A 220,170-nucleotide genomic window follows, 5' to 3' on the forward strand; every position below is an offset into this window, starting at 1 on the left:
ATCGCGGACACGCCGATGACCAAGCTGGAGCAACTGCTTCCTTGGAATTGGACGCCTCCGACAGTCAACGCTCAAGCGGCCTGACCTGCGGCCTCAACCGGAGGCTTACTTTGCGACGACTTGTAGTCTGGCATTAGCTGCAGCCCCTGAAGGACAGAAGCTCTCTGACATCATTTCTAAGATCGAGCAGTCGGCGGATTTTGCATATGTCGATGAAGTCGATTGGAATGACCGCGGCTATTATGAGATAGAGTATCTCATGAAAAACGGCGCGAAAGTCGAAATCAAAATTGATCCGAAGACTGGCGAGACAATCAAGTAAATCTTGGAAAAGTGGTGAGCGCGCAGGGATTCGAACCCTGGACCTACTGATTAAAAGTCAGTGAATAACATGTTTATTTTCAATATGTTATTGGCATCATGTGTCATTTATGTGCCAATCTATCATGAGGCTAGCGTTTCGGCAATCCTGTCAAATGCTGCCTTATGATCGTCGGATGGGAACAGATGACCGTATCGATTCATGGTTATTGCGTAGCTGGCATGCCCCGCCAATGTCTGCACGGCCTTGGGGGAAAGTCCGGCTTCGATCCACGTCGAAATCGCATAATGCCTCAAGGCGTGCCATCCGATATCCGGGGCGTTTGTTTCGGCTATAAGGGGCTTCCAATCCCGCTTCATAAAGTTCGTATGCCTGATGAATCCGCCCCTGCTGTCGGTAAACACGAAGTCGTCAAATCCATTATGCTTGGACGACGCTTTCCACGTCTTCAGCTGATCAATCATCGCCTTTCCGATTGGAACGGTTCGGCGGCCCGCCCCCGACTTTGTCGTGTCAAACTCGCCATAGGCATCAACGCGCGTCTCGACACTAACGTGACCGTTTTCCAGATCTATATGCGCCCATCGCAGCGCCCACTGTTCGGAAGCACGCAGGCCGGTGGCAGCGGCAAAGCGGATACGCAGGTCGATAGGCGTCTGAGCAAGATTGAGAATTGCCGCTAAAGCCATTTTGGATGGCGGCGTTACTCGCTCCGATCCTTCGTCCCGCTTTCCAATAACGCGGACACCCTTCGCAACGTTTACACCGACCTTGTTCGTTTCAATACCATGCTTTAGGGTGCGGCTTAACGTGCCAAGGACGCGTCGCGTTGTGACGATTCCCGCCTCCGCGTTGCGCATGTCATCACGAAACTTGATGACATCGGCTGTCGTTAGCTCTGCCAGCGTTTTCTCGCCAATGCCGTTTTCGAAGCCAATGCTGCTTTCGTCGGTGGGGTTGATCCAATTATCGAAATGCTGTTTCGTCGTCCGAAGGTAGGACTGAACGACCTTCTCGCCGCGCTTGTGGCGAAGCTCCATGGCTTTATAGAAATCGTCGCAAACATCCGCGACTGTAGTTTTCTTCGCCTCTTCCTTGTAAGTGGCTGAACCTGTCATGGCGATGAGTTCCGCCAGCCTTGCCTCCGCTTCGCGCTTCTTTGTGAATTGTTCACGGTGCCGCTTGCCAAGACGATCCGTAAAATCGAGTTGCCAAGCCTCATGCTGCCCGCTGGCATTCTCCCAGGATCGCTTCTTAATTTTGGCCAAAATGAACTCCTGATAATTTTGGCACATAATATACAATGGCACACGAGCCGACAAGTCGACGGAACAGAATCATGGCCTGTTGACTTTCATTCTATATGAGAACAAAATAGGAACATATAAATTAGCAGGAGGAAGCCATGAACGCTCTTGTGCAAAATTACGAAGATGAAATTCAGGAGGTTCTCGCCTACCACGGCGGCGATGTGCATGCGGCCATTGAGGCGCTTCTGAAAGACCGCGACTTTCTGGCGCGTGAAGTTGAACTCGCTCGCCTTGCCGTAACACATGGACAACGCGCCGACCTTTTTAAGAGGGCTGCGTGATGAAAACGTACCAAGTCGCCCTTCCTGAAGCCTACGCTCTGAAATGCGCCCGGCGCGAAGTGCATCGCGATGCCGACCGCCTTGGCGCTCGCTTACCTCATCGTATGGCGCGGAAGTCAGGCGTGGACTTCTGCGTATTCAGCTTCCCGACAGAAAGGCTCATGGGCGCCTTTATGCGACGGCACGGCGGGAAGCCATTCGGCGGCGCTGCATCTGCCGACAAGTGGGAAAAAATCGTCGTGCGATAATGAATACGCCTGCCCTATCGCGGGCAGGCACCGTTGATAAAATTTCAGACAGGTTTGGAAATGAAGATGTCTGCTTATGAGGAGCACGGCAAATGAACGCGCTTGCGCAAAAAGAAGGATATCAGGACGAAATTGATCTGGTACTCGCCTTCCATGACGGTGACGTGCGAGCTGCAATAGAGACCTTGCTGAAAGACCGCGATTTTCTTGTGAAGGAAATCGAATACGCCAGTCTGGCTATGTCGATGGGTTTTGCACGCGGCTGGAAACCGACGGTGTTCGTAAAATGAGCGGCAGGTCACGCGGTGAGCCGCCTAAGACGCTCATCAACAAAGAATATCCGTTTCAAGTCGTGCTTTACCTCACAGATTGGCACCGAACAAACCTCGTTCAGATGTTGAACGACCGGGAGAAATTGGGCGGTTATCACCTGTGGGCCGGTGTGTATCACGATAAGAAAGATTTCAGCACGGCCATGTTCCAGACCGAGGAAGGCCAGCAAGAATTCATCCGGCTTTACGGCGGCAAGGCACATAATCCGCACGACAAGTCTTCCAAGCCGTGGGAGACGTATTTTGAGAAATGAGAATAAGACCGACCTTCCTGAAGGAAATGCCTGCTTCAGCACGGATAATGGATCTGTTCGGCTGGTACGAACTGTACGGCTATTGCTGCCGCTGTGGTCATATCGGATCGGTCGACAAACGGATCATTCTGAGGAAGTTCGGAACACATACATACTTTGTTGATCTTCACCGACGAATGCGTTGCCGGGCCTGCACGGCCAAGGGCGATGCTCAGTTCGGAGTAACAAAACCACCGAGATAGAGAATGACTGGATACAAGACCGACCGAACTCCCAGCGCCAAAGGCAACAAGCTGTTTGAGCACTTCTGCGATGCGAAGGGCTGCAAAGCGTGGGGTTCGTTCGGCTACAAGACCGCTACTGTCCAACGCTGGTTCTGCCGCGAGCATAAACAGGAAGGCGAAGAAGCCTTGGCTGGACGGCGCAAATAAGAGCTACTTGGTGCCACGCTGCTTTTCAACGCAGGTTTTTGCTTCCTGCCCAGGAGAACATGCGTCTATCTCCGGCTTCTGTATCTGATCTTGCTTTTGCGACGACGGGACTTGGGTGCTGTCTGGATCGGATGGTGGCTGGCCCGGTGCTGCTGGAGGGTTACCCGGCACTTCAGGTTCCTGCCCACCAGATTGCGATGGCGCTCCAGATCCTTGTGCAAATGACGCGCTGGACACGATCACGAGGCCAACTGCTGCAGCTATCCATTTCATTCGACCGGCTCCTCGGCATGTTCAATCGTCTAAGGTAACTGTCTTATCGCAGTGATGTTCCATCGACGTATGGACGCAGTTCATAAGCGCCCTACCTTTTTGCAAACGAGGAGGAGCGCATGTGCGGACGATTTACCCAGACCTATACGTGGGCTGAAATCCACGCGATGTACAATCTGACGACGGTAACGCCTCGGAATATCCAGCCTCGCTACAACATCGCGCCGACCACACAGGTGGGCGTCATTACGCGGAACGGCGAAAACCTCGACTATTCTGAAATGCGGTGGTGGCTGGTGCCGAGCTGGTGGTCGAAAGACTTGAAGAGCGTTCCTGCCACGTTCAACGCCCGATCCGAGGAGATCGGCAGTAAGCCGATGTTTCGCTCGGCCTTCAAAAGTTCGCGCTGTCTAATCCCTGCAACGGGCTTCTTCGAATGGTCGGGTCCGAAAGAGGCACGTCAGCCTTGGTTCATATCCGCCAAGGACGGCAAGCCCCTCACCTTCGCTGGCCTGCATGAGAGATGGCACGACAAGGCTACAGGCGAAGAAGTGAAAAGCTGCACGATTATCACCTGTGCCGCTAACGACTTTATGGCGAAAATCCACACCCGCATGCCGGTCATTCTGGAGGAGAAGCACTGGCATCTATGGCTTTCTGAGCCACGTGAAGACCTACTCAAGCCAGCAAACGACGACATATTGCAAGCGTGGCGCGTGTCGCCCCAGGTCAACAACAGCCGATATCAAGGCGACGACACGATGCAGGAGGTGGATGGTGAAGGGTCCGAGACATAGTCGTGAATACGAAGACCGTGATCTGGATTGCCAGTTTCAGTTGGAAGATCATGTTTGGGAACTTGTCGACAAAGCTCAGCAAGCGGGATGGGGAGAGGTAGAAGCCGCGAACGCCATTATCGAACTCGCCATGAACCGCATTCTTCAGAACGAGGCAACAGAAGATGACAGCAGAGCACTTGCTGAAGCCGCCGAAAAATGGAGGAGGTCACATCATTAGTATTTCATAATATTATCAAATACTTAAATCATGAATCATCGCAATATTTTATTGACTGCTGAGACTTTTCGGCTGATTATTACCTTGCATCAGCCCCCGCAAACAGCTGGTGAAGCCCCGGTCTTGCCCCCGCGAGCCGGGGCTTTTAATGAGCTCAATAAAAATCTCCCCACCCAAGAGGATAGGGAGATATTAGCGGCAAATCACTTAGGCTTTATCGACCACCGACTTTACGGCGTCTTTTGCCTTGCCTTTGGCTTCCTGAGCCTTGCCCTTCAGCTTCTGGGCTGCACCTTCTGCTTCAACCTTTCGGTTGCCTGTAAGCTTGCCAGCTTCTTCCTTGATGGCTCCGCCGGCCTGATTGGCTTTTCCCTTAATTTTGTCCGTGGTGCTGCTCATCTCTTCATCCTTTGAATGATGGGAATTTCTTCGCAGGGTGAAAACGAAGAGAGCGATAAAACGTTCCCCATTTTTTCACGGGTACTTGCGAACGCATCTAGGGCGCCACAGGACCGCGATCAGTGGCTTTCTGACGTTGCATACCAGGTTGACTTTGTTAACACCCCTACTGGTATGTAGCCCCGGCGTCCCCCTCGGAGCCGGGGTTTCTATTCCGCGCCCATGCGACAATTAAAGCACCCGATTTTCGAACGCAAAATACCACTTGAAATTTGCCGAAACTGAGCGCTGTGGTTGCATAGAAGGAGCCACCGATGCCGTTCAGATCCGCAGACTATCAGGGAACATATAACCCGACCGAACTGGAGCTTTTACAGCAAGCATATACCCAATGCTGCGATCTCCTTGAACGATGCCCCTCCACCCATGAGGACAAGGACCGACTAGCCCGACTCGTGATGAGAATCTTCGAGGAAAGCAACCACGATCCAGAAATAACGGCAACGCGCTCGGCCGAATTGGCTAGGCTTTTCGACTGATCGGTTGTGCTTGACCACTAATCTAGTTCGCATAAATTATAACTTGCGCAGGCTTTTCAGACCGATGAAAACCCAACCTGCGTGACCCCGGCATGGCGTCCTCCTTGCCGGGGTTTACTTTTTTGTCAACGATGGCAAAAATTCGCAAGGAGAGGTAAGTCAGAATAAAATCTAGGATGCCACATGCCTAAGCGGATTATTCGTCCTCGCGAGATTGGACAATATCAAGGTCGCGACGCTGACTGCCAAGATGCCGTAGTTGACGGCGTTATCGATTTGATCGAACGAGCTGAAAAAGCTGGGTGGAGCGGCATGGAAGCAGCGGTGGCCGTCGGAATAATTGCCAGGGCTCTTGTCAGAGATCAGATAACCGTCGTTATTGATAACGAGCAGAATTGAGGCGTACCTCGACGGAAGTCACTCGACTTTTAAATTCGATGCGAATAGCTGACCTTAAACAAGGCTTGCTAGTGTGGCGACGCCCCACTAGCAGCTTGCAGCCCCCGGCAAAGCATTATTTATTTCGGGGCTTTTCATCTATTCAGCAACTGATATTCTGATTGCGCATGCTGTTCTGGTAAATCACTGAATGCTTTGCCCCTCAGCAGGCAAACCCCGGTCTCCCCCTCGGAGATCGGGGTTTACTTTTTTGACCAGAAGGGTAAATTTTGATTGTCCTTTTGGAGGGGACACAGTCGCTTGACCCCGTGCAGTTTTCCTTGCGGGGTTCTTTTTGATAAGAATTGAACTTCCGCAGATGAATCAATTATATGGCCCTTGGTACAAAGTGCGGCTTGCCCTTAAGTGACCTTAATTGTTCGCTTGCTATCCAAGTGCTGTCCGTCCACCATAGGTTGTCAGCCATTTGATTGAATACGGGCTCCGCTGACGCGGGTTGAACTGCCCTTGCCCGCAATTTGAAAGGAGGACGCTATGTCTTCCAATAACCATACTATCGATTTTCACTCAAACCATCGCATACTGAAACAGATGATTATGAAAGCCGGCTATCTCACATCCAGGATGAAGCCACTGCCGGGGCCTCATTACAATGAGTCAGTATTGATTCTGAATAGTTTTATGGCTGGGGTGATGGGCGACATTCAATCGAATGCGGGCCCTCACACTGATGGCTCATCCTCTTACGGCACGGCTTAACAATTATCATTTGAGGGAGCCCACACCGGGCCTCTCAAATAAATCGTTATTTCTCTATAAAAACAACGAAAATATTTATAGATTTAAGTCTTGCCCCTATGAAGTCGATCATGAAATATTAATAGTTTGACAAAATTTATTTAAGTTGATAGAAGTTAGACATCGAGATTTTCTTGTTGAGATTTGCTCTATGCGCGATTAGCACCGTGCGCCGAACGAAAACTCCCTTTAAAAAATCGTTTCTTCTCTGCGTTTAATTAAACGCGGATATCAATATTGCTATGAAAGGGGTTCAAATGAACACCGGCACAGTTAAATGGTTTAATGCAGCTAAAGGCTTTGGATTTATTCAGCCCGAAAATGGCGGCGGCGATGCGTTTGTTCATATCTCTGCGGTTGAACGCGCAGGTATGTACTCGCTGACCGAAGGCCAGAAGCTCACTTATGATCTGGAACAGGATCGTAAATCAGGGAAAATGTCAGCCTGTAATTTGCAGGCGGCTTGAATGAAGTTACTTCTTTCCTTTGACCACGGATGTACTGGCACTGTCGAAAGAAGTTGACTTTAGGGTCGGGCAATCGCCCGACCTTTTTTAATATAATTGCTCGGCAGAGGAGCGTACGCGAAAGAGAGATTAAAATGGATAACCATGTAAAGAATATCGGCCTTGCCTTACCGGCCACTAATCTTAGCATATTGAAAAGTTCTGTTGCTACGCAGCGCGAGATTGAAGACGCGCACAACCAGATGTCCTCCCCCTCAGAGGATTGGACAAAGCTTTCTAATATACTGAGGCGGTCATGCGGAGGCTCATCCCGAAGGCGGTCTTTTCGTAGATAGTTCCAAAAGGACGCGCGCTACTGGCTAAGTTTTCGTTCTCGTCTCCAACGCCTTCAGCCTCTCCGCAAAATAGATGATTTTATTCAGATCATACATTCGGCTGGCCGCGTCTTTCTCGCCGAACCGATAGCAAGCCTTAAAGATGTTGCCGAGCGCGAAGGACATGCCTTTGTGCTCGATCAGGTCGTTCAGTTCGGTCGCATGTGGAGGTAGCTCGTAATAGCTCGTGCTGCCGCCGTCGGAGGTGACGGGCGCACAATTGAGGTCGGCATAAATAGGCGCTGCCCTGTCGAGGACGAAACTCATACCTCCTCCCTCACCTTCCGCTTCGGCTCTTCAAACTCTTCAGTTACAGGCCCGCCAGCAAGTAGTCCCCGGACCGACGACAGCTTATCGCGAACAAGCGGACGAAACCGGCGCGCTGCGAATGGCGGGTTCTCATAACCGAACTGCGGGCAGATGCCCCGATCGACGCCTTTTAGGCGCACTCCAATGTAGCTGCCCTGCGTGTAGTGTTCGAACGGGCCGGTCCAGCTTACGGTATAAACTTCGCCCTCTTTGATCTCGATGAACTGTTCGAAGCCGACCTTGGCATCGATACAGACCACCCGATCACCAACTTTGAAGGGGATCATGGCGCCTCCCCGATCATTTCGAGAGCGGCGGTGTAGCGTGCTCGGTGCTCCTCATCGTCGCCATAGGCACGTAGATTGTCGCGCAGGTCTGCGATCTTCACCGGTCGCGCGATAGGGTTAGAGCAGGCCCGTTTGACGTAGACGAGATAGTCTTCATCATCGCGTCGGGTGATCGCATTCAATGCAAGAACGATGTCGTCGTCAAAGCCAAACGAATAGATATCGTTAAGCGACGTGTTCGTGTGCTCGATCATGTCATGCATAACAGCGAGGATCTGCGTTTCGCGTGTCTCCTGAGCCATCATAACGCGCAGTGGATGCAGAATGTACGGATCGCCGTTGTCGCTCTTCTGGTCCATATGCGCCGCTGCCGCTACCGCAATTGCTGTTTCAAGGTTACTCATGGGTTTTCTCCTGCGGCGCTCTCAAGCTGCGACGCTTGCTTCAATATTGCGGAACTCGACAAGCACACCAAACCACTTGGCCCGCTCGATGCCCGCGATCATACCACCGCTAATGCCACGGTCACCGTAAACAACGCATTTCTCTGCCACGCGATACCATGCGAGGCCAGCCTCAATGCCGAGTTCTCGCTCATCAGGCCGCATATCATCCAGCACTTGCGTATGCAGCAAGTGGCTCGCAATCGGTGCCTCGCCCCGACGCAAACTGTCCAGAAGGCAGGCGCGGGCATATTCGGCGTTGCGCACGACGTCACCGCCGTAGGGACTTTCGATGATGACGAGAGGCTTGCGTGCCAGTTGCCCAGCAACCGGCACCGGCCGCAGCACGGGAAAGTCGCATATGTAAAGCTCCCCAGCCCTTATCGTCACTCTAGTTACCGGCTCGTTGTCGTTATAAGGTTTTGGCAGGCAACTTATAACCCCGCCGCCAGCCCTCATCTGGCTCCCTTCAACAGCCGCTCGCGCGGCGCGGTCTTCTTCTTCTTCAAGCATGTTCTCTCCTCGTGTCTGTGGTGAAAGCGCCGCTTGGTGGGCGGCGCGGTGGCTGGTTAGTATCGTGGAAGGCGATTGCGCAAAGGCGCTGAATGATCGTGTGGTATGCCGATCCACCCGATTTGGAGCTCAGTGTATCCGCTGAAAATGTCGTTCTTGAACGCAAACCACCACTCACGCCAGCTAGGCCGTCTCCGCCGTTGCGACGTACGGACAGCCACTGTTGCAACGCGATGACTGTTGCGAATGGCGCGATAGAACTCCTTCACGAACCCGACGAAGAATACCAGAACAACTAGCCCACCGATAACCGTGAGGGCGGAAACAAGGATAATCAAGCCACCCTCCTCTCGCTCACCACATTATCATTCGCGGCCACCGGCATACGCGCGGCCCCTTGGACCATTTCGGGGCGGAGAATGTCGCGACCTACTTCGCCAAACTCTTTGCTGTAAGTGATCCGCTTTGCCGACCGCCCGGATAGCCATCCGCCGCCGGCTGCATATGCGTCAGGAGCGGCAAGCGTTTCGTGCTGCTCGACATACATCAGCGTGCCTTTGCGGGCGTCGTCGCTGTGTCTGTGCCCGATGTGCACATAGGCTTGGAGCGACCGCCCGAACATTTTGCGGAACATGCCAGCAATCGTCGCCTCGATATTCGCTACGCCGCGTTTGTGCCCATGATGATAGGCCAGCATCGTGCGGCCCCATTCGAAGGCATAATAAAGAGATGGCGAATTATCGACCGTAATACGCGGCTCGTTTTCGTACATGACTGCCAGCATTTCGCGAAGCCATGCAGATGACGCCGGATCATGATTGCCTGAAGCCATCACGACATGAACGCGCTCATGCTTCTGCAAAAGCATGTCGATGATGCGTCGAACTGTGCGGATTACCACCCGGATGACTTTTTGCAGTCGACTGTCAGCGTCAAGAACGTGCTTATGCGCTGGCGTGACGCTTTCCAATGCATCGTGATGCATGAGGTCGCCAAGTTGCGCCAGAATAGCCGTGTGTGCGTCTGGTGCCTGCGCTACAGCAGCAGAGAACCAATCAAGCAGCAATTGCTCGGCGATGCGCAGATCATAGTCGCTACCTGTCTCTTCACGCCATGACATCATGCCGAAATGGTTGTCGGTGATCGTGAACTGGTTCAGCAGATCATCGCGGCATCCTTTCGGAGCGGGCATAATGCTGACGCGCGGCAAGTCTTCCTTGAGTGCCTCGATCATGGCCGACAGCGCTTCGGCGCGCGCCTTATCGTCGGCCCGCTCCATAATGTGCTGCGTGATCACCCGACCTTCGGCATTAACGAGCGTCGTCTTGCCTTTGACAGCAAGGCCAGCAGTTGGCTCATAAACCGGGCCAGCCTCTTTCGTCTGGCGCATGTATGTGCCGTTCGGCGTCTCGGTAAGGCTTTTGATCGCATAGCCGGGCAACGTCGGCGACGGGCCCAACAGCCCAATCTCCGCCGCCCGCTTGATGCTCTCGTGGAATGCCGACTTCTTTATGCCGAGCACCGCAGCAGCCTTAACCAGCGTGCCGTGCTCGCGGTAAGCCTCCGCGCGCCGCAGGAGTTCTTCGTGTGAAAGGCGCGCAGCTGCGCCCTGTCTGTCATTGGACATACAGTCTCCTCGTGTTTGGTTGGTAGCCGTGGTGAGCGGCGCAAAAGGAAGGATGGAATGTCTCGATAAATGTGGTGTTAATGGAAGGGAAAATTAAAAACCGGTTCGACAACTATTGGTAGTTGACGTTTCGACTCGCCTCTGACAGCTTCTAGTTAACTTGGGCTAACCGCATTGGGGGATGGGGCATGAGTTCTTTCGAAGAAAGCCTTAAGATCATCGCTGACCGCGTGAAGACGCATTCAAGCACGATGGCAACTGAAGAGGCTGTCAAAACTGCCGTCGTCCTGCCATTTCTTCGTGCACTTGGATACGATGTTTTTGATCCCAATGAGGTCATACCTGAATTCACCGCTGATGCCGTGGGCAAAAAAGGTGAAAAGGTTGACTATGCAATTAAGATTGATGAAGAAATTCGGATTTTGATTGAGTGCAAGCCGATTACCTTCACTCTGGAAAAAAAGCACCTAGATCAGCTGTACCGCTACTTCAGCGTAACAAATGCAAAATTTGCTATCCTGACCAATGGAAGAACTTTCAACTTCTACACTGATCTGGATGCCCCAAATAAATTAGATACGCGTCCGTTTTTTGTTTTCGATATTGCGGACTTCAATCCGGCAATTGCTGTCGAGCTCAAGAAATTTGAAAAGGCGAGCTTTAACGTCGACAGTATTCTTGCCACAGCTGAGCGGTTAAAATACGCGTCAGGCATCAAAAAAGCTATCAACAACCTGATTGAAGAACCAACGGAAGATTTCGTACGGATCGTCGCTGCTGATGTATATGACGGGCGCCTTACTGCACCTGTAAAAGAAATGCTCACCGCAGTTACAAAATCGGCTTTCCGTGACGTTATTATGGACGCAGTGAAGAACCGTCTCTCCAATGCCCTAGCGGGAACGGAGGAGGTGATTGAACAAATCGAACAGCCCACAGATGATCCAGAGATTGTTACGACAGAAGAAGAAATTGAAGGCTTCATGGTCGTAAAGGCCATCTGTCGTGAAGTCGTCGCGGCAAAACGCGTATTTATACGAGATGCAAAGACCTACTGTGCAGTGCTGCTTGACGACAACAACCGCAAGCCGCTTGTGCGCCTGCACTTCAATCGTTCAACGAAGTATATTGGTATATTCGACGGGGATGTTGAAGACCGCATTATCATAGAAAGCCTCGATCAAATCTATGAGCATGCTGATCGCATCAAAAATGCTGCCTTGAAGTATACGCAAGTGCAGCCAGCTTAGATTGGATCGCGGCTGATTACCGCCATAACCAACGCACCCGCCTCATCCAGCTTCCCAAAAACGAAAAGAGCGGCCCGAAAGCCGCTCCCTCAAAACCTGGTTACTTTGCCCATCGGCCCTCGTACTTAAACTCGGTGGCCTTTTCGAGTTGTTCCTTGGTGGCGTTCATTTTTGCCGACCATTTCTTATCATTCTCAGAATAGACAATCTCGATGGCATCCGGGTCAACGACCACATACTTTTCGCCGACGCCCAAGAAGCCGCCAACCGATACGATATAGCCTTCGACGTCACCGTCGCCCATCACCACATCCTGGATCTTGCCGATGCTCTCATCGTTAGAATTCGTAACATCGAGATTCAAGATATTACTAGTAATAACGTCGGTAGGCTTTGCAGTAACAAACGCCTCTTCTTGTGTTGCGGTAGCGTTCTGCGCATTTGCAAAAGAAACGAGTGCGGCAGTTGCAACAGCAGCTAGCAAAATACGACGCATATTATATTCTCCATTCTTACTTGGTATTTCCGAACATATAATGCGTATGCTGTATCTTTGGTTCCAACCTTTCCGGAATTAAGTTCTACTTCTCACCGATTTTGGCTGCATGAGATTATCAATCCGCTCGGTGAGCCCGTCGATGCGATGCGCCACACTTTCGATGGCCCGCATGATCTGGGACGTCTGCTCCTGCATGCCTGCCTTCGTGGCGAACGTCTCAGCCGCGCGCAGCTTGTAGTCGGAAAGCTCCTGCCGCGTCAGGCTGGCAAGAGCCGTTGCAGCGTCCGCTTTCGCAGCGTTGCGCGTTTCGGCTTTCGCGATCTGGCTTTCAACGTATTTCCAGAGGCCAAACAGAAAGCCCATCAGCATTACGATAAAGCCGACAACGGCCATGATTTCAGCGCCGGTCATCCGATAATCCCCCTTGCTGCCACACCGAGCCATAGGCGGGCCAGCCATACCTTTGCGTAGGCATACCGAGCGCTCAAGACCGTACCCCGCATAGCTTTTCCAGTTTTGTGTTCTCCGCGAGTATCTGGCGCTTCGTGCCGTCGGTCAGGCTGTCCTCGACGCTCGGGCGTACAGGCCGGGCAACGTCGCAGTAGCTACCGGCTGTCACGCATCCACCGAGACAGAGCAGCGTCAACATCACCGCCGCCAAGCTTGCTCGTTTCATCTTCGATTTTCCTTGCTTTGTTGGCGGCTTTCAGTCGGTCGGCGGTGGCGCTTGTCGCGTTATCCGCCCTTCCCTTGAGGTAAGCGCCCGTCAGAATCGCGAGGGCCGCAGCGATAGCCACGGCCCAGCTAGTGATCTGGCTTTTTGTCGTCGCCCACAGGGCGGCTATCCACGTCATGTCGGAACCCCCGTTAAAATCAGCGCTTGCCGCGGCCCTGAGATAGGCAGCAAGTAGCCGTCCCGCGTTTCGGTCATGGCGCTGTTGGTAAGCCGCGCACGGTGCCATTCCTGCGCTTCGTTGCCGATCTGTACGACGGCCGTTTCGGCTTCCGTGTCATATTCGATCGCTACTCTGACGATCACGCCACCGCCCTCTTCAGTTCCAGCCGGCCGCTCTTCCAGAGCCAGAACCCCGCGCCTGCTGCAACTAGCAGGAGCGCGACCGTCGCAAACGCCCACGGGTTAGCCACAGCGCCTATGAGGCTAGTCGCCATAGTGCCCGCTCCACCGGTCAGCATCAGCTTCACCGCAGGGCTTTCGAGCAGCGGCACATCGTCAGGCTTGGCATCTTCGGCAGCGGCGGGTTTCATTTCGCGGGCCGCCACAAGGCTGTCGAGGAAGTTGCGGTAGTAACCCGCAATCAGGCTGGCCTTGTCGCTGCCGTTGACGATGGCACGGGCACCTTCTGGGTTAGCGTTACCCGCGCCAAAGTAGTCGGCCAGTCGCTTGCCCGTGAACTTACCGTTGATCATCCCATCAAACAGGATGCGGATCGCCGTCGCCATCTCCAGTGCGGCGTCGGGGTTATCGCCAAGGCCATACTTCTTGTAATTGTCCTTGCCGGTGATCTGCACCAAGGCGCGACCACGATATAGCCAGCCGTCGTTCGGGCGGGTGTTCCCCATCCTTCCGCCATAGACCTTGTTGGCCAAGGCCCGCGGATTGCGCACAAAAGGCTGGGCGGCGGCAACAGAAGCGAACCGCGACGGCCAGACCTGCCTGATGCGAGCAGCACTGGTGTAGGTAAGGTTTTCCTCGATCGGCTGCATCTTGCCGCCAGTCTCGTGGAATGCCGTTGCGAGCACGTAAGCCGTCTGCTCGTCTGGCAGGCCTCTGCGCTCAGCTTCCGCCAGAATAGCCGACGTGCCGTCGACCTGCGCTTGGCTCAAGCGTCCGCCAAAAGGCGCGCGCCTCGCATACGCGAAGAACGTTGTTTTGTTCATTGTAGATTTCCTTGTGAGGGGGCGAGGTGACGACAAAGCATCCGTTTCCAATCGGAAACGAGTTTCATGAGCATCCAAACTTCGGATTGATAGTGGTGCCTCGAGCCTAATTATCGGCATGGAGCCGGAAGGCTCACAGAATCGTGACCTAGGCTGGCTTGACTGGTTTCACAGGTCATACAAACTGAATTTCTGCTTTTCAGTTGATTGAAGTGCAGAACTTGGAGACGTTGCCGAGCATCGCTGGCGTCTCCCTTTTTTTGCCGAGAACGGCCGCCCGGACTGGCCGGGGCTTTGTTCAATTTATACGTGCCAACTGAACCTTCTCCCGCAATGAGAGTTATCTTGTGAGGAGGAGAGCGAATGAGTTGGTGGTTTATCGGAACGATAATGGTAGCGCTGCTTGCTCTGATCGGCTTCATGGTCTGGGTAGAGAAGAATCGCGAATGACGATCTTAAATCTCACAATCTCAGATCATATGATTGTATTGGGCGGCGTCATTGCCGCGCTAGCCGTTGCGTGCTTTTTGCTATGGCGACTTCCTCGCTGAGGGAGATGAAAAAGCCGCCTCAGTGGGCGGAGCGGTAGTTCGGATTTTTTGGGGTTAATCCTGCCAACTCATTCAGGAAGAAAGTTCATCGAGCCGACGCTTTTGGTCGAGCACAATAGTCGTCAATTCCTGAATTGCTGCCGTGAGGTCGGCTGTGACGCGCGAATAATCGACCTTCTGATACACGTCTGTGATACCTGTCTCGGTCCATGTCGCGCCTTCAGGGCATTGCGTTTCCTTGATGTTTTCAGCGACGATATTGCCGTCTTCGTCTTTGGCAACACCAACGATAGCGGTCTCGTCTTTTACTCCCGAAACCGCATGTGGTGCAGCTTGTTGAAGCTCATGAGCTAAGAAGCCATGCACAAACTCGCCGTCACCGCCTATCCATTTGTGACGCACTGGGCGGAAGGCCATGACGCGGAGCAACGCTGGGCCGATATCTTCGAAATCTTCCTCGCCAATGCTGAAAGTCACCAACGGCTCGACATCGTATTTCAATCGGTAATCGGACGATGTGAGGAATTGCACCCCATTTGCTCCATCGCCACGAATGCCGCCTGAAAGGCCGTACCCACCCTTGTAGCAACCCAACACGTACATGTTGGCGTCGTTGTAATAGAGCAAAGCAGCGGAATGCGATCCAGCTACACCTTGCGCCTGAATTGCCGGGGAACCAGTCTCAGGTGTACTGGTCGGTATGGCAGCGCCGACATATACTTTTCCTGTCGTCTTCAGATTGCCCGTTATCCCTGTATCGCCAGCGCGGTTGATCGGGGTATATCCCAGTGAAGTGACAGCAGGTGTTGTGCTCGCAAGCATTGTACGGGCTTGCGAAGTAAGGTCAGCGAGAGCCGCCGTATTTGTTCCCGTGAAGTAGGGAAATTTATCCGCAGAGCCAGCAAGAGCCAGAAGAGCAAGAGCAGCCGCCGTGATATCAGACTGGGTTAGATTGCCGGAACCGTCGGTATTGAGAATTTTGTTCGCAGCGAGCGTTAGCGCCGCCAGCTTGCCAAGACTGCCGTTCGGGTCTTGGATGCCGAACGTAGCCGGGTCAGCCAAATCCATCGTACCGACGCCAGTGAAGATAGGCACCATTCCAGCCGCGCCGACAAGGGCGGCGAAGGCTTCAATGTTCCCGCTCGACAACAGGTCGATCAGATTGCGAACTGCACCCTGATACCGGCTACCGTCCGGCTGGAAGCGGATACGGAGTGCGAGACCTGTACCGGCGGCGTCGGGAGGGCAAGGCAGAAACAGTGTACCTGAGTTCTGGCCGGTAATGGATGCGATAATCAGGATATGACCTGACGGTGCGATAATGGCGTCACCGGCCTGCACGGCTGCTGTCTGGAGCGCAGACCCGGTCGTTGTGAAGTCACTGCTGCCAGAGGTCAGTGTCACCGTGCCGATGTCATAATCAGGACGAATGGCCATTATTCGGGGTCCTTCAAACTGCTTGCCATTTCATAGGCCGCTTCAAGGTCTTTGTTGCGCTGCTCAAGCTCGGTGCGGAAAGCTTCGTTCTGGGCTTCTAGAATGGCCATCTGTGCGCGCATACCGACTAGCTCGTTAGCCAGAAGCAGGTTTCGGTTTTTGAGATACTCATTCAGCGCCATCGCCTCGCTTGCCGCCGCCATCGGATCGATTTGCACGTGCGAAGGCTTCGCCGGTTCATTCACCGTCGTTTCGGTCATGTCTGATTGTCCTTGAATGTCAGGTGTTATCGATCAACGCTGCAAAGCGGATCGTGCGGGTTGGGCCTGCAATGTTTCGGATGCGAACGTAGTTATATGGCGGGTTCACTTCCGCGCAGAAAGTGTCCCGATCAGGGTGTTCGCCGCCGGTACTGTTCAGGATCACGTAGGGCATTTTCCCGGCTGGGTTGGAAATGGTGAAGTCCTGCGCCCCACCGGCGGCCAATGTTACAGAGCCATCAAGAACCTGAGCCATCACGCCCATGCCAGGATACATCGACATCTTGTCGAGGCTGGCCGTTTCAACATCGTAGCCGGGGCGGGAGATGTAGACACCTTCGGGAGCATATTTAATGCGCTTGGGCATCAGAAGCTTTCCTCCAGTCGGTTCTTGAAGATCAGGGCGCGGAACAGATAGTCATAAGATGCCGCTGTGCCATTGCTGACCGATATCCAGATGTGGTTTGTCCAAAGCGCGATCTGAAAGAAGTTATTCATCTCTGTGGTCGCGGGATTGTTATCGTTCGGGAAGAACACGCGCCCAAGGCTGCTGGGTGTAACCGACGGAAAAACCATTGGGATATAGCCCAAGTCTGGAAATGCTGCCTCCCCGATATAGTACCGCAAGCCGCTGTTCTGATATCTCGTCAGTGGAATATCGATGGCTGCATGAAGTTTCAGATAGTCGTTGTCTGACGAGAAGGTGGCCGGATGGGCAAGATTATCCGCGTCATATCCAGGTGCCGTCATGCGCTTGAGCATCCGTCCTCCAGCTAGGCCGGTGAAACTGCGCTTGCTCATGCTTCAAACACCATGATGGAAATGCGTTGATCTGCAACCGACGCAAACTGATTGTTCACGGCAATTCTGTCTTTATAAGCAACAGGCAAACCGTTCGATGACTGGTAAAGCATTGCATTGTTCGGTGGGTTTACTGAATAGCCTGGGTTGTTCGGATGATTGTAGAAGAAATATTGCGTGTTCCCGTTCCAAACCCTGTAGAACTGAACAAAGAATTTCGGAATGAAACTCAGTTCATAGGGATATGTGAATACAAATCCCGCCGGGTATGATCCAAAATATTTGAATTTCACGCCGCAGCCATTGAACCAGTTGCTATCGAAGGTCTTCAGATCATCACGAAGTGAGGGAGACGCATTCTGCCCCGGCTTACTGGTTATAAGCCGAGGCGGATTACCAGTTTCATAAATGCGAACAGCCATGTTTCCTCACGTATTATCGCTAAAGATCAGCGTTGCAGCGTCGAGGTTGAAAACCACGTTGCCCGCAAACGATCGAATGATGCCGGAGTAGAGTTCCTCAACTCGACCGACCATCATGGTTGCTTCACCGCCGATGAAGGTGAACGGCGCTTTGCTGTTTGTGCCGTTCGTCAGGATGAGCTGGTCAGCATTCATCACGATCCGGCTTTGACCGCCCGTTAGAGCATCAAGGAAAATGGCAGCCTGCGATGTCGATCCGTTACCGGTAGCTGCGACACTCAGACCGATACGGGCCAGCGCGCCAGACGGCGTTGCTTCGACTGTAGTTCTGAACAGGCCAGACGCCGAGAAGTTGCCAACGGTTGCCGTCAGTCCGGTCACAGCGTTAGCCGTGGCGGTCACAACACCGTCCAACGTGGTGACTTTCACCTGCAACAGATCGACGGCGCTGGCAGTCGCTTCCAAGCCCGTTACCGGGTCATTGACGACAGCTTCGAGGCTCTCAATCCGGCTGACGATTGCCGAACCGGGGCCGATAGCGACTTCAATAGCCCGCGTATAAGAAGCTGTCAGCCCTTCTGCAGTAACGGACGCCTCTTCACGGAGGGTCTTAATTGCGAAAAGGTTCGCGCTATCCTGTTCACTGGCCTGTGCGCCGATACGGTCAAGTTCTTCCTGAACATATCGGAAGCTCTCACCGATCCATTCCCAATTCCGCTGAATGTCTTGGTTCAGCTGGTCGATATCGATTGGATAGATGTCGAGCGGGCCAAGCCGGATATCCAGCGTGGTAACGGGTATCCCGTCTGACCATTCAAACGGTCTATTGCCGGAATAGGTATTGTACCGCGCCCTGATCTGATAGCCGGTGTTCGGCAACAGCGTACCGGGAGCGATAAGCATCGACCCGACATCGACCCGTTCCGTTCTGCCGACATAGATCACACCAAGGTCGAACGCCGTGCGGACTTCAAACATGACCTGATCGACATCAGGCTGATCACCATCCCACGACAGAAGAATAGCGCAACGGCGGTTATTGCCGTTGCTGTCCACCGCTACCGCTGCAACTGCTGCGAAATCGACAATGGGCTGTGGCGTCGGGCGGATCGTGCCAATCGGCGCGAAGACCGGCGGCGTGTAATCGGTATCCGGGTCCCAGTCGTAATCGGATGGATCGACCTCAGTCAGATCGACAACAACGTCAAGATTGGCTTTGTCCGTGACGCCATCAACGCGCATGAGCTTGTTGACGTATCCGTTACGGGCAGAAGTCCACGAAATCACATCGCCCGGTTCCAGCGTCCAATATGACGGCGGCAGGACGAACGTGTGACGACGGGCACGGCGGGCCTCATTCAAGGCCGCTTTCATCAGGCGCTGCACCTGGCCAGACCGATAGACATAATCCATCGGTACATCGGTCAGCAGGCGTCTATTGCCGTCCTCGACTTCATATGTGGCGTTGTAAAGCGGCGGCGCTGCCTTGGTATTCCAGCCTTCATTCGGCTCTGGATAGGTCGCCGTGATCCCATTGACCGTCTCAGACAGCCCGAAGAACGGCGTAAACGTCTGCTCCTCGGTCGAAAGAATTTCGTCATCGGTGAAGAACGCCACTGGCGCGTCAGGTTCACCGACACGGATTTTGTAGACGCCCGCGCTTTCGATCAGGCGCGCATTGCCGCCAGTCAGAAGCTTATCGGTGGCATCGCCAATCGTCGTATCAACGGTGATTTCACCGCCGGTTACGAATTGCGGCTCTAAGCCGTCAGGGCCTTGCACCTGCAAGCGACACTTATTGACTTGCGCAATCCAGTCAGCAGCAGGCAAACGCGCACTGGTGACCGTCTGTAGGCCGTACAGCCACGTTCCTTGCTCAATGATCCCGCGAAGGACGTTATAGACCTGAACGGCCAGCAGATCGTCGCCATCACCGCCCCATGTTGACGGGGTGCTCCAGCGCTGCGGACCGGAACCGCCTGCCGTGCTGTCTTTCGAGATATCATAGAGCTTGCGGCCCTGTATCTCGAATTTGAACTGCGGGAAGCCGGTAAACAGTTCTTCATCGATCTGGGCCGTGACGATGGCATACGCCACGCCTTTGCCGATACGTTTGTTGCTGTATGGATATCTAGAGTTCGAAACCGTGTTGACGAGGAACGGATCAGCTACGGTCTGTGTGCCGTCGTACCATTTGATCCAGAGGTGATTGTCGTCGCCGCCAGTCTTGTATTCGGTAACCGGAAAGCCCCAATCTCCATAAGACGTATCGCTCGTGTCGATGGTTACGGGTTCACCGTTCACCCACAATCCGGTCAGTTCGCGAATAGGATGGTCGGCAAGCGCGATTACCTGAGTGAAATAGGCGTTCGGTGTCTTGCCGGACTTGCCCCAGGTATTTGCGTAGACCAGTGACCCAGCCGTGCAGGTTCGCCCAAACACGACAGAACGCGAGACATCACCGCCCGCCTGCAACTTGCCCTTTACGCCGCCTGCTTCCGGTGTCTTCTCGCCAGACAAAGCACGGGCGGCCAGTGAAAGGCCGACGCCAACAGCGATGCGCAACAGCGCGCCACCAAGTGCACCTGACAAAAAGGTAGACGAAAGCAGCCCGCCCACGATTGTGGACAAGCCAGTAAAAACAGCCATTGATGTCCTCGGAGAGCGGCTAGAGCCGTTTCAAAAAGTGTCGTTCCTGCGCCGTGAAGCCATGACGCTCGTAAAGTCGGGTTGTTACGGGATCGCCGCCCAGACCGACCATGTTGATCGCCTGACAGCCCTTGGACCGTGCCCACGCTTCATATTCGGCCAGCATCTTCACCGCACCACGGCCCCGGAAGGCGGGTTCAACCCACCAGACGAGTTCTTGCGCGCAAAGCTCTAGGCTGAAGAAATGCTGATGAATGGTCGCTGCAAAGATGCCTCGCAGTCCGCCGTCCATTTCCAGAACAAGAGCGAGTGAGTTTTCATCTGCCAGAACCCGGTCAATCGTCTGACTAGCCAAGGCCGCACTGAATGCCAGACCGACGCCGCTTTCAGCATGGAACCGCTTCACCATCGACAGGATAGTCAGCCGATCTGAAGCGACAGCCCGCCGGATCATTGGTTAGCTGCCCTGACATTGGCACCAATGCGCTGTGCCGCCGCTGTCGTTACCTTGCCCGTCTTCTGGCCCCAGAAGTGTTCTCGTTCGCCAATGGTCGAAGCATCTACGAAGAAATCATCGTCTGGGTCGCGCTTCTTTTGGTCTTCATGTGAACGGGTGCTCGGATTGTACCGCGTAAACTCGTGGCTGTGGCTGGCACAGGTGAGCGTTACACTGCCCTCCTCGCCTTCCTTCGGTGTCTTGATCTCGATCTCATCAACAAAGCCGATGAAGCGGTTGACCGCAGGCGCTACCAGTTGCCGGGTGAGTGGCGAGAACAAGCCACGGTAAACCTCAACTTGTCCTTGCTTCAGATCATACCCGCGAACAATGTTTTCCACCGCCGCATCTATCTGGTTCATCACAAGCGAAATCGTCTGAACAGTCAGATTAGCGACACCTGGAATGTCGCTGATCGATATCAGTGTACCGGAGCCTTCGAAGTTGCGCGGCTCCGAAAGGCCAGTATTCGGGTTGAGGATCATCGCTTGTACATCGCCCACGTCTGACCAGAAGCCATAGGAGAAGTTTGCGCCGGTCGCTCGGTTACGCGCTACAAGCCAGAGAAAGTCCCTCGCCACCAGCTGGCGGGCTTGCAGAGCCGCGTAGTTTTCCGGTGAAAGGTTTCTCATCGACGACCGCCATTGGTAACAACCGCGTCAAACTCTATAGTAAGGTATTCATCTCCATCATCTATCGCCAGAATAACGTCTTTTCTGACCATCAGACGTGTCGCATGTCTCTTTTCGCCGTCAACATCAAGCTTCAGATAGATACCGCCGCTGACGGAATTCTGACCGTTCTTGTTGTGCATGGTGGAAATCCGCCAATCATGTTAGTGTCTACGTCAACAAGGAGAATGGAATGAGCAAGTTTGCGATCAGAGTTTCAGAAGAAGAGCGGCTTGCATTGATTGAGCGTCAGAAACGACACATCAAACTCCCCGACCAAGCGCAGGCGGCTCTCGTTACCGAACTGAAAGCATCAGTAGACCGGAACACGCTTATCGGCTCTCAAAACCCTGAAAAGTGATCACCCCTCGCCCGGTGGACAATTCCGCCGTGGTGTTGATCGAACCCGGCACAATCGTCATCAGGCAGGATGGCTTTACCAGTGCCACAGCGTCACCGACCGCCGAGACCGGCCAGAGGTGCGGCCTAACCTCAACCGAAGCACCTGACACACTGACAATCTGGTGAAGGTTGTTCCCGCCGATCTGGATGCAATCGCCAATGCTGGCGACATACCCAACAGGCAGACCCGACAAGCCAACCGTCTTTCGATCAGTAGCGATAGACCCGACCGTAACCGCCGATACGCTCCCCATGCCCGTACCGTTCGGATAGGCTACGGGATAGCAGCGGCTTGTCGGCCTGCCCCGGAACTGTTGCAGCCCTCCTTCCAGAGCCTTCAACCGCGCCCGCCAAGCGTCCAATTCATTCGGGCGCATTGATCGGGATTGGTATGAAGCCGTCCAGAGAGGCGAACCGAAGTCCTTGACAAAGGTCTGACCGATATCCGTTCGGCTCGTTTCCTGCCGGTAAACCAGATCAAAGTCAGTTGACCAACCCGGAAAATCGGAAAGGATGTCGTATGGATACGTGATCGCCACTTAGCCACCCCTCCAGTTGCGGGTTTTCTTTGCGTTTCTCATCGTTTCGACAACCCGGCCACTGAATTGCGCCTGCTGCTGGGCCACAACCTGTTCAAGCCGTGCCACCGCTGCGCTGTCAGCACCGCGAGCGTCAATCTGAGGAGCGAAGGTGAAGGAAGCGCCCGACGAACCAGAGGAAGCAGCCTTAAGCGTCGGCATACGTGGCGCGCGAGGAATGGCATTGCCGACATAACCGCCGTTGGCATACCCTTTCAGGCCTCGGCGCATTGCGTCGAGAGCAGCGGGGCCACCAGCTTTTTTGACTGCATCCTTGTCAAAGACGTACTCGCCTTTGTGCACGACGCCTGCCGGTTGGTATTTGTCACCGTTACCGGTGTATCCGCCATCAGCGAAGCCGATGCTCTTCATTAAACCAGTAAGCCAACCGCCTGATGATGTTGCTGCATTGCCGCCGAAGAATTTATCGAAAGCGCTGTTGAGCATCATTTCAGCAAGTTTGTTGAGAATGCCCTTTAATGCATCTTGAAGGCTATTCGCATTCATAATGGCGCCGACTGTGCCAGATTTGACCGTGTCGTAGAATTCGCTCGCCGCCTGTTCGGCATTGCCTTGCGCTTCCTGCACTTTGCGCAGTTCGTCGGCCTGACGGGCATACGCTTCGGAAACTGCATCGATTTTGGCAACTTGATCAGACGAGAGCTTAATGCTCTCCCAGTCCTTGTCACCTTTCTTACGCGCCTCTTCCCGAAGCCGGGAGAGAACATCCTGCTCAAGTTCCAAGGCGGTACGGCGCTTTTCCTGCTCTACATAGGTCAGGCCGGTAATCTTGGCTTCTTCCGCCAAAGCGGAGGTGCGGTCTTTGACTTGCTGGGTGATCTGGAAGAAATAGTCATCTTCCGTCTTTTTGGGAGCGCGTTCTCGCTTAGGCTTTTTGCCTTCAGCCGTACGCGAATTATCGCCGGCAACCTGTGCGGCGGCTATTTCCTTAATCTGCGCATCAGTGAGCTTGCGTCCATCCTTCTCGGCCTGCGCTTTGACCTGAGCAATTTTTGTCTCTAGATCGTACTGCGCCTTGCTGAGAGTAGCGCGCTTTTTGGCATAATCGACATATTCCTGCGTTACCCGGCGCTCTTCCAGCAGTTCTTGACGAGCGCGAGTGCGCCCACCGCGGCTGAATGAAGAAGAGCCGTCGCCAGCAGTAACAGCGGAAAGCTCCCCAGCAGCTTCGCGAGCGGCTTTTGCGACAAGTGCCAGCCTATCTAGAATTGGCCCGATAGCATCGGCAACTTCCTGAAAGTTATAGTCTGCATTAGCCATGTCGAAAAGAGACTGCTTTGCCTCTTCTGCGGACACAGTGCCTTCTTTAACGCCATCACGCAGTCTAGCAAGCTCCTGATACTGCTCAGGAGTAACCAAGCTCATTGATGACACTTGTGCAAACGCGGCGAGCATATTTACCGCAGCTTCTGTCGCAGCCTGCATTTCGTTTTTGGAGGCTTCAACCTCCTTAGTCAGGGAGTTCTGGCGATAGGAATCATTCTGTCGCCCAGCCTCCTCGACAGCGTCACCGGATGACCTGGCAGCTTCTTCCACTTTCTTCAGGCGAGCAGCGAATAGATCCGCGCCCTCGCTCGATGCTCCGATCGTATTGTTGTAAAGGATCAATGACGAGACAACAGCCCCACCAATAATCAAGCCAACTGGCCCAGCGGCAGCGCTAACTCCACCAAGCGCAGTCGCTAGCCCGCCCATTGTTTGGGCGGCAGCGAGCGCCTTGCGGAAGTTATTTAGCGCCGCGATCCCAAGACCAAGATTGGCAATCATGCCAGCAACGGATCGACCGAGTATTGCGCCTGCCAGCACTGCCGCCAGCCTTAGCCCGTTGTCAGCAACCTTGTCGAAGTTGTCGGCAATCACGACGAGCGCGTCAGAAATCTTGCGCGACACGCCAGTGGCGCTATCAGCATTGCCGACATATTGCAGCAGTGCATTGTTCAGCAGCGTGAACCCGTCACCGATCGTCGCCGGCATGGATTCCGCTTCCTTGCGCAGCGTTTCCATTTGGCTTGAAAGCGCCTTAACAACGTCATTTCCAGTGATCTTGCCCTGCGCACCAAGTTTGCGTAGACCGCCGACCGTTGTATTGAGGCCTGCCGCGAGAGCCTCGGCAACACGTCCACCTGAAGCGATGACAGTATTGAGGTTATCTCCAGACAACTTGCCGAGCGCCATGGCCTTTGCCAGAGCATCGATAACACGAGCAGCGCGGTCGCCCTTGGCACCGGACACGACGAGCGCATTATTCAACGCTTCGGTGTAATCCAGTGTCTGGTCGGTGCTATATCCAAGCTCTTTCAGGGCCGTCGCGTTGGAAAGATAGCTTTCAGTTGTTTGGCTCAGATCGGAATATGTGACGCGGGCCATATCGCCCAGGCGCCCCATTACCTCCGTGCCTTTCTCAATCGATCCAGTTGCAAGATTCACACGTGACGTTAGGTCCGTCCACGTGTCTGTCATCTTGCGCAGTTGATCGACGCCAAGAGCAGCTCCTACACCTGCCAATGGCGCGGTCAATCCGCTGAACGATTTGGAAAAAACGCTGTCCAGATTCTTATTCATCTGGCGCGCTCGGCGTTCGATTGCATTGAACTGCCGGTTAGAAACATCATTGGCGCGAGCCAAACTTCTCTCAAACGACTTGAAATCAGCCGAAAGCTGGACAACCAGCTTCTCGATGTCAGTTGCCATGCTCAACAATGTCCTGATAAAGAAAAAGCCCGTGTGAGCGAGCTTTGGAGGTGGGGGATGAAACTCTTAGTGGGCGCCGCGTGCGTCGCCGTAATAGCCTTCGTCGGCTATTTCTTTTGGGGCGAGTATCAGCGACGAGAAGAACAGAAAATTGCTGAATTGCGCGCCGAGAAACTCACGTGCGATACGATGTTGAGCGACTTAAAAGCCAACAAGGCCTCTCAGGATTGGCGAATTATTCACGTTGTAAAGTGCTTAGAGAAAAAACATCTTAGTGATAGCGATTTTGATAGCGATGGCCTGCGAAAGCTTCTTGATGAGGCAAAACCGTTGGTAGGGAAGGTCTGACCCTCCCTACCTCTCACTCACCCATTCCCAAAGATCATCCTTCTCTTTCGCAGAGAGGCCCTTTTGATCTTCCGAGCTGTTCGCCTTCACATATCCATCAACAGCAGCCATAAACTGCCACATGGACATTTTGCGCACATCCTGCGGCGTGAATCCTAAGACAGCGCCGTTTCCGTAGACGGCGGCAAATCTGACTTTTCCGTTGGGGAGATTGTCGAGTTGTTCTCCATCGGACTTGCCGCTGACTGCTCCCCCACAGGCTCATCCTCGACGCCTTGAACCGCTGTTTGAAGGATCACTGTAGCAAATAGCAAGTTTTCAACCGGCGGGCGCTTCTCGACATAGGTTCGCACGAGCTTCGTTGCCGTAGTCGGCTCCATCCCACCACCGATAAGTCCCTGCCGAATGACGTTGGCAATATCGCGGACCCTGCACTGCTTTGTGAAAAGCCGCTCCAGTATTACCCAAGGGCCAGCATCGCAAGCTTCTTCAAGGGCTTCTATTTCGCCCCACCCAAGGCGGAAGGTGTAATCACCGTCCGCCCAGGTCAGTTCAATTTTCGCATCTCTGCTCATTATGGAGCCGTAGGCGTGGAGGTGCGGACCATTTCGCCATCGGACTGCAGCGATACATTCAGCGTAGCACGCTCGCCGTTGTTAGCGCCAATTTCGAGGCTCTCGACGTGCATGTTGCCAGTATAGATGTAGGTCGTGGCGGGGAACTCGATTTCAACCTGTACGGGGATGGAATCAATGCTCTCACCTGCATCCAGCCAATCCTCGACGGATTCGGAAGCCAGAACGCCTTCACCGCTGATGCTCATCGAAAGCGATGCGGCGTCGCGGCCAATCCAGTCGACTTTGTCAGGATTTTCGCAATCCGGAATTGAAACTTCATTGAGGTTTTTGGTCAGCGTGATGGAGCGCTGCGTGAACCCGCATGGCGCGGTATAGACAATCGGCGTAGCGCCGTTACCGATCTTAACGCGGACCTTACCGCCCTTGATCGTAGTTGCTTGTGCCAAACTGGCCTCCATACGAAAAAGGCCACCCAAAGGGCGGCCATGAATAGAGTTTTTGGGGTGGGTTACGGCTGCTCGATAAAGGCCGTGAAGCGGATGGAGGCGTGGTTTACGTTACCATCCCTGATGTAATCGGTTCGCCAGTGTTCAAACGACACTAAGGCATTGTTGGACAGGGTTGGATCCCAGTCTCTGAGCGCCAGACGCACCGCATTCGCGATGTCGCGCATCTGTTTTTGTGGAAGTTCCAGAGACCACGCGTCCAACTGGAACACGATGTCATGACCATAGATGCAGTCGGCATCCTCGGACGTAGTATTGGATGGCCCAATGCTCACATATGGGAAAATCGACGGCGCAACCTGTCCCTGATCATTGGTAGGCGGATTGTCATAACTGCGCTGGCCTATCAAAGCGACAAGGGCAGTATTGCTGCGAAGACGCTGAATGACAGCGCCCTGAAGCTCAAGTACAGGATCCATGCGCTACCCCGCTGCGACTTGTTTCGCGGCCTTCGTGATGGCTCTGCGGATACGGCTTTTGACTTTCTTGCGGTTGGCTCGCCAGGAAACAAAGAAAAATGGCGATGCCTTCACGCCGGGGTTCTGTGTGCCAGCGAACATGCCGCCATTGATGTGCGGCGCCGTACCGAACTCGACGAGATGCGCGTAACGGACCTTCGAATTACCGGCATAGATGGTGATGGTTAGATCACCTGCCATCGCTGATTTCATTGTCGCTATGGCTTGGGCGTATTTAGGTTTCTTCCCCCACGTCCAGCCAATGCTGTCACGCAAGTCGCCATTATCAACAGGAACGAGACGTTTCATCATGTCGATGATTTCGTCTGCTCCTTGCGCCATAGCATCCTGAATAAGCTGCTTGGCAACATCGGGCATACGCTTCATCTTTCGATCAAGCTTGGCGAGGCCAAGGATGGTTGCACCCCTAGCCATCAAGTTTCCTCGCCCTCCACAACGAGCATCTCAATGTACTGCCCGCGCTCGTCCGGATTGACGACGGTCTTGATGCCAAACACGCGGTTGGGCTTGTTCCCAGTCTTCCCCGCCCTCGCATCATAAGCACGCCACGACGCCGTAATCTGTCTTGCCGCTGTGCTGCTGCGAATGGTCAGATTGTACGGCTGCATGGACTGCATTCGCGCGGCCATGACGCTCTCCGCATTGCTGCCGTAACGCGGTTCCAACCTTCCGGGCACGGTGAGTTGGTCCACCCATTCACCGCGAGTACCGCCCCATTCATCGCTTATTTGTTCGCGACGCTGAAACGTCATACGGCAGTTCAGGCTACCGGCACCCGCTAGCTTCGCCATGCTTCAGCCTCGTCTTTTGTGGGAGTTGGAAGCCGCTCGGCTTTGCCAGCGGCAATGGCGCGATTAGCGCAAGGCGTGGTCACTAGCCCGACGTAGCCCGCCGGATAGCGGATCGTCACCGCAGGTTTGGGAATGAAGTCGTAAGTGGCTGTGAAATGGAGCCAGGGCATTACTCTTCCACCAGCAGCGTGCGCCACACCCGATAAGGAGCGAGTAGCGCCCGAACATGACGCGGCAGAACGGCATTGCCTTCGGCTTTCATGTCAGGTTCGCGGTTCTCGTACAGATCAGCTGCGACCAGCAAGATCGCTGCCGTGATGGGCGGGGTTAACTCAATGCCGTCCGGCAAGGTTGGCGTCGCGCCCATTCCCACGATCTCGCGATCAACATATTCCGTGACGATTGCCTCTGCCGCAGCCAGATAGACTTCAAGCTCAGCATCTTCGTCATCATGAAACACACGAAGGTGTTTCTTCAGCAGTTCGAGGTCAACCAGTGCCATCGCCACCACTCTCCGGCGGCGTTTCAGGCTCCGGCTCTGGCTCGGGAGCCGGATTTGGATCGACGATTCCCGCCCCGATGTAGCTCGCCACCCGGCGCTTGCGTGTCTTCGTGTCGGCCATCGCCAACCTCCGTAAACTTCTCGACGTAACCAAGCGCCAGAAGCGGACCGGCTTGCCAGCTTGGAAGATCGGCGACCATGCCTTCGTCCAATCGGCCGTAATTGCCGACCAACGTTTTAAGCGCTTTGATTTTCATGGTTTCCTCGTGAAAAGGGGGCGCCGAAGCGCCCCATCAACGATTAAGGAGTGACAGGCGGATTGACGTCGCCGGTCACGAATGCCTCCGGACGATAGACCGCCAGTGCAAGGCGTTCTTCGATGCGGATTGTGAACATGTTCTTTTCGAAGTCGTCCACGTTCTCGCTCGAAAGCAGAACTTCGATGCCCATACGGTCGAAAATCTGCGCGCCGAGATTGAACGCACCGGTCAGGAACTTGCCTGAGGTAATTGCCTGGGTCTGAACGACTGGCAGATTCCAAAGAGACGGTCCAATCGGCGACTGGGCATTGCCAACAATGTAGTTGCCGCCGAGATCCTTGGTGAGCTCGATCTTGGTCCAGTCAATTGGATTGAGGACAAAACCGGACGCCGGATATTCAGCGAGAATTACCTGCAGAATTGCCAGACGAAGGCGGTCAATTGCCGTCTCGTTCTCTGGGGTGAACGCCGGAGCAAATGCCGTTGCCTGCGGGAGGATACCATGCAGGTTCTGACCCGTACCATCACCGTTCAGAAGCTGGTTCTCTTCCACGAACTTGAGACCATAGGTGCCGCGCGCGTTGATATAGCTCGCAAGGCCCGGAGCGTCGTCGAGGATCTGACGGCTTGCCTTGAAGATATGGGCCAACGTGCGAACGGGCGTGGTTTCCATATCGAAGGTCAGGTCGGACTTGGGCTTCTGAGCGCCTTCAGCGACTGGAGCCGCGTTGTTTGTAAAGCCCGTTTCCTTGACGAATTCGACGCTTGCTGCCGCGGTCTGGCCCGGTGCAATAAGGTCGCGGATCGTCAGCTGACGGTTGGGTGGAGCAATAATACCAGGGACGCGCTGTCCAGGGACAAGCGAGGTTCCAGCTGAACGACCGGTACCAACAGTGGTATTGCCGGACGTAATGTCAGCGCGTTCCATGCCGACACGGATCGAACCGCGCCAGGCGCCAGACACGTCGGTCGACTGGAATTTCTCAGATGCCACGACGATATCGCCGACATCCTGTGGACCCTGGGCAACATCATCGCGTTCGCGAGCGGCGCGCTTTTCCAGTTCGCTAATGCGGGTCGTGGTGTCGCCAAGCTCGGACAGCGCCTTATCAACCTTGCCGGTCAGCTCGGTTGAAACAGTTCCGTGCTGCTGGAGCTGCGTGGTGAAGTCGGTCGCGAGATTGCCGACCTGCTCTTTAATGGAGGCGAGCGAAGCTCCCAGCTCGCCAATGCGTTCTGCTAGTTCAGCCATGAAAGGATCCTTTATTTATTCAAGAGTGGTGTGTTTGCTTCGGCCAAAAGCCGGTTTAGGGCTGCCAAAGCAGCAGCATCCGTCTCGACGTCAGGAGCCCCCTGACCTTCTTTGAGGTAGAGCCGAGCGGCCCGCTCCGCCTCAGAATTCGATAGGTTTAGAAGACCCTTCAAACCGTTCTCGAATTCGCGTTTTGTAATTTCTTCGCCAGTGGCCATCTTGTTGGCCAGCAATTGCGCTGCTTCTGCCTTTGCGGCGTTCGAAGCCTTTACGCGGCGGACATATTCCGGCTCGGTGTTCGCGCCCAATCGGGCCAAGGTCTCGTCAAGTGTGGCAATACGGTCTGCCATACCCCGGTCTATGAGTGCCTCAGAGTAGAACACCCTGCCCTGACCAAATCCGTCTTCGACTTTGGATTTCGTGACGCCGCGCCCATCGGCAACGCTCTGCAAAAATCGACCATAGGACCGATTTACGCTGTCCTGAATGTAGGCCAGAGTGTCCTTGCCGAGCGGTTCGGTTTCGTTGCCTTCGACCTTGTGCTTGCCTGCCGAAATGTAGGTGCGCTTAACGCCAGCCTTTTCCAATGCGGCAGAGATATCGTCGTGTGCCGTATAGACACCGATCGACCCGGCACGCCCGGACGGCGTGACAACGATTTCGTCAGCTGACGACGCGATCCAGTAGGCAGCACTAGCAGCGAGCGAATTGACCTGCGCTATGATCGGCTTTTCACCGCCGCGCAGTTTGCGAATTTCCGTTGCGAGTTCATCCGTGCCCGGTACCGAGCCGCCAGGACTATCAATATCAAGAACAACGGCCTTCACATCCTCGTTGGAAAGTGCCTTGTGCAGTTGGCGCTTGATACCGGCATAAGATGTGCCGCCGCTCATCGCGGAAAACAGGTCCATTCGGTCGGCCAGCACGCCATAAACCGGGATCACTGCGACCTTGCCGTCAATTTCGGCGATTTCCTTTGCGCGAGCATCAGAAACAGCCGCTGCAAATTCAGGTGTGACGAGCTTGTCGCCCGCCACACGTGCCGCAAGAACATCAGCCAAAACGGCCAGTTTTTCGCGCTGAATCGCCCACGGTTCGGCCTCAAAGGCCGTCAAAATGTGTTCGAATTTCATGAATTTCCCTTATCCAGCGCTTGGCTGTGCATCATCCAGCGGGGGCCCGCCGTTGTGTCCGACCATGGACAGAGGCTGCATGGTGCCGTTGACGATCAACTCGTCGCCGCCATCCATTTTTGGCTTGTTCTCGTAAGCTCTGGCCTCGTTCGGCGTGTAGATGCCGTTCTGGACCATCTTCTGCAGGAACTCTGCTCTCGCCTGACTATCGCCGCGCAGCAGACCTTCCATATTGAACTTAACGACGGTCGTTTTGCGGGTCTTTGCATCAAGCAAGTCGCGGTAGATCGCCGATTCAATGCTTCTCAGCATGGGCGTGAGGCAGGTCTTGGTGAACTGCAGGATCAATTGTTCGATCCCGCTGCCCCAAGTCGTCGTGCCATTCGCGGCATGGCCAATCATGACTGGCGGAACGCCGAAGATGCGGCAAATCTGCTCGACGCTGTACTGCCGCGTCTCAAGCATCTGCGCATCTTTCGGGTTGATGGTGATTTGCGACGGGGTTAAACCCGCCTCAAGTACCGCGATCCCACCAGCCTTGTCGGCACCGGCAAATGCCTGTAACGATTCCGCGATCTGCTTGCGCTGATCGGCTTTCAGAACCTGATCCGACGACAAGACGACCGAAGCCATCATGCCGTTCTTGAACATACGGCCCGACGTCTTCTCGCCGGCCATGGCGTTACCTATCACATTGCGCTGTGCGGCAATTGGCGAAAGCCCACGATCACAACCAGGCATGACCAACCCGCGGACGTGAAGCATATCTTCTTCGCGGATTTTGCGGACGCCGCCCTTCTTGCCGTTTTTGTACTGCTCGGTGATTTCGTAGTAGCGGTTGTTCCGATCATCGCGCTTTACGTCGACGCAAAGCGGATTGAACGGGTTCAACGCTACCAGCCGATCGCCATTTTTCTTCTTTTCGGCGAAGAAATTGCCATCAAGGCAGAGGCAAAGGGCAGCCATGCCCCAGAAATCGGATGCACTGTCGTCAAGATTCGGCAAATCGTGCAGCAGTTCGTACAGCGGATTCTCGCGGTCGACGTCAACGCCATCACCCTTGTAGACATTGCAGGGTAGCGTTTTCACTGCATTGGAAATCAGGTTCACACACGCCCAGACAGCATCAAGCTGCATCGCGTGTTCATAAGTGACCGTCTCACCGCTTGTCGTCGACATTCCAAAGAATGCGCGCCATGGGCCGGAAAGAAGCCCGAAAGGCTTCCCGACCCAAGTCAAAAGGCCCATGGGCACTCCTACCAGGTTATGGTGATCATGTTGTTGACGAAGTCGTCGATGTCGGCTGGCTCGATCGGTGTATCCATCGCCACGCCAACCGCCATTGCCAGTGCAACTGCCGCGTCAATGCGCACCGATGCCTTCGTTTTGACAAACCACCGGTTGTCTTGCGGGTCGCGGTCGAAGGTAGCGCCCATCAGGGCGGTCATGAGCACCGGATTGCGCCGCATTCGAATGCGACCGTCGATAATCATGTCCTCTAGCGCCAGCACCGAACCTGGCATCCACAGGCCTTGCGGCGGTGGCAGGTTTGCGGCTTTCGCCGCTTCTACCTTTGCAGGCTCGGGCCGAGCCCGAACCTTACCGCCCTGCGGGTGGGCGACATGTTCAATGTCCAACCCGAGCGCTTCGACTTCTTCGCGGAACTTGTCGTAGGCGTAGCGGTCATAGGCGATGGCTTGAATGTCAAAGGTCTGATCGATTTGCTGGACCCTCGAGGCTACGAAATCATATCGAATTCGCTTGCCCGGCGGGGCATTCAACCAGCCCTGCTTTACCCAAAGCGAATATGGGGCCTTGTCAGCCTGTTCTCGCGCTTCCAGCGTATCAGCCGGCGTCCAAGCCTCCACCCACGCATCAAACGTCGGTAGATTGACGGTAGATCCGTCCTCGCGCTCCATTTCTTTGAAGCCCGTGGGCACAACGCATGCCAGAACGGTCATGTCCTTGCTGCCGGACAGGTCGACGCCCATGAAAACCGGCTTGTCATCATGTTCGACTTCCGGGTCGAAGTCATCCATTACGCTTTCGACGGTCTCGCGTGGCATCCATGCCTTGTCTGCATCAGTCCAGCAGCAGAAATGCAGGCGGAGAATACCGTTCAGCTTGCCTGGCATTTGCTTTGCCTGAGCGACAACACCAGCCAGATATTCCTGCGTCAGGATAACGCCGAGAAGCGGGTTAGCTTTCTTCCAGCAGGTTTCATCCTTGAGCGGATCGTCGCCCTTGTCCAGCGCGCAGATGTAGGAAAACGTCGTGTCGTCGATTACCTCGCCGACATAGGTAAAATCCTCGTCTGGTGTCTGAGTACCAGCAGCCACCTTGACGGCATGCTCGTGCTCTTCCCAGCAAATGCTGTTTCGATCGCTACCCGAATTCGTAATCATCAACAGCAATGGCTGGCGACGAAACTTGAAGCCGCGTTCCAGCATTTCCATCGTCGAGCGGTCTGGATGTTCGTGGACTTCGTCGCATAGCGCAAAATGCGGACGCGGACCTGAGCCAGACTTGCCGGAATCCTTCGAGATCGGGCGAAAGAACGATTGTGACTTGTGATGCGCGATATTGAATTCTCGACCGATACCGCCACTAAACTTCAACCGTTCGACCAGAGCAGGAGCGGCGCGCACCATTTTGACGGCATCCTGGAAAAGAATGCCGGCCTGTTCTTTCTTGGCAGCCGCAGCATAAATCTGGGCGCCAGCTTCCTTATCTGCAATCAGACCGTACAGACCGACACCGCCAGCAAACGGAGACTTACCGTTGCCCTTGCCTTCTTCGATGTAAGCACGGCGAAAGCGGCGCGATCCGTCGGCACGTTTCCAGCCGAACAGCGAACCAAGCTTGAAGGCCTGTGAGTCGTGCAGTTTGAAAGGCTTGCCTTCGAACTGGCCTTCGGAAAGCTTTAGCCGACCTTCGAAGAACCGAAACACGCGATCAGCAGCATCGTCGTCCCAGTAAAGCCCGCGCTCATGGCCACGTTCGAGATCGTCAAAATGGCGGCGACACGCATTGCGAACGTGGGGGCCAGCTACTTCTCTGCCATCAATGACAGCTTGCGCATAAGCGCTAACACGCTCAAGCGCAGGCATATCAGTCAAGCAGATCATCCTTTTCTTCGCCATCGTCTGGCGTTGCCACCTTGGAGGCATCGGCAGGCGTCGCGCCCATCTGGCCAAGCATCTGGCGGAGCAGGTTCATCGCCTGCACGCCAACTTCCTGCCCGGCCATGATGCGACCCTGAATTATGGCGGCCATGCCGACCAGCGTACGGTGTGATTCATTCAGCCACGGCAGCTCTTTCGCGAAAAGCTTCCAGGCTGACTTCGCCTTGATATCGGCGCTGTCCTTCAACCAGACGGGAGGAGCGCCAAGCGGGCCGTTTGCGGCTGGGTCTGCGCGGTTTTTGTACCGACCGGCATGCGTTTTGTCTCGCCCCTCGACTTTGGCCTTGCCGAGGGGATTTCTCGGCTTTGCCATGGAACGAAATCCTTATGGGGTCATATTTTGAATTGGAGAAGCGTGCGCTGTGGGTCCTCGCCGGTCCGGGGCTGACAGCCCTCTGGACTTTTCGATGCCCCCGGGGTCGATCAGCTGACCGGCCACCCGTCCGGCCCGAACCGAACGACGCTCTGCCCGAGCTCTTCACGCTGCTTGATACGGTCATGGCAGGGCTTGCAAAGTGATTGCAGGTTATCTGCATCCCAGAACAGATCCTCATCGCCTTTATGCGCAATAATGTGGTCACATATCGTGGCCGCTGTGACGTCCTCGTGCTGCCTGCAGTAGGCGCACAGAGGATGCGCAGTCAGTTGCCGCTCACGTAAGCGTTGCCAACGTGCGGTTCGATATAGCCGCAGCCAAGGCCGAGAAGGTGCTGACATGTGGGGTTCTCGTCCCTATGCCAAGGAACATTTTTCATTGTCCCCGCGTTAGTTCTGCATCCCCGAAGGGACACATCGATTGGTCAGAAATCCAAACTGGAATAGGAGGAAGATATGCCACGCGGTGACAAATCCAAATACACTGATAAGCAAGAACGCAAAGCAGATCACATCGCCGAAGGATACGAAAAGAAAGGCGTATCAGCTAAGGAAGCTGAACGCCGTGCTTGGGCGACTGTGAATAAGGACGATGGTGGTGGCAACAAGCCTGGCGGCTCAGGTCGCGGCAAATCTACAGGCAATCCCGCCGCACATAAAGGCGGGAAGAAGGGCGGTGAAGCAGCTGCCTCCAGAAGCGCTGCAGAACGCTCCGCCTCTGCGAAGAAGGCAGCCGCAACACGCAAGCAGAACGAGGAACACGCCCATCACCATTAAGGGCATCATATAATCAGCAAAGGGAGAAGACGTCATGAACAGCACAGAGATGAAAGCCTGCATTGAAGCATGCCTTGCTTGTTATCAAACGTGCCTCGGGATGGCGTCTACCCATTGTCTTGAGGAAGGTGGTGAGCACGTTGAGCCCGTGCATTTCCGAACAATGCTCGCCTGCGCTGAGATATGTAGGACGTGCGCCCATATCATGCTTTTGAGGACGCCCTTGCATCAGGCGGTGTGCAAAGCCTGTGCTGAAATATGTGAGGCCTGTTCCAAGAGCTGCGAAGACTTGGATGGGATGGACGAATGCGTGGCCGCTTGTGATCTCTGCGCTGCAACTTGCCGGGAGATGGCCGCTTAGTAGTTACTCAAAACCTGCATAAGGGTGGAACAATTCATTACTCTTCGCCGTTTCGGTTTGGCAATTCAAAAGGAGAATGAAATGGCTCAGACCACCGAAGGCATGCTTTCCGAACAGATCGACGCACTGCGCAAGGAAATCAGCAGCCTATCGTCCCGACTGTCAGATCATCTCGGCAATCTATCCGGCGCAACCGACGATGCCCTTGCGTCCACGAAAGACGCTGTGAATGTGCTCGCCGAAGGCGCGCGTGAACATGGCCAGCGTGCTGTTCAGTACGCACGAGAAAATCCCGGCACAGCATCCGCATGGGCTTCTGTTGGTCTGGTTGCATTCGTGGCCTGCATGCTCATGAAGGGCCGCGGCAACCGTTACCGTTAGAACACAATCGGCGGGGAGCCTACCGCAATAGGCTCAACCCGCCGAACCAGCAGCCGGAGGAGAAACGGCGCTGGTATAGTTACCCGGTCGTTGACCGGGGGGCATAGAGCGCCCAATAAAAAGGCCCGCACACGGCGGGCCAATCTTTTTGTGTCTTCTCACCCATAGGTGACTTGAGTGCGCGTTACTTAAAGTGATCCTGATTTTTTGTTATTTATCCGATAGTTATCGTTATCCGCCTTGGATTTTTGGTGTGAGAAAAATCCATCAAGGACTGTAAGACCGCGGTAAACCAGCCCTTTCCCGGCCAATGATGCTGCCGTTCCCTTAAATCCCTCAGCTTCGCCGACGGCTAGTAGAGTCTGCCCACCGAGAACGGCGTCTTCAACCGGGTCTAGCAATGCGCCCAGAGCTGACCTGATACGCGCCAGAACGGGCTTCTTGTCGATATAGTCAGCAAGCGTATCCTCGTTCAACTTGACGTGCATGCTCTCTGTTCGACCTGACGCCTGCTCCCCTCGATCGTTTATAATTGATGATCGAATACGAACAGCAGGAATATCGTAAGCGGATTTAGACCACCGCACCTTCGACGAGTGTACCAGTTCCCCATCTTCAAAGTTTGAATAAAACACCGTCGCCGAGCCGTCAGCCCCGCCATAGCTCTGGCCCTTCAGAGGCTCGGATTCACACAGCGCCACCAGCTGACGATACTGCAATACCGCTGCAATCAAATCGGCTCGCTTATCCCTGCGCAGAACTGCAAGAAGCGGGAAGTCCTCATCGCGCGATTGAACGCAGTTCGGATCACCAATGGATTGGCGTTTTTCGATTTTCTTGCGCAGTCGTGTGAGAGCCCGCTTTTCTGTGGCTCTTTTGTTTCCCGCGAAATCCCGGCCAAATGCTCGATCTTCGGGGGTGCGGATAATCTTCGGCTTTTCATCTTCCTTTGTCGGCTCCACTGCACGAAGCGTGTACTTGCCGTTTCCATCGCGTGCAAACCTGGTGTCGGTTCGATATTCGTGATCACCTTTCATCCGTGGGTGATACTTGCTCACCGGCTCCTGCGAATTATCGTTAGAAGCATCGTATTGTCGGTAATGCCCATCAACAAATCCGATCCTACGCGCACTTGTCTCATTGACGAACTGATGTGCTTCAATTTCCAGCATCAGATCATCAACGGCTTTCAGTTTCCCGTCCGAAATATCGCGATACTCAAAAGAACGCTGATACGATCGAACGGGCGAGCCAATTTCATTCAGGTAAATATCACCAGCTTTTTGAATTCGCATATGTCATCCTCGTGTTTTGGTTTGGTTGGTTAGGCGGCCTTGGCGGCGTCCGTTTCTGCAAGCCACCCCAGAACCGCCGTAACGGCCTTCTCAGCGGCTTCTGTCGTTGTGGTGGCCCGAATGACCAGAACCGTGTAGCCAAGCCGCTGTAGCGCCGCATGGCGGTCTTTCTGGGCTGGTAACAGTCTTCCCTGCCCGACCTTGTTCTCGATCAGCAGCAGACGACCGTATTCGCCATAGATGCGGAGGTCAGGTTCGCCGCTGGTCATGCCCGTTGCGATTGCCTGAGCCTGAGCTCTTGGCCCTCGCTTGCTGGCGTTCATGTCTCCCGCCAACAGGAACTGGCGCTGGTACTGTGGCATTCGACGCAATGAGGAAACCTGTGCCGCCTGTAATTCCCATTCGAGCGGCAGGGCTGGCTTGGTCGTCACCTTCCCAGCCTTGGTGGTGATCTTGACGCGGGCGCCGTTGATGCGTGTGATCTGTGTGGTCGTCGACGGCGCGGTAGACGAAGGCGCGCGCGTGCGGTTGCGTGCCATGTGTGCTCCTCGTGTTGATTGCGGTATGCCGTTGGTAGCGGCAAGAGGAGTGTGGAATGCCTCAATAAATGTGGTGTTAATGGACATGCAGAAAATGAGACGTTAACCTGCCGCGGGGCAAGGCGCTTTGCGGTCCTCCAGTTACACCATTCACCGGGGGCGTCTTGTCGCCAACCTCAAATCAGGTTGTATTTTGGAAAGTCCTAAAATCAGGAAAAGCGCGCACTTCTCAAAACTCGAGAACTGCGCGCCGCGCGCTTTGTGCGTAAGTTTCTATATAAGAACTCTTACGCACCAAAAGCAGCGTGCATTTGCGAACTTCTTTTAGGGTTTTTCGAGAAGTGCGCAAAAAGAAGTACGCGTTACTTAAGGTTGTATTTTTATTGTGACAGGCGGTTGTGTTGATGGAAGAAAGAGAGGAAGGCGGACATCCTTCCTCTCGTATGAAGCCAGAAAACTATGCCTTATTGATTTGGCTTATGGCCAAGTTCGTGAGCTTGTTATTTGTGGCTTTTTCCTGATCCAAAATCTGGGTAAGTAAGGTGTGTGCTTCCGTATGTCCGAGCTCCTTTGCCCATTCGCGCAGCGAACCGTATCTGGAAATTTCATAATGCTCGACCGCCTGGCAAGCTGCGAGCAAGCCTGCGTCAAGAGCTGTTCCGCTTGCCTCTTCAATCAAGCCGTCGGCTTCCTTAATCAGCCCTTCGATCGCGTCGCATTTCTCAGCGGTAGGCTTTAGCTTAAGAGACTTGAACACTCCATTCAGAATCGTGATCTGCCCCTTAGTTTCTTCGAGATGTTCCTCAGCGGCTTGCTTCAGTTTGGCGCTTTTGGCCGCCTTGGCGACTTTCGGAAGAGCCTTGGTAATGGCGTTTTCTGCGTAATAAATGTCCTGCAAGGTATGCTCGAAAATATCAGACAGAGTTTTCATGATCGTCCTCCTGGTTGGAAAAGCGAAACGAAACATTTGCTGATAGGTTCCTTATTATTAGCCCGCAACCTGAGCCAAGTCCTGCTATGATGTGTAATGAAGTGCCATTCGAAGGGAAATCCAATGTCTAAATTTGGGCCATATGAATTCGACAAACTGCTGGGCGCTAAATACAAGGTTCTAAATCAAGACCCGTTGCTCGGAATTCTTAGTATAAAGACCGATAAGGGTGTCATTGAGCTCGGCATGATAAAGTCGGTCGCCGAGGTTTTAATGGGGGAACTGATGGACTTCCTGCAGGAAGGCAAAGGCAAAGATGCGCCAAGCTTCGCGGTCGAGCGGAGTCAGTGAAATGCAGCATATAGCCACCGCTCTTGCTATCGCTGTTTCTTATATAGAAGACCGAGAATGCGATGTTGACGCTGACGTGAAAGCCTTGGAAGCTATTGCTGTGGAGATACAGCAGGGATCACTCGACGAGCGGCGAGCGGTTGTGGAAGCGCTTGGCGCGGTCGGCCGACCATAGCTAGTCGATGGCCTCGGTATAGCATCCATGGTATAAACCGGCCTTCAGTCGGCGGGAGGCTCTCTGCTTGTCATTCGGAGAAGACTTACAGTTCAATCCTTGCCAAACAGGAAGGGTCGTTATGCGCTTAAATCACGCTTTTGTATTAACTAGTCTGCTAGCCTTCTCCACAACAGCAGCTGACGCAGCTTTAGCTCCCAATTATCAACGCGCCAAAGAAATGTCGGCAGTAATTGAAGCTGTTGCTGAACAGTTTCCACGCCAGCCGGTAACCAAAGTCATTTATCAAGAACCTGACCAATATCAGGTCATCGCCGGTCCTTGTTCAATTCGGGCTAAGATCGTCACACGCCCTCAGAAACAGATGATGGTAGGCCCCAGACAGTTTGAGGTTAGGCTTTCGCCGCAACGATGTGGCAAGTAAAACGTATTAACTGTCCGAGGTTAAATAAAAAAGATATCAACTACTTATGACACTCTACAAAAAAGCCTGGCTATTTCTGATTATAGTATCTGTTCTCGTACTCACCTCGCCTGACTGGACGAAGGGCGTTGGTGATGCGATTGGGGCGAGCGGTACCGCGATCGGATCAGTTGTATTGGCCCTTGGGGCGATCTTGTTCATGTTCGTCTTTGTATGCCCCAAATGCTCATTTTCACTTTTCAGAAGCGAAAGCATTTTTGGCTTGTATATTTACCATCCATGGCCCAACAAGGTTTGCTCTAGGTGCGGCCACAATCATTCGGCAACTGAAAAATAACGGTAGCCGTTGCGCACCTTCCCTCATCCAGGGTTCACGCTCTGAAGAGGTGGGATTTCAACCAGAAATTAAGCTGTTTGATACAAACTCGCCCGAATGGAGCGGGAAGATTTTCAGGCAAATTGGCGTGGCGCCAGACGATACCAATTTGATGAGGAGGCGCGGATTAAGACCGAACTGCTCAAAGAGCGTGATCGTACTTGGCTGGATCGCTTGCCCATACTCGGTTTTATATTGCTGGTGGCAATTGTGAGTGCAGCAGCTTTTGTAGCTATGTTGTTTCTATCAATCCCACAGTTCTGAATACAGGACACAGCAGCGACCCGGGCACACAACGCGTAGTGAAGACTTTGCGTCGCGTTACTCGGCCTCCGCATTTTTCCCTATAGAGGTCGAATATGATCGCCGCCTATGTTTCATGTGCTGTCGTTGGTTCAGTCGTTTATCTCCTATTGAGGCGCAGAACTTGCAAAGCGCGTATCACTATCTCAGCTACCGTATTCCTAGTCCTGTGCGCAATTATCAGCGTTTGGTTCATTAACACCGGGGGAACGTACGGAATTATGGGCAAGAACGGCATCACACCCGATTGGTCGCGGCAATAAAAAAAGCGGCCTGAAAGAACCGCTAATAGGCTTGTCCATATAACTCGAGCTTATGGTCTTGACGCCGAAAGGTTGCTTGTTTGGAACTGAAACCGGCCAGTTCCGTTTACTGAAGCCATTGACCCAGAGTGATAGAAAACATGTATCAGCTTCAGATCGCGCTAAATGAGGCGCTAAAGTCCGACAACTTCAACGTCTGGCCGCACATTATCGCGCTTGCCGCCGCATACATTCTGGCGTTGCCGATAGGGTGGCACCGAGAACGTGAAGAGCGGAGTGCCGGTCTGCGGACCTTTCCGCTGGTCGCGGTTGCCAGTTGCGGCTTTATCCAAGCGACAGAGGGAATTACTTCCGAAAGCCCCGAAGCACTCGCGCGCATCATTGAAGGTGTGATCACCGGCATGGGATTTATCGGTGGTGGAGCTATTCTTCGTTTGAGTTCGTCCGTCAAAGGCACCGCAACAGCGGCCAGCCTGTGGGCAACAGGAGCAATCGGCATTGCTTGCGCTGCAAACGCCTTTGACGTGGCCATTATCATAATGGCGTTTGCGCTGCTTACTCTTGTATTCTTCTCCAACGGTAAGGCGGCCAATAAGGAAACCTCCGCCCGGGACGCAGAATAAGCCCGTATGCTGCTTTCCCCTAAACCGCCCTCACAAACGACGTCGTTTTCCGCTGTATCGGATCGCGCTCCTCGACCTTTGCGAGAAACCCTTCCTTGAAGAGTGCCTTGGTAATGAGGCTGGCCCGCTTCTTTTGCACCTCGTCGTCTATATCCAGCCCAAGAGCATATGCCACGGCGTGACCAACCCAGTCTTTGGCCTGCGGTGCTTGCTTGTACATGCCACCATTTACAGCGCCACGGATTGCGTCTTTCTGTTCATCAGTCAGCCCTTCGGCCACTTCTTCGCTGGACGGCCAATGCCATTCAGTCACGACGGGCGCATGGTCCTGCGGCTGGGTTAGCCCTCGCCCATTACCCAAAGCGACGCTTTCGATATGGCGCCAGTCTAGGCGGTGCGACATCGGCGTAAGGTTCGACTTGCCATATGTGATCGAGAAATAGCCGAACCGATCCATGCCGGGAATGCCCGCCTCATTGGCCTGCGCTTCGGACATACGATTAAGCACGCGCACCGAACGCGCTGCGCCGATCAACGCCACTGCGCCACGAGCGTCTTCAACGGTAGCCTCGCGATCGCTCACCTTGCGCAGGTGGTGCACGATGTCGATGGAACAATTGGTATAGTCCGCGATTTGCGCCCAGAGCTTTGCGACTTTGTCGATTGCTCCGTTGTCGTTTTCGTTGACCTGGTGCGTCGAAACAAACGGATCGACGATCATCACGTCGATGCCATTGGCAAGGATGGTTTTGGCAACGGCTTCTACGATTGGCTCCTGAATTTTGACGCCTTTCTTGTCATCGATCGCTACGACAAGCTCCTGCTCGCGACCGCTGTCGAGGAACAGGTGCCCGTCTATGTCTTCGGGTTTGAGATTGAAGTGGATGCACGCCGCCATGATGCGTCGCTCAAGCTCGTCGCGAGGATCTTCGACGTTGAACAGCCAGACCTTAAGGCGGCGTGGTGGCTTAACGCCGTTCAAGGCCTTCCCCGACGCCATAGCTAGCGCCTCCACGATGCTGTTGGCGGTTTTGCCAAGCCCGCCCGGTGCAACTGTCACCGAGACATACTTGCGGATGAAATGCCGACCGAAAGCAAATTCGCGGCGTGGCAGTGTCGACGGGTCTTTCCACTGGAATGGCGTGGCTGCGAGGATGGGTTGGTCGGTGGGATCTTCTTCGATGGGCGGGGCGTCAGGCTCGACGCTGTGTGCTTCGGGTTCACGCAGCTCATCCACCTTCGCCCGTGCGTTGTCGAGCATACGGGTGATGTCCACCAGCTTGGTATTGTCATTGACGGCTTCCGGTGCCTGACGCGGATGCATCTTGCCCGCCTTCAGTCCATTGTCGATCGTCTTGCAGCAACGCGGGAAGTCCCTGCCCCAGCCGCGCGCCACGTCTTGTAACAAGGCCCGTGCTTCGGATTCCGACAAGGCTCCGGCACCGACGAATGTTCCCATCCGGAACGCAGCGTCGTTCAAGCGGTTGTTGCGGTTGCCCATCGGCTCCATTGCGAGATCGTCCAGCTCAGACTGTACCGCACGCTCGACATACCGATCGTTGATCGTGCCTGAAACCGACGGCGCCTGATACATAGTCGTGCTGTCGTATGACCGTGGCAGGACAAGCTCCAGCAGCCAGTCTGGCGCATCGACCGGTTCCACATCGACCAGCCAGCGATAAGGCTGTCCAACAGCCGGCACGCTGCCAGCCGCAATGACATAGCCGCCGTCGCCGCGAACATCGATGCCAGCGCCCAATGCACCACGATTGCGCACGCCAGCCTTGTGTTTGAAGAAGTAATGTCGGCCGCCGCTCGTGGTTTCTGCCGTAAGCGTGGCAGGTAGAGCGCCATGCTCGGCTTCCAATGCTGAGAGCGTATCCGGCCCGCCATGCTTCGGGTCGATATCCAACACCCACGCCCCGATAGGCGCACCGGTGGGCACGCCGATCATTGCACCGGGATTGCGGCGCCAGAGCTCCCGCACAATGCGCTCATTCAGTGTGGCACCGCGGAAACCATTTGAAGTTAGCGGCGTTTTAGTCGCGAGAATTTCAATGATGCCGTCCTCGTCGATGAACTCCTCGTCAGCGGCACGGCAGGGAAATACGGGCCAGCTGCGTGCCGTGTAGGACAGTGCGACGTCGAGCATGGGGTCTTCACCCGAAAACACTTGGATGTTATTTTCCATGAATCTTCCTTATTGGAGCCTGGAGATGTCCAAAGGACGGTATGAAATGATGAGAACGAGCAACGGCAAATGGTCGGTCATCGATACCGAAACCGACCACGTGGCCAAGCTGCAAGATTCCTATTTAAAAGACCTCGATATCGATGAGGCCGAGGCGGCGACGGCTCTAATGAACCGAATTCATGCCGCAGGTCTAAACGTCACGCCGCAGTGATTGTCATTGGCGGGCATTATCTCGGTCGCTAAGCACGCTTCGATGAACGCTTGCGCTGCGGGCGCAACGATTGCATTGCCGTAACCGCGCAGTCGTCCCACTCGGGCGGCAGCCCCATGAGCCAGCGGGAATGTGCCGGGTTCAACTGGCCGCCACTTTCCATCCCGGCAGAAGAGCCAGTCAGCATCTCGCCAGAAGCCGTTAGTCGGGCGGGCAACGGGGCGAATGCTGCAACTCCCAGATCGTTGTTCCACCCCTTGCGCGCCGCTTCGCTCTCCGCTCCGGATAGTGTCCGCGCATTGTTCTCCCCATCCAACGCCCTCGGCGTTGGCCGGCCCGCGAACTTCGCTTCGTGTTCCAATGAGGCCGTGTGTTTCTTCCCGTCGACCGTCTTGCCCGTCGCGTCCATCTTCTCTGTTGACATGCTGCGTCCTCCGTTCGGAGTGCACGGGGTTTTCCAGCCCGCCAAGTCCGCTTCCCGCACCAGACACGCGCAGCCGTGTTTCGTGCCGTGAATTTCCTTCTGGTTCTTCGACCGACCCGTCGTGTCGTGGGCTTGCGGCGTCGTCCAGCCTTTTTCCAACCCAATAGAGCCGTTGTCGGATGTGCGGCGCACCGAAGCCCGCAGCGCAGGTATCGACCGCCCCGCTGGCGTAGCCCGATCCTTCCAGGTCAGCTTGTACAAGGTCGAGCCATCCAAGGCCGTCTTTGCTTGCAACTTGCTCGCCAAAGACGATTGAAGGTCGGCAGTTCTCGATAAGCCAGTGGAAGTGCGGCCATAGGTGCCGCTCGTCAGTAAACCCAGCTCCTTTGCCTGCCGCGCTGAAAGGCTGGCATGGGCAGGAACCGGTCCAGACCGGGCGGTCGTCTGGCCATCCCGCTCGGCGGAGCGCGTGTGACCAGACGCCGATCCCGGCGAAGAAGTGGCATTGCGTGTATCCGATAAGGTCGGAAGGTCGAATATCGACAATTGAACGTTCATCAACATCTCCCGGTGCGATGTGGCCAGCCTTGATTAGCTCGCGCAACCAAGCCGCCGCCTTCGGGTCAAACTCATTGTAATAGGCTGTCATGGCTTCCTCAGAATGGAGCTTCACTAAGGGCCGCACGCATCCCCCGCCCGCAACCTTCCCATGCGGCTTTCACCAGTTGCCTGGCCTCGAGCTCGTCACACTCGGCAAGGTCGGTTTTCTGTATGGCCTGCAAATACTCCCCGACCGCCTCCACGCCCGTATCAAGCGCACGCAGCTCGTAAGGATCTAACCGACGCCGATGCCGAATATGCTCGGCAATGTCGGCGCATTCCTTGCACAGCCAACGGATAGGCTCGCGGTCTGCCTGCACGCCGAGACCTACAGCGTGGCGGGCGCAGACGTGGCAGATGTCTTCAGCAACCGTCATATTGCTCTCCCGCTTTTATTTTAACTTCAGGTTGAGAAGACGTGTTATGGTGAGCGACTTCAAGCGAACCTCTCCAATACGGACGCTTGAAAGCCTCTCCCTCGAGAGGAAATTGGGCCGGGGCGCTGTCGGGATGGCTGTGCCCCCGGTCTTTTTGACGAAAACGGTCGCGGATCGTCATGCCACCCTCCCCAGCAAATCTTGGTTATCATTGGCCGCTATATACTTGCCAGCCTCGTTGCCCCACGATGACCAGCCCGGCCACGCTTGGCGCGCGAATAGTTCAAGATACGGGCCGTCGACAAGCCGCTCGATGCGCTCATACTGTTCATCAGGCTTGCGGCTATGCTCACGACGGGGTGCCTTGATCAGCGAACGCACGCCTTTGCTCTGACGTTGCGGCTTGCCTCGCTTGAACAGGTGGCAGATTTCAACTTCCTGTCGTGTCCAATAGCCCATTCCCATGCGCCCCTTGTCCCAGACGAAAGCCACGCTGACAGGGCGGAATCCCCATGAGGCGGCCACATCGAAGGCTTCACGCTGCAGATGCGAAACGGTCCACATGAAGAGCAAACAGTCGCGGGCGCATACCTGTTCGACAGGTAGTGCCTTGATATCCTCCAGCGACATCACGCTGTAAGGCTGACGACCTCTAGCCGGGGCGACGTTCTTTTTGCTGTAGGTTCGAAATGCCCATGGCGGGTCCGCTAGGACGCAGCCGAAAGGCCCGCTCGGTAGCGGTTCGTTCATTCTCATCTCCTCGTGTTTCGTGGTGGTAACCCGCCAGTTGGTGGCTAGCGGGGGGGATCGTTGATTTTACTTAAGACGCTTCGGGAGGTGCTTCATTGAGTTCAACAGGATGATGATTGAGTAGAGTGATGACTAATGTGGAAGCGATTGCCGTTACGTGGCGAAATGCCTCCGCTGCCTCTTCATGTAGCTCGTCTGGTATAGTCGGATTAATGGCACCTATGATGAGATCGATTCTTGCATTACCGTCAGCCTCGGAAGTGCCCGCATAGTCGAACAAATGATGTATGTGCGTTCCAGATAGATGAACCATTCCTGACGTTCGCTCATAAACAAGCTTCACCCATGGATGCGATTCTGAAAGCTTTTCAACAAGATATCCGTCAAGAAGCTTCTTTCCTGAGCGACAACGTAGTTTGTTAAATTTTTCACCGTCGAGTATCCGACGTATCCCATCTTCATGGTTTGACATCAACAGAAGGCCATTTACTCGCATAGCCGTATCAATCTGCATGCGCAAAATGGCTGACATTATCGTATAATTTCGACATTCAACCATTGCTATGAAGCCAGCGGCATTTGCTTCTATTCTTTGAAGTGACGCCAACAAGAAAAGTGTTGTTGTCCAGAACGGTCTATTCGGCGACATGAATTGAACAGCAAACTCTTTATTGGCTTGCACAACATAATCAATGTCGGCGATAATTTGAGCCATTTTCTTCATGTGTCGTCCCTGTACATGTTTGGTAGGCAATTATCCCACTATACTTGCTACGAAAAAAGTAGATCCTGTGTAGACAGACAAACGATCCGTAGGGTCTAGCTTTGCCATCACCTCGCCACCCGCTCATCCCAGACCCTGAACCCAGGCACCTGACGCATACCGGCGCGCACTGTTTCTTCGGCCATCGACTGCACGAGTTCCTTGAAACGCTCTGGCGCGCGGCCATATGCCCAATCCAAAGCTTTACCTTCATCTTCCAACTTGCAGTGCCAGATAGTGCGCAGCCCCGTGCCAGTGGTTGCCGAACGATCTTCGCGCTTGGCCCATCGGTCGGCTTTCTTCGCCTCGGCAAGTAGCTCTTCGGCTTTCTCGCGCTCTTCGAGATTGCCTGCGCTGGCTCGCATGGCCTCCTGCGCTTCACGCGCAATGCGGTCAGCCTCTTCACGGGCGGCACGTGCGGCGGCTTCTTTTTCAGCAACAAGCTTATTGCGCCATGGCGTCAGCAAGTTCTGCAACGTTTCCTTGCCGAGGACGACCTTGCCTTTGACAGACTTCGTATTGCCGATCAGTTTGTTGTACCGGTCCTGTATCTCTGCCTTTGCGTCGTCATGCGGTTTAGCTTCATCCTTACGGGCCTCGTCGGCGCGCTTCCCGGCCTCATGGAGCTTATCGTGCAGTTCGGTGATCGCATCTGCCAGTTGCTGGCTGTCGATCGCTTCGCCGTCTGCGAAATTCTTAGCTTCATCGAACAGGTTTTCGATTTCCTGTTTTACAGTCTCGAAGGCAGTAAGCGGCGGTCTATTGTGACCAGCAGGTGCCAGGTTATAGGGGTCGTAATTGTCCGTCATTGTTGCTCCTCGTGTTTTCGGTGGTTGGTTTTGCTGCGATAAGCAGCGGTGGGCAAGTTAACACGCCTCACAGCGGTTATTGTTAATAGCCAGCCACGAATCTTTGGCGGGAGGGCTTACGTTACGTAAATTTAATTTTTTGATATGTGTTTCACCGTGGTACATTGGAATAGCGTTTTGGGTATCCGGGGGGCTACTCGGCGCCGTCGCTCCGGGCATTTATGCCACGGAGCGGCTCTTTCTCACTCATGCTTTCGAGCTGTCACGAACTGTCATTTGTTCGATCGGGCTGCAGTTCCTATTTAGTCGGTGCAATCCTCCTTTGGAATGCATCCGCATCGCGTGTACCAAAGCCCCCCCGCCCTATCGCGCGATGCGGACACCCTTCATGGCCCATAGCAACCGCTTCATGCCTTGCCTCGCCAGAATTGCTCTCCATCTTCTACATTACAGGCCCTTTTACAGATGGAGATCGACATGAGCGGCGAATTGGAAAAGCAGCTAGAGATCGAAGAGCTCGCGAAGCAACTTTTTGAGCAAGAGAATTCTGATCCCGACCTGAACTGGGATTCTGCCGTTAGCAAAATCGTAAGCGGAGCTAGTGTCGGTGGTGGCGTTCCCGACGAGGTGAAGGAAAAATATAGAGCCAGAGCTGCGCAAATTCTTAGAGACAGGGCAAAAGGCAAGGACGACTAACCCCTGCCTTGATTAAAACGGCACCTCATCACCTATCTCCGCCAGCCAGGCCGGCTCATTATCATTGCTCGCCTCTGGCGTGTTGTCATTGGCCGCGCCAGCCATAGCGTCGACAACTTCCCAGTATTTGCCGCTGGGCTTCACGACAATCTCTGCGGTTGTCAGCAATTCGTTCTGGCGCTCCATGAATTCCAGCACCGTTTTCGGGAACGGAGCCTGACCGCCGTGCTTTCGCCACCACCTGTCTGACTTCGACTTGAAGAAGCCGGTATGAGCGGGGCCGAGCCATTCGTTGATTGGCGACATGCCAACCCAATAAGACACCTTCACGCTGTCCTGCTTGCCGCCCTTGCCTTCGTGGTATGCGAAGGTGCGGCGTGTAACTTCCCGCGTCTCCGGCACAGCAACACTCACAATCGGCGCGTCAGTTGCGTGGCTTTGTAGCTTCGGCGTTTCATCGAATTCAAACTCGTGGCCGCAACACCAGCAAATGAGCAATGAAGCATGAAGTTGCTCGTTGCAGGTCGGGCAGACCTTGATTGGGGCTTGACCGTCGCCTTTTGTCGGTTTGCGTGGCTCGATCATATCGACCGGGCCGTGCTCTGCGACGTTGCCCGCAAAATCCATGTAACGACAGTTTGGCTTCAGGTAGCCCGCGATAGCAGCGCGCCTTTCTTCCGGTCCCACCGCTTCGGGATCAAATCGCGGCGGGTAAAGCACGCGAGTTCCACGTCCGACGCGCTGCACATAACGGCTTGCCGATTTGGTGCGCGCCATATCCACGATGAGGTCAATGCGCGGCACATTAGTTCCAGTAGACATGACGTTATCGTTGGTGATGCCCCATATCTCGCCCGCCTTGCATGCCTCGATAATGTTGCGTCTTTCAGCCCGTGGCGTATTACCAGAAAGAACTTCGCAGGACTTTCCCATTGAGCGAACCATGTCACGCACGTTTGTGGCGTGCTTCACGCCGGCGCAGAAGAATAGTGCTGTCCTGCGTTGCCCTTCCGTGTCAAAAACCTCTTCAAGAATGCGGCCATTGAGATCGTCCCGATCAACTGCATCCTGCAATGCGCCCTTCGCAAGATCATTCCCGCGCATCGGAACATGCGAAGTGTCTTGTTTGGTCTCAGTGGGCTTTGACGTGACTGGCGAAAGATATCCGTCGTCAATGCCCTGCCGTATGCCGTATGTATAGACGACCTTATCGAACAGTCGATCGTCACCCTCATCGAGCCGTCCGCTATCAAGGCGATAAGGCGTTGCCGACAAACCAACGATCTTCATGTCGGGATTGATTGCCAACAACGCGTCGATGAATTGCCGATACATGGTGTTTGCATCATTCGGCACTAAGTGAACTTCATCGATGGCCAGCACGTCAACGTGCCCGATCTGCGCCGCCTTATTATATACCGTCTGCAATTGCGCAAAGAGTATCTGCGCCCTTGCATCCCGGCGTCCAAGTGCGGAAGCGTAAATCCCAAGCGGGGTAAATGGCGCGATGCCAAGCAGTTCTTTGAAGTTGCCCTCGACCAGTTCCACGACATGAGTGCAGCAGCACAGCCGCATATCAGGCCAGCCGGTAATCAACTCGTGGAATAGCGTGGCAAGTGTCATCGATTTGCCGGTGTTGTGATGCACCATGAAATCTTCAGTCAGATAAAGATGATCGCCATCCAGTGCGAACCCGTAGTAGTCGCCAACTCCTATCGGCTCGATATCGAAACCAGTCACAAGCGGATTTTTGATCTGACGACGAGGCTGCGCCTTCTGACGCGCAACTCTATTTGGAATCACGTCAGTGTCGCCAGAAATAGAGACGCGCCAATATTGCCCTCCGCCGCCAGTCTGGCAGTATTTCATGCAAGGGGTAATATATGCCGCGAGCCCCAGGCTGCGCGCGACAAACGCTACATCGCGTGACAGATTTTCCGACTTCGATATGAAGTCGAAATGATTATTCTTTGATAGGTGGCCGTCAGTATCCAGTAAGCCAGCAAGCACGTTTAAGCGAGTTTCACGGCTGCCCGTTTTATACATATGCGGGATGCTTTTCTGGTCGCAGACCATCCCCCAAATGCCAGCGGCCTCCAGATGTGCAACCAGTCGATTCCTAACGCTACGGCTGGCATCATCATCAGGGAAAAATACTTGCCATGCCCTATTCCCAACCTTCTGCGTGACGCGGGGCTTTAGCCCGATGGATTCCACGTAGTCGCAAACCTCATCGAGGACTTCAGGGTCCATGTTAGTTATGCCGACACTATGTACGAGACTGCCATCGCCAAGCATTGCCCCCACTATATAGGCGGGCACTGGAAGGTTATCATTCGCGACATAGTCGAAATCAATGCCAGTTCGCCACAGTTTGCGAATGTGCTTCCAATATTTTGCCTTCGAGAGGTATTCTTTTACAGTGATATTTTCGATCGTTCCTGCCGACTTATGAGAATTGGGAAATCGTGTGGCTTTTTTACCTTCATTGGTCGTCTTCAGACTTAGAATGTGATTTTCATTGACGACAAACGGATCTCCCTTAACCGGTGTGATGCGATACATCATTTCGCGACCAGACACGGTACGCAGCACTCGCCTCGGCTTACTATCGGGTCCCATAAGATTATCATTGACCGCCACGAGCTCGACAGGCTTCGTTGTGCCGTCATACATCAGAACAGGCGCGCCGGCGGCATGGCATCCAGTCGCCATGTCCAGCAGAGGATGTCCCGCCTCGGCTTTCCAATAATCGAAAACGGAGTCCACCGCTTCGCGCTGATAGTATCGCAATGCCATATTTACCTCTTGCTGCCAGCAAAACGAATGTGTAAGCAAATTCAGTAGTGTTGCTGGGGGGCTAGCATGAATGAATTGACTTGGTTAAGTGGTCCACTTTCGTGGGGCGACGCAGCCACCTGCGTAGGTCTTGCAATGACAGGTATTGGAGCATGGGTAACAGCGCGATCCGTTATTCTTACTAGGGATCAAGCTAGGCTTATCGGTGTCGCTCGCTACGTCCCTGAAAATCCGGAAGATATGGACAAATTACCACATGTCCAAAGCCTATTGGCGCAATCTCGAGCTGCTCGGTGGGGTCTCCGTCTAATTTTGTTTGGCGCGTTATTTCAGTTTGGTCCAATCATTGAGAAAATTGTGGTTTGGAAGTGCGCGTAATCAACCATGGCCTTCAAGCCGCGCACCCCTCACCCCATCCACCCAAATCTCACCCGTCGCCAAACGATACGTGACAGTTTCCGCTACCTCGTCAGCATCGATCTGCTCGCCATTTATCAGCCCCGGCAGATAAAGATGCGCCGGGCAGCCGTCGCGTTGCTCGTCGATCGACAATGGCTTGTTCCAGCGCGCGCATGACATGTGGCAATCGCCGCCATGCTCTGGCTGAACGTGAAGGCAGGTGCGGCAGTTGACGCGCGGCTGGACGCCTTCGTGGCAGACACCCCGGTGTTTGCAAAACATGCATCCGAAGAACTCCGGGTCTTCGCTGATGCGGCTGGGCGGCTCATCTGAAAACACGATGCGTTCGCAGCGTGCCAGCAGCCGAAGGCAGAATTCGACGTCATATTCGATGCGCTCGGCATAGAGCGTATCGGTGTTCTTGCACGACGCCAGATACAAGCAGCGCGTCAATCCAAAAGCCTGCATTCCAAGCTGGCACTGGGCGTAGTGAAGTGGCTTGGCTTTCTGGCAGCCGTGCTTCTGTAGTTCCTTGATGCCCTTCTCGTTGCTCGACTTGAATTCTAGCAAGTGTTCGGTCTTTGGCGCTTCAGGAACGCCAATTGCCTTGCCGTCGCACTTGCCGCGCACGAATCCCGATACCAGCCTGATTTTGTCCTGTTGCCCGTAGACGTCGACGCCGATGCGTTCGAGGTCAGCCACCAGACGGTCTTCCTCGATATTGCCGGTAGCGAACAATCTTAACTGGCGGCCCGAATGAACTTCGTGCGCCGAGACCCAGCGGAAACCGAACCACAAGGCTCTGTCACATTCCGTGCCAGCCTCGCCAACGCTGATGCCCCACGAGTCCCAGGACTTAGCCTGGGCCTCGTAAGCAGCGTAGATGGCGCGGACCGTGCTGGATTCAGCTTTTGGGAGCGGTGCCATTCCTACACCCTCATCGGCATCAGGACGCCAGTCCACTCGCCCTCGCCTTTAACGACGGCAGGCGAGCCTGCATCACCGAGAGCAAAACGCACGTTTGCTTCATCCAGCGCGCCAAGCATGTCGTTGACATACCGGGCGTTAAAGCCGATTTCCAAAGGCTCGCCTTCAAACTCAATCGAAACCTCATCGCTGGCCTTGTCAGCCAGCATCAGTCGGAGCACATCGCCGACTGCGAATTTCACCGCCCGCGATTTGTCGTCGGCAACAGCCGCGACACGCTCGACCGCCTTCATGAGCGCCTGCCGGTCGACGGTGAGCACGTTGCTGTTGCCGGTTGGAATGACGCGCACATAGTCGGGGAAAGTCCCGTCGATCAGCTTGGAAGTGATAACCGTTGAGCCAGACGTGACGCGCACCTTGTTCTGGGACAGTTCTACCGTAACCGCACCTTTCGGCAGCAGGCCTACCAGCTTTCGCGGCAGGATCACGCCGTATTCCAACACGCCTTCCGAGCCGACGTTGCGCATCAACCGGTGCCCATCGGTTGCCACAGCAACCAATCGGCCTTCGACTCCATGCAGATAGACGCCATTGAGGTAATAGCGGGTTTCTTCCGTCGAGATACAATGCACGCACGGCGCCACAAGCGCTGCCAGATCCAGCTCAAGCGTCGTGTCGAACTTCCCGGCGCTGAAGGACGGAAAGTCTTCGGCGGGCAAAATGTCGAGCTTGTAACGGCTTCGACCGGACGCGACGGTAAGGCGGCCTCCACCGCCAGCTGCGTCCAGCTCAAGGGTAATGTCGCCCGTCGCTCGCTTTGCGATATCCGCAAGCATCTTGCCGGGAACGGTTACACGACCCGGCTGGCAGTCGAGCACCGGCAGACTGGTCGTTATCTCCACGTCCAAATCGGTGCCAGTAAGCCGTAGCTGGCCGTCCTCGACTGCTAAGAGCACGTTGGCGAGAATAGCAATGGAATTTCGGCTTTCGATGGCACGGTTGACGGTAGCCAAGGCATGCGCGAGCTGTGAGCGGTCAATGCTGACTCTCATCAAAGTCTCCTCGTGTGGGAAAGTGCCGCACGGTGGTGAGCCGTGCGGTGTTTGAATTAGTTGTCGAAAAAGAATGTGGCGCGGACATTTTCGAAACCGCCCGCATCGTTGGCCAACTTCAACAAGCGCGGGATCGTCTTGCTGAAAAATTCGCCATTGATCGCTTCGAAATATGGCTCCGTCCATGTAACAAGTGTGTATGGAGAGCCGCCCAGAATCTCTTTCATTCGTTCGAGATGATCGTCCTCGTGCCGATTCAGATGGGCAGATGCATACCGTGTCTCAGGATATCTCTTTTCTTGACGGATCTTCTGCCAAGCCGCTTCAAACTCCTCATTGCTGAGGTGTCTTACAGAACCCCCGCTCACATCCCCGCACCAACTATTCGGCTTTCCATAATCACGCCAGCGCGCCCAATCGACAGGATCAACCCACCCTTGCTGCTTGGTTGTCTGTGTCCAGTCGAAGGACAGTATTTCGGCCAAGGTGAAATAGGAATGCGAATGTCCGTCGCCCATCCACCTCTCAGCGATTGCACGATATTCGCCACAGCAATCAACCGGGACACCGCGAGGCTCGTCGATTGGATTGAAGCCATCGCCAGTTTTCACTCCGGCAAAGCCACGCCCGTTGCGAACATCTGCCAGAATTGCGAAAAGATTATAGGAACGCCCATTATAGAATTCGTCCTTACAATCGACGTGCAACGCGCCATCGTCGTCGTACTTGTCCGCAGTCCATTTATCAGCTGTCAGCCACTCATCGCCGACTTTGGTCTCGACGTAAAAATGTATGTCGCATCCCATGCGCTAGTCTCCTCGTGTTCGGTGGTAGAAGGCGCGGTTGGTAGCCGCGCCTGTTGGTTAGCTTAACCCCAGGGGCGCTTCTTGCCTGCCGCGGCAGCCGCTGGTGCTGGCTTATTGCTGTTTGCCGCAGCCGGTCGGTTGTCATTGGCAGGGCGGGCCTGCGCTACAGGCTGGTTGGCGTCGATTGAAGGCTGGGGAACGTTGCCTTCATCGGGATAAAAGAGTTTCCGGATACGGTTGCTGGCATTGTATGCTTTGCCCGTCTTCTTGCTGACGCCAGCGGGATTTTGGACAATCTGCGCAGTGAAAGTGATGAACTGGATCTGCTCGGTATCTTCCAGAGGCCCGTCATGACCAACCGCCCGGCAGAGCTTGGCGAGGTCTTTTTGACCACGTTCCTGTCTTTGAGCGTCCCGGTTCTGAACGTCGACCCAGTGCCAAATGCGGCGGCCCTTGTATTCCTCCGGCTCGACCACATCGATTGTGAAATTCACCGCTATGTCCGTTCCGTCGACTTTTACATCGCCGGCGGAGATTTCGAGCTTTGCAATCATGTTGGGCAGCAACTCGAAATCAGACTGTTCGGTGCTGTGATCCTGCGGGTTAAATTGAACGCCTAGTTGCGCCATTTGTCATTTCCTCGTGCTTGTAGTGGTTGGTTATCGTTAACAGCCAGCGCTAACGATGGCTGGAAAGGCTTGGTAAGTTTCGCGCCTTTCGATAGGTTGTCCTGCCACCAGAGAGGTTGCAGATTTTCCAGCGCCCAGCAGCGCTTGAAATCTATGTCTTCCGGCTTTTCGTAATTGAACGCCGAACGGGGGATAATATGATCAATATGCCAGCCATATTGCCCATGTTTTTCCCATGTCATCCCGGGTTGGAATTGGCGTTCTAGATGCGCCATAAGGTCATCGACGCTATACCCCACGAGATCGGACCAACTGCGCCCTGCCTTACGTTTAAGAACCGCCTGGTAAATGGCCGACGACATAAGATCGTCCAGTTTACCTCTAGGCGTGGATCGCTTTTCGGCGTCACGGAATTTACCGTTCTCTGCGTACCAGTCCGCCCAAGATTTCTTCACTTTGTCGGGGTTTTCCGAACGCCATTTTGCAGTTGCCGCCCTCACTTTTGCTGAATTTGCGGTTCGATATTCACGCGCGTATTCCAACGCCGCTCCTCTGTTGTCCGCGTACCTCATGCGCTTCTTTTCTAGTTCACGCTCGTGGTTTTCAGCATACCATTCAGACCAATTCGATAGGATTTCATCCCTGTTTTCTGCATATGCCTTCTTACGATATGCCTTCAGGTGATCTTCATTTTCGGCGGCCCATTCCCTATTTCGATCCGCAGTGCATGTGACGCATGCTCGGTTGCTAGTGAACCTAGGGGCGACATGTCCATTCTTGCACGGCTCCCCGGTAAAGTAGCGCTTGGAGCCATTTTCTTTCGCCTCCGCGCGGGTGCGCGGAAGCTTATCTTCATCATTCACCGGCTTACGCCTTCGCCCGATGGATAGCCGGGCGGAAGAACCCGCCGATGAAACCAAGCGAAGCGCCGATTTGCCACATCGCAAGGCCTGCCGCGTTGATGCCAACGGCGGCAAGGAAGGCGTGGATTGTTTCTGCGAAGAACAGACCAACGACCCAGCCGACAAACGCGCCACCGAGAACGCCGATGAGCGGTGCGAAGAAGAGGATGGCCGCGATGGCTACAAGGCCAGCTAGAGCTTTTTCCATCAGGCGGCGTCCTTGTTTACGGATAGTGCCTTCGCCTTTGCTGCGGCTTCGCCCTTTGTTGGGAACAACAATGGGCTGCCCCCCTCAACCACATGCGCCCATTTTCCGTATTCAACGTTCACTTGAATGCCAAACAATGGCTCGAGCGTTGTGGTATCCACCCACTGGTGCACTCGGTGCTTGCGGCCTTGCATTGCCTTACAGAACTGCACCGCCATCAAGCCGCCTCCCTCTGTCCATTGTCGTTGCCAGCCGGCCAGAACTTGGCAATGTCGGTAAAGCCCTGCCCTTTGCGGTAGACGACGCTGTCGGGCATCGAATAGCGATTCTTGGCATTGAATCCTGCCGCCTCGTTGAAGTGCACCTGGCGCTCTTTGCCGCCTTCGGCGTGGCTAACCTTCGTCTGGCGTGCCACTTCTTTTTCCTTGATAGAGATGCGGTAGTTCATGAACGCGACGATGTCGGACTTCTCGCGAACCAGTGCATTCGATCGTTTATGCAGCTTAGGCTGGTATCGGCTATATGGATCCGTAGTCGGGCTGTCGAAGCGCACGATTTCAGGATGGGCCAGCATGACCACATACATTCCTGCGCGGGACAGCGCCGACACCGCCGCCATGAGCTCGTTCCATTCGGTATCGGCTTCCACGTATCCTTTACCGAACCCGGCCTCCTCGATGCTGTTGATACCAAGCCGGTTAGACGTCGCACGCCAGACAAGCGGTTCCAGCCCGTCGAGGCTGTCGATAATCACAGTGCGCCGGTCGTGTTCTTCGGTCAGCAATTCGCCGATGACGTTCAGCAGATCGTCGAAGGATTCAATCGTGCCTGGCGTGGCCATTTCAATGTCATAGGGCGGGCGCTCACCTTCGGTTGCCAGATAGATCGGGTTTGGGAATTCCGCCGCGAGCGACGTCTTGCCGATGCCATCGACACCGTAGAGAAGTATCACAGGCGGATCGTTTCTCTTGGTCGACTTGAGGCTTGAAAGAGATAGAGCCATAGGTCTCCTCGTGTTTAGTAGGTGTGGTGGGTAACGGCGATTGCGGCGATGACGGCCGCAAGTATGAGCCAGCCGACAAGCCATGCAGGCGGGCTTGTTAGGGCGGCGGCGCAGTTGTCGCGTGGTGGTCTGAGGGGCATCAGTGCGCACCCCACAGATACAGCAGCCCATAGAACGGCAGCAGCAGGTTCCAGAATAGGAACGCTGCGATTGTCGTGGCAATTGCCAGCGCGAACGCTGCAAGCGCCAAGGACTGCCCTACGCGTCCGACACCGGGCTTACGCCCGGGATCAATGTGCGGCATGTCAGCCGTAGCTTTTGTGGCGACGTTCATGCCAGCACCCATGCGTAGAAGCCGACCGTCAAGGCGAGCACGGCGACTACTGCCAAGCCCCATACAAAGCGGTCACCAGGGCCGGGCGTGGTTTCCGGCTCATAGAACGTGTCGCCGTCCGCGTAGTCTTTGGGCGCATAGTTGCGCGTGTGGCTGTACGTGGTGGAGGTCATGCTGCCCTCCGCGAAGACTGCTCGTCGTGTTCCGCCCAATGTTCAATAGCCCGCTTGGTTGCGGCCAAGCCAAGGCCGGTGATGCGCCGCAGCTCTTTGATTGCCGCAACTTTCTGCCCGTTGGCCGCTAGGTTCTGCCATTCATGTTCATAAAGAGGGATCGGTTCGCTCACGGTTTTGGACAGCGCGAATACGCCGAATTGCTGTCCTTTGTGACGGTTTGCAAGACGTTTTGCTTCCTTGATCGCCGCATACTCGGATGCATGAACGCGCGGCAGCTCTGAAGGCTTCGGCTGCCCTTTTTCGATTAGAGCGACGATGGCGGGTTTAGTCGCAGGCCGGTTGTCATTGCTGGCTGGCTCGTCGACCCATTCGGAGATGAGGTCGTGTTCCCGATCCCTGTAGAGCGAGAAGTTGCCGCCCTCGTACCAATCACATTGGTCGGTCGCGATAATACGTTTGCTGGCCACCCATCCAAACGCCTGCCTCCGCATCGGCCCAACCTTCCGTCCATCGCGGGTGCGGTAGAACTTGCCGGTTTCGATGGTGAGGGCGGGCTTGCCGGTTGCGTCAGCAACGGGCACGTGTTCCACGGTGAATTCGCTCACGCGGCGATAACGTTTGTCGCCAACATTGTCTGTGAAGACGACAATCGTCTCACCGTCTTGTTCATCAATCTCTTGGACGTAAAAAGTATTACCGGCCCTGTAGTCATTGTGGGAATCATCCAATTTGGCCGTAATTCTATCGCCAACCTTCACTGTTTGCTTGTCAGCCATCACGCTACTCCCCTCGTCTTGGTGTTTTTCGTAAGCTTCTCTTTTTTGGTGAAATCGACCGGGATGACGTTGTCTTCTTCAGGCTTGTCAGCCTCGACGACGCCGTCGTCCTCTTCAAAATCTGGCTCGACTTCGAAGCGCGAGACCTCAAGCTGCACAAGGCCCGTGCCGGGAATCATGAAACGCACAGTCAGCCAGCGGTAATTGTCGCGCTCCTCGACAATGATGCCCTTCCACTTCCAAAGCCGGTGGACGACGATTTCGCCGGGTAAGTCCCAGCATTCACCGCATTCGCAGGTCATGCGGCACCTCTTTTTGGTGCGCGGTGGTAAGTGACCGGCGCGCTGGAAACGTAACGCCCGTCAACGAGACGTGCTTCCTGTCGTGCCACGTATTTCTGCGCAGCCGTCCGGTAAGGCTTGCGGTTTGTCATGTCCCGCTCGCCCGTTCGTGTGTATTTCGTTTTCAAGGTATGGCCTCCTCGTCGGGAGGTTAGTCGTCGGCCCCGTCTCTCTGCGGTCGGCCTGCCTTTCAGCAATTGTGCTGCCTCGTAAGGCTAGTGGACTGTGCCCGTAAACGGCCCGTCTAAAATGGTGATCCGGGGGAGTGAGACAAAAATGTCCATGCATCCTCCCGAATAACCGCCGTTATATGTTGAGCGGCGCACAACGGTGCTTGCGGTGGGTTTTGGCGCCGGTAGTGTGGGCGATCTTTCCGAAAGCAGCGACCAAGCGTGTCCTCTGGTAATGCCCATCAGTTCCGCGATCTTGCCAAATGAAGCGCCTTGTTTACGGTGCGCGGCGGCAGTTGCCTGCAGTTCGTGTCTTGATGAATGCTGCATGTCTCCTCGTGTCGGTTGGTGATGGTTGACAAGCGCCGCATCTATCGGCATCTGTCTCGTCGGCCGGGGTGGTACCTGGCAAGGAAACCCCGGCGTAGAAGTGGCTTCGGCCCTCCTCGTGTTAACCGGGATGTACGGGAGCGGCGGGGTAACGGGTGGTGCCGACCCACAACGCCGCTCTTTTTAGATTTCGGCGTTGGAACCAAATTCGCCGCCAAGTAGTTTTCTTCTTGATAAACAAGGAGATCACTATGCTTACAGCCGGTGTGATGTGGCTTTTTGGCGTTCCGCTCGTCGTCGTAATTCTTGTCTACTTCTTATTCCTCAGAAGGCGTTAACGCCTTCGTCTGGGAACGCCGAAAGCGCCAGCCGCGTTTCAGCGGCCAGCGTCCCTGATAATTTCTATGGCGGCACGTCAACGAGAGCCGGTTCGCTTCTGTCGGCAACTTTCGTCATTCGCTCTCTCCTCTATTTCGATTGCGCCTGAGCGCGGCTTCTATCTGTTGAGTGCCGATATCCTTGGGAGGATGTTTTCTAGCATCATGAGGTAGGCCCTCCTTCGAGCTGTCCGGCGTCTTCTGCGTCGGTTGATGAGAAAGGTTATATACGCGATTCGTATTTTCGTCAATCACTACAATACGTTTTTCGTATTTTTCGTTATAAAAACAAAAAAGGGCCGCTATAGCGACCCCTTACTACTATCCGATTAGCGTATTAAAGTTGGCGCCAGAATTCCCGCGAAATGCGTATCACCAGCTTGCGAGCCCAAACAATCCGAACGTCCTCTATGTCGGGAGCATTCGTACTAGATAGCGTGAATAACCCAGGCTCGGATCCGCGGCGGATCGTTTTGATTAGCATCCTGTCGTCCTCAAGACGAACCATGCAAGTCTGGCCAAGCGCATCGTCTGCAGTCAACTCCTTACCCGAATAGGCAACTAGGTCGCCATCTTCGAATATCGGATACATGCTGTCGCCACGCACGATAGCACCGACTGTCCCCTGCGGCAGCGCCGCCGCTACAGAAACCTCATAAAGCGGATCGCCATCATCGCTTGGATATACAGCCGCACCTGCCCCAACATAGCCAAGCACTGGAATCACAGACTTGCGATCCGGCAAAGGCAACCCGCTCAATCGGCTCATGACGACCATTTCATGAGCTTTAAGCTGACGCTTGCCTTTGAGTATTTCGCTAATAGTAGGCTGACGACCGAGACCGAGCTCTTTCGCTACTTGCTCCTGGGTGAGCCCGCTGGCCTCTAAGGCCTCCGCAAACCACTTGATTACTTCGCTATCCATAAATGCGTTATCGCATAATCGTATATTTATGTCATATACGCTTTTCGTATTTCTAGCTTGACCCATCAATACGTTTATCGTATATACCTCCTCATGAGCAGCACGAAGACAGCCTCACCAGCTTGATCTGCTGACCACCGACCAAAACACGAGGAGAAACCCATATGTTAGCAACAGCACCGAGAAGAAGAAGCTCAAAGCCTCGCCTGAATGAAATCATCGGCGGCGGGTTCTTTGTATTCCGCCGCGGCAAGAAGACTGGCCGCGTTGGTGTCTATACCACCATGCCATACGAACACGGCTCGTTTGAGCAGGCCTTGGCCGAGGCGACGCGTCTCGCTGCCCTGTGCCCCGGCGAGACCTTCGAAGTTTTCCAGACCAGCGGCGCAGTGGCTTGCTGTGCACCAGTTGAGCTGGCGGAGGCTGCGTAAGATGGAGCGCGACCCCTATGAGGAACTGGGCACAGTCCATTTCCGACGCACCGAACTGGCAATCATAGAGGCCCTGTCCGACGCCTACCCTCGCCGTATGCACATGCGTGATCTTGTCGATAACGTTTATGCATTTGATCCAAATGGCGGCCCAGAAAACGCGGTCGGTGTCATCAGAACAACTATGGTTGGCCTGCGCAAGATGCTGCCATCCCACGGATGGACAATTCCAAAACAAAGCTGCGGACGCGGAAATCAGGGCTTTTACTACCTTGAGCCGGTCGCGAACGATAACGTGCCAGCGGCGGAACGGGCGGCAAAAGACCGGAGGGCAGCAGCATGAACCGCGCGCTTTTGGAACTGCTTGCCGATGACGAGTTCGAAACGGAAACCGACGCACCGAGGGCCGGTAATGTAGAGCCTATGCGCCGTCCTGATTATCGCGCCAAGAAGCACGCCCGGCCTCAGCCGTGGATAAGGTATGCAGCCAGAGAAGCTGTGGAGCTGGCTGTCGTGCTGGGGTTCGTTGTAGCCGTGTGCGGCGTTGGGTTGGGGTTATCCGCATGAGGCGCGAAAGATAGCGACGGGGCGCTTAAGCCCCCGAACCTCCCAGAATGACTGCCCTTGCGCACCTGGCGCCACGGCTTTTTGCACCCACCAACCACGAGGAGAATGACATGCACAGACATGTATCGACGACGTATACTGTTGTGGCGCCCACCCTGACCGCAGCTGAATTTCAGCAACAAGGCACGACCGCCGCGCAGGTCCTGTCGATTTCAAAGGCCGTGCGCGCTCTTGGCTACCACACAGAAGCCGAGACGCTACGCGACACCGCTTTCGAACTAGCGCGCATTACCGGCGCTCGGTTCCGCTATGGCGCTCCGCGCCAGCGTCGCAGCCCGGCTAACGACAATCGCCGTCGGCCACATATGTAGTAAGAGCTCGAAACACCTAAGCTGCGATATCGCTATCAAGGCTCATCAAGTATTCGACGAGCTCTTCCGCGTCTCTCTTCCGGAGAGAACAGCACATTTGGCCATTAAGCGAGACAGGTTGGTTCGTGACCGTTTCTTGTACTGACCAGAGACCATCTGGCTGTTGAGAAATGTAATAAAAATGACTTGTCATAGCCAGCCCTCGCCACAGTGCATTCGACATCTTATCTCTCCCGCTATTCAATTATTAGGACAAATACCCCATCAACCAGAGCACCAGAATTACAGGGAGGGGTAATCCAATGAGCCAAAGCAATCCGCCCTTCAGCATGTGCAAAAATCTCCATCATTTCATTCCGCGCACTAACGCCGGAGGACGTTCGATGGTTCCGCTAAAGATCATGAATTGAGAAGATTTAATCAGCCAGTTTGTAGGAGCAGCTATGACCCTCCTCGACCGCCTCTCCAAGCTAGACGCGCCTGACAGGGAAGTGGATGCGGAGATTGCGTTGCAAAACGGTTGGCATTTATTCCCCGGTGACCGTTGGATCGGGCCAGAAGGGAAGATCGTCGTGCCTGAATACACGCGGTCTATAGACGCCGCTATCGCGCTGGCTGAGAGGGTGTTGCCGGGCAAGGGTGTTGATCTTTTATGGGAAGCCATCAGCGAACTAGGCAAGAAATATTACTGGCATATTTGCCTTAAAAAGCCGGAACAGGTGAAAGAGCTACCAATCCAAGTCTGCATCGCCCTCTTGCGCGCAAAGGAGGCCAGCAAGCTATGAAACTTTCACTGACAAATGAGAACAAGCTTATCGACATTCCTGAGCTTCTTAGCTTCGACATTGGTGATGAAGTCATCAGCGATGCGACGGAGGACTTTGACCGCTTTGAAGGCGTGATTATCGGGATCGAATTGAGACGGGTTTACGGATCAAATCGCCTTGAGCCGTGCATCACCCTTCTGCACGACGGTTATATCACCGACGAATTCAAGCCGAGAGATTTGCGTAAGAAAGAGGCCAACCATGCCGAGTAAGGAACACATCGAGAAGGTGGCGCATGGCGACCGAACAAAGGCAGAAGCGCTACGTATCGCATACGACCGCCTGAACAAGTTGGGCTGGAGGTATTCCTTCGCTGACGTAGGGGCGTCCGCGAATGAAATACTCTCCTCCCTCAAATCCTCCGCACTTGGGGAGCAGAGCGAATGAAGCTGACGACCTCACAATTCTCGATGCAATGTGCATTCATTGCCAAGAACGCAGCCGCATGGGCTGGCGATGCTCTGACGCTGCCTGAGCGATTGAACGAAGAAGCAGACGTTGCTGCTGTTGCCCGTTTCACCGATGAAATGCGCGAACGGCTTGACCGGCTGGATAAATGGGCCGGTCGCCAAGCCCTGAAAGGCGGGACCGAATGAAGCTGACCGCGACACGCCGCCGACCATCGGGCTTCAGAGATCCAGAATACTATTCTGAAGAGGCTGAAATTGTCGACTTCGTATTTGGTCAACACCGCGATGCGAGAGGATATGACCGAACAGGTGAAACGGTACTGGCGGTATTCGTTAATTCCTACGGCGAACTATCCTACGCACCGGCTGATCAATTCACTATCACCGAAGCAGGCCGCGCCGCACTGCGCGAAAGGGAGTGAGGATGAATAAATCAAAAAACGAGGGAATCGACATGCACCACGAAAACGACAACGAAGCAGATCTGCTAATGGGCGTCGAACCAATCGCAAAGTATCTCGGCGTCACCAGGCGCCAAGCTTATCGGCTGGTCTACGATAAAATTATGCCTAGCTTCAAACTTGGCGGCACAGTCGCTGCTCGCAGGTCCAGTCTTAAAAAATGGATGGAAGGCTTGGAGGCAGAGCACGCAGCGTAAACCGTGTGCCATGTGTCAAATCATGTGCCGTCGATTCCCCGCGCAATCCTGAAATTGCCTGATTTTCTTGGAAATTCCTGAACATCTACGGCACATGGTCAATCAAGCCGCATCAGTAATAAGCATCTGATATTGTTGTAGGTTTTTGGTGAGCGCGCAGGGATTCGAACCCTGGACCTACTGATTAAAAGTCAGTTGCTCTACCGGCTGAGCTACGCGCTCCCTGAGGAACAAATCGTCCCTGGAAGTGCGGCGGAACATAAGGGCGAGTTTTCGAATGGTCAACACCATAAAATCACGTTTCTCCAACATAAATTCAAAAAAACATGTCAACTGGAGCTAATCCAGCACCAGACAGAAATGAGACCGGCCTTAATCAGCGCAAGCTGATGGTTTTTAGCCCCTTTTTGCAAATGAAAAGCCGCCCCGAGAGGCGGCTTTCTGTTCATTCAGGCCGAATCTATCAACGATAAGGCGAATAGCACTGCTGGCGCGGACCGTTATAGGGCTGGAACGTGTTGTCCGAGCTGCGATAGGAGCGATAACGGTCGTAGCACCACTGAATATGCGAGCCGCTGTTATAAACCGGCGCACGGTAGACCGGCGGAGGCGGTGGTGGTGGAGCGGCAATGGCACCGCCGATGATCGCGCCTGCACCGAAGGCTGCCAGCGGATACCACCAGCCGTCGCTGTGGCGGCGATAGCCGTGGCGATAGCCGTGATAGCCGCGATGGCCGTTCCAATAGCCCGGACCCGGGCGATAACCGCCGCCGTGCCAGCCTGGACGCGGCCCCGGACGGTGGCCGTTCCAATGTCCGCCGCGGCCTCTCCAGTGGTCGCGAACCTGCTGGATGTTCTCGTTGGCGGCAGCCGGTGCCGAAGGCATGAGCGGTGCAGCCAATGCGGGGGCGATGGCGCCGATCAGAAAGGTCGCGCCAATCGTTCCGGCCAGCAAAGCCTTGCCAGACCAAAAACTTGTGAAGTTGCTCTTCATTATGCTTCTCCTTTTCAGGTGCATGCATCATGAAGTCTCCCACATGAATGCACCCTGAATATGGTTCTCAGCAGTGGTGGATTTCAAGCCTTGCAAGAATATAATAATATATTTCAGTAAGTTACGATGAAATATGGAACCGAGAATCCAGCTAATTTCATGCGCAAAAACAATGGAGGCGCGGCTTCACTGGCATTTATGCGTCAGAATCGCACCAACAGTTGCCGAAATAGCCACGGATTCCAAAATTCGCACAGCGACCACATAAAGCATTGAGTTCCGCTCGACACGCCTTATAGAGCCTGGGGAAAGCTGCTGAATCTTGCTCCCAATTTCTAACGGTCGCCGACTGGTCATCGATGGTTGCTGGCACACGCAGCTTATTGCGGGATTTTGGATATGGGTGGTGCGGCCTTGTTGAATGATACAACGCGGTGGGGTTCTCAAACGGGCCTTGGTGCGACGGAAGAAGAATGGGTGGAGCTGGTTTCCAACCTTTCTGAGGACCAGTCCCGGCTTTTGTCGGCGTTGGTTGAAGAGCACAAGCAGAGCTTCGTGGAAATTTTCTACGAGCGCCTGATGCAAAACCGTGAAGCCGCAGCCTTTCTGTCCCAGACCATCGTTCATGATCGCCTGCAACATTCGCTCAGCGACTGGCTTGTGCATCTTTTGGTGAGCCGCCCTACCGATGTGGCCGCTTTCGTGCAGGAACAACGCAAGATCGGCGAGGTTCATGCCCGCATTCAGGTGCCGATTCACATCGTCATGCAAGGCGCACGGCTTCTGAAAAATGAAATCATCCGTCAGTTGAAAAACAGTGCTCTGGAGCGCGATGCGCTGGCGCTGTTGATTGTGCATGTCAGCAATGCGGTCGATATCGCCATTGAGATCATGAGCCAGTCCTTCGTCAAGGATGCGCGCAAGAGCGCCCAGACAGACGAAGCCTATCGCGCCTTCACGCTGAGCCACGACATTCCGCTTGAGCGGGAATCGCAGCGCGCTGCCCTGATGGAGTGGAGCCAGTCCCTGCTGTTCAACCTTTATGGCAACAGCGACAGCCCCCTGCTCTCGCTTGGCAGCTCGGATTTCGGCCTCTGGCTCCAGCACAAGGCTGACATGCTGTTTTCCGGCTCGACGACGCTTGAGCGCCTGCGCCAGACCGTCAATCTCATCGATTATGAGTTGCTGCCCGCTCTGAACTCAGCCCGTAAAAGCGACCCCGCCGGGCTTGCGGCTATCATGGCCGATTTTCAGACCCGAATCGGCGAAGCAAAGTTTCTGCTGGCGGAACTGTTTCAGGCCGCCGCAACCATGGAAACTGGCCGCGATCCACTGACCCGCGCCCTGAACCGCCGCTTCCTACCGCCCATTTTGACACGCGAAATCCGCATGGCTTCGCAGAAGGGCCTCGATCTCAGCATTTTGATGGTTGATATCGACCATTTCAAACGCATCAACGACACGCATGGGCATGGCGGCGGTGACGCCATATTGCAGCAGGTCGCGGAAACTATACTGGCGCATTGCCGCCCGGGCGACTTCGTCTTCCGCTACGGTGGTGAAGAGTTTCTGGTCGCGCTTGTCGAAACCGATGAACACCGGTCCTATGGGATCGGTGAAGAGCTGCGCGAGCTGGTGCAGCAACAGAAGTTCAACCTGACCAATGGTGCAGTGGATATGGTGACGCTTTCCATTGGCATCGCCACCTTCAACGGTCATCCCGACTATACGCATCTGGTTGATGCAGCCGATCAGGCGCTTTATCGGGCCAAGCAGGCGGGCCGCAACCGGTGCGAGACGGAAGTGCCGCTCGCGGTTCAGTGATGAGCAGAGGCATTTTGACATCTGGAAACGGGCGCTGAAAACCGCCATATGCTGCCATCATGACCAACACTGCTCCACTCATGGATAGTTCTTCCAAGCCGCAACGCGACACGCTCAATGTGCAGTTTCTGCCTGTGGACGCTGCTGCGCCGCCGGTCGAATGGCTGGTGGCGGATGGACTTACCGATTACGAAGACGCCCTCGCCTTCATGGAAGCGCGGGTGCAGGCCATACGTGAGGGTACGGCGAATGAACTCGTCTGGCTGGTGGAGCACCCTCCCCTTTACACGGCTGGCACGAGTGCGCGGGCGGAAGATCTGCTGACGCCCGACAGCCTGCCTGTGTTCAACACAGGGCGTGGCGGCGAGTACACCTATCACGGTCCCGGCCAGCGTGTGGCCTATGTGATGCTGGATCTGAAGCGCCGGCGCGAAGATGTGCGCGCTTTCGTGGCGGCATTGGAACAATGGATCATTGAAAGCCTCGCCGAATTCAACGTGAAGGGCGAGCGTCGCGAAGATCGCGTCGGCGTCTGGGTCACGCGCCCTGAAAAGCCGCGCCTTGCTAATGGCGACATGTGTGAGGACAAGATTGCCGCCATCGGCATTCGCCTGCGTCGCTGGGTCAGCTTTCACGGCATAGCCATCAATGTGGAGCCTGATCTCGGCCATTACGGCGGCATTGTGCCTTGCGGTATTTCCGAGCACGGCGTCACCAGCCTTGTCGATCTCGGCTTGCCGGTGACCCTGGGCGACATGGACGTGGCGCTTGGCAAGGCGTTCGAAAATGTATTCGGGCCGCGCGCGATAAAGTAGGCGTCAGGCTTCGACCTTCAGTTTGCGCTCGCGCATGAAGACATAGAAGCCTGAGCCGATTATGATCGCGATGCCGAACCATTTGGACGGCGTCGGAAAATCACCAAAGACGATCAGACCGACCAGAACCGCATTCACAATTTCAAGATATTGAAACGGAGCCAGCATCGAGGCTGGCGCCAGCTTGAAAGCGTGCACGACCATCAGGTGGCTGACCGTGCCGATCGTACCCAGAAGCAACAATAGCAGCCACGGTTGGATGCCATGCGGCAAGCCGAAGCTCAGATCTGCGAACCCCATGGACGGGCCAATGAGCATCGCAAAGCCAGCAAACATCCATCCGCCGATACCGGCATATAACTGCATAACGAGCGGGCTTTCCTTCGCGCCGAGTTTGCGGTTCAGGATCAGGTAGATCGCAAATGTCACTGCCGTCGCCAGCGGCAGTAGCGAGACTGCACCGAAAATCTCGAAGCTTGGCTGAATGACGATCATCGTTCCAATGAGGCCGATGCCAACCGCGCTGAAGCGCCGCCAGCCGACTTTCTCCTTGAGAAAGATCGCCGAAAGAAGCGTGAGAATAAGCGGCTCGGCGAAGAATACGGCCATGGCGTCGGCCAGCGGCATATATTTGACTGCTGTGAAGAAGCACAGGCCACCGAAGCCCATGAGGAAGCCGCGAATGAGATTTCCAGCGAGGTGCTGCGTGCGAAGTGCTGCCACCCCACCACCCGCTGCAAGCAGAATGAGCAACATCAGCAGGCTTTGTACGAAAAAGCGCATGAAGGTAACAGTTGCCGGAGGCATGTTGTCCATCATGGCCAGCCATTTGCCGATGGCGTCCATCAGCGGCAGCAGTAGGACCGAAAGGACCATGATGGCCATGCCTTTTACATGCGCTTCCACGCCGCCTGCCGCACTGCCCTGCATTTCCCCACTCACTCATTCACTATGGATGCTTGGTATCCGCTCTATGCGAATGACCAATGCGTTTCCACCTTATTTATCGAATGAGCGGTCGCTTATTTGACTTTAGCTTCGTTTCTAGTGCAAACCGACGAAAGATAATATGAAATCCTTGATAAAGCCGTGCGAAAGTGGAACGTAAGGCGAACTTTATTCGCCTTTCATGGCTGCGCATGGCATCATTCAGATGATTCGCAGACAGTATATTTTCGGTCCATGTCGAGCCGCCAAGCCGCATGGTCCTTCCTGAAATTCTGACAGAGAGCTTATCGGGTAAAGATGGACGACAGCAACGATCTCTTTTCGAGAGTGGTGAACAATGCCCGGGAGCGGCAGGTGGAACGGCGCCCTGAAAAGAGCGCCGCGCCTCAACCCGTCGCACCACCTGTGGCGACGCCGTTGCCTTCCGCACCTGCTCCACAGGCCGCAAAGCCGGCTGCGACCAAGGCACCGCCCGTTTCTTCCGGCGGCGATGATTACAACGCCTCGTCCATCCGCGTTCTCGAAGGGCTGGAGCCGGTGCGTCTGCGCCCCGGCATGTATATTGGCGGCACCGATGAAAAGGCGCTGCATCACCTGTTCGCGGAAGTCATCGATAACTCGATGGACGAAGCGGTTGCAGGACATGCAAACTTCATCGAAGTCAGCCTCGACGCCGAAGGTTTCATCACCGTTTCGGATAACGGGCGCGGCATTCCGGTTGACGAGCACCCGCAGGTGCCGGGCAAGTCCACGCTCGAAGTCATCATGACCAAGCTGCATGCGGGCGGCAAGTTTGACGGCAAGGCTTATGAAACATCGGGCGGCCTGCACGGCGTTGGTGTTTCGGTGGTCAATGCGCTGTCTGACGTGCTGGAAGTGGAAGTGGCGCGCAATCGTCGCCTCTATCGCCAGCGCTTTTCGCGCGGCATTCCGCAGGGCGGACTGGAAGACGCAGGCGAAGTGCACAATCGCCGTGGTACGCGCGTTCGTTTTCATCCGGACCCGGATATTTTCGGCAAGGCAGCGCATTTCGATCCGCACCGGCTTTATCGCATGGCGCGGTCGAAGGCCTACCTGTTTGGCGGCGTGGAAATCCGCTGGAGCTGCGATCCATCGTTGCTCGACCCGAAAAAGGAAACGCCTGAAAAGGCCGTATTCCATTTCCCCGGCGGTCTGAAGGATTATCTTCAGGCATCGCTCGGCAAGGAGCATCAGGTCACCCGCGAGCTTTTTGCTGGCAAGACCGAAAAGCAAGGCGGACATGGCGCGGTCGAATGGGCAGTCACGTGGTTCGGCGGCGACGGTTTTGTTCATTCCTATTGTAATACGATTCCGACCGCCGACGGCGGCACGCATGAAGCTGGCCTGCGCATCGCGCTGACGCGCGGTCTTAAGGCCTATGCGGAGCTGACCAATAACAAGCGGGCTTCGATCATCACGACGGATGACGTCATGGTGTCGGCGGCGGGCATGTTGTCGGTGTTCATCCGCGAACCGGAATTTGTGGGCCAGACCAAGGACAAGCTGGCGACTGTGGAAGCGCAGCGCATCGTGGAAAATGCGATCCGCGATCCGTTCGACCACTGGCTTGCGGCCTCCCCGCAGGAAGCCTCGCGCCTGCTCGACTGGGTTGTGGATCGGGCTGAGGAACGGCTGCGCCGTCGTCAGGAAAAGGAAACCGTCCGCAAGAGCGCGACACGCAAGCTGCGCCTGCCCGGCAAGCTGGCCGATTGCACGCAGAATGCGGCAGCGGGCGCGGAATTGTTCATCGTTGAAGGTGACTCGGCAGGCGGTTCGGCCAAGCAGGCGCGTAACCGCGCCACGCAGGCAATCCTGCCGCTGCGCGGCAAGATTCTCAATGTTGCCAGTGCGGGCCGCGAAAAGCTGACCGCCAACCAGCAGATTACTGATCTCATTCAGGCGCTGGGCAGCGGCACGCGGAAGAATTACCGCGAAGACGATCTGCGCTACGACCGGGTGATCATCATGACCGATGCTGATGTTGACGGCGCGCATATCGCATCGCTGCTGATCACCTTCTTCTATCAGGAAATGCCGGAACTGATCCGCAATGGTCATCTATATCTGGCCGTGCCGCCGCTTTACCGCCTGAGCCAAGGCGGAAAGACCGCATACGCGCGCGACGAAGCTCATAAAGACGAGTTGATGCGCACGATGTTTACCGGGCGCGGCAAGGTTGAAATCGGTCGCTTCAAAGGCCTTGGCGAAATGCGTGCCGAGCAGTTGAAGGAAACCACGATGGACCCGAAGAAGCGCACGCTGCTGCGGGTACAGGTGGATGAAGACTATATCGATGAAACCCGCAATACCGTCGATGAACTGATGGGAACCAAGCCGGAAGCCCGCTTCCGATTCATCACGGATCGCGCCGCTTTCGTGGAAGAACTCGACATCTAGACGACGCTCAACATGGATAGAGCGGCGCGCTGGTTTCGGCCAGCTGCCTCTCATTTCATATCTGAACCTTGCATTCCAAAGAATTGAAAAGGCTGAAGTTTACGCCCTCGCGTCGATACAGAGGCGCGACTCGATATCTTCCAGTGATTCCTTGACGAAGAACGTTTGGTCCGCGCTCATGGTCAGAATGCGCGTGCCGGTGCCATAGGCATTGTAAGACAGAACGTGGTTGAAATTGATTGCGAGTTTTTCGCCGCTCACATCCGTCAGCATGATCCACATAATGGCCCTCCTCCTCCGAAAATCTGGTTGTTTCTAGAAGGATAGGCGCGCCGGACTGTTCGGCAACCGAGGATGGTTTAAAGCGTGGCGCGCATTCGCACTTTTTCAACGACGCGACCCATGCTGACAGAGGCTTCCTCGCCCCGCCACTCGATGCGAAAGCCCATTTTCTCGTAGAGACCAATGGCGGGGAGATTATCGGCATGCGTGCCGATCGTTGTGGCATCGAAACCGTCGAGCAGGATTTGCGCCATCAGCGCATCAAGAATGCGCCCACCGATGCCCTGCCCATGAAAAGGGGGATCGATCCAGAGATCAGCAATATAGTTGCTGCCGGGAACACGTGCGCCCCAGCCGAGGATTTTCCCGTCTGCTTCCGCTACCAGAACACCATCGGCATTTTCGTGCAGATAGCCAAGAAAATTGGCTTCCAGCTCTGCACGACGCTGATCGCTTAACGGGTCACTCTTGGCAGGAATTTCCCATGCCCTGACCGCAAGCTCGGCCATAAAAATAAATTCGCCGGGGGAGCCCCGGCGAATTAAGATATCCAAATTTACCACCATTTGGCCGGGGTAAAACGCCCGGCAGCCTGTTCGATGGCATGGGCAGCTTGAAACAGCGTTTCTTCCTCGAACGGGCGACCGATCAGCTGAAGGCCCAGTGGCAGGCCGTGCTCGTTGATACCGGCAGGTACAGCGATGCCCGGAAGACCGGCCATGTTTACCGTCACGGTGAAGATGTCATTGAGGTACATCTTGACCGGATCGTTGGCGAGATCTTCGTCAGCAAGGCCGAAAGCTGCCGAGGGCGTCGCAGGCGTGAGGATTGCGTGCACGCCCTTGGCGAAAACGTCCTCAAAATCCTTCTTGATCAGCGTGCGAACCTTCTGGGCGCGCAGATAATAGGCGTCGTAATAGCCAGCCGACAGCACATAGGTGCCGATGACGATACGGCGCTTCACTTCCTTGCCGAAGCCAGCTGCGCGGGTCTGTTCATACATGTCGGCAATGTCCTTGCCGGGCACGCGCAGGCCATAGCGCACGCCGTCATAACGCGCGAGGTTGGACGAAGCTTCCGCCGGTGCGACAATGTAATAAGCTGGCAGGGCATATTTCGTGTGCGGCAGCGAAATATCGACGATCTCAGCGCCGGCATCCTTCAGGTACTGAATGCCCTTCTGCCACAGTTCCTCGATCTCGCCCGGCATGCCATCGACCCGGTATTCCCGCGGAATACCGATCTTGATGCCTTTCAGCGACTTGCCGATAGCTGCTTCGTAATCCGGCACCGGCAGATCCACCGAGGTGGTGTCCTTGAGGTCGAGCGAGGCCATGGACTTCAGCAGGATAGCGGCGTCACGCACGTCGCGGGCAATCGGGCCAGCCTGATCGAGTGACGAGGCGAAGGCAACCGTGCCCCAACGCGAGACGCGGCCATAGGTCGGCTTGATACCAACAGTACCAGTGAACGCGGCAGGCTGACGGATCGAGCCGCCGGTATCGGTTGCGGTAGCACCGGCGCAAAGCTGCGCGGCGACGGCAGCAGCCGAACCACCGGACGAACCGCCCGGTACGAGATCGGCATTCGAGCCCTTGGCGCGCCAAGGGTTCTTCACGGGGCCGTAATAGGAGCTTTCATTGGACGAGCCCATGGCGAATTCGTCCATGTTGAGCTTGCCCAGCATGACCGCGCCGTCTGCCCACAGATTGGCGGTGACGGTCGATTCATATTCCGGCTTGAAGCCGTCGAGAATATGCGAGCAAGCCTGCGTATGCACGCCCTTGGTCGCAAACAGGTCCTTAACGCCAAGCGGAATGCCTTCCAGCGTACCTGCTTCGCCCTTGGCAATGCGCTCATCCGAGGCCTTGGCCATGGAACGCGCCTGATCGTGCGTAACCGTCACATAGGCATTGATGGCTTCATTGGCGGTGTCGATAGCGGCAAGATAGGCATCGGTCAGCTCGGTCGCGGTGATGGCCTTGGCCTTCAGCTTGTCGCGCGCTTCGGCAATGGTCAGTGCGGTCAGTTCGCTCATCGTCAAATCCTGTCAGTGCGCCTCAACGAGACGCTTTTCAAAAAAGGCGCAGTATTCGGAGTCCGGATAGTCCAGAACCACACCGCAGCGCGTAAAACCCGAATTCTCATAAAGCCGCCAGGCACCGGCAAAACCGGGGCCAGTTCCGGTTTCAAGCACAAGGCGCGAAACATTCTTCGCATTGGCCAGCCCGACAATCGCATCAACGAGAGCGGAACCCACGCGTTTGCCGCGCACTTCCGGACGGGTGAACATGCGCTTCAGTTCGCCAGTGCCGTCTTCATGCATCTTCAAGGCGCCGCAACCGACGGCCTTGCCGTCTTCATCGCGCGCCACGAAAACCGTCGTGTCCGGCTCTGCCATCTGCTCGACCGTCATCTTGAACTGGAATTCCAGCGGTGACAGCGGCAACATATGCGCGTTGAGGTGTTCCACCAGATCGCGCACATCGTCTTGCAACGGGGTCTCGATCGAAACCCGAATGGCCATGATTTACTCCACGACCTTGGGAACGACGAAGAAATTGTCTTCGGTGACCGGCGCATTGGCGACAACAGCGTCGGCGATGCCGCCATCAGTCACCTTGTCGTCGCGCAGACGCATATTCATCGGCGTCACCGAGGTCATCGGCTCAACACCGTCGACGTTGACTTCGTTCAATTGCTCGACAAAGCCCAGAATTGCATTGAGTTCACCGGTCATGCGCTCGGCATCGTCTTCACTGACGGCGATACGCGCGAGATGCGCGACGCGTTTGACGGTGGAAATATCGACGGACATTCTGTTCTCCGCAAATGCTAGATCAGGGCGGCGAACCGCCACCCTGAAGGTTCTTTGCTACGGCTATAACGGCGCGATTGTTGAAGCGCAACATTTCTTGCACTTCAACGGGGATTAACACTCGGTTGCAAATTCGTCAGGCCGTGGCGAAACGAGTGATTTTCGAGCACCGGAGCGGAGCGTACTTAAATGTACGTGAGCACCGGAGCACAGGAAATTGCTCGTTGCAGCCCGGCATCACGAAGAAAGCAACCGCAGTGTTAGAAGCTGTGAACGGTACCTGCTGGATCCGCCAGAACCTTCGTGCCCGGATGATCGGTCATGCCAGCAATGAACTTGTCTGCCGTCTGTTCGAGCATTGGGAACGAGCCGTAATGGCATGGCAGTACAGTCTTGAAATTGAAGTAACGCTGGCAGGCCAGCGCCGCCACTGCACCGCCCATGGTGAAGCGGTCGCCAACCGGCACGATGCCGATTTCAGGCAGATGCAACTCGTTGATTAGCGCCATGTCGGAGAAAATATCCGTATCGCCCATATGATAAAGCGTCGGGTCGTTCTCGAAATGGAACACCAGACCGTTCGGGTTGCCGAGCGCCTGCGAGACGCCATTTTCTGTCAGAAAGGCGGACGAATGCAGCGCGTTGACAAAAGTGACTGAGAAACTGTCATGCGACTGCGTGCCGCCCGTATTGCCCATGTCGAGCTTCTCCACGCCCTGCGTACCGAGCCAGCTTGCCAGATCGGCATTGGCGATGACCGTTGCGCCATGTTCTTTGGCGATGGCAACGGTATCGCCGATATGATCGCCATGACCATGGGTCAATGCGATATGGGTGACGCCCTTGGTCGCTTCCTTGAAGTCGATGCCTTTTGCACCGGGATTGCCGTTCAGGAACGGATCGATGAGGATGACCGCTTGTGCGGTTTCAATGCGGAATGCGGCGTGGCCGAGCCAGGTCAGTTTCATGAAGATTCTCCTTCGATCTCGATTTCCGGGTTGAGAACAGATATGACGCCCATAACGTTGAAAGCAATATGACGAGACTTCAAATTCCGATGAGGACTTATGGCTATCGTTGAAATCGAAGAAATCCCGGCACTGCTTAAGCCCGGACAGACGATTGCCGGATTGGATCTTGGGACCAAGACCATCGGGCTTGCTGTTTCGGACCTGGGCTTTTCCTTTGCGAATCCGCGCCCCGTTATAAAACGGGTGAAATTCACGCTGGATGCGCAGGCGCTTTTGAAGGCGCTGGCGGTGGATAAGGTGGGCGTGATCGTGATCGGCTTGCCGATGAACATGGACGGCACGTCAGGTCCCCGTGTTCAAGCGACCCGCGCTTTCGTGCGCACCATGCAACCGCTCACCGACCTGCCTTTCGTTTTCTGGGACGAAAGACTATCCACCGTTGCCGCCGAGCGCGCCCTGATCGGCATGGACGTCTCGCGTGGCAAGCGGGCCGAACGCATCGATTCGGCAGCCGCCGCGTTTATCCTGCAAGGCGCGCTTGACCGCCTGCATCTGATCAGGCGGTCGGAAGCCGACGATGATTACGACGCTGGATAAAGCTGGTCGAGAATGCGCAGCGCGTCATGGCGTGCATCCAGCATGCCATAGGTGCTGCGCCACTGACCGCCAAGGCGCGTTTCGATGAAAGCGTCGGCGATGTCGTCAGCGCCCAGCTGACGCAATTCCGCAGCAGCGGCTGCATAGCCAAGCTGCTCCGTCAAAAGACGCGCAACGCCCTGATCAGTCTCCGTTAGCTGGAGAGCCGCGCGCAGCACGTCGATGGTGCCCTGCCCGCGCGGGCCAAGCTGACCGCCGATCCATTCCAGCACTTCATCAAACAGGCCCGGCGCACGCGACAGCACGCGCGCCACGTCCAGCGCCATGACATTGCCGGAGCCTTCCCAGATCGCATTGACCGGTGCTTCGCGATAGGCGCGCGCCAGATTGCCCTCCTCGATATAGCCATTGCCGCCAAGGCACTCCATGGCTTCGTAAAGCAGCGCAGGCGCAATCTTGCACACCCAATATTTGACCACCGGCGTCATGCAGCGGGCGAAAGCTGCCTCGGCGCGGTCGCTGGCGGCCATATCGAATGCACGGGCAAGACGCATCGAAAGTGCGGTCGCTCCCGCAACATCCAGCGCCATGTCGGCCAGAACACGGCTCATCAAAGGCTGTTCGATCAGCGGCTTGCCGAAGACCTCGCGATGGCGGCAATGGTGCACGGCTTCGGCCAGACCGGAGCGCATCAGGCCTGCCGACGCAACCGCGCAATCGAGCCGCGTCAGCGTCACCATGTCCATGATGGTTTTCACGCCCTCACCCGGGCTGCCGATCAGGTGGCCGATAGCGCCATCGAATTCGACTTCCGAAGAGGCATTGGACTTGTTGCCAAGCTTGTCCTTGAGCCGCTGGAAGGCAAAGCCGTTGCCTTTACCCTCAGCGTCAAGACGCGGAACCAGAAAACAGGAAAGCTGCTCATCGACCTGCGCCAGCACCAGAAATGCATCCGACATTGGTGCGGACATGAACCATTTATGCCCGGTGATCGTATAGGTGCCGTCCTCATTGACTGTCGCGCGGGTGGTGTTGGTACGCACATCCGTACCACCCTGCTTTTCCGTCATGCCCATGCCGAGCGTGACACCGTTTTTGCTCAGCGCAGGCTTTTGCGAAAAGTCGTATTTTCGCGATAGGACCGCCGGCGACCATTCTTTATAAATTTCCGGTGCGCCCATCACGGCTGCAAGGGAGGCGCTTGTCATGGTGAGCGGGCAAAGGTGCCCTGCTTCAAGCTGCGCCGTCAGGTAGAAGCGCGCGGCGCGGGCCTGATGACGGCGGCCGGTTTCAGCCGGATTATCCTCCCAGATCGAGCAATGCAGGCCGTTTGCGATCGAACGGCGCATCAGCGCGTGATAGGCAGGGTGGTATTCGACGAGATCGATCCTGTTGCCCTGCCGGTCATGCGTGCGCAGCTTTGGCAGTTCCGTATTGGCAAGCCGCGCCAGATCCTGCGCTTCTGCCGACAGCACAAAACGCCCCGTCTGTTCCAGCTCATTATGAAGCTCTTTTGGAAAACGAGCCGCAATCTGCATCAGAAGCGGATCGGCCAGATATGCATTGGTGCCTGCCATGGATGGCGTCTGGTTCGTGACTTCGTGCGTTTTCAAAAGCTCATTCCGTGCTGTTCGTTTGGGGGTAACTTAGTCCTCTTGCATCCAATTTGCTAAGAATTTGCCTTCCTTTCCCGAATTTCTTGCCGGGACGGCACAGGTTTTTCTTGGGGAATCGGCATATGCCGTTATAAGGACGGTTGCGGGACCTCCCTCATGGTCCTATACGGGTGACTTGCCATGATAAAAGAACCGGTCTCTCCGCTTTTCCCTCACCGCCACCTGCTTGGCATCAAGGGGCTATCGCCCCTGGACATTCTCTGCCTCCTCGATCTTGCAGATCAGGAAATTGCCGTATCCCGGCAGCCAGAGAAGAAAAAGTCCGTGCTGCGCGGTCGCACGCAAATCAATCTTTTCTTCGAAGCATCGACGCGAACGCAATCGTCGTTCGAACTGGCCGGTAAACGGCTCGGTGCCGACGTGATGAACATGTCGGTCGGCAATTCGTCGGTCAAGAAGGGCGAAACGCTCATAGATACGGCGATGACGCTGAACGCGATGCAACCGGATATTCTGGTCATCCGTCACGCCTCTGCCGGTGCTGCGGCCCTGCTCGCGCAAAAAGTCGGCTGCTCGGTCGTCAATGCGGGCGACGGCGCGCATGAACACCCCACACAGGCCCTGCTCGATGCGCTGACGATCCGTCGCGCCAAAGGCCAGATCGAAAACCTGATTGTCGCCATTTGCGGCGATGTGCTCCACTCCCGCGTGGCGCGCTCGAATATTCTGCTTCTCAATGCCCTTGGCGCGCGCGTTCGTGTCGTCGCGCCATCCACGCTTCTGCCTTCCGGCATGGCGGATATGAGCGTCGAAGTCTTCAACTCGATGGAAGAAGGCCTGAAAGGTGCCGATGTGGTCATGATGCTGCGCTTGCAGCGTGAGCGCATGGCCGGGTCCTTCGTGCCTTCCGTGCGCGAATATTTCCGCTTCTACGGTCTCGATAAGGAAAAGCTGAAACACGCCAAGCCTGATGCGCTCGTCATGCATCCCGGCCCAATGAACCGCGGTGTTGAAATCGCCTCCGATGTAGCCGATGGCCCGCAGAGCGTGATCCAGCAGCAAGTGGAAATGGGCGTCGCCGTGCGCATGGCCGTGATGGAAGCACTGCTCGATCCGCGCCGTAATCCAAGCAATGGAGAAGCAGCATGAGCGCGGTTCTGTTTGAAAATGCGCGCATCGTCGATCCGTCGCGTGGTCTCGATGAGGTCGGCAGTGTGCTGATCCGCGACGGCAAGATCATTGCCGCCGGAGCGGATGCCCGCAATCAGGGCGCACCGGAAGGTGCGGAAATCATCGATCTGGACGGCAAGGCCGTTCTCCCCGGTCTGGTCGACTCGCGGGTGTTTATCGGCGAGCCGGGCGCAGAGCATCGCGAAACCATCGCTTCTGCCAGCCGCGCTGCTGCCGCCGGTGGCGTGACGTCGATCATCATGATGCCGGATACCGATCCGGTTATCGACGATGTGGCGCTGGTGGAGTTCGTCAAGCGGACTGCGCGCGATACAGCCGTCGTCAATGTGCACCCGGCTGCTGCCATTACCAAGGGGCTGCACGGCGAAGAAATGACCGAAATCGGTCTGCTGCGCGATGCCGGGGCGGTCGCCTTCACCGAAGGTCGTCAGACGATTGCGAATACGCAGCTGATGCGCCGCGCGCTAACCTATGCCCGTGATTTCAACGCGGTCATCGCCTGCGAAACCCGCGATCCTTATCTCGGCGCAACCGGCGTAATGAATGAGGGTCTGTTCGCAAGCTGGCTCGGCCTGTCTGGAAGCCCGCGTGAAGCCGAAGTCATCCCGCTGGAGCGCGATCTACGCCTCGCTGCGCTGACCAACAGCAATTATCACGCAGCGCAGCTTTCTTGCGCCATGTCGGCAGATGCCATGCGCCGCGCCAAAGACCTTGGCGCAAAGGTAACGGCTGGCGTGTCGATCAACCATCTGTCGCTCAATGAAAACGACATTGGCGAGTTCCGCACCTTCTTCCGCCTGTCGCCGCCGCTGCGCAGCGAACAGGACCGGCTTGCCATGGTCGAGGCGGTGAAGAACGGCACAATCGATATTGTCGTCTCCGCCCATGATCCGCAGGACGTGGACACCAAGCGCCTGCCTTTCGCGGATGCAGAAGCCGGAGCCATTGGTCTGGAAACGCTTCTGGGCGCGGCCCTTCGCCTTTATCACAACGACAGCATTCCGTTGTTGCGTCTGGTTGAAGTGCTGTCTACCGCTCCGGCAAAGATTTTCGGTCTGGATGCAGGCACGCTCAAGCCGGGTTCTTCGGCTGATCTTGCAATCGTCGATCTCGATGAACCGTGGATTGTGCGTGAGGAAGACCTGCACTCGCTTTCAAAGAACAGCTGTTTTGAAAGCGCCCGCTTCCAGGGCCGCGTGGTCCGCACTATAGTCGCCGGCAAGACCGTGTATTCGGCATAAGAATCCATGGTCCCGAAAGGGGGAAATCTTTTCGGGACCGCGGATAAAAATAAAAGCCAGAGGGAATCTATATGGCCGAAACCGGTTTCTTTAATCTCGTGGACGTCGCGACACTTATTTTCGGCTATCTCCTCGGTTCCATTCCTTTCGGGCTTATCCTGACCCGACTGGCGGGTTTGGGCGATGTGCGTTCCATTGGTTCGGGCAATATCGGCGCAACCAATGTGCTGCGCACCGGTAACAAGAAGCTCGCCGCAGCGACGCTCATCCTTGATGCGCTGAAAGGCACCTTTGCAGTGCTGATCGCGTGGCGTTATGGCGAGGCGGCCGCGATTGCTGCCGGTTTCGGCGCGTTTATCGGCCATCTCTTTCCAGTGTGGATCGGTTTCAAGGGCGGCAAAGGTGTTGCCACCTATCTCGGCATTCTGATCGGCTTAGCGTGGCCCGGCGCATTGATCTTTGCAGCGGTCTGGATTGTGACCGCAATCGTCACGCGCTACTCGTCACTCTCCGCCCTTCTCGCCAGCGTCATCGTGCCGATCAGCCTTTATTTCAAAGGTGACCACGCGATTGCAGGTCTGTTCGCGGTGCTAACAGTGATCATCTTCTTCAAGCATCACGCCAATATAAAGCGACTTCTGAACGGTACTGAAAGCCGTATCGGAGCCAAGGGGTGATGGAGGGCGCGAATTCAAAAACCGGAATTCGCCTCTCAGATCGCCAAAGATTGAACTGGCTACGCCTTATCCGCACCGACAATATTGGTGCGGTTACCTTTCGCGACCTTATCCTGTTTTGCGGCTCTGCCGCCAATGCGCTGGAGCGACTGCCCGATCTCAATATTCGGGGCGGCAGCACAAGACCGCTGCGCATTATGCCGATGGAAGATGCCGAGCGTGAACTAGAGGCAATCGAGCGCCATGGCGCGCACCTCGTCGGCATGGGCGAACCGGATTATCCGCAGCAGCTGAAAAACTGCGAAGCGCCGCCGCCTTTGGTGATCATCAAGGGCAGCGAAAAAGTGTTCCGCAAGCCGCCCATTGCCATCGTCGGTTCGCGCAATGCGTCTGTTGCAGGTGTGCGCTTTACTGAAAGGCTGGCACGCGATCTCGGCGATGCGGGCTTTGCCGTGATTTCCGGCCTGGCGCGGGGCATTGACGCGGCCGCGCACAAGGCCAGCATGACAAGCGGCACGGTCGCCGTGCTGGCCGGAGGATTGGATCGCCCCTACCCGCCTGAAAACCTGCCGCTCTATCGTGCAATCCCGGAACATGACGGCGCTCTGATTACAGAGATGCCGATGGGGGCAGAACCGCGATCCCGCGATTTTCCACGCCGCAATCGTATCATTGCCGGGCTTTCGCTCGGCCTCATCGTCGTTGAGGCGGCGGAACGCTCCGGTTCGCTGATCAGCGCACGCATGGCGGGCGAAATGGGCCGCACGGTCTTTGCCGTGCCCGGCTCTCCGCTCGACCCACGCGCCCGCGGCACCAATGCGCTTCTGAAACAGGGCGCAACACTGGTTACGGGCGTAGACGACGTCATTGAGGCGCTCAATCCCATCATGCGACCGAAAGACCTCTTTGCCGCCGATGTTCCGCCGCCTGACGATCTCAACCCAATGGAAGAACCTCTGGACGGGATGCCAGCGCTCATGACGGATGAAGAACGTTACCGCATCGTGGATGTTCTCGGTCCAAGCCCTGTCGATATTGATAGCCTTGTGCGCCATACCGGCATCGGCGCCAGTCAGGTCCAGCTTATTTTGTTGGAGCTTGATCTGGCCGGGCGCCTTGTGCGCTATCCCGGCAACCAGATCGCCCTTCTCCCCGAAGGATGATCTGCGGCACGGTCCCCGCGTTCAGAGCCTGAATCAAAAAGCGGCATGTGTGTGCGAAAATGGTGATTTTCGAGTATCGGAGCGGAGCGTACTATTGGTACGTGAGCACCGGAATGCAGAAAATTGCCATTTGCAGCCACACAGGGCGACTTTTGGAACAGGCTCTCAATGATTCCGCCTTCCCTCGATCAGATCCTTTGCCTCTTCCGACGCCATCTGTATCATGTAAGCCAACAAGACATTGTCCGTCTTCTTCGCTAATTTCCCCAGTTCGCCGAGCATCTGTTCTATATAAATGAGTGTTTCAGGATTATCTTCACGACGTTGCTTCATGCTGCCCCCAACAAATAAGCAAGTTGCTTTATTAGAAAATCACTATGCAAATTATGAACGCTCCGACCATATTTGGCTGCAAATCTACCAAAAGTTACATATCTGGCAATCACTATTTTTAGTTGTATTTAGCGATTTTTTGTCTCGTCCTCTTGACCAAACGCCGCCCTCTGTTCATGTGGAAGGCAACTATTGTGACGCGGTTGGGAGGCAAAATGCCTCTGCGGGGCGCGAATCTGGGCTGTTTTAAATGAACGTCGTGGTTGTCGAATCGCCTGCGAAGGCGAAAACTATCAATAAATATCTGGGCTCGAACTATAAGGTTCTGGCATCGTTTGGTCACGTGCGAGACTTGCCAGCCAAGGATGGCTCGGTGCGCCCGGACGAAGATTTTGCCATGTCGTGGGAAGTGGATGGCAATTCATCCAAGCGACTTTCAGATATCGTCAAAGCGCTGAAAGACAGCGACGGCCTCATTCTCGCAACCGATCCGGATCGCGAAGGTGAAGCCATTTCCTGGCATGTGCTGGAAGTGCTCAATCAGAAAAAGGCGCTGAAGGGCAAAACGGTCAAACGCGTGGCGTTCAACGCCATCACCAAGAAGGCCGTGCTCGACGCCATTGCCAATCCGCGCGATATTGATGAGCCGCTGGTGGATGCCTATCTCGCGCGCCGTGCACTCGACTATCTCTTCGGTTTCACGCTGTCGCCGGTTCTGTGGCGCAAGCTGCCCGGCGCACGTTCGGCTGGCCGCGTGCAGTCGGTCGCGCTGCGCCTCGTTGCCGACCGTGAGTCGGAAATCGAGCGGTTCATTCGCGAAGAATACTGGAACATTGCCGCTCTTTTGAAGACGCCGCGCAGTGACAGCTTCACGGCGCGTTTGACCGCAGTGGATGGCAAGAAGCTCGGCAAGCTCGACATCAAGAATAGCGAACAGGCAACCGGCATCCGCACCATGCTGGAAGGCGCAAGCTTCAAGGCCATTTCGGTCGAAGCCAAGCCGACCAAGCGTAATCCCGGACCGCCTTTCACCACCTCGACCTTGCAGCAGGCCGCTTCCGGACAGCTCGGTTTCTCGGCATCGCGCACCATGCAGGTGGCGCAGCGCCTTTATGAAGGCGTGGATATCGGCGGCGAAACTGCCGGTCTGATCACCTATATGCGTACCGATGGCGTGCAGATGGCCCCGGAAGCCATTACCGCAGCGCGTCAGGCCATTGGCGAAACATTCGGCGCGAAATATGTGCCGGAAAAGCCGCGCTATTATTCCAGCAAGGCCAAGAACGCCCAGGAAGCGCACGAAGCCATTCGTCCGACCGAGTTTTCGCGTCATCCGAAGGAAGTGCGCCGCTATCTCGATGAAGATCAGGCACGGCTTTATGAGCTGATCTGGAAGCGCGCAATCGCCAGCCAGATGCAGGCTGCAGATATCGAACGCACCACCGCGGATATCGAAGCTGTCAACGGCTCGCGCTCGGCCATGCTGCGCGCCAACGGCTCGGTGACGAAGTTCGACGGTTTCCTCGCAGCCTATATTGATCATCGCGAGGAAGAGGAAGACGACGAAGACAGCGCAAAGCTGCCGGAGATTCGCAGCGGCGAAACACTGGCACGCGAAAAGATCGATGCCACCCAGCACTCGACGGAACCGCCGCCGCGTTATTCGGAAGCCTCGCTGATCAAGAAGATGGAAGAGCTGGGCATCGGTCGTCCTTCGACCTATGCCGCAACGCTCGCCACGCTACGCGACCGCGAATATATCAGCATGGACAAGCGCAAGCTTATCCCGGAGCCGAAGGGCCGTCTTGTCACGGCTTTCCTTGAAAGCTTCTTCGACCGCTATGTGGAGTATGACTTCACGGCGAGCCTTGAAGAAAAGCTCGATCTTATTTCCGACGGCAAGCTGTCGTGGAAAGACGTGCTGCGTGATTTCTGGCGCGATTTCTCCGGCTCGGTCGATGACATCAAGGAACTGCGCGTTACCAATGTTCTCGATGCGCTGAACGAAGAACTGGCTCCGCTGGCTTTCCCGGCCCGCGAGGACGGCAGCGACCCGCGTTCGTGCCCGACCTGCGGCACCGGCATCCTGTCGCTGAAACTCGGCAAGTACGGCGCCTTTGTTGGTTGCTCCAACTATCCGGAGTGCAAATTTACCCGTCAGCTGGGTGGCGAAGCCAATGGCGAGGCCGCAGCAGTTGACGAACCGAAGTCGCTCGGCAAAGATCCGTTCACGGGTGAAGAAATCACTGCGCGGACGGGTCGTTTCGGTCCCTATATTCAGCGCGGCGATGGCAAGGAAGCCAAGCGCGCAAGCCTGCCAAAGGGCTGGACGCTGGATACGGTCGACCATGAAAAGGCTGTGGCCTTGCTGTCGCTGCCGCGTGATGTCGGCCAGCACCCGGAAACCGGCAAGATGATTTCGGCGGGTATCGGTCGTTATGGACCTTATGTCAGCCATGACGGCACATTCGCCAATCTGGAAAATGCCGAGGAAGTCTTCTCGGTCGGGCTCAATCGCGCCGTTTCGGTGCTTGCGGATAAGCAGTCCAAGGGCGGTCGCGGTCGTTCTACCCCGGCAGCACTGGCAACACTGGGTGACCATCCTGATGGCGGGTCGATCACCGTGCGTGACGGACGCTATGGTCCTTATGTGAACTGGGGCAAGGTCAATGCGACTTTGCCGAAAGGCAAGGACCCGGCAAGTGTCACGCTGGAAGAAGCGCTGGCGCTGATCACCGAAAAGGCTGGCTCGTCCAAGGGCAAGAAGGCTCCTGCCCGCAAATCCGCAGCCAGCACTGAAAAGAAAGCCGCTGCCAAGAAACCCGCAGCAAAGAAAGCTCCCGCAAAGGCAAAAGCCCCATCGAAGGCTAAGAAGGCCGCAGCGGCAGAGGAGTAACAATTGGCACGTCGTTTTCCTAAACCCGATTCCGGTCGATCCGCGCGGACCGAACGGCGTGCAGCACAGGCGAAATCGGAGGCGCATGCGGGCGATCCGCATGCATTTCTGCCGACGCGAGAGGAAGTCCTCAAATATATCGAGGAAAATCCTGATCGCGCCGGAAAGCGCGAGTTGGCCAAGGCTTTCAACATCAAGGGCGATGCGCGGGTCTATCTGAAAGACCTCTTGCGCGAACTGGCCGATGACGGTTTGGTCGAAAAACGCGCGCGCAAGCTTTCCCGTCCGGGCTCGCTGCCAAGCGTCACCGTACTGGACGTCACGGGGCGCGATGATGATGGCGGACTGCTGGCCCGTCCCGCCGAATGGGATGAAGCTGCCTATGGCAAGCCGCCCGTGGTGCTGGTGCGCCGCACGCGGCTCAACAAGGAATCCGAAGGTGGTCCGGCAGTCGGCGTCGGCGACCGCGTTCTGGCAAAGATTTTCCGCAATGAAGATCGCGACGGCCCGGATTATACCGCCCGCGTGATGAAGCGGCTGGAACACCGCGCCAATGCAGTGCTGGGCGTCGTGCGCAAGCTAGGCAATGGCGAATGGCGACTGGAGCCTGTGGATCGCAAGCAGGCCGAAGTGCAGCTTGACCCTGCTCAGCTGGAAAATGCCGAAAGCGGCGATCTGGTGGAGGTCGAGCTGACCTCGTCGCGCCGTCAGGGATTGCCGCGTGGCAAGGTCCGGCAGGTGGTCGGTTCTATCGATAGCGAAAAGGCGCTGTCGATGATCGCCATTCATGAACATGAAATCCCGCACGTTTTCCCGGATGAAGTGATCCGCGAATCAGAAGATGCCAAACCCGCCACCTTAGACGGTCGGGAAGACTGGCGCGCTGTGCCCCTTCTGACCATTGATCCGGCGGACGCCAAGGATCACGACGATGCGGTCTATGCGGAGCCGGATACCGACCCGGAAAACCCCGGCGGCCAGATTGTCATCGTAGCGATTGCCGACGTGGCGGCCTATATTCGGCCCGGTTCGGCACTCGACCGCGAAGCCTTGAAGCGCGGCAATTCGGTTTATTTCCCGGATCGCGTTGTTCCAATGCTGCCGGAGCGCATATCGAACAATCTCTGTTCGTTGCGAGAACTGGAAGACCGCCCGGCGCTGGCTGTGCGCATGGTCTTTGCAGCTGACGGTCGAAAGAAATCGCACAAATTCCATCGCATCATGATGCGCTCCGCCGCCAAGCTTGCCTATGCACAAGCCCAAGCGGCAATTGACGGCGCAACGGATGACAAGACAGCACCAATTCTCGATAGCGTGTTGAAGCCGCTTTGGGCCGCTTATGCTGTCTTGAAACGTGGTCGCGATGCGCGCGAACCGCTGGAACTTGATCTGCCTGAAAAGAAAATCCTGCTGACGCCGGATGGCAAGGTCGACAAGGTCATCGTGCCTGAGCGTCTCGATGCGCACAAGCTCATCGAAGAGTTCATGATCCAGGCGAATGTCGCGGCAGCTGAAACGCTGGAAGATCACCGCCAGCCATTGATCTTCCGTATTCACGATGAGCCGGCACTCGCCAAGCAGGAGAGCCTGCGCGAGTTTCTGCGCACGCTTGACCTCAACCTCGCCAAGGGCGGGCCGCTGCAACCGTCGCAGTTCAACCGTATTCTGGCTGCTGTTGATGACACTGATCATCAGGATCTGGTCAATCAGGTCGTGCTGCGCACGCAGAGTCAGGCCATTTACAGCCCTGAAAATATCGGACATTTCGGGTTGCATCTGCGCCGCTATGCGCATTTCACCTCGCCGATCCGCCGTTATGCCGACCTTATCGTGCATCGTGCACTTATCAAGGCGCTGCGGCTTGGCAAGGATGGCATCACCACCGACGAGGAAGCGCGCCTTGAAGAAATATCGGCGCTGATCTCCTCCACCGAGCGCCGCGCCATGCTGGCCGAACGTGAAACCGTCGACCGGTTGATCGCCCATTTCCTCGCTTCGCATCTCGGTGACGAGTATGAAGGCCGCGTAACGGGCGTTACCCGGGCCGGTCTTTTCGTGAACCTTGCGACATATGGCGCGGATGGGCTGGTGCCCATTTCAACTTTGGGTCATGAATACTATTTATATGACGAAGCCAACCATGCGATTGCCGGAGAACGAAGCGGAAAAGGCTTCCGTCTCGGTGATACGGTTACGGTCAGGCTGGTCGAGGCGCTCCCCGTTGCGGGCGCGCTTCGTTTTGAGATGGTATCGGAACCGCATCCCCTGCCGATGTCGACGCGCTCGCATCATAAGGCAAGCAGGACGGTGCGTGGACGAAAGGGCAAGCCTTCGGGCATCCCGCGTCACAAGAAGAGAGGTCGGTAATGAGCACGCTTGAGGCCAATCCCGCGCAGAACGTTCAGGTTTTCGGTGGCGAAGCCAGCAGTAAAGCACATCCCAAGCGTCCGCTTGGTGAAGCCATGTGGCGCGGTTTCCGCTGCCGCTGCCCGCATTGCGGCGAAGGCAAGCTATTCCGCGCCTTTGTGAAGCCGGTCGCCAAGTGCTCCGTATGCGACGAAGATTTTACTGAACAGCGCGCCGACGATCTTCCGGCCTATCTGACGATCCTGATTGTCGGCCACATCGTTGTCGGCGCTTTCATGGGCGTGGAAGCCACGACCAATCTGCCGCTCTGGGCGCATATGGCGATTTGGGCGCCGCTGACGATCATTTTGTCGCTCATCCTGCTCCAGCCGCTCAAAGGGGCAACCATCGGCCTGCAATGGGCGCTGTACATGCATGGTTTTGGGGGCAAAGGCGAGGGCGAATACGGCGACGTGACCTGATCCGGCTATCATGACCGTGACAGTTTCTGCTCCCCCGCTTGAACAGAAGAAAAAGGTGCTGCGTCCCCGCGACGCAGCCTCGCTGCTTTTGATCGACCGCTCGACAGACACGCCGCGCGTGTTGATGGGCAAGCGCCATCATAGTCTCGCTTTCATGCCGGGAAAATTCGTATTCCCGGGTGGTCGCGCCGATTCGATTGATGGCGCGATTGCGGCTGCAAACGAACTCAGCCACGACGACACACTGAAACTTCTGAACGGCATGGGCTCTCGCCCATCCATGCGCCGCGCCCGCGCGCTCGGGCTTTGCGCCATTCGCGAGACATTCGAGGAAACCGGATTGCGCGTGGCCTATCCGGTCGTTGGTGATTCTTGCGCTGAACCACCGCACGGCCTTCCGGCCAATCATCAGGACTGGCGGGCTTTTCTTGGTCAAGGTGCGCTGCCTGCGCTGTCGAGCCTGCGCTATTTCGCGCGTGCCGTAACGCCGCCGGAACATGTCCGCCGATTCGATACCCGCTTCTTCATTGCGTTTTGCGACAGCCTGCCGGAATTTGGCAAACAACAGCTCGCACCAAGTGGTGAACTGGAAAATCTCGACTGGGTGTCGATTGAAGACGTGACCAAACTCGACGTCGCTCTCATCACCCAGATCATTCTGAAAGAAGCAAAAAGCCTTCTGGCTGAAACACGCCTTGATTTGCCTGCTGCCCTCCCGGTGGTGCAATACCGTATGCGGCACGGCCGCTTTGTCCGTGAAGTGATCTGAATTGATGAATAAAGAAATTCCAGCAACCGACCGCGCTTCTGCGAAAACAAGTGCGGCAGGTGGGACAGACGCTCTTCCGCAGGAAGGCCAGATGCACTGGCGCTCGCTAGCCGCCGCCATCGGGACCATCAGTGCAGTGGGCGCAGCTATCGGGCTGGGCATTCCGCTTCTCAGCGTGCTGCTGGAAGCTCGTGGTCATTCGGCAAGCCTTATCGGCGCCAATACGGCTGTTGCCGGGCTTGCCTCCATCGCTGCTGCCCCCCTCGCCGCGCCCATTGCCGCAAGGCTTGGTGTGGTCAGGGCCATCTTCCTGATGCTCATCATCGGCGGCGTTGCCTTCCTCGGCTTTCATTTTTTCAAGCCGCTCTGGGCGTGGTTTGCACTGCGCATCGTGCTGCATTTCGCGCTGACGGTGCTGTTCGTCCTGTCCGAATATTGGATCAATGCCTCGGCACCCCCGGAAAAACGGGGTCTGGTGCTTGGAATCTATTCTACATCGTTGTCGCTCGGTTTTGCGCTGGGGCCATGGCTTTTCTCGAAAATCGGTAGTGCTGGCGGCCTGCCGTTCTTCGTCGGATTCGCGATCATCATGGTTGCGCTCATCCCCGTGACAATTGCCTGGCGCGACAGCCCCGATTTTGAGGAAGGCGAGCATGTCCCCTTCCTGCCGTTCATTTTTGCCGTACCGACCGCGACGATGGCAGTCTTCGTCTTTGGCGCAGTGGAAACGGGCGGCTTTGCGCTGTTCCCGGTTTTTGGTGCGCGGATCGGCTATCCGGAAGCGGACGCAGCGCTGTTGCTGACGATGATCGGTCTTGGCAATGTGCTGCTGCAAATTCCGCTCGGTATTATCAGCGATAAAATTCCAGACCGGCGCAAACTTCTGTTGTTTTGCGCGGTCACGGGTCTCATCGGCATGATCGCTCTGCCCTATCTGATGAACCAGTGGTATCTGATGGCGGGCGTCCTGTTCCTGTGGGGCGGCGTCGTGGCCGGCCTTTATACGGTAGGTCTTGCACATCTCGGCTCGGAACTGACTGGTCGCGAACTGGCATCGGCCAATGCCGCCTTCGTGTTTTGCTATGCAATTGGCATGCTGGCGGGCCCGCAGGCCGTCGGTGTCGGCATGGATGCATTCGGCCCGGCAGGTTTTTCGTGGACGCTTGGCGTATTTTTTGCCGCATATGCGATCTTTGCAGCAGGAAGACTGCTTTTCAGAAAGAAGCGGTCTTGACTTTTCGGCCCCAATCCGTAGTTATGCGGCGAATTTCCGCTGCCGGGTGAATTGCCGGAATCGCTGGCGGTTACCATCCATAGAGTATGACCCCGGAGAATGGGAACCCGATAAGCGGGTCCGGTTTCCGAAAAGGTGATGCTCCGGCAAAGTTAAAGAGCAGGTATTTCGATATGGCCAAGGCTACGACGATCAAGATCAAGCTTTTGTCGACCGCTGACACCGGCTTCTTCTACGTTACGAAGAAGAACAGCCGCACGATGACGGAAAAGATGACAAAGACCAAGTACGACCCGATTGCGCGCAAGCACGTCGACTTCAAGGAAACGAAGATCAAGTAATTCGTTTCCCGTGTTGCCCTTGCGGTAACCGGAATCAAAAAAGCCGTCTCTCGCGAGACGGCTTTTTGTTTTTGATCTGATGTTTCTCAAAACACTCAGGCTGCAGAAGCGACCACCCTATTCCGCCCATTCTTCTTGGCGAGATAAAGCGCGGCATCGGTTCTGTCGAACAGTGCTTCGACGCTGTCACCGATCAGGCGCAAGCCTGCCAGACCAACGCTGATCGTCATATTGACCTTATGACGCCCGCTGGCGACAGAGAACGGCATTGCCTCCACAGAGGTACGGATTCGCTCTGCAACGGCTGCTCCGGCCTGCAAATCGGTATCGGGCAGCACGACGATGAACTCCTCGCCGCCATAGCGGCACATCAGGTCCATGCCTCGGATATTCTTGCGAAGGCGCGAGGCGAATTCGCGCAGAACGTCGTCACCTGCGTCGTGCCCATACTGATCGTTGACGCGCTTGAAATAATCGAAGTCGATCATGATGACCGTCAGCGGGCGCTCCCGACCCGTTGCGCGGCTATACAGCACCGGCATATGCGTATCGAGATAACGGCGATTGTGCAGGCCCGTGAGGTCGTCGGTGACGGCCATGGTAATGGAGCGGTTCAGACTTTGCCGCAACAGATCATTATAGCACTTGCGCTTGATCTGCGTGCGCAGCCGGGCAAAAAGCTCCAGCTTCTCCAGCGGGCGCATCAGATAGTCGTTGACGCCAAGTTCCAGCGCACGAACGACGAGCGCGCCCTCATCTTCCCGCACGATCAGGATGATCGGCACCAGTCGGGTGCGCTCGATGGTGCGCAGTTGCGAACACAAACGCAGCGGATCGTAATAGGTGAAAGCCGCTGACACGACGATACTGTCATAATCCGCTTCAATCGCCTTGATCAAAGCACTATTGGCGTCATTGGCAATATCAACGCGGTAGGTCTCGCTCAAAATCAGACGCAAGCGCGCTGCTGCCGTTTCATCTTCATCCACGATGAGAATACGCGCAGCGTCCTGCAGGTTTGGACCTGAGCCGGAAACCTTGGCAGACAGCAGCGCCTCAACCTCCGCATCGGCTATGCTGTTGCTGCGCTGAAACAGTTCGTCCGACACCAGCTTCAGGCGGGCGAGGCTTTTCACGCGCGACATCAGGTGAAGATCGTTGACCGGCTTGGACAGAAAATCATCCGCACCAGCCTCCAGCCCGCGAATCTTGTCTTCCGGGCGGTCAAGCGACGTCACCATCACGACAGGAATATTGGAGGTGCGCGGGTCGTCCTTCAGCTTGCGGCAAACTTCGAAGCCATCCATGCCCGGCATGAGAACATCGAGCAAGACCACATCAATCTGCCCACCCAGACAGATTTCGAACGCATCCGAGCCGTTATAAGCACTGACGACTTCATAATATTCGGCGAGAAGCCGCGCTTCCAGAAGCTTCACATTGGAAGCCACATCATCGACGACGAGAATTCTGGCAGTCATGATCCCCCTCGCCTGGTCGAGCCTAAGCGTCGCCCAGATAAGACTTTATCGTTTCTATAAATCTTGGAACAGAAATAGGTTTCGAGATATAGGCCTCGCATCCGCCCTGCCGAATGCGTTCCTCATCGCCTTTCATGGCAAAAGCTGTGACCGCGATCACCGGAATATGGCGCAACTCTTCATCGTCTTTCAGCCACTTCGTTACTTCCAGACCTGAGACTTCCGGAAGCTGGATATCCATGAGAATGAGGTCTGGCCGGTGTTCGCGTGCGAGATCAAGCGCCTCGAGACCGCTTCGTGTCCGGATCGTTTCGTATCCGCTGGCTTCGATAAGATCGCGAAACAACTTCATATTCAATTCGTTGTCTTCGACGATCATTACGCTTTTCGTCATCGAAACTTCCCTGGGGCAAATCCCCGGCCCGATTATTCATTCATCTACTGGCATTGGCTTACACCAAACAGAGTGCACCGACATTCCCCTCGGTGCACTCTATGATTTAACCTCATTTCATTGACGAAAGGCAAATAATTCCGTTGTCGCTACAAGGGCCTGCATCTTATATGGAAACAATAGCAGGCCTTAGCGGCGGCTGTTTGGATTGCTTGAAATGGAGAGTGACAGTGAAAACGCTTATGAACGAAACAGAAGCGCAAGGTCTCGCCATTGAAGCTCTGGCGTGGCTTGCACAGGATAAAGATCTGCTTCCACGCTTTCTGGCGCTGACTGGTATCGAAGCTTCGTCCATCCGTCAGGCAGCGCGTGAGCCGGGCTTTCTGGCCGGTGTGCTCCAGTTTTTCCTGAGCCATGAACCGACGCTGATGCGCTTCTGCGAGGAAACCGAGCGTGACCCCGCAGTCATCCAGAAAGCGGCTTCGTTTTTGCCCGGTGGCGCAGGTCAGCATTTGCAGAGCGGCGCCGACTGATTCGAGGACGCCGTTCTGTTTCAAACCTGATTTCAGGCCGCAGTTGGTCCGGTGACCACCTCTTCCGCCACGGAAACATTGATCACATTCAATTCGTGTGCCCGCCCATCACGCGCGGTCCACGAAATTGACTGGCCGGGCGCAAGGCCGATCAGTGCCGTGCCAATCGGGGTCAGAATCGAAACCTTGCCCTGAGCGATGTCCGCTTCGCCGGGATAAACAAGCGTCACGCGGCGCTCGTGCCCGTCGTTGGAACGGAATTCAACCACCGAGCCCATATGCACGACGTTTTGCGGCAGGCGCTTGGCAGGCACAACCTTGGCGCGGTCAAGTTCGGCCATCAACTCGTCGGCGATTTCCTCATGCTGCTCGGCGACGCTGTTGGCCAGCCCCATCAGGCGCTCGTAATCGACGTCGCTGACGACAATATTGGGCTTCTTGCGATTCTTGACGCTCATGGCGATAGCTCACTGTTATAAAGATAAATATCTCCGAGCATCTTGGCTCGAAGCGGATGATTGGGATGTTTTTGTGAAAGCGCTTATCGAGTTCGCTTGAGGCAAGCGACGAACCATCCCCCGGAGCCCATCTGCGCTAGGCAGGGCTCGAGGGCCTTTATCCCGCGATCGGTTGAACCCGATGGAGTATGGCGGCGAAATGGTCGTTCATGACACTAAACTTGGTGATATCGTTGCCAATGTCAAGAGCATGACGGTTGGGCGTGGCTCCGCCAGTGGCGCTGCGCGGGATTGGTGATATAGAAGGTATGTTCCTTTTATGTTCGTCAGGCCGGTTTCATATCCTATGATATCTGGTCAGCCGACAATGCTGCGCATGTTCACGATGATTGAGAATTTCGCCGGAAACAGTTCTGAGCAGGGCTTATGCCGCGACTGCCTGTCGTTGCAGAAGAGCGCTTCCGTGCGCCGCTGTTATTCCTGCGGCAGCCCGCGCCTGATACGACACCCGGAACTATACAGGCTGACGCTTGCGCATATCGACTGCGATGCTTTTTACGCGTCGGTAGAAAAGCGCGACAATCCCGAACTGCGCGACAAGCCCGTCATTATCGGTGGCGGCAAGCGTGGCGTTGTTTCCACCGCCTGCTATATTGCCCGTATCCACGGTGTGCGCTCGGCCATGCCGATGTACAAGGCGCTGGATGCCTGCCCGGAAGCTGTCGTCGTCAAGCCGGACATGGAGAAATACGCTCGCGTCGGGCGCGAGGTGCGGCAGCTGATGCGTGATCTCACCCCATTGGTCGAGCCGCTCTCCATCGATGAAGCGTTTCTCGATCTCAGCGGCACGGAACGACTGCACAAAGCGCCGCCTGCCGTTGTTCTGGCGCGCTTTTCCAAACGCGTTGAAAGCGAGATCGGAATCAGTGCGTCCATCGGACTGTCCTATTGCAAATATCTCGCCAAGGTTGCTTCAGATCTGGAAAAGCCGCGTGGCTTTTCCGTTATCGGAGAAGCCGAAGCGCTCGATTTTCTGCGCGACAAGCCGGTAAGCATGATCTGGGGCGTCGGCAAGGCATTTGCGGCCAAGCTGGAAAGCGACGGCATCCGCAGCATAGGTCAGCTCCAGACGATGGAAGAAGGCGCTCTGATGAAGGCCTATGGCACCATGGGCCAGCGTCTCTATCGCTTGTCGCGGGGGCAAGATAGCCGACGCGTCGAGCCTGATCACGATATGAAAAGCGTTTCAGCGGAAACGACCTTCAACACCGATCTTTCATCGGCTGTCGATCTCGTTCCTGTTTTGCGCGCGCTTGCCGAAAAAGTCTCGCGCCGCCTGAAGGCTGGCGAAATCGCCGGACGAACTATTGTGCTCAAGCTCAAGACGCAGGACTTCAAGCTGCGTACCCGCAATCGCCAGCTTTCTGACCCGACCCAACTGGCCGACCGCATTTTCCGCCATGGATTGCAGCTTCTGGAAAAGGAACTTGATGGCACCAAATTCCGACTGCTCGGCATTGGCGTCAGCGAGCTGTCATCGAGCGAGCGAGCCGATCCGCCCGATCTGGTCGACACACAGGCCACCAAACGCGCTGTCGCGGAAACTGCGATTGATCGCCTGCGTAACAAGTTCGGGCTGAATGCCGTTGAAACGGGCTACACCTTCTCGAAGGGCAATCTCGCCCGTACACAGACACCGCCGGACGGCGACGATGAGGATTGAGCGGATGTTGCCTGAACAACATCCAGACCGCTATGCTGAGCGATTAAGCGCACTTGTCTCGGCGCGAGACTTACGGTTCAATTCCCGCGAACTTGCTAACGGAGGGTAGAATGCTCACAGGATCACTATGTCGAGCGGGCCGCGCACTCGTCGAGATTTCACGCGACAATCTGGCGAAGCTGTCCAAGGTGGACGCATCGGTCATCGAGGATTTCGAACGCAAGATCGACAAACCGTCAGCCGAGGTCATCAACAGGCTGCAAGCCGCATTGGAAGACCTGGGCGCAGTCTTTATCCCGGAAGACGAACGCGGGGTTGGCGTCCGTCTGAAGTTCACGGCGTCCGAAGCCAAGCGCATTGCCATCCTTGAAGGCGAAGGCGGTATCATAGCCCAGGATGATGTGACCTGACACATCGCCCGCATGACCGTTCAATGAACTGTTTGGGCGGCAAATGCCAAATGAATTCACAATTCAAAACAGATAAGCACAAATGAGCGTCTGCCCCGCGTAAACGGGGCAAATCGCTCAACCGCCAAAAATGGTCCTTCCACCGGCGAGACCCGATCCCAAACCTGTCGGGAAACCCGCCCGGTTCTTGCCAGCCGCAAGGATGGTCGCGGTAGATTTTTCGGATTTTACTGTCTGGTTGTCTACGTTTCCGTTCGCTGGCACGGCTGCAAATGCAGTCCCCGTCACCATGAATGTACCAACGGCCAACAAAGCTATGGTCTTCATCATTTCCTCCTCTGCTGGTCTCGCCAGCATGACGCCGAAATACAATGAGATCATGCCGGCGTTGTTACACAATCCGGATTCACGAAACGCTAGAATTGGCTTCGGCGCTATACGGCACTTGTCGTATTTCCGCTCGAAAATGCCAATCAAATGCTTTCACCAATATTGAATCTTTACATGGTCGTAGCAAAAGATCGATAATATAAGTCCGGGCGGGGCATAAACCATATTGGCAGGAGAGCCACCTTATGTCACCGAAGCTCAAAGCCGCGCTGGTCGGCGCTATCGTTGCCGTTGTTGTAGGCTTCGCCGCGTCGCAGGGGCTGATCAGCCAACAGACGGCAGAAGAAATTAAAGCCAAGACAAACGAAGTACTTGCAGAAGAGCCTGCCCCCACAGAAACGCCTCAACCGCAAGCGAACGCCCCTCAGCCGCAGGCGCAGCAACAATAGGTTTGTACGCGCTTTCCGCGTGTCGTTCTGACCGCCCTGCTTCGCACGTATGCCGGCTCGGACAGAAGCCATCGACTGCCCGAACGGATGAAAACGAACAGATTACCACACCCAGGAAATAAAACCTTGGGTGTCAAATACTTACTGTGATTTTGGGGAAGAGATGGAGGCCTCGCCCGGAATCGAACCGGGGTGCAAGGATTTGCAGTCCTCTGCGTAACCACTCCGCCACGAGGCCTTCCTGAGAGCGTTTCCAAATCAATTGGTTGTGCTCTGCGCAGTTCCAATATTGATCCCCGCCCGCTTCGTCAAGCGATTCGAGCCCTTTGTGTAAAAAATCCTTGGTGTTTTCCCACGTCATATCGAAGACCACCCGGATACGGTCCATCTACCGCAAATAAGAACGCAGCAATTGTGATCGCGAGAATATTAGAACCTTACGATCTGTTAACTCGTTGGAAAGGTCCGGCTGTGCAACAATAAGAATATGAGACAAGCCTCACCATGGAGACGCGTAAAACACACAGTTTGCGTCATGTTGAGAGTGGCACTTCTTGCCGCGCCCATTCTGCTTGCATTGGCGGTCTTGACCATGGTGACCAGTCCGGATGGCAACAGAACGCCGGTCCCAGATAAGGGCGTGTCCGGCGGAACCGCACCGACCGGCAACTGATCCCATCAGATATGCTGTAAAGCGAGCAGGCCGCGCCGCGCTCCAACGAGCAAACAGTCGTTACAAATTGCAACACCCGGAAAACTCGCTGCCCGAACGGCGATTTAAATAGCTTTTAGTCTGCCGCAATTGTTCAATAGCGGAGATGGTTTATGGCCAAGCTACAGCTCTTTTTCTCAAAAGCTATACCCTATATGGGAACGGGCTTCATGCTCGTTAATTTTGTGGCTTTGCTTTACGCCGTCGTCATCCATTGACGATCTTTATGAGGGTTCTTCCCCTTGAAAAAGGGCGCCGTAGCGCCCTCTTTTATTTGACGACGTGCCAGACGCCGCCCTTACCGTCGCCTTTGGCGTCGCCCTTCTTCATATCTTCATGGTAACGATAAAGCGGCATGCCCTTATAGGCCCACATATCCTTACCGTCGGTGGCTTTGACGACCGAGAAATCTGCGTCCGCTTTCGAGGCTTTTTCGGCATGAAATGCGGGCCACATTTTCAGGCATTTGGCATCGCACGACGATTTGCCGCCCTCATCCTTGTCGAAAGTATAGAGCGTCATACCCTTTGGCGTGACCAGCATTTTGCCGGACGGACTGTCCATCATTTTGGCAGGTTCGGCAGCAAATGCGCCGGCAGTCGACAATGCGACCAATCCGAGTGCTAGAAACATCGTTTTCACGGCATATCCTCCTTGGATTTGGAAGACAGGCTTATGTTCGTTATAGCTTTGCCTGTTCGTTCCAACGAGGATTGTGCGCTTCGTTGCAGCCCGAAATATGGCGCAGCATCAATTCGCGGCAGGAACCGGACAGCTGGTGTCCCCCTCTTCGCAGCTGAGATATTTCTGGAACTGTTCATTGCGCTGCTTGGTCAAATCCGTTTTGCAGGAGGCAACGAGCATCGGGTAGATACTGCCTCCCGATGCATCCGCGGTCGTGAAAGCACACTCGGCGTCACGGAATGCGATCCAGGCGCGCTGGGCTTTGACAAACAGCTTTTTGCCGTCTGCATCATCGGCAAGACGCTTCTGGATTTCCTCGAAGCTGGCATTCAGCTTCTTATCCGCAGCAGAAAAATCCTCGCCCGCACACTGGGTCATCGTGGCTTGGTCTTGCGCATTGGCGCATTTAGTGGAAGCCGCCGACGCAGGCAGTGAAAGAAAAAGCAAAGAAACACTCAGAGCAGTAATCCGCAGCATTCAAACTCTCCCAAGCGAAAAAGACCCTTTCAGGAAACTATAGTCTTTCTTGTTTCGAATGCATCTTAAACAGCTAATATAGGTTAACAGACCAGAAGCAGAGCAAGTCGTTTCGGATATTGCTTATTTCTTATCGTGGCTTGTGGCTCTTTCTTCGATCCAGTCGCGCGCGGCCTGCCAGCTGGCAAAAGCCTTGCGCTGGTCATGGATTGCATAGGCGACCCAACGTTCCTCGGGGTTATCGGCATCTTCAGGCATGATCGTGCCAATACGATTGCCATAGCTGTCCTGCACCGGATAAATCATCAAACTCCCTCCCCTGATATTCGTTTGTAATGGTCGTTTGCGACGACCTTTCTGTTCATTGTTTTTACACTCGATTGCCAGCGCCAAACCAGCAGTTATTATTGTTCCCACTATTCTGGGGTATGGCGGAGGATTAAACAATGCTCACTACACTTATAGAACTTCCCACCTACGCTATATTTTTATTTTTCATCGCGTTCGCGATTATACTGTATAGCGCCGGTTACGGTGCTCTGCGATATCTCAGCAGGCACGCAAAGCACGATATCTTTTCCATACCCGCCCCAGCTTTTCTCGGTACGATTGCAACAGCTTGGGCTCTTTCTATGGGCTTTGTCGCTGCTGACGCATGGTCGCTCAATTCCCGCGCTGATTTTTCCGTCAGCAAGGAGCGTTCCGCCATCCATCGTTTGCTGGACACAGCGAGCCCGATGGTCCTCGACAACAAGGAACTGAAGACCGCGGTGCTGAACTATCGGACGATCGTCATCGACGACGAATGGGGGCAGCAAAACAACACGGTGTCCACTTTGGACGTCGATCGCGCGATTCTTGGAATCCGCGCAATAGTCCAAAAGATTGCGCTCTCAGGACTGCCCGGCCCCATTGTCTCGCAGCTCGTCAATGATTTTGATGAACTTCAGGATGCCCGTAACGAGCGGTTGGCAGTCGCCAGTTCATCGATTGACGAATCCAAGTGGTATCTCGTCCTTTTTCTGACCTTGCTGACTGCGATCACAATTGCCGCCGTTCATGCTGACCGTCCGCTCGCCGGAAAGCGAGCGCTCTTTCTTTACGTGCTGACCGGCACGATCAGTCTTTGGATTTTGGCCAACCACGCCAATCCCTATGTCGGCATGGGGGATCTGAAACCAGATTTGCTCTTCTCCGCACAAAGGCACTCTCCAGCTCCAACGCAGCCCGCTGGATCGTGAATGATCATTTCAGGGCAAATGGCACGGAATTGGCTAAACACGCGTCTGTGCCCGGCCTGAGTCGTTAACTTCAAAAATAATATGAAAGGCTGTTTCGCGTTCCGATGCGTCACTGCGTTGTGCTGATTCGCGCTTTAGATGTGACATTTTGAAGACGAATGAGTTTTGGCAGACCAGGGCTGATAAAGCGCGATTGTGTCTCGCTATGCCGCTAAAGCAAAACTTGATCTGTAGAATGTAAGTGATTGAGAAATTAGCTACTTCAGAAATTGAAGTGGCTCCCCGGGCCGGATTCGAACCAGCGACCAACCGGTTAACAGCCGGTTGCTCTACCACTGAGCTACCGGGGAACAGGTGCTCGTTGTGTCAGCGAGGTGGCGTATAGCAAAAGGATTTCGGGTTTGCAAAGGGCAAAATTGAATTTTTTCGAACTTTTTGCATCTGCCTCATGAAACCCTATATTCTCTGGGACATTCAGACGTAAAAAATATGCAGCAGCAGTGGAGAGACTTGGTCAAGTGAACGAAGAAGCGAACCAAAAAGCACCTCGCAAGGTCATTTTGATTCTTGGTCGGCGAATCCCGATTCCTCAATCGGTGATGATGCGGCGCGTTTTGGGCGGCTCTCTGGTGGCCGGGGGCGCGCTGGGCTTCTTGCCTGTGCTGGGTTTCTGGATGCTACCGCTGGGGCTGATCGTGCTGTCCCACGATTCTCATCGCGTTCGCCGCATTCGCAGACGCAGCGAGATCTACATCTGGCGGAAATGGGTCCGGCGCAACGCTTCATCAAATGCAAATGGCGGCGCGGGGAGTTAAAGCCCCTCTCCCGCGCCAACAATGCCCGACAATAAGCAGAATCGTCGCTATAGAAGCGATATGGCCCGGCATGAAGCCGGGCCAATCCAAGTCCGTCCATCAGTTGATGTTTCAGGACAGGTTTTTCCTCCGCTGCGCATAGCTGCGCCGCCGGACTTCGCCCGGTGTCAGATGACGGTATTTGCGCAGCGCGGTCGTCATGTGGCTCTGGCTGGAAAAGCCCAACGTGGCGGCAAGCTCGCTCAGGGATATATCGGTCTCACGCAGGCAGCGCTCAGCTTCGTCCAGCCGCAGCCGCATCAGATATTGATGCGGCGTGAGACCGAAGCTTGCACGAAAGCATGTTGCAAAATGACCCGCCGAAATCCCGATCAATGACGCCATGTCAGGCACAGACACCTGCTGGCGATAATTCTCCTTGAGATAATTTTCGATCTGGCGGCAGGCATAGTTGCTGAGCCCGAACTGCTGTTTGTTGCTGCCTCGCGCAATCGACGCATTGCGCACCAGCACACCTGTCAGCACCGTGCGGAACGCATCCATATAGGCACCACTCACATGTGGCGAAACTTGCAGCTCGCCCCACAGGATTTGCGCCAGTTGCAGGCACTGCCGATTGGAAAAATGCAGCGGTGTCCAATTGTGAGAAGCATCGTCGCCTTCTTCTGCGGAGAAGAAAGATTCATCGAGCGTCACTGTCAGATGAGCCGTGTTTTTGGGCCAAACGATTGCACAGCTCATATGCGCCGGAATGATAAAGGTCATACCGGCCGGACAGTTGATCGTTTCTTCCGCCCCTTCGAAGGGTTTCCATTTCAGCCCACGCACCATTTCAAGAACGATGATGGCTATGGTTTCGAGCGACTGATACGTCTTCTCGCCAATGTCTGAAAAGCCATAATCTATATTCTGCCTGTCATCGCCACCCAGCGAAGCCAGCTGCATTGAATTGATTACGGGCGATGGATCATAAGTCGATAAATTCATTGAATTATTCTTCATGACTATGCTCATATTATCCTCAATCATCAAACCGGAAAAAAGAATAAATATCGGGAGCGCCACGGGTTTAACTGAACGGACTCGAAACCTGTATTCCCCCTGCGTTTCAGAAAATCAAAACGGCCTTCCCTCAAAAACCGTGTGAATGCCGCAAAGCAATCATTAGTTGTAATTGAAAGTTTATGCAACCGAATTATTGAAGCCTGATAGTTCTTGCTGCGGCCGGTGATTTGGTTCTTGTGCTCGTGCTTCGCTGGCCAGCATTTTCAAGTCCGTTGAAGAAATCACTGGGGATGCGGCGTCGTTGCACGCCATTGCATTTTGCTGGCTCAGCAATACTCTCTGGCAGCCAATCTTCTGATTATAGGTCGACTATCCGCCGATTTTGAGACGATGACTTTGCGGGTGACCGGTAGAATACAATGCCATCCTGAATGACGGTCATACGTCACACAGCTGTAATAAATCCCGATTAAACAACGATCCACGATGTTGGCGCTGCGCATCGTGCCTGTTTCTCTATTCAAACCAATTTTGCCGCTTGTCGAGGTCTCACAAAGATGTTTCAATCTGAATTGCACGGCTGTGCAGAAAAAATAAAAACAGCCGGCGATCCTGGGGAGGAGACGCCTATGCCAGCTTTTCTGGAGGTGGCGAGCGCGCGCGTTCGTTACGGCAATAATGAGGTTCTCAAAGGGGTTGATCTGTCAGTCCGTAAGGGCGAATTTGTTGCTCTGCTCGGATCGTCCGGTTGTGGAAAGACAACTTTGCTGCGTGCAATCGCAGGTTTCAATACACCAAGCAGCGGCGCAATCAAGGTCAATGGCGCGGACGTGACCCGGCTGCCGCCAGACAAGCGCGGCATGGCGCTCGTGTTCCAGTCCTATGCACTCTGGCCTCACATGACCGTTGCGCAAAATATCGGTTATGGCTTGCGCATTCGTGGCGTTGCAAAAGACGCAATCAAGCAGAAAGTGCAGGAAGTTGCCCGTCTGCTCGGCCTTGACGCGCTACTGGAACGAAAGCCCACTGCTCTATCGGGCGGTCAGCGCCAGCGCGTTGCGCTTGGTCGCGCTTTGGCCATCCAGCCGGATATCCTGCTGCTTGACGAACCTCTCTCCAATCTCGACGCGCGTATTCGCCTTTCGGTGCGCCATGAAATCAGCGCGTTGCAACGCCGTTTGGGCATTACTGCGGTTCACGTCACCCATGATCGCGAGGAAGCGATGGTGATGGCGGACAGGATCGTCATCCTCAACAATGGCGAGATTGCCCAGGCTGGCGCGCCTGAGGAGGTCTATAATCACCCTGCCTCCGATTTTGTCGCCGCCTTCATGGGTGCAGAAAACCTGATCGAACTGCCGGTTTCGGTCAAAGCGGACAAGATTGAAATAGCCGCGGGCGCATCAAACAAGGCGAGCACAATCCCAGCTGGAAGAAGAAACCTTTCCGATGGCATTGCCTCTGCGCGTTTCCGCAGTGAAGCCGCGCAGCTCATCAACCCGGGCGGCGCGTCCCATCGCAACGGGCCAGCACTCGTTCTCACAGGCACGGTGGAGCAGACCAGCTATCCCGGTGGCCTGTGGCGGCACATGGTTCGTGTTGGCGACCGCCACATTATGGTTGATGCGCAGGAAAGCCATCAGCCCGGGTCAGACGTCGAAATCCATATACCTGAACAGGCGCTTTTTCTCTTCGACAAGTAGTCCCGTAACAGCTTTGCCGGGTGGCATAGCGGCTCGGCCATTGTCAGTACTGCGGGCTTTAATCGGCCCGCAGCAGCCTAAAATTCCCGATGAAGTAACAGGATGTCCAACATCCCAATCGCAATCCACAAAACCGGCCTGTCCGGATTTAACAGGAGTTTTTCATGAGAACGGCCCTGAAAGCAGCAATTGTATTCGGTCTTACCGTTGCCCCTGCATCTGCCGACGAACTGACGGTGCTTACCGCTGGCGACCAGAACATGGTCGATTACATCAACCAGTATCTCGGACCATTGTTCGAGAAGGAAAATCCGGGCAACACCGTGCGCGTTGTCGGCACTGGCCCGGGCGATGCCGGTTCGCAGAAGATTCTCGAGCGTTTCGAAGCCCAGTCGAAGGCTGGCGTCGAAAAGTGGGATACGGACGTTGCTGTCGTCCATGAAAAATTCGCCGGACCGATGGTCACTGGCAAGTTCCTCGAAAATTATCGCGGCAAGATCGAAACCGGCAAACTGGTAACGCGCGACAATGCCAAGATGGCGCTCGGCACCAATGTTGACGGCTATGTCATGCCGATGTTCAACAGCCAGACTGCGCTTGCCTACAATCCGGCACTCGTCGCCACGCCGCCGAAGAGCTACGATGAACTCGTCGCCTGGGCCAAGGAAAATCCGAAGCAGTTCGGCTATAACGGCATCAAGGGCGGCGCTTCGGGCGTCAGCTTCGTGATGGGCTGGATCTATGCCTATGGCGGCGATGCGAACAAGCTTCAGCAGGGACCGTTTGAAGAAGGCGAAGCCAAGAATTGGGGCAAGGCTTTCGCGTCTCTGAAGGAATTCACCAAGAACGCAACCCTGACGCCGGGCAATGCCGGAACACTCGACATGCTGAGCCGCGGCGAAATCGCCATGGGTCCGGTCTGGGTCGACATGTTCTATTCGTGGAAGGCCAATGGCCAGCTGCCTCCGGAAATGAAGCTCGTTCTGCCGGAACCGGGCATGCCGGGCCAGCCGATGCACTACGTAATCCCGGAAAAGAGTGCGCATAAGGAACTGGCCGAAAAGTTCGTGGCGCTGGCAACCAGCCCCAAGGTTCAGGCTGAAGGCATCGTGAAGCGCTTTAACTGGTATCCGGGTATCGACGCCGACAACGTCAAGTCGGAACTTGATGCCGACACCTGGAACAAGCTTTTCACCGATATCACGGCTGACGATCTGGCAAAGTTCGGCAAGTCCTTCCCGATTGCTCCGTACAACACCGCGATTCTGGAAGCCTACGAACGTCAGGTTGGCAACTGATAACCGCCTTGCCGGATGCGCCATCTCAGGCGCATCCGGTATTCCATCATTTTCATGAGGTCTCGAATGTCGCCAAGACTGACGGGTTTGCTGCTGGTCGCCCCCGCATTGGCGATCGTTGTAGTATTGTTCATCGTGCCGCTTTTCGGCGCCCTCACCGGGGCATTCTATGTTTCCGGCGAGTGGGGTTTCGGCAATTTCACCAAGACATTCGAGCTTTATTCTAGCGACATCCTGTTCACATTGCTGATCGTCGTGCTGTCGTCCGTGCTGATCGCGCTGTTTTCTATCGCGATCGGCGGTTACCTGACACTTGGCTCCAATCCGCGCGCGGTCGCCGTGCTGCGGTGGCTCTATCGCTGGCCTTTGTTCATTCCGTTTATCGTCGTCGGCCAGATATTGCGCACCTTTCTCGCCAAGAACGGTCTGATGAACAGTCTTCTGTTCGAAACCGGCATATTGACGCCATTGCAGGCGATGAGTTTTCTTGACTGGCGCGGCATCACCATTGCCTTCGTCTGGAAACAGACACCCTTCGTCACTCTGCTTCTGGCCGGCGCCATGGCGTCGCTCGACAGAAGCACCATCGAATCCGCCCGCAATCTGGGTGCAGGACGCCTGCGCATCCTGATCGAGATTGTTCTGCCCCAAGTGCGACAGACGCTGCTCGTGGGCCTTATCTTGAGCTTTGTGACCATGATGTCGGTGCTATCCGTGCCACTGATGATCAACGCCCAATCGCCAACCATGATCACCGCCAATATGGCCTTCCGCATCAACGCCTATGGCGATTACGGGGTAGCCAACGCACTCGGCACGATCTCGCTGCTGATGACCAGTCTGGTGGCGTGGATCTATCTGCGCCAGACCATGAAGGAGCACGGCAAATGAGCACCACCTTCGACTGGCGCTGGATTCCGCGCGGTATCATCCTTGGGCTTTTGGTCTTCGCAATCTTCGGCCCCTTGGCCAACCTTCTCCTTTGGGCTGTGGCAGAGCGCTGGTATTTCCCTCACACGCTGCCACTGCAATATGGTTTTTCCTTCTGGGCCAATGTGTTTTCGCCGCGCGGCAATGCACTGTCGTCGCTTGGAACCAGTGTGCTGATCGCGATCCTCACGGTGATCGTCTCACTTGGTCTGGCCATTCCAGCCGGCTATGCGCTGGCGAGGCTGAAACTGCCGTTTCGCGGATTGATCCTGCTGACGCTACTGATCCCGCAGGCCTTTCCGAACCTGCCGGTCTATGTGAACATCGCGCAGATGTTCTATTCGTTCGGCCTTAACGGCACGGTTCTCGGCGTGGTGCTGGTGCATGTTACCCATGGCCTCGTCTATGCGGTCTGGATCGCAACCGCCGCCTTCTCGGCTATCGACAGCGAGCTTGAAGAAGCCGCACGTTCCATGGGCGCGTCTGCGCTGAAAACCTTCTTCGACATCACATTGCCAATCGCGGCACCGGGATTGCTGGCAAGCGCGATCTTCGTTTTCCTGGAATCGGTGGACGAGTTTACCGGCACCTATTTCGTAGGCGCGCCAGACGTTTCCACTCTGCCGCTCTTGCTCTATACGGCAAGCTCCGGCGGCAATTATCAGATTGCATCGATCAGTGCGCTGATACTGCTTGTGCCGTCAATTGCATTCATGTTCGTTGTCGAGCGGTTCCTCCGCGCCGATGTTCTCTCCAAAGTGGGACGCTAGAAATGGCTCAGCAAGATAACGATGCCAGTACTGGCCCACGCTTCATCAGCGCCCATGAAGTGGCGCAGGAGGCAGGCGTTTCGCGTTCAGCCGTGTCGCGCACCTTCACGCCGGGCGCAAGCGTTTCGGCTGCAACCCGCGAAAAAGTGCTGAAAGCCGCGGAAAAGCTCGGCTATCAGGTCAATGATCTTGCCCGTGGCCTTCTCGCCCATCGCAGCCGCATCGTCGGCATGATCGCCGCAGATCCCGACAGTCCTTTTCGCGCGCGCCAGATCGCCACTCTTTCCAGACGCCTTGCGGCGCGCGGCAATGTGCCGGTGCTGATCCCGACCGGCCAGCACGGGGAAAACCTATCTGCCGCCCACGAGGCGCTGTTGCGTTATCGGGCGGAAGCAACGGTGGTTCTATCGGGCATGCCGTCCTCGTCTTTCGTGGAACTGGCGCAACGAAACGGCCAGCCGCTCATCCTCGTCGGCAGAACAGAGGCCGGAGCAGACCACGTCCACGCCAATAACAAGCTTGCGGCGGAAACCGCCGTCGATGTTTTCGCGGCGCGCGGCTTCAAAAAACTCGGCCTGATTACGTCCAATGTCGGCAGTTACAGCCTCGTGGAACGCGAGCAGGCCTTTGTGGCAAAGGCAAACAGTCTCGGCCTGCCGGTCGTCATCCAGCGCGGCGAATTGACCGATTATGACAGCGGGTTCGCCGCCGGTTCCCTGCTGCTCGGTGACAAGGACCGTGTCGAGGCTGTGCTTTGTGTCAATGATCTGATGGCGTTCGGCCTGATGGACTGCGCGCGAGATGTTTATAATCTCAGCATTCCCGACGATCTTTCGATCATCGGCTTCGACAATGTGGCCGAGGCGCGCTGGGGCGCGTACCGTCTGACGACATTCGACCAGAATGCCGAGCGCCTGTCGGCGGAAATCGTTCGTTTGCTCGATGAACGTGAGAACGCACCCAATGAGCCGCCGCAAAGGGTTGTGCTTGATATGCCGCTCATTTTGCGCGGCAGCGTGCGGCCACTGAAAACAGACTATGCCAAGGGCGCAAAGGGTGCCTAAACACATGACATTTCATTCCGTCTGGCTGCGCCCGGCGCGCGGCGAGCTGCAGTTTCTCGAAACAATCGTGCGCGATCTGGCGCTGCGTTTCGGCACTCCGGTTTTCGAACCGCATGCAACATTGATCCCGGATATAGACCGTTCGGCCGAAGAGCTGCAGCCCTTGATCCTCAGCCTTGCGATGGGGCGCAAGCCGCTAGATATCAAGATCGAAGGCATAACGGCGACGCAAGCCTATTTCCGTTCATTCTATGCCACGCTGGAGAAAACGCCGCCGTTGATGGATTTGAAGCGGGATACAATCGCCATTTCAGGCATGGACGATCTGGCGAGTTTCATCCCACACGTGTCGCTTGCCTATGGTGTGCCGGATACGCCGGAAAAACACGACGAGATGAAACGGCTTTCAGACGCACTGTCTGGTCGCACGCTGCGTTTCGACCGTATGGTGATCGTCAGCTCTTCCAGCATGACGCCAATCGACCAGTGGATCGTCAAAAACGAGATTTATCTGGCCGGATAAGTCCATGAAAAAGCCCGCCATTCAATGGCGGGCCTTTCAAGTTCAGCAACACTGAATGAGATCAGAGCGGGCGTGGATGGTTGCGGTAAACATCCGCAATATCGGCCAGCACCTCGTCCGACAGTTTCAGCTCATGGGCGGCAATATCAGTCTTCAGCTGTTCGACCGTCGTTGCCCCGATGATGACCGAGGTCATGAACGGACGGGTCAGCGAGAAGGCAATACCCATCTGCGCAATATCGAGGCCGTGCTTGTTGGCGACATCGATATAGACGCGAACGACTGGTTCCGAATGGGAATTGTCACGCCACAGGCCGCCATCTGTCACTGCTGCACGCGAACCGGCGGGCACATTGCCGCCGAGATATTTACCAGTCAGCACGCCAGCGGCCAGTGTCGAATAGGCCAGCAGGCCGACATCTTCCGCCAGCGACACTTCAGCCATATCGAAATCGAACTGGCGTTGCAGAAGCCCATACTCGTTCTGGATCGACGCCATGCGTGGCAGGCCTTCTTCTTCAGCCATACGCAGCCAGCGCATTGTTCCCCAGGCGGTTTCGTTGGAAAGGCCAACATGCCGGATCTTGCCTTCGCGAACCATATCGTCGAGGCCGAGCAAAGTGTCGTGCATGTGCTGCAATTCCGACTTCGCGTCGTTTTTGCTGAAATCGAAATTCCAGCCCTGTCCAAAATGGTAATGCGAACGCATTGGCCAGTGAATCTGGTAGAGATCGATGTGATCGGTCTGGAGGCGCTTCAGGCTGTTCTCAACCGCTTCGCGCACGCTGGCGCGGCTTGGGCGCGCACCGCCGCGAATCCACTCCTGACGACCACCGCCTGCAATCTTGCTGGCGAGAATGACCTTGTCGCGCTTGCCCGAAGCCTTGAACCAGTTGCCGATATAGGTCTCGGTCTTGCCGTAGCTTTCGGCGCTCATCGGAATGGCATAGCCTTCCGCCGTATCGATGAAGTTGATGCCCGCATCCACAGCAATATCCAGCTGCTCATGCGCATCGGCTTCGGTGTTCTGCACACCCCAGGTCATGGTTCCGAGGCAAATTTCGGTGACAGAGAGGCCTGTACGGCCCAAGGACTTCTTTTTCACGAGGATTTTCCGGATCAATTGGCCCGCAGAAATGCGGAGTGATGTGAGGGGTGAAGTGATAGCCCTGCTTCACCGCCTCTGACAACCCTGTCACAAAATATTCAACGATTACAGGAACCGCTCCGCCGAATATGGTGTCGGATCGATATAGGTTTTCTCACCTGTCATCATTTCAGCAATGAGGCGTCCACTTGCAGGCCCCAGCGTCAAACCGTGATGAGCGTGGCCGAAATCGAACCACAGTCCCTTGTGTCGCGGTGCCGGCCCGATCACCGGGCGCATGTCCGGCAGGCAGGGACGAAGACCAAGCCACGGCGTGCTATCCACCGGCTCTCCGAGCTGTGGCACCAGACGCCGCGCGATCTTCTCCGTTTTTCCAAGCTGGATGCGATTGGCCGCAGCGTTAGGCGAGGCGAATTCGATCCCGGTGGTCAGCCGGACGCCCTGCACCATCGGCGCCAATACGTAACCCGCTTCTTCGTCCACCACCGTATGGCCCAGCCGCGTGTTGTTGCGCATCGCGAAATGCAGGTGATGGCCGCGTTTAATACCGAGGGGTATCGGATAGCCGAAGCGCCGGAAAATGAGCGCAGACTGAGGCCCAAGCGCCACGACAACGTCGCGTGCCTTGACCGGCCCCTCCCGCGTCGCGACCTGCCAGCTATCGCCGTTCTGCGTCAGCGTTGCAGCGTCGCCATGCACAAACTTGCCGCCGCGGGCGATGAACAAATCAGCATAGGCCTGCACAAGTCCAGCGGGATTAACGACAGTTTTCGGGTCGAGCCAGTGAATACCGCCTGCAACTTCACCCAATGCGGTTTCACGCGCGCGCAGGGCTTCAGCATCCAGAATGTCATAGGCAAGATTGAAGCGTTGCAAATTGGGCAGACGACGCACCGCGGCGTCGAAAGCGGGCTGACTGCGGAAAACTTCCATCCAACCCTGCTTGCGAATGAGCTTTTCACATCCCGCTTCGGCTACCAATGCGTCATGTTCATGCACGCTTGCTTCGATGAGCGGCAGCATGGCCTGTGCGGCAATCTCCAGTCGTTCAGGCGACGATTCCCGCCAGTAGCGGAAAAGCCAGCGCGCCATGCGCGGAACATACAACGGAGAATAGCGAACATCGGTGCGCAGGTTCGTGGCGTAGCGCAGCAGTTTGCCGAAACCCTGCGGAAAGGAATAGGGAATGACGCTGGAGCGTTCGATCAGCCCTGCATTGCCGAAACTCGTTCCTTGCCCCGGCACCCCCTTGTCGACCAGACAGACGGAGCGCCCGCGTGCCTGCAAATGAAGAGCGGCAGAAACGCCGACTATGCCGGCTCCTAGAACGATAACATCCTGGTTTTGCATGGGTATTTCCGGTATTCTCATTACAATACGCGCCAGCGGTCAGCTGGCGCGTTTCTGCTTGCAGCAAAGTCTGCTGCTCGTAGGGATCAATAAATGTCGAAGTCGAAATACTTCTTCACGATGGTGGCATAGGTGCCGTCGTCGCGGATTTTCTTGATCGCAGCATTGAGCTGTTCGCGCAGATCGTTGTCTTCCTGACGGACGGCAATGCCTGCTGCGGTTTCCGTTCCCGGAATATCGCCGAGCAGCTTGCAGCAATCAGCGCCGTCGGCCTTAAGCCAATCGACGAGTGGGAATTTGTCCGACACGACAGCATCCAGACGACCGCTCTTGAGGTCGGCATTGGCTTCGTCGGCCGTCGGGTAAAGCTTGGCTTCGGCGCCGCCCTTGGCATAAACGTCTTCGGCATAGGTCGCCTGCGTCGTGGAGCCCTGTGCGCCAAGCGTCTTGCCCTTCATGGCTTCAACGTCGACCGACTTGATCGGGCTATCCTTGGGAACCGCGACAGCAAGCGGCGTCGAGTAATACTTGTCCGTAAACGCAACCTGCTTCTTGCGCTCTTCGGTGATGCTCATGGAAGCGAGGACGGCGTCAAACTTATTCGCCTTCAGGCCGGGGATCATGCCATCCCAGTCATTGGCAACAATCGTGCACTTGGCTTGCATGGCGGCGCAGAGCGCGTTTCCAATCTCGACATCCAGCCCCTGAAGGGAGCCATCAGCAGCGACGAAATTGAAGGGCGGATAGGCACCTTCGGTCGCGATGCGGATTTCCTTCCATTCCTTTGCCTGCGCTGGCAGAACTGCGACGACAGTGGAAAGACCGGCGAAAAGGCCAGCGGCAAGGATAGATTTTAGCATGATGGTTTCCCCTTAAATGCTTATTTTTGTTGACTGCTTTAGTTAGTCCCGGCGAAGATCCGCTGTTTAGTGCAGCGCGCGAACCCCATCCGCTTCAGTGTGACTGAAGCACCGGACGCCGCCAACATCAAGTGGCGTTTTGACGGCGTCCGATGATATTTTGCGATCAATAGATGTCGAAATCGAAGTACTTCTGACGGATCGTGTCGTAGGTGCCGTTTTCGCGAATTTTCTTGATCGCGGCATTGAACTGTTCGCGCAGATCGTCATCGCCCTTGCGCAGCGCCACGGCGATTTTCGTTTCCGAACCCGGAATATCGCCCAGGAACTTGCAGCAATCAGCGCCCTGCTTCTTCAGCCAGTCGGCGGCGAGGAATTTGTCGGCTGCTATCGCATCGACGCGACCGCTTTCCAGATCGGCATTGGCTTCGTCGGCGGTCGGATAGAGCTTCACGTCAGCGCCAGCCTTGCCATAAACGTCATCGGCATAATTGCCCTGCGTGGTGCCTGCCTGCGCACCGACAGTCTTGCCGCTCAGAGCAGAGGGCTCAAGCGAGGTAATGTCCGTATCCTTTGGCACAACAACCGCAAGCGGGGTCGTGTAATAGCGCTCGGTGAAGGCAACCTGCTGTTCGCGCTCCGGCGTGATAGCCATCGACGCGATCACCGCATCAAACTTGTTGGCCTGCAGGCCGGGGATCATGCCATCCCAATCATTGGCGACGACCGTGCACTTGGCTTCCATGGCTTCGCACAGCGCATTGGCGATATCGAGATCGAAGCCAACGAGCTTGCCTTCAGGCGACATGTAATTGAACGGAGGATATGCGCCTTCACTGGCGATACGGATTTCCTTCCATTCCTTGGCCTGAACCGGCAAGGCGATAACGACAGTGGCCAGACCGGCCAGCAAAACTGATTTCAACATGATTTCCCTGTTTCATAGTTCTGTGCAATTCCGGCTATTGACCGGAGCGCCGTTGCATGAGGCGAGTATTCGCCCGTTTCTCAAAACCCCGGAGGCAGGCCCCCTTGGCCAGAAGCACGAAAGGGCCCGCCGCGCCAAAGCGCGACAGGCCCCAATTTGTCAGCCCGTAAAATCAGGCAACCAGACGCGTGGAATGGTCGTCCTGTGCGTAGGCCTTACCGAAGCGGTTCGCGAGGAATGCTTCCAGCGTAATGTCTTCCTGACGAATGAAGCCTTTCTGCGGCAGATCGCCCTTGGCCAGCATGTCGAGCACCGCGCAAATGGCCGAAGCCGTGGTAATCTGGATGCCGGAACGGACGATTTTGCCAACCTGAGCCGCATACACCTTGTTTGCGTAGGTTTCTTGAACCAGACGGCCATTCTTAGTGCCGGAAACGGTCACGAAGATCACGACAACGTCCTGAAGTGTGGTCGGCAGCGCGTTTTCGAAGATGTCCTTGAGGACTTCGCGGCGATGACGCAGGCCGAGATCGTTCAGAAGCGCCTTCATGAGCGCAACGTGGCCCGGATAGCGGATCGTGCGGTAGTTAAGCGTGCGCACCTTGCCTTCAAGCGTTTCGCACAGAGTGCCGAGACCGCCCGAGGTGTTGAACGCTTCATAGGTCACGCCGTCGAGCGAGAATTCTTCGCGCTCTTCCAGAGCCGGAACTTCCGACAGCTCGCCATTCACGATGGCTTCGCAAGGCTCGATATATTCGTTGATGACGCCGTCGGTGCTCCAGGTCAGGTTATAGTTGAGAGCATTGGACGGATACTGCGGCAGAGCGCCAACACGCATGCGAACGCTGTCGAGCTTGTCGAAACGCTTGGCCAGATCATAGGCAACGATGGAGATGAAGCCCGGGGCCAGGCCGCACTGCGGGATGAAGGCCGTCTTCGCTTCCTGGGCCAGTTCCTTCACGCGACGCGTGCTGGCAACGTCTTCGGTCAGGTCGAGATAGTGAACGCCTGCCTTGGCAGCGGCTTCAGCAATGCGGGTAGTCAGATGGAACGGAGCAGCGCTGAGCACGGCAAACTTGCCGGTAAGGGCAGCTTCAAGCGCCTTGGCGTCTTCAATGTCGAGCGCCTGCGTCTTGACAGCAGCGCCTGCTTCCAGCGCATCGAGCTGTGCCTGCGAACGATCGACGACGGTGACGTCATATTCGCCTGTGGAAGCCAGAAGATCGGCAATGGTTGCACCGATTTTACCTGCGCCGACGACAACGATCTGTTTCATATGTTTTCCCCTTGGCCTTTCTCGTTCCACTGGAATGCAATTCGATGAACAAGAATCGCATAGTCTCGCGCAAAAAGAAGCGTATGAACCGACGATATGACGTTGTTTATTTACGCATTATGCCGTAATAATTATGCACTATGCCGACAAATGCAGACCTGAATCTCATCGCCCTCCTCCGTGAAAACGCCCGCGCCTCCACAGCCGAGCTTGCAAGACGCCTTGGCGTCTCGCGAACGACCGTGCAAAGCCGCATCGAAAAGCTGGAAAAGCAGGGCGTCATCGAGGGCTATACCGTTCGAATCGCACCAGAATTCGAGCGCGATCTCGTGCGCGCCCATGTGCTGGTAACGGCGCTGCCCAAACTTGCTCCAAAGGTCGAGACCGCGCTACGCGGCATGATGACCGTACGGACACTGCATTCCGTCAGCGGCCATTTCGACATGATTGTCGTAGTTGAGGCACCGTCCATTCAGGAACTGGACGCGGTTCTCGACAGGATCGGCGCGCTGGAAGGCGTAGAACGCACCATGTCGTCCATCGTGCTTTCCACGCGCATCGACCGGTAAACGAGTAGCTTTGACCTCTGTCAGTCCTTCGAACTGCCTTCCCATCCGGCATAGAAAACGCCGTTCTGCTTTTCCATGAAAGCGGTCACCGCCTCAACTTCTTGAGGCTCGATGGAGGTGCTGACCAGTGTTGCCAGAATCTCGACCGTTTTCGCGTTGCGATCGGTTATCTCCACATCGCTGACGGGATATTTCGCATCTTCCAGCTTTTCGACCAGCAATTCGCGTATTTCTTCCATCCCCTCATGTGAAGCGATGACACGCACTTCATAGGTCTGTTCCAATGCCCGCTCATGGATTGGGATGCGGCTGATGAGATTGACGAGGTGACGCAGAAGCGTATTCCCGAACAGAATAAAGGCCGTGAGCAGTGCGGCTTCGGCGACCATGTCGGTTCCTGCGAATGCGCCCACCGCTGCCGAACACCAGAGCGTTGCCGCGGTGTTGAGACCGCGCACATTCATGCCCTCTTTCATGATGACACCCGCGCCCAGAAAACCGACACCCGACACAACATAAGAAATGACGCGCGTAGCCTCGGGCGCACCGGCAATCCGCACGGCGAGATCTACGAAAGCGGCAGCGCCGAGCGCCACCAGAGCATTGGTACGCAGACCAGCCGTGCGCTGGCGATACTGGCGCTCCGCACCGATCAGCGTGCCAAAAATGAATGCCGCCGTCAGGCTGATGACCGTGTCGAAAAAGGGAAAAAGCTCAAATGTCTTCAAAAACTGCATGGCAAAAAGTCCTTATTTGCCGGGCATATATAACAGTTCCTTGAAACGAATATGACGGCACACTGGAGTATGCCGCCATAGAACTCAAACGCACGTCTAGACTTGTTAGTACAGAAGGCGCGCGCGGATCGTGCCGGGGATTTCGCGCATGGCATTCAGAATGTCATCGCTGGCTTCGCCCACACCGTCAGCTTCCATCACAAGGTAGCCGACTTCGCCGTCCGTCTGCAGAAACTGACTGGCGATGTTGATGCCGTGGGTGGAGAAAATGTTCATCAAACTGTTGAGGATACCCGGACGATTTTCATGCACATGCATGAAGCGCGTGCCGGTCGGACGTGGCGGCAGCTGAACCTGCGGGAAGTTTACAGCGCCGAGCGTCGAACCAACATCGGAATATTCGATCAACTTACGGGTAACTTCGATACCGATGCGCTCCTGCGCTTCTTCCGTCGAACCGCCGATATGTGGCGTCAGAATGACATTTTCGATCCCCTGAATTGGCGAAACGAACTTGTCATTATTCGATGCAGGCTCAACCGGGAAAACGTCGATAGCTGCACCGGCAAGGTGACCTTCCTGCAGAACCTTGGCCAGCGCATCCAGATCAACGACCGTGCCGCGCGCATTGTTGATGAGGAAGGCGCCCTTCTTCATCTTGCGCAGCTTGGCTTCGGTAATCAGCTTGGACGTGGATTTGTTCGACGGAACATGCAGGCTGACGACATCGGAAATCTTCAGCAGCTCGTCAAGGCTCGCCGTTGGCTTCACATTGCCATATTGCAGCTTGTCGGACGTGTCGTAGTAACGAACGGTCATGCCGAGGCTTTCAGCCAGATTACCAACCTGCGAGCCGATATTGCCATAACCGATGATGCCGAGCGTCTTGCCGCGCACTTCGCGGCTGCCGGTCGCCGTCTTGTCCCAGCCACCGGCATGTGCCGATACCGAACGCGAGAAAATGCGGCGCATCAGCATGATGATCTCGCCGATCACCAGTTCAGCGACCGAGCGCGTGTTGGAGAACGGCGCATTGAAAACCGGGATACCGCGCTTGCGGGCAGCTTTCAGATCGACCTGATTGGTGCCGACAGAAAAGCAACCGACAGCCACCAGACGGTTCGCTGCAGCGAAAATCTCTTCGGTCAGCTGCGTGCGTGAGCGGATGCCGATAATATGCGCATGCGAAATCGCTTCGATCAGATCGGCTTTGTCCAGCGCTTTGGGCAGGTGCGTGACATTGGTGTAGCCGGATGATTTGAAGTATTCGACGGCAGTCGGGTTGATGCCTTCGAGAAGAAGAACATTGATGCGATCACGGGCGAAAGAAAGACGTTCGGTCATTGTCAGGGTTTCCAGGCTGGAACAGCAAACGGTCGGATTACGACATGAATGAAGCCAAATCTGTCGTCAATACGATATTTTCACGCACGTCAGCTGCTTGCGCGGTGGGAGGCCGCCAGTTCTTGTTGCGCGGGTGCTTTAACACCGGAGAACCGCCGGGTACAGATATTAACGCTCTAGCTCGCAAAAAAGTTAATGCTGATCAGCCTGCATCAGCCGGTCCTTATTCGGAGGGCTCGATTTTCCGGAATGTGCCGGGGCTGCGTCCCATCCATTTCTGAAACGCACGGTAGAATGCGCTGGGCTCGCTGTAGCCGAGTTCGGCAGCCACTTCCGCCACGGTCAGCCTGTCCTCGGTCAAAAGCTGCTGGGCCGTCACGAAGCGCAACTCGTCCTTGATTGTGCCAAAGCTCTGTCCTTCGGCTTTCAGCCTGCGCCGCAGCGTTGGCGCGGACATTTTCAACTGAATGGCTATCTCCTCAAATGAGGGCCATTCCTGCGCAGGAGCGTGGCTCAGATGCGCCCGAACCCGCGAGGAAATATCGTGGTCGTGACGATAGCGGATCAGGATATTGGCCGGGGCCTCGCGCAGAAAACTTTCCAGCGCTACATCGCTGCGGATGATCGGCAGAGCAAGGTAGGATGAATCGAAAACCAGCCGCGTTGCAGGTTGATCAAACAGCACCGGTGCGCCGAAGAATTTCCGATAATCCTGCCGATCCTCTGGCGCGGGACAGGCAAAGTCCAGCGTTCGCAAGGGAATGCGCCGTCCCACCAGCCAGCAAGCCACCCCCATCAGGATGAGCCAGTAAGCGCGATAGGCAAAGGCCGGGCGCGGCAGGCCCGCATCCGTCAGCACTACATGCGCCATGCCGTCGCGAATGCGCAATTCGCCACGCGGATCGTCCAGCACGACATTCAGGAACTGCAAGGCACGGCGCAAGGCACGCTCCAGTGTACCCGCATGCAGGACGGCATGACAGAGCAGATTGAAGCTGCCGGGCCGCATCGGGCGTGCTGCCAGACCGAAGAACTCATCATCAATGGTTTCAGCAATCAGCCACCACAGGCGGCCATATTGGATATTCGTGACAGGCTCGGTCAACCTGCCCGGCAAACCGACAGCGGCCATCAGTGGCGCGGTGTCGATGCCCCGCTGGCGCACGCTTTCCAGAGCGTCCTCAACGAAGCCGGGTGTGATATTATGGCGTTCCATGGACTGAACTATATTGCAAAAACGATCACCAATTAAGACCTCTAATGTCATTGTTTGCAATGATTGAGGGATTAACCTCTTCCTCGCAGCGTTCCAAGAGGAGTTGGCGCTGCAGTGACTAGTCTGGGAGGAATACCGGAATGACTGAAGCGTCTGCTTTCACGCAGCGTGTGCGTTATGATGACGCCGTGGCAAAGTTTGAACTCGATCATGCCATCACACAGCTCGTGGGCAATCCCGACACCGGCCTCAATGGCTGCGTGGAATGCTGCGACCGTTATGTCGGCGAGAACCGCATAGCGCTGCGCGCAATTTCCGCCGATGACCAACTGACAGAACTCACCTTTGAAGAACTGCGCGATCTTTCCGCAAAGGTCGGCAATGTGCTGAAGGACGCAGGTATCGGCGCAGGGGATGTCGTTGCCGGACTGCTGCACCGTACACCGGAGCTGGTTGCAACCATTCTCGGCGCATGGCGCATCGGTGCTGTTTATCAGCCGCTCTTCACCGCTTTCGGCCCCAAGGCCATTGATCATCGTCTCAAGACAAGCGATGCGAAACTGGTCGTCACCAACCTTGCCAATCGCAACAAGCTGGATGAAGTCGAAAATTGTCCGCAGGTCGCGACGATACTCGTGCCCGGCGAAACCGCTCCTGCAGGCGATATCGATTTCCGCGCCGCCCTTGCCGCCGCCACCACCGATTGCCCGCCCGTCATGCGCAAGGGCGATGACCTGTTTATGATGATGTCGACCTCCGGCACGGCTGGTCTGCCAAAAGGTGTGCCGGTTCCGCTTTTCGCGCTGCTCGCTTTTGGCGCTTATATGCGTGAAGCCGTGGGCCTGCGTTCCGACGACATCTTCTGGAACATCGCCGATCCGGGCTGGGCCTATGGGCTTTACTATGCCGTGACAGGTCCGCTGCAATTGGGCATTGCCACCACGCTTTACGAAGGCGGGTTCAACGCCGAAAGCACCTACGACATCATCGAACGTCTGGGCGTGACCAGTCTGGCCGGTTCGCCAACCGCTTTCCGCCTGCTGATGGCGGCAGGTCCGGAAGCGGCCGCCCGCATCAAGGGGCGTCTGCGTGTGGTTTCCAGCGCGGGCGAGCCGCTCAATCCGGAAGTGATCCGCTGGTTTGACGCCAATCTTGGCGCGCCGATCCACGACCATTACGGCCAGACCGAACTCGGCATGGTGGTCAACAACCATCACGGCCTTGAACATTCAGTGCGTCAGGGTTCGGCGGGCTATGCCATGCCGGGTTATCGCGTCGCTGTTCTGGATGAAGCCGGAAATGAACTCGGCCCCAACCAGCCGGGTATCCTCTCTATCGATATCGCAAAATCGCCGCTGCTCTGGTTCTCTGGTTATTACAAACAGGAGACGCCAGCCATTGCGGGTGGCTATTACCGTACCGGCGATACCGTGGAATTCGAAGACGACGGGTCCGTCAGCTTCATCGGCCGCGCCGACGATGTCATCACCTCATCCGGTTATCGCATCGGGCCGTTCGACGTCGAAAGTGCACTGCTGGAACACCCGGCGGTCAATGAGGCGGCGGTCGTCGGCGTTCCCGATCCGCAGCGTACCGAAATCGTCAAGGCATTCGTCATTCTCGCACCCGGTCATGAAGGCACGCCAGCGCTTGCCGAAGAGCTGGCGCAACATGTGAAGAAGCGGCTTTCCGCCCATGCCTATCCACGCGAGATCGATTTCGTCAGTGAATTGCCGAAAACGCCAAGTGGGAAAATCCAGCGCTTTCTGCTGCGCAAGGCGGAAATCGACAAACAGCAACAGACAAAGGCCTGAGGTAAAATTATGCAGATTCAAGATCGGGTATTTCTGATCACCGGCGCAGGTTCCGGCCTCGGCGCGGCTGTGGCCAGGATGGTTGTCGAAGCTGGCGGCAAGGTCGCACTTCTCGATGTCAATGCTGAGGCGGGTGAAGCGGCAGCGAAAGCGCTTGGCGCATCCGCTATTTTCCAGCGCACCGACGTTACGAGCGAAGCGGATGGACAGGCAGCCATCACGGCCGCGCTCAAAGCCTTTGGCCGTATCGATGCGCTCGTCAATTGCGCAGGCGTTGCACCAGGCGAAAAGGTGCTGGGTCGCGAAGGTCCACACAAGTTCGACAGTTTCGCGCGCACCATTTCGATCAATCTGATCGGCACGTTCAACATGCTGCGACTGGCAGCCGAAGCCATGGCGAAGAATGAGCCGGGCGATGGCGGCGAACGCGGGTTGATCATCAACACTGCGTCGGTTGCCGCCTTTGATGGCCAGATCGGTCAAGCGGCCTATTCCGCCTCGAAAGGCGGCGTTGCAGCCATGACCTTGCCCGTCGCGCGTGAACTGGCGCGCCATGGCATCCGTGTCATGACAATTGCGCCCGGCATCTTCGAAACGCCGATGATGGCAGGCATGCCGCAGGAAGTGCAGGACGCGCTCGGCGCATCGGTGCCGTTCCCGTCGCGTCTTGGACGCCCGGCGGAATATGCAGCACTTGTGCGCCACATTGCGGAAAACCAGATGCTCAACGGCGAAGTCATCCGTCTTGATGGCGCGCTGCGCATGGCTGCGAAATAACCCCCTATCAGGAAGCGAGGAACGATCATGTCCAACAGCGATCCTATTGTCATTGTCGGCGCAACCCGCACGCCCATGGGCGGCTTTCAGGGCGACTTTTCCGGCGTACAGGCGACCGATCTCGGCGCAGCTGCGATCAGCGGCGCACTGGCCGGTGCCGGTCTTGCACCGGAGGCCGTCGAAGAAGTTTTCATGGGCTGTGTCCTGCCAGCTGGTCAGGGACAAGCCCCCGCGCGTCAGGCTTCGATCAAGGCCGGACTGCCTTTTTCGACAGGCGCCACGACCGTCAACAAAATGTGCGGTTCGGGAATGAAAGCCACCATGCTGGCGCATGATCTTCTGCTGGCCGGTTCGGCAGATGTGATCGTTTCGGGCGGCATGGAAAGCATGACCAATGCGCCATATCTGCTGCCCAAGGCTCGTGGCGGCTATCGCATGGGTCACGGCCAGATACTCGATCATATGTTCCTCGATGGCCTGGAGGATGCCTATGACAAGGGTCGCCTGATGGGCACTTTTGCGGAAGATTGCGCAGAAGCCTATCAGTTCACCCGTGAAGCGCAGGACGAATTCGCCATCGCTTCGCTGACCCGCGCCCAGAAGGCCATCAAGGATGGTTTGTTTGCGGCAGAGATTACCCCCGTCACGGTGAAATCCGGTCGCACCGAGGTTCAGGTTTCGATTGACGAACAGCCGGGCAAGGCGAAGCTCGACAAAATCCCCTCGCTGCGCCCTGCGTTCCGCGATGGCGGCACGGTAACGGCGGCCAATTCCTCGTCGATTTCTGATGGCGCTGCCGCTCTCGTACTGATGCGCGCATCGGAAGCGGAAAAGCGCGGGCTCACCCCGCGCGCGGTACTTGTCGGCCATGCCACCTATGCCGACAAGCCAAACCTTTTCGCAACCGCGCCTATCGGTGCAATCAACAAGCTTTCGGAAAAAATCGGCTGGAACCTCAAGGATGTCGATCTGTTCGAGATCAATGAGGCTTTTGCCGTGGTCGCCATGGCGGCCATGCGCGATCTCGACCTGCCGCATGACAAGGTCAATATCCATGGCGGCGCTTGCGCGCTTGGCCACCCGATCGGCGCTTCCGGCGCGCGCATTCTGGTGACGCTGCTTGCCGCACTGGAAACGCATGGCCTGAAGCGGGGCGTGGCTGGCATCTGCCTTGGCGGCGGCGAAGCCACTTCCATCGGCATTGAAAGGATCGTGTGATGCTTCTGACCGATACGCAGGACCAGATCCGCGACGCAGTCCGCGATTTTGCACAGGAGCGTCTTGCGCCAGGTGCGGCCCAGCGTGACCGCGAACATGCCTTTCCGCGCGCCGAACTGACCGAAATGGGCGAACTTGGCTTTCTCGGCATGCTGGTGCCGGAAGAATGGGGCGGCTCCGACCTCGGCATGGTCGCCTATGCGCTGGCTCTGGAGGAAATCGCTGCTGGCGACGGCGCCTGTTCGACCATTGTTTCCGTGCATTCCTCCGTTGGTTGCGCACCAATCCTGCGTTTCGGCACAGAAGACCAGAAGCGCCGCTTTCTGCCCAAGATGGCCTCGGGTGAATGGATTGGCGGTTTTGCATTGACAGAACCGCAGGCAGGGTCCGATGCGTCGGCGCTGAAAACCCGCGCGCGGCTCGATGGCGATCATTATGTGATCGACGGCTCCAAACAATTCATCACCTCCGGCAAGAATGGCAATGTGGTGATTGTTTTTGCGGTTACTGACCCGGCGGCAGGCAAGAAGGGCATTTCAGCCTTTATCGTGCCAACCGATACGCCGGGCTATGAAGTCATGACGGTTGAACACAAGCTCGGCCAGCATTCGTCCGACACCTGCGCACTGGCTTTCACCAATATGCGCGTGCCGGTCGAAAACAGGCTGGGTGCGGAAGGCGAAGGCTATAAAATTGCGCTTGCCAATCTTGAAGGCGGTCGCATCGGCATTGCCGCGCAAGCAGTCGGCATGGCGCGCGCCGCTTTTGAAACAGCCCGCGACTATGCCAAGGAGCGCATCACCTTCGGCAAGCCGATTGCCGAACATCAGGCCATTGCGTTCCGCCTTGCCGATATGGCGACAAAGATCGAAACGGCGCGCCAGATGGTTCTGCACGCCGCGGCCTTGCGTGAGGCAGGCAAACCGTGCCTGACAGAAGCGTCTATGGCCAAGCTTGTGGCGTCGGAAATGGCAGAGGAAGTCTGCTCCGCCGCGATCCAGATTCACGGCGGTTATGGCTACCTTGCCGACTATCCGGTTGAACGCATCTATCGCGATGTGCGCGTTTGCCAGATTTATGAAGGCACGAGCGAGGTTCAGCGGCTGGTGATTGCTCGCGGGCTCTAAGCCTTCCAAAACCGGTCGTGAATGATCATGCCTGCCGCCATGGCAGCCACAAATAGCCAGACCTGCGGCAAGCCGATAGACAAGGCCGAGACCGCAGGTCCGGGGCAGAACCCGGCCAGTCCCCAGCCGAGACCAAACAGCGCCGAGCCGAACAGCAGAGGCCGGTCGATCTGTGTCTTTTCAGGCAGATGAAAACTGTCGTCCAGCACCGGCTTCGCCAGCTTGCGTTGCAGCATTACGCCCGGAATGGCGACCAGCAGCGCGCCGCCGAGCACGAATGCAAGGCTGGGGTCCCAGTGACCGCTCGCTATGTTCAGAAAGCCCTGCACGCGTGACGGGTCGATCATGCCTGATAGCGACAATCCGAACCCGAACAATGCGCCCGCAAAAAGTGCTGCCGCGAGGCGGTAATAAGCAAACCTGTTCATAGCAGAACTCCCGCGAGGGTTGCGGCAGCAACCCCTGTAACCAGAAAAGTGATCGTTGCGGCGATAGAGCGTTTGGAAAAGCGCGCCATCCCGAGGATACCGTGGCCGGATGTACAGCCGGAGCCCATGCGCGTTCCGACACCAACCAGAAGACCCGCCACGATGATAACCGGCCAGGAAGCCACAATGGTTGTGGCAGGAAAGCTTCCGAAAAGGGCGGCATAGACCACAGGCCCAAGAATGAGGCCAAGAACGAATGCTGCATTGAGCGCGGCTTGGCTTCCGTTCAGCAACCGGCCGACAATCCCGCTGATACCGGCGATGCGACCGTTGAAGATCAGAAGGAAAATTGCGGCTGCACCGAGCAACATGCCGCCCGCCAGTGACTGAAGATAGGTCATCATGACAAAGCTCCCTTCGGCGCGTCATGACAGAAGATGCCATACAGCGCCTCGATGAGCTGCGCCGCCTTGGTTTCCGTCAGTCGATAGAAAATCTGCTTGGCTTCGCGCCGGGTTTCGACGATGCCGGATTCGCGCAGCACACCGAGCTGCTGCGACAAGGTTGGTTGGCGAATGCCTAGCCCCTGCTCCAGTTCGCCGACCGAATATTCTTTTTCCGCAAGTGCACAGGCCAGCATCAGACGGGCCGGATGCGACAGTGTGCGCAGCAATTCTGCGACTTCGCCTGCGCGATTTTCCATCTGCTGGCGCGACATGCCGGGGCTGGTGTCGGTGGCACTGTTCATAAGGCAACTCCAAATTCAATATACACTTAGATATAATATATATTGATAAATTCAAGTGCGGCATTTGGAGTTGCCTGAATGCAAAAATCACCGCCATCCTGACGAATGGCGGTGATCCATTTATCAGCCGAGGAATTCCTGAACGGCGGTCAGTTCCGTCTGACGCAATTCATGTCCGCCCGGATGCCAGACGAGATTGACGCCGGCTTTCTGGTTTTCAAAGTAGCGCGCCAGCGCTTCCGTGAAATCCGGCGGGCAGATAGGGTCCATACGACCAGCCGTGATCAGGATTTTCGTACCTTCCAAACCCGGATTATCCGCCGGTTTGAACGGGATAAGCGGATGCAGAAGCACCGCTTTGTCGAATATCTTGCCCTTCTCGATCAGGAGATTGGCCATGATATTGGCCCCGTTGGAATAGCCCAATGCAATCACTTCTGACGGCTTATATTCTTCAACCAGAGCGGCGATATACCCGGCCATCTTGTCTGTGGCGCGGGCAAGATCCTGCATATCGTAGACGCCCTCGCCCGTCCGACGGAAGAAGCGAGCCGCACCAAATTCCGACACGTCACCGCGCGGAGAAACGATTGTCGCCTCCGGCAAAAGCTGTTCAGCCAAGCCAAAGAACTGGTTTTCATCACCGCCCGTGCCGTGAAAAACAATGAACAGCGGTGCTCCAACCGCACCGGCCTTTAGCCGGTGCACGTAAGTCTGATCGGTCATGATTGGTCTCCTCAAGCGCGCTTAAATCTTGTCGAGATGTTCTTCGAGATAAGCACGAAGATGCTGGTGCTGTGACGGCAGCTTCAGAGCTTCGCCCAGATGTACGGTATCCTCGTCGCGATCAAAGCCGGGTTCGTTGGTTGCGACTTCAAACAGAACACCGCCCGGCGTCCGGAAATAGATCGCCCAGAAATAATCGCGGTCGATCACCGGCGTGACGTTATAGCCGGTATCCATCAGCGCCTTGCGGACTTCGAGCTGCTTCTCGCGGTTTTCGACCGCAAAGGCGACATGGTGAACCGAACCGGCACCCTGCTGGTTGCGTCCGACCGAAGGCAAGGTCTGAAGATCGATCACGCCAGCCCCATTGCCTTCCGGCATGATAAGGCGGGTGATGCCATCTTTCGCATCCAGCTTCTGATAGCCCATATATTTGAGCAATTCAGATGTCGCACCCTCGTCACGCAAACGCATCGAGACCGAATGAAAGCCGCGAATGGCATGGTCGGCATCGATGCCTTCATGCGTCCAAGGCTCACGTGGATCGTCCTTCACCTCAACCAGAGCGAAACTGTCGCCGTCTGGACCGCGGAAGAAGACGCGCTTTTCGCCAAAGGCCTCATCTTCCGATTCGACCTTGACGGCAGACTGTGCGAAACGATCCTTCCAGAAACCAAGCGAACCTTGCGGTACTGCAAACACAGTGGTTCCCACCTCACCCGTACCATCGCGACCACGCTGGATACCGGGGAACGGGAAATAGGTCATGACCGTACCCGGCGTACCGACCTCGTCACCGTAATAAAGGTGATAAACACTTGGATCATCGAAGTTCACGGTCTTCTTGACGCGGCGCAATCCGAGTACGTCCGTAAAGAACTTGTTGTTCGAACGGGCGTCTGCTGCCAACGATGTGACGTGATGGAGGCCTTTGATCTGATTAAGCATGGCGATCTCTCCTGTTGTGTTGCAGCAAGATATAATGATCGAAATGCATCTGGATATATTGACAATCATACACAGATTGTTTCCAGAAAAGATACAATGAGCGAGGCCTACTATTAGACTATGGACGCAGGGGCCTTACAAAGTTTAGCTAGAGCATTTCCAGCAAAAGTGCATAGCGGTTTTGCGTAGGACAATGCGAAAAAACAAATAGATAGAGCGGTTCCACGATTCCGTTTTAACCGGAACCGCTCTAACCTCTATCGCAAAGGCAAAGAAAGGCCTCCCATGGCGTCCGGCTTGTTCGCACTTCTCGATGACGTGGCAGCAATCGCAAAAATGGCGGCGGCCTCTTTGGATGATGTGGCAGGACAAACCGCAAAGGCCAGCGCCAAGGCAGCAGGCATTGTGATCGACGATACGGCGGTGACGCCGAAATATGTCGTCGGCCTGAAGCCGGAACGGGAATTGCCGGTGATCTGGAAAATCACCAAGGGTTCGCTGCGCAACAAGCTGATTTTTCTGCTGCCGCTGGCGCTGATCCTCAGCTATTTTGCACCCGGCCTCATCATGCCGCTTCTGATGATCGGCGGTGCGTATCTTGCCTTCGAAGGCACTGAAAAGCTGATCGAGTTCTTCATTCCCCATAAGGATGAGGAAAATACCGAGACCAAAGCCTCCACACCGAAGGAAATTGAAGCAACAACTGTGAGCGGCGCTATCAGGACGGACTTTATCCTGTCGGCGGAAATCATGGCCCTCACGCTTGCAGGTCTGCCACCGTCCAATATCTATATGCAGGCAGCGATCCTTGCCTGTGTCGCTGTCCTGATCACCTTCGCCGTCTATGGCGTTGTCGGTTTTATCGTCAAGATCGATGACATGGGTGTTGCGCTTGCCCGCAATGCCCATACCGGCTTTGGCAAGCGGCTCGGGAAAGGCTTGGTTGCGGGCATGCCAGTCGTGCTGAAGGTGCTCAGCACCGTTGGCACTGTCGCCATGCTCTGGGTTGGCGGCAGCATCATCGTGCACGGACTGGCATCCATCGGCATTCACAGCGTCGAGGAATTCATCCACAACGTCGTCACCCAACTCCCGACCGAAGGCAGCAGCTTCGCCGGTGCGCTCGAATGGATCGCAACCTCTTTCCTTCAAGCTGTGCTCGCCATCCTGATCGGGATCGTCATTGTCGGCATCGTCCATGCCGTGAAGGCGGTCAAGTCCAAGGCCTGATCACGCCAGATAGCGCTTGAACCAGGCGATTGTTCTGTCCCAGGCGAGCTTCGCCGCAGCCTCGTCATAACGCGGCGTTGAATCATTGTGGAAGCCGTGATTGACGCCCGGATAAATATAGGCCTCGTAGGTCTTGCCGTTCTGTTTTAGGGCTTCTTCATAAGCGGGCCAGCCTTCGTTGATCCCCTTATCCAGCTCCGCATAATGGAGCAGAAGCGGCGCCTTGATGCGCGGCACCTCGCTAACCGGCGGCTGCCGACCATAGAACGGCACGGCCGCAGCCAGTTCCGGAAACGCGACGGCTGCCGCATTTGCAACGCCACCACCATAGCAAAAGCCGGTAATCCCGACCTTGCCGGTAGTCAGATCGCTTTTCATCATGAAATCGACGGCAGCGAAGAAGTCATTCATCAGCTTGGTCGGGTCAACTTGCTGCTGTAACTCGCGGCCCTTTTCGTCATTACCGGGATAGCCGCCAACCGATGTGAGACCATCTGGCGCGAGCGCAATGAAGCCAGCCTTTGCAACGCGGCGCGCCACATCCTCAATATAGGGATTGAGGCCACGATTCTCGTGCACCACCACGACCGCCGGAACCTTGCCTTGGACATTGGCCGGACGCACGAGATAGGCGCGCACATTGCCATTCCCCTCTGGCGAGGGATAGGTGATATATTCGGGCAGAATATCGGGATCGGTAAATTCTACCTGCTGCGCCATGGCGTAATCAGGGCTGAGCGACGCCAGTATGGCGGTTGCCGTCATCGTACCGATGGCGAACTTTGCGGCCCGGTCAAGAAACTCGCGTTTGCTGATCTTGCCATGCGCATAGTAATCGTAAAGTTCGAGCAGTTCCTGCGGGAAGTCTTTTGCCGTCAGACGTGTCATGGTCAGCCCTTTCCTTTGAGGACGATCAGTCTAACACAGGCCGTATTCTGGTAAATGACAGATACCCCGCGCAGAAAAGCGCGGGATATCCTCGGTCGTTATGATCAACGATAGACAATACCGCCGTCCGTCAGGATGGCCTGACCCGTGATGTAATCGGAATCCGCGCTCGCCAGGAAGGAAACGAGGGATGCCACATCGTCCGGCGTCTGGGCGCGACCGAGCGCAATACCGTCGACATATTTCTTGTAGGTTTCACCTTTCGGCGCGCCGGTAATCTCGGAGAAACGCTCGTCGATTTCCACCCACATATCGGTGCCGACGATGCCGGGGCAATAAGCGTTCACGGTAATGCCCGCACTTGCATATTCCTTGGCCGCAGCCTGCGTCAGCGCACGCACGGCGAATTTCGTGGCAGAATAAACGCCAAGCATGGCAAAACCGTCATGACCGGCAATGGACGAAGCGTTGATGATCTTACCCTTCTGCTTGCGCGCCTTGAACTTGGCCGCCGCAGCCTGAATGCCCCAGAGCACACCGTCGACATTGATGCGGAAAATGCGCTCGACTTCTTCCGGCTTCACATCGGCAATCGGCTGGACCTGCGCGATACCGGCATTGTTGACGATCACGTCGAAGCCGCCCAGTTGCTTTTCCGCATGGTTGATAGCGGCATAGACATCGTCGCGCTTGCTGACATCGGCTGAGAACGTGGACGCCTTGCGACCCAAAGCTTCAACCTCTTTTTTGACAGCTTCGAGCTTGTCCGCCTTGAGGTCAACCAGAGCGATATCGAAACCATCCTTGGCCAGCCGAAGGGCAATACCCCGACCGATGCCTTGTGCCGCACCGGTAACGAGCGCAACCTTGGTGTTAGCCGACATGATTCATCCTTTCCTGAGTGATTGATGAATAACAATGCAACGCATTCCAATGGCGATATGGAACACGTCCCGGCGCTATCAACCCATGCCAGCAGGTTGATTTCATTGATTGGGATCAAATTCCCTTTATTAGAGCTAAGAAAAATAGAAAGCCCGGCAATGCCGGGCTTCTTCAGTTCGTTGATTGCAGCAACGGCTGGTCAGATATTGGGCTCGATCTTGCCTTTGGCATCGCCCTTGTTCTTGTCCTTGACGGTAATCTTGTCGATGTAGGCGAGAAAGAGCGCCGACACGACGAAGGCCAGATGGATGATCGTGAACCACATCAGCTGGTTGGACGTGTAGGTCGTGGCATTCAGGAATATTTGCAACAGATGGATTGACGAGATGGCCACGATTGTCGATGCAACCTTGATCTTCAGCGAACCGGCATCAATCGTGCCCAGCCAGTGCACTTCGTCGCCCGCCTGATCAAAGCGGCTGACAAAATTCTCATAACCGGAGATGACGACCATCACCAAAAGGCTGGCAATCAGCGCAGCATCGATCAACCCCAGTATTTTCAGGATCGTATCGGTGTCGTTCAACGACGTGACTTTGGTGGCGAAGTCGAACAGCTTACCCGCGAAGGATACAGCATAAATCGCCAGCGCAATGGCAAGGCCCAGATAGAAAACCACCAATAGCCAGCGCGAGGCCAGAATGATGTTCTCAATGATCAATTCAATACGTTTCATGGATCCGTTTCCAGGTCTTCATTCAAGACACCTCATAAAAACTTTGCTCGCCGCCAAGGATATTGGTCACGCTTTGCGTGGAGTAATGCGCAAAAGCCAGAATGGTGATGGCGATAGTGAATTTCAATAAGCGCCAATGCACAAACCGCACGTCTTTTAAGCAGATGGCGCTCTTCCCATCGAAAAGACAGCCAGAAGACAAAACCGCCTGCATTCACAAAGGAACGACTTTTTCTTATTTGATGTCATAAATATTGCTTCGCTGTGACTTCAAAGCCGCTGGTCTAGACAACTCTTTCATAATATAAGGCGCCCCTGATATTTTATTGCCGCCTCACTCAAAAGCGTGGCGTTAAAAGCGGGAACCTAATGAATATCGAGACCGCCGTGAACGACAAAGCCAGCATCTTCGATCTGGCTCCTATTTCCCTTTGGCTTGAAGACTATAGCGGTCTTCGCAAGCAGTTCGATGCATGGCGGTCAGAAGGTATCACTGACCTCAAGGCTTTTCTGACGGAAGACACCAGCCGTCTTCGCATCTGCACAAGCCATATCCGGGTTCTGGCGGTCAATCGCAAAACCCTCTCGCTCTTTGAAGCGAACGACATCGACCATCTGGTCGGCAATCTGGAACGCGTGTTCCGTGAAGATATGCTGGAGCCGCATATCGATGAGATGGTGCAGCTCTGGAACGGTTCCGATACGTTCTACAGCAACACGATCAACTATTCGCTGGCAGGCCGCCGCATCGATATCCAGCTCAAGGGCCGCATTCTGCCGGGTCATGAGCACAGCTGGGACCGCGTCCTGCTGTCGATTGAAGACGTGACAACCCGCGAAAATGCAATGCGCGAGCAGGATCGTCACAAGCGCCACGCGCAAGGCCTGTTCGAACATTCGCCTGTTTCGCTGTGGGTCGAAGATTTTAGCCGCATCAAGGAACTGATGGACGATGTGCGCCAGCGCGGCATTGTCGATTTCCGCGTCTTCACTGATGTTCACCCCGAATTCGTGCGTCAGTGCATGAGCGAAATTCGCGTGCTGGAAATCAACAATGAAACGCTTGAGCTTTTCCTCGCGCCCGACAAGCCGACGCTGCTGCAATCGCTGCCGCAGATTCTGCGCGGAGAAATGGAAGCGCATTTCCGCGAGCAGCTGATCGACCTTTGGAACGGCATCCTGTTCCAGCGCCGTGAAGTGATCAACTACGCGCTGGATGGCACCGAACGCCACGTTCTGTTGCAGTTCTCTGTCCTGCCCGGCCATGAAAACGATTGGTCTCTGGTGCAGGTTGCGCTGACAGACATCACCGCGCGCAAGAAGGCGGAAGCCTATCTGGAATATCTCGGCAAGCACGACGTGCTGACCAAGCTGCACAACCGCGCATTCTACGTGGATGAACTCAACCGGCTGGAGCGCAAGGGCCACCTGCCCGTTTCCATCATCATCATCGATCTGAACGGCCTCAAGTCTGCCAACGACCTATGGGGACACGCTTCGGGTGACGGATTGCTGCGCCGTATCGGTGAAGTGCTGAACGAAGCCGTCAAGCTGCCCGGCCATGCCGCGCGTATCGGCGGCGACGAGTTCGCAATCGTGCTGCCTTATGTGGATGAGCGCGGCGCGGAAGCCATGGTGGAAGACATCAAGCGGCTGATTGAGATCAACAACCAGTATTATTCGCAGCTGCAGCTCAACCTTTCCATCGGCACGGCAACAACGACGCCGGGCGAAACGCTCGAAGCCGTCGCCAAACGCGCCGATCTTCTGATGTACGAAAACAAGCGCCAGCAATATTCGTCCAAAGGCGGATTGCTTTAACAACGATAAAATGGCCGATCCTGTGATCGGCCATTTTGCTTTTTAATCGTCGAATTTGATCACGGATTTGCCGCGCGTCAGATCCGTTACAAGCCTAGAGAGAGCATCCTGCGCGGCGATGGGCATTGCGCCCGTTATTTCCACGCCGTTGCCCGTGAAATTCTCCTGCGCTATCGCAACATGATCCACCGCAGTCAGCCGCGCTTTCAAAAGCGCGTGGTCCGAAAAATCACAGGCGAAGGCAAAGCCGATCATCGGGATCACTTCGGTCTTCTCCGCCTGTCGCAGACAGGTCGCGGCAGTGCCGCCATAGGCGCGCATCAAGCCGCCGCTGCCAAGCAGAATGCCGCCGAACCAACGTGTCACCACCACCGCAATATTGTCGAGCTGCTGACCGTCAATCGCTTGCAGGATCGGCTTGCCCGCCGTGCCGCTCGGCTCACCATCATCGCTGAAACGATAGTTCTGCCCCATGCGCCATGCCCAGCAATTGTGGTTGGCTGCAAGGTCCGAATGCTCGCTCAGAAAATCCTTCGCCGCCTGTTCGCTTGCAACAGGCGCGGCAATGGCCAGAAACCGACTTTTCTTGATTTCCTGACTATAGGTTTCGACGCGACTGATCGTGAACATGGCAATCCTGCAACTATGATTTTGCGGCCTATCATGTTCCTGTGTAGATGACGACCCCTTACGCATTGCTCACCATTGCGCCCACAGCGCGGAGGGTATAAGGCATCTTAGAAATGTGCTGTTTTTTTAACAGCCTTGATCTTCCCGCAATGACTTAAGAGGCCTGCCGATGTTCGATTTGATTGTGAGAAACGCTAATCTCCCTGATGGTCGCGAGAAGCAGGACATTCTGGTCAAGGATGGCAAGATTGCCGATATCGTACCTTCAAAGGGCGAGCATCAGGCTGCCAAGGAAATCGACGCTTCCAACCGCCTCGTGACACCGCCTTTCGTCGACCCGCATTTCCACATGGATGCAACACTGTCGCTCGGTCTGCCGCGCCTCAACCGTTCCGGCACGCTTCTGGAAGGGATTGCACTTTGGGGCGAGTTGAAGCCCATGCTGACGGTAGAAGCCATGGTCGAGCGCGCCTTGCGCTATTGCGATCTGGCCGTCAGCCAGGGCCTGCTGGCCATTCGCAGCCATGTCGATGTCAGCGATCCGCGTCTTCTCACTGCCGAGGCAATGATCGAGGTACGCGAGAAGGTAAAGCCTTACATTGACCTGCAACTCGTCGCCTTCCCGCAGGACGGTTATTATCGCTCTCCGGGCGCGGTCGATCTCGTCAATCGCTCGCTCGATATGGGCCTCGATATTGTCGGCGGTATTCCGCATTTCGAGCGCACCATGGCTGACGGTGCCGCATCGCTGGAAGAGCTGTGCCGCATTGCCGCCGAACGCGGCCTGCCGGTCGATATTCACTGCGACGAAACCGACGATCCAATGTCGCGTCATGTGGAAACGCTGGCCGCCCAGACTGTGCGTTTCGGCCTTCAGGGCCGCGTCTCCGGTTCGCATCTCACATCCATGCATTCCATGGATAATTACTACGTTTCCAAGCTCATTCCGCTGATCGCGGAAGCGCAGATGAACGCCATACCGAACCCGCTCATCAACATCACCTTGCAGGGCCGTGCCGACACCTATCCGAAGCGTCGCGGCATGACCCGCGTGCCGGAGCTGATGGCAGCTGGCGTCAACGTCGCCTTCGGTCATGATTGCGTTATGGATCCATGGTACTCGATGGGCTCCGGCGATATGCTGGAAGTGGGGCATATGGCGGTCCATGTTGCACAGATGACGTCCATCGAAGGCAAGAAGCAGGTCTTCAATTCCCTCACCGTCAATTCGGCCAAGGCGCTCGGCCTAGAAGGCTACGGTCTTGAAAAGGGCTGCAATGCAGACTTCGTCGTCCTGCAGGCGCGTGACCCGCTTGAAGCACTGCGCCTCAAGGCAAACCGCCTGACCGTCGTGAAGCGCGGCAAGATCATTGCAGAAACGCCGCAGCGTGTCAGTGCGCTCAATCTCGAAGGCCGCCCGTCTTCGGTCGATGGCGCTGATTATGCACCGCTCGGCTGATTAAATACGAAGCAGCGAAAAACCGGTGCCTGTTTTTCAAGCGACCGATAAAAGCGCTTGAATTAAAGGCAGATTAGTCGGAAATACGAGACATTGCCCGTGCACCTCCAGATCGGGGCGCAGGGAAATCCGTCGCGCATGGAAAGCACGCACAAACACCACCTTAACGAGGGGTCCAAATGGCCAAACTATCGAACTTTACCCGCCGCGACATTCTTGCGATGTCTGCGGCTCTCGGCGCAACTGCGATTTCCACCCGTGTTTTCGCTGCCGATGAGAAACTAAAGGTTGCAGGCATTCACGCCTCGCCGGTTGAAAACGCCTGGAACTCGCGCCTGCACGAAGCTCTGAAGCAGGCCAATGACGAAGGCGTCATCGAATATGTCTTCTCCGAAGGCGTTTCGGCGAGTGACTATCCCCGCGCCATGCGTGAATATGCCGAACAGGGCATCAAGCTCATTGTCGGTGAATCCTATGCCGTTGAACGCGAAGCGCGTCAGGTTGCAGGTGATTATCCACAGACGACCTTCATCATGGGTTCCTCCGGCAAGCCGCAGGGCGACAATTTCGGCGTGTTCGGCACCTGGAACTTCGAAGCAGCCTATCTTGCAGGCATGCTGGCTGGCTCGATGAGCAAGTCGGGCACCTTCGGTTCGGTCGGCGCTGTGCCGATCCCGGAAGTCAACATGCTGATCAACGCCTTCCAGGAAGGCGTGAAGGAAACCCGCCCGGATGCGAAATTCATCGCGTCCTTCATCGGCACCTTCTTCGATCCGCCGAAGGCCCGTGAAGCAGGTCTCGCAGCAATCGATTCCGGCGCGGACATTCTGTTCGGCGAACGCATCGGCACCGCCGACGCCGCCAAGGAACGCGGCATCAAGGCAATCGGCTCGCTGATCGACTATACGCCACGCTATCCGGATACGGTTTTTGCCAATGCAATGTGGTACTTCCGCCCGATCCTTAATGCAGCGATTGCAGACGTTAAAGCCGCACAGCCGACCGGCAAGGACTACACACCGTTCAGCCTGATGAAGGAAGGCGGCAACGACATCGTCTACGTCAAGGGCGTCGCACCGGCAGAAGCCGAAGCCAAGATGGAAGCGCGCCGCGCCGAGATCAAGGCTGGCACCTTCAAGATCGAGCCGAACCCGGCTGAACCGAAGTAAGACAGCAGCAAATCAGGGCGGCATAAAGTGGCATTCGATAGCAAGCAACAGGACGCAACAGCACTCGCGCAAGCGATTGCCGGAGGCGTTTTAAGCGCACGAGAGGCCATGGATGCCGCCCTTGAAGCCGCAGAAAAATGGCGCCCTCTGGGCGCCATCGCATATCTCGATCCTGAACTGGGCCGTACCAACGCAGCGGCGTTTGACGCCAGTACGGGCAAAGCGCCTTTTGCAGGCGTCCCGTCGCTGTTCAAGGATCTGGGCGGACCGTGCGCCGGTCTGCCAATCCGGCTTGGCTCGCGCGCATTCGAGAACGCCTCGCCGCAAATGGATTCCGAGCTTGGCAGCCGCCTGCGCAAAGCGGGTCTCAACTTCTTCGGCACAACCACCGTGCCCGAATTTGGCCTTGCGCTCGCCAGCGAACCGGCAAGCGGCCCACAGGCCCGCCACCCATTCGATGAAGCGCTTTCGCCTGCTGGCTCATCCGGTGGCGCGGCGGCAGCCGTCGCAGCCGGGATTGTCAGCATTGCGCATGCGACCGATGCAGGCGGCTCGATCCGCGTGCCTGCCGCTGCCTGCGGTCTTGTCGGCCTGAAGCCGAGCCGTGGAGCCATGCCCGCAGGTCCACATTTCGGCAATTATCTCGCTGGTATCGCCAGTGAATTCGCACTTTGCCGCTCGATCCGTGATGCGAAGACGCTGCTTCCGCTTGTCGAGGGCAAGACCGAAGGCTTCCTGCCTGATCCTGCAATGAGCGCAGGCGAGCTGCCCGCGCGTCTGCGTATCGGCTTTGTCACTGAAGACCTTGCTGCCTATCCCGTTACCGCGGAGCGTATGCATGCTGTAACCGATGCCGCCGGTTTTCTGGAGGCGCAAGGCCATGCAATCCGCGAAATCCCCGCGCAGGATCTAAGCCCGCTTGTTGCATCCAGCGCGCGGGCGTTTGACCGTATCATTTCCGTCAATCTTGCCGCAGCAATCGACTTTCTGGCTATCGATCAGGAAAAGCTCGAACCGTTGACCCGCGCCGTTGCAGAGAGAGGACGCGGGCTAGACGCGACCGCACTCTATCGTGCGATGAACGGCGCTGTCAGCGCTTCGCATATGCTCTGGCAAGTTTTCCGCGATATTGATGTGCTAATAACCCCTATGCTGTCCAGAGCGCCCTTGCCATTGGGCTCGTTTCCGATGAACCATGGCGATGCGGACATGCAGTGGCGGAAGATGAACGAATTTGCGCCCTACGCGGCGCTTGCCAATATTTCCGGCTTCCCGGCGCTTTCTCTGCCATTCGGAGAAGATGCCGACGGGATGCCGGTCGCCGTGCAGCTGATCGCCCCGATGGGCGCTGACAGGCTTCTTCTGAACGCCGGTCAACGGCTGGAGGAAGATGGTCGCTGGCAGCATAAATTTCCCGTTGCGGGGTTGAACCAATGACGACGACGACAGTTCTTGAACTGCAAAACATCACCAAGCGCTTCGGTGCACTGACCGCCAATGACGATATTTCGCTGAAGCTGGAGCGTGGCGAAATCCTCGCTTTTCTTGGTGAAAACGGCGCAGGCAAGACCACGCTGATGAACATCCTGTTCGGCCATTATGTGCCGGATGAAGGACGCGTCTTCGTGAAAGGCGTTGAAATCCCGCAAGGCAAGCCGCGTGCGGCCATCGATGCGGGCGTCGGCATGGTGCACCAGCATTTCACCCTCGCGCCCAACCTCACGGTTCTGGAAAACATCATCACCGGCACCGAAAGCCTCTGGAAGCTCCAATCCTCGCATGGTGCTGCGCGCGCCAAAATCGCGCAGATTGCCGAGCGTTTCGGCCTCAAAGTCGATCCGGATGTGCGGCTTGGCGATCTTTCGGTCGGCGAACAGCAGCGCGTGGAAATTCTCAAAGCACTTTATAACGACGCCGATGTGCTGATCCTCGATGAACCGACCGCGGTTCTGACGACGCAGGAAGCGGAAGGCCTGTTCGCGACGCTGAAAGAAATGGCGCGGCAAGGCCTGTCGCTGATCTTCATTTCGCACAAGCTGCATGAAGTCATGTCCGCTGCCGACCGGGTGATCGTGCTGCGCGGTGGCAAACTTGTCGCCGAACGCAAAGCTTCTGAAACCTCGAAGGAAGAACTGGCAGAGCTGATGGTAGGGCGGCGCGTCTCGCGCCCTGCCCGCGCGGCTGCGACGCCCGGCGAGACATTGCTGGAAGCCAGCAATGTGACGGTTGTGGAAGACGGAATTGCCCGCCTTTCGGAACTGAATTTTCAAGTTCGCGCCGGTGAGACGCTCGGCATCATTGGTGTGTCCGGCAATGGGCAAGCAGCGCTCGGACGGCTCGTTTCCGGTCTGAGCCAGCCAGCAAGCGGCACGCTCGTCATGTTCGGGCAGACCGTGACGAAATTCGATCCCCGCCGCTTTGTGGCGGAAGGCGTCGGGCGCATCCCGGAGGACCGGAATGCTGAAGGCGCTATCGGCGATCTGACCTTGTGGGAGAACGCCATTCTGGAGCGCGTGCGCGATCCGAAATTCTCGAACGGCCTTCTGGTCAATCGGGCTGCGGCCCGCGAATTCACTGATCGCATCATCAAGGATTTCGATGTGCGCGGCGGCACGCCGGACAGTCGTATTCGTCTGCTTTCCGGCGGCAATATGCAGAAGCTCATTCTGGGTCGTAATCTGGAGACCGCGCCGCGCATTCTCATTGCAGCGCAGCCCACACGTGGGCTGGATGAAGGTGCGGTTGCGGCTATCCACACCCGCATTCTGGAAGCACGCGCCAAGGGTGCTGCCGTTCTGCTGATTTCTGAAGATCTGGATGAAATCATCGGCTTGGCGGATCGTGTTCAAGCAATTGTTAAAGGTCGCCTCTCCCCGCCCATCGACGCAGAAGAAGCCAATGCGCAGAGACTGGGCCTCATGATGGCCGGCGAATGGCAGACAAATACCACGAAGGGGCTGAATTGATGCGTATTGAACGACGCGAAACCCGGCCCATGGCGTTGGTCGCCACTGCACCAATCCTCGCGGTTCTGACTGCATTTGTGCTGGCAGGCCTGTTGATTGCCGCCGCCGGCGCGCCGGTTCTGGAATCCTTCCGCCAGATCGCCATTGGTGCGTTCGGCAACAAGCTTTCAATCAGCGAAACGCTGACACGCGCTACGCCGCTGATGCTGACCGGCCTTGCCGCAGCCGTCGCCTTTCGCTCCAAGCTCTGGAACATCGGCGCCGAAGGGCAGTTCTATATGGGCGCGCTGGCGGTTGTGGCCATGGGCACGCAATTGCAACTGCCTGCTCCTCTCCTCATTCCACTGCTGCTGATTGTCGGCGCGATTGCAGGCATGATCTTCCTGCTTATTCCGCTCGGGCTTCGCTTGCGCTTCGGCGTTGATGAAGTGGTGACGACCCTGCTTCTCAACTTCGTCGCAGTGCTGTTCGTTTCCATGATGATCGAAGGTCCGATGAAAGACCCGCTGGCCTTTGGCTGGCCGCAGTCTGAACCGGTGCCGGATGCCGCCGTGCTACCGAAAATCATGACGGGTATGCGGCTGCATATCGGCATCTTGATTGCCATTGCGCTGGCGCTGATCATCGCCTATGTGCAGAAGCGCACCGTGTTTGGTCTTGAAACCAAAGCCACCGGTATCAATCCGGGCGCGGCACGTTTTGCTGGTGTTCCGCTCGGTCGCACACTCATCAAGGTTGCCTGCATCTCCGGCGGACTGGCAGGCCTTGCGGGCGCTATTCAGGTCATGGGCGTGAAAGGCTATGTCACGACCGACCTTTCACCCGGCTTCGGCTATTCCGGCATCATTGTCGCCATGCTTGCCAATCTGAACCCGATTGGTGCGATCTTTTCCGCGCTCTTTGCCGCTGCCATGTTCGTTGGTGCAGACGGCATGAGCCGCGCCATCGGCATTCCGAGCTTCATTGCCGATGTGACTGTGGCGCTGTCGCTCCTGACGATGCTCGTCGCCTTGTTCTTCACCCAATACAGGATCGCCCGATGAACGAGTTGATGGATATCCTGCTCTCCGCTGGCCTTTGGGTCTCGGTCCTGCGTATTGCAACACCGCTGATCTTCGGCACGCTCGGCGCGCTTTATTGCGAACGCGCAGGCGTGCTTAACCTCGGCATCGAAGGCATCATGACCTTTGGTGCGATGATCGGCTGGCTAACCGTCTTTAACGGCGCGGACCTTTGGGTGGGCGTTCTTGCGGCTGCCGCTTCCGGCGCATTGTTCGGCCTGCTGCACGCGGCGCTCACCGTCCCGCTTGGCCTGTCGCAGCACGTGGTGGGTCTTGGTATCACGCTGTTTGCTTCCAGCCTCAGCTATTTCCTGTTTCGTCTGCTGGTGCCGCTTTCTTCGACACCGCCGACAATTACGCCGTTCCAGCCTGTGAACCCGTCGTTCCTCGCTGATGTGCCTTTCCTCGGGCAGGTACTGGGCACACAGACTGCACTGACGTGGCTCGCCATTCCGCTCGCTTTGCTGCTTGGTTATGTGCTTTTTCGCACGCCGCTTGGTCTTGCCATCCGCATGACGGGCGAGAACCCCCATGCTGCGGAAGCGCAGGGTATCAACCCGATCCGCGTGCGTATTTTCACGATCATGTTCGGCAGTGCATTGATGGCAGTTGGCGGAGCGTTCCTGACGCTTTCAGCCTTTAACTCGTTCTTCCCGACCATGATGCAGGGGCGCGGCTGGGTCTGTATCGCGCTTGTCGTCTTCGCATCGTGGAGACCCGCCCGCGCATTGCTGGGCGCATTGCTGTTCGCGCTATTCGATGCGTTTCAGCTTCGCCTGCAAACGGTCTATGGCAAGGCGGTTCCTTACCAGCTTTTCCTGATGATCCCTTACATCATGTCGATTATCGCACTGATCGTCATGGCCCGACGCGCACGTGTTCCGCAGGCGCTGATGCAGCCTTATCGTCGCGGAGAGCGTTGACAACATAACCGGCAGCAAGGCAGGCGACGGCAAATACAGCCAGCCCGCCGAGGAAGTCACTCAGATGGTGTCCACCATGCAAAAGCAATGCGGGCACCATCAGTATATTCAGGGCCAGTACGGGCAAGCGCAGCCACACGATCTGCCATGTGAAGAACACAGACATGACCGCCATTACGGTATGGAATGATGGAAAGCCTATGAGGCCGAGCACATTGGCTGGTGACAGATAGTCGACACCTTGTATCGAAAGACGAACAAGTTCTGCGGCGTAGGTCGGGCCAACGGGAAGACCAAGCTTTGCCTCGACGTTCGCGGGCAGTGTCGAGACGGCGGATGCCCCGAATGACGGGAAAAACGCCCATATCGCCATGCAGACTAGCGCGCCAATCATCCCGGTGATGAGAAAATGCGCGAGCCTACGGGACTGTCCGGTAAAGCCGAGCAGAAGCACCACGATGACCAGTTGCGGCAGAGACGTGAAATAAACGATCTTCAGAAGCTTCGCGAAGCCGGGCCGTTCGGAAAAGAACAGGACCAGACTTGGCCAGTGATAGCCCAACAGCTGGTCAACATTCACCCAGAAATCGTCAACTCGCGGGAAATGGATCGGCAGCAACATATAGTTGAAAACCGAGCCAACCAGTGTGAACAGTATGAAACCCGCCGTCAGAATGAGCGTTTCCGAAATACGCGCATCATGTCTGACCAGGCGATAGAACATGCCAAGCATGATGGTGCCAAGGCCGATCAGGCTGAGCATGCAGTAGCCTTCCCAGTCCACGCGAATACCCTTTGCCGCAATGAGTACGAGATCGATTGCGCCGAGAGCCGCAACGACGGTCAGAACAAAACGCTCATAACGCGAGAATATCATCTGCGCCCCCAATCAAACGACATGATCGGCGAAAGAGCTGAAATTCACGTTAAACGTGCAAACAAAAACGGCGCCCGAGGGCGCCGTTTTCAACTTGATATCGAGAGCAATCAGGCAACGCTTGCCTTGCCGCTCTTCTCGAAGCGCTTGCGCTCATTCGGGTCGAGATAGAGCTTGCGAAGACGGATCGACTTCGGCGTCACTTCGACCAGCTCGTCGTCCTGAATCCACGACAGAGCGCGTTCCAGCGTCATCTTGATCGGCGGGGTGAGCTTCACAGCTTCATCCTTGCCAGCGGCGCGGATGTTGGTGAGCTTCTTGCCCTTGAGAACGTTGACTTCCAGATCGTTGTCGCGGCTATGGATGCCGATCAGCATGCCCTGATAAACCTTGACGCCAGCGTCAATGATCATCGGGCCGCGATCTTCCAGGTTGAACAGCGCGTAAGCAACTGCTTCACCCTGATCGTTCGAAATCAGAACGCCGTTGTTACGGCCAGAGATTTCGCCCTTATATGGCTGATAATCGTGGAACAGACGGTTCATGATCGCCGTGCCGCGTGTATCGGTCAGCAGTTCCGACTGATAGCCGATCAGGCCACGGGTCGGAGCGTAGAACACCATACGAACGCGGTTGCCGCCCGAAGGGCGCAGCTCGACCATTTCGGCCTTGCGTTCAGACATCTTCTGAACAACGGTGCCCGAATATTCTTCATCGACGTCGATGACGACTTCTTCGACCGGCTCAAGCTTTTCGCCGTTTTCGCCGTCTTTCATGACGACGCGCGGACGCGAAACGCCAAGCTCGAAGCCTTCACGGCGCATGTTTTCGATCAGAACTGCGAGCTGCAATTCACCACGACCGGAAACGAAGAACGAATCTTTTTCGTTCGATTCTTCGATCTTGAGCGCAACGTTACCTTCAGCTTCCTTGAGCAGACGGTCACGAATAACGCGGCTCGTCACCTTGTCGCCTTCGGTGCCAGCATAAGGGCTGTCGTTGACGATGAAGGACATGGTCACGGTTGGCGGATCGATTGGCTGAGCAGCCAGCGGCTCGCTGACCGAAGGATCGCAGAATGTGTCAGCAACAGTGCCCTTGGAGAGACCGGCAATAGCAACGATGTCGCCTGCATGTGCTTCATCAATGGCCTGACGCTCGATGCCGCGGAATGCGAGGATCTTCGAGATACGACCGTTTTCGAGCAGCGAGCCGTCCTGACCCAGAACCTTGACGGCCTGGTTCGACTTGATCGAGCCGGAATGAATACGACCGGTGATGATACGGCCAAGGAACGGATCGGCTTCGAGGATCGTACCGATCATGCGGAACGGGCCTTCAGCAACCTTCGGCGCCGGAACGTGCTTGAGCACGAGATCGAACAGCGGAGCCAAACCTTCGTCCTTCGGGCCTTCCGGGTTCAGCGCCATCCAGCCGTTACGGCCAGAGCCGTACAGGATCGGGAAGTCAAGCTGTTCGTCGGTTGCGTCGAGATTGGCGAAGAGGTCGAAGACTTCGTTGATGACTTCTTCATGGCGGCCATCGGGACGGTCGATCTTGTTGATCGCTACGATCGGACGCAGACCAACCTTCAGCGCCTTGCCAACGACGAACTTCGTCTGCGGCATCGGGCCTTCAGCGGCGTCAACGAGAACGATAGCGCCGTCCACCATCGAGAGGATACGCTCAACTTCACCGCCGAAGTCGGCGTGGCCCGGCGTGTCGACGATGTTGATACGGGTATTCTTCCAGACAACCGAGGTGGCCTTGGCGAGAATGGTGATCCCGCGTTCCTTTTCGATGTCGTTGGAATCCATCATGCGTTCTGCAACGCGCTGGTTGTCGCGGAACGAGCCAGACTGCTTCAGGAGTTCATCGACCAGTGTTGTTTTGCCATGATCGACGTGTGCGATAATAGCGATATTACGCAATTCCATATGGAGATCACTTCTATATGAGTTGGGAGCCGCGCCAACAGACCCGCGCGGAAAATCAATGCGGCGCTCTTACAGGTTTTTTTGCGTTTTAGAAAGGGGCAGCGCGACACTGCCCCTTATTTCTCGCGAAAAACCGTTGTTTACCGGCGCTTTTACACCGTCATTCTGTCAGTTTTTTGTCAGTATCAGCGCCATCTCGGCGCTGGGCGTCACAACAAAGTGCCTGAAAGAATGACGATGGCGACACTGAAATAAATGACCAGACCCGTCACATCAACCAATGTCGCCACGAATGGTGCCGACGCACTGGCCGGATCGAATCCAAGCCGTTTTAGCGCAAAGGGCAGCATTGAACCGGTCAAGGAACCGAACATCACGATACAGACAAGCGCCATGCCGACGGTCAGAGCGACCAGCATCCAGTGTTCGCCGTAATCGTAAATGCCGATCATCTGCCAGACGGCGATGCGGACAATGCCGATGAAGCCGAGGAAACTGCCAAGTGCAAGTCCTGTTGGCAGTTCGCGCAGCGCGACGCGCCACCAATCCTTGAGTTTCACTTCCTGCAGAGCGAGCGCACGGATGATCAGCGATGTAGCCTGCGAACCGGAATTGCCGCCTGACGACATGATGAGCGGTATAAACAGCGTCAGAACGAGCGCTTTTTCCAGTTCCATTTCGAAATGCTGCATAGCGCTTGCCGTCAGCATCTCGCCCAGAAACAGAACGCCCAGCCAGCCAGCGCGTTTCTTCAGCATTTCGCCGAAGCCGATGCGCATATAGGGCTTGTCGAGCGCCTCCATACCACCAAAGCGATAGGCGTCTTCGCTGGCATCTTCGGTGATGGCGTCAAGCACGTCGTCAACGGTCACGATGCCGATGATATGGCGGCTTTCATCCACCACAGGCACGGCCAGAAGGTCGTGCTTGCGGAACAGACGCGCGACATCTTCGCGGCTGGTGAGCGGCGAAATGGTGATCGGCTCTTCGTCGCGGACGATTGATAGAATCGGTTCTTCCGGCTGACGGATAATCAGGCGACGCAAGCTGACCACGCCTTCCAAAGCGCGCGTTTTCGGATCGACAACATAGATCGCGTAAACGGTTTCGCGCGTGCGTTCGACCTTGCGAATGTGATCGAGCGTCTCGGCCACATTCCAGTTCGACGGCACAGCGATAAATTCGGTCGTCATGAGCGAACCAGCCGTATTTGGCGGGTAGCCCATGAGCTTTTTCAGATTGGCCTTGGTTTCCGGGGCCAGAATAGCGAACAGCCGCGCACGGTCACTCTCGTCGAGTTCCTGAAACACGTCCGTCGAGCGGTCGGCTGACATGCCATCCAAAAGGAGGCTAGCAAGCCCCGGCGCAAGAGCCGCTACAATTTCGGCAGTACGATGCAGTTCCGGCTGATCAAGCAGGCGGATGGCATCTTCATGGGTGAGCTGTCCGAAGACGGAGATTGCGTCATCATCTTCGAGCTCGTTCATCAGCTCAACGGCATCGCCCGTATGCATATCGGCGATACGTGCGGCAATTGCAGCTGCCGGGAGGTCGGCGACATCGAGCACTTCCGGAGAGAAGTTGTTGTCGGTCATAAGCTTGCCTTTCCGTCGATCCGCCGTCAAAGGCAGATCGTGCAAGCTGACCTCAAGCGATCAGTACACGGCTACCTTGACGGCTGACACAATCGACTGTGACTGTCGCTGGGCATAAGAGAATAAAACTCCGGTTGAAGATTGCTGCCGTAAAGAGATTTCGGACAGCCAGCGTGATGTGCGCTTGGTCGCCCCTAAAGTCAAGCCCCACACAGGCGAAGTCGAAAGGTTTTTGCAGGCGAAGCGACAAACGTTGTCATCTCTCGCCCGAACCGTAAAAGCCGGTCGAACACCCTTGCCCGCCCGGCAGTGAGACCTTAAGTCTGGATGATCGAATTCATTTTGATCCGGAGTTACATGATGTCCGACAAGTCCACCTATAATCACGCGCTCACAGACTGGAACGGACCGCTGGGCCTGCCGGATTTCACCGCATTCAAAGACGAGGACTTCGCGCCTGCTTTCGATGCGACGCTTGCATCCGACCTTGCCGAAGTGGAAGCCATCACCCAGACGACTGGCGAAGCGACAATCGAAAACACGCTGAAAGCGTTGCAACTCACGGGCAAGGCGCTCGACCACGTGTCGGCCATTTTCTGGATGCGCGCAGGCGCTCACAGCAATGATGCAATTCAGGCGCTGGAGCGTGAAATTGCGCCGAAAATGTCGCGTCATTATTCGCGCATCATGATGGACCCGGCTTTGTTCGCCCGCATCGACGCGCTTTACGACAATCGAGACATGCTCGATCTCGACACGGAAACCAAACGCGTTCTGGAAAAGACCTGGAAGGGTTTTGTCCGGTCCGGCGCAAAACTCGATGATGCGGGCAAGGCTGAACTGGCTGGCATCAACGAAAAGCTCGCCGGTCTCGGTGCGCGCTTCGGCCAGAATGTACTGAAAGACGAGTCGAGCTGGGCGCTGTTCATCACCGATGAAGTCGATCTTGCCGGACTGCCGGATTTTCTCAAAAACGCGATGCAGAGCGCCGCAGCTGAACGCGGCAAGCCGGATGCTTACGCCGTCACGCTGTCGCGTTCCATCGTAGAGCCATTCCTCACCTTCTCGCAAAACCGCGCCTTGCGCGAACAGGCCTTCAATGCCTGGGCCAAGCGCGGCGAGAACGGCAACGAATCCGATAATCGCGAGATCGTGCGCGAGATGGTTGAGCTGCGCGAGCGCAAGGCCCATCTGCTCGGCTATGCGAATTTCGCAGCCTACAAGCTGGATGACACCATGGCCAAAACGCCAAAGGCCGTCATGGATCTGCTGGAACCGGTTTGGGACAAGGCGCGCGCAAAGGCTGCCGAAGAACAGGCAGAGCTTGAACGCCTGATCGCCGCCGATGGCAGCAATCATAAAGTCGCGCCATGGGACTGGCGTTTTTACGCTGAAAAGCTGCGTGCCGAACGCTTTGCCTTCGATGAGGCCGAATTGAAGCCTTATCTGCAACTGGAAAAGATCATCGAAGCAAGCTTCGATGTCGCCACCCGCCTCTTCGGCGTTCGCTTCGAAGAAAAGAAGGGCATTGCCGCATGGCATCCCGACGTGCGCGTGTTTCAGGTTTTCAACCCGGATGGCAGCGAACGCGGTCTGTTCCTCGGCGATTATTTCGCCCGGACATCGAAGCGCTCCGGCGCGTGGATGAGCGCGCTGCAATCCAGCCACAAGCTCGACAACGGCCAGAAGCCGATCATCTACAATGTGATAAATTTCGCAAAGCCCAAGGCCGGTGAGCCTGCCCTGCTGTCGCTCGACGATGCCCGCACGCTTTTCCACGAGTTCGGCCATGCGCTGCACGGACTTCTGTCGGATGTGACCTGGCCTGCCGTTTCCGGCACCGCCGTGTCACGCGACTTCGTGGAACTGCCGTCCCAGCTTTACGAACACTGGCTGACCGTGCCTGCCGTTCTAGAAAAATATGCTGTGCATTACCGCACCGGCGAAGCAATGCCCAAGGCGCTTCTCGACAAGGTTCTGGCTGCGCGTTCGTTCAATGCCGGTTTCAATACGGTTGAGTTCACCGCGTCCGCTCTGGTGGATATGGCGTTCCATACCGGCAATGAGAAAATCGCCGACCCGCTTTCCTTCGAGGCAAAGACGCTCGAAAAGCTCTCCATGCCCGATGCGATCATCATGCGCCATCGGACGCCGCATTTCACACATGTCTTCTCCGGCGATGGCTACTCTGCCGGTTACTATTCCTACATGTGGTCGGAAGTGCTGGATGCGGATGCATTCTCGGCTTTTGAAGAAACCGGCGACGCTTTCAACCCGGAACTCGCAGCCAAGCTGAAGCAGCATATTTACGCCGCTGGCGGGAGCCGCGACCCGGAAGATCTGTACAAGGCATTCCGCGGCAAGATGCCGACACCGGATGCGATGATCGAAAAGCGCGGATTGAACTAAAGAAAAAGGCCGGGAAACCGGCCTTTTTATTACTTATGGGTAAGGATGTTGACCAGTCGTCCATAAGGATCGCGAACGAAGAAACGGCGAACACCCCATTCCTCGTCAGCTGGACCGTATTCGAAGGCAAACCCGGCTGCGACGCACCGCTCCAGCGTCGCATCTACGTCGTCAACCTCGATGGAGAGATCGGGCACCGGCGTGCCCGAGCCGCCTTCTGTCGCGAATGCGATCTGCACGCGCGCCTGCGCATCGGCTGCATAAGTAACAATCCAGCCGTGATCCATCACCACATCGAGACCCAGAACGTCGCCATAGAAGCGCTTGGCGGCGGCCACGTCATCTGTGGCGATATTGGTGACGATGCGGCGGACAGCCATCAGTATTCGCCGAGCTTGATATCCGGCGTATAGTCAACGCCGTCGACTTCCTTCACGACCGGCTGGCCGCACTGCATCACGCCGGTTGCCGCGTTGAAGGCATAGGTCGGCGAGCCATAAAGCTGCCAACCCTTGTTGAGCGCCGCCGTAACGCGGTGACAGAATGCGGAATCATCCGGTCCGGTGATGAAACGATAGAGCTTCATGGTCAGTCTTCCTTTTTAAACTAGTTCTTTGTTCCTTAGCATTTCCAAACGCAAAACCGTTTCACACTTTTGCTGGAAGTGCTTTCGCGAGCAACCTTTCGGCCATTCCCAGATGCAGGCGCTCGATCATCTGACCATCAAGTGACACAACGCCCTTATCAGCGTTTTCCGGTTGTGCGAACAGCTCTACGACGGCTCGCGCATGTGCCACTTCCTCTTCCGTTGGCGAGAAAGCGCGATTGGCGGCCTCAATCTGGCCCGGATGAATCAGCGTCTTGCCGTCGAAACCCATCGCGGCTCCCTGCAAACATTCCGCTTCAAAACCAACCTGATCGCGAAAATCGTTGAAGACGCCATCAAGAACGGTAAACCCGCCAGCACGCGCCGCGAGAATGATCTGCATCAGCCATGGCACAAGATAAGGACGTCCGGCTTGCGGGCGAACACCGGTTTCCCGCGCAATATCGTTCGGACCGACAACGAAACAGGCAAGCCGCACTGCCGAACGATGGCCAAGCATGGCTATCTCGTCCGCGTTCAAAATGCCACGCGGGGTTTCAATCATTGCCCAAACCCCTACAGATGGATCGGCATCCTTGCGATCAAGCCGGTTGGCGGCATCGATAATATCCTGAGGGCGCTCGACTTTCGGCAGGAGAATGGCGTCGGCACCCATATCAGCCGCTACTGCCACATCATCCTTGCCCCATGGCGTCTCGCCGGAATTGACGCGAATGATGCGCTCGAAGGCTGGTTTCGGATGAGCAGCAAAATGCGCAGCCAACGCCTCGCGCGCCGATTGCTTTGCGTCTGGCGCAACGGAATCTTCCAGATCGTAGATCACGCAATCGGCTTCAAGCGTCAGCGATTTTTCCAGCGCGCGCGGATTGGCAGCCGGGACAAACAGAACGGAACGGCGAGGACGAGCGATTGTTTTCATAGCCGATTTGTGCACGGAACTGCGGCACGGTGCAACCCTCGGACACCGGTTAAACACCCCGCAAAAGCAGGGGCTTGAAATCCGGGGCCTGCCCGCCTATTTTCCAGCCTTCGGTTGAATGCGCCAGCCGCCCGCAGGTTTCAAGCCACGGTAAAGCATTTGGAGTAAACGTTCCTGTCCCGTGACGGCAGAAACGGCAATGCGGGCACCCGTTCATGAAAACGCCGCTCACAATCAGGAGCGAAAACAATGACCACAGCTACGACCGCTGGGCACACTACTATTGACTTCAAGCATCAGGCTCGCCGTTTGCGGCAAGCTTTGAGCGAGGAAGGTATTACCATCAGCCACGGCAAGGCGCTGGATCTCGTGGCCCGTCAGTCGGGCACGCGTGACTGGAACACGCTTTCCGCCACTGGCAGCAAGGCCGAAGTCATGCCGGTTGCCGTTCAGGACGACACAGCGCCCTATCGTGTCGGCCAGCGCACCTCCGGCATGTTTCACACCACACCCTTCGACGCGCGTATCATTGGCGTCGAGGAAACGATCAAGCCCGATCTGTGGCGGATTACATTGCAGTTCGAACCGGCGATCGATGTCGCTGTCTCTCCGAACATGTCGATGCGCCGCAGACGCTTTACGATTGTTGTCGGCAGCGACGGAAAATCCCGCCGCCTGACCGGCAGCGAGAGTGGCGGCGTGGTGTTGAATGTCCAATAATTGCGGATGCGGCATTTGCAGCGCATGATTCAGAAAGGTTGACGCGCTTTTCCGACAGGATTATGCGCATCATTCGACAGTCGAACCGTCCGGATCGCCTCAAAACGGTCTGGATGGTTCGATAAATCCGCCGCAGGTTGCGACCTATTGGGCAGTTTTGGCCTGAAACGTTGACTCTCGGCAATGCTGATGTAAACCAGTTCGCAACATAGCTAATACCCAACCGACAGGTTCAGGACATGGATAAGTTCACCAAGCTCACCGGCGTCGCCGCTCCCCTGCCGATCGTCAACATCGACACGGATATGATCATTCCGAAGGATTACCTGAAGACGATCAAGCGCACGGGCCTGAGCACGGGTCTGTTTGCGGAAATGCGCTTTAACGAAGACGGTTCCGAAAACCCTGATTTCGTTCTGAACAAGCCGGGCTATCGCAACGCCCAGATCCTGGTCGCCGGCGATAATTTCGGCTGCGGCTCCTCGCGCGAGCATGCCCCTTGGGCACTGCTCGACTTCGGTATCCGTTGCGTGATTTCGACCTCGTTTGCCGACATCTTCTATAATAACTGCTTCAAGAACGGCATTCTGCCGATCAAGGTCAGCCAGGAAGATCTCGACAAGCTCATGGACGACGCGTCGCGCGGCGCCAATGCCACCCTCACCGTTGATCTCGAAGCAAAGGAAATCCATGGCCCTGACGGCGGCACGATTTCCTTCGACGTCGACGACTTCAAGCGCCACTGCCTGCTCAACGGTCTGGACGATATCGGCCTGACCATGGAGAAGGCGAAGAGCATCGACACGTTCGAAGCCAAGCGCGCCGAACTGCGTCCCTGGGCCTGATGACACACTATGCGTTATACGCGGCCCGCAAGCCCGGTGGCCTGAGCAATTGAATAGGACACGATTGGCTGGAATGGCCCGAGAAGATCAAAGCGGCGACTGGGCGGGACGTTTCTCGCCCTCGCTGGATGAAGTTGAATCCATCGCGATTGAAGCTCTTGCGCATCTGCCGCAGGAGTTTCGCGCGTTGTGCGGCGACATTGTCATCCAGATCGCCGATTTTCCTGAAGACCAGATCATCGAAGATATGGGGCTGGATACGCCGTTCGACCTGCTCGGGCTTTTTGAAGGTCGAGGCATTGGCGAGCGTTTCAGCCTGCAGACCGGTGAAGGTCCTAACCGCATCACGCTCTATCGGCGCGCCATTCTCGATTACTGGTCTGAAAACGAGGAAACGCTGGGCGATATCATCACCCATGTGCTGATTCACGAGATTGGCCATCACTTCGGCCTGTCAGACGATGACATGGAAGCCATCGAAGCTCAGGCGGAATAACGCTTGTTAGATATCGATTGAAAAAGGCGCCCTCATCGGGCGCCTTTTTGTTTGATGTCAAGCAACGCTCAAACGCACGTCAATATTGCCGCGGGTGGCGTGCGAATATGGGCAAACGATGTGAGCGGCCTGCACCAGCGCTTCCGCTTTTGCCTTTTCGACACCCGGAAGCGCCACTTCCAGCGCAACATCGAGACCGAACCCCGTACCGTCCTCGCGCGGGCCGATACCAACAGTAGCCGTGACCGTGCTGTCGGCTGCAATGGCAACCTTTTCCTTCGAAGCCACGAACTTCAACGCGCCAAGGAAGCATGCTGCATAGCCCGATGCGAAAAGCTGCTCGGGATTGGTGCCTTCGCCGCCCTGACCGCCAAGTTCCTTTGGCGTGTCGAGCACGACGCTCAGGCGACCATCTGCGGTCTTGGCGCTGCCGGTGCGTCCGCCGGTTGCTGTCGACTGGGTGGTGTACAGAATAGGCATAGGGTTTCTCCTTCGGTTGAATTCATCTCCACACACAAGCTATCGATTATTAAATTGTGCGCAATCTAATTTTGCAAAATGATTTCTCACAATTATGTGATGCACAATGCAATTGCGCATGATTTATGTTAAGGAAGGAAAGCGCAGAAATAGCGCTTGAAGGAATTGGCGCATGACACAGGACTCATTTCTCAAACTTTCGAACATGGTCTGCTTTGCGATCTATTCGACCGCGAACGCTTTGACGCGCGCCTACCAGCCGATCCTGAGCAAGCTGGACCTGACCTATCCGCAGTTTCTGGTGATGCTGGTGCTGTGGGAAAAAGACGACCAGACCGTTTCCGAAATTGGCGCGAAGCTCAATCTCGACTCCGGCACACTGACGCCACTCTTGAAACGGCTGGAAACGGCAGGCCGCATCACGCGCCGCCGCGACCCACGGGATGAACGGCAAGTGCGTATCACGCTTACCGATGAAGGCCTCAAACTGCGCGAAGCGGCTGAGTCTGTACCGGACCAGATATTCTGCGCGCTCGGCCAGCCAGTCGATGATCTGAAGGAGTTGCGCGCCCGCCTGCTCGACATTCGCGGCAATCTGGCCGACAGCGTGGAACGCTAAGCGTTCATTCTGAAAATACGGATTTAAACTTCTCCCGAAGCAGGGATTTCTGCACTTTGCCCATAGCGTTTCTGGGCAGTTCTTCCATCAACACCAGTTTCTTTGGTCTCTTGAAATTGGCCAGTGAGGCTGAAATCGTTTTGGAAATCAGTTCCAGATCAGGAGAGACACCTGGCACCGGAACGACAATTCCAAGCACAGCCTCGCCGAAATCTAAATGCGAAACGCCCACAACTGCACTTTCGAGGATACCCGGTTGGGCATCGAGAAGCAGTTCGATTTCCTTTGGATAGACGTTGAGCCCGCCCGAAATAATCAGATCCTTGGCTCGACCGACGATATGCACGTAACCATTGGCATCCAGCTTTCCGATATCGCCGGTGATGAAGAAGCCATTCTGACGCAACTCCGCATCGGTCTTCTCAGGCATCCGCCAATAGCCCGCAAAGATGCCCGGACCGCGCACTTCGATCATTCCGGTTTCACCCTTTGCTAAAGGCTCGCCCGTTTCGGGATCAGTGATTATGAGTTCCACGCCCGGCACTGGCAAACCAACGGTTCCGGCACGGCGTTCTCCATTGTATGGATTGGAAGCCGTTATGTTCGTTTCGGTCATACCGTAACGTTCCAGAATGCAATGGCCGGTACGCTGTTCAAATGCGTCGAATGTTTCAGAACGCAACGGCGCCGATCCTGAGATAAACACTCTTATGCGCGCAGCCGCATCGCGTGTGAGCCGAGCGTCGCTGAGAAGACGATCATAGAACGTTGGCACACCCATCATCGATGTGGCCTCGGGCAGCATTTCGAATACTTGATCCAGATCGAACTTTGGAAGAAACAGAATCGTACCACCGGCCAACAGCATGACGTTGCAGGCGATAAACAGCCCATGAATGTGGGATAAAGGCAAAGCGTGGAGCAGGACATCGTCGCTCGTAAACTGCCACAACTGCTTCAATGCCTGTGCATTTGAAAGCAGATTTGCGTGGGTGAGCATTGCACCTTTCGAGCGCCCAGTGGTGCCGGATGTATAAAGTATGGCGGCCAGATCATTGGGCATACGATCAACGACCGTGAACTGACGTCGTTGCCGCCGCGCCTCATCCATCAAACTGCCGCTCCCATCAGCGTTGAGCGTAAAGATCGCAAGATCGAGCTTTCTGATAGCCTCCTCTAAAGAAGAAGCCGTCTCAGAACAGCATACGATCCCTCGAACGTCCCCGTCATCAAGATAATAGGCCAACTCGGTGAGGGTATAAGCCGTATTCAAAGGGATAAGCACAATGCCTGTCATGATGCAGGCTGCGTAAAGACCCAGCGCTTCGAAGCTTTTATCCGCCTGCACAATAAGCCGATCTCCGGGCGTCATCCCGCTTCTTGCAAGGACATGTGCTTGAGAACTTGCCAGCTCTAGAAAGCCGCGATAAGTGATGGACTTACCGTCCGGCTGTTGTAGAAAGAGGCGACTGTCATTGAGATGCGAACTCAGTAAAAAATCATATAAATAGTTTGGCATGAATACCTGCCGTTTAAATATCCAATTTTACTATATTGTCATAAATAAATAAAACCGACCATCCATATTTATTACGGTGTGATTTTTTCAAAAAATAGAAATTTAATGTAAAGAATAAAATTCGAACAGCTGGGCTTTTGAACGCTCGTTGCTTTCAGAATGACCGAATGCCTACTCGCATCAAACCGGACCCTAAAAGCAAAAAAGCGCCGGTTTCCCGGCGCCTTTTGCATTTCACAAGATAGCAAGGCCTATCAGGCAGCAAGTGCCTTTGGCTTGATCAGGCCGCGAGCCACCAGCAGCTCTGCGATCTGGATCGTGTTGAGCGCCGCACCCTTGCGCAGATTGTCCGAAACAATCCACATGGCCAGACCGTTTTCGACCGTGATGTCTTCACGGATACGGCTGATATAGGTTGCGTCTTCGCCAGCGGATTCATATGGCGTGATGTAGCCGCCGTCTTCGCGCTTATCGATAACCTGGCAACCCGGCGCTTCGCGCAGGATTTCACGGGCTTCTTCCGGCGAAAGCGGGTTTTCGAACTCGATATTCACAGATTCAGAATGACCAATGAAGACCGGAACGCGCACTGCAGTCGCCGTCAGCTTGATCTTCGGATCAAGCATCTTCTTGGTTTCGGCCACCATCTTCCATTCTTCCTTGGTGTAGCCGTCTTCCATGAAGACATCGATATGCGGGATCACGTTGAACGCGATACGCTTGGTGAACTTCTTCGCCGTGACAGGATCAGCCACGAAAACAGCACGCGACTGTTCGAAAAGCTCGTCCATGCCTTCCTTGCCCGCACCAGAAACCGACTGGTAGGTCGAAACGACGACGCGCTTGATCTTGGCAGCGTCGTGCAGCGGCTTCAGTGCAACCACGAGCTGAGCAGTCGAGCAGTTCGGGTTGGCAATGATGTTCTTCTTGGTGAAGCCATCGATAGCGTCCGGGTTTACTTCCGGCACGATCAGCGGCACTTCCATATCGTAACGCCAGGCCGACGAGTTATCGATGACGACACAGCCCTGCTTGCCGATCTTCGGCGACCATTCCTTCGAAATATTGCCGCCAGCAGACATCAGGCAGATGTCCGTATCGGAGAAATCATAAGTGTCGAGCGCGCGAACCTTCAGCGTCTTGTCGCCGTAGGATACTTCCGTGCCCTGGCTGCGACGTGATGCGAGCGCAACAACTTCATCAGCCGGGAAACCGCGTTCTTCGAGAATATTGAGCATTTCGCGCCCGACATTACCGGTGGCGCCGACAACTGCTACCTTGAAACCCATTTTTCGTCTCCTGTCCCTCTCCGCTTCCAGATCCGGAACCCCGCAGGCCACGCGGGTTATCCGTCCCCGGGCCAGACCCGGGGAGAGGGCGAGCAGGCCAAGGGAATCAGACCGTTTTCGTGGTCGTTTTAGTGATGGCCGTGAGTTTTTTGGTAATCGAAGGCATGCGTGCTGCCCCGGCAATGATGCCGGCAGTTCCATACGAAACTGACGCTACGGTAACGCGATCCACGCGATTTCTCCTTCGTTCGGGATTGCTTTTACGCGCTTTACAAATGGAGTCAATTCTCCACCGCTTCCGGCCTGTATTTTTTTGCACAGCAAGTAACCACGACTGGCGTCAAGCTGTCGTTTTTGTCTCATACTAAAGACTACTGCCCGAATCCCCATTTTAGGTTCATCATAATTTGGTGAGGAGAGCGCCTTCTTGTTGGGATACAGGTTGGCGCCTTGGACTGGTACCATTTGCACGTCGAATGAGGCCCAGTCTTACATTGCCCATAAGGGCTCTGTTTGGGAGGACAGATTAATGGCAGTCTCGTCAAGTGCCGATGTCGGCACGCAAAAAATGACGGGCGAAGAACGCAAAGTCATCTTTGCATCGTCGCTTGGTACCGTCTTTGAATGGTACGATTTTTATCTTTACGGAACGCTCGCTTCCTTTATCGGCGCAGCCTTTTTCAACGAATACCCCGAAGCAACGCGCAATATCTTCGTCCTGCTGGCTTTTGCTGCGGGCTTTCTGGTGCGTCCATTCGGTGCGCTCGTCTTCGGTCGTCTCGGCGATCTCGTTGGACGTAAATATACCTTCCTCGTGACCATCGTCATCATGGGCGCATCGACCTTTCTGGTCGGTCTTCTGCCCGGCTCGTCGACACTTGGCATTCTGGCTCCGATCATCCTGATCGCGCTGCGTATGCTGCAGGGCCTCGCGCTCGGCGGCGAATATGGTGGTGCGGCGACTTATGTCGCAGAACACGCGCCGAATAACCGTCGCGGCTTCTTCACCTCATGGATTCAAACCACTGCAACGCTCGGCCTGTTCCTGTCGCTGCTCGTGATCCTCGGCATCCAGACGGTTATGAGCAAGGAAGCCTTCGCAGCCTGGGGCTGGCGTATTCCATTCCTCGTCTCGATTCTTCTGCTCGGCATTTCCGTCTGGATCCGCATGCAGATGAGCGAGTCGCCCGCGTTCAAGCGCATGAAGGAAGAAGGCAAGACCTCGAAGGCGCCGCTTTCCGAAGCGTTCGGTCAGTGGAAGAATGCCAAGATCGCGCTTATCGCACTGTTCGGCCTCACCGCCGGTCAGGCCGTGGTGTGGTATTGCGGCCAGTTCTATGCGCTGTTCTTCCTTCAGAACGTTCTGAAGGTGGAAAACCAGTCGGCCAACATCATGGTGGCTATCGCCCTTCTGCTCGGCACCGGCGGTTTCCTCTTCTTCGGCTGGCTGTCGGACAAGATCGGTCGCAAGCCGATCATCATGGCCGGCCTGTTGCTGGCGGCTGTGACCTACTTCCCGCTGTTCAAGGCGCTGACCAATGCCGCCAATCCGGCTCTCGCTCAGGCTGAACAGACCATCAAGGCAACGGTCACCGCGGCACCTGGCGATTGTAACTTCCAGTTCAACGCCACGGGCACGTCCAAGTTTACCAGCTCCTGCGATGTCGCGACCAGCTTCCTCGCCAAGAGTTCGGTACCGTATGAAGTTGTGCAGACCGCTGCGGCTGGCACGCCTGCAACCGTCACCATCGGCGATGCAACGATCACGTCCTTCGACGCTGTTCAAGCCGGTGCAGGTGCTGCCGCCAAGCAGGCTGAACTCGCCCATGGTGTGAACCTTGCACTGCAGAAGGCTGGCTTCCCGCTGGTACGCGATCCTGCAAAGGTGCCGGACAGCAAGCTTGATGCTTTCCTTGCTGCCAATCCAGAACTCCAGCTCAACGCTGATGCTGTCCGCGCTGGCGACAAGGCAATGGTTCCTGCTGCCGATCTGGTGAAGCAGAAGCTCCTGACCCAGACTGAAGCCGAAGGTCTTGGCGTCAGCGCCGATCAGGCCGTCTACACCATCCCGAATGCAGGTGCATTCAAGATGGTTGCAGATCCTGCCAAGGTGAACTGGGTCATGACGATTGCGATCCTGACCATCCTCGTCATCTATGTGACGATGGTTTACGGTCCAATCGCTGCAATCCTGGTGGAAATGTTCCCGACCCGCATCCGCTACACCGGTATGTCGCTGCCTTATCATATCGGCAACGGCTGGTTCGGCGGTCTGCTTCCGGCTGGCGTGTTCGCACTCAGCGCGGCCAAGGGCGACATCTACTATGGCCTCTGGTATCCGATTGTCATCGCTTCCATCACCTTCGTGATCGGCATGATCTTCGTCAAGGAAACCAAGGGCGTCGATCTGCACAAGCTCGACTAATCCTGCATCACCGATAATGCGAAACGCCGCCCTTAAGGGGCGGCGTTTTTGCGTCTGCGTACGGAATTTCAGCGATATTGCGCTTCGATCTCAATCAGTTTCTGTTTACGCCAGAGACCACCGCCATACCCCGTCAACGACCCATCGGCACCGATCACCCGATGACACGGAATGATAATGGCAATCTGGTTAGCGCCATTGGCCCGCGCGACGGCTCTAACAGCAAGCGGCTTGTCGATAGCTTGCGCAAGCTCGCTATAGCTGCGCGTTTCCCCTGCCCCAATCGTCTGAAGTTCACGCCATACGGACTGCGTAAAGGCGCTGCCATGCAAGACCATCGGCAGATCAAAAGTCGGCGACCTGCCCTCAAAGAACGCATTCAACTGCCGTTCTACCAGATCATGCGTGCCGAAGCGACCGATGCCGATATCGCCGCGGCAAGTGGCATAAAGTTTCTTCAACTCGGTGGAGAGCGCCTTGCGGTCTGCAAACTCCAGCAGATGCAGATTTTTCGCATCGCAAATGGCGATCATCGTACCGAGCGGCGACTTGATCCAATCGGCGCGCAAAAGGCCGTCACCGCGCAATTTTGCCGGTGGAAGACCGAGAATGCGGGCAAAGGCGCTGCGAAACGCTTCGGGCGATTCAAAACCCGCATCAATCTGCGCATCGATGACCCGGCCTCCGTCAGCTAGGGCCTGAAAGCCATGGCGAAGGCGTTCCTGCCGCGCCATTTCCAGAAATGTCATACCGAAATGCCGTCGGAAGCTGCGCCGTACAGTGGAGAGATCAAGCCCCATCCGCGCGACATCGTCCTCGCTCCAGCGGCGTTCGGGGTCAGCCTCCAAAGCGTCGAGCAGCCTCTTGATGGAAGGCTCCGCTTCGGCGGCGGGTTGCAACGGATGACACCTTTTGCAGGCGCGAAAGCCATCCGCCATGCATTCGGCGACCGAAGCGAAAAAGCGGCAGTTTTCCCGGCGCGGTTTCCGCGCAGGGCAAGTCAGGCGGCAAAAAATGCCGGTCGAAACGACGCCGACATAGGCCCTGCCCTCATAAGAGGCATCGCGGGCCAACAACGCGTCGTAAAGTTTGTCTTGGTTCGGGAGCGTGAACAACATGACACGCATTCTTATCCGTCTGTTCGGAAATTACAGCCTCAAATCGGGCATCTATTTTCGAAAAGAAAAGCCCGCTGGTATTATTCAGCGGGCTTTCCAAATTCGCAATTTTTTGGCTGGTGATTAAGCCGAGAGCGCCTTGAACTTGGCGAGGATCGCATCACCCATTTCGGTGGTGCCAACCTTGGTCGTGCCTTCCGACCAGATATCCGCCGTGCGGATGCCGTCGTCGAGAACACCGGCAATCGCAGCTTCCAGACGGTCAGCTTCGGCAACCAGATTGAACGAATAACGCAGGCACATGGCGAGCGAAGCGATCATGGCGATCGGATTTGCAATGCCCTTGCCGGCGATATCCGGTGCGGAGCCGTGTACCGGCTCGTAAAGCGCCTTGCGCTTGCCAGTCTTGGCATCGACTGCGCCGAGCGAAGCCGATGGCAGCATACCGAGCGAACCGGTCAGCATGGCAGCAACGTCTGACAGCATGTCGCCGAACAGGTTGTCGGTCACGATAACGTCGAACTGCTTCGGCCAGCGAACGAGCTGCATGCCGCCAGCATCAGCCAGCATATGCTCCAGTTCCACGTCGGAATGCTTTTCCTTGTGACGCGCCGTGACGACCTGATTCCAGAGCACGCCCGACTTCATCACATTGCGCTTTTCCATCGAGGTGACTTTGTTGCGACGCGTGCGCGCCAGCTCGAAAGCCACATCGGTGATGCGTTCGATTTCGTAGGTGTCATAAACCTGCGTATCGATGCCGCGCTTCTGGCCGTTGCCGAGGTCGATGATTTCCTTCGGCTCGCCGAAGTAAACACCGCCCGTCAATTCGCGCAAAATCAGAATGTCGAGGCCTTCGATCACTTCCGGCTTCAGCGAAGAGGAATGGGCGAGCGCCGGGTAGCAGATAGCCGGACGCAAGTTCGCGTAAAGTTGCATGTCCTTACGCAGACGCAGAAGACCAGCTTCCGGGCGCACTTCATAAGGCACGCTATCCCACTTCGGGCCGCCAACAGCGCCAAACAGCGTGGCATCAGCAGCCAGCGCCTTCTCCATATCGGCATCCGAAATCGCCTGACCATGCGCGTCATAAGCGCAGCCGCCAACCAGACCTTCCTCGGTTTCAAAGCCGAGCTTGAGGTCCGAATTGAGGTAAGCGATGATCTTGCGGACTTCCGCCATGGCCTCGGGACCGATGCCATCGCCGGGCAGGAGAAGAAGTTTTCTGGTTGCCATAATGCCAAGCCTCTGTTTTTCAATGCACAATCACGAAAAACCGGGCGTCTTCCGAAATTGTTTTTCAAAGTTCCGGGAGGGTTATAGAGCCCTGTTGCGTGGCAGGCAACAATCAGCAGGCATGAAACTTATGAAAAAGATCAGGGCCTGTGCAGAAATTAAATAACCGATGGGACGGTCAGTCCACGAGCGTGCGGGCTTCAGATGGCAGCATGATGGGAATGCCGCCGCGCACCGGATAGGCAAGCTTTGCCTTGCGCGAAATCAGCTCGCTATGCTCCGCGTCATATTCCAGCGGACCCTTGGTCAGCGGGCAGACAAGCAGCTCAAGAAGGCGCACATCAATGCTGCCCGTATCGGTCGTTTCATTCACCATTTCATATCCTCCGGATCATTGCAGGCGCGATCCGTAATCGTCGTCTTTCACTCTCGCCAGCACCATTTCCGTGATGGCGATCAGCGTCGCAGCGCGTGTTTTGAGGTCGGGCGCCTCCAGCAGGGCCTGCTTTTCCGCAGGACCAAAGGGCGACATAATCGACAGCGCATTGACGAGCGTTTCGTTTCCGGCGCGGGCGATGCTCTCCCAGTCGGCTTCCAGATTATGCGCTTCGAGATAATCCCGGAAGGCGCGCAGCAAAGCTTCACGGTCAATATCCGCCGTATCGCGCACTTCTTCCAGATCGGTCAGAAACGGCATGATGCGGCATTGGCGATAAGGCTGGCGGCAATTGACCTCTTCCTTCACACGGAAGCGGCAAATACCCTGAAGCGTGATCAGCAATCGACCATCGCCGGTCTCCGCATAGGTCGTGATACGGCCAAGACAACCGATACTGCTCAGTGGCGGACGCAGGGTTTCATCCAGTTCGTTGACGATCTCGTCGTCGTCTTCCTCGTCGTCAATCTGCGGCTGAATCATACCGATGATCCGCTTGCCGGCGAGTGCGCTTTCAATCATCGCCAGATAACGCGGCTCGAATATGTTCAACGGAAGCTGGCCGCCGGGCAAAAGCAGGGCACCTTTCAGCGGAAATACCGGAACCAGATCAGGTATGTCGGAACCCGTTCTGTAACGGGCATTACCCACTTGCATTGCAACCTCCTTTGGAACGCTCCACGCAATTGTTGCGCGCAGCATTCCGGTAGTCCTGTTTCACGCTGCTCTGTTCGCTTATGAAAACAGCAACGAAGACAATTTCCGGCGCGCCGAAAGCGTCGCCGGGTCCGTATTGCCCCATGCTTCGAAGAACTGGAGCAGTTGCATACGCGCGCCGTCTTCGTTCCAGCTGCGATCGGCCTTCATGATAGTAAGCAGTTCATTGGCAGCATCTTCGCGACGGCCCTGCGCGTTGCGCACCTGCGCCAGATCGAAACGCGCCTGATAATCTTGCGGATCGGCCTGAAGGCGCTTTTCCAGTTCAACCGGATCACCAATCAGCTTGACCTGATCGGCAAGGGCCAGCTTGGCTTCAAGCGCGCGCACTGAGGCTGCATTCTGCTTGTCGGCCGGAATGGTGGCGAGAATTTCGCGCGCCTGTTCCGCATCGCCCGATTCCAGAACGCAGGATGCCAGACCGACAATCGCATCGACATTGTCGGGCGCGGCCTGAAGGATGGAATTGAAAATGTCGCCAGCCTGCACATAGTCGCCGGACTCAAGCAGTTCCTGCGCGGCAGTACTCGCCTCGGCAATGGCGTTTTCCTGATCGCTCGGGCCGCCGATCTTGGCGATGAATTCCTTCACCTTCGATTCCGGCAATGCGCCCATGAAGCCGTCAACCGGCTGACCATTGACGAAGGCGATAACAGCCGGAATGGACTGAATGCCGAGCTGGCCCGGAATGGACGGATGATCGTCGATGTTCATCTTGACCAGCTTGACCGCACCGCCTGCTTCCTTGACCACCTTTTCGATGACCGGCGTCAGCTGCTTGCAGGGTCCGCACCAAGGGGCCCAGAAATCGACAAGAACCGGCTGCTGGCGCGATTCGGTCAGAACGTCGGTCTGAAATGCCGCTGTCGTCGTATCCTTGATCAGATCCGATCCGCCCGCTGGCGTCGGTGCCGAACCGAAAGAAACATTTGCCGTCATCTGGCCGCCCGCATTGGCGTAAGGATTGTTCTGGCTGGTCATGGAATATTCCTCATATCTTCCGGCCCGTTCATGCACCCCGCATCACAGCCGGTGTCGATCTTTCAGTTCGTGCCAATCAATTTGTATCTGTTCCGGCGGATTTCAAGACGCGTAGTCTATACCGTTGCGTCTGCCTTCGCACCTTCTGATACTGCGAGGATACGCGGTTCGTGACCAGTCGATTTCAGGAAGGTGATCAGGTCTTCGCGCTGGATCGATGTGGTCGCTTCATTGGTCAGCGGATGCCCGTTAATGACATCATATTTCATCAGATCGGCATCGATAATAACCTGAACATTGTGGTCACGGTCATTGATCGCGCCAAAGACGGTCACTGATCCGGGAATGACACCCAGATATTCCAGCAGCTTCTCCGGTTTGCCGAACGAAACGCGACTTGCCGCACCAATCACCTGATGGATCGATTTCAGATCGACCACGGCATCTTCTTCCACTGTCACGAGGAAGAAATTGTCCTTCTTGTCTTTCAGGAACAGGTTTTTCGTGTGCCCGCCGGGAATTTCGCCGCGTAACCCTTGAGAATCGGCAACCGTAAACAAAGGCGGATGTTCAACGGTTGTCACCTCGATGCCGAGGTTTTGCAGATGATCGAGAAGCTCCTTCGGCGACAAGGCCATGATTCCACCCATTTCTATTCGATATTCAAATTGTTCCGTTCAGGCTTATAGACCATGGCTTGCACGGCTGTAACCACCCGAACGGAACTTTGGACAATCTCCGAAAATAGACATTTTATTGTAATTTCCCTGTTGCATTCCGAAAAGCCTTAGTCCATATACCGCCTGCCTGACGGAAACGACTTCCTTCGGAAACGTTTTCAGGTCGAAACTGGCGCGAGCGGGTGTAGCTCAGGGGTAGAGCACAACCTTGCCAAGGTTGGGGTCGAGGGTTCGAATCCCTTCGCCCGCTCCAGTTTCCAGCAGGCCCTATCAAAATCCCGGCTTCGTCCGGGATTTTTGCTTTTCTGGACCTCGTTTCAAACCAAACTCAACGACCCGCCAGCAAAACTGAGCTTGCGCTCAGTTGCCGACAAATTCGAATTTGTCCACGTCGACCAGACCGCGATCGGTGATCTTCAGATGCGGAATCACCGGCAGCGCGACGAACGCCAGTTGCAGGAACGGTTCTTCGAGAACAGAGCCCAGCTCCTCGGCTGCATGGCGCAGCTTGCGCAACTCCTCGCGCACCACCTCGTAAGGCTGGTCGCTCATAAGCCCGGCAATCGGCAAAGGCAGCTCGGCCAGCACCTTGCCATCCCGCACGACAACGAAGCCCCCTTCGATTTCGCCAAGCCGGTTAGCGGCGACGGCGATATCCTCGTCCGACACTCCGACGACACAGATATTGTGGCTGTCATGGCTGACGGTAGAAGCAATCGCTCCAGCTTTCAGCCCAAAACCATGCACAAAGCCTGTTGCGATGTTTCCGTTTTTGCCGTGACGCTCAACCACCGCGATTTTCACGACATCCTGTTCAAGATCGGGTTCAACGCCCGTCGGGCCGACTTTAAGCTCGAATTCGAGACTTTCGGTGATGATCTTGCCGGGAATGATGCCGATGGCACGCGTCTTGCCGCTGTTTGAATGCGAACGGAAACTGGCAGCACCGACGCGCTGCGCCTTCACGCTGTTGCGCCCCACCTCGGCAATTGTCTTGCCTGGGCAAACAGGCCTTCCGAAACCACACGTCCAGCCGACAAAACGATCTCGGCATGGCAACCTTCCAGACTGTCGATGACGACGAGATCGGCGCGCTGCCCCGGAGCCACCAGTCCACGGTCGAATAGACCGAAAGCGCGTGCTGCCGAAACACTGGCCGCACGATAGATGGCCAAAGGGGACACGCCACCGGCAATGGCGGTGCGGATCAGATAATCAAGATGACCCTGATCGGCGATATCCAATGGGTTGCGGTCGTCGGTGCAAAGCGCCAGAAACTGCGCATGACGCTCCGTGATAATCGGCATCAGCGCCTTGAGGTCCTTGGAGACCGAACCTTCGCGCACCAGAACATGCATGCCCTTGCGCATCTTCTCCAGCGCTTCTTCCGCGCTTGTCGCCTCGTGCTCGGTGCGAATGCCGACAGAGATGTAGCCGTTCAGGTCCTTGCCGCGCAGCAACGGCGCGTGACCATCAATGTGCCGCCCCTGAAAAGCCTGCAGCTTCGCCATGCATTCAGGGTCCTTGGCCAGAACGCCTGGAAAATTCATGAATTCGGCCAGGCCGATCACCTTCGGATGATCCGCAAAGGGCAGAAGATCAGCGATCAGCAGTTCCGCACCCGCCGTTTCCATATGGGTGGCGGGCACACAACTCGACAGCTGAACACGGATATCCATCACGGTTTCCAGCGCGCTATCCAGAAAGTATTTGATGCCTTCCGCGCCCAGAACATTGGCGATTTCATGCGGGTCGCAGATCACCGTCGTCACACCTTGCGGCAGTACACAGCGGTCAAACTCATGCGGTGTGATATGCGAAGATTCGATATGCAGATGCGTATCGATAAAACCCGGAACAACAATGCGTCCCGTAATGTCGATTTCCTGCTTGCCTTGATAGGTGCCGAACGTGCCGACAATGCGATCCCCGCAGATCGCAACATCGCTTTCCACGAGTTCGCCGGTGATGAGATCGAAGAAGCGGCCACCCTTCAGCACGATATCGGCAGGCTCGCGGCCTACACCCTGATCGATCATCCGTTCCAGCATCGCTTACTCCGTTCACACCTGAATCAATTCAAAAGAGGTTATCATAATGCAAGACGCGGCGGTAAGGTCGCCCTTCCGCCGCGTCTTCGCCAAACATCGCCTTGTTTTACCGCTGATATTCCATAATGCGGCTGCGGTTTAAAACCAGTTCGAGACGATTATCATCGAGCTGGTGCAAACATACGCGCCGTGTCCACGGACCATCCTGCAGCGTGAAGAGCGCGCGTCCATTGCCAATGTCTTCCAGTGGCATGGCTCGGCGCGTCGGGCCGATGCCGGAAATCACATGCCCGTCCTTGATGTCGAAACTGGCGCCATAGGTTGATGCCTGCCAGTGGCCATCCAGTTCTCTGCCGGCAGGTGTTACCGATGCCGGTATCAGACGACACGGAGCATAGCCGACTTCGCCTTCCAGCACCTCGCCCGTCCAGCGCAGCTTGATCGGCAACGAGGCCGAAAGGGATGAAGACCAGCCATCGCCTACATTGTACAAAGTGTCTTCGGCATCGAGACAGTTTGCGACGCCATTACGCATTTCCAGCCATAGCGGGCCGGTCTCGGCGACGTAAAGCCCATCGGGAATAGCGCAGCTGGTATCGGGCAGTTGTAAGCCGTATAGAGCGGCCATGCAGTCCCGTGCGATTTTATACGTGTTGGCATCTTCCCGATTGGAGACGACAACCATGCCGCTTTTCTCCTGCGGATCGAGCAGAAAATAGCTTTTGTAGCCGGGATGCGAACCGCCGTGTCCGACAAATGCCTTGCCGTCGATCCCGTTCCAGCGCAGGCCCAGACCATAGCCTGTAGGACGTCCATTCGACAGGTTGCGCTCGGCTGACAGATTGGCGAGCAGCCCCTTATAGGCGCCCTCGCCCTCCAGCAGCGCCTGCGTCCATATGGTCAAGGCCATGCCGCTGCCAACCAGACAGCCCGAAGCCGAAAGGTGCAAGCCAGCGGCGCTCAATTGCCATTTGTCACCCGACTGCCAGTAACCCGGCGCCAATCCCCGTATCGGATCGCTCCAGACGTCGGGCGTGCTGAGTGACAGACCGAGTGGCACAGAAACTTCGGACTGTATGAAATCGCGGAAACGGAAACCCTTGCGTTCCAGCGCAGCTTCCACCAGCCGATAGCCGGTATTGGAATAGGAGATTTCGCTGCCTGCTTCGAAATTAAGCCGCGTCAGCGAAGCCAGAAAATCCAGAAGCTGGTTTGCTTCGGTCTGCGTATAGACGGAAAGACCAAGCAGCGTCAGGCATTCGCGCGTATCGGGCAGACCGCCGGTCATGTCCAGTGCGCGGCCCACGGTCACATCGGCCAGTGGGCTTTGCAACTCCGGCAGATGGTCGCCAAGGCGATCATCAAGGCTGATGACATCACTATGGCTGAGAACCATCGCGCAGAACAAATGCTTGGTGATAGAAGCATAGCGCACGACGGTGTTGGCCGTAAACGGAACACCTGTTGCGAGGCTTTCCAGCCCGCCTGCATAGGCAAATTTGACCCCGTCCAGATCAAAACCGATAATTACACCACCGGGCTCGTCTTTCGCCCAGCTTCTCGAATAGACCTTCGCGGCCTGCGAGGCAGCGTTCCAGTCTGCATGCATTGACATAAAATCTCCGTCAGACAGCTCTTGCATTTCAACGCTCTCTGCGCGCGCATTCCCCCGCCGCCGAGCTGTTCCACGAACCAGGATGCCGAATGCTTGCTTTTTCAAGAAACATCGGGGGCGGCATTCCGTGTGATTGTGGCCGGATCGCAGATAATGCGGATTCTCTTGTCCACGCAAGACCGCCAGACAGCGTCACATGCGACACATGTTGCAGAAAACTCGTTTGCAATTTGCTTTCTGCGGGTCCACTACCCCCATGAACTGAACGATCAGCGTGAAGGAAAACTCCCAAGATGGCGACAGACCAACTGATTCCGGTATTCGATGGGCACAATGACGTTCTGCTGCGCTTGTGGTCTTCCAACAAGCCTGCACCGGAAAAGCGGTTTCTTGAAGGTGAGGACGTCGGCCATATCGACCTGCCCCGTGCCCGCAAAGGCGGCCTGGGCGGTGGACTATGCGCGGTTTATGTTCCGTCCCCCGCCCGAGAACTGGATACCGATGGCAATCTGCCGACGCCAAGCCAGCCGGACGCCATGAAGGCGACGCTGGGCATGGCGGCAATCCTGCAAAACATCGAACGCAAGTCGGAAGGACAAGTGCGCATCTGCCGGACGGCAGCAGACATTCGCGATGCTTTTGCCAATGGCATTTTCGCTTCCGTCTTTCACATTGAAGGCGTGGAAGCTTTCGATGAGAGCCTCGACGCGCTTTATGTTCTGCATGCTGCGGGCCTGAGAACGCTGGGCCCCGTCTGGAGCCGCCCTAATATTTTTGCGCACGGCATTCCCTTCCGCTTTCCTTCATCGCCGGATATCGGACCCGGCCTGACCGATCACGGCAAGGCGCTTATCCGCGCCTGCAATGAATTGAAGGTCATGGTCGATCTGTCCCATATGAATGAAAAAGGGTTCTGGGATATCGCAGCACTGTCCGATGCACCGCTGGTTGCATCACATTCCAACGCCCATGCGCTTTGTCAGCAGAGCCGCAATCTGACTGACCGGCAGCTCGACGCTATCCGCGATACTGGCGGTCTTGTCGGCCTGAATTTCGGCGTTGGCTTCCTGCGCGAGGATGGCAGACGCGACCCGAATACCGATCTGAACGAACTCGTGCGCCATGCGGACTATATCGTCAACCGCATCGGCATCGACCACCTCGCCCTTGGTTCGGATTTTGACGGCACAACGATCTCGAACAGCCTGCACAGCGTCGCCGACCTTCAGCGTGTAATCGAGACGTTCCGCAAGCATGGTTATGACGACGCTTCCATCGTCAAACTCGCCCATAAAAACTGGATCGACGTGCTTGAACGCACCTGGGGCGCGTAAGCCGCCGAACCAGTTTTGTATCTGAATATGGTGTCGAGGAGGCTTTCCAGGGCCTCCTTTCTTTTTCGCGCAAGACAGCGGCGTCAGTCTCCGTTACGGTTGACTGACCGCCTCGTCTTCAGTGTCGAGCCCCGAAATAATCCACAGCCCTTCACAATTTTTCGCGTAGCTTTCGATTTTTTTCTTTTTTAGAGCTACTATTTTCGAGTTTACTCTGGCATTGGGAAAATCGAAGGTTGATCCTTCACAAAAAATTGCATTCATATAAGCGCTACATAAAAACAGGGTTGCGCAAAGCGGACACGCCGGGATCGGCTAAGCCTGAATGCAGCCACTCAGCATGAGGAGGAAACATGCTTACCCGTCTGATCACGACTTCCGCGCTCACAGGCGTTCTTGCTCTTTCCATCGGTTCTCAGGCATTTGCCCAGACCGAATTGTCCTGGTGGCACGGCATGACCGGCGCCAATAACGAAATGATCAACGAACTCACCAAGGAGTTCAATGAAAGCCAGAGCGATTACAAGATCGTCCCGGTTTACAAGGGCAGCTACCCTGAAACGTTGAATGCAGGCATCGCCGCGTTCCGTTCCAAGCAGCCGCCGGCAATTCTTCAGGTCTTCGACGCGGGCAGCGGCGTGATGATGGGCGCTGAAGGCGCTGTGGTTCCGGCAGCCGAAGTGCTGGAAAAGGGCGGTTTCAAGTTCGACAAGTCGCAATATCTGCCGGGTATCGTCGCCTATTATTCCAAGCCGGACGGCACGATGCTGTCCTTCCCGTACAATTCCTCGTCGCCGATCCTCTATTACAACAAGGATGCCTTCAAGAAGGCTGGCCTGGATGAAAACAACCCGCCAAAGACCTGGCCTGAAGTGTTTGAAGCGGCCAAGAAAATCAAGACGAGCGGTGCTGCCCCGTGCGGCTTCACCTCGACCTGGCTGACCTGGATCCAGACCGAAAACTTCGCAGCCTGGAACAACGTTCCTTACGGCACCAACGAAAACGGCCTCGGCGGCACCGATGTGAAGCTGGAAATCAACTCCCCGCTTTACATCCAGCATTTCCAGTCGATTGCCGATCTCGCCAAGGATGGCGCATTCCGCTATGGCGGACGCACCTCGGAAGCAAAGCAGCTCTTCACGTCCGGTGAATGCGCGATGCTGACGGAATCGTCCGGCGGTCTCGGCGATGTGGTCAAATCCGGCATCAATTACGGTATCGGCCAGTTGCCTTATTATGAAGGTCACGGCCCGCAGAACACCATCCCCGGCGGTGCGGCGCTCTGGGTTTTCGCTGGTCTCAGCGATGATCAGTACAAGGGCATTGCACAGTTCTTCAACTTCCTGTCGCAGACCAAGATTCAGGTCAAGCTGCATGAGAAGTCCGGTTATCTGCCGGTAACGCTGGCTGCCTATGAAGAAACCAAGAAGTCGGATTTTTATGAAAAGAATCCGGGTCGCGAAACGCCGATCCTTCAGATGATGGGCAAGGAGCCGACCGAAAATTCCAAGGGCGTGCGTCTCGTCAACCTGCCGCAGGTGCGTGATATCCTGAACGAAGAGTTCGAAGCCATGCTCGGCGGCAAGCAGGACGCGAAGACCGCGCTCGAAAACGCCGTCAAGCGCGGAAACGAAGCGATCGCAGCCGCGCAATAAGTTTTAAATCAAGCAATGCCGCCTGCTCATAATCGAGTGGGCGGCTTTGTTTCCTGCAAGGAAATCGCCCGTGCAGAAAGTCACGTTCCCCAACAAGATTTTACCCTATTTCCTGCTGGCGCCGCAGATTGCATTGACGCTGGTATTCTTCTTCTGGCCCGCCAGTCAGGCCATCTATCAGTCCTTCATGCGTGAAGACGCATTCGGCCTGAAATCCATCTTCGTGGGACTGGCAAATTTCAGTGCTGTTCTTTCGGACCCGAATTATCTGCATTCCCTCAGGGTCACGATTGTCTTCAACGTCCTGACGGCTTTTGTGGCCATGGGCGCTGCCCTGTTGCTGGCAACCGCAGCCGACCGCGTCATTCGCGGCAAGACCCTTTATCGTACGTTGTTGATCTGGCCCTATGCCGTGGCGCCTGCCGTCGCCGGTATGCTCTGGCTGTTCATGTTCAACCCGGCCATGGGCACACTTGCCTATATCCTGCGCCGCAACGGCGTAGCTTGGGATCCGCTTCTCGACGGCAATCAGGCCATGGGCCTCGTTGTTTTCGCCGCTGCATGGAAACAGATTTCCTACAATTTCCTGTTTTTTGTCGCAGGCTTGCAGGCAATTCCTAAGTCGTTAATCGAAGCAGCGGCCATTGACGGCGCGCGCGGTGCGCGGCGCTTCTGGACCATCGTGTTTCCGTTGCTGGCCCCCACCTCGTTCTTCCTGCTGGTGGTCAACACGACCTATGCCTTTTTCGACACGTTCGGCATCATCCACGCCGTCACGGGGGGTGGCCCTGCCAAGGCCACGGAAACGCTGGTCTACAAGGTTTACAATGACGGCTTCGTCAATCTGAACCTCGGCTCGTCATCAGCCCAGTCGGTCATCCTGATGGCCATCGTCATCGCCCTGACTGCCTTCCAGTTCCGCTTCGTTGAGAAGCGCGTGCATTATTCTTGAGCGAGGCGGCCATGATCGAAAAACGCCCCATCTCCAATCTGATCGGCCACCTGATCCTGATCATCGGGATCATCATCGTCGCCTTTCCGATTTATTACACCTTCGTCGCCTCGACGATGAGTTCGTCGGAAATCATCCGTCCGCCAATCTCGCTCCTGCCCGGCAATCATCTTGTCGAGAACTACAACGAAGCCATATTCGGCGGTGTGGAGCGCGTTGTCGGCGTCAGCCTTGAAAGGCTGTTGTGGAACTCGTTTGTCGTGGCAATGGCGATTGCCGTCGGCAAGATCATCATCTCGTTCATGTCGGCCTTCGCGATTGTCTTCTTCCGCTTTCCGCTGCGCATGTTCTTCTTCTGGATGATTTTTGTGACGCTGATGCTGCCGGTCGAAGTACGCATTCTGCCCACCTACAAGGTCATCGTCGATCTTGGTCTGATCGATACCTATGCGGGGCTGACACTGCCCCTGATGGCATCGGCGACGGCGACATTCCTGTTCCGGCAGTTCTTCCTCACCATTCCGGGAGAGCTGGTTGAAGCCGCCCGTATCGACAATGCAGGACCGTTCCGCTTCATGCGCGACATCCTCTTGCCCCTATCGAAGACGAATATCGCGGCGCTCTTCGTCATTCTCTTCATTTACGGATGGACCCAGTATCTCTGGCCTCTGCTCGTTACCAATGATGCGAAAATGAACACTATCATCATCGGCCTGCGCCGCATGGTCGATTGGGCTGACGCTTCCACCCCGTGGAACTATGTCATGGTAACGGCAATTCTGGCCATCATCCCGCCGATCCTCGTTGTCGTGCTGATGCAGCGCTGGTTCGTCAAAGGTCTCGTGGAAACGGAAAAATAATGAGCAAGATCGTTCTTGATAATGTCCGCAAGAGCTATGGCGGCGGTATTGAAGTCATCAAAGGCGTTTCACTGGATATTCAGGACGGTGAATTCGTCGTTCTGGTTGGCCCATCGGGCTGCGGCAAGTCCACGCTGCTGCGCATGATCGCCGGTCTAGAAAGCATCACCGGCGGCACGATTGCCATTGGCGACCGGGTGGTCAACGATGTCGAACCAGCAGAGCGCGACATCGCCATGGTGTTTCAGAACTATGCGCTCTATCCGCATATGACGGTGCGCGACAACCTCGCTTATGGCCTGAAAAACCGTAAAACACCGAAAGACGAAATCGAACGCCGTATCGGCAAAGCAGCCAAGGCGCTGGAGATCGAGCAGTTCCTCGACCGCAGGCCACGCCAGCTTTCGGGTGGCCAGCGCCAGCGTGTCGCCATGGGCCGCGCCATCGTGCGCGAACCAGCTGCGTTCCTGTTCGATGAACCGCTTTCCAATCTTGATGCCAAGCTGCGTGTGCAGATGCGCGTCGAGATCAAGCGTTTGCAACGTTCTCTCGGCACGACCAGTGTTTATGTGACCCACGACCAGATGGAAGCCATGACCATGGCTGATCGTCTCGTGGTGCTGAATGCCGGAAATATCGAGCAGGTCGGCACGCCTATCGAGCTTTACGAGAAGCCTGCCTCGACCTTTGTGGCAACCTTCATCGGCTCTCCGTCGATGAACCTGCTCGAAGGTGGTGCAAGCACGCTCTGGCAGCCGGGAAGCGCCATCAGCGTCCCGTCGGGCACGTTCACGCTGGGTGTGCGTCCGGAAGACATGCGCATTCTTGAAGCCGGAGAACCGGCAGCAGACGGTTTCAATGCCGATGTGCGCATCGATGCGATTGAGCTGGTCGGCGCGGAAAGCTTCATTCATGGCTCGCTTTCTGACGGCAAACCGCTGGTCTTCCGCGTGGCCGGTCGTTCCAGCCACACGATTGATGAAGTTGTGAAGGTCGGTGCTTCGGCGCAGAACGTGCATCTTTTCGACGCGAATGGCCGTCGTATCGGCGACTGATTGAAACAGCCTTGCGCTCTGCAACCAGAGCGCAAGGCCACCTGTTTTCTGCGGCGCGCGATATTTACACCACCCTGAATAATCAATTTCCGTTTGAAATTTTATGCGTTACACAGAAACGGAATAATTTTCTCATTTCTGGGAACGCGTACTGAATGACTCATCAACAGATACTATCCTTCGCTGTGATCGTACTTATGATGGGGGCATTTATCTGGGGCAAGTTTCGGTACGACGTCGTGGCGCTTTGCGCGCTTTTGCTTGGCATCGCAGTTGGTGTCGTTCCCTTTGATAAAGCGTTTACTGGCTTTAGCGATGATATCGTCATCATTGTGGGCAGCGCACTGGTGGTCAGTGCGGGCGTTGCTCGCTCCGGCTTGATGCAGCTCGCCGTGCAGCGGTTCCTGCCGGAAATGAACAGCGTTCGATTGCAGTTGGCCGTCCTGGTCGCCATCGTGACGGTGCTCTCCGCCTTCGTGAAAAATGTCGGCGCGCTGGCGATCATGATCCCGGTCGCCTTTCAGTTTGCCCGCCGCTCCAATGTCTCGCCCTCGACATTCCTGATGCCGATGGCCTTTGGCGCGCTGCTCGGCGGATTGATGACGCAGGTTGGCACCTCGCCCAACATCGTCGTTTCACGCATTCGCGGCGAAATGGTCGGCGAACCTTTCACCATGTTCGACTTCACGCCGGTCGGCGCGGTGCTTGCAGCTGTCGGTCTTGTCTATCTCGTTTGCTTCTACTGGCTGGTGCCACAGCGTACCCGTGAAAACGTTTCTCTCAACGAAGCAATCAAGATCAAGAACTACGCTTCGGAAGCGCGCGTTTCTAAATCTTCTCCGATGGTTGGCAAACAGATATCAGAACTCATCCGCCCAGCCGAAGGCGAAGCCATGGTCACGGCCATTATCCGCAAGGAAGGACGCATCACGCCCTTGCCGGACACCGTGCTTGTCGAAGACGATATCGTCATGCTGGAAGGCGACCCGAAAGCGCTCGATACAGTCGTCAGCGCCGGCAAGCTAACGCTATCCGAAAACCGCGATCCGAACGACACAAGCGGTTCGACCGATATCGAGGTGGTGGAGGCTGTCATCGGCAAGAATTCGCATCTTGTCGATCTGTCGGCCCAGCGGCTGGAACTTTATGCGCGCTATGACGTCAATCTTCTCGCCGTCAGCCGCCCCGGCGAACGCATTACCGAGCGCTTGAGCGAAGTGCGCTTACGCTTCGGCGATGTATTGGTGCTTCAGGGCAGACAGGCCAGCCTATCCACCTTCCTGCCGGAATTCGAGCTTTTGCCCTTGGCGCGGCGCAAGCTGATGCTTGGAAATGTTCGCAAGAGCCTCATACCGCTGGCAATTCTGATTGTTGCCATTGGCGCGACGGCTTTGAGCATCGTACCGGTTGCCGTGGCGTTCTTCGCAGCCGCAGTTGCGATGCTGCTTTTCAAGGTCATCCCGCTCAACGAAGTTTATGACGAGATTGACGGGCCTATTCTGGTGATGTTGGCGGCGCTGATACCGGTGTCGGACGCACTCAGAACCACAGGCGGCACTGATCTGATAGCCGAAGCGCTCGCCTCAATAGGCCACCAGTTGCCGCCCGCCGGAGCGCTGGCGCTGATCCTCGTCGCCGCAATGATGGTGACGCCGTTTCTCAACAATGCCGCAACGGTTCTGGTCATGGCTCCGATTGCAACCAGCTTCGCCTCCGGCCTTGGTTTCAAGCCGGAAGCTTTTTTGATGGCTGTGGCGATAGGCGCGGGCTGCGATTTCCTCACCCCCATCGGCCATCAGTGCAACACACTGGTCATGGGACCGGGCGGTTACAAATTCAGCGATTATCCGCGCCTTGGACTGCCACTCTCCATCATCATCGCCATCGTGACCGTGCCGACACTGATGTTCTTCTGGCCGCTTAACTAGAGCTTCTGAGCGCGGATCCAGGCGAGGCTTTCCTCCACAATCTTCTCGATCGGGTCGGCTACGTCGGCCCGGAAAACAAGCGGCTCGCCCACCGGGCTTTCCAGCGTTGCAATCTGGCTTTCGAGCATGGCGACCGGCATGAAATGGCCTGTACGGTGGCCCATATGCTCGTGGAGAACTTCGAAAGTGCCGTCGAGAAAAATGATCATAACCGGGGCTCCGGCAGCGGCGCGCAAACGGTCACGATAGACTGCTTTCAGCGCCGAACAGGAAACGACAATGCCGTCATTTGCTGCGGCAAGGTGCTCACCAATCTTGTCCAGCCAAGGCCAGCGATCTTCATCCTGAAGCGGAATACCCGCCGACATTTTATCGACATTGGCCTTTGGGTGCAGCGAATCCCCTTCCAGAAAGGGCAACTGCAATTCGGCGGCAATCTTCTCGCCGACGGTGGACTTTCCGGACCCCGAAACGCCCATAACAATCATACGCAGCATCAATATCCTCACAGGCTTGCCGACGCGCTGGCATCGGCATGCGAAGTCAAACAATCTTCGCAAAAACAAAACGGATCACGCAACACGAGCGATGTGCGGCGTAACCCGTCGACCTGTCAAGCTTCAGTTAAAATAATGTGGCTCAATTGAGCGGGATCGCGTTGCCATCTTTGTGAGACTGATAGGCGCCGGACATCGCATCATATTGGGCGCGAATGGCATCAAGGCGCTTTTCAAGCCGCGAACGATCCGGTTCCGGCAAAGCTGCGACCAGCTTGGGCAAAGAATGGCTATGCCAGAAGGCATTGTCGCGATTATAGCCGCCCGGCTCCAGCGTGAAGACTTCTTTCAGAATTTTCAGATCGTGCGGGATGGAAAACGCATCGCGCGAATCTTCATGGCTGAACAGATAATAGAAATTGTCGAAGCCGCTCCAGGTGATAGCCGAAAGGCACATCGAGCACGGCTCATGGGTGGAAAAGAACACCATATCCTTGGTGTTTGGCCTTCCCTTTTCCGGCATCTCATAAAAGCGCTTCAGCGTGTGCACTTCGCCGTGCCAAAGCGGATTTTCCGTCTCATTATTGGTTTCGGCCAGGACGAGCGAGAGATCGGATTTTTGCAGGAGTGCTGCGCCGAAAATCTTGTTGCCGGCGGCAACGCCCTTTTCCGTCAGCGGGATGATATCATTCTCGAGGACTTCAATCAGTCGTTCCAGAAGCTTCAGATCGTTCGACTGCAAAGGCTCTCTCCTCATCTATCATCGGAAAATACGCCGGGCGCGAACGCCCGGCGTCACAAGACTATTCTGCGAAGAATGCGAAGCGGATCACGAACAGGGCTGCGACCAGCCAGGTTGCGAGGTGAACCTCGCGTGCCTTGCCCGTGAAAGCCTTCAGCACAACATAGCTGATGAAGCCGAAGGCAAGACCATTGGCAATCGAGTAGGTCAGCGGAATGGCCAGTGCGGTCAGCGCAGCAGGCGTTGCTTCCGTAATGTCGTGCCAATCGATTTCAGTCAGTTCGCGCATCATGAGGCAAGCCACATAGATCAGCGCTGGTGCGGTTGCGTAAGCAGGCACCGAACCGGCGAGCGGCGAAATGAACAGGGCAGCAAGGAATAACACCGCTACGACGAATGCCGTAAGGCCGGTGCGACCGCCTGCCTGCACGCCAGAAGCGCTTTCGACATAAGCCGTCGTGGACGAAGTGCCCAGCAGCGAGCCGCCGAGAATGGCCGTGCTGTCGGCAAACAGCGCGCGACCGAGACGGTTCGGCTTGCCCGGTTCGATCAGGCCGCCACGCTTGGCGACGCCGATCAGCGTGCCTGTGGCGTCGAACACTTCAACCAGCACGAAAACCAGGATCACGTGCAGAATGCCGGTATGGAGCGCGCCCATAACGTCGAGCTGCAGGAAGGTCGGTGCAAGGCTTGGCGGCGCGGAGAACACGCCATTGAACTGGCTGATGCCAAGCGCAATCGACGCAATCGTAATAACCAGAATTCCGATCAGGATCGAACCACGAACCTTGAGCGCATCCAGAACCGCGATGATGAAGAAACCGGCAATAGCAAGCAGCGTACCGGCTTTGGTCAGATCGCCAAGGCCGACAAGCGTTGCCTCATTGCCGACCACCACGCCTGCAGTTTTCAAGCCGATGAGCGCCAGGAACATGCCGATACCGGCTGCAATCGCGCTTCGAAGCGAATGCGGAATGCCTTCCACCAGCCAGCGGCGGATACCCGTTACTGTCAGAAGGAGGAAGATGACGCCGGAAATGAAAACAGCTCCGAGCGCCTGCTGCCAGCTGAAGCCCATGGCTCCAACGACCGTGAACGCGAAGAATGCGTTGAGGCCCATGCCGGGCGCCATGCCGATCGGCCAGTTGGCGACAAGCGCCATGATGATCGAGCCGAGCGCAGCGGCAAGACAGGTCGCCACAAAGACCGCGCTTTTATCCATGCCCGTGGAGGACAGGATATCCGGGTTGACGAAGATGATGTAGGACATCGTCAGGAAGGTCGTCACGCCAGCGATGATTTCAGTCCGCGCGTTGGTGCCGTGTTCCTGTAACTTGAACAGCTTTTCGAGCATCGTTCCTCCGAGGCAAGTAGGCCCGTTTCTCGGGTGCCCACGCCAATTCCGCCACGGACAGACCTGCTGTACCGCCACGGAATACAGAATGGAGCAACCCTATGGGATTGCCAAAATGTTAGACGCCGCCGCATTTTGCGCGGACGGACTGGTTCCCCTTACACCTCATTGCAGACAAAGCACAGTTCCCTACCGCGATCTGTACACAATTCTGCCTTGAGAATGCCTATTTATTGACTTGATGGAGTGTGGACTGACTTGCCCGCCGACGCCAGTTCCCCATTTGCGGGGAAATATTTGAAAGTGCTTCAAAAAAAGCGCCCACCCGAAGGGCGGGCGCATCTACCAACATACTGATTAGAAAACGCTTTTAAGCAGAAGCGCGGTCGCATACATGCCGAGCGCGAAAAACGTGTGCGCCACGAGGTTCATAATACGGACATGTCGCGCATTCGGCAAACGGGATGCCGCCCAACCGATTCCCAGTCCCGGCTGCAACAGAAACCAACCGGCCGCGACGGTGAGTATGCCAAAGATCCAGACGGGAAGAAAGACGGGATTCTCAAACCACGCCGCACCGCCGTAAAATGCGAAAATCACGCCGTAGAGAATACCGACAACATAGTGCCCGATCCAGCCAAGCGCGACCTCGTGCCGATAGGGAGCGGCGTTGCCGATGTCATCATGGAAAATCTGGCCTTCACGCAGATGCCAGAACCAGCGGCCAACCCTGCCCCAGTTTGGAAGCGACTGTCCCGGCATGGCAGCCAGCACAATTGCCCAAATGTCCATCACGATTGTTGCGCCGATCCCGATCAGGATACCGCGCCAAAAAAGGTCCATCATCTTGCGAGCCCTATCGTCCTGCGAGCTTAAATGTCATCGGGCGATCAGTTAGCAATCTGATCGCCCGATGCGCAAGGATGCCAGTCTCAGTATAGTTATTTTCTCACAATATTACGGCAAAGCCGCTGTAACAATCGCTTGAATAGTCATAGCTCTGAAAAGAGAGCGACGATGAAGAAACACTCAAAGCCTGAACATCTTGACTGTGATATGCTCTTCACCATCAGCCCCCGCGAGATTGAGTATATGAATGACTGCGCAGGAAACAATTCAAAGTTGTCTCAAAACGGGATCAGAAATGTCCCAAATGCAAATGAATCTCGAAAAAACCGGCGAAAATAGATCGACTAGCACAATGAAATGACGCTCGCACGACATGTCTGCCGCCCGCTTGAGAGTGCTAATATTTCAATAGAAGGGTGGAAAATATTGCTAGCGAGAAAGCGCTGAACGTAAATGAAAATTCTAAAATACTATTTTCGATATAGCTAAAAAAGCAAAAGCGCCGGGACTGGAGACCGACGCTTTGTCACTTTATTTCGATTTTACTTACGGGGCGATCCTTCGAAAGACGCTCCATACGCACTTATCGACCGAATACGGCGCTCTGGATCTGCGAACGCGAAACACCGATGTCGGCAAGAAGATGGTCGTCCATTGCACCGAGTTCACGAACTGCACGGCGACGGGATACATACTGTTGGAATTTCTGACGAATGTTCATTTGCTCTCTCCTCATTTGGATGACCATCAAATAGGCGTTTGTCTAAATTTCCACCACGGATATGATTGCAAATGAGGCATGCATTTTCGCGAGAGCTCAAAGCCTTGAAAAAGGCGAAATCGCACATCTCAATTTATACTGGCGCGACGTCGATTTTTACTAAAATGTCTTTTGCCAAAGCGCCTCCAATCGATTAGATCGGGAAAGAGCCTCCTCCCCTCTTTCGGCCTCCACGCTTTCGGACCCGTCTTTACGGACATTGCCATGCTTTACGGAATTTTCCTCGCGTTTGCTTCTTATGCCGCATTCGCCATCAGCGATGCCTGCGTCAAGTTTATTGACGGCTCGCTGTCACCTTATGAAACTGCCTTTTTTGGCGCTGTACTTGGTTTGCTTGCTGTTCCATTCACCAAGAAAGCCAGCGACACCTGGCTCGATATGTTTCGAACCACAAATGTGAAAATGTGGCTCCTGCGCACAGTCACGGCCACCATGGGCGTGGTGGGCAGTGTGACAGCCTTTACGCATCTTTCCATGGCCGAAGCCTTTGCGCTGATTTTCCTGCTGCCTGCATTCGTCACCATATTGTCGGTCGTTTTCCTCAAGGAACAGGTCGGCTGGCGGCGCTGGCTGGCGGTCGCCATCGGCTTTGCAGGCGTTCTGGTGGTGCTCCGCCCCGGCTTCCGTGAATTATCCATCGGTCATCTCGGCGCGCTTGCCGGCGGCATGGGCGGCGCGGTTGGTATCATCATTTTCCGTGTGATGGGTAAAAACGAAAAGCGCATCTCGCTTTATACGAGTGGACTTGTCGGCCCCATCGTGATTTGCGGCGCGCTGATGGTGCCGACCTATCAGGCTCCCGATACGATGCAGTGGGTCTATCTCGCCGGATATGGCCTGCTCGCAGCACTTGCCAATATCCTGCTGATGCTGGCTGCCAATCATGCCCCCGCCAGCGCGATTGCCTCGCCGCAATATAGCCAGATGATCTGGGCGATCCTGTTTGGCTATTTCGTTTTCCACGATCATATCGACACGGCGATGCTGATCGGCATCGTGCTGATCGTCATCTCCGGCATGTTCACATTCATCCGCGAACGCCAGCGTGGCGTGGAAGGTCCGCCAGCCGTCGCGACGTCGGACCCCACTGCTGCACTGGTTGAAGAACACCCCGCGCAATAGCCGCTTCTCGACCGCTGCGGTCAGCTCCCATCATGGCAGGTTTGAATATCGGCTTGCCATGATGTAAAAACATGATAATCATCCTCATATTAAATGGGGTATGCCTGACTGCGGGATATCCTTCCGATCTCCCCGAAAGGACGGCTCCGGCATTGAGCTTCTGGCATTCCATGACCTGGCACGCAGAAGGCATTCGGGTGGTCGCCCCGGTCAAATGGCGTGTGTTCGACGGTCTGGTCTGCGCGTTTTGGGAAGCAGAAAGCCAGACCGGCGCGACAGGTTATTTCCTGTCTGACGATCCGCGCATCATGATCTTTTTCAACGATGTGTCGTCGAACATCAGCATATCCAACACGCAAAGCGCGCTGAAACAGCATTTTCGCCCGATGATGCGGGCGATCTATTTGCCCGCCGGGTTGCCGCTTTGGACAAAGACAGTTTCGATGCACCGTTTCTCGCATCTGAACCTGCATTTTCATAAAGACCGGCTACTCAAGTTCCTGACACCGGCCGTCGGCACCTCCGCTGCGATGGCGGCGTTGCGAAGTCCTGCGGAAATTCAGGATATCGGGGCCGTTGAAACGCTAGCCAGACTGCTGGTGGATGAGACGTCAAACCCATCGAAACATGCGCTTTTCGCAGAAAGCCTTGTCGGCAGCATTCTGGCCGGTCTTCTCGACATTGGGGGTGACGAGAACAGCCAGGGCTACGGTCGTCTGACCCAAGCGCAGATGAACAAGCTTCACGCCCGTTTTAATGCCTGCAGCGACGGACGGCTCAGCGTTGCAGAAATGGCCTCAACTGTAGGCCTCTCCGAAAGCTGGTTTTCCAACGTCTTCAAGCAGACAACCGGAAAGACGCCACTGCAATGGCAGCTCGGCAAACGCATTGATCTGGCGCAGGATTTATTGACCGGCAATGGTGATGTGACGGTTGCAGGCGTTGCTGCGCAACTTGGCTTTACCGATCAGGCGCATCTCACCAAGGCGTTCCGACAGATTGTTGGCGAAACGCCTGCCGCATGGCGTCGTTTGCAGCAGCGCCGGTCTGACTGAGATCGGATCAGCACGCTATCAAGCCCCACCCGAACATCACCGGATGGGGCCTAACTTTTACCATGTTTGACGAAGCGTTGCTGTGATCTCGCGGCCCGGATTGTAGAAATACGCACCGGAACCGCCATTGGCGACATGCTTCTCATCGAACAGATTGCTCGCATTTACCTGAAGCGTGGTGTTTTCCTTGATATTGTAGCTGAACGACGCATCAACCACGACGCTGGACTCACCCATGCCTATTTTTGGTGTCGGGTTGTTCGCATTGCCCAGATAATACGAGCTGATGTAACGCGCGCCCACACCGAAGGTCATGTCGCCCCGCGGCCCATTGCCTTCCAGCGTATAGGTGCCCCAGATGGACGCCATGTGCTCTGGAACCATGGCAAGGCGATTGCCGTCGTAAATACCGCCCGGCTCTTCGATCTTGGAGTCGATATAGCTATAGGCCGCGATCACGTTGATGTTGCGCGCGACTTCCGCCTTCGCTTCAAGTTCAACGCCGCGATGCCGCACTTTCTCGACACTCGAAGGCAGATAGGTCACGTTGTCATAGACGGTGAAGTTTTCCTTGGTCAGATCGTAGATCGCCGCGCTGAACAATGCAGGGAAAGCATCCGGCTGATATTTGACGCCGATTTCATACTGCTTGCCGGTCGTGGGTTCGACACCAACATCGGCAGGCGCAACGGACTCTGCATAGCTGGCATAGGTCGCGACTTCATCGGTTATGCGGTATGTAACGCCAAAGCGCTTGCTGAAATCGCTGTGATCACCTTTATCGGTAACGCTTGTGAGCCGGTTTTCTTCGGTGAGGTCGAGCCAGTCATTGCGCAGTCCCACAGAGAAGATCAGCTTGTCGTACAAGACGACATCCTGCTGAAGATACAGCCCCGTGGTCTTCTGCTTGTCCCGCGTGCTCGTATAGGGCGCGGTTGAAAGCGGGCCGCCGGTATAAACGGGGTTTGTCCAGTCGATGCCGGGTGCCGCGCCCCACGATGTGGCGTTGCTCGACTTGTAATTGTTATACTCAAGGCCAACCAATGTGCGGCTTTCGACATTGTCGAAATTGGCCTCATAAAGAAAATGCGAGTCGATGATGAACTGCTCGTTGGAGCTTTCGTTACCGAAGAAATAGCGATCCGCGATCGTAGAACCGTCGGTCGGTGTACCGCCGATATAGGCATAACCGAAATCGCTGTCCGTCTTGCTGTAGCGTGCATTCGAGCTGAAGCTCAGACCATTGCCGAAGTCATGATCGAACATGGCGCTGAGCGCGTTTCGCTTTGTGCCGCGGAAATTATAGTCCGGTTCGCCAAAAAAGCGGCTCCGGCTGAAATCCGTACCAATGGGTTGTCCACCGCTGCCGGGGGTGCCGTTCTTGTACAGATGATCATAAATCACGGTCAGGCTGGTTGCAGCATCAGGCCGCCAGGTCAGTCCACCCATGACGAATTTATCGTCATTGCGCGAATAGTCATACTCGGCATTGGCGTCCTGCAACTTGCCGGTAAAGCGGTAGGAAAGCGTGTCATCCTTGGTGATGTTCCCGCCAAAATCGAGGCCGACTTCCTTGTGCTCGTAAGAACCGCCGGTGATATAGGCTTCCCCGAAACGTTCGCTTTTCGGGCGCTTGGTCACATAGTTCACCGCGCCACCGGGCTGCGCAACGCCGAAGCCTGACGAGTTCGAACCTTTCAGAACTTCCACACGTTCATAGGCGAAAGGTTCCTCGCGGATGCCGCCGAATGGTGAGCCGACAACCAGTCCATCGCGGTAAGTGTAAGCGTCGAAACCACGGATCTTGAAATAGTCGAAGCGATCGTCAGAACCGTAAAAGTCCGTGTTGACGCCAGACGTATATTGCAACACCTGCTCAACGGTCTGTGCGTTGCGGTCCTGAATTTCCTTCGCCGTGATCACCGAGACCGAAGCGGGCGTATCCAGAATTTCAGCCGGGATCTTGCCGGCGATTGTCGTTTTGCGTGCAACGATGGACTTGGAATCGTCGTCGCTTCCACCCGTGCCGTCGACGGTAATGGTCTGGAGAACCGTCGCAGAGCCCGACGTCTCGGCCGCATCCTGAGCGAAGGCCATGCCCGGCATGATGAGCGCCAGCGCCGTACAGCCCAACAAGGCGGCATTACGTTGAAGGATTCTGGTTTGCCTGCTGTTATCAAGTGTCTTTGCGATGTCCATGCTCACGTTCCAGAATCCGGTTATGCGATAATCGTCGGCCACCAGGGCCGACAGCGTTGCTTAGATTTTGGGATGTTGTCAGAAGCTCTGCCTAGCTGAACCGTTGAAAACGTCCCCATTCAGCCGACCGGGAATCTGAACCTCAATACCCTCAAAACCGCATTAACTTGAGAGCAGTTGTCCAGTATTGTAGAAATCTGCTTTTTTGTAAAAAGCCACGGATATTTCATACAGCTCCGGCCAAGCCTCCAGCATCGCACTTGACTGCGTATATTTAACCTGAGAGTGAAAGGCCACTTTTAAAGCGCCTAGCACTACAGTTGCAAATTCGTCAGGCCGTGGCGAAACGAGTGATTTTCGAGCACCGGCGCGGAGCGTACTTTTGGGTACGTGAGCACCGGAGCACAGGAAATTGCTCGTTGCAGACCGGCATCACGAAGAGTGCGACGGTAGTGCTAACAACAAGGAGAATGCGCCCTATGTCGTGGTTCATTCGTTCGCCGCTGATGTTCGTCGCATCGATGCTGTTTGCAATGGGCGTGACATTAGCCGCAACCGGTTCGGCCTCCGCCGATGAAAGCCAGACCTACCCCATTGTGATCAAGCATGCTTTCGGCACAACGACCATTACCGAAAAGCCGAAGCGGATAGCGACAGTCGCATGGGCGAACCATGAAGTGCCGCTGGCTCTGGGCGTGGTGCCGGTTGGTTTTGCCGCCGCAAATTTTGGCGATGATAACGGCGATGGCCTGTTACCATGGGTTGAAGAACGACTGAAAGAGCTGGGCGCGGAAAAGCCGGTCCTGTTCGATGAAGGTGACGGCATCGACTTCGAAGCCGTGGCGGAAACCAAACCTGATGTCATCCTCGCTTCCTATTCCGGTTTGAGCCAGTCGGATTACGATACGCTGAGCCAGATCGCTCCGGTCGTGGCCTATCCCGAAGCGCCATGGTCCACAGACTGGCGCGACATGATCCGCCTCAACAGCGCAGGCATGGGCATGGCTGCCGAAGGCGAGGCGCTGATCAAGAAAATCGACGGTGAAATTGCCGATGCTGTAGCCGCCTACCCACATCTGAAGGGCAAGTCGGCGATGTTTGTCACCCATCTCGACGCAACGAACCTCAGCACGATCAATTTCTATACGACGAACGATACGCGGGTACGGTTCTTCAACGATCTCGGGCTGAAATCCCCCAAGAGCGTTGTCGATGCATCCAAGCCCGGCCAGTTTTCCGGCTCGATCAGCGCCGAACATATCGATGCATTCGACGATGTGGACATCGTCGTCAGCTATGGCAGTCAGGAACTGTACGACGCAATGAAGAGCAATCCGCTGATGGCTAAAATGCCGGTGGTTACCCAAAATGCCATCGTCATGCTGGGCAGAAACCCGCTTGGCACGGCTGCAAACCCTACCCCGCTCTCCATATCATGGGTGCTGAAGGACTATGTCGCCTTGCTTGCACAGGCGGCTGACAAGACGAAATGACAGCCGACAGTAGCCAAACTGCCCCTTATACACCGCAATTCGGCAGGCCACATCGCACAAGAGCGCTGTGGCTGGCAGTCGTGATCGTCTGCCTTGCACTTCTTTGCTTCCTGTCGGTTTCGCTTGGCACCCGCGACGTGAGCTGGGCTGACATTCTTGCGGCGCTTGGCGGTCAGGTTGATTCAATCGGTCAGGCGGCAGTGTCGCTGCGCATTCCACGCACCTTTCTTGCATTGGTAGCGGGCGCAGCGCTTGGGCTTGCCGGGGCCGTCATGCAGGGCGTGACACGCAATCCGCTCGCCGATCCGGGCATACTGGGCGTCAATATGGGCGCTTCCCTTGCCGTGGTCATTGGCGTCGCATGGTTTAACATCGCTTCGTCGCAGGCCTTTATCTGGGCGGCCGTTCTCGGTGCGGGATGTGCCGCGGCCTTTGTTTATACGATCGGCTCGCTCGGTCGCGGTGGCGCGACACCGCTCAAGCTTGCGCTCGCGGGTGCGGCCACATCCGTCGCATTTTCGTCGATGGTGATCGCCGTCGTACTCCCGCGCAACGACATTGCAGGCGGTATCCGCTCCTGGCAGATCGGCGGCGTCGGCGGAGCAACATTCGACCGAATTTCGCACGTAGTGCCCTTTCTCGCTGTCGGCTTTCTCATCAGCCTTCTATCGGCGCGCAAGCTGAATTCACTGGCGCTCGGCGACGAACTTGCCGCAGGCCTTGGCGAAAACGTCGCCTTCGCGCGCGCCATGGCGGCGCTCGGCGCCATCCTTCTGTGCGGCGCGACAACCGCCATTTGCGGCCCCATCGGCTTTGTCGGCCTGATTGTCCCGCATCTCTGCCGTCTACTCATCGGTGTCGATCACCGCTGGCTCCTGCCCTTTTCCGCACTGATCGGCGCATGCCTGCTGGTTGGCGCAGATGTGGTTGGTCGCCTTATCGCCCGACCGGCGGAACTTGATGTCGGCATTGTCACAGCTTTTGTCGGTGCGCCGTTCTTCATCTGGATCGTGCGACGTCAACGGGTGCGGGAGCTGTGACCATGTTATCGCCTACCGCAGCCACGATTGCGCAGAACCGCCGCCTGCGCGCTCGAAAGCGCACCGCCATCATCGCCATGTTGCTGGTGCTGCTGGCTGCGTTTTTCGCGCTGACACTGATGCTCGGCCAGTCCTTTACGCCACCCTCCGACGTGATACGTGTATTGCTCGGCGAACACGTTCAGGGTGCAAGCTTCACTGTCGGCCAGCTCCGCCTGCCCCGCGCAGTGCTGGCAGTTCTGGCCGGACTGAGCTTCGGGCTGGGGGGCGTGGCCTTTCAGATCATGCTGCGCAATCCGCTGGCAAGCCCCGACATTATCGGGATCAGTTCAGGGGCGAGTGCTGCCGCGGTCTTCGCCATTGTCGTGCTTTCCATGAGCGGCCCGGCCGTTTCCATCTTCGCAGTTGTTGCAGGCTTGGGTGTCGCCTTGCTGGTCTATGGCCTGTCGTTTCGAAACGGTGTTGCGGGCACGCGGCTGATCCTTGTCGGCATCGGCGTTTCCGCCATGCTGGAAAGCTTCATCGCCTATATCCTTTCCAGCGCCCCGGCGTGGAACCTTCAGGAAGCGATGCGCTGGCTGACGGGCAGCGTCAACGGTGCCCGTCTGGACCAGACACTGCCGCTGCTTCTGGCCCTTTGCGTTTTCGGTGGCCTGTTGTTGAGCCGCAGCCGCGATCTGGAGGCGCTCCGGCTTGGTGACGATACTGCCGCAGCACTTGGCACACGTGTCGCCACAACCCGCATCATCGTCATCATCGCAGCCGTTGGCATGATTTCCTTCGCAACGGCCGTAACAGGACCGATTTCATTCGTCGCTTTTTTGTCCGGACCAATTGCTGCGCGCATCATCGGCAATAAAGGCTCGCTGCTGATCCCCTCTGCACTTGTTGGGGCTGCACTCGTGTTGGTCGGCGACTATTGCGGACAATTCCTACTGCCGAGCCGATATCCGGTGGGCGTCGTCACTGGCGCGCTCGGCGCGCCCTACCTGATCTTCCTCATCATACGCGTCAACCGGACCGGAGGTTCGCTATGACCACACACACACTCACCGTAAACCAGCTGTCGTCGGGCTATGACGATACGCTCATTCTGGATGGTCTCGACCTCGAAGTCCCATCCGGTAAGATCACGGTGATCGTCGGCGCGAATGCCTGTGGCAAGTCCACTCTATTGCGCACCATGTCGCGACTGCTTGCGCCGCGAAAGGGACAAGTACTTCTGGACGGGAAATCCATTCACAAAATCCCGTCTCGCGAACTGGCGCAAACCCTGGGCCTGCTCCCGCAATCGCCTATTGCGCCAGAGGGTATCACCGTTGCCGACCTTGTCAGTCGTGGCCGTAATCCGCATCAGAAAATGTTTGCCCGCTGGACGCGAGAAGACGATGAGGCTGTAGCCGCAGCGCTAAAGGCGACCCAGACTGCGACGCTCGCCGAACGCCCCGTTGACGAACTTTCCGGCGGCCAGCGCCAGCGCGTCTGGATCGCCATGGCATTGGCGCAGCAGACGGAAGTTCTGTTGCTTGACGAGCCGACGACCTTTCTCGATATCGCCCATCAGGTCGAGGTTCTCGATCTTCTGACCGACCTGAACCGGGAACGCGGCACCACCATCGTTATGGTACTGCACGATCTCAATCTCGCTGCCCGTTATGCCGATTTTCTGGTTGCGATGAACGACGGTCGCCTGCACGTGTCCGGCGCACCGCACGATGTGCTGACCGAAAAGACAGTTGCAGATGTTTTTGGACTGGAAAGTCGCATCATCACTGATCCCACTTCCGGGCGACCGATGATGCTGCCGATTGGACGCAATCGCATGAAAACCGATATCGGAAATGAAACGGCCATCGCCTGACCGTGATAGCCGTCACATGCACTTGCTGCATGGCAGGCATGCAAGGAATTCTATTCAAAACGCGCTGTTCCATCGCCATTTAACAATCACGGACGAAGAAACTGTCCGTAATGGAGATGAAAATGTTTGCCCGTTTTAACAATCGTTTCGGTCGTGCATTCGCGCAATTCGGTAGTGCTGTCCGCGCTTCTGCTGCAATGCGGGTTGGTCATCAGCCCGCTGCGAAAGACCTTGAGACGCTCGGCATCGATGCAAAGCAGTTCCGCGAAATTCACGGATAACATTCGCGTAAAGAGTAGTTTGTATCCGCGTTATCAACAGCCCCGGCAAAACCGGGGCTGTTTTGTTTATATCAGTCCTCGTCGGTTGCCATCTGTGCCAGAAGAGCACCCTTGCCGCGCTGGCGCATGATCATCGGAACCACGACAGCGGCGATTGCGAGCGCGATCAGCACAATCGACACCCACGAATGGACAAGCGCCATTGGATTGCCCTGACTGATCTGCAACGCCTGACGCAAGCTCTTTTCCGCCATCGGCCCGAGGATCAGGCCAACGACCACCGGCGCGATCGGATAGGAAAAGCGCCGCAGCACATAGCCCAGAAGACCGAACGCCAAAAGTAGCCCCAGTTCGAACGAGACTGGCAGCCCGAACAACATCGACGTTGAAGCATTGGCGCCAATCGTGCCGAGCGTCGCGAACACCAGAATACCCGCATAAAGCCAATGGCGCGGGATGGTGAGCATCTTCACCCACAGGCCGATCAGCGGCAGGTTCAAGATGAGCAGCATCAGATTGGCAACGAGCAAGCTCGCCACCAGTCCCCAGACCAATGAGGCATTGGTCACGAAGAGAAGCGGCCCCGGCTGCAAGCCGAACTGCTGGAAACCGGCCAGCATGATCGCTGCCGTCGCGGTGGTCGGCAGACCGAGCGTCAGAAGCGGCACAAGCGTACCGGCAGCCGATGCGTTGTTGGCGGCCTCCGGCCCGGCAACGCCTTCGATTGCGCCCCTGCCGAATTCTTCCGGATGTTTGGAGAACTGGCGTTCCGCCGAGTAGGACAGGAAGCTCGACACATCAGCGCCGCCCGCAGGCATGGCGCCAATCGGGAAGCCGATGGCCGTGCCGCGCAACCACGGCATCCATGAGCGTTTCCAGTCGTTCTTGGTCATCCAGACTGAACCCTTGACCGCGATGACTTCATCATCGGGACCAAGCTTTTTGGACACGACTGCCAGCGTTTCACCGATGGCAAACAGCGCCACCGCCAGCGTCGTGACGTTGATGCCGTCGAGCAGGTTCGGCGTCCCCATGACAAGGCGCGCCTGCCCGGTCAGCTGATCGATACCGATCAGGCCGAGTGCAAGGCCGATAAACAGCGATGTGAGGCCGCGAAGGGTTGAATCGCCGAAAGCCGCCGAAACAGTCATGAATGCCAGCAGCATCAGCGCGAAATATTCGGAGGGACCGAAAGACAGAGCGAATTTCACCACCCATGGGGCAACGAAGGCGAGCGCCAGCGTGGCGATGAGACCGGCAACGAAAGAGCCTATGGCCGCTGTGGCCAAGGCGGGACCGCCACGCCCGGCCCTTGCCATTTTGTTGCCTTCCAGCGCTGTAACAATGGAGGCGCTTTCACCCGGCGTATTGAGAAGGATCGATGTGGTTGATCCGCCATACATGCCGCCATAGTAAATACCGGCAAACATGATGAGCGAACCGGACGGGTCCAGCTTGTAGGTCACCGGCAGAAGAAGCGCTACGGTGAGCGCCGGTCCGATACCCGGCAGAACGCCGACCGCTGTGCCAAGCGTAACGCCGATCAGCGCATAAAGAAGGTTTGACGGTTCCAGCGCCACCATCAAACCGCTGGCGAGAAGTGCTACAGTATCCATGATATTGCCCTCGCCGTTAGACGAAACGTTCAAGCCAGCCGGACGGCAGCGACAGCTGAAGACCACGCGCGAAAATGAACCAGATCACGAAGGCAAAGACGATGCCTGCGGGAACGCTGATCCAGAACTTGCGATAGCCAAAGCCGCGCGCGGTTGCTGCGAACAGCAATCCGGTGGCGAGCGAAAATCCGGCTGTCTTCATCGTCAGCATCTGGATAGCCAGACCGCCGATGATCCATGCCATGGGGGCAATTTCCTGGTGCTCTCTTTTGGAAAAATCACCGCGTAGCGCTTCGATGACCGTCCAGATCGCGAGGCCGAACAATCCGGCTGCAACAACATAGGGAACAGTCTTCGGGCCGACCGGCGAGTAACTCATCACATCATTGCCGTAGGCTGTGGACCACGCGATGGCAATGGCGACGGCGCCGAGAATGAAAGCGATGACAAGAGCGGCGAAATCCGGCGTCGCCCCTTCAGGGCGACGCTCTTCCTGCTGTTGAGATCCTGTCATTTGACGAGGCCGATTTCCTTGAGGATGGTTTCAGTCGCCGCAACATCCTTGGCGAGTTGCTCCTTGAAGGCCGGACCGGCGAGATAGGTATCCGCCCAGCCCTTGTCCTTCAGCGCCTTCTGCCAGGATTCGGATTTCACCAGCTTCTCGACATCCGCGTTGATCGCTGCTTCCTGCTCGGCGGTAATGTCCGGAGCGGCAGCAACCATACGCCAGTTCTGGATGGCCACGTCCACGCCGCCTTCCTTGAAGGTCGGTGCATCGATGCCGTCAATACGGTGGTCACTCGAAATGCCGATGATGCGCAGCGTGCCGGCCTTGATCTGCGAGTCGAACTCGCCGTATCCGGAAATGCCAACCGTTACCTGATTGCCGAGAATGGCGGCCAGCGCTTCACCGCCGCCCGAAAATGCGATGTAGTTCACCTTGGTCGGATCGACGCCAGCCGCCTTTGCGAAAAGGCCTGCCGTGATGTGATCAGTGCCACCTGCCGAGCCGCCGCCCCAGGATACGGAACCCGGATCAGCCTTCAGCTTGGCAACGAGATCGCCGAGATTCTGGATATCGGAGCCTGCGGGAACAACAATGGCTTCATATTCGCCCGTGAGGCGCGCAATCGGCGTCACCTGTTCAAGCGTTACCGGCGACTTGTTGGTCAGGATTGCGCCGACCATCACATAGCCGCCGACGATCAACTGGCTGGCATCGCCTTTGTTCTGATTGACGAATTGCGCGAGGCCGATGGTGCCGCCTGCACCCGGTACGTTGATGACCTGTACGCTGCTGGAAATCTTCTCGTCCTGAAGCACGCTCTGCATGGTGCGGGCTGTCTGATCCCAGCCGCCGCCCGGAGCAGCAGGTGCCAGCAGCTTGTAATCTTCTGCCGACGCCGAGCCAGCGAGCGTTAACGCAGCGACCGACGTAACGGCCAGAATAAACCTACGCATATGTCCTCCCAAAATAGATGCAAAGCCGCCTTGCGACGGACCTCCCCAAGTCCCGCTCCTCTAGCGGGAACAAACTACATGGATACTGCAAAAAACAATTTCAATAGACCTCAACGCTGCAATCTTTGCTTTTGCGTTTTGTGCGTCGAGACTCGCTCATCCCAATGGCAATCTGTACATTTGCTTCGGAACATCCGATTCTTCTTGTAATCTTTGCTCTCCCCCACATTTTCGCCACGCTTGATGCTGGCAACCGGCAAGGAAATAGCCAATGGCCGCCGCTGAAACTGTAACCCATGCCGCCGAGGCTGCCCATCACGGCGGCTTTGATCTTGTTCCCATTGTCGTGCTTCTAGGCGCAGCCGTTATTGCAGTTCCGCTGTTCAAACGGCTCGGCCTTGGCTCGGTGCTCGGTTATCTCGCAGCCGGACTGGTCATTGGACCGTTCGGGCTTGGACTGTTTTCCGATCCGCAGGCTATTCTGCACGTCGCTGAACTCGGCGTCGTCATGTTCCTGTTCATCATCGGTCTGGAGATGCAGCCATCGCGCCTGTGGTCGATGCGCGGCGAAATCTTCGGGCTTGGATTGGCGCAGGTTGCACTCTGCATCGGCCTACTGACCTTTGTCGGCCTCGCGCTTGGCTATCCGGTCGCGCAGAGTTTCGTTGCAGGCACCGGCTTCGTGCTGACGTCCACCGCCATTGTCATGCAGATGCTGGAAGAACGGCGCGCCATGGGCCTGCCAAAAGGACGCCGCATCGTGGCGATCCTGCTGCTCGAAGACCTTGCGATCGTGCCGCTTCTGGCGCTCGTTGCCTTTCTGGCACCCGGCGGCGAAGAAACAACACTGGCCGATCGTCTGACCGGCGTTGCCATTGGCCTCGCATCCATCGCCGGTCTGGTTCTGGCCGGTCGCTATCTGCTCGATCCGCTGTTCCGCATTCTCGGCAAAGCCAGAGCCCGCGAGGTTATGACGGCGGCAGCGCTTTTCGTCGTACTGGGCGCGGCGCTGGCCATGCAGCTCGGCGGGCTGTCGATGGCGATGGGCGCATTTCTGGCTGGCGTGCTTCTGTCGGAATCCTCATTCCGGCACCAACTTGAGGCGGATGTGGAGCCGTTTCGCGGCGTGCTTCTCGGTCTCTTCTTTCTCGGCGTCGGCATGTCGCTTGACCTTGCGGTGATCGCGGCCAGCTGGCAGCTCATCATTGTCGCTGTGATCGCCTATATGCTGTTGAAAATGATCGGTATTTACGCGGTCGCCCGCCTGTTTCGCGCCAGCAATCGTGAAGCTGTCGAGCGTGCCGTGCTGATGGCGCAGGGCGGCGAATTCGCCTTTGTCCTTTATGCTGCCGCGACCTCGGTCAACATCATCGATGCCGAGGCCAATGCAATCCTGACGGCAACGATCATCGTCTCGATGGCTCTCACACCGATCATGATCATTCTGCATGACCGGCTGATGCCAAAACCTGCGCCTTCGATGGAGGGTGTCGAGACGGCGGACAATTTGTCGGCCAGTGTTTTGCTGATCGGTTTTGGACGTTTCGGGCAGATTGTCAGCCAGCCGCTTCTCGGCAATAGCTGCTCTATTTCCATTATCGAAACCAGCACCGACGCTATCCGCAATGCGCGGGATTTCGGCTTCAAGATTTACTTCGGCGATGGTTCCCGCCTCGACATTCTGCATGCCGCAGGTGCAAATCGCGCAAGACTGATCATCATCGGCGTCGATGACCGCGAAGCGAGCCTGAAGATAGCCGAACTGGTGAAAGCGGAGTTTCCGCTGGTTCCCGTATTGGCGCGCTCGTTCGACCGTGAACATGCCATTGAGCTGATCCATGCCGGTGTGGAATATCAAATCCGCGAAACCTTTGAATCGGCGCTGGCTCTTGGCGAGAAGGCGCTGGAAATGCTCGACGTTGATGAAGAGGAGCGTGAGCGCGTCATGGAAGATGTTCGCCGTCGTGACGGCGACCGCCTTACAATCGAAGTCACCGGCGGTCTCTATGCCGGGCGCGAACTCATTCACGGCAATGCCCCTCTCAAGGAGAAGAGAGGCGGACCGAACAGCGCTGTGTGAAAACCCGCAAAAAAGCGGCCCGCTTGGTCTGGTAAACGCTGTAGCTCTTCCTAGTTTATAGGTGGTAGAATGTTATCATTCGTCCAACCAAGGAGAAGCCTTATGACAAAGCCTTTGAAGAAGCCTGTGTCGTGGCATGCACCGAAGTTCATCGAAGTTAGCTGCGGCATGGAAATCAACCGCTATGCACCGGCAGACGGTGACGAACCAGTCCTGTTCTGACACGCCTCCCAAGACGCGTGAACAGTTTCATGACGGAGTTCCGCGCAATCGTGATCGGGGCCGCCGCTGGCGGCGGTCTCCCTCAATGGAATTGCGGCTGTGAAAACTGCCGTCTGGCGCGATTGGGTTTCCCGGACGGGATTGCACCGCAGACCCAATCCTCGCTGGCCGTCACATCGGATGGTGACAGCTGGGCGTTGCTCAACGCATCGCCCGATATACGCCAGCAGCTGATCAACACACCCGCGCTGCATCCGCGTGCGCTGCGTGATAACCCGATCAAGACCGTTCTGCTGACCAATGGCGATATCGACCACATTGCCGGTCTTTTGACCTTGCGGGAAAAGCAATCTTTTCGGCTGGTGATGACTGCCGCCATTCGCGATATCCTCGCTGCCAACCCGATTTTCACCGCGCTTGATCCCGCATTCGTCACACAGGAAATCGTGGCGCTGAATGAACCCTTCATGCTGGTACCGGGCATTGAAGTGCGCCTGTTTTCCGTTCCGGGAAAAGTGCCCCTTTTCATGGAAGGCGAAAACCCCGACACCGCCCTTGAGGGCGAACAGACAGTTGGCGTCGAACTCGTCACGGCAAAGCACCGGGTCTATTACATTCCGGGCTGCGCGGTGGTGCGTGACGACCTCAAGGCGCGGATCGCCGGCGCCGATATTCTCTATTTCGACGGCACGCTTTTCACCGATGATGAGATGATCCAATCGGGCACCGGCATCAAGACAGGCCGTCGCATGGGACATATTTCGATGTCTGGCGACGATGGCAGCCTGAAAGCGCTCGCCGATGTCGCGGTGGATCGCAAAATATACGTCCATATCAATAATACGAACCCGGTCTGGCGTGATGGTCCCGAACGGAAGCTGGTCGAGGATAGCGGGTTTGAAATCGCCTTTGACGGCAAGGAGATCGCTTTATGAAAGACGCTGCCGACAAGGAGACATTCCACGCCCGCCTTCTGGCGATCGGCCAAGAGCGCTATCACGACAAGCATCCGTTCCACATCCGGCTGCATGGCGGCGAATGCACCATTACCCAAGTGCGTGCCTGGGTGATCAATCGCTATTGCTATCAAAGCAGCATTCCCATGAAGGATGCGGCGTTTCTTTCGCGCTGCGAAGATGTCGATATGCGCCGTGCCTGGCGCTCGCGCATCGAAGACCACGACGGGGGCATCCATGAAGGCGGCGGTATCCGGCGCTGGCTCAAGCTGGCCGAAGCTGTCGGCCTTGACCCCGATTATGTAGCGTCCGGCAAGGGCATTCTGGCGGGAACACGTTTTGCGGTCGGTGCTTATGTGCACTATGTCCGTGACAAGCCGCTTCTGGATGCAGTCGCGTCGTCGCTTACCGAACTCTTCGCACCCAAAATCCATAAGGACCGCATTGCGGGTCTGTTGAAGCATTATGCCTTCGCCGACGAACAGGCCCTGTCCTATTTCCGCCAAAGGCTCAATGAAGCGCCGGTTGATGTCGAATATGGTCTTGCCTATGTGCTGGAACACGCCGACACTCTCGAAAAGCAGGATGCTGTCGCCGCTGCCCTGACCTTCAAGACCGATGTTCTATGGGCGCAGCTCGATGCGCTTTATGCGGCCTATGTGGCCCCCGGCATGATCCCGCCCGGCGCATGGGACGGCAAGCAAGGCGTGGATGCCGGATGGGACAAGGCGCTGGCAGAAAAGAAGGTTTCCGCATGAGCGAGACAGGCAGCGTCACCATCAAACCATCAGATATCGTCAAGCTCGCACGCGGCGTGAGGCTGCGTGTCGATGAGGTGCGCGGACAAACCGTGCTTCTCGCGCCCGAACGCGCCATGGCGCTGGACGATATTGCGATCCTGATCGTCAATGCGCTTGATGGTGTCCGCAGCGTCGATGCGATTTGCGATGCGTTTGCGTTAGAATTCAATGCACCACGCGAACAGGTCGGAAGCGATGTGCTGGCCTTTGTTCAGGAACTCGCCAACCGCCGTATGATCGAGGTTCTGGGATGAATCTGGCAATTCAGGAAGCAAAGCTGAAGCGGCTGGCACCGCCGCCAATGGCTTTGCTTGCCGAATTGACACATCGCTGCCCGCTTGCCTGTCCTTATTGCTCCAACCCGCTGGAACTGATTGGCGCAAAGCAGGAACTTTCTACGGAAGAATGGAGGGAGGTTTTTCGTCAGGCCGCGAAAATGGGCGTCCTGCACCTGCATCTGTCCGGCGGAGAACCGGCGGCGCGGCGAGACCTTCTAGAACTGACCAAAGCTGCCGTCGAACTTGGCCTTTACACCAATCTGATCACCTCAGGCGTCGGCCTTACGGAGGCGCGTGTGGAAGCGCTTGGACAAGCAGGTCTTGATCATGTGCAGCTTTCCATACAAGGCACCGATGCCGCATCGGCTGATCGCATTGGCGGATATAAAGGCGGGTTCGAGCGCAAGATGGCCGTGGCCAATTGGGTCACTACAGCGGGCATTCCGCTGACCGTCAATGCAGTCTGCCACAAGCAGAACATGGACCAGCTCGACGCGATGCTGGAGCTTGCTTTGACGCTTGGTGCGCGCCGCATCGAAATCGCGACCGTGCAATTTCATGGCTGGGCGGAGAAGAATAAGGCCGCGCTGCTGCCGACGCGCGAACAGGTTGTCAAAGCCAACCAGACAGTCGCCGCAGCGCGCAAGCGTCTCGAAGGCAGGCTGGTGATCGACTATGTTCCGGCTGACTATTATTCGTCCTATCCGAAAGCCTGCATGGGCGGCTGGGGCCGCGTCGGTCTGAATGTGACGCCGGACGGGCGCGTATTGCCCTGTCATGCTGCAGAAACCATCCCCTCCCTTCATTTCGACACTATCCGCGACAAAGGGTTGGCCGATATCTGGTATGATGGCGAAGCCTTCAATGCCTATCGCGGCGATGACTGGATGCCCGATCTTTGCCGGACCTGTGAGCGCAAGGACATCGACTTTGGCGGCTGCCGCTGTCAGGCGATGGCGCTTGCCGGCGATGCGAGCGCAACCGACCCGGTCTGTATGCGCTCACCGCTCCGCGACATGGTCACGGCAATGGCGCAGGAAAACGCTTCCGCTCCAATTCCAGTCGGTTTCGTCTATCGCAAATTCTAAAGATCATGATGAGAACCAATTGATCTCAACGGCTTTTGGGATAACATTCCGCTATCCCTCCCTCTGATGAATCGTTCCCCATGACCGACACAGCTGTTTCCGTTTCCGTCACCGTTCGCCCGTTTCAACAGGACGATCTGGAAGGCGTTTTCTCCGTCATTCTGCCGATCCAGCAGGAAGAATATGGCATCGCCATTACAGCGCAGGACCAGCCTGACCTGAATGCCGTTGACAGTTTCTACCGATTTGGCACCGGAGAATTCTGGGTTGCGGAGCATGACGGACAGGTCGTCGGCACAATCGCGCTCAAGGATATCGGCAACAATGAAGCCGCCTTGCGGAAAATGTTCGTCGCTGCGCCCTATCGAGGTTCGGGTATCGGTACGGCAAGCAAACTGCTATCGGCCTTGCTCGCCCACGCGGGAGAAAAAAACATTCGCCGCATTTATCTTGGCACCACAGACAAATTTCTCGGTGCGCACCGTTTCTATGAGAAGAACGGTTTCACCGAGGTGGAGCGCAATGCCTTGCCGGAAAGCTTTCCTGTCATGGCCGTGGACTCGAAGTTTTATGTGATCAAGCTGCCTTAGATTTATGATCTATACTAAGTCATGATCGAGAATGGCATGTTTTAAGCTGCGATCGACGCAGATAACTTTTCAAGAAAACGTTTCCTTTTATCGAAAATACATAAAATTTCCGCGATTTCTCAAGGAACGACACGAAATTGACGGATTATCAAACTTCTTGCAATTGCGATTATACACAATATCGCACGTAAATTATTTTCGGCAAGAAAGTGCAATAGTCTTGTGCAGCAGAATACGTAACAACTTATATCTGAGGCAACTACAGCAATCACCCATTCAAATGGAGGAACGTTTGGCAAGCTGCTTTCACATGACTATGCAATGAAGAGAGGATGACAGCCATGGTCCCTAATCCGAAGACCAATCGTGCTGAAGCGCAAAAGGCCCAGCCTCGCATAGTGGCGAAGGCGCCCAGAACACGCGGTCCCAGCCCCGAAAAAACTGCGCGAACCCGCAAAATGATCATCCGGTCTGCGATGCGGGAATTCCTCGACAAGGGCTATGCCAATGCGACCATGGCCGGTATCGCCGAGCGTGCGAGCCTCGCCAAAGGCACGGCCTATCGCTATTTCGACACGAAAGAGGACCTCTTTGCCGGTATCGTCCGCGATATCGTTACCAACCCGCTTGGCGAGATTGAAAACTTCCCCATCCGGCCAGACGAGCGGGTTTCCGACTATTGCAAACGCACGATGATCCCGGTGATGCGAACCATTGAAGACAAGGGACGCGCAACCGTGGCGCGGCTTGTGCTCGCCGAAGGCCACGCCTTTCCCTATCTCACGGAAGTTTATCGCACCGAAGTCTACGAGCCGTTTCTGGAACGGATATGCTGGCTGATCGACGTGGCCGAAGAACGCGGTGAGCTGAAGGGCACGATCCTGAAAACCTATCCGCACCTGCTCACCGCGCCCGTGTGGATGGGCATTGTCCATAACGGCCTGCTCGGACAGGACAACCTGATCGACACCGCAACCATGTTCGAGGCGCAGGTCGATCTTTTGTTCATCTGACGGGCGTCAAAAAAACATTACGAAAAATTTATTTCGATATATCTTGTTTTTCGATATATCGAGATTTATCTTGTGGTCATGACAAACACAAGAAATGGCGATCCGGATCGCCGTCCAGAACATCCGGAACAAGAAGAAACCCAACATCGTCACGGACGCCATGGCCACCATGGGGGCGACCATTGGGGTGATCCCAGAGCCGGGCGTTGGGGAGGCCCTTTCGGTGGACCTGGCCGTCATCGCGGCGATCATCCCCATGCCGAGCACCCGTTCGGCGAGCATGATGAACGTCGAGGCGAACGGCGTGGTGGTCGAGGCGGACACCGTCGCGAACGTATCTTCGATTATGGCGATTTGCGCCTGCTCGTCCTCTCGATGATCGCCGAACGGCCCCGCCACGGCTATGAGCTGATCAAGGATATTTCCGAACGGCTGCAAGGCGTCTATACGCCAAGCCCCGGCGTGATCTATCCGACACTCTCTTGGCTCGAGGACATGGGTTACACCATCACCGAACCCGGTGATTCAGGCAAAAAGCTCAATCGCATCACCGCGGAAGGCGAGGCCTTTCTGGTCGCAAACCGCGCGGCTGCCGATGCTCTGTTGAGCAGAATAAATAGCTTTGCCGAACACAATGGCGGCATGCCGCATGAAGTCATCCATGCGCTGAAAAGTCTGAAGGCGACCGTTCGTCAAAGACTGCATCGCGGTCCAATGGATGCCGCAAGCGCCGAAGCAATCGTGGCTGCTCTCAAGGAAGCCACGCGGATTGTGGAGGAAAGCTGATGAATGCTCCCGTTTCAACCAGTGCTGCCGCGGAATCCGCGGCGGCTATCGCGACCGCTCACGCCAGCCGCTATTTGCAGCAGCTTGCCAAGCACTTTGCGCATAAACTGCCAGTCACCTTCGATCCTGAAGCGGGGCAGATCAGCTTTTCCATCGGAGAATGCCGGTTGCGTGCCGACGACCAGTTTCTGCACCTTGCCCTCACCTCGCCAGACCAGCCTTCGCTGGCGCAATTGCAGGATGTCGTCGAACGGCATCTGGTGCGCTTTGCCTTCCGCGAAGAGCTTGCCATCCAGTGGCGCAAGCTGACTGTTGGCGAGCATATGCTGGACAAAAAGGTGCAGGCTGTCCTTGATGAATATCATGCGCGGCAGCGTGAGGAACGCGATGCGCCGCGCATCGAAGCGCCGGGCGGCCGCGATGGTGGGCAGGATATGCGTATGCGCGCTATCGGTCCCGACACCGGACGGTTTCTCAACACGCTGGCGCGAAGCCTGCACAAGCCGACCATCCTCGAAATCGGCACCTCTTTCGGCTATTCCGGCATCTGGCTCGGTGAAGCGGTGCACGCCACCGGCGGCAAGCTGATCACCATGGAACTTCATGGCTACAAATCCGATTTCGCAAAGGAAATGGCGACGAAGGCCGGTCTGGCCGACCATATCGACTTCAGGATCGGCGATGCCGTCGCGATGATTGAAGCGCTGCCGGAAAAGGTCGACCTTGTTTTCCTTGATCTCTGGAAAGACCTGTACGTTCCGTGCCTTGAAGCCTTCTATCCGAAGCTCAATAACGGCGCGATTGTCGTGGCGGACAATATGATCCGGCCCGGCGGTGAAAATCTTCAACGCTATGGCGAAGCCATCCGCGCCAAGCCGGCCATCGGCAGTGTGCTTTTGCCAATCGGCACCGGACTTGAAGTCAGTCGTTTCGAAGCCTGATACGAAATAGCCCTCTATATGCCCGCCTTCCCGGCGGGCATAACGTTTTTAGTTCCAGTCGCGATCCCAATCCGGCTCGCCGCGAAAACAGTCAGCCAGATAGTCAACCAGAGTTCGCACCTTGATCGCCAGATGGCGCGCTGGCGGATAGACGGCATGGATGCCAAGCGGCTTGCTTTCAAATTCTCCCAAAACGCGCTGAACGCGCCCTTCACGGATGGATGGACCGGCAATGAATGTCGGCACATGTGCAATACCCAATCCGGCCAGAGCCGCATTGAGACAAGCCTCGCCATTGGAAAAATGCAACCTGCCCGTAACACTGACTGCCTCGGCATCGCCGCCGTCTTGCGACGCGAAACGCCAGACATAAGGATCGCGGAAATTCGTATCGATGATGCAGCTATGCTGCGTCAAATCTTGCGGGTGAGCCGGCGCTCCGTGCTCGGCGAGATAGGACGGCGCGGCAACAAGAACCACCCGCGCATCGCATAGCCTGCGGGCAATCAGGCTGCTATCGAGCGGCTTGCCGATCCGCACGCCGATATCGAAGCCTTCATCGACCAGACTGACAACGCGGTCGGAAAAGCTAACATCGATCTGAATATCGGGAAATAACTGCGCAAATTTCAGCAATACTGGCGTCAGCCGCAAGGTGCCGAATGACATCGGCGCTGTCAGCCTTATACGCCCAGTGGGGGCACCCGATGCGTTGCGCACTGACGCTTCGAGTGCGTCAAAGTCCTGCAACAGACCCTTCATGCGCTCATAATAGGCGTATCCAACCTCGGTGGGCGACAAGGCGCGTGTGGTGCGCTTGATAAGCTGGACGCCAAGATCAGCCTCCAGCCGTGATACGAGTTTGGATGCCTGACCGCTGCTTGTACCAAGCCGCTGCGCCGCCGCAGAAAAACTGCCCGTATCCAGCACCGCAACGAACATGCGCTCGCAATCAAGCCGATCCATCGACTACTTCCATTTCAGCTATTTTCTACTCCGTTGAGGTCAAAAATAGCTCAATCCGGAAATTATCCTAGCTTCAAAACAGACCTTAAGAATGTGGCAGCCATGACCGCTCCTTCGGACGATATCGTATGTCCGACGCCGCGCAGAATATGGCAGGTGGAGTTCACACCAATTCCGACAAGGCGCGCATTTGCACCTTCGGATTCGCTTGCTGGAATGACCGTATCGATACTGCCGTGTACCAGCAGAGCCTGCGTCGCAAGGGTTGGCGTAAAGGGTTCGGGCGAAGCCAGTCTGCCGGAAAAGGCAACCACTGCTGCAATCGGCCAGCGCCCCGAAACAAGCGCATCAAGCGACATGATTGCGCCTTGTGAAAAACCGACGAGAGCCACTCGGTCGAGCTTATCGGCAAAGCCATGCTCGGCAATGATCCGCGTCAGAGTTTCATCAAAAACCGCACGCGCCTCGACAATCCGCTGTGGACGATTGGCAGACGTGACGCCGCTCACACTGAACCATTGATGCCCGGAACCGCCCTGATCGAAGGCAAAAGGTGCATCCGGCGCGGCAAACGCCGCACCGGGCAAGGCATCGGCCCAGAACTCGCCAAGCGAAGCGAGATCACCGCCGCGACTGCCGACACCGTGGAGAAAAATAACCAAAGAATGCATCTGTCTGTCATTCGCTTTCAAATGTGAACCGGGGCCAACCCCGGCAAATCAGGCCCAAGCGGCACGATGCCGGTGGGGTTCAGCGCTTTGATGGAATAGTAGCCGCGCTTGATGTGATCGATATTGACCGTTTCGCGAATGCCGGGAATATCCAGAATGCGCGTCAGCCAGGCGCTCAGCGCGGAATAATCAACCAGCCGACGCAGATTGCACTTGAACAGGCCGTGATAGGCCGCATCGAAGCGCACCAGAGTGACGAAGAGGCGGATATCCGTTTCGGTGAAATGTTCGCCAAACAGGAACGGTCCGCTGCCTGAAAGCCGTGCTTCCAGCTCGTCCAGCGTGCGGAAGACATCGCGGAAAGCTTCATCATAGGCGATCTGCGTGGTGGCAAAACCGGCCCGATAAACGCCATTGTTCAGGCTCGGATAAATATGCTCGTTCAGCGCATCAATTTCCGCCCGCAGCGGCTCCGGATAGAGATCGATATCGTTGTTGGCGAGATCGCCAAAGCCGGTGTTGAACATGCGGACGATATCGGCGGATTCATTGTTGACGATGGTTTTCGTCTTCTTGTCCCAGAGTACCGGCACGGTGGCGCGTCCCGTATAGTGGGGGTCAGCTTTGGTATAAAGCTCATGCATATAGGTCGCGCCGTTGAGGCTATCACGGTTGGAACCCGGATAGTCACCGAAACGCCAACCCTGATCCGTCAACGCTGGCTCCACGACGGAGATCGAAATGAGCTTGTCCAGCCCTTTCAGCTTGCGCGCAATCAGCGTGCGCGACGCCCACGGACAGATATAGGCCACATAGAGATGGTAGCGGTCGGCCTCGGCTTTGAAGCCCGCCTCGCCGGTCGGACCCGCGCTGCCGTCCGGGGTGACCCAGTTACGGAAGCCGGAAATCTGGCGCACGAAACCGCCTTTTTCATCCTTGGCCTGGACCGGTTGCCAGTCTTCAGTCCATTTTCCGTCTACGAGCATGGCATCTATCCTTGATGATCGGGAGAAGTGCGGAGAGGAGCATAGGTCACCTCCCCGCATTGCGGAACAGTGCGCTTTGGCGTCAGTTCGCGGATGCGCCCGGCTTCAACGCAAAAGCGCCGTTGCCTGCAAGCGCCACCACGGCAAGACCGACAATCCAGAATGCCGGGAATTCCCAACCGCCATTGGCATTGGTGAAGAAGAAGCCGGCTGCGCCGTGGACCGTGAAGATCGCACCGAGCAGGATCGGGATCAGAGCAGCAGCCGCAACACGCGGATAGACGCCGATTATCAGCGCGACGGCGCCAATGATTTCCCAGAGAATAGTAACATAGGCGAACCAACCCGGCAGACCCAGCGATCCGAAGAAGGCAGCCGTTCCGGCAGGGGTGAAGACGAAGAGTTTCAGACCCGCATGGGCCAGAAACAGAATGCCGAGTGCGAGACGCAGAATGAAGATCGCATAAGGCGCGGTACGATTGTCGATCACGATGAACCTCGTTTCAAAACAGTGATTGTTGAAACGGACGATCTCAAAAAAAGCGCTCGCTGATTAGCCGGGCAGAATGAAGCTAACTCCTTCCGATTTGGAAGGAATGAATAGCAATTATTGAAAAATCCCTTCAAATTAAGGCGCAAAGACACGCTTTTGGCGTGCCCTAAAGCCCTTCTAGAGACAGGTGAAATCGATCAGGCGACGATCTGCAACTCGGTGCAAATCCGGTTACGGCCCAGATCCTTGGCGCGATAAAGCGCTGCGTCGGCGCGACGGAAAACCGTTTCAAACCCGGAATCGGCTGCGGTTAAGAAGGCGATACCGGCACTTGTCGTGGTGCTGAATGGATCGCGTGTCGTGTCGAATGATGCGGACGCGAAAGTCTTGCGAATTTTATCAGCGGTCGCGAGAACATTCACATTGGATGTCTGCCGAAGGATCAGCACGAATTCCTCGCCGCCAATGCGCGCAATGATCGCGCCCGGCCCGGCATGGGCGCGGATGATGCTTGCGAATTCCAGCAATACGCGATCCCCGACCGTATGACCGTGACTGTCATTGATCGACTTGAATGCATCCAGATCGAAGACAATCACGGAATCGCCCGCACGCATCTCATCGACCGCCAGACAATCGTAAAGCGCCCGCCGGTTCAGCAGTCCCGTCAGGCTGTCGGTGCGCGCTTCATTGGCATGACGCCGCGCAATACGCGATTGCGTGAAGGTCAGCGACAATGCCCCGATGCCGGTAATGCCGATGAGCGCCATGATGGCATTGAAATCTTCTGCCAGATTGCTCGGCAGACTGGTCATGACCCATTGCTGTTGAAAGACAATGACGGAACCGCACAGGAAAAATGAAACCGCTGTCAGCAGATAGAGCGTCATCATACCGACCACCGGAACCGGGGCTTCGTGATAGACCGAGCCATATTCCTTGGCCGTGATGTAGAGCAGAAATGCAGCGACAAAATTGAAAGTCGCGATGCCAACGCCCACGAAGCCTAACAGGATGGGCAGCACAACAATGCCAATTGCGACGATGGACAGCAAAAGAAGAAAGCCTGTCGGCACCCGTCGGGCCGAAATTTGCTTTGCACCAACGAACAGAAAAACGAAACCGACGGTCATCAGGCTGAAAGCGATCACTGTCGAGGGAACGAGAGCGAGAAGACCCGAATAGCTGAGCACTGCACCGGAGCCGAGCAGGATCATGCCCAGGCAGCCCCAGAGCAGGAACTTGTCCAAACGGTTCTGATACCAGACGCTCAAAATCGTTAGCGCCACCGCAAGTGAACATAAGCCCGCTGCGAAAAATAGCGTGTTTTGGTCTAGCTCCAAGATTTAGCTCCGCACCCCTTAAAGCGCGTTCTGAACTGACCAAGTCAGACCGGCGCTCCAGCCACTTTTTCTCGCACACATTCTTCCCGGCAACCGCATTTTGCGGCTTACGGCGTGTGCTCTCGCCCATACAGAACCGGGAGTTTAGCGGCAGAACGTCAAAGAATCGATACTTACTTATTTAAGCTAAGGTCAAATTCTTACTTTCCTTGCAGGACTGGTTAAAAGTCTTTACTTAATCGCGCGGGCTCTGCATGCACCGGAAGCACGTTCCAAGGCGTCCCGACTTCAATCTTTTCAATGGGTTTCAGTCTTTTCCGGATATTCAGCTGTTACAGCACGCACGTCCCGAAGTCGGTGCATCACTCATCTGAATCAAGGTCGGCGTCGTCTGAACAGGTGATCCAACAACAGCGTCTGAGGCTCTACGCGCAGGATCATGATAATTCCTGTTGAAAATTATTACAGAAATTGCGTAGAAATTAGAAAAAATTACCACGAACGCAACCAACGGTCCCGATAGAACGGAACCAAATAGTACGCCTGCTACACAGGCCCGTTATATAGAATGCGAGTACCCGCCATGTCGGATCACAACCCGAACTCTCTTTCCCCAAATCGTCGTCAGTTTTTGCTTGGAGCAGGCAGCGCGCTGGCGCTTGGCGCGACCGCCAGTTTCTGGATGCCCGGTCAGGCGCGCGCACAGGACGCCACGCCACGCAAGGGCGGCCATCTGATCATGGGTCTCGACACGGCATCCAGTTCTGACCGTCTCGATCCGGCCTACTACCCCGAAGCCTACATGTATTCGGTGGGTTTCCAGCTCTTCAACACCTTGCTTGAGCCGACGCCGGATGGCCGCCTCTACGGCGCGCTCGTCGAAAGCTGGGAAGCAACCAAGCCGGATGCATCGCAGTGGGTTTTCCGTCTCAAGAAGGGCATCCAGTTCCACAACGGCAAGGAGCTGAAGGCCGAAGACGTCATCTACTCGCTGAACCACCATCGCGGCGAAAACAGCAATTCCGGCGGCAAGGGCTTCCTGCTCGCTGTCACGGAGTTGAAGGCGACCGATCCTTACGAAGTGACGATCACGCTCGACAAGGGCAATGCCGATTTCCCGGCAGCACTGACCGACGTGCATCTCGGCATTACGCCGCTCGATGCGGATTTCGACAAGGGCATCGGCACCGGCGCGTTCATTCTGGAAGATTTCCAGCCGGGCGTTCGTGCATTGACGCGTCGCAACCCGAATTACTGGGCGCCGGATCGCGCCAATGTGGAATCCGTCGAAACCATCGCCATGAGCGACGCGACCGCCCGCATGGCGGCGCTGCTGAGCGGACAGGTGCATATCGTCAATCGCGTGGACGCTCGTTCGGTAGGTCTCGTTTCATCGCGCCCCGGCGTGCAGATTCTGAAAACGCCTGAAAACACCATGTACTGCCTGCCGATGCGGGTCGATACGGCGCCTTTCGACAATAATGATGTGCGTTTGGCGCTGAAATACGCCATCGACCGCGAAGAATTGCAGAAGAGCATTCTCGGCGGCACTGGCTCGATTGGCAACGACAACCCGATTTCGTCGTCGAACCCTTACTACTCCAAGGATATTCCGCAGCGCGCCTATGACCCGGAAAAGGCAGCGTTCCACTTCAAGAAGTCCGGCTATAGCGGCAATATTCCGCTGGTGGTTTCGGAGAACGGTTTCCCCGGCGCGGTCGATGCGGCGCAGGTCTATCAGGCCGCCGCTGCCAAGGCCGGTATCACCATCGATGTGGAACGCGTCCCATCTGACGGTTACTGGGATGAAATCTGGCTGAAGCGTCCGTTCGTCGCCTCCAACTGGGCCGTTCGCCCGACCGCCGATGCGATGCTTTCGATGATCCTGCAGTCGGACGCACCGTGGAACGAAACCGCCTGGAAGAATGAAGCTTTCGACAAGCTGCTTGCCGAAGCCCGCGTTGAACTGGACGAGGAAAAGCGCAAGAAAATCTACCACGACATTCAGGTCATCATGGTGGATGAAGGCGGCGAAATCATCCCGCTCTTCGCCGACAATCTTGCTGCCGCGACCGACAAGATCAAGGGCTTTACCCCGACGCCGTCCGGCGGCGACATGAGCGGTTATCGTCTGGCCGAAAAAATCTGGTTCGAAGAATAATCGGGTCTCATTTAAAAGCTTCAACGCTTTCTTGAGCCAAGGCCTCCTTGCTGACACATCAGCAAGGAGGCCTTTTTCGTTTCAGCCGAGCACTTCCGTTACGGCAGCAAACATCTTGCCCATCAAGCGTGTGTTTGCTTCTGCTAATGCAGGCGCAGATTTCGATTCGGAGCCGGACGAAAATGAGGGGCTTTGCATGAAGATTAGTCTTGCACTGGCAATGGCGGCATTTGCACCGCTACCCGCGATGGCGAATTGTATTCCGCCGTGGCAGACGCAATTTGCCTGCAACATTCCGGATCGCAACGCCCGCGCCGAGTTTTGCCGCATTGCCGACACCAAGGCCAATCCGGGCAAGAAGGAAGCCTATTACAGCTATGCGACCGGCTCCGGCCCGACCGAACTTTATTTCGAGACTGACAACACCCTGTTCTCGACCAAAGACACCAATATCAACCATCCGACCGACATGACGATGGCGATCGGCTATGCGCGCGGCGACTATGTCTACGCTTTCGTCGTGACGGAAGACAACCGGATTCCGGACCGCATAAGGGATGCGGAAGTGCGCGTTTATAAAACAATCGACGCCTTTTCAAACGACAAGAAAGACACGGAGATCATGCGGCTTTATTGCGAATCCGCCTCCATTCTAGCCGACCGCGACAGCATTCGGCCCTGACGGGGCCATTATCTGCCCCGCATCTGTTCGCCAGCGTTCTTGGCAAAACGCAGGTTCCAGAAAGTCGCTGTCAGTGAAATGCCGGTCACGACGAGAAATGCCGTCGAAAAGTCGGACATGACGGGCACGTCGTGCGCATGAAGGTTCATGGATGCATGAAGAACCAGCGCCGCCACGCAAACACCGACTGACAGCATGAGCTGCTGAAACGTCGAGTAAAAGCTGTTGGCCGAACTCATACGCTTTGCGTCCACCCTGTCATAGGCCACCGTGTTATAGGCAGTAAACTGGAACGACATTGAAAAGCCCGACATGGCAAGCACGATGAAAATCAGCCAGTGCGGCCATTCCGGTGTGAAGAAAGCGCAGATCGCATAGCTGCACGCGGAGAATATGCCGTTGACCACCAGCGACTGCCGGAAGCCGAATCGCCGGATGATCCGCGGCGCAAAGGCTTTCATCGCCAGCGCGCCAAGCGCGGTCGCAAGCACCATGTTGCCCGCCGCCACGGCCGACAGGCCAAAGCCGATCTGAAGCATCAGTGGCAGCAGAAACGGATGTGCGCCCTGCGTGATGCGGGTGATCGACCCCGCAATCATTGATGTCCCGAAGCTCTCAATCCGCATCAGCGAGAAATCGAGCATTGGTGCGGGATGACGGCGCGAATGGACAATTGTGGCAACGCCGAAAACAACGCCAACGACAAACAGCTTCAGCGCGAGGTTCCCTTCCCCCGGATTGCTCGCCGTTTCCAGGCTGAACAGCAAAGCGCCAAGCGCAATACCCGACAGGATCAGACCCACGAAATCGAAAGGTTCGCGCGTTTCGCTTTTATATTCACCGATATAAAGCGACACGAAAACCATGCCCAGAATACCGATGGGAACATTGATGTAGAAAATCCAGCGCCAGTCCAGAAATGTCACGAACAGACCGCCAAGCGGCGGCCCGAGAATAGGGCCCATAAGCGCGGGCACCAGCATCCACGACATGGCGGCGATAAGGTCCTTGCGTTCCACCGAACGGATAAGCACCAGACGGCCGACCGGCAGCATCATCGCACCGCCTGCGCCCTGCAACAGCCGGGCCGCGACCAGACATGGCAGGTTTGGCGCTTGCGCGCAGAGCACGGAACCCAGAATGAAGATTGCAATCGCGAAACGGAAAACCGTACGCGTGCCGAAGCGGTCGGCGATCTTGCCGCTTGCCGGGATGAAAATCGCGAGACTGAGCAGATAGGAGGTCAGCGCAACACTCATTGAAGGCGCACCGACACCGAAATCACGCGCCATGGTCGGGAGCGCGGTGGCCAGAATGGTTGCGTCGAGCTGTTCCATCAGCATCGCACTGGCAACAATCAGCGCAATGATGCGAAAATTGCTCTTGCCCTCCGAAGCTGCGGCTTCGGCGGTTGAACTCTGGCTCTCGAGGCTGATACTCATGGCTATTCCAGCTCAGCAGGCAATAAACGGGCGACCGCCATCACATGCTGATGGCGGAGATTTCACGAACCTGGCTTATCTATCCGGGAAAGGTGATGCGCGCCTTTTGGAGATATCCATGCCGCAAACGACGGTCGGCTCAAAAGAAACTGCGAGCAATAAACAATCGTGCTGACCGTTGACGGCATATATCACAGATAACGGCAAAACAAAGCCGCTCAAGAGAATTTGACTTGGGCTTCAATTATGGATCAGGGCGTTGTCGAGCTTGTGGTGCGTTTGAGCGACAGGCTCCGCTCCCGGAACATGCAGAACAAGCCAGCACCGACAACGATGAAAGAGCCGGCAACAATATTCCACGTGAAGGTTTCGTGGAAAACCAGCGTCGCAACGATAGCGCCGATGACCAGCTGGAAGTAGGTCAGCGGCTGCAGTTCGCCCGCTTCAACAATATGATAAGCGCAGATCAGGCAACTGTGGGCCGAAACGCCGCAAATGCACAACAGCGCCATCCACGGCAAATCCTGCCACGCGATTGGCTCCATATAGAAGACGCCGATGACCGTCAGCACCACGAAACCAACGATGCCTGTGTAGAAGACACTGGTCACCGCGCCGTCGTCCTTGCTGACCGCTCGTGTTGCCACGGCATAGATCGCCAATGTGAAGGCCGCGGCCACGGCGAACAGAATGTTAGCATCAAAATGTGCATTGATTGGATTAATGATCAGAAGCACACCGCACAGGCCTATGATGATCGCCACCCAGCGACGCCAATCAATCCTTTCGCCGAGAATTGGTACGGAAAGCACGGTGACCAGCAAAGGCACGCCCTGGAAAATCGATTGAGCGGTGGCCAACCCGGCCCGGCTCAAGCCAAAAATGGCAAAGACCACGCCGACCGCCAGCATGACGCTGCGGGCGAGCTGAAGAAAGGGACGCTTCGAGGAAGCTGCCTTGATAATTCCCCCGGATCGCCTGGCCAGCAATATGACGAACGCAGCGAAAACCCAATAACGGATCATAGCGACGAAGATCGGCGAGTAATGCGTACCAAGATACTTCGATATACCGTTCTGCACCCCAAAAATGGACACCGAGACAAGCTTGAATAGGTAGCCTTGGCTTTTGGGGCTCATACGCAATACTCAAAACCGCCCGTAACAGGTGAAAATCTGCCTAAAGGTATGAGTTTGAGTAACCGCTAAAGAATCCGATTGATACAACGAAACCCGTTATTTTTCGCAGTCGCAAGCGGAGGAATTTGAATTCGTTTACGGCTCAGGGCGTTGTCGAGCTCGTGGTGCGTTTGAGCGACAGGCTCCGCTCCCGGAACATGGAGAAGAGACCCGCGCTGACAACTATGAAGGCGCCAGCAATGACGTTCCACGTCAAGGTTTCGTGGAAAACCAGCGTCGCGATAAAAGCGCCGATCACCAGCTGGAGATACGTCAGCGGCTGCACCTCGCCTGCTTCCAGAATGTCATAAGCACGGATGAGGCAATAATGGCTGGAAATGCCGCAAACGCAGAGCGCCGCCATCCAGAACCAGTCATGCGGCGCGATGGGCACGAGATAAAAGAAACCCACCGCCGTAAGCACCACGACGCCGCCGATCCCCGTATAGAAGAAGCTGGTCATGGCGTCGTCGTCGCGGCTGACCGCGCGCGTCGCGACCGCATAGATCGCGAACATGAAGGTTGCAGCGACAGAAAACAGAATATTGGCGTCGAAATGGGCCTTGACCGGATTGATGATCAAAAGCACGCCGCACAGACCGACTATAATCGCCGTCCAGCGACGCCAGCCAACCTTTTCGCCGAGAAAAGGCACCGAAAGCATGGTCACCAGCAAAGGCGCGCCTTGAAAGACAGACTGCGCCATGGCCATTCCGGCGCGGCTGAGACCGAAGATGAAGGTGACGATTTCCGCAGCCAGGATCACGCCGCGAGTGATCTGCAAAAAGGGGCGCTTCGTGGATGCCGCCTTGGCGATACCGCCAGAGCGAATGGCCAGCAGAATGACAAATGCGGCAAAAACCCAATAACGGATCATCGTGATGAAGATCGGCGAGTAGTGCGTGCCAAGATATTTCGAAATGCCATCCTGCACCGCGAAAATGGCAACCGCGAGGATCGTGAAGAAGTAGCCTTGGCTCTTGGGGGTCATGCGCCATACTCGAAGCCACCCGAAACGGGCGACTGTCTGTCTTGAGGGGAATGAGTGTGAGTAATCCGAACTGTGATCGATTACCACAGCAAAGCCCATTATTTTTCGCACGCGACCGCGAAGAAGCGCGATTTCGCTCACTTTTTCAGTTGAGGAAGCCTTACGCGCTTATCTCTCTCGAATAGCTCGCCTTTTGTATCGCCTGTCCGGTCAGGCACGGAGCGAATGTTGCAGCCTGTCGCATGATGTGCACGCGAAATAAGGAACCGACCCTGTGCAGGCCGGTTAACTCACCGCTGCGGGGCAAGCTAGAAAGTGAGACTACGACATGAAAAAGGCTCTTATTCTTACAACGGCAGCGTTTCTTGCGACCACCGGTCTGGCCGTCGCGCAAGATGCCGTCATTATCGAAGTGCCCCAGTCTGCACGCGACTATGTCATCGCCCATCCCGTCGATCCGGTCGTCATTCAAGACGATGTCGGTGAAGGTTATGTCGTGCCGGAAGCTGTTGTCGTGCGCCCCATCCCCGATAATCCCGACTTCGGCTATATTTATGTGAACGGTGAACCGGTCATCGTTTCGATGCAGAACCGTCAGGTGGTCTATTATGACGAAGCGCCCAATGCAGGGCCGCCCGTACCCGTCGTACCGGACGATGTGGTGACCTTCGTGGAGAACAACCCGACGCAACCCATTGCCATTGATGGTGATGTGGCCGAGGGCATGGTGATCCCGGAAGATGTGCCGCTTATGGCCGTCCCTGATCAGCCGAAATATTCCTATGTCTATATCGATCAGCGACCAGCGCTCGTAGAGCCGCAGACGCGTCGCGTTATCTGGGTGAAGTAACACGCATTTGGTCCCCGCGCTTTCAAGCGCGGGGATTCTCGAGTTTCAGCCTGTTTTCGGCGGGCTCACGAACCGGCCTCATAATCCTCTGCCGCTTTTATCGAAGTCGTTGGCCGCATCCACCGCATAAGCCTCTTGTTCTGCGGCTGGTGGCGTCCGGCCAACCACTTGCCCCACCCCAAAACGGTGCACCTGCTCACAGCATACAATCATTAGCGACTTGCGCGATCCCGCCCACATAAAATATAGATAATTTAAGAATCATATCTATTAAAATTGGGATGAGCAGTTAGATGATTGAGATTAATGAGATAATCAGCGAAAAACTGACCCCTGATTCAAGCGAGCAACAAACCGAGTCGCTCAATCTTGCTAGAATTATCTATAATTTGCCATTCATAGAGCTCGTCTTCCGCGCGCAGGAAATACACCGACAGCATTTCGATCCAGACGCCATTCAGATGAGCAGGCTGCTTTCAATCAAGACGGGCGGCTGTGCGGAGGATTGCGGCTATTGCAGCCAGTCGGCGCATTATCCAACCGGATTGAAGGCTTCCAAGCTGATGGAAGTCGAGCGCGTACTGTCGGAAGCCCGCAAAGCGCAGGAAGGCGGCGCAACGCGCTATTGCATGGGCGCGGCCTGGCGCAGTCCCAAGGACCGCGACATGGATATGCTTGTCGCGATGGTTGAGGGCGTCAAGGCAATGGGCATGGAAACTTGCATGACGCTTGGCATGCTGTCGCCCGAACAATCGGCACGCCTTTCCGACGCCGGGCTTGATTATTACAACCACAACATCGACACGTCGGAGCGGTTTTATACCGAGATCATCACCACCCGCACTTTTGCAGACCGACTGGAAACACTGGCGAATGTCCGCGATGCAGGAATCAAGGTCTGCGCAGGCGGCATTCTCGGCATGGGCGAGACCGTAGACGACCGAATTTCAATGCTGGTCACGCTGGCCAATCTGCCGACACCGCCCGAAAGCGTGCCCATCAATATGTTGATCCCTATTCCCGGATCGCGCCTGGCCAATGCCCAGCCAATCGACCCGTTTGATTTCATACGCACCATTGCACTGGCCCGCATTCTCATGCCCACATCCTATGTGCGGCTCTCCGCGGGTCGCACCGACATGAGCGATGAAATGCAGGCGCTTTGCTTCTTTGCCGGAGCCAATTCGATCTTTGTCGGCGATACGCTGCTGACTGCCGATAATCCCGGCGAAGATCACGATAGCGCACTTTTCCGCCGACTTGGCCTCAAGCCGATGACTATGGAGCAACTCCGTTGAGCAATACGGCATTGTCCCATTATCAGGCGAAGCTGGATAGTTTTGAGCGAAAATCGCGCCTGCGCGCCCTCTCCGCGCACACGGGCATTGATTTCACCTCGAACGACTATCTGGGCCTCGCCAACTCACCGCGCCTTAAAGCCGCTATCACTGCCGCGCTCGACCGGGGCGTTCCAGTTGGCGCAGGCGGATCGCGGCTGCTGCGCGGCAACCATATCGAGCATGAGGCACTGGAAGCGGAAGCCGCAGCCTTTTTCGACGCTGAGAAGGTGCTGTATTTCGGCACGGGTTTTGCGGCCAATACGGCGCTTTTCGCGACCTTGCCGCAACGCGGCGACCTGATCGTCTGCGACGCACTGATCCATGCCAGCGTCCATGAAGGCATAGCATTGAGCAAGGCGGACACTGTCTTTGCAGCGCATAACGATGTCAGTGCTTTCGACGCGGCAATCAGCGACTGGCGACGCAAAGGCGGCAAAGGACATCCGTGGATTGCAGTCGAAAGTCTTTATTCCATGGACGGAGATAGCGCTCCCATCGCAGAACTGGGCGAACTGGCAGATCGTCACGACGGGTTTCTGGTGATCGACGAAGCCCATGCGACCGGCATTTTTGGCCCGCAAGGACGTGGACTGGTGGCGAATATTGAAAATCGCGACAATGTGCTGGTGCTGCACACATGCGGCAAGGCAATGGGTCTGTCCGGCGCACTGCTGCAATTGCCCGCCATACTGGGCGACTATCTGGTCAACCGCGCCCGCAACTTCATCTATTCGACTGCACCGTCACCCTTGATGGCGGCGGGTGTGCGTGAGGCATTGCGCATAATTGCCGACGAGCCAGAACGTCGCCAGCAACTGCAGGGTCTGACAAACCTTGCCGGATCGCTCGTGGTTTCACGTTTGGGCCTCAAGCCAAGCGGCTCGCAAATCATGCCGATCCTGATCGGTGACAATTTGCACGCCATGCGCATTGCCGAAGCGATGCGTGCCGAAGGGTTCGATATCCGGGCGATCCGCCCTCCGACTGTGCCGGAAGGAACCGCACGGCTTAGACTATCCATCACGCTTAATGTCAGTGAAAGCCAGATCCACCAGATGTTCGACCGGCTTTCCATCGTAATGGGGAAAGACAGACCATGACAACGCGCTTCGTCGTCTCCGGCACTGATACCGGCATCGGCAAGACGGTCTTTTCAGCCGCACTCACCGTCGCCCTCAATGGCTACTATTGGAAGCCGGTGCAATCTGGTCTGGACGAGGAAACCGATAGTCAGGCGGTTGCGCGGCTTGCCGGCCTGCCTCAAAGCCGCATCTTGCCGGAAGTCTACAAGCTCACGGCACCGCTTTCGCCGCATCAGTCAGCAGCGCTGGACGGCAAGGCGATTTCCGCCGATGCATTCACCGTGCCCGCGACAGACGGCCCGTTGGTCATAGAAGGCGCTGGCGGGTTGCTGGTGCCGCTCTCGGACAATCTGGTTTTTGCCGACATATTCGCCCGATGGAAAATCCCGGTCATTCTCTGCGCCCGCACCAATCTCGGCACGATCAATCACACGCTTCTGTCCATAGAAGCGCTAAAGCATCGCCGCATACCAATATGCGGCATCGCCTTCATCAGTGACGAGAATATAGAAACCCAGCGCATCATCGCGAAAATGAGCGGGGTGCGCGTTCTTGGTCGCCTGCCGTTCCTGCCCGAACCGAGCGGAAACGCGTTGCGACAAGCCTTTGAGGACAGCTTTGATCTAAGCAGTTTCGCGGAGGTGTGGGCATGAAGCGACAAACTGTCTGGCACCCCTTCACCCAGCATGCGCTGGAACCGGAGATGCAACGCATCGTATCGACGGAGGGCGCTTATCTAATCGACGAGAGCGGCCAGCGTATTCTCGATGCGATTTCCTCCTGGTGGGTCATCACCCATGGCCATCGGCACCCAGAAATCATGCAGGTTATCCGCAGCGCGACGGAAAATTTCGACCAGATCATCTTTGCCGAATACTCCCACGCACCAGCCGAACAACTGGCGGAAGGACTGATTGAAATCGCGCCGCCCGGACTGCACCATGTCTTTTATTCGGACAGCGGCTCGACAGCGGTGGAAGTCGCGCTGAAAATGGCGCTCGGCTATTTTCACAATACAGGTCAGGCGCGCGACCGTATCGTTGTGATGGAACACGGCTATCATGGTGACACCATCGGCACCATGTCCACCGGCGAACGCGGTGTGTTCAACGCCGCCTACGAACCTTTGCTATTTGGCGTCGACCGGCTGCCCTTTCCGGAAAAAGGCAACGAGCAGCGCACGCTCGACATGTTTGAGCACCATTGCAGGTCAGGCCGCGTAGCGGCATTGCTGATAGAACCGCTTATTCTCGGTGCTGGCGGCATGAAAACCTATCGCCCTGCCCTGCTGACGGCGCTGAAAGAAATCGCCGAACGTTTCGGCTGTCTGCTGATCGCCGATGAGGTGATGACCGGCTGGGGACGAACCGGAACGCTATTTGCCTGCGAGCAGGCACGCATCACACCGGATATTATGTGCGTGTCCAAGGGACTGACCGGCGGCGCGCTGCCGCTGGCCGCAACGCTCTGCACATCGGCGATCTTCGACGCGCATCTTTCGACCGACCGACGTAAAACCTTCTTTCACTCAAGCTCCTACACGGCCAACCCCATTGCCTGCGCAGCGGCTGTCGCCAATCTGGAAGTCTGGCGACAGGAACCGGTGCTAAGCCGCATCCGCTCTATCGAAGAGTTTCATGAACACAATCTGACGCGATTTGCTGGAGACCAGCGCTTTGCGAATATCCGACAGGCGGGAACGATTGCGGCGCTCGATATCGTCGCACCCGCTGGCGGCTATCTCGCGGAGATCGGCCAGCACATGCGCAAATTGTTCCGTGAACGCAACTTGCTGATCCGGCCGCTCGGCAATGTGCTCTATCTGATGCCGCCTTATTGCGTGACCAGTGCGGAACTAGCCCATATTTACGACGCGGTGGACGAAGTGGCATCTATCGTGACGGGGCAACCGCAATGAGCCTTTGCCGTTCCTCCCGCATGGCCGGTTTCGGTCATGCGGTGCCTGAACGCCGCGTCGAGAACGGTGAGATCGAACAACGGCTCGGTCTCGAACCCGGCTGGATCGAAGGCCGCACGGGCATCCGCTCGCGCTATTGGGCTGAAGATAGCGAGACATTAAGCGGGCTTGCGGCCGTGGCCGGAGATATGGCGCTCAATCGTGCCGCCATTGCCCGCGCAGATATTGCGCTAACTTTGCTTGCCACTTCAACACCGGACCATCTGCTGCCGCCGTCAGCCCCTTTGCTGGCGCACAAGCTCGGCCTTGTGCGGTCGGGTGCCAATGATCTGGCAGGCGGATGTGCGGGTTTTCTCTACGCCCTCACCCTCGCCGACAGCTTTGTCCGTGCGTACAACCGTCCGGTGCTTGTGGTCGCCGCCAATATTCTGAGCCGTCGCATAAACCCTGTTGAACGCGCAAGCGCCGTCCTCTTTGCCGATGCGGCAGGAGCGGTCGTGCTTGTACCGGATCAAGACCCGCGACGTGGTTTCTTATCCGCTGATCTGTCTTCCGACGGAAGCGGTTATGATTTGATTTCGATTCCATCCGGCGGCAGCAACCGGCCATTCTCGCCCGACATGGCACCCGGGCAATTTCTAATGTCGATGCAGAACGGTCGCGAGGTGTTTTCCCGTGCAGTCGATCTGATGACCGCCACCTCCAGAAATGTGCTGAAAGCAGCTCGTATCGAAGCCGCTCGCATTGACCGTTTCGTACCGCATCAGGCCAATGCGCGCATGTTCGATGCTGTTGCGCATAATCTGGACATCGATCCGGCTAAAACGGTCCGGACTATCGCGACCTACGGCAACTCCTCCGCTGCGACCATTCCGCTGTCGCTCTCGGTCGCCAATGAAACACGACCCTTTGCAGAAGGCGAGACCCTTTTGCTGACCGCTGCGGGCGCCGGTATGATGGGCGGCGCAGCGGTCTATCTTGCCTGAGTCCCCGCTTAGGATTGCACAGTCTTCGCTGGAACGGTCTTATGTTCTTCCTGTGGAGCGGCGGCCTTGCGCGCCACAAGACTGTAGACCACCGGCACCACGAAGAGCGTCAACAGAGTGCCGAAGGACATACCGCCGACAATCACCCAGCCGATGGCCTGACGGCTTTGCGCGCCAGCGCCGGTTGCAATGGCCAGCGGAATAGCACCGAGCACCATTGCGCCTGTTGTCATGAGGATCGGACGCAGACGCATCACAGCCGCTTCCGTGACCGCATCGGCAATGTCGCGCCCTTGGTCACGCATATGATTGGCGAATTCGACAATCAGAATGCCATGCTTGGTGATAAGTCCCACCAGCGTGACCAGACCGATCTGACTGTAGACATTCATGCTCGCACCCGCGAACCATAGCGCCAGCAATGCCCCGGCAATCGAAAGCGGAACGGTCAGCAGAATGATGAACGGGCTGACAAAGCTTTCAAACTGGGCCGCCAGAACCAGATAGATGAACAGAATGGCCAGACCGAACACGAACAGAATGCTCGAATTGGAGCTGGTGAAATCGCGCGACTCCCCTTCCAGATCGTACTGGGCATAGGTCGGGAACGTCTCACTGGCTGTATTTTGCAGATAAGTCAGCGCCTCACCCAGCGAATAATCGGGAGACAGACCAGCGCTGATCGTCGCCGAGCGCAGCCGGTTGAAACGATAGAGATTGGCCGGTTCCACACTCTCCGTAACAGTCACCAGATTGGACAGCGGAATGAGCTGGCCTGACGAGCCGCGCATATTCACGATATTAATGGAATCCGGCGTGGCGCGGTCGCTGGCGTCAAGCTGAACAAGAACATCCGATTGTTCGCCGTCCCGGTCGATGCGCGTAACCTGACGGCTGCCAAACATGGTTTCCAGTGTACGGCCTACATCGGAGATCTGCAGACCGGCTTCACGGATTTTCTCGCGGTTCATGTTGATCTCCATGCGAGGCTTGTTGAGATCGAGGTTCGATTCCACATTGATCAAACCCGGATTCTCTTTGATCCGCTCCACGAACTCCGTCGCCAGCCGGTTCAGATCGTCATAACTCGAAGACGACTGGATGACGAACTGAACCGGATTGTTGGCTCCTGCCCCGCTGCCGCGCGCGGTCGAGAGCGATGGCATGTTAAAGGCGAAGCCGCGAACGCCTGGGATCTCCGCCATTTGCGGCCCGATGGACCGAATGATTTCCTGCTGACTGCGGTCGCGCTCGTCCCAGTCCTTCAACAGCCCAAAGGCGCTGAAATTGGTCACCTGCGGAAAACCGTAAATGGCAAAGTATGTACTGACCTCAGGTATGCTGGAAAGAATGTCCTCGCTGACCTGACCATAGCGCTGCGTGAATTGCAGCGTCGAGCCTTCTGGGGCCGTGCCTGCCATACGGATGACACCACGGTCTTCAACTGGGGCGAGTTCGCTCGGCAGATTGACATAAAGGAAGCCGGCCAGAACCGCGGTTGCCGCCGCGCCAGCCAGCACAATCAGCTTATGGCGCATGGCAAGCCCCAGCGCGCGCCGGTAGTTCTCGTTGAGACTGTCGAGAAACCCTTCCAGTGCGCGCGAAATCCGACCCTGATTTTCATTGTGACGCAAAAGCTTACCGCACATCATGGGCGTCAACGTCAACGCTACGAAGCCGGAAACCAAAACCGCACCGGCAAGCGTAAGCGCGAACTCGATGAACAATTGCCCGGTCCGACCCTCGGTGAACGCAATCGGCACATAAACGGCGGCCAGTGTAAGCGTCATCGCAATGACGGCAAAAGCAATTTCTCCGGTTCCGGCAATGGCCGCCTGTACTGGGGTTTCCCCTTCTTCGATGCGCCTGTGCACGTTTTCCAGAACAACGATAGCATCGTCCACCACCAGACCGATGGCCAACACCATGGCGAGCAGCGTCAGTGTGTTGATACTGAAGCCGAAGGCAAACATGATTGCCAGCGTCGTGATGAGTGACACCGGTATCGTCACGATGGGAATAAGGCTCGCGCGCACCGAACGCAGGAAGAAAAAGATCACCAGGATCACGAGGATGATCGCCTCGCCGATCGTGCTGAACACCGCCGCAATGGAACGATCGATAAAGATCGACGTGTCGTAGGTGACTTCAGCTTGCATCCCGTCCGGCAAACTTGCCTGAATGGCCGGGAGGACGGCGCGCAGATTGTTCGCAACATCGAGGGGGTTCGCTGTTGCCTGTTTGACAACACCAATAGATATCGCCGTTTGCCCCTGCTTGGTGGTTGCGCGACGTTCATCGGCAGCGCCCAGTTCAGTCCTTCCGACATCACGCAGACGCACCGGATAGCCGTTCACGACATTGATAATGATATCCGCAAATTCTTCAGGCGTTCTCAGTGCTGTATTGGCAAGAAGTGTAAACTCCCGATCCTTGCTTTCAATACGCCCGGCGGGCACTTCGACATTCTGGTTTTCAAGCGCCGTTTCGACATCCTGAACCGTCAGTCCGTAACCTGCCAGCTTGCGGGCATCGATCCAGACACGCATTGCATATTCGCGCGCGCCAAGAATACGGGCTTCCGAAACGCCCGGCAGATTCTGAATGCGGTCAACAATCGTACGATTGAGAACGTCGGTGATTTCAAGGCCGGAATGACGGTCGCTTGTAAAAGCCACATACATGTTGGGCTGCGCATCCGCTTCCACCTTGGCGACAATCGGCTCGTCTATCTCGTCGGGAAGATTGCGCCTTGCCCGAGACACACGGTCACGCACCTCGGCGGCAGCCACCTCTGGATCGGTGCCAAGCGTAAAGCGCACCGTGATGGCGCTGGTTTCAGCGCGACTTGTCGATGACACCACATCGATACCGGCAATACCGGAGAGCTGTGTTTCAAGAACCTGCGTCACCTGACTTTCCACAATCTCGGCATTGGCGCCGGAATAGGTGGTGGAAACAGAAACTGTCGGTTCTTCGACATCGGGATATTCGCGGGTGCTCAGCCTCTCATAAGATACGATGCCGAGCAGAACCAGCACCAGACTAAGGACCGTAGCGAAGACCGGTCGGCGGACGCACATTTCCCATATGGACATCAGACCGCCTCCTCCGCAGTTGCTTCCTGAACGCGAACTTTGGCTCCTGTTTGCAACTTCTGCTGGCCCGCCGTCACCACGCGCGCATCCTTATCGAGACCCGTGACAATCTCGACCATCCCTTCAAGCCGTTGCCCCAGCGTGACCGTAACCACTTCGACCGTATCGTCAGCATTGATACGATAGACCGTCTGGGTTTCACCGCTCGGCACAATGGCGCTTTCCGGTACCAGCATCGCATCTGCCTTGGTGCCCGTGGTGACATTAACGCGAACGAAAAGCCCCGGGCGTAACTTCAGATCGGGATTGGAGATCAAGGCGCGCATACGGATGGAGCGGCCGGTTTCATCGACAGATGGCTCGATGGCATAGACCTGCCCCTGAAACGGCTGGTCTGGCAGCGCATCGGCCACCACCGAAACCCGTTGCTGGGGTGAGATACTCGCCAGTGCCACTTCTGGCAGCGAAAACTCCGCGACCAATGGATCGATCTGATCGAGCCTGGCAAGATTGGTCGTACCCGCCGTTACATAAGCGCCAACACTGACGGAACGCAGCCCAACCACGCCGTCGAACGGCGCTTTGATCGAAGTCTGCGCGAGCTGCGCTTCGGCAAGCGCCAGAGCAGCTTCTGTATTGCGCAGGTTCGCTTCCGCTTCTTCCAAAGCCTGCGTTGCGCTGATTCCGCGTTTGGACAAGGCTTCGGTGCGTTCGAAAGTTGACCGCGCAAGAACATTTGCTGCACGGGCCGACTGCACGGAAGCGTTCAGAATGGAGGTATCGAGCTGAAACAGAACGCTGCCTGCCTCAACGCGCTGGCCTTCCTGGAACAGAATCTGATCCACACGTCCGCCGATTTCCGAGGCCAGTGTGACCGATTCTTTCGCCCGCAGGCTACCAACAGCCGAGATAATACTGTCCAGATCGCGGGTTTGCACCGCAGCTGCTTCAACCACCGTGGCTTTTGGCTGTGCGGGAGCAATGGACGCCGTGGTCGTCTCAGCGGATGTTTCTTGCGCACCCCGCCATCCAAAAAAAGCTGCGATCAACGCCAGTCCCAATACAAGAACTAGTATACCTCGTTTCCCAAGTTTCATATGCTAGCCTTTCCGATGGGCCGGGCCGTGCGTTTGCGTCCCGGACCACCCAGCCGGGCCACACGGGGCAATGTTAAATATTAGCTTTCATAATATTTTACTTTACTGTAAAGTAAAATTAATCTTCTGTAATGTCAGAGTCTTGGCGTGCAGAGGAGGGAATGGGAGGGGTCAATAAAGCATGGATAGAAAAACAAACGTGAGCACCGAAATGGTTCTCGATGCTACACGTAAAATGCTGTCGCAGCATGGCTCTGCAGTCAGCCTCGAGCTGGTCGCGGCAGAGGCCGGTCTTACGCGCCAGACACTCTACAATCGCTTCGGCAGCAAGCAAACTCTTTTACGTGCCGCATTCGATGATTTGCGCCAGCAGATTCATACCCGTCTCGATGATGCGCCATGGAACTCCACACCCGAAGTTCTCCTGCCGGTGATCGCGCGCATTGTGGCCGACAGTTTTCTGGATCTCGCAATGGCCAAACTATTGCGCGCGATGATTCAGGCCGTGGAAGATATTCCGGAAATCGGCACCAGCCTCAGATCGGATCGAACAGGACAAGTTCTCCAGAAGCTGACCGAATATTTGCAAGCCAAAACTGAAGCCGGAGAGTTCCACGTAGCCGACGCGGAAACTCAGGCCATGCTTTTTCTGGGCAGCATCAGCGGCTTTCTTTTTCCCCGCTTGCTACTCGGTACGGTCACGCCCGACGAAGAGGTCAATCAAAGGCTGATCGACACGTCCATCGCAAGCTTTCTCCGCATGTGGCGAAGTGCGGAGTAATGTCTTCCCCAATCGCCAACCCACCCTAGAGTAAAGCTCCCCAACAAGCCCCAAAAACGAGGCCTCCCCCCAATGAAAACCTCCATTATTGCCGCTTGCCTTGCCTCCGTCCTCGGCGCAGTTGCCGTTTCCGCGCCCGCCTTTGCGCAGCAAACGCGCGACATTGCCAAAGAGGAAGCCAACCGTAAAATCGTGCTCGAATTTTACGATGGTGTCTTCAACAAACATGAGGTGGAGAAATACTCCGAAGTGCTCGCCGAAGATTATATCCAGCACAATCCTGGCGTGCCGGATGGGAAAGCGCCTTTCGTGAATTTTTTCACCCAGCGCTTCAAGGATAATCCCCAGGCCACCGCGCGCATCGTGCGCAGCGCTACGGATGGCGATCTCGTCTTTCTGCATCTCCAGTCGAAGATGAATGAAGCGGACCGAGGTCGCGCCATCGTGGATATCTTCCGCGTTGATAACGGCAAGATCGTCGAGCATTGGGATGTCATTCAGGCTGTTCCGGAAACCGCCAAGAATAAAAACACGATGTTCTAAACCTTTCGGTCAGAACCGCATCGGAAGCCAGCCATATCGGCTGGCTTTTTCATTTTCACGGCAATCCCCCTACAAAAACTGTTCTTGTCGTCCGCTTCTGGCTTGTTTCCTTCAAAAAGCGATCCTACGATATCACAATTCACCGGCCCACTGCGCCCTTCCCCGACAGATCAGCAGCAGTCACAGCGTATCCACGCTCGCCGGTGCCATGGGTTACAGTCGAAAGACACACGAATTAAGGACGTGAAAAATGACCGACAAGCATGCCTCGAAGGCAATGTGGACCTATTACAAGGGCGAGTGGCGCGAAGGTGACGTGCGGATTCTGGGCGCGGCTTCGCACGCGACCTGGCTCGGTTCAGCGGTGTTCGACGGTGCGCGCCTGTTCGAAGGCGTCACGCCGGACCTCGACCGTCATTCGGCCCGCGCCAATGATTCCGCCCGTGCGCTCGGTCTGGCGCCGACGCTTTCGGCCAATGATATTGAAGCGCTGGCGCTGGAAGGCTTGAAGAAATTCGCCCCCGGCACCGATGTTTATATTCGTCCCATGTACTGGGCCGAAGAAGGCGACAGCAGCACGGTTGCACCGCTTGCGTCCTCGACCGATTTCGCCTTGTGCCTCGAAGCCATTCCGATGGTCGAGCCGAAGGGCTTCACCATCACCACAACCTCATTCCGTCGTCCCTATCTGGAAGTGATGCCGGTCAACGCCAAGGCGGCCTGCCTCTATCCCAACAATGGGCGCATGCTGCTCGAAGCCAAGGCCAAGGGCTTTCACAATGCAATTGTGACCGATGTGCTGGGCAATGTCGCGGAAACGGCGACCTCCAACATTTTCATGGTTCGCGGCAGTGAAGTCTTTACGCCGGTTCCAAACGGCACCTTTCTCAACGGCATCACGCGCCAGCGCGTCATCGCACTGTTGCGCGCGGCAGGCGTAACCGTGCATGAAACCACGCTCAAAATTGAGGATTTCCGTGAGGCAGACGAGATCTTCTCGACCGGCAATATGAGCAAGGTTGTGCCGATCATCGGCTTTGATGATCGCAAGTTTGAATACGGAGCCGTCACCAAGCGCGCCCGCAGCCTCTATTGGGAATGGGCGCACGCCTGATTTCCTGCCACGATATTCCACTTCCATAATACTCCGGGTCGTTCTGGCCCGGAGCCTTCCCTGACCGCGGCAGACGCATGATCGAACATACACCCCTGTATCTGGCAGTCGCTATTACTGCGGCGTTTCTGGTTGGCATGTCGAAAGGCGGCCTTCCCTCGGTCGGAACGCTCGCCGTTCCGCTGATGGCGCTCGTCATCTCGCCCGTCACAGCCGCAGCTTTGTTACTGCCGATCTATGTCATCAGCGACATGTTCGGGCTCTACCTTTATCGGCATCATTATTCAGCGCGCAATCTCGCCATCCTCACGCCAGCAGCCATTGTCGGCGTCGGCATTGGCTGGCTGTTCAGCTCGCATCTATCCAGCACTTTCATCGGCTTTCTGGTCG

At 56.1% G+C, this 220,170-nt stretch carries 249 protein-coding genes, 4 tRNA genes and 2 pseudogenes (1 of these 255 only partly in view); 117 read left to right on the top strand and 138 right to left on the bottom strand.

The genetic code is table 11. The features are described from left to right. Positions 1-127: 127 nt before the first annotated feature. Entirely contained in the window at positions 128-322 is a 195-nt protein-coding gene (locus tag QBD01_RS11340) for a PepSY domain-containing protein (RefSeq protein WP_280993285.1), read from the top strand. Positions 323-444: 122 nt separating this feature from the next. Here the strand turns inward: QBD01_RS11340 and QBD01_RS11345 are convergent, their stop codons facing one another. After that, positions 445-1,590 (bottom strand): site-specific integrase, encoded by a 1,146-nt coding sequence (locus QBD01_RS11345; protein WP_280992887.1) that lies wholly within the window; start codon positions 1,588-1,590, stop codon positions 445-447. 137 nt (positions 1,591-1,727) lie between these two features. On the opposite strand from QBD01_RS11345, the gene QBD01_RS11350 reads away from it, so the two are divergent. From QBD01_RS11350 to QBD01_RS11385, 8 genes are all read left to right on the top strand, one after another. Next, positions 1,728-1,913 carry a CUE domain-containing protein gene (locus tag QBD01_RS11350; RefSeq protein ID WP_280992888.1) on the top strand — a complete coding sequence of 62 codons (186 nt, stop codon included), beginning with the start codon at positions 1,728-1,730 and terminating at the stop codon, positions 1,911-1,913. Beyond that, on the top strand, positions 1,913-2,161 hold the full coding sequence (locus tag QBD01_RS11355; protein ID WP_280992889.1) for a hypothetical protein: 249 nt from the start codon (positions 1,913-1,915) through the stop codon (positions 2,159-2,161). Before QBD01_RS11350 ends, QBD01_RS11355 begins: the two co-directional genes overlap by 1 nt. A gap of 92 nt (positions 2,162-2,253) precedes the next feature. Beyond that, entirely contained in the window at positions 2,254-2,451 is a 198-nt protein-coding gene (locus tag QBD01_RS11360; RefSeq protein ID WP_121538175.1) for a hypothetical protein, read from the top strand. Continuing rightward, on the top strand, positions 2,448-2,747 hold the full coding sequence (locus QBD01_RS11365; RefSeq protein WP_280992890.1) for a hypothetical protein: 300 nt from the start codon (positions 2,448-2,450) through the stop codon (positions 2,745-2,747). The genes QBD01_RS11360 and QBD01_RS11365 overlap by 4 nt, the downstream gene beginning before the upstream one ends. Before the next feature lie 245 nt (positions 2,748-2,992). Then, a complete protein-coding gene (locus QBD01_RS11370) occupies positions 2,993-3,178 on the top strand; it encodes a hypothetical protein (protein ID WP_138787443.1) in 186 nt (61 codons plus the stop codon). Between the two features lie 59 nt (positions 3,179-3,237). Beyond that, the gene (locus QBD01_RS11375) at positions 3,238-3,489 is read left to right on the top strand and encodes a hypothetical protein (RefSeq protein WP_280992891.1); all 252 of its coding nucleotides are present in this window, start codon (positions 3,238-3,240) and stop codon (positions 3,487-3,489) included. An 81-nt stretch (positions 3,490-3,570) separates the two neighbouring features. Further along, a complete protein-coding gene (locus QBD01_RS11380; protein ID WP_280992892.1) occupies positions 3,571-4,248 on the top strand; it encodes an SOS response-associated peptidase in 678 nt (225 codons plus the stop codon). After that, positions 4,226-4,468 (top strand): hypothetical protein, encoded by a 243-nt coding sequence (locus QBD01_RS11385; protein WP_280992893.1) that lies wholly within the window; start codon positions 4,226-4,228, stop codon positions 4,466-4,468. The genes QBD01_RS11380 and QBD01_RS11385 overlap by 23 nt, the downstream gene beginning before the upstream one ends. A gap of 207 nt (positions 4,469-4,675) precedes the next feature. Here QBD01_RS11385 and QBD01_RS11390 read toward each other — a convergent pair whose 3' ends face one another. Beyond that, positions 4,676-4,867: a CsbD family protein gene (locus tag QBD01_RS11390; protein WP_113533395.1), complete on the bottom strand. Its 192-nt coding sequence runs from the start codon at positions 4,865-4,867 to the stop codon at positions 4,676-4,678. A 722-nt stretch (positions 4,868-5,589) separates the two neighbouring features. Here QBD01_RS11390 and QBD01_RS11395 point away from each other — a divergent pair. Next, entirely contained in the window at positions 5,590-5,805 is a 216-nt protein-coding gene (locus QBD01_RS11395) for a hypothetical protein (RefSeq protein WP_280992894.1), read from the top strand. Between the two features lie 1,055 nt (positions 5,806-6,860). Then, a complete protein-coding gene (locus tag QBD01_RS11400; protein ID WP_113533941.1) occupies positions 6,861-7,070 on the top strand; it encodes a cold-shock protein in 210 nt (69 codons plus the stop codon). A 359-nt stretch (positions 7,071-7,429) separates the two neighbouring features. On the opposite strand, the gene QBD01_RS11405 is transcribed toward QBD01_RS11400, so the two are convergent. The 5 genes from QBD01_RS11405 to QBD01_RS11425 all read right to left on the bottom strand — a co-directional run bounded on the left by QBD01_RS11405 (position 7,430) and on the right by QBD01_RS11425 (position 10,623). Next, positions 7,430-7,711, bottom strand: coding sequence for a hypothetical protein (locus QBD01_RS11405; protein ID WP_280992895.1), 282 nt, complete (start codon positions 7,709-7,711; stop codon positions 7,430-7,432). Beyond that, the gene (locus tag QBD01_RS11410) at positions 7,708-8,040 is read right to left on the bottom strand and encodes a hypothetical protein (protein WP_280992896.1); all 333 of its coding nucleotides are present in this window, start codon (positions 8,038-8,040) and stop codon (positions 7,708-7,710) included. The genes QBD01_RS11405 and QBD01_RS11410 overlap by 4 nt, the downstream gene beginning before the upstream one ends. Further along, positions 8,037-8,444: a GTP pyrophosphokinase gene (locus QBD01_RS11415; protein WP_280992897.1), complete on the bottom strand. Its 408-nt coding sequence runs from the start codon at positions 8,442-8,444 to the stop codon at positions 8,037-8,039. Before QBD01_RS11415 ends, QBD01_RS11410 begins: the two co-directional genes overlap by 4 nt. A 21-nt stretch (positions 8,445-8,465) precedes the next feature. Next, on the bottom strand, positions 8,466-8,996 hold the full coding sequence (locus tag QBD01_RS11420) for a hypothetical protein (RefSeq protein ID WP_280992898.1): 531 nt from the start codon (positions 8,994-8,996) through the stop codon (positions 8,466-8,468). Positions 8,997-9,330: 334 nt separating this feature from the next. Then, complete coding sequence (locus tag QBD01_RS11425) at positions 9,331-10,623, bottom strand: oxidoreductase (protein ID WP_280992899.1); 1,293 nt, start codon at positions 10,621-10,623, stop codon at positions 9,331-9,333. Positions 10,624-10,811: 188 nt separating this feature from the next. Here QBD01_RS11425 and QBD01_RS11430 point away from each other — a divergent pair, with 188 nt between their 5' ends. After that, the gene (locus QBD01_RS11430; protein ID WP_280992900.1) at positions 10,812-11,873 is read left to right on the top strand and encodes a type I restriction endonuclease; all 1,062 of its coding nucleotides are present in this window, start codon (positions 10,812-10,814) and stop codon (positions 11,871-11,873) included. Positions 11,874-11,973: 100 nt separating this feature from the next. Here QBD01_RS11430 and QBD01_RS11435 read toward each other — a convergent pair whose 3' ends face one another. The 14 genes from QBD01_RS11435 to QBD01_RS11500 form a co-directional block, all read right to left on the bottom strand. After that, a complete protein-coding gene (locus QBD01_RS11435) occupies positions 11,974-12,369 on the bottom strand; it encodes a PRC-barrel domain-containing protein (RefSeq protein ID WP_280992901.1) in 396 nt (131 codons plus the stop codon). 78 nt (positions 12,370-12,447) lie between these two features. Beyond that, the gene (locus QBD01_RS11440; RefSeq protein WP_078339719.1) at positions 12,448-12,783 is read right to left on the bottom strand and encodes a hypothetical protein; all 336 of its coding nucleotides are present in this window, start codon (positions 12,781-12,783) and stop codon (positions 12,448-12,450) included. Positions 12,784-12,977: 194 nt separating this feature from the next. After that, on the bottom strand, positions 12,978-13,226 hold the full coding sequence (locus QBD01_RS11445) for a hypothetical protein (protein WP_280992902.1): 249 nt from the start codon (positions 13,224-13,226) through the stop codon (positions 12,978-12,980). Next, positions 13,223-13,411, bottom strand: coding sequence for a hypothetical protein (locus tag QBD01_RS11450; protein ID WP_182520007.1), 189 nt, complete (start codon positions 13,409-13,411; stop codon positions 13,223-13,225). The genes QBD01_RS11445 and QBD01_RS11450 overlap by 4 nt, the downstream gene beginning before the upstream one ends. Further along, positions 13,408-14,217, bottom strand: coding sequence for a chitinase (locus QBD01_RS11455; protein WP_280992903.1), 810 nt, complete (start codon positions 14,215-14,217; stop codon positions 13,408-13,410). Before QBD01_RS11455 ends, QBD01_RS11450 begins: the two co-directional genes overlap by 4 nt. A gap of 677 nt (positions 14,218-14,894) precedes the next feature. After that, positions 14,895-16,259 (bottom strand): tail fiber domain-containing protein, encoded by a 1,365-nt coding sequence (locus QBD01_RS11460; RefSeq protein ID WP_280992904.1) that lies wholly within the window; start codon positions 16,257-16,259, stop codon positions 14,895-14,897. Continuing rightward, positions 16,259-16,519, bottom strand: a complete 261-nt coding sequence (locus QBD01_RS11465; RefSeq protein WP_280992905.1) for a hypothetical protein — start codon at positions 16,517-16,519, stop codon at positions 16,259-16,261. The genes QBD01_RS11460 and QBD01_RS11465 overlap by 1 nt, the downstream gene beginning before the upstream one ends. Positions 16,520-16,538: 19 nt before the next feature. After that, positions 16,539-16,886, bottom strand: a complete 348-nt coding sequence (locus tag QBD01_RS11470; protein ID WP_280992906.1) for a hypothetical protein — start codon at positions 16,884-16,886, stop codon at positions 16,539-16,541. Beyond that, entirely contained in the window at positions 16,886-17,320 is a 435-nt protein-coding gene (locus tag QBD01_RS11475; RefSeq protein ID WP_280992907.1) for a hypothetical protein, read from the bottom strand. The genes QBD01_RS11470 and QBD01_RS11475 overlap by 1 nt, the downstream gene beginning before the upstream one ends. Further along, a complete protein-coding gene (locus QBD01_RS11480) occupies positions 17,317-17,742 on the bottom strand; it encodes a hypothetical protein (RefSeq protein ID WP_280992908.1) in 426 nt (141 codons plus the stop codon). The genes QBD01_RS11475 and QBD01_RS11480 overlap by 4 nt, the downstream gene beginning before the upstream one ends. Positions 17,743-17,748: 6 nt before the next feature. Then, on the bottom strand, positions 17,749-20,391 hold the full coding sequence (locus QBD01_RS11485; RefSeq protein WP_280992909.1) for a phage tail protein: 2,643 nt from the start codon (positions 20,389-20,391) through the stop codon (positions 17,749-17,751). Between the two features lie 19 nt (positions 20,392-20,410). Beyond that, positions 20,411-20,845, bottom strand: coding sequence for a GNAT family N-acetyltransferase (locus QBD01_RS11490; protein WP_280992910.1), 435 nt, complete (start codon positions 20,843-20,845; stop codon positions 20,411-20,413). Next, a complete protein-coding gene (locus QBD01_RS11495; RefSeq protein ID WP_280992911.1) occupies positions 20,842-21,519 on the bottom strand; it encodes a hypothetical protein in 678 nt (225 codons plus the stop codon). Before QBD01_RS11495 ends, QBD01_RS11490 begins: the two co-directional genes overlap by 4 nt. Beyond that, the gene (locus QBD01_RS11500) at positions 21,516-21,701 is read right to left on the bottom strand and encodes a hypothetical protein (RefSeq protein WP_280992912.1); all 186 of its coding nucleotides are present in this window, start codon (positions 21,699-21,701) and stop codon (positions 21,516-21,518) included. The genes QBD01_RS11495 and QBD01_RS11500 overlap by 4 nt, the downstream gene beginning before the upstream one ends. A 50-nt stretch (positions 21,702-21,751) precedes the next feature. On the opposite strand from QBD01_RS11500, the gene QBD01_RS11505 reads away from it, so the two are divergent. Further along, entirely contained in the window at positions 21,752-21,919 is a 168-nt protein-coding gene (locus tag QBD01_RS11505; protein WP_280992913.1) for a hypothetical protein, read from the top strand. On the opposite strand, the gene QBD01_RS11510 is transcribed toward QBD01_RS11505, so the two are convergent. Together QBD01_RS11510 and QBD01_RS11515 are read right to left on the bottom strand one after the other, a co-directional pair. Next, a complete protein-coding gene (locus QBD01_RS11510; protein ID WP_280992914.1) occupies positions 21,891-22,499 on the bottom strand; it encodes a hypothetical protein in 609 nt (202 codons plus the stop codon). The genes QBD01_RS11505 and QBD01_RS11510 overlap by 29 nt on opposite strands. After that, entirely contained in the window at positions 22,500-25,250 is a 2,751-nt protein-coding gene (locus QBD01_RS11515) for a tape measure protein (RefSeq protein WP_280992915.1), read from the bottom strand. Between the two features lie 57 nt (positions 25,251-25,307). Here QBD01_RS11515 and QBD01_RS11520 point away from each other — a divergent pair, with 57 nt between their 5' ends. Continuing rightward, positions 25,308-25,598, top strand: coding sequence for a hypothetical protein (locus QBD01_RS11520; RefSeq protein WP_280992916.1), 291 nt, complete (start codon positions 25,308-25,310; stop codon positions 25,596-25,598). 155 nt (positions 25,599-25,753) lie between these two features. Here QBD01_RS11520 and QBD01_RS11525 read toward each other — a convergent pair whose 3' ends face one another. The 14 genes from QBD01_RS11525 to QBD01_RS11590 form a co-directional block, all read right to left on the bottom strand. Further along, positions 25,754-26,173, bottom strand: a complete 420-nt coding sequence (locus QBD01_RS11525; RefSeq protein WP_280992917.1) for a gene transfer agent family protein — start codon at positions 26,171-26,173, stop codon at positions 25,754-25,756. Then, a complete protein-coding gene (locus tag QBD01_RS11530; RefSeq protein ID WP_280992918.1) occupies positions 26,173-26,622 on the bottom strand; it encodes a phage tail tube protein in 450 nt (149 codons plus the stop codon). The genes QBD01_RS11525 and QBD01_RS11530 overlap by 1 nt, the downstream gene beginning before the upstream one ends. A gap of 62 nt (positions 26,623-26,684) precedes the next feature. Further along, positions 26,685-27,101, bottom strand: a complete 417-nt coding sequence (locus tag QBD01_RS11535) for a DUF3168 domain-containing protein (RefSeq protein ID WP_280992919.1) — start codon at positions 27,099-27,101, stop codon at positions 26,685-26,687. Between the two features lie 3 nt (positions 27,102-27,104). Continuing rightward, positions 27,105-27,575, bottom strand: coding sequence for an HK97-gp10 family putative phage morphogenesis protein (locus QBD01_RS11540; protein WP_280992920.1), 471 nt, complete (start codon positions 27,573-27,575; stop codon positions 27,105-27,107). Beyond that, positions 27,575-27,952 carry a head-tail adaptor protein gene (locus QBD01_RS11545; protein ID WP_280992921.1) on the bottom strand — a complete coding sequence of 126 codons (378 nt, stop codon included), beginning with the start codon at positions 27,950-27,952 and terminating at the stop codon, positions 27,575-27,577. The genes QBD01_RS11540 and QBD01_RS11545 overlap by 1 nt, the downstream gene beginning before the upstream one ends. Next, complete coding sequence (locus tag QBD01_RS11550; protein ID WP_280992922.1) at positions 27,940-28,122, bottom strand: hypothetical protein; 183 nt, start codon at positions 28,120-28,122, stop codon at positions 27,940-27,942. The genes QBD01_RS11545 and QBD01_RS11550 overlap by 13 nt, the downstream gene beginning before the upstream one ends. Then, positions 28,122-28,454 carry a head-tail connector protein gene (locus QBD01_RS11555; protein WP_280992923.1) on the bottom strand — a complete coding sequence of 111 codons (333 nt, stop codon included), beginning with the start codon at positions 28,452-28,454 and terminating at the stop codon, positions 28,122-28,124. The genes QBD01_RS11550 and QBD01_RS11555 overlap by 1 nt, the downstream gene beginning before the upstream one ends. Then, positions 28,441-28,575 carry a hypothetical protein gene (locus QBD01_RS11560; protein WP_280992924.1) on the bottom strand — a complete coding sequence of 45 codons (135 nt, stop codon included), beginning with the start codon at positions 28,573-28,575 and terminating at the stop codon, positions 28,441-28,443. The genes QBD01_RS11555 and QBD01_RS11560 overlap by 14 nt, the downstream gene beginning before the upstream one ends. A 179-nt stretch (positions 28,576-28,754) precedes the next feature. Beyond that, the gene (locus QBD01_RS11565; RefSeq protein ID WP_280992925.1) at positions 28,755-29,966 is read right to left on the bottom strand and encodes a phage major capsid protein; all 1,212 of its coding nucleotides are present in this window, start codon (positions 29,964-29,966) and stop codon (positions 28,755-28,757) included. An 11-nt stretch (positions 29,967-29,977) separates the two neighbouring features. After that, the gene (locus QBD01_RS11570) at positions 29,978-31,099 is read right to left on the bottom strand and encodes a S49 family peptidase (protein WP_280992926.1); all 1,122 of its coding nucleotides are present in this window, start codon (positions 31,097-31,099) and stop codon (positions 29,978-29,980) included. A gap of 9 nt (positions 31,100-31,108) precedes the next feature. After that, positions 31,109-32,347, bottom strand: a complete 1,239-nt coding sequence (locus QBD01_RS11575; RefSeq protein ID WP_280992927.1) for a phage portal protein — start codon at positions 32,345-32,347, stop codon at positions 31,109-31,111. Between the two features lie 8 nt (positions 32,348-32,355). Next, positions 32,356-34,209 carry a terminase TerL endonuclease subunit gene (locus QBD01_RS11580; RefSeq protein WP_280993286.1) on the bottom strand — a complete coding sequence of 618 codons (1,854 nt, stop codon included), beginning with the start codon at positions 34,207-34,209 and terminating at the stop codon, positions 32,356-32,358. Between the two features lies 1 nt (position 34,210). Next, complete coding sequence (locus QBD01_RS11585) at positions 34,211-34,597, bottom strand: hypothetical protein (protein ID WP_280992928.1); 387 nt, start codon at positions 34,595-34,597, stop codon at positions 34,211-34,213. A gap of 110 nt (positions 34,598-34,707) precedes the next feature. After that, positions 34,708-35,001: an HNH endonuclease signature motif containing protein gene (locus QBD01_RS11590; protein ID WP_280992929.1), complete on the bottom strand. Its 294-nt coding sequence runs from the start codon at positions 34,999-35,001 to the stop codon at positions 34,708-34,710. Positions 35,002-35,115: 114 nt separating this feature from the next. Between QBD01_RS11590 and QBD01_RS11595 the strand changes: the two genes are divergently transcribed. The 3 genes from QBD01_RS11595 (at position 35,116) to QBD01_RS11605 (ending at position 36,178) form a co-directional block, all read left to right on the top strand. Continuing rightward, positions 35,116-35,436: a plasmid stabilization protein gene (locus tag QBD01_RS11595; protein ID WP_151592301.1), complete on the top strand. Its 321-nt coding sequence runs from the start codon at positions 35,116-35,118 to the stop codon at positions 35,434-35,436. Positions 35,437-35,470: 34 nt separating this feature from the next. Continuing rightward, a complete protein-coding gene (locus QBD01_RS11600; protein ID WP_078339749.1) occupies positions 35,471-35,797 on the top strand; it encodes a four-helix bundle copper-binding protein in 327 nt (108 codons plus the stop codon). A gap of 81 nt (positions 35,798-35,878) precedes the next feature. Then, on the top strand, positions 35,879-36,178 hold the full coding sequence (locus tag QBD01_RS11605) for a hypothetical protein (RefSeq protein ID WP_280992930.1): 300 nt from the start codon (positions 35,879-35,881) through the stop codon (positions 36,176-36,178). A gap of 188 nt (positions 36,179-36,366) precedes the next feature. On the opposite strand, the gene QBD01_RS11610 is transcribed toward QBD01_RS11605, so the two are convergent. The 3 genes from QBD01_RS11610 to QBD01_RS11620 all read right to left on the bottom strand — a co-directional run bounded on the left by QBD01_RS11610 (position 36,367) and on the right by QBD01_RS11620 (position 38,943). Then, positions 36,367-37,473: a hypothetical protein gene (locus QBD01_RS11610; RefSeq protein WP_280992931.1), complete on the bottom strand. Its 1,107-nt coding sequence runs from the start codon at positions 37,471-37,473 to the stop codon at positions 36,367-36,369. A 29-nt stretch (positions 37,474-37,502) separates the two neighbouring features. Continuing rightward, complete coding sequence (locus tag QBD01_RS11615) at positions 37,503-38,012, bottom strand: VRR-NUC domain-containing protein (protein WP_280992932.1); 510 nt, start codon at positions 38,010-38,012, stop codon at positions 37,503-37,505. A 457-nt stretch (positions 38,013-38,469) separates the two neighbouring features. Continuing rightward, positions 38,470-38,943: a DUF892 family protein gene (locus tag QBD01_RS11620; protein ID WP_280992933.1), complete on the bottom strand. Its 474-nt coding sequence runs from the start codon at positions 38,941-38,943 to the stop codon at positions 38,470-38,472. A gap of 123 nt (positions 38,944-39,066) precedes the next feature. Between QBD01_RS11620 and QBD01_RS11625 the strand changes: the two genes are divergently transcribed. The 4 genes from QBD01_RS11625 (at position 39,067) to QBD01_RS11640 (ending at position 41,458) form a co-directional block, all read left to right on the top strand. Beyond that, a complete protein-coding gene (locus QBD01_RS11625; RefSeq protein ID WP_280992934.1) occupies positions 39,067-39,294 on the top strand; it encodes a hypothetical protein in 228 nt (75 codons plus the stop codon). A gap of 1 nt (position 39,295) precedes the next feature. Beyond that, a complete protein-coding gene (locus QBD01_RS11630; RefSeq protein ID WP_280992935.1) occupies positions 39,296-39,469 on the top strand; it encodes a hypothetical protein in 174 nt (57 codons plus the stop codon). Positions 39,470-39,590: 121 nt separating this feature from the next. After that, positions 39,591-39,893, top strand: a complete 303-nt coding sequence (locus QBD01_RS11635) for a hypothetical protein (RefSeq protein WP_280992936.1) — start codon at positions 39,591-39,593, stop codon at positions 39,891-39,893. A 1,082-nt stretch (positions 39,894-40,975) separates the two neighbouring features. Next, on the top strand, positions 40,976-41,458 hold the full coding sequence (locus QBD01_RS11640; RefSeq protein ID WP_280992937.1) for an MgtC/SapB family protein: 483 nt from the start codon (positions 40,976-40,978) through the stop codon (positions 41,456-41,458). Positions 41,459-41,477: 19 nt separating this feature from the next. Here the strand turns inward: QBD01_RS11640 and QBD01_RS11645 are convergent, their stop codons facing one another. After that, positions 41,478-43,649 carry a bifunctional DNA primase/polymerase gene (locus QBD01_RS11645; protein WP_280992938.1) on the bottom strand — a complete coding sequence of 724 codons (2,172 nt, stop codon included), beginning with the start codon at positions 43,647-43,649 and terminating at the stop codon, positions 41,478-41,480. On the opposite strand from QBD01_RS11645, the gene QBD01_RS11650 reads away from it, so the two are divergent. Continuing rightward, positions 43,648-43,863, top strand: a complete 216-nt coding sequence (locus tag QBD01_RS11650) for a hypothetical protein (protein WP_280992939.1) — start codon at positions 43,648-43,650, stop codon at positions 43,861-43,863. The two genes, QBD01_RS11645 and QBD01_RS11650, sit on opposite strands and share 2 nt — an antisense overlap. On the opposite strand, the gene QBD01_RS11655 is transcribed toward QBD01_RS11650, so the two are convergent. The 6 genes from QBD01_RS11655 to QBD01_RS11680 all read right to left on the bottom strand — a co-directional run bounded on the left by QBD01_RS11655 (position 43,830) and on the right by QBD01_RS11680 (position 47,586). After that, positions 43,830-44,936 carry a DNA cytosine methyltransferase gene (locus tag QBD01_RS11655; RefSeq protein ID WP_280992940.1) on the bottom strand — a complete coding sequence of 369 codons (1,107 nt, stop codon included), beginning with the start codon at positions 44,934-44,936 and terminating at the stop codon, positions 43,830-43,832. The two genes, QBD01_RS11650 and QBD01_RS11655, sit on opposite strands and share 34 nt — an antisense overlap. Before the next feature lie 7 nt (positions 44,937-44,943). After that, positions 44,944-45,264, bottom strand: a complete 321-nt coding sequence (locus tag QBD01_RS11660) for a DUF6511 domain-containing protein (protein WP_280992941.1) — start codon at positions 45,262-45,264, stop codon at positions 44,944-44,946. Continuing rightward, positions 45,251-45,445, bottom strand: coding sequence for a hypothetical protein (locus QBD01_RS11665; protein WP_280992942.1), 195 nt, complete (start codon positions 45,443-45,445; stop codon positions 45,251-45,253). Before QBD01_RS11665 ends, QBD01_RS11660 begins: the two co-directional genes overlap by 14 nt. Further along, positions 45,442-46,014, bottom strand: coding sequence for an MT-A70 family methyltransferase (locus QBD01_RS11670; protein ID WP_280992943.1), 573 nt, complete (start codon positions 46,012-46,014; stop codon positions 45,442-45,444). The genes QBD01_RS11665 and QBD01_RS11670 overlap by 4 nt, the downstream gene beginning before the upstream one ends. A 70-nt stretch (positions 46,015-46,084) precedes the next feature. After that, positions 46,085-46,738: a hypothetical protein gene (locus QBD01_RS11675; RefSeq protein WP_280992944.1), complete on the bottom strand. Its 654-nt coding sequence runs from the start codon at positions 46,736-46,738 to the stop codon at positions 46,085-46,087. Positions 46,739-46,845: 107 nt separating this feature from the next. Further along, on the bottom strand, positions 46,846-47,586 hold the full coding sequence (locus QBD01_RS11680; protein WP_280992945.1) for a hypothetical protein: 741 nt from the start codon (positions 47,584-47,586) through the stop codon (positions 46,846-46,848). 477 nt (positions 47,587-48,063) lie between these two features. Between QBD01_RS11680 and QBD01_RS11685 the strand changes: the two genes are divergently transcribed. Continuing rightward, complete coding sequence (locus QBD01_RS11685) at positions 48,064-48,282, top strand: hypothetical protein (RefSeq protein WP_280992946.1); 219 nt, start codon at positions 48,064-48,066, stop codon at positions 48,280-48,282. Between the two features lie 12 nt (positions 48,283-48,294). Here QBD01_RS11685 and QBD01_RS11690 read toward each other — a convergent pair whose 3' ends face one another. From QBD01_RS11690 to QBD01_RS11765, 16 genes are all read right to left on the bottom strand, one after another. Continuing rightward, the gene (locus QBD01_RS11690; protein ID WP_280992947.1) at positions 48,295-51,081 is read right to left on the bottom strand and encodes a Hint domain-containing homing endonuclease; all 2,787 of its coding nucleotides are present in this window, start codon (positions 51,079-51,081) and stop codon (positions 48,295-48,297) included. 378 nt (positions 51,082-51,459) lie between these two features. Then, positions 51,460-52,407, bottom strand: a complete 948-nt coding sequence (locus QBD01_RS11695; protein ID WP_280992948.1) for an oxidoreductase — start codon at positions 52,405-52,407, stop codon at positions 51,460-51,462. Positions 52,408-52,409: 2 nt separating this feature from the next. Beyond that, positions 52,410-53,459: a DNA polymerase III subunit beta gene (dnaN, locus tag QBD01_RS11700; protein WP_280992949.1), complete on the bottom strand. Its 1,050-nt coding sequence runs from the start codon at positions 53,457-53,459 to the stop codon at positions 52,410-52,412. 56 nt (positions 53,460-53,515) lie between these two features. Then, on the bottom strand, positions 53,516-54,265 hold the full coding sequence (locus QBD01_RS11705; RefSeq protein WP_280992950.1) for a hypothetical protein: 750 nt from the start codon (positions 54,263-54,265) through the stop codon (positions 53,516-53,518). A 62-nt stretch (positions 54,266-54,327) separates the two neighbouring features. Further along, complete coding sequence (locus tag QBD01_RS11710) at positions 54,328-54,894, bottom strand: DUF669 domain-containing protein (RefSeq protein WP_280992951.1); 567 nt, start codon at positions 54,892-54,894, stop codon at positions 54,328-54,330. Continuing rightward, positions 54,882-55,757, bottom strand: a complete 876-nt coding sequence (locus QBD01_RS11715) for a hypothetical protein (protein WP_280992952.1) — start codon at positions 55,755-55,757, stop codon at positions 54,882-54,884. Before QBD01_RS11715 ends, QBD01_RS11710 begins: the two co-directional genes overlap by 13 nt. Before the next feature lie 4 nt (positions 55,758-55,761). Further along, positions 55,762-56,004, bottom strand: coding sequence for a hypothetical protein (locus QBD01_RS11720; RefSeq protein ID WP_021587370.1), 243 nt, complete (start codon positions 56,002-56,004; stop codon positions 55,762-55,764). Beyond that, entirely contained in the window at positions 56,004-56,222 is a 219-nt protein-coding gene (locus QBD01_RS11725) for a hypothetical protein (RefSeq protein WP_280992953.1), read from the bottom strand. The genes QBD01_RS11720 and QBD01_RS11725 overlap by 1 nt, the downstream gene beginning before the upstream one ends. After that, on the bottom strand, positions 56,222-57,007 hold the full coding sequence (locus QBD01_RS11730; RefSeq protein ID WP_280992954.1) for an ATP-binding protein: 786 nt from the start codon (positions 57,005-57,007) through the stop codon (positions 56,222-56,224). The genes QBD01_RS11725 and QBD01_RS11730 overlap by 1 nt, the downstream gene beginning before the upstream one ends. A gap of 14 nt (positions 57,008-57,021) precedes the next feature. Further along, positions 57,022-57,147 carry a hypothetical protein gene (locus QBD01_RS11735; protein ID WP_273772910.1) on the bottom strand — a complete coding sequence of 42 codons (126 nt, stop codon included), beginning with the start codon at positions 57,145-57,147 and terminating at the stop codon, positions 57,022-57,024. Further along, positions 57,147-57,341, bottom strand: coding sequence for a hypothetical protein (locus QBD01_RS11740; RefSeq protein WP_280992955.1), 195 nt, complete (start codon positions 57,339-57,341; stop codon positions 57,147-57,149). The genes QBD01_RS11735 and QBD01_RS11740 overlap by 1 nt, the downstream gene beginning before the upstream one ends. After that, positions 57,338-57,514 carry a hypothetical protein gene (locus tag QBD01_RS11745; protein WP_280992956.1) on the bottom strand — a complete coding sequence of 59 codons (177 nt, stop codon included), beginning with the start codon at positions 57,512-57,514 and terminating at the stop codon, positions 57,338-57,340. Before QBD01_RS11745 ends, QBD01_RS11740 begins: the two co-directional genes overlap by 4 nt. After that, a complete protein-coding gene (locus tag QBD01_RS11750) occupies positions 57,511-58,293 on the bottom strand; it encodes a hypothetical protein (protein ID WP_280992957.1) in 783 nt (260 codons plus the stop codon). The genes QBD01_RS11745 and QBD01_RS11750 overlap by 4 nt, the downstream gene beginning before the upstream one ends. Next, positions 58,293-58,595, bottom strand: a complete 303-nt coding sequence (locus QBD01_RS11755) for a hypothetical protein (protein ID WP_280992958.1) — start codon at positions 58,593-58,595, stop codon at positions 58,293-58,295. The genes QBD01_RS11750 and QBD01_RS11755 overlap by 1 nt, the downstream gene beginning before the upstream one ends. Beyond that, complete coding sequence (locus QBD01_RS11760; RefSeq protein ID WP_280992959.1) at positions 58,592-58,762, bottom strand: hypothetical protein; 171 nt, start codon at positions 58,760-58,762, stop codon at positions 58,592-58,594. The genes QBD01_RS11755 and QBD01_RS11760 overlap by 4 nt, the downstream gene beginning before the upstream one ends. 1,086 nt (positions 58,763-59,848) lie before the next feature. After that, positions 59,849-60,436, bottom strand: a complete 588-nt coding sequence (locus QBD01_RS11765) for a S24 family peptidase (RefSeq protein ID WP_280992960.1) — start codon at positions 60,434-60,436, stop codon at positions 59,849-59,851. A 164-nt stretch (positions 60,437-60,600) separates the two neighbouring features. Here QBD01_RS11765 and QBD01_RS11770 point away from each other — a divergent pair, with 164 nt between their 5' ends. The 9 genes from QBD01_RS11770 to QBD01_RS11810 all read left to right on the top strand — a co-directional run bounded on the left by QBD01_RS11770 (position 60,601) and on the right by QBD01_RS11810 (position 63,700). Further along, positions 60,601-60,867 carry a hypothetical protein gene (locus QBD01_RS11770; protein WP_280992961.1) on the top strand — a complete coding sequence of 89 codons (267 nt, stop codon included), beginning with the start codon at positions 60,601-60,603 and terminating at the stop codon, positions 60,865-60,867. A 1-nt stretch (position 60,868) separates the two neighbouring features. Then, a complete protein-coding gene (locus QBD01_RS11775; protein ID WP_280992962.1) occupies positions 60,869-61,210 on the top strand; it encodes a hypothetical protein in 342 nt (113 codons plus the stop codon). Beyond that, positions 61,207-61,434, top strand: coding sequence for a hypothetical protein (locus tag QBD01_RS11780; RefSeq protein ID WP_280992963.1), 228 nt, complete (start codon positions 61,207-61,209; stop codon positions 61,432-61,434). Before QBD01_RS11775 ends, QBD01_RS11780 begins: the two co-directional genes overlap by 4 nt. 110 nt (positions 61,435-61,544) lie before the next feature. Continuing rightward, positions 61,545-61,805 (top strand): hypothetical protein, encoded by a 261-nt coding sequence (locus QBD01_RS11785; RefSeq protein ID WP_280992964.1) that lies wholly within the window; start codon positions 61,545-61,547, stop codon positions 61,803-61,805. A gap of 443 nt (positions 61,806-62,248) precedes the next feature. Beyond that, on the top strand, positions 62,249-62,590 hold the full coding sequence (locus QBD01_RS11790) for a hypothetical protein (protein ID WP_280992965.1): 342 nt from the start codon (positions 62,249-62,251) through the stop codon (positions 62,588-62,590). Then, a complete protein-coding gene (locus tag QBD01_RS11795) occupies positions 62,587-62,844 on the top strand; it encodes a hypothetical protein (RefSeq protein WP_280992966.1) in 258 nt (85 codons plus the stop codon). Before QBD01_RS11790 ends, QBD01_RS11795 begins: the two co-directional genes overlap by 4 nt. Positions 62,845-63,015: 171 nt before the next feature. Then, positions 63,016-63,228: a hypothetical protein gene (locus tag QBD01_RS11800; RefSeq protein ID WP_280992967.1), complete on the top strand. Its 213-nt coding sequence runs from the start codon at positions 63,016-63,018 to the stop codon at positions 63,226-63,228. Beyond that, positions 63,225-63,464, top strand: a complete 240-nt coding sequence (locus tag QBD01_RS11805; RefSeq protein WP_280992968.1) for a hypothetical protein — start codon at positions 63,225-63,227, stop codon at positions 63,462-63,464. The genes QBD01_RS11800 and QBD01_RS11805 overlap by 4 nt, the downstream gene beginning before the upstream one ends. 2 nt (positions 63,465-63,466) lie before the next feature. After that, positions 63,467-63,700: a helix-turn-helix domain-containing protein gene (locus QBD01_RS11810; RefSeq protein ID WP_280992969.1), complete on the top strand. Its 234-nt coding sequence runs from the start codon at positions 63,467-63,469 to the stop codon at positions 63,698-63,700. Positions 63,701-63,846: 146 nt separating this feature from the next. Here QBD01_RS11810 and QBD01_RS11815 read toward each other — a convergent pair. Together QBD01_RS11815 and QBD01_RS11820 are read right to left on the bottom strand one after the other, a co-directional pair. Further along, positions 63,847-63,922, bottom strand: a tRNA-Lys gene (locus QBD01_RS11815). A gap of 241 nt (positions 63,923-64,163) precedes the next feature. Beyond that, entirely contained in the window at positions 64,164-64,694 is a 531-nt protein-coding gene (locus QBD01_RS11820; protein WP_280992970.1) for a BA14K family protein, read from the bottom strand. Positions 64,695-65,093: 399 nt separating this feature from the next. Between QBD01_RS11820 and QBD01_RS11825 the strand changes: the two genes are divergently transcribed. Then, entirely contained in the window at positions 65,094-66,518 is a 1,425-nt protein-coding gene (locus QBD01_RS11825) for a GGDEF domain-containing protein (RefSeq protein ID WP_280992971.1), read from the top strand. A gap of 80 nt (positions 66,519-66,598) precedes the next feature. Next, positions 66,599-67,333, top strand: a complete 735-nt coding sequence (gene lipB / locus QBD01_RS11830; RefSeq protein WP_392391403.1) for a lipoyl(octanoyl) transferase LipB — start codon at positions 66,599-66,601, stop codon at positions 67,331-67,333. Positions 67,334-67,336: 3 nt separating this feature from the next. On the opposite strand, the gene QBD01_RS11835 is transcribed toward lipB, so the two are convergent. Further along, positions 67,337-68,263: a DMT family transporter gene (locus QBD01_RS11835; RefSeq protein WP_280992973.1), complete on the bottom strand. Its 927-nt coding sequence runs from the start codon at positions 68,261-68,263 to the stop codon at positions 67,337-67,339. A 315-nt stretch (positions 68,264-68,578) separates the two neighbouring features. Between QBD01_RS11835 and parE the strand changes: the two genes are divergently transcribed. After that, entirely contained in the window at positions 68,579-70,699 is a 2,121-nt protein-coding gene (gene parE / locus QBD01_RS11840; protein ID WP_280992974.1) for a DNA topoisomerase IV subunit B, read from the top strand. 99 nt (positions 70,700-70,798) lie between these two features. Here the strand turns inward: parE and QBD01_RS11845 are convergent, their stop codons facing one another. The 6 genes from QBD01_RS11845 to QBD01_RS11870 all read right to left on the bottom strand — a co-directional run bounded on the left by QBD01_RS11845 (position 70,799) and on the right by QBD01_RS11870 (position 74,767). Beyond that, positions 70,799-70,981 carry a hypothetical protein gene (locus QBD01_RS11845; RefSeq protein ID WP_280992975.1) on the bottom strand — a complete coding sequence of 61 codons (183 nt, stop codon included), beginning with the start codon at positions 70,979-70,981 and terminating at the stop codon, positions 70,799-70,801. 77 nt (positions 70,982-71,058) lie between these two features. Continuing rightward, a complete protein-coding gene (locus tag QBD01_RS11850) occupies positions 71,059-71,490 on the bottom strand; it encodes a GNAT family N-acetyltransferase (protein ID WP_280992976.1) in 432 nt (143 codons plus the stop codon). 47 nt (positions 71,491-71,537) lie between these two features. After that, positions 71,538-73,019: an Asp-tRNA(Asn)/Glu-tRNA(Gln) amidotransferase subunit GatA gene (gene gatA, locus QBD01_RS11855; RefSeq protein WP_182519937.1), complete on the bottom strand. Its 1,482-nt coding sequence runs from the start codon at positions 73,017-73,019 to the stop codon at positions 71,538-71,540. A 12-nt stretch (positions 73,020-73,031) separates the two neighbouring features. Further along, positions 73,032-73,508 carry a GNAT family N-acetyltransferase gene (locus QBD01_RS11860; protein WP_280992977.1) on the bottom strand — a complete coding sequence of 159 codons (477 nt, stop codon included), beginning with the start codon at positions 73,506-73,508 and terminating at the stop codon, positions 73,032-73,034. Positions 73,509-73,511: 3 nt separating this feature from the next. Continuing rightward, positions 73,512-73,799 (bottom strand): Asp-tRNA(Asn)/Glu-tRNA(Gln) amidotransferase subunit GatC, encoded by a 288-nt coding sequence (gene gatC, locus QBD01_RS11865; protein WP_078336964.1) that lies wholly within the window; start codon positions 73,797-73,799, stop codon positions 73,512-73,514. Positions 73,800-74,059: 260 nt separating this feature from the next. Then, positions 74,060-74,767, bottom strand: coding sequence for a metal-dependent hydrolase (locus QBD01_RS11870; protein WP_280992978.1), 708 nt, complete (start codon positions 74,765-74,767; stop codon positions 74,060-74,062). A gap of 99 nt (positions 74,768-74,866) precedes the next feature. Here QBD01_RS11870 and ruvX point away from each other — a divergent pair, with 99 nt between their 5' ends. Further along, the gene (gene ruvX / locus QBD01_RS11875; protein WP_182519934.1) at positions 74,867-75,367 is read left to right on the top strand and encodes a Holliday junction resolvase RuvX; all 501 of its coding nucleotides are present in this window, start codon (positions 74,867-74,869) and stop codon (positions 75,365-75,367) included. On the opposite strand, the gene QBD01_RS11880 is transcribed toward ruvX, so the two are convergent. Further along, positions 75,352-76,980, bottom strand: coding sequence for an acyl-CoA dehydrogenase family protein (locus QBD01_RS11880; protein WP_280992979.1), 1,629 nt, complete (start codon positions 76,978-76,980; stop codon positions 75,352-75,354). The genes ruvX and QBD01_RS11880 overlap by 16 nt on opposite strands. A gap of 183 nt (positions 76,981-77,163) precedes the next feature. Between QBD01_RS11880 and QBD01_RS11885 the strand changes: the two genes are divergently transcribed. The 4 genes from QBD01_RS11885 (at position 77,164) to dprA (ending at position 81,255) form a co-directional block, all read left to right on the top strand. Beyond that, positions 77,164-78,132: an aspartate carbamoyltransferase catalytic subunit gene (locus tag QBD01_RS11885; protein WP_182519932.1), complete on the top strand. Its 969-nt coding sequence runs from the start codon at positions 77,164-77,166 to the stop codon at positions 78,130-78,132. Further along, entirely contained in the window at positions 78,129-79,415 is a 1,287-nt protein-coding gene (locus QBD01_RS11890) for a dihydroorotase (protein WP_280992980.1), read from the top strand. Before QBD01_RS11885 ends, QBD01_RS11890 begins: the two co-directional genes overlap by 4 nt. A gap of 71 nt (positions 79,416-79,486) precedes the next feature. Then, the gene (plsY, locus tag QBD01_RS11895) at positions 79,487-80,092 is read left to right on the top strand and encodes a glycerol-3-phosphate 1-O-acyltransferase PlsY (RefSeq protein ID WP_280992981.1); all 606 of its coding nucleotides are present in this window, start codon (positions 79,487-79,489) and stop codon (positions 80,090-80,092) included. Beyond that, on the top strand, positions 80,089-81,255 hold the full coding sequence (gene dprA / locus QBD01_RS11900) for a DNA-processing protein DprA (protein ID WP_280992982.1): 1,167 nt from the start codon (positions 80,089-80,091) through the stop codon (positions 81,253-81,255). The genes plsY and dprA overlap by 4 nt, the downstream gene beginning before the upstream one ends. A 165-nt stretch (positions 81,256-81,420) precedes the next feature. On the opposite strand, the gene QBD01_RS11905 is transcribed toward dprA, so the two are convergent. Next, positions 81,421-81,588, bottom strand: a complete 168-nt coding sequence (locus QBD01_RS11905) for a hypothetical protein (RefSeq protein WP_280992983.1) — start codon at positions 81,586-81,588, stop codon at positions 81,421-81,423. Positions 81,589-81,838: 250 nt separating this feature from the next. Here QBD01_RS11905 and topA point away from each other — a divergent pair, with 250 nt between their 5' ends. The 6 genes from topA (at position 81,839) to rpmG (ending at position 89,656) form a co-directional block, all read left to right on the top strand. Next, positions 81,839-84,484 carry a type I DNA topoisomerase gene (gene topA / locus QBD01_RS11910; RefSeq protein ID WP_280992984.1) on the top strand — a complete coding sequence of 882 codons (2,646 nt, stop codon included), beginning with the start codon at positions 81,839-81,841 and terminating at the stop codon, positions 84,482-84,484. A 3-nt stretch (positions 84,485-84,487) separates the two neighbouring features. Continuing rightward, on the top strand, positions 84,488-86,851 hold the full coding sequence (gene rnr, locus QBD01_RS11915) for a ribonuclease R (RefSeq protein ID WP_280992985.1): 2,364 nt from the start codon (positions 84,488-84,490) through the stop codon (positions 86,849-86,851). Further along, positions 86,851-87,312 carry a DUF983 domain-containing protein gene (locus QBD01_RS11920; protein WP_280992986.1) on the top strand — a complete coding sequence of 154 codons (462 nt, stop codon included), beginning with the start codon at positions 86,851-86,853 and terminating at the stop codon, positions 87,310-87,312. The genes rnr and QBD01_RS11920 overlap by 1 nt, the downstream gene beginning before the upstream one ends. Before the next feature lie 10 nt (positions 87,313-87,322). Beyond that, a complete protein-coding gene (locus QBD01_RS11925; protein ID WP_280992987.1) occupies positions 87,323-88,081 on the top strand; it encodes an NUDIX hydrolase in 759 nt (252 codons plus the stop codon). A gap of 91 nt (positions 88,082-88,172) precedes the next feature. Beyond that, positions 88,173-89,315: an MFS transporter gene (locus tag QBD01_RS11930; RefSeq protein ID WP_280993287.1), complete on the top strand. Its 1,143-nt coding sequence runs from the start codon at positions 88,173-88,175 to the stop codon at positions 89,313-89,315. 173 nt (positions 89,316-89,488) lie between these two features. Continuing rightward, on the top strand, positions 89,489-89,656 hold the full coding sequence (gene rpmG, locus QBD01_RS11935; RefSeq protein ID WP_007878621.1) for a 50S ribosomal protein L33: 168 nt from the start codon (positions 89,489-89,491) through the stop codon (positions 89,654-89,656). A 95-nt stretch (positions 89,657-89,751) separates the two neighbouring features. Here rpmG and QBD01_RS11940 read toward each other — a convergent pair whose 3' ends face one another. Then, positions 89,752-91,137, bottom strand: a complete 1,386-nt coding sequence (locus QBD01_RS11940; protein WP_182519923.1) for a PleD family two-component system response regulator — start codon at positions 91,135-91,137, stop codon at positions 89,752-89,754. Positions 91,138-91,159: 22 nt separating this feature from the next. Then, positions 91,160-91,531 (bottom strand): response regulator, encoded by a 372-nt coding sequence (locus QBD01_RS11945; protein WP_024900225.1) that lies wholly within the window; start codon positions 91,529-91,531, stop codon positions 91,160-91,162. A 230-nt stretch (positions 91,532-91,761) separates the two neighbouring features. On the opposite strand from QBD01_RS11945, the gene QBD01_RS11950 reads away from it, so the two are divergent. Then, positions 91,762-92,064, top strand: coding sequence for a DUF3572 domain-containing protein (locus QBD01_RS11950; RefSeq protein ID WP_182519922.1), 303 nt, complete (start codon positions 91,762-91,764; stop codon positions 92,062-92,064). A gap of 32 nt (positions 92,065-92,096) precedes the next feature. On the opposite strand, the gene rnk is transcribed toward QBD01_RS11950, so the two are convergent. After that, entirely contained in the window at positions 92,097-92,522 is a 426-nt protein-coding gene (rnk, locus tag QBD01_RS11955) for a nucleoside diphosphate kinase regulator (RefSeq protein ID WP_280992988.1), read from the bottom strand. Positions 92,523-92,907: 385 nt separating this feature from the next. Between rnk and QBD01_RS11960 the strand changes: the two genes are divergently transcribed. Both QBD01_RS11960 and QBD01_RS11965 read left to right on the top strand, forming a co-directional pair. After that, positions 92,908-94,245 carry a DNA polymerase IV gene (locus tag QBD01_RS11960; protein WP_280993288.1) on the top strand — a complete coding sequence of 446 codons (1,338 nt, stop codon included), beginning with the start codon at positions 92,908-92,910 and terminating at the stop codon, positions 94,243-94,245. Positions 94,246-94,355: 110 nt separating this feature from the next. Then, positions 94,356-94,655 carry an XRE family transcriptional regulator gene (locus tag QBD01_RS11965; RefSeq protein WP_280992989.1) on the top strand — a complete coding sequence of 100 codons (300 nt, stop codon included), beginning with the start codon at positions 94,356-94,358 and terminating at the stop codon, positions 94,653-94,655. Positions 94,656-94,772: 117 nt separating this feature from the next. Here the strand turns inward: QBD01_RS11965 and QBD01_RS11970 are convergent, their stop codons facing one another. Then, positions 94,773-94,985, bottom strand: coding sequence for a hypothetical protein (locus tag QBD01_RS11970; RefSeq protein ID WP_280992990.1), 213 nt, complete (start codon positions 94,983-94,985; stop codon positions 94,773-94,775). A 245-nt stretch (positions 94,986-95,230) separates the two neighbouring features. On the opposite strand from QBD01_RS11970, the gene QBD01_RS11975 reads away from it, so the two are divergent. Beyond that, positions 95,231-95,434 (top strand): hypothetical protein, encoded by a 204-nt coding sequence (locus QBD01_RS11975; RefSeq protein ID WP_280992991.1) that lies wholly within the window; start codon positions 95,231-95,233, stop codon positions 95,432-95,434. A gap of 164 nt (positions 95,435-95,598) precedes the next feature. On the opposite strand, the gene QBD01_RS11980 is transcribed toward QBD01_RS11975, so the two are convergent. The 4 genes from QBD01_RS11980 to QBD01_RS11995 form a co-directional block, all read right to left on the bottom strand. Further along, positions 95,599-95,672 (bottom strand) — tRNA-Cys (locus QBD01_RS11980). A 744-nt stretch (positions 95,673-96,416) separates the two neighbouring features. Next, complete coding sequence (locus QBD01_RS11985; protein ID WP_280992992.1) at positions 96,417-96,788, bottom strand: hypothetical protein; 372 nt, start codon at positions 96,786-96,788, stop codon at positions 96,417-96,419. A gap of 108 nt (positions 96,789-96,896) precedes the next feature. Then, a complete protein-coding gene (locus tag QBD01_RS11990; protein ID WP_280992993.1) occupies positions 96,897-97,307 on the bottom strand; it encodes a lysozyme inhibitor LprI family protein in 411 nt (136 codons plus the stop codon). Positions 97,308-97,430: 123 nt separating this feature from the next. Further along, positions 97,431-97,613: a hypothetical protein gene (locus QBD01_RS11995; protein WP_182519914.1), complete on the bottom strand. Its 183-nt coding sequence runs from the start codon at positions 97,611-97,613 to the stop codon at positions 97,431-97,433. Between the two features lie 140 nt (positions 97,614-97,753). On the opposite strand from QBD01_RS11995, the gene QBD01_RS12000 reads away from it, so the two are divergent. Continuing rightward, positions 97,754-98,548 carry a hypothetical protein gene (locus tag QBD01_RS12000; protein WP_280992994.1) on the top strand — a complete coding sequence of 265 codons (795 nt, stop codon included), beginning with the start codon at positions 97,754-97,756 and terminating at the stop codon, positions 98,546-98,548. 275 nt (positions 98,549-98,823) lie between these two features. On the opposite strand, the gene QBD01_RS12005 is transcribed toward QBD01_RS12000, so the two are convergent. Further along, a tRNA-Asn gene (locus tag QBD01_RS12005) sits at positions 98,824-98,898 on the bottom strand. A gap of 249 nt (positions 98,899-99,147) precedes the next feature. On the opposite strand from QBD01_RS12005, the gene QBD01_RS12010 reads away from it, so the two are divergent. Further along, complete coding sequence (locus tag QBD01_RS12010; protein WP_280993289.1) at positions 99,148-99,363, top strand: hypothetical protein; 216 nt, start codon at positions 99,148-99,150, stop codon at positions 99,361-99,363. A 111-nt stretch (positions 99,364-99,474) separates the two neighbouring features. Here the strand turns inward: QBD01_RS12010 and QBD01_RS12015 are convergent, their stop codons facing one another. Further along, positions 99,475-100,350 (bottom strand): AraC family transcriptional regulator, encoded by an 876-nt coding sequence (locus QBD01_RS12015; RefSeq protein WP_280992995.1) that lies wholly within the window; start codon positions 100,348-100,350, stop codon positions 99,475-99,477. Positions 100,351-100,997: 647 nt separating this feature from the next. On the opposite strand from QBD01_RS12015, the gene QBD01_RS12020 reads away from it, so the two are divergent. From QBD01_RS12020 to QBD01_RS12045, 6 genes are all read left to right on the top strand, one after another. Next, positions 100,998-102,071 carry an ABC transporter ATP-binding protein gene (locus QBD01_RS12020; protein WP_280992996.1) on the top strand — a complete coding sequence of 358 codons (1,074 nt, stop codon included), beginning with the start codon at positions 100,998-101,000 and terminating at the stop codon, positions 102,069-102,071. Between the two features lie 164 nt (positions 102,072-102,235). After that, entirely contained in the window at positions 102,236-103,369 is a 1,134-nt protein-coding gene (locus QBD01_RS12025; protein ID WP_280992997.1) for an extracellular solute-binding protein, read from the top strand. 66 nt (positions 103,370-103,435) lie between these two features. Beyond that, the gene (locus QBD01_RS12030) at positions 103,436-104,260 is read left to right on the top strand and encodes an ABC transporter permease subunit (protein WP_280992998.1); all 825 of its coding nucleotides are present in this window, start codon (positions 103,436-103,438) and stop codon (positions 104,258-104,260) included. Continuing rightward, complete coding sequence (locus QBD01_RS12035) at positions 104,257-105,069, top strand: ABC transporter permease subunit (RefSeq protein WP_280992999.1); 813 nt, start codon at positions 104,257-104,259, stop codon at positions 105,067-105,069. Before QBD01_RS12030 ends, QBD01_RS12035 begins: the two co-directional genes overlap by 4 nt. A gap of 2 nt (positions 105,070-105,071) precedes the next feature. Next, positions 105,072-106,133 carry a LacI family DNA-binding transcriptional regulator gene (locus QBD01_RS12040; protein WP_280993000.1) on the top strand — a complete coding sequence of 354 codons (1,062 nt, stop codon included), beginning with the start codon at positions 105,072-105,074 and terminating at the stop codon, positions 106,131-106,133. A gap of 4 nt (positions 106,134-106,137) precedes the next feature. Then, complete coding sequence (locus QBD01_RS12045) at positions 106,138-106,656, top strand: 2'-5' RNA ligase family protein (protein WP_280993001.1); 519 nt, start codon at positions 106,138-106,140, stop codon at positions 106,654-106,656. A gap of 61 nt (positions 106,657-106,717) precedes the next feature. Here the strand turns inward: QBD01_RS12045 and QBD01_RS12050 are convergent, their stop codons facing one another. The 5 genes from QBD01_RS12050 to QBD01_RS12070 all read right to left on the bottom strand — a co-directional run bounded on the left by QBD01_RS12050 (position 106,718) and on the right by QBD01_RS12070 (position 112,178). Next, positions 106,718-107,761 (bottom strand): aldo/keto reductase, encoded by a 1,044-nt coding sequence (locus QBD01_RS12050; RefSeq protein ID WP_280993002.1) that lies wholly within the window; start codon positions 107,759-107,761, stop codon positions 106,718-106,720. 108 nt (positions 107,762-107,869) lie between these two features. Continuing rightward, positions 107,870-109,120 (bottom strand): FAD-dependent oxidoreductase, encoded by a 1,251-nt coding sequence (locus QBD01_RS12055; RefSeq protein WP_280993290.1) that lies wholly within the window; start codon positions 109,118-109,120, stop codon positions 107,870-107,872. A gap of 80 nt (positions 109,121-109,200) precedes the next feature. After that, the gene (locus QBD01_RS12060) at positions 109,201-109,962 is read right to left on the bottom strand and encodes an ABC transporter substrate-binding protein (RefSeq protein WP_374843064.1); all 762 of its coding nucleotides are present in this window, start codon (positions 109,960-109,962) and stop codon (positions 109,201-109,203) included. A 178-nt stretch (positions 109,963-110,140) separates the two neighbouring features. Next, a complete protein-coding gene (locus tag QBD01_RS12065; protein ID WP_280993003.1) occupies positions 110,141-110,902 on the bottom strand; it encodes an ABC transporter substrate-binding protein in 762 nt (253 codons plus the stop codon). A gap of 172 nt (positions 110,903-111,074) precedes the next feature. Further along, a complete protein-coding gene (locus tag QBD01_RS12070; RefSeq protein ID WP_182519903.1) occupies positions 111,075-112,178 on the bottom strand; it encodes a saccharopine dehydrogenase family protein in 1,104 nt (367 codons plus the stop codon). A 140-nt stretch (positions 112,179-112,318) separates the two neighbouring features. Here QBD01_RS12070 and QBD01_RS12075 point away from each other — a divergent pair, with 140 nt between their 5' ends. After that, positions 112,319-112,747, top strand: coding sequence for an Lrp/AsnC family transcriptional regulator (locus tag QBD01_RS12075; RefSeq protein ID WP_078336932.1), 429 nt, complete (start codon positions 112,319-112,321; stop codon positions 112,745-112,747). 20 nt (positions 112,748-112,767) lie between these two features. Here QBD01_RS12075 and QBD01_RS12080 read toward each other — a convergent pair whose 3' ends face one another. The 3 genes from QBD01_RS12080 to QBD01_RS12090 all read right to left on the bottom strand — a co-directional run bounded on the left by QBD01_RS12080 (position 112,768) and on the right by QBD01_RS12090 (position 116,044). Then, positions 112,768-113,484 carry an MgtC/SapB family protein gene (locus tag QBD01_RS12080; protein WP_280993004.1) on the bottom strand — a complete coding sequence of 239 codons (717 nt, stop codon included), beginning with the start codon at positions 113,482-113,484 and terminating at the stop codon, positions 112,768-112,770. 105 nt (positions 113,485-113,589) lie between these two features. Continuing rightward, on the bottom strand, positions 113,590-114,828 hold the full coding sequence (gene serA / locus QBD01_RS12085) for a phosphoglycerate dehydrogenase (protein ID WP_182519901.1): 1,239 nt from the start codon (positions 114,826-114,828) through the stop codon (positions 113,590-113,592). A 223-nt stretch (positions 114,829-115,051) separates the two neighbouring features. Continuing rightward, positions 115,052-116,044 carry an AraC family transcriptional regulator gene (locus tag QBD01_RS12090; protein WP_280993005.1) on the bottom strand — a complete coding sequence of 331 codons (993 nt, stop codon included), beginning with the start codon at positions 116,042-116,044 and terminating at the stop codon, positions 115,052-115,054. Positions 116,045-116,184: 140 nt separating this feature from the next. On the opposite strand from QBD01_RS12090, the gene QBD01_RS12095 reads away from it, so the two are divergent. Genes QBD01_RS12095 through QBD01_RS12110 form a run of 4 tightly spaced genes read left to right on the top strand, consistent with a single transcriptional unit; the run spans position 116,185 to position 120,980 of the window. Further along, positions 116,185-117,858, top strand: a complete 1,674-nt coding sequence (locus QBD01_RS12095) for an acyl-CoA synthetase (RefSeq protein WP_280993006.1) — start codon at positions 116,185-116,187, stop codon at positions 117,856-117,858. Positions 117,859-117,867: 9 nt separating this feature from the next. Further along, the gene (locus QBD01_RS12100; RefSeq protein ID WP_280993007.1) at positions 117,868-118,635 is read left to right on the top strand and encodes a 3-hydroxyacyl-CoA dehydrogenase; all 768 of its coding nucleotides are present in this window, start codon (positions 117,868-117,870) and stop codon (positions 118,633-118,635) included. 27 nt (positions 118,636-118,662) lie between these two features. Continuing rightward, a complete protein-coding gene (locus QBD01_RS12105) occupies positions 118,663-119,853 on the top strand; it encodes an acetyl-CoA C-acyltransferase (protein WP_280993008.1) in 1,191 nt (396 codons plus the stop codon). Continuing rightward, complete coding sequence (locus QBD01_RS12110; protein WP_280993009.1) at positions 119,853-120,980, top strand: acyl-CoA dehydrogenase family protein; 1,128 nt, start codon at positions 119,853-119,855, stop codon at positions 120,978-120,980. Before QBD01_RS12105 ends, QBD01_RS12110 begins: the two co-directional genes overlap by 1 nt. Here QBD01_RS12110 and QBD01_RS12115 read toward each other — a convergent pair. The 5 genes from QBD01_RS12115 to QBD01_RS12135 all read right to left on the bottom strand — a co-directional run bounded on the left by QBD01_RS12115 (position 120,977) and on the right by QBD01_RS12135 (position 123,830). Next, positions 120,977-121,408 (bottom strand): YeeE/YedE family protein, encoded by a 432-nt coding sequence (locus QBD01_RS12115; RefSeq protein ID WP_280993010.1) that lies wholly within the window; start codon positions 121,406-121,408, stop codon positions 120,977-120,979. The genes QBD01_RS12110 and QBD01_RS12115 overlap by 4 nt on opposite strands. Further along, complete coding sequence (locus tag QBD01_RS12120; RefSeq protein ID WP_280993011.1) at positions 121,405-121,812, bottom strand: YeeE/YedE family protein; 408 nt, start codon at positions 121,810-121,812, stop codon at positions 121,405-121,407. Before QBD01_RS12120 ends, QBD01_RS12115 begins: the two co-directional genes overlap by 4 nt. Then, entirely contained in the window at positions 121,809-122,156 is a 348-nt protein-coding gene (gene bigR / locus QBD01_RS12125; protein ID WP_280993012.1) for a sulfite-sensing transcriptional repressor BigR, read from the bottom strand. The genes QBD01_RS12120 and bigR overlap by 4 nt, the downstream gene beginning before the upstream one ends. A gap of 123 nt (positions 122,157-122,279) precedes the next feature. After that, entirely contained in the window at positions 122,280-122,882 is a 603-nt protein-coding gene (locus tag QBD01_RS12130) for an alpha/beta hydrolase (protein ID WP_280993013.1), read from the bottom strand. Between the two features lie 21 nt (positions 122,883-122,903). Next, on the bottom strand, positions 122,904-123,830 hold the full coding sequence (locus QBD01_RS12135) for a VOC family protein (protein WP_280993014.1): 927 nt from the start codon (positions 123,828-123,830) through the stop codon (positions 122,904-122,906). Between the two features lie 285 nt (positions 123,831-124,115). Between QBD01_RS12135 and QBD01_RS12140 the strand changes: the two genes are divergently transcribed. Then, entirely contained in the window at positions 124,116-125,060 is a 945-nt protein-coding gene (locus QBD01_RS12140) for a DUF808 domain-containing protein (RefSeq protein ID WP_280993015.1), read from the top strand. Here the strand turns inward: QBD01_RS12140 and yghX are convergent, their stop codons facing one another. From yghX to QBD01_RS12160, 4 genes are all read right to left on the bottom strand, one after another. Beyond that, positions 125,061-125,948 (bottom strand): YghX family hydrolase, encoded by an 888-nt coding sequence (gene yghX, locus QBD01_RS12145; protein WP_280993016.1) that lies wholly within the window; start codon positions 125,946-125,948, stop codon positions 125,061-125,063. It lies immediately after the preceding gene. A gap of 104 nt (positions 125,949-126,052) precedes the next feature. Continuing rightward, on the bottom strand, positions 126,053-126,832 hold the full coding sequence (locus QBD01_RS12150) for an acetoin reductase (protein WP_280993017.1): 780 nt from the start codon (positions 126,830-126,832) through the stop codon (positions 126,053-126,055). A 200-nt stretch (positions 126,833-127,032) separates the two neighbouring features. Further along, positions 127,033-127,569, bottom strand: coding sequence for a TIGR00645 family protein (locus tag QBD01_RS12155; RefSeq protein WP_182519887.1), 537 nt, complete (start codon positions 127,567-127,569; stop codon positions 127,033-127,035). Between the two features lie 22 nt (positions 127,570-127,591). Beyond that, entirely contained in the window at positions 127,592-127,783 is a 192-nt protein-coding gene (locus QBD01_RS12160) for a hypothetical protein (RefSeq protein ID WP_280993018.1), read from the bottom strand. 155 nt (positions 127,784-127,938) lie between these two features. Here QBD01_RS12160 and QBD01_RS12165 point away from each other — a divergent pair, with 155 nt between their 5' ends. After that, the gene (locus QBD01_RS12165; RefSeq protein ID WP_280993019.1) at positions 127,939-129,390 is read left to right on the top strand and encodes a GGDEF domain-containing protein; all 1,452 of its coding nucleotides are present in this window, start codon (positions 127,939-127,941) and stop codon (positions 129,388-129,390) included. A 42-nt stretch (positions 129,391-129,432) separates the two neighbouring features. Here QBD01_RS12165 and QBD01_RS12170 read toward each other — a convergent pair whose 3' ends face one another. Continuing rightward, positions 129,433-130,020, bottom strand: coding sequence for a YigZ family protein (locus QBD01_RS12170; protein ID WP_280993020.1), 588 nt, complete (start codon positions 130,018-130,020; stop codon positions 129,433-129,435). 169 nt (positions 130,021-130,189) lie between these two features. Here QBD01_RS12170 and QBD01_RS12175 point away from each other — a divergent pair, with 169 nt between their 5' ends. The 6 genes from QBD01_RS12175 (at position 130,190) to QBD01_RS12200 (ending at position 137,598) form a co-directional block, all read left to right on the top strand. After that, entirely contained in the window at positions 130,190-131,479 is a 1,290-nt protein-coding gene (locus tag QBD01_RS12175; RefSeq protein ID WP_280993021.1) for an amidohydrolase family protein, read from the top strand. 179 nt (positions 131,480-131,658) lie between these two features. Continuing rightward, the gene (locus tag QBD01_RS12180; protein ID WP_280993022.1) at positions 131,659-132,648 is read left to right on the top strand and encodes a BMP family protein; all 990 of its coding nucleotides are present in this window, start codon (positions 131,659-131,661) and stop codon (positions 132,646-132,648) included. Positions 132,649-132,675: 27 nt separating this feature from the next. After that, positions 132,676-134,085, top strand: coding sequence for an amidase (locus QBD01_RS12185; RefSeq protein ID WP_280993023.1), 1,410 nt, complete (start codon positions 132,676-132,678; stop codon positions 134,083-134,085). Then, on the top strand, positions 134,082-135,614 hold the full coding sequence (locus QBD01_RS12190) for an ABC transporter ATP-binding protein (RefSeq protein ID WP_280993024.1): 1,533 nt from the start codon (positions 134,082-134,084) through the stop codon (positions 135,612-135,614). Before QBD01_RS12185 ends, QBD01_RS12190 begins: the two co-directional genes overlap by 4 nt. Next, positions 135,614-136,657, top strand: coding sequence for an ABC transporter permease (locus tag QBD01_RS12195; RefSeq protein ID WP_280993025.1), 1,044 nt, complete (start codon positions 135,614-135,616; stop codon positions 136,655-136,657). The genes QBD01_RS12190 and QBD01_RS12195 overlap by 1 nt, the downstream gene beginning before the upstream one ends. Next, positions 136,654-137,598, top strand: a complete 945-nt coding sequence (locus QBD01_RS12200) for an ABC transporter permease (protein WP_280993026.1) — start codon at positions 136,654-136,656, stop codon at positions 137,596-137,598. Before QBD01_RS12195 ends, QBD01_RS12200 begins: the two co-directional genes overlap by 4 nt. Here QBD01_RS12200 and QBD01_RS12205 read toward each other — a convergent pair. The 3 genes from QBD01_RS12205 to mgtE all read right to left on the bottom strand — a co-directional run bounded on the left by QBD01_RS12205 (position 137,534) and on the right by mgtE (position 142,007). Continuing rightward, positions 137,534-138,475: a phosphatase PAP2 family protein gene (locus tag QBD01_RS12205; protein WP_280993027.1), complete on the bottom strand. Its 942-nt coding sequence runs from the start codon at positions 138,473-138,475 to the stop codon at positions 137,534-137,536. The genes QBD01_RS12200 and QBD01_RS12205 overlap by 65 nt on opposite strands. 110 nt (positions 138,476-138,585) lie before the next feature. Further along, positions 138,586-140,412 carry a translational GTPase TypA gene (gene typA / locus QBD01_RS12210; protein ID WP_280993028.1) on the bottom strand — a complete coding sequence of 609 codons (1,827 nt, stop codon included), beginning with the start codon at positions 140,410-140,412 and terminating at the stop codon, positions 138,586-138,588. Between the two features lie 209 nt (positions 140,413-140,621). Further along, on the bottom strand, positions 140,622-142,007 hold the full coding sequence (gene mgtE / locus QBD01_RS12215; protein ID WP_280993029.1) for a magnesium transporter: 1,386 nt from the start codon (positions 142,005-142,007) through the stop codon (positions 140,622-140,624). A gap of 360 nt (positions 142,008-142,367) precedes the next feature. On the opposite strand from mgtE, the gene QBD01_RS12220 reads away from it, so the two are divergent. Beyond that, positions 142,368-144,416: a M3 family metallopeptidase gene (locus tag QBD01_RS12220; RefSeq protein ID WP_280993291.1), complete on the top strand. Its 2,049-nt coding sequence runs from the start codon at positions 142,368-142,370 to the stop codon at positions 144,414-144,416. Between the two features lie 29 nt (positions 144,417-144,445). Here QBD01_RS12220 and QBD01_RS12225 read toward each other — a convergent pair whose 3' ends face one another. The 3 genes from QBD01_RS12225 to QBD01_RS12235 form a co-directional block, all read right to left on the bottom strand. Next, positions 144,446-144,796, bottom strand: a complete 351-nt coding sequence (locus tag QBD01_RS12225) for a VOC family protein (RefSeq protein ID WP_280993030.1) — start codon at positions 144,794-144,796, stop codon at positions 144,446-144,448. After that, the gene (locus QBD01_RS12230; protein ID WP_078336905.1) at positions 144,796-145,002 is read right to left on the bottom strand and encodes a DUF1737 domain-containing protein; all 207 of its coding nucleotides are present in this window, start codon (positions 145,000-145,002) and stop codon (positions 144,796-144,798) included. The genes QBD01_RS12225 and QBD01_RS12230 overlap by 1 nt, the downstream gene beginning before the upstream one ends. A 61-nt stretch (positions 145,003-145,063) precedes the next feature. Continuing rightward, positions 145,064-145,942, bottom strand: coding sequence for a CoA ester lyase (locus QBD01_RS12235; RefSeq protein ID WP_280993031.1), 879 nt, complete (start codon positions 145,940-145,942; stop codon positions 145,064-145,066). A 249-nt stretch (positions 145,943-146,191) separates the two neighbouring features. Here QBD01_RS12235 and QBD01_RS12240 point away from each other — a divergent pair, with 249 nt between their 5' ends. From QBD01_RS12240 to QBD01_RS12250, 3 genes are all read left to right on the top strand, one after another. Next, positions 146,192-146,662: a glyoxalase superfamily protein gene (locus tag QBD01_RS12240; RefSeq protein ID WP_280993032.1), complete on the top strand. Its 471-nt coding sequence runs from the start codon at positions 146,192-146,194 to the stop codon at positions 146,660-146,662. A 239-nt stretch (positions 146,663-146,901) separates the two neighbouring features. Continuing rightward, positions 146,902-147,507: a 3-isopropylmalate dehydratase small subunit gene (gene leuD, locus QBD01_RS12245; RefSeq protein ID WP_182519872.1), complete on the top strand. Its 606-nt coding sequence runs from the start codon at positions 146,902-146,904 to the stop codon at positions 147,505-147,507. Positions 147,508-147,580: 73 nt separating this feature from the next. After that, positions 147,581-148,003 (top strand): metallopeptidase family protein, encoded by a 423-nt coding sequence (locus tag QBD01_RS12250; protein ID WP_078336901.1) that lies wholly within the window; start codon positions 147,581-147,583, stop codon positions 148,001-148,003. Between the two features lie 57 nt (positions 148,004-148,060). Here the strand turns inward: QBD01_RS12250 and QBD01_RS12255 are convergent, their stop codons facing one another. Beyond that, complete coding sequence (locus tag QBD01_RS12255; protein ID WP_280993033.1) at positions 148,061-148,483, bottom strand: organic hydroperoxide resistance protein; 423 nt, start codon at positions 148,481-148,483, stop codon at positions 148,061-148,063. A 172-nt stretch (positions 148,484-148,655) separates the two neighbouring features. Here QBD01_RS12255 and QBD01_RS12260 point away from each other — a divergent pair, with 172 nt between their 5' ends. Then, positions 148,656-149,102, top strand: coding sequence for a MarR family transcriptional regulator (locus QBD01_RS12260; protein WP_280993034.1), 447 nt, complete (start codon positions 148,656-148,658; stop codon positions 149,100-149,102). A gap of 4 nt (positions 149,103-149,106) precedes the next feature. Here QBD01_RS12260 and QBD01_RS12265 read toward each other — a convergent pair whose 3' ends face one another. Next, positions 149,107-150,621, bottom strand: coding sequence for an AMP-binding protein (locus tag QBD01_RS12265; RefSeq protein ID WP_280993035.1), 1,515 nt, complete (start codon positions 150,619-150,621; stop codon positions 149,107-149,109). A gap of 254 nt (positions 150,622-150,875) precedes the next feature. Beyond that, complete coding sequence (locus QBD01_RS12270) at positions 150,876-151,910, bottom strand: aspartate-semialdehyde dehydrogenase (RefSeq protein WP_182519870.1); 1,035 nt, start codon at positions 151,908-151,910, stop codon at positions 150,876-150,878. A gap of 529 nt (positions 151,911-152,439) precedes the next feature. Here QBD01_RS12270 and QBD01_RS12275 point away from each other — a divergent pair. Next, positions 152,440-154,335, top strand: a complete 1,896-nt coding sequence (locus QBD01_RS12275) for an MFS transporter (protein ID WP_280993036.1) — start codon at positions 152,440-152,442, stop codon at positions 154,333-154,335. 68 nt (positions 154,336-154,403) lie between these two features. Here the strand turns inward: QBD01_RS12275 and QBD01_RS12280 are convergent, their stop codons facing one another. Then, positions 154,404-155,453, bottom strand: coding sequence for a trifunctional transcriptional activator/DNA repair protein Ada/methylated-DNA--[protein]-cysteine S-methyltransferase (locus QBD01_RS12280; RefSeq protein ID WP_280993037.1), 1,050 nt, complete (start codon positions 155,451-155,453; stop codon positions 154,404-154,406). Between QBD01_RS12280 and QBD01_RS12285 the strand changes: the two genes are divergently transcribed. After that, positions 155,452-155,580 (top strand): hypothetical protein, encoded by a 129-nt coding sequence (locus QBD01_RS12285; RefSeq protein ID WP_280993038.1) that lies wholly within the window; start codon positions 155,452-155,454, stop codon positions 155,578-155,580. The genes QBD01_RS12280 and QBD01_RS12285 overlap by 2 nt on opposite strands. On the opposite strand, the gene leuB is transcribed toward QBD01_RS12285, so the two are convergent. The 5 genes from leuB to QBD01_RS12310 all read right to left on the bottom strand — a co-directional run bounded on the left by leuB (position 155,577) and on the right by QBD01_RS12310 (position 159,461). Beyond that, complete coding sequence (gene leuB / locus QBD01_RS12290) at positions 155,577-156,689, bottom strand: 3-isopropylmalate dehydrogenase (protein WP_078336896.1); 1,113 nt, start codon at positions 156,687-156,689, stop codon at positions 155,577-155,579. The two genes, QBD01_RS12285 and leuB, sit on opposite strands and share 4 nt — an antisense overlap. A 178-nt stretch (positions 156,690-156,867) precedes the next feature. Then, on the bottom strand, positions 156,868-157,065 hold the full coding sequence (locus tag QBD01_RS12295; RefSeq protein ID WP_210276438.1) for a Trm112 family protein: 198 nt from the start codon (positions 157,063-157,065) through the stop codon (positions 156,868-156,870). Positions 157,066-157,080: 15 nt separating this feature from the next. Then, positions 157,081-157,782, bottom strand: a complete 702-nt coding sequence (locus QBD01_RS12300) for an LON peptidase substrate-binding domain-containing protein (protein ID WP_280993039.1) — start codon at positions 157,780-157,782, stop codon at positions 157,081-157,083. 78 nt (positions 157,783-157,860) lie between these two features. Continuing rightward, positions 157,861-158,823: a thioredoxin gene (gene trxA / locus QBD01_RS12305; RefSeq protein WP_280993040.1), complete on the bottom strand. Its 963-nt coding sequence runs from the start codon at positions 158,821-158,823 to the stop codon at positions 157,861-157,863. 116 nt (positions 158,824-158,939) lie between these two features. After that, positions 158,940-159,461, bottom strand: coding sequence for a prolyl-tRNA synthetase associated domain-containing protein (locus QBD01_RS12310; protein ID WP_151590556.1), 522 nt, complete (start codon positions 159,459-159,461; stop codon positions 158,940-158,942). A 220-nt stretch (positions 159,462-159,681) separates the two neighbouring features. Here QBD01_RS12310 and QBD01_RS12315 point away from each other — a divergent pair. Beyond that, positions 159,682-159,756, top strand: a tRNA-Gly gene (locus QBD01_RS12315). Between the two features lie 107 nt (positions 159,757-159,863). Here the strand turns inward: QBD01_RS12315 and ade are convergent. Beyond that, positions 159,864-161,554: pseudogene (ade, locus tag QBD01_RS12320) on the bottom strand (adenine deaminase). A 106-nt stretch (positions 161,555-161,660) separates the two neighbouring features. After that, complete coding sequence (locus QBD01_RS12325) at positions 161,661-163,169, bottom strand: serine hydrolase domain-containing protein (protein WP_280993041.1); 1,509 nt, start codon at positions 163,167-163,169, stop codon at positions 161,661-161,663. A 293-nt stretch (positions 163,170-163,462) separates the two neighbouring features. Between QBD01_RS12325 and QBD01_RS12330 the strand changes: the two genes are divergently transcribed. From QBD01_RS12330 to QBD01_RS12355, 6 genes are all read left to right on the top strand, one after another. Beyond that, positions 163,463-164,503, top strand: a complete 1,041-nt coding sequence (locus tag QBD01_RS12330) for a dipeptidase (RefSeq protein ID WP_280993042.1) — start codon at positions 163,463-163,465, stop codon at positions 164,501-164,503. A 353-nt stretch (positions 164,504-164,856) separates the two neighbouring features. Then, positions 164,857-166,158, top strand: a complete 1,302-nt coding sequence (gene ugpB / locus QBD01_RS12335) for a sn-glycerol-3-phosphate ABC transporter substrate-binding protein UgpB (protein ID WP_078336891.1) — start codon at positions 164,857-164,859, stop codon at positions 166,156-166,158. Between the two features lie 70 nt (positions 166,159-166,228). Continuing rightward, positions 166,229-167,110 (top strand): sn-glycerol-3-phosphate ABC transporter permease UgpA, encoded by an 882-nt coding sequence (gene ugpA, locus QBD01_RS12340; protein WP_280993043.1) that lies wholly within the window; start codon positions 166,229-166,231, stop codon positions 167,108-167,110. Positions 167,111-167,121: 11 nt separating this feature from the next. Then, entirely contained in the window at positions 167,122-167,970 is an 849-nt protein-coding gene (ugpE, locus tag QBD01_RS12345; RefSeq protein ID WP_182519861.1) for a sn-glycerol-3-phosphate ABC transporter permease UgpE, read from the top strand. Further along, entirely contained in the window at positions 167,970-169,025 is a 1,056-nt protein-coding gene (locus QBD01_RS12350; RefSeq protein WP_280993044.1) for a sn-glycerol-3-phosphate import ATP-binding protein UgpC, read from the top strand. Before ugpE ends, QBD01_RS12350 begins: the two co-directional genes overlap by 1 nt. Positions 169,026-169,180: 155 nt before the next feature. Continuing rightward, positions 169,181-170,953, top strand: coding sequence for an SLC13 family permease (locus tag QBD01_RS12355; protein WP_280993045.1), 1,773 nt, complete (start codon positions 169,181-169,183; stop codon positions 170,951-170,953). Here the strand turns inward: QBD01_RS12355 and QBD01_RS12360 are convergent. The 5 genes from QBD01_RS12360 to QBD01_RS12380 all read right to left on the bottom strand — a co-directional run bounded on the left by QBD01_RS12360 (position 170,950) and on the right by QBD01_RS12380 (position 175,116). After that, on the bottom strand, positions 170,950-171,450 hold the full coding sequence (locus tag QBD01_RS12360) for a gluconokinase (RefSeq protein WP_280993046.1): 501 nt from the start codon (positions 171,448-171,450) through the stop codon (positions 170,950-170,952). The two genes, QBD01_RS12355 and QBD01_RS12360, sit on opposite strands and share 4 nt — an antisense overlap. A gap of 142 nt (positions 171,451-171,592) precedes the next feature. Then, positions 171,593-172,192 carry a nucleoside deaminase gene (locus QBD01_RS12365; RefSeq protein ID WP_280993047.1) on the bottom strand — a complete coding sequence of 200 codons (600 nt, stop codon included), beginning with the start codon at positions 172,190-172,192 and terminating at the stop codon, positions 171,593-171,595. Between the two features lie 61 nt (positions 172,193-172,253). Further along, the gene (locus tag QBD01_RS12370; protein WP_280993048.1) at positions 172,254-173,546 is read right to left on the bottom strand and encodes an NCS2 family permease; all 1,293 of its coding nucleotides are present in this window, start codon (positions 173,544-173,546) and stop codon (positions 172,254-172,256) included. Positions 173,547-173,903: 357 nt separating this feature from the next. After that, positions 173,904-174,392, bottom strand: coding sequence for a DUF2938 domain-containing protein (locus tag QBD01_RS12375; protein ID WP_280993049.1), 489 nt, complete (start codon positions 174,390-174,392; stop codon positions 173,904-173,906). A 586-nt stretch (positions 174,393-174,978) separates the two neighbouring features. Beyond that, entirely contained in the window at positions 174,979-175,116 is a 138-nt protein-coding gene (locus QBD01_RS12380) for a DUF1127 domain-containing protein (RefSeq protein WP_078336882.1), read from the bottom strand. A 264-nt stretch (positions 175,117-175,380) separates the two neighbouring features. Between QBD01_RS12380 and QBD01_RS12385 the strand changes: the two genes are divergently transcribed. Together QBD01_RS12385 and QBD01_RS12390 are read left to right on the top strand one after the other, a co-directional pair. Next, positions 175,381-176,298 carry a DMT family transporter gene (locus tag QBD01_RS12385; protein WP_280993050.1) on the top strand — a complete coding sequence of 306 codons (918 nt, stop codon included), beginning with the start codon at positions 175,381-175,383 and terminating at the stop codon, positions 176,296-176,298. Positions 176,299-176,450: 152 nt separating this feature from the next. Beyond that, complete coding sequence (locus tag QBD01_RS12390; RefSeq protein ID WP_280993051.1) at positions 176,451-177,353, top strand: AraC family transcriptional regulator; 903 nt, start codon at positions 176,451-176,453, stop codon at positions 177,351-177,353. A 57-nt stretch (positions 177,354-177,410) separates the two neighbouring features. On the opposite strand, the gene QBD01_RS12395 is transcribed toward QBD01_RS12390, so the two are convergent. After that, positions 177,411-179,552 (bottom strand): TonB-dependent siderophore receptor, encoded by a 2,142-nt coding sequence (locus tag QBD01_RS12395; protein WP_280993052.1) that lies wholly within the window; start codon positions 179,550-179,552, stop codon positions 177,411-177,413. 521 nt (positions 179,553-180,073) lie between these two features. Here QBD01_RS12395 and QBD01_RS12400 point away from each other — a divergent pair. The 5 genes from QBD01_RS12400 to QBD01_RS12420 all read left to right on the top strand — a co-directional run bounded on the left by QBD01_RS12400 (position 180,074) and on the right by QBD01_RS12420 (position 184,227). Then, entirely contained in the window at positions 180,074-181,045 is a 972-nt protein-coding gene (locus tag QBD01_RS12400) for an iron-siderophore ABC transporter substrate-binding protein (protein ID WP_392391404.1), read from the top strand. Continuing rightward, positions 181,042-182,085, top strand: coding sequence for an iron ABC transporter permease (locus tag QBD01_RS12405; RefSeq protein WP_280993053.1), 1,044 nt, complete (start codon positions 181,042-181,044; stop codon positions 182,083-182,085). Before QBD01_RS12400 ends, QBD01_RS12405 begins: the two co-directional genes overlap by 4 nt. A gap of 2 nt (positions 182,086-182,087) precedes the next feature. Further along, positions 182,088-183,122, top strand: a complete 1,035-nt coding sequence (locus QBD01_RS12410) for an iron ABC transporter permease (RefSeq protein WP_280993054.1) — start codon at positions 182,088-182,090, stop codon at positions 183,120-183,122. Continuing rightward, positions 183,119-183,946, top strand: a complete 828-nt coding sequence (locus tag QBD01_RS12415) for an ABC transporter ATP-binding protein (protein WP_280993055.1) — start codon at positions 183,119-183,121, stop codon at positions 183,944-183,946. Before QBD01_RS12410 ends, QBD01_RS12415 begins: the two co-directional genes overlap by 4 nt. A gap of 122 nt (positions 183,947-184,068) precedes the next feature. Further along, entirely contained in the window at positions 184,069-184,227 is a 159-nt protein-coding gene (locus tag QBD01_RS12420; protein ID WP_162762585.1) for a hypothetical protein, read from the top strand. Positions 184,228-184,298: 71 nt separating this feature from the next. Here QBD01_RS12420 and QBD01_RS12425 read toward each other — a convergent pair whose 3' ends face one another. Genes QBD01_RS12425 through QBD01_RS12435 form a run of 3 tightly spaced genes read right to left on the bottom strand, consistent with a single transcriptional unit; the run spans position 184,299 to position 187,304 of the window. Further along, positions 184,299-185,843: a tripartite tricarboxylate transporter permease gene (locus QBD01_RS12425; protein ID WP_280993056.1), complete on the bottom strand. Its 1,545-nt coding sequence runs from the start codon at positions 185,841-185,843 to the stop codon at positions 184,299-184,301. Between the two features lie 16 nt (positions 185,844-185,859). After that, a complete protein-coding gene (locus QBD01_RS12430; RefSeq protein WP_280993057.1) occupies positions 185,860-186,357 on the bottom strand; it encodes a tripartite tricarboxylate transporter TctB family protein in 498 nt (165 codons plus the stop codon). Next, positions 186,354-187,304: a tripartite tricarboxylate transporter substrate binding protein gene (locus QBD01_RS12435; RefSeq protein ID WP_280993058.1), complete on the bottom strand. Its 951-nt coding sequence runs from the start codon at positions 187,302-187,304 to the stop codon at positions 186,354-186,356. Before QBD01_RS12435 ends, QBD01_RS12430 begins: the two co-directional genes overlap by 4 nt. A gap of 271 nt (positions 187,305-187,575) precedes the next feature. Between QBD01_RS12435 and QBD01_RS12440 the strand changes: the two genes are divergently transcribed. The 12 genes and pseudogenes from QBD01_RS12440 (at position 187,576) to QBD01_RS12495 (ending at position 196,058) form a co-directional block, all read left to right on the top strand. Further along, positions 187,576-189,384: a monovalent cation:proton antiporter-2 (CPA2) family protein gene (locus QBD01_RS12440; protein WP_280993059.1), complete on the top strand. Its 1,809-nt coding sequence runs from the start codon at positions 187,576-187,578 to the stop codon at positions 189,382-189,384. A gap of 126 nt (positions 189,385-189,510) precedes the next feature. Continuing rightward, positions 189,511-189,606 carry a pyrroloquinoline quinone precursor peptide PqqA gene (gene pqqA / locus QBD01_RS12445; protein ID WP_182520067.1) on the top strand — a complete coding sequence of 32 codons (96 nt, stop codon included), beginning with the start codon at positions 189,511-189,513 and terminating at the stop codon, positions 189,604-189,606. A gap of 29 nt (positions 189,607-189,635) precedes the next feature. After that, positions 189,636-190,541 carry a pyrroloquinoline quinone biosynthesis protein PqqB gene (gene pqqB / locus QBD01_RS12450; protein ID WP_280993060.1) on the top strand — a complete coding sequence of 302 codons (906 nt, stop codon included), beginning with the start codon at positions 189,636-189,638 and terminating at the stop codon, positions 190,539-190,541. Then, the gene (pqqC, locus tag QBD01_RS12455; RefSeq protein ID WP_280993061.1) at positions 190,538-191,320 is read left to right on the top strand and encodes a pyrroloquinoline-quinone synthase PqqC; all 783 of its coding nucleotides are present in this window, start codon (positions 190,538-190,540) and stop codon (positions 191,318-191,320) included. The genes pqqB and pqqC overlap by 4 nt, the downstream gene beginning before the upstream one ends. Further along, positions 191,317-191,616: a pyrroloquinoline quinone biosynthesis peptide chaperone PqqD gene (gene pqqD / locus QBD01_RS12460; RefSeq protein WP_280993062.1), complete on the top strand. Its 300-nt coding sequence runs from the start codon at positions 191,317-191,319 to the stop codon at positions 191,614-191,616. The genes pqqC and pqqD overlap by 4 nt, the downstream gene beginning before the upstream one ends. Beyond that, positions 191,613-192,728, top strand: a complete 1,116-nt coding sequence (gene pqqE / locus QBD01_RS12465) for a pyrroloquinoline quinone biosynthesis protein PqqE (protein ID WP_280993063.1) — start codon at positions 191,613-191,615, stop codon at positions 192,726-192,728. The genes pqqD and pqqE overlap by 4 nt, the downstream gene beginning before the upstream one ends. Before the next feature lie 80 nt (positions 192,729-192,808). Beyond that, positions 192,809-193,318: a GNAT family N-acetyltransferase gene (locus QBD01_RS12470; RefSeq protein ID WP_280993064.1), complete on the top strand. Its 510-nt coding sequence runs from the start codon at positions 192,809-192,811 to the stop codon at positions 193,316-193,318. A 458-nt stretch (positions 193,319-193,776) separates the two neighbouring features. After that, positions 193,777-194,331 carry a TetR/AcrR family transcriptional regulator gene (locus tag QBD01_RS12475; protein ID WP_280993065.1) on the top strand — a complete coding sequence of 185 codons (555 nt, stop codon included), beginning with the start codon at positions 193,777-193,779 and terminating at the stop codon, positions 194,329-194,331. A 94-nt stretch (positions 194,332-194,425) separates the two neighbouring features. Then, the gene (locus QBD01_RS12480) at positions 194,426-194,710 is read left to right on the top strand and encodes a hypothetical protein (protein ID WP_280993066.1); all 285 of its coding nucleotides are present in this window, start codon (positions 194,426-194,428) and stop codon (positions 194,708-194,710) included. Continuing rightward, positions 194,686-195,117: a PadR family transcriptional regulator gene (locus QBD01_RS12485; protein WP_280993067.1), complete on the top strand. Its 432-nt coding sequence runs from the start codon at positions 194,686-194,688 to the stop codon at positions 195,115-195,117. The genes QBD01_RS12480 and QBD01_RS12485 overlap by 25 nt, the downstream gene beginning before the upstream one ends. Further along, positions 195,117-195,407: pseudogene (locus QBD01_RS12490) on the top strand (DUF2218 domain-containing protein); the annotation flags it as partial. The gene QBD01_RS12485 and the pseudogene QBD01_RS12490, both read left to right, overlap by 1 nt. A gap of 36 nt (positions 195,408-195,443) precedes the next feature. Then, positions 195,444-196,058: a class I SAM-dependent methyltransferase gene (locus QBD01_RS12495; RefSeq protein WP_280993293.1), complete on the top strand. Its 615-nt coding sequence runs from the start codon at positions 195,444-195,446 to the stop codon at positions 196,056-196,058. A 48-nt stretch (positions 196,059-196,106) separates the two neighbouring features. On the opposite strand, the gene QBD01_RS12500 is transcribed toward QBD01_RS12495, so the two are convergent. The 5 genes from QBD01_RS12500 to QBD01_RS12520 form a co-directional block, all read right to left on the bottom strand. Next, positions 196,107-197,024: a LysR family transcriptional regulator gene (locus QBD01_RS12500; RefSeq protein ID WP_280993068.1), complete on the bottom strand. Its 918-nt coding sequence runs from the start codon at positions 197,022-197,024 to the stop codon at positions 196,107-196,109. 62 nt (positions 197,025-197,086) lie between these two features. After that, positions 197,087-197,716: a dienelactone hydrolase family protein gene (locus QBD01_RS12505; protein WP_280993069.1), complete on the bottom strand. Its 630-nt coding sequence runs from the start codon at positions 197,714-197,716 to the stop codon at positions 197,087-197,089. Continuing rightward, a complete protein-coding gene (locus tag QBD01_RS12510; protein WP_280993070.1) occupies positions 197,713-198,681 on the bottom strand; it encodes a glutathione S-transferase family protein in 969 nt (322 codons plus the stop codon). Before QBD01_RS12510 ends, QBD01_RS12505 begins: the two co-directional genes overlap by 4 nt. A gap of 82 nt (positions 198,682-198,763) precedes the next feature. After that, the gene (locus tag QBD01_RS12515) at positions 198,764-199,171 is read right to left on the bottom strand and encodes a DoxX family protein (protein WP_182519834.1); all 408 of its coding nucleotides are present in this window, start codon (positions 199,169-199,171) and stop codon (positions 198,764-198,766) included. A 200-nt stretch (positions 199,172-199,371) separates the two neighbouring features. After that, positions 199,372-200,517, bottom strand: a complete 1,146-nt coding sequence (locus tag QBD01_RS12520; protein WP_280993071.1) for a GGDEF domain-containing protein — start codon at positions 200,515-200,517, stop codon at positions 199,372-199,374. A gap of 583 nt (positions 200,518-201,100) precedes the next feature. Here QBD01_RS12520 and QBD01_RS12525 point away from each other — a divergent pair. Next, complete coding sequence (locus QBD01_RS12525; RefSeq protein ID WP_280993072.1) at positions 201,101-202,678, top strand: ABC transporter substrate-binding protein; 1,578 nt, start codon at positions 201,101-201,103, stop codon at positions 202,676-202,678. Positions 202,679-202,874: 196 nt separating this feature from the next. Further along, positions 202,875-203,360, top strand: coding sequence for a hypothetical protein (locus QBD01_RS12530; RefSeq protein ID WP_280993073.1), 486 nt, complete (start codon positions 202,875-202,877; stop codon positions 203,358-203,360). Between the two features lie 8 nt (positions 203,361-203,368). Here the strand turns inward: QBD01_RS12530 and QBD01_RS12535 are convergent, their stop codons facing one another. From QBD01_RS12535 to QBD01_RS12545, 3 genes are all read right to left on the bottom strand, one after another. Then, entirely contained in the window at positions 203,369-204,802 is a 1,434-nt protein-coding gene (locus QBD01_RS12535; protein ID WP_280993074.1) for a DHA2 family efflux MFS transporter permease subunit, read from the bottom strand. 251 nt (positions 204,803-205,053) lie between these two features. Then, the gene (locus QBD01_RS12540; protein ID WP_280993075.1) at positions 205,054-205,941 is read right to left on the bottom strand and encodes a DMT family transporter; all 888 of its coding nucleotides are present in this window, start codon (positions 205,939-205,941) and stop codon (positions 205,054-205,056) included. Between the two features lie 142 nt (positions 205,942-206,083). Then, positions 206,084-206,971, bottom strand: a complete 888-nt coding sequence (locus QBD01_RS12545) for a DMT family transporter (RefSeq protein WP_280993076.1) — start codon at positions 206,969-206,971, stop codon at positions 206,084-206,086. Positions 206,972-207,299: 328 nt separating this feature from the next. On the opposite strand from QBD01_RS12545, the gene QBD01_RS12550 reads away from it, so the two are divergent. The 6 genes from QBD01_RS12550 to QBD01_RS12575 all read left to right on the top strand — a co-directional run bounded on the left by QBD01_RS12550 (position 207,300) and on the right by QBD01_RS12575 (position 213,147). Next, positions 207,300-207,821, top strand: a complete 522-nt coding sequence (locus QBD01_RS12550) for a DUF1236 domain-containing protein (RefSeq protein ID WP_280993077.1) — start codon at positions 207,300-207,302, stop codon at positions 207,819-207,821. 302 nt (positions 207,822-208,123) lie between these two features. Beyond that, positions 208,124-209,119: a biotin synthase BioB gene (gene bioB / locus QBD01_RS12555; RefSeq protein ID WP_392391405.1), complete on the top strand. Its 996-nt coding sequence runs from the start codon at positions 208,124-208,126 to the stop codon at positions 209,117-209,119. Then, positions 209,116-210,261 (top strand): 8-amino-7-oxononanoate synthase, encoded by a 1,146-nt coding sequence (locus QBD01_RS12560; protein ID WP_280993079.1) that lies wholly within the window; start codon positions 209,116-209,118, stop codon positions 210,259-210,261. The genes bioB and QBD01_RS12560 overlap by 4 nt, the downstream gene beginning before the upstream one ends. Further along, complete coding sequence (gene bioD, locus QBD01_RS12565) at positions 210,258-210,896, top strand: dethiobiotin synthase (RefSeq protein ID WP_280993080.1); 639 nt, start codon at positions 210,258-210,260, stop codon at positions 210,894-210,896. The genes QBD01_RS12560 and bioD overlap by 4 nt, the downstream gene beginning before the upstream one ends. Next, positions 210,893-212,161, top strand: a complete 1,269-nt coding sequence (locus QBD01_RS12570; protein WP_280993081.1) for an adenosylmethionine--8-amino-7-oxononanoate transaminase — start codon at positions 210,893-210,895, stop codon at positions 212,159-212,161. Before bioD ends, QBD01_RS12570 begins: the two co-directional genes overlap by 4 nt. Beyond that, positions 212,158-213,147, top strand: coding sequence for a beta-ketoacyl-ACP synthase III (locus QBD01_RS12575; RefSeq protein WP_280993082.1), 990 nt, complete (start codon positions 212,158-212,160; stop codon positions 213,145-213,147). Before QBD01_RS12570 ends, QBD01_RS12575 begins: the two co-directional genes overlap by 4 nt. A gap of 8 nt (positions 213,148-213,155) precedes the next feature. On the opposite strand, the gene QBD01_RS12580 is transcribed toward QBD01_RS12575, so the two are convergent. Beyond that, a complete protein-coding gene (locus QBD01_RS12580; protein ID WP_280993083.1) occupies positions 213,156-216,245 on the bottom strand; it encodes an efflux RND transporter permease subunit in 3,090 nt (1,029 codons plus the stop codon). Further along, on the bottom strand, positions 216,245-217,342 hold the full coding sequence (locus tag QBD01_RS12585) for an efflux RND transporter periplasmic adaptor subunit (protein WP_280993084.1): 1,098 nt from the start codon (positions 217,340-217,342) through the stop codon (positions 216,245-216,247). The genes QBD01_RS12580 and QBD01_RS12585 overlap by 1 nt, the downstream gene beginning before the upstream one ends. 199 nt (positions 217,343-217,541) lie before the next feature. Here QBD01_RS12585 and QBD01_RS12590 point away from each other — a divergent pair, with 199 nt between their 5' ends. The 5 genes from QBD01_RS12590 to QBD01_RS12605 all read left to right on the top strand — a co-directional run. Next, positions 217,542-218,123, top strand: coding sequence for a TetR/AcrR family transcriptional regulator (locus tag QBD01_RS12590; RefSeq protein WP_280993085.1), 582 nt, complete (start codon positions 217,542-217,544; stop codon positions 218,121-218,123). Between the two features lie 72 nt (positions 218,124-218,195). Beyond that, the gene (locus QBD01_RS12595; protein ID WP_280993086.1) at positions 218,196-218,666 is read left to right on the top strand and encodes a nuclear transport factor 2 family protein; all 471 of its coding nucleotides are present in this window, start codon (positions 218,196-218,198) and stop codon (positions 218,664-218,666) included. Positions 218,667-218,701: 35 nt separating this feature from the next. Further along, complete coding sequence (gene cas5, locus QBD01_RS25450; RefSeq protein ID WP_392391406.1) at positions 218,702-218,905, top strand: CRISPR-associated protein Cas5; 204 nt, start codon at positions 218,702-218,704, stop codon at positions 218,903-218,905. Positions 218,906-218,916: 11 nt separating this feature from the next. Further along, positions 218,917-219,780, top strand: coding sequence for a branched-chain amino acid aminotransferase (locus tag QBD01_RS12600; protein ID WP_280993087.1), 864 nt, complete (start codon positions 218,917-218,919; stop codon positions 219,778-219,780). 77 nt (positions 219,781-219,857) lie between these two features. Continuing rightward, on the top strand, positions 219,858-220,170 hold the start of the coding sequence (locus QBD01_RS12605) for a sulfite exporter TauE/SafE family protein (RefSeq protein WP_182519817.1). It continues 449 nt past the right edge of the window; 313 of the gene's 762 nt are visible here — the first part of the coding sequence; it begins with the start codon at positions 219,858-219,860; the stop codon falls past the right edge of the window.

It is taken from the genome of Ochrobactrum sp. 19YEA23, from assembly GCF_029909865.1.
Classification (GTDB): domain Bacteria; phylum Pseudomonadota; class Alphaproteobacteria; order Rhizobiales; family Rhizobiaceae; genus Brucella; species Brucella gambitense.

Bases quoted from the DNA above. Each gene is read 5' to 3' on its own strand.
- QBD01_RS12165 (WP_280993019.1), top strand. From the start codon at position 127,939: ATGAATATCGAGACCGCCGTGAACGACAAAGCCAGCATCTTCGATCTG.
- QBD01_RS12425 (WP_280993056.1), bottom strand. From the start codon at position 185,843: ATGGATACTGTAGCACTTCTCGCCAGCGGTTTGATGGTGGCGCTGGAA.
- QBD01_RS11625 (WP_280992934.1), top strand. From the start codon at position 39,067: ATGTCTAAATTTGGGCCATATGAATTCGACAAACTGCTGGGCGCTAAA.
- pqqB (WP_280993060.1), top strand. From the start codon at position 189,636: ATGACGGAGTTCCGCGCAATCGTGATCGGGGCCGCCGCTGGCGGCGGT.
- QBD01_RS12595 (WP_280993086.1), top strand. From the start codon at position 218,196: ATGAAAACCTCCATTATTGCCGCTTGCCTTGCCTCCGTCCTCGGCGCA.
- QBD01_RS12200 (WP_280993026.1), top strand. From the start codon at position 136,654: ATGAACGAGTTGATGGATATCCTGCTCTCCGCTGGCCTTTGGGTCTCG.
- QBD01_RS11605 (WP_280992930.1), top strand. From the start codon at position 35,879: ATGGCTCAGACCACCGAAGGCATGCTTTCCGAACAGATCGACGCACTG.
- QBD01_RS12260 (WP_280993034.1), top strand. From the start codon at position 148,656: ATGACACAGGACTCATTTCTCAAACTTTCGAACATGGTCTGCTTTGCG.
- mgtE (WP_280993029.1), bottom strand. From the start codon at position 142,007: ATGACCGACAACAACTTCTCTCCGGAAGTGCTCGATGTCGCCGACCTC.
- QBD01_RS12430 (WP_280993057.1), bottom strand. From the start codon at position 186,357: ATGACAGGATCTCAACAGCAGGAAGAGCGTCGCCCTGAAGGGGCGACG.
- QBD01_RS11405 (WP_280992895.1), bottom strand. From the start codon at position 7,711: ATGAGTTTCGTCCTCGACAGGGCAGCGCCTATTTATGCCGACCTCAAT.
- QBD01_RS11680 (WP_280992945.1), bottom strand. From the start codon at position 47,586: ATGACGGACAATTACGACCCCTATAACCTGGCACCTGCTGGTCACAAT.
- QBD01_RS12045 (WP_280993001.1), top strand. From the start codon at position 106,138: ATGACATTTCATTCCGTCTGGCTGCGCCCGGCGCGCGGCGAGCTGCAG.
- QBD01_RS11395 (WP_280992894.1), top strand. From the start codon at position 5,590: ATGCCTAAGCGGATTATTCGTCCTCGCGAGATTGGACAATATCAAGGT.
- QBD01_RS12155 (WP_182519887.1), bottom strand. From the start codon at position 127,569: ATGAAACGTATTGAATTGATCATTGAGAACATCATTCTGGCCTCGCGC.
- QBD01_RS11770 (WP_280992961.1), top strand. From the start codon at position 60,601: ATGTTAGCAACAGCACCGAGAAGAAGAAGCTCAAAGCCTCGCCTGAAT.
- QBD01_RS12195 (WP_280993025.1), top strand. From the start codon at position 135,614: ATGCGTATTGAACGACGCGAAACCCGGCCCATGGCGTTGGTCGCCACT.
- QBD01_RS11885 (WP_182519932.1), top strand. From the start codon at position 77,164: ATGATAAAAGAACCGGTCTCTCCGCTTTTCCCTCACCGCCACCTGCTT.
- pqqE (WP_280993063.1), top strand. From the start codon at position 191,613: ATGAATCTGGCAATTCAGGAAGCAAAGCTGAAGCGGCTGGCACCGCCG.
- QBD01_RS11655 (WP_280992940.1), bottom strand. From the start codon at position 44,936: ATGACAGCCTATTACAATGAGTTTGACCCGAAGGCGGCGGCTTGGTTG.
- QBD01_RS11665 (WP_280992942.1), bottom strand. From the start codon at position 45,445: ATGACGATCCGCGACCGTTTTCGTCAAAAAGACCGGGGGCACAGCCAT.
- QBD01_RS12205 (WP_280993027.1), bottom strand. From the start codon at position 138,475: ATGATATTCTCGCGTTATGAGCGTTTTGTTCTGACCGTCGTTGCGGCT.
- QBD01_RS11675 (WP_280992944.1), bottom strand. From the start codon at position 46,738: ATGAAGAAAATGGCTCAAATTATCGCCGACATTGATTATGTTGTGCAA.
- QBD01_RS12535 (WP_280993074.1), bottom strand. From the start codon at position 204,802: ATGAGTATCAGCCTCGAGAGCCAGAGTTCAACCGCCGAAGCCGCAGCT.
- QBD01_RS11960 (WP_280993288.1), top strand. From the start codon at position 92,908: ATGATTGAGAATTTCGCCGGAAACAGTTCTGAGCAGGGCTTATGCCGC.
- serA (WP_182519901.1), bottom strand. From the start codon at position 114,828: ATGACCGAACGTCTTTCTTTCGCCCGTGATCGCATCAATGTTCTTCTT.
- QBD01_RS12545 (WP_280993076.1), bottom strand. From the start codon at position 206,971: ATGACCCCCAAGAGCCAAGGCTACTTCTTCACGATCCTCGCGGTTGCC.
- QBD01_RS11620 (WP_280992933.1), bottom strand. From the start codon at position 38,943: ATGAAAACTCTGTCTGATATTTTCGAGCATACCTTGCAGGACATTTAT.
- QBD01_RS11520 (WP_280992916.1), top strand. From the start codon at position 25,308: ATGAAACTCTTAGTGGGCGCCGCGTGCGTCGCCGTAATAGCCTTCGTC.
- QBD01_RS11470 (WP_280992906.1), bottom strand. From the start codon at position 16,886: ATGCCCAAGCGCATTAAATATGCTCCCGAAGGTGTCTACATCTCCCGC.
- QBD01_RS11400 (WP_113533941.1), top strand. From the start codon at position 6,861: ATGAACACCGGCACAGTTAAATGGTTTAATGCAGCTAAAGGCTTTGGA.
- QBD01_RS12385 (WP_280993050.1), top strand. From the start codon at position 175,381: ATGCTTTACGGAATTTTCCTCGCGTTTGCTTCTTATGCCGCATTCGCC.
- leuB (WP_078336896.1), bottom strand. From the start codon at position 156,689: ATGGCAACCAGAAAACTTCTTCTCCTGCCCGGCGATGGCATCGGTCCC.
- QBD01_RS11705 (WP_280992950.1), bottom strand. From the start codon at position 54,265: ATGGGATGCGACATACATTTTTACGTCGAGACCAAAGTCGGCGATGAG.
- QBD01_RS11610 (WP_280992931.1), bottom strand. From the start codon at position 37,473: ATGCGAATTCAAAAAGCTGGTGATATTTACCTGAATGAAATTGGCTCG.
- QBD01_RS11695 (WP_280992948.1), bottom strand. From the start codon at position 52,407: ATGGCACCGCTCCCAAAAGCTGAATCCAGCACGGTCCGCGCCATCTAC.
- QBD01_RS11580 (WP_280993286.1), bottom strand. From the start codon at position 34,209: ATGCCTGCGCTTGAGCGTGTTAGCGCTTATGCGCAAGCTGTCATTGAT.
- QBD01_RS11765 (WP_280992960.1), bottom strand. From the start codon at position 60,436: ATGGATAGCGAAGTAATCAAGTGGTTTGCGGAGGCCTTAGAGGCCAGC.
- QBD01_RS11870 (WP_280992978.1), bottom strand. From the start codon at position 74,767: ATGAAACTGACCTGGCTCGGCCACGCCGCATTCCGCATTGAAACCGCA.
- typA (WP_280993028.1), bottom strand. From the start codon at position 140,412: ATGGAATTGCGTAATATCGCTATTATCGCACACGTCGATCATGGCAAA.
- QBD01_RS12510 (WP_280993070.1), bottom strand. From the start codon at position 198,681: ATGCTCGTAGACGGAAAATGGACTGAAGACTGGCAACCGGTCCAGGCC.
- QBD01_RS12295 (WP_210276438.1), bottom strand. From the start codon at position 157,065: ATGGTGAATGAAACGACCGATACGGGCAGCATTGATGTGCGCCTTCTT.
- leuD (WP_182519872.1), top strand. From the start codon at position 146,902: ATGGATAAGTTCACCAAGCTCACCGGCGTCGCCGCTCCCCTGCCGATC.
- QBD01_RS11810 (WP_280992969.1), top strand. From the start codon at position 63,467: ATGAATAAATCAAAAAACGAGGGAATCGACATGCACCACGAAAACGAC.
- QBD01_RS11535 (WP_280992919.1), bottom strand. From the start codon at position 27,101: ATGGATCCTGTACTTGAGCTTCAGGGCGCTGTCATTCAGCGTCTTCGC.
- QBD01_RS11820 (WP_280992970.1), bottom strand. From the start codon at position 64,694: ATGAAGAGCAACTTCACAAGTTTTTGGTCTGGCAAGGCTTTGCTGGCC.
- QBD01_RS11365 (WP_280992890.1), top strand. From the start codon at position 2,448: ATGAGCGGCAGGTCACGCGGTGAGCCGCCTAAGACGCTCATCAACAAA.
- QBD01_RS12330 (WP_280993042.1), top strand. From the start codon at position 163,463: ATGGCGACAGACCAACTGATTCCGGTATTCGATGGGCACAATGACGTT.
- QBD01_RS11725 (WP_280992953.1), bottom strand. From the start codon at position 56,222: ATGGCGGTGCAGTTCTGTAAGGCAATGCAAGGCCGCAAGCACCGAGTG.
- QBD01_RS11755 (WP_280992958.1), bottom strand. From the start codon at position 58,595: ATGACCTGCGAATGCGGTGAATGCTGGGACTTACCCGGCGAAATCGTC.
- QBD01_RS11370 (WP_138787443.1), top strand. From the start codon at position 2,993: ATGACTGGATACAAGACCGACCGAACTCCCAGCGCCAAAGGCAACAAG.
- QBD01_RS11845 (WP_280992975.1), bottom strand. From the start codon at position 70,981: ATGTGGATCATGCTGACGGATGTGAGCGGCGAAAAACTCGCAATCAAT.
- QBD01_RS11720 (WP_021587370.1), bottom strand. From the start codon at position 56,004: ATGGAAAAAGCTCTAGCTGGCCTTGTAGCCATCGCGGCCATCCTCTTC.
- QBD01_RS12280 (WP_280993037.1), bottom strand. From the start codon at position 155,453: ATGTTGTTCACGCTCCCGAACCAAGACAAACTTTACGACGCGTTGTTG.
- QBD01_RS11595 (WP_151592301.1), top strand. From the start codon at position 35,116: ATGCCACGCGGTGACAAATCCAAATACACTGATAAGCAAGAACGCAAA.
- parE (WP_280992974.1), top strand. From the start codon at position 68,579: ATGGACGACAGCAACGATCTCTTTTCGAGAGTGGTGAACAATGCCCGG.
- QBD01_RS11905 (WP_280992983.1), bottom strand. From the start codon at position 81,588: ATGAAGCAACGTCGTGAAGATAATCCTGAAACACTCATTTATATAGAA.
- pqqC (WP_280993061.1), top strand. From the start codon at position 190,538: ATGAAAGACGCTGCCGACAAGGAGACATTCCACGCCCGCCTTCTGGCG.
- QBD01_RS12020 (WP_280992996.1), top strand. From the start codon at position 100,998: ATGCCAGCTTTTCTGGAGGTGGCGAGCGCGCGCGTTCGTTACGGCAAT.
- QBD01_RS11495 (WP_280992911.1), bottom strand. From the start codon at position 21,519: ATGAGAAACCTTTCACCGGAAAACTACGCGGCTCTGCAAGCCCGCCAG.
- QBD01_RS12275 (WP_280993036.1), top strand. From the start codon at position 152,440: ATGGCAGTCTCGTCAAGTGCCGATGTCGGCACGCAAAAAATGACGGGC.
- QBD01_RS12470 (WP_280993064.1), top strand. From the start codon at position 192,809: ATGACCGACACAGCTGTTTCCGTTTCCGTCACCGTTCGCCCGTTTCAA.
- QBD01_RS11780 (WP_280992963.1), top strand. From the start codon at position 61,207: ATGAACCGCGCGCTTTTGGAACTGCTTGCCGATGACGAGTTCGAAACG.
- QBD01_RS12025 (WP_280992997.1), top strand. From the start codon at position 102,236: ATGAGAACGGCCCTGAAAGCAGCAATTGTATTCGGTCTTACCGTTGCC.
- QBD01_RS11590 (WP_280992929.1), bottom strand. From the start codon at position 35,001: ATGTCAGCACCTTCTCGGCCTTGGCTGCGGCTATATCGAACCGCACGT.
- QBD01_RS12115 (WP_280993010.1), bottom strand. From the start codon at position 121,408: ATGAACAGGTTTGCTTATTACCGCCTCGCGGCAGCACTTTTTGCGGGC.
- QBD01_RS12360 (WP_280993046.1), bottom strand. From the start codon at position 171,450: ATGCTGCGTATGATTGTTATGGGCGTTTCGGGGTCCGGAAAGTCCACC.
- QBD01_RS12550 (WP_280993077.1), top strand. From the start codon at position 207,300: ATGAAAAAGGCTCTTATTCTTACAACGGCAGCGTTTCTTGCGACCACC.
- QBD01_RS12380 (WP_078336882.1), bottom strand. From the start codon at position 175,116: ATGAACATTCGTCAGAAATTCCAACAGTATGTATCCCGTCGCCGTGCA.
- QBD01_RS12580 (WP_280993083.1), bottom strand. From the start codon at position 216,245: ATGTCCATATGGGAAATGTGCGTCCGCCGACCGGTCTTCGCTACGGTC.
- QBD01_RS12220 (WP_280993291.1), top strand. From the start codon at position 142,368: ATGTCCGACAAGTCCACCTATAATCACGCGCTCACAGACTGGAACGGA.
- QBD01_RS12090 (WP_280993005.1), bottom strand. From the start codon at position 116,044: ATGGAACGCCATAATATCACACCCGGCTTCGTTGAGGACGCTCTGGAA.
- QBD01_RS12420 (WP_162762585.1), top strand. From the start codon at position 184,069: ATGTTTGCCCGTTTTAACAATCGTTTCGGTCGTGCATTCGCGCAATTC.
- lipB (WP_392391403.1), top strand. From the start codon at position 66,599: ATGGATAGTTCTTCCAAGCCGCAACGCGACACGCTCAATGTGCAGTTT.
- QBD01_RS11790 (WP_280992965.1), top strand. From the start codon at position 62,249: ATGACCCTCCTCGACCGCCTCTCCAAGCTAGACGCGCCTGACAGGGAA.
- QBD01_RS11555 (WP_280992923.1), bottom strand. From the start codon at position 28,454: ATGGCACTGGTTGACCTCGAACTGCTGAAGAAACACCTTCGTGTGTTT.
- QBD01_RS11415 (WP_280992897.1), bottom strand. From the start codon at position 8,444: ATGAGTAACCTTGAAACAGCAATTGCGGTAGCGGCAGCGGCGCATATG.
- QBD01_RS12040 (WP_280993000.1), top strand. From the start codon at position 105,072: ATGGCTCAGCAAGATAACGATGCCAGTACTGGCCCACGCTTCATCAGC.
- QBD01_RS11485 (WP_280992909.1), bottom strand. From the start codon at position 20,391: ATGGCTGTTTTTACTGGCTTGTCCACAATCGTGGGCGGGCTGCTTTCG.
- QBD01_RS12415 (WP_280993055.1), top strand. From the start codon at position 183,119: ATGACCACACACACACTCACCGTAAACCAGCTGTCGTCGGGCTATGAC.
- QBD01_RS12270 (WP_182519870.1), bottom strand. From the start codon at position 151,910: ATGGGTTTCAAGGTAGCAGTTGTCGGCGCCACCGGTAATGTCGGGCGC.
- QBD01_RS11460 (WP_280992904.1), bottom strand. From the start codon at position 16,259: ATGGCCATTCGTCCTGATTATGACATCGGCACGGTGACACTGACCTCT.
- QBD01_RS11925 (WP_280992987.1), top strand. From the start codon at position 87,323: ATGACCGTGACAGTTTCTGCTCCCCCGCTTGAACAGAAGAAAAAGGTG.
- QBD01_RS11600 (WP_078339749.1), top strand. From the start codon at position 35,471: ATGAACAGCACAGAGATGAAAGCCTGCATTGAAGCATGCCTTGCTTGT.
- QBD01_RS12355 (WP_280993045.1), top strand. From the start codon at position 169,181: ATGACTCATCAACAGATACTATCCTTCGCTGTGATCGTACTTATGATG.
- QBD01_RS11730 (WP_280992954.1), bottom strand. From the start codon at position 57,007: ATGGCTCTATCTCTTTCAAGCCTCAAGTCGACCAAGAGAAACGATCCG.
- QBD01_RS12410 (WP_280993054.1), top strand. From the start codon at position 182,088: ATGTTATCGCCTACCGCAGCCACGATTGCGCAGAACCGCCGCCTGCGC.
- QBD01_RS11480 (WP_280992908.1), bottom strand. From the start codon at position 17,742: ATGGCTGTTCGCATTTATGAAACTGGTAATCCGCCTCGGCTTATAACC.
- QBD01_RS11550 (WP_280992922.1), bottom strand. From the start codon at position 28,122: ATGCCCTGGCTCCATTTCACAGCCACTTACGACTTCATTCCCAAACCT.
- QBD01_RS12070 (WP_182519903.1), bottom strand. From the start codon at position 112,178: ATGAAACAGATCGTTGTCGTCGGCGCAGGTAAAATCGGTGCAACCATT.
- QBD01_RS11975 (WP_280992991.1), top strand. From the start codon at position 95,231: ATGTCACCGAAGCTCAAAGCCGCGCTGGTCGGCGCTATCGTTGCCGTT.
- QBD01_RS11490 (WP_280992910.1), bottom strand. From the start codon at position 20,845: ATGATCCGGCGGGCTGTCGCTTCAGATCGGCTGACTATCCTGTCGATG.
- QBD01_RS11795 (WP_280992966.1), top strand. From the start codon at position 62,587: ATGAAACTTTCACTGACAAATGAGAACAAGCTTATCGACATTCCTGAG.
- QBD01_RS12570 (WP_280993081.1), top strand. From the start codon at position 210,893: ATGAAGCGACAAACTGTCTGGCACCCCTTCACCCAGCATGCGCTGGAA.
- QBD01_RS11505 (WP_280992913.1), top strand. From the start codon at position 21,752: ATGAGCAAGTTTGCGATCAGAGTTTCAGAAGAAGAGCGGCTTGCATTG.
- trxA (WP_280993040.1), bottom strand. From the start codon at position 158,823: ATGACCAGCCAGAACAATCCTTACGCCAATGCGGGCGGCCAGATGACG.
- ruvX (WP_182519934.1), top strand. From the start codon at position 74,867: ATGGCTATCGTTGAAATCGAAGAAATCCCGGCACTGCTTAAGCCCGGA.
- QBD01_RS12175 (WP_280993021.1), top strand. From the start codon at position 130,190: ATGTTCGATTTGATTGTGAGAAACGCTAATCTCCCTGATGGTCGCGAG.
- QBD01_RS11540 (WP_280992920.1), bottom strand. From the start codon at position 27,575: ATGGCTAGGGGTGCAACCATCCTTGGCCTCGCCAAGCTTGATCGAAAG.
- QBD01_RS11545 (WP_280992921.1), bottom strand. From the start codon at position 27,952: ATGGCGAAGCTAGCGGGTGCCGGTAGCCTGAACTGCCGTATGACGTTT.
- QBD01_RS12440 (WP_280993059.1), top strand. From the start codon at position 187,576: ATGGCCGCCGCTGAAACTGTAACCCATGCCGCCGAGGCTGCCCATCAC.
- QBD01_RS11350 (WP_280992888.1), top strand. From the start codon at position 1,728: ATGAACGCTCTTGTGCAAAATTACGAAGATGAAATTCAGGAGGTTCTC.
- QBD01_RS11430 (WP_280992900.1), top strand. From the start codon at position 10,812: ATGAGTTCTTTCGAAGAAAGCCTTAAGATCATCGCTGACCGCGTGAAG.
- QBD01_RS12250 (WP_078336901.1), top strand. From the start codon at position 147,581: ATGGCCCGAGAAGATCAAAGCGGCGACTGGGCGGGACGTTTCTCGCCC.
- QBD01_RS11735 (WP_273772910.1), bottom strand. From the start codon at position 57,147: ATGCCCCTCAGACCACCACGCGACAACTGCGCCGCCGCCCTAACAAGC.
- QBD01_RS11525 (WP_280992917.1), bottom strand. From the start codon at position 26,173: ATGAGCAGAGATGCGAAAATTGAACTGACCTGGGCGGACGGTGATTAC.
- QBD01_RS11860 (WP_280992977.1), bottom strand. From the start codon at position 73,508: ATGGCCATTCGGGTTTCGATCGAGACCCCGTTGCAAGACGATGTGCGC.
- QBD01_RS11890 (WP_280992980.1), top strand. From the start codon at position 78,129: ATGAGCGCGGTTCTGTTTGAAAATGCGCGCATCGTCGATCCGTCGCGT.
- QBD01_RS12600 (WP_280993087.1), top strand. From the start codon at position 218,917: ATGACCGACAAGCATGCCTCGAAGGCAATGTGGACCTATTACAAGGGC.
- QBD01_RS11560 (WP_280992924.1), bottom strand. From the start codon at position 28,575: ATGGCCGACACGAAGACACGCAAGCGCCGGGTGGCGAGCTACATCGGG.
- QBD01_RS11515 (WP_280992915.1), bottom strand. From the start codon at position 25,250: ATGGCAACTGACATCGAGAAGCTGGTTGTCCAGCTTTCGGCTGATTTC.
- QBD01_RS12300 (WP_280993039.1), bottom strand. From the start codon at position 157,782: ATGCAAGTGGGTAATGCCCGTTACAGAACGGGTTCCGACATACCTGAT.
- QBD01_RS11570 (WP_280992926.1), bottom strand. From the start codon at position 31,099: ATGAAATTCGAACACATTTTGACGGCCTTTGAGGCCGAACCGTGGGCG.
- QBD01_RS11685 (WP_280992946.1), top strand. From the start codon at position 48,064: ATGAGCGGCGAATTGGAAAAGCAGCTAGAGATCGAAGAGCTCGCGAAG.
- yghX (WP_280993016.1), bottom strand. From the start codon at position 125,948: ATGACACGTCTGACGGCAAAAGACTTCCCGCAGGAACTGCTCGAACTT.
- pqqD (WP_280993062.1), top strand. From the start codon at position 191,317: ATGAGCGAGACAGGCAGCGTCACCATCAAACCATCAGATATCGTCAAG.
- QBD01_RS12160 (WP_280993018.1), bottom strand. From the start codon at position 127,783: ATGCAGGCGGTTTTGTCTTCTGGCTGTCTTTTCGATGGGAAGAGCGCC.
- QBD01_RS12435 (WP_280993058.1), bottom strand. From the start codon at position 187,304: ATGCGTAGGTTTATTCTGGCCGTTACGTCGGTCGCTGCGTTAACGCTC.
- QBD01_RS11850 (WP_280992976.1), bottom strand. From the start codon at position 71,490: ATGGCCGAGCTTGCGGTCAGGGCATGGGAAATTCCTGCCAAGAGTGAC.
- QBD01_RS11650 (WP_280992939.1), top strand. From the start codon at position 43,648: ATGAATCTTCCTTATTGGAGCCTGGAGATGTCCAAAGGACGGTATGAA.
- QBD01_RS12540 (WP_280993075.1), bottom strand. From the start codon at position 205,941: ATGAGCCCCAAAAGCCAAGGCTACCTATTCAAGCTTGTCTCGGTGTCC.
- QBD01_RS11435 (WP_280992901.1), bottom strand. From the start codon at position 12,369: ATGCGTCGTATTTTGCTAGCTGCTGTTGCAACTGCCGCACTCGTTTCT.
- QBD01_RS11750 (WP_280992957.1), bottom strand. From the start codon at position 58,293: ATGGCTGACAAGCAAACAGTGAAGGTTGGCGATAGAATTACGGCCAAA.
- QBD01_RS12405 (WP_280993053.1), top strand. From the start codon at position 181,042: ATGACAGCCGACAGTAGCCAAACTGCCCCTTATACACCGCAATTCGGC.
- QBD01_RS12240 (WP_280993032.1), top strand. From the start codon at position 146,192: ATGACCACAGCTACGACCGCTGGGCACACTACTATTGACTTCAAGCAT.
- QBD01_RS12135 (WP_280993014.1), bottom strand. From the start codon at position 123,830: ATGCTTAATCAGATCAAAGGCCTCCATCACGTCACATCGTTGGCAGCA.
- QBD01_RS12225 (WP_280993030.1), bottom strand. From the start codon at position 144,796: ATGGCTGTCCGCCGCATCGTCACCAATATCGCCACAGATGACGTGGCC.
- QBD01_RS12190 (WP_280993024.1), top strand. From the start codon at position 134,082: ATGACGACGACGACAGTTCTTGAACTGCAAAACATCACCAAGCGCTTC.
- QBD01_RS11440 (WP_078339719.1), bottom strand. From the start codon at position 12,783: ATGACCGGCGCTGAAATCATGGCCGTTGTCGGCTTTATCGTAATGCTG.
- QBD01_RS12400 (WP_392391404.1), top strand. From the start codon at position 180,074: ATGCTGTTTGCAATGGGCGTGACATTAGCCGCAACCGGTTCGGCCTCC.
- plsY (WP_280992981.1), top strand. From the start codon at position 79,487: ATGGCCGAAACCGGTTTCTTTAATCTCGTGGACGTCGCGACACTTATT.
- QBD01_RS12530 (WP_280993073.1), top strand. From the start codon at position 202,875: ATGAAGATTAGTCTTGCACTGGCAATGGCGGCATTTGCACCGCTACCC.
- QBD01_RS11355 (WP_280992889.1), top strand. From the start codon at position 1,913: ATGAAAACGTACCAAGTCGCCCTTCCTGAAGCCTACGCTCTGAAATGC.
- QBD01_RS12480 (WP_280993066.1), top strand. From the start codon at position 194,426: ATGGCGATCCGGATCGCCGTCCAGAACATCCGGAACAAGAAGAAACCC.
- QBD01_RS12180 (WP_280993022.1), top strand. From the start codon at position 131,659: ATGGCCAAACTATCGAACTTTACCCGCCGCGACATTCTTGCGATGTCT.
- QBD01_RS12000 (WP_280992994.1), top strand. From the start codon at position 97,754: ATGCTCACTACACTTATAGAACTTCCCACCTACGCTATATTTTTATTT.
- QBD01_RS12010 (WP_280993289.1), top strand. From the start codon at position 99,148: ATGATGCGGCGCGTTTTGGGCGGCTCTCTGGTGGCCGGGGGCGCGCTG.
- QBD01_RS12255 (WP_280993033.1), bottom strand. From the start codon at position 148,483: ATGCCTATTCTGTACACCACCCAGTCGACAGCAACCGGCGGACGCACC.
- gatC (WP_078336964.1), bottom strand. From the start codon at position 73,799: ATGTCCGTCGATATTTCCACCGTCAAACGCGTCGCGCATCTCGCGCGT.
- QBD01_RS12350 (WP_280993044.1), top strand. From the start codon at position 167,970: ATGAGCAAGATCGTTCTTGATAATGTCCGCAAGAGCTATGGCGGCGGT.
- QBD01_RS11945 (WP_024900225.1), bottom strand. From the start codon at position 91,531: ATGACGAAAAGCGTAATGATCGTCGAAGACAACGAATTGAATATGAAG.
- QBD01_RS11775 (WP_280992962.1), top strand. From the start codon at position 60,869: ATGGAGCGCGACCCCTATGAGGAACTGGGCACAGTCCATTTCCGACGC.
- QBD01_RS12110 (WP_280993009.1), top strand. From the start codon at position 119,853: ATGCTTCTGACCGATACGCAGGACCAGATCCGCGACGCAGTCCGCGAT.
- QBD01_RS11805 (WP_280992968.1), top strand. From the start codon at position 63,225: ATGAAGCTGACCGCGACACGCCGCCGACCATCGGGCTTCAGAGATCCA.
- QBD01_RS11920 (WP_280992986.1), top strand. From the start codon at position 86,851: ATGAGCACGCTTGAGGCCAATCCCGCGCAGAACGTTCAGGTTTTCGGT.
- QBD01_RS12035 (WP_280992999.1), top strand. From the start codon at position 104,257: ATGAGCACCACCTTCGACTGGCGCTGGATTCCGCGCGGTATCATCCTT.
- QBD01_RS11615 (WP_280992932.1), bottom strand. From the start codon at position 38,012: ATGGCACGCAACCGCACGCGCGCGCCTTCGTCTACCGCGCCGTCGACG.
- QBD01_RS11690 (WP_280992947.1), bottom strand. From the start codon at position 51,081: ATGGCATTGCGATACTATCAGCGCGAAGCGGTGGACTCCGTTTTCGAT.
- QBD01_RS11785 (WP_280992964.1), top strand. From the start codon at position 61,545: ATGCACAGACATGTATCGACGACGTATACTGTTGTGGCGCCCACCCTG.
- QBD01_RS12170 (WP_280993020.1), bottom strand. From the start codon at position 130,020: ATGTTCACGATCAGTCGCGTCGAAACCTATAGTCAGGAAATCAAGAAA.
- QBD01_RS11800 (WP_280992967.1), top strand. From the start codon at position 63,016: ATGAAGCTGACGACCTCACAATTCTCGATGCAATGTGCATTCATTGCC.
- QBD01_RS11635 (WP_280992936.1), top strand. From the start codon at position 39,591: ATGCGCTTAAATCACGCTTTTGTATTAACTAGTCTGCTAGCCTTCTCC.
- QBD01_RS12525 (WP_280993072.1), top strand. From the start codon at position 201,101: ATGTCGGATCACAACCCGAACTCTCTTTCCCCAAATCGTCGTCAGTTT.
- QBD01_RS11825 (WP_280992971.1), top strand. From the start codon at position 65,094: ATGGGTGGTGCGGCCTTGTTGAATGATACAACGCGGTGGGGTTCTCAA.
- rnk (WP_280992988.1), bottom strand. From the start codon at position 92,522: ATGAGCGTCAAGAATCGCAAGAAGCCCAATATTGTCGTCAGCGACGTC.
- gatA (WP_182519937.1), bottom strand. From the start codon at position 73,019: ATGAGCGAACTGACCGCACTGACCATTGCCGAAGCGCGCGACAAGCTG.
- QBD01_RS11565 (WP_280992925.1), bottom strand. From the start codon at position 29,966: ATGGCTGAACTAGCAGAACGCATTGGCGAGCTGGGAGCTTCGCTCGCC.
- QBD01_RS11420 (WP_280992898.1), bottom strand. From the start codon at position 8,996: ATGCTTGAAGAAGAAGAAGACCGCGCCGCGCGAGCGGCTGTTGAAGGG.
- QBD01_RS12015 (WP_280992995.1), bottom strand. From the start codon at position 100,350: ATGAATTTATCGACTTATGATCCATCGCCCGTAATCAATTCAATGCAG.
- QBD01_RS12285 (WP_280993038.1), top strand. From the start codon at position 155,452: ATGACACGCATTCTTATCCGTCTGTTCGGAAATTACAGCCTCAAATCG.
- QBD01_RS12265 (WP_280993035.1), bottom strand. From the start codon at position 150,621: ATGCCAAACTATTTATATGATTTTTTACTGAGTTCGCATCTCAATGAC.
- dnaN (WP_280992949.1), bottom strand. From the start codon at position 53,459: ATGAGAGTCAGCATTGACCGCTCACAGCTCGCGCATGCCTTGGCTACC.
- QBD01_RS12575 (WP_280993082.1), top strand. From the start codon at position 212,158: ATGAGCCTTTGCCGTTCCTCCCGCATGGCCGGTTTCGGTCATGCGGTG.
- QBD01_RS12080 (WP_280993004.1), bottom strand. From the start codon at position 113,484: ATGCAGTTTTTGAAGACATTTGAGCTTTTTCCCTTTTTCGACACGGTC.
- QBD01_RS12395 (WP_280993052.1), bottom strand. From the start codon at position 179,552: ATGGACATCGCAAAGACACTTGATAACAGCAGGCAAACCAGAATCCTT.
- QBD01_RS12475 (WP_280993065.1), top strand. From the start codon at position 193,777: ATGATCATCCGGTCTGCGATGCGGGAATTCCTCGACAAGGGCTATGCC.
- QBD01_RS11575 (WP_280992927.1), bottom strand. From the start codon at position 32,347: ATGGGCCTTTTGACTTGGGTCGGGAAGCCTTTCGGGCTTCTTTCCGGC.
- QBD01_RS12150 (WP_280993017.1), bottom strand. From the start codon at position 126,832: ATGTCGGCTAACACCAAGGTTGCGCTCGTTACCGGTGCGGCACAAGGC.
- QBD01_RS11465 (WP_280992905.1), bottom strand. From the start codon at position 16,519: ATGACCGAAACGACGGTGAATGAACCGGCGAAGCCTTCGCACGTGCAA.
- ugpE (WP_182519861.1), top strand. From the start codon at position 167,122: ATGATCGAAAAACGCCCCATCTCCAATCTGATCGGCCACCTGATCCTG.
- QBD01_RS11410 (WP_280992896.1), bottom strand. From the start codon at position 8,040: ATGATCCCCTTCAAAGTTGGTGATCGGGTGGTCTGTATCGATGCCAAG.
- rpmG (WP_007878621.1), top strand. From the start codon at position 89,489: ATGGCCAAGGCTACGACGATCAAGATCAAGCTTTTGTCGACCGCTGAC.
- QBD01_RS11745 (WP_280992956.1), bottom strand. From the start codon at position 57,514: ATGACCTCCACCACGTACAGCCACACGCGCAACTATGCGCCCAAAGAC.
- ugpB (WP_078336891.1), top strand. From the start codon at position 164,857: ATGCTTACCCGTCTGATCACGACTTCCGCGCTCACAGGCGTTCTTGCT.
- QBD01_RS11375 (WP_280992891.1), top strand. From the start codon at position 3,238: ATGCGTCTATCTCCGGCTTCTGTATCTGATCTTGCTTTTGCGACGACG.
- QBD01_RS11475 (WP_280992907.1), bottom strand. From the start codon at position 17,320: ATGAGCAAGCGCAGTTTCACCGGCCTAGCTGGAGGACGGATGCTCAAG.
- QBD01_RS11740 (WP_280992955.1), bottom strand. From the start codon at position 57,341: ATGAACGTCGCCACAAAAGCTACGGCTGACATGCCGCACATTGATCCC.
- QBD01_RS11990 (WP_280992993.1), bottom strand. From the start codon at position 97,307: ATGCTGCGGATTACTGCTCTGAGTGTTTCTTTGCTTTTTCTTTCACTG.
- QBD01_RS12130 (WP_280993013.1), bottom strand. From the start codon at position 122,882: ATGACCGATCAGACTTACGTGCACCGGCTAAAGGCCGGTGCGGTTGGA.
- QBD01_RS11835 (WP_280992973.1), bottom strand. From the start codon at position 68,263: ATGCAGGGCAGTGCGGCAGGCGGCGTGGAAGCGCATGTAAAAGGCATG.
- QBD01_RS12075 (WP_078336932.1), top strand. From the start codon at position 112,319: ATGCCGACAAATGCAGACCTGAATCTCATCGCCCTCCTCCGTGAAAAC.
- QBD01_RS11360 (WP_121538175.1), top strand. From the start codon at position 2,254: ATGAACGCGCTTGCGCAAAAAGAAGGATATCAGGACGAAATTGATCTG.
- bigR (WP_280993012.1), bottom strand. From the start codon at position 122,156: ATGAACAGTGCCACCGACACCAGCCCCGGCATGTCGCGCCAGCAGATG.
- QBD01_RS12235 (WP_280993031.1), bottom strand. From the start codon at position 145,942: ATGAAAACAATCGCTCGTCCTCGCCGTTCCGTTCTGTTTGTCCCGGCT.
- QBD01_RS11390 (WP_113533395.1), bottom strand. From the start codon at position 4,867: ATGAGCAGCACCACGGACAAAATTAAGGGAAAAGCCAATCAGGCCGGC.
- QBD01_RS11670 (WP_280992943.1), bottom strand. From the start codon at position 46,014: ATGAACGAACCGCTACCGAGCGGGCCTTTCGGCTGCGTCCTAGCGGAC.
- QBD01_RS11500 (WP_280992912.1), bottom strand. From the start codon at position 21,701: ATGCACAACAAGAACGGTCAGAATTCCGTCAGCGGCGGTATCTATCTG.
- QBD01_RS11585 (WP_280992928.1), bottom strand. From the start codon at position 34,597: ATGGCAAAGCCGAGAAATCCCCTCGGCAAGGCCAAAGTCGAGGGGCGA.
- QBD01_RS11995 (WP_182519914.1), bottom strand. From the start codon at position 97,613: ATGATTTATCCGGTGCAGGACAGCTATGGCAATCGTATTGGCACGATC.
- QBD01_RS12325 (WP_280993041.1), bottom strand. From the start codon at position 163,169: ATGTCAATGCATGCAGACTGGAACGCTGCCTCGCAGGCCGCGAAGGTC.
- QBD01_RS11970 (WP_280992990.1), bottom strand. From the start codon at position 94,985: ATGATGAAGACCATAGCTTTGTTGGCCGTTGGTACATTCATGGTGACG.
- QBD01_RS11640 (WP_280992937.1), top strand. From the start codon at position 40,976: ATGTATCAGCTTCAGATCGCGCTAAATGAGGCGCTAAAGTCCGACAAC.
- QBD01_RS12310 (WP_151590556.1), bottom strand. From the start codon at position 159,461: ATGGCCTTGTCGCCGAAGGAGCTTCTCGATCATCTGCAAAACCTCGGC.
- QBD01_RS12500 (WP_280993068.1), bottom strand. From the start codon at position 197,024: ATGGATCGGCTTGATTGCGAGCGCATGTTCGTTGCGGTGCTGGATACG.
- QBD01_RS11940 (WP_182519923.1), bottom strand. From the start codon at position 91,137: ATGACTGCCAGAATTCTCGTCGTCGATGATGTGGCTTCCAATGTGAAG.
- QBD01_RS12585 (WP_280993084.1), bottom strand. From the start codon at position 217,342: ATGAAACTTGGGAAACGAGGTATACTAGTTCTTGTATTGGGACTGGCG.
- QBD01_RS11660 (WP_280992941.1), bottom strand. From the start codon at position 45,264: ATGACGGTTGCTGAAGACATCTGCCACGTCTGCGCCCGCCACGCTGTA.
- QBD01_RS12030 (WP_280992998.1), top strand. From the start codon at position 103,436: ATGTCGCCAAGACTGACGGGTTTGCTGCTGGTCGCCCCCGCATTGGCG.
- QBD01_RS11630 (WP_280992935.1), top strand. From the start codon at position 39,296: ATGCAGCATATAGCCACCGCTCTTGCTATCGCTGTTTCTTATATAGAA.
- QBD01_RS12370 (WP_280993048.1), bottom strand. From the start codon at position 173,546: ATGCTCGAAAAGCTGTTCAAGTTACAGGAACACGGCACCAACGCGCGG.
- QBD01_RS11930 (WP_280993287.1), top strand. From the start codon at position 88,173: ATGCACTGGCGCTCGCTAGCCGCCGCCATCGGGACCATCAGTGCAGTG.
- QBD01_RS12140 (WP_280993015.1), top strand. From the start codon at position 124,116: ATGGCGTCCGGCTTGTTCGCACTTCTCGATGACGTGGCAGCAATCGCA.
- QBD01_RS12120 (WP_280993011.1), bottom strand. From the start codon at position 121,812: ATGATGACCTATCTTCAGTCACTGGCGGGCGGCATGTTGCTCGGTGCA.
- QBD01_RS11385 (WP_280992893.1), top strand. From the start codon at position 4,226: ATGGTGAAGGGTCCGAGACATAGTCGTGAATACGAAGACCGTGATCTG.
- QBD01_RS12375 (WP_280993049.1), bottom strand. From the start codon at position 174,392: ATGATGGACCTTTTTTGGCGCGGTATCCTGATCGGGATCGGCGCAACA.
- QBD01_RS12065 (WP_280993003.1), bottom strand. From the start codon at position 110,902: ATGTTGAAATCAGTTTTGCTGGCCGGTCTGGCCACTGTCGTTATCGCC.
- QBD01_RS11710 (WP_280992951.1), bottom strand. From the start codon at position 54,894: ATGGCGCAACTAGGCGTTCAATTTAACCCGCAGGATCACAGCACCGAA.
- QBD01_RS11445 (WP_280992902.1), bottom strand. From the start codon at position 13,226: ATGACGTGGATAGCCGCCCTGTGGGCGACGACAAAAAGCCAGATCACT.
- QBD01_RS12095 (WP_280993006.1), top strand. From the start codon at position 116,185: ATGACTGAAGCGTCTGCTTTCACGCAGCGTGTGCGTTATGATGACGCC.
- QBD01_RS11425 (WP_280992899.1), bottom strand. From the start codon at position 10,623: ATGTCCAATGACAGACAGGGCGCAGCTGCGCGCCTTTCACACGAAGAA.
- topA (WP_280992984.1), top strand. From the start codon at position 81,839: ATGAACGTCGTGGTTGTCGAATCGCCTGCGAAGGCGAAAACTATCAAT.
- bioD (WP_280993080.1), top strand. From the start codon at position 210,258: ATGACAACGCGCTTCGTCGTCTCCGGCACTGATACCGGCATCGGCAAG.
- QBD01_RS12230 (WP_078336905.1), bottom strand. From the start codon at position 145,002: ATGAAGCTCTATCGTTTCATCACCGGACCGGATGATTCCGCATTCTGT.
- QBD01_RS11645 (WP_280992938.1), bottom strand. From the start codon at position 43,649: ATGGAAAATAACATCCAAGTGTTTTCGGGTGAAGACCCCATGCTCGAC.
- QBD01_RS11965 (WP_280992989.1), top strand. From the start codon at position 94,356: ATGCTCACAGGATCACTATGTCGAGCGGGCCGCGCACTCGTCGAGATT.
- QBD01_RS12105 (WP_280993008.1), top strand. From the start codon at position 118,663: ATGTCCAACAGCGATCCTATTGTCATTGTCGGCGCAACCCGCACGCCC.
- QBD01_RS11380 (WP_280992892.1), top strand. From the start codon at position 3,571: ATGTGCGGACGATTTACCCAGACCTATACGTGGGCTGAAATCCACGCG.
- QBD01_RS12100 (WP_280993007.1), top strand. From the start codon at position 117,868: ATGCAGATTCAAGATCGGGTATTTCTGATCACCGGCGCAGGTTCCGGC.